This is a genomic window from Actinopolyspora biskrensis (assembly GCF_013408175.1).
GTDB classification, from domain to species: Bacteria; Actinomycetota; Actinomycetes; order Mycobacteriales; family Pseudonocardiaceae; genus Actinopolyspora; species Actinopolyspora biskrensis.
Genome location: NZ_JACBYW010000001.1, coordinates 573,503 through 804,188, shown reverse-complemented (window position 1 = coordinate 804,188; position 230,686 = coordinate 573,503). Strand labels below are relative to the sequence as shown.

General features: G+C 67.6%; 175 protein-coding genes and 5 pseudogenes (2 of these 180 cut by a window edge). 89 read left to right on the top strand and 91 right to left on the bottom strand.

Annotation, left to right across the window (positions count from 1 at the left end; all coding sequences use genetic code 11):
• The 9 genes and pseudogenes from FHR84_RS03485 to FHR84_RS03445 all read right to left on the bottom strand — a co-directional run.
• Nucleotides 1–74, bottom strand: the 5' portion of a protein-coding gene (locus tag FHR84_RS03485; RefSeq protein ID WP_179533942.1) for an NADH-quinone oxidoreductase subunit M. The gene continues 1,432 nt to the left of window position 1, outside the view; 74 of the gene's 1,506 nt are visible here — the first part of the coding sequence; the start codon lies at nucleotides 72–74; the stop codon falls past the left edge of the window.
• A 3-nt stretch (nucleotides 75–77) separates the two neighbouring features.
• Entirely contained in the window at nucleotides 78–1,949 is a 1,872-nt protein-coding gene (locus FHR84_RS03480; protein ID WP_179533941.1) for a proton-conducting transporter transmembrane domain-containing protein, read from the bottom strand.
• 5 nt (nucleotides 1,950–1,954) lie between these two features.
• Complete coding sequence (gene nuoK, locus FHR84_RS03475; protein WP_179533940.1) at nucleotides 1,955–2,260, bottom strand: NADH-quinone oxidoreductase subunit NuoK; 306 nt, start codon at nucleotides 2,258–2,260, stop codon at nucleotides 1,955–1,957.
• Nucleotides 2,257–2,820: an NADH-quinone oxidoreductase subunit J gene (locus tag FHR84_RS03470; RefSeq protein ID WP_179534400.1), complete on the bottom strand. Its 564-nt coding sequence runs from the start codon at nucleotides 2,818–2,820 to the stop codon at nucleotides 2,257–2,259. The genes nuoK and FHR84_RS03470 overlap by 4 nt, the downstream gene beginning before the upstream one ends.
• A 13-nt stretch (nucleotides 2,821–2,833) precedes the next feature.
• Nucleotides 2,834–3,763, bottom strand: coding sequence for an NADH-quinone oxidoreductase subunit H (locus FHR84_RS03465; protein ID WP_179533939.1), 930 nt, complete (start codon nucleotides 3,761–3,763; stop codon nucleotides 2,834–2,836).
• A complete protein-coding gene (locus FHR84_RS03460) occupies nucleotides 3,756–5,096 on the bottom strand; it encodes a hypothetical protein (RefSeq protein ID WP_179533938.1) in 1,341 nt (446 codons plus the stop codon). The genes FHR84_RS03465 and FHR84_RS03460 overlap by 8 nt, the downstream gene beginning before the upstream one ends.
• A complete protein-coding gene (locus tag FHR84_RS03455) occupies nucleotides 5,087–5,440 on the bottom strand; it encodes an NADH-quinone oxidoreductase subunit A (protein WP_179533937.1) in 354 nt (117 codons plus the stop codon). Before FHR84_RS03455 ends, FHR84_RS03460 begins: the two co-directional genes overlap by 10 nt.
• A gap of 742 nt (nucleotides 5,441–6,182) precedes the next feature.
• A pseudogene (locus tag FHR84_RS03450) lies at nucleotides 6,183–7,333 on the bottom strand (Cmx/CmrA family chloramphenicol efflux MFS transporter).
• A gap of 270 nt (nucleotides 7,334–7,603) precedes the next feature.
• On the bottom strand, nucleotides 7,604–8,329 hold the full coding sequence (locus tag FHR84_RS03445) for an SDR family oxidoreductase (protein WP_179533936.1): 726 nt from the start codon (nucleotides 8,327–8,329) through the stop codon (nucleotides 7,604–7,606).
• A 332-nt stretch (nucleotides 8,330–8,661) separates the two neighbouring features.
• Here FHR84_RS03445 and FHR84_RS03440 point away from each other — a divergent pair, with 332 nt between their 5' ends.
• Nucleotides 8,662–9,246, top strand: coding sequence for a MarR family winged helix-turn-helix transcriptional regulator (locus tag FHR84_RS03440; RefSeq protein WP_179533935.1), 585 nt, complete (start codon nucleotides 8,662–8,664; stop codon nucleotides 9,244–9,246).
• 444 nt (nucleotides 9,247–9,690) lie between these two features.
• On the opposite strand, the gene FHR84_RS03435 is transcribed toward FHR84_RS03440, so the two are convergent.
• The gene (locus tag FHR84_RS03435) at nucleotides 9,691–10,386 is read right to left on the bottom strand and encodes a DUF2278 family protein (RefSeq protein ID WP_179533934.1); all 696 of its coding nucleotides are present in this window, start codon (nucleotides 10,384–10,386) and stop codon (nucleotides 9,691–9,693) included.
• A gap of 278 nt (nucleotides 10,387–10,664) precedes the next feature.
• Nucleotides 10,665–10,874: a DUF5708 family protein gene (locus tag FHR84_RS03430; protein ID WP_179533933.1), complete on the bottom strand. Its 210-nt coding sequence runs from the start codon at nucleotides 10,872–10,874 to the stop codon at nucleotides 10,665–10,667.
• Nucleotides 10,875–11,218: 344 nt separating this feature from the next.
• On the opposite strand from FHR84_RS03430, the gene FHR84_RS03425 reads away from it, so the two are divergent.
• From FHR84_RS03425 to FHR84_RS23095, 3 genes are all read left to right on the top strand, one after another.
• A complete protein-coding gene (locus tag FHR84_RS03425; protein WP_179533932.1) occupies nucleotides 11,219–12,436 on the top strand; it encodes a sensor histidine kinase in 1,218 nt (405 codons plus the stop codon).
• Nucleotides 12,388–13,116: a response regulator gene (locus FHR84_RS03420; protein ID WP_179533931.1), complete on the top strand. Its 729-nt coding sequence runs from the start codon at nucleotides 12,388–12,390 to the stop codon at nucleotides 13,114–13,116. Before FHR84_RS03425 ends, FHR84_RS03420 begins: the two co-directional genes overlap by 49 nt.
• 77 nt (nucleotides 13,117–13,193) lie before the next feature.
• The gene (locus FHR84_RS23095) at nucleotides 13,194–14,408 is read left to right on the top strand and encodes a DUF418 domain-containing protein (RefSeq protein ID WP_179533930.1); all 1,215 of its coding nucleotides are present in this window, start codon (nucleotides 13,194–13,196) and stop codon (nucleotides 14,406–14,408) included.
• Between the two features lie 159 nt (nucleotides 14,409–14,567).
• On the opposite strand, the gene FHR84_RS03410 is transcribed toward FHR84_RS23095, so the two are convergent.
• From FHR84_RS03410 to FHR84_RS03400, 3 genes are all read right to left on the bottom strand, one after another.
• The gene (locus FHR84_RS03410; RefSeq protein ID WP_179533929.1) at nucleotides 14,568–14,894 is read right to left on the bottom strand and encodes a hypothetical protein; all 327 of its coding nucleotides are present in this window, start codon (nucleotides 14,892–14,894) and stop codon (nucleotides 14,568–14,570) included.
• Nucleotides 14,895–14,950: 56 nt separating this feature from the next.
• Nucleotides 14,951–15,604, bottom strand: coding sequence for a DUF4389 domain-containing protein (locus FHR84_RS23090; protein ID WP_179533928.1), 654 nt, complete (start codon nucleotides 15,602–15,604; stop codon nucleotides 14,951–14,953).
• Between the two features lie 244 nt (nucleotides 15,605–15,848).
• Nucleotides 15,849–17,117 (bottom strand): cytochrome P450 family protein, encoded by a 1,269-nt coding sequence (locus FHR84_RS03400; protein WP_179533927.1) that lies wholly within the window; start codon nucleotides 17,115–17,117, stop codon nucleotides 15,849–15,851.
• Nucleotides 17,118–17,197: 80 nt separating this feature from the next.
• Between FHR84_RS03400 and FHR84_RS03395 the strand changes: the two genes are divergently transcribed.
• On the top strand, nucleotides 17,198–17,926 hold the full coding sequence (locus FHR84_RS03395) for a TetR family transcriptional regulator (RefSeq protein ID WP_179533926.1): 729 nt from the start codon (nucleotides 17,198–17,200) through the stop codon (nucleotides 17,924–17,926).
• A gap of 107 nt (nucleotides 17,927–18,033) precedes the next feature.
• Here the strand turns inward: FHR84_RS03395 and FHR84_RS03390 are convergent, their stop codons facing one another.
• Entirely contained in the window at nucleotides 18,034–19,440 is a 1,407-nt protein-coding gene (locus FHR84_RS03390) for an LCP family glycopolymer transferase (RefSeq protein ID WP_218861918.1), read from the bottom strand.
• Nucleotides 19,441–19,871: 431 nt separating this feature from the next.
• Between FHR84_RS03390 and FHR84_RS03385 the strand changes: the two genes are divergently transcribed.
• Nucleotides 19,872–20,573, top strand: coding sequence for a DedA family protein (locus tag FHR84_RS03385; RefSeq protein ID WP_179533925.1), 702 nt, complete (start codon nucleotides 19,872–19,874; stop codon nucleotides 20,571–20,573).
• A 40-nt stretch (nucleotides 20,574–20,613) separates the two neighbouring features.
• On the top strand, nucleotides 20,614–20,877 hold the full coding sequence (locus FHR84_RS03380; RefSeq protein ID WP_179533924.1) for a hypothetical protein: 264 nt from the start codon (nucleotides 20,614–20,616) through the stop codon (nucleotides 20,875–20,877).
• A 155-nt stretch (nucleotides 20,878–21,032) separates the two neighbouring features.
• On the opposite strand, the gene FHR84_RS03375 is transcribed toward FHR84_RS03380, so the two are convergent.
• Entirely contained in the window at nucleotides 21,033–21,899 is an 867-nt protein-coding gene (locus FHR84_RS03375) for a M48 family metalloprotease (RefSeq protein ID WP_179533923.1), read from the bottom strand.
• Nucleotides 21,900–22,185: 286 nt separating this feature from the next.
• Between FHR84_RS03375 and FHR84_RS03370 the strand changes: the two genes are divergently transcribed.
• The gene (locus tag FHR84_RS03370; protein ID WP_179533922.1) at nucleotides 22,186–23,199 is read left to right on the top strand and encodes a sporulation protein; all 1,014 of its coding nucleotides are present in this window, start codon (nucleotides 22,186–22,188) and stop codon (nucleotides 23,197–23,199) included.
• 419 nt (nucleotides 23,200–23,618) lie between these two features.
• On the opposite strand, the gene FHR84_RS03365 is transcribed toward FHR84_RS03370, so the two are convergent.
• The gene (locus FHR84_RS03365; RefSeq protein WP_179533921.1) at nucleotides 23,619–24,971 is read right to left on the bottom strand and encodes a DUF2252 domain-containing protein; all 1,353 of its coding nucleotides are present in this window, start codon (nucleotides 24,969–24,971) and stop codon (nucleotides 23,619–23,621) included.
• Nucleotides 24,972–25,129: 158 nt separating this feature from the next.
• On the opposite strand from FHR84_RS03365, the gene FHR84_RS03360 reads away from it, so the two are divergent.
• The 3 genes from FHR84_RS03360 to FHR84_RS03350 all read left to right on the top strand — a co-directional run bounded on the left by FHR84_RS03360 (nucleotide 25,130) and on the right by FHR84_RS03350 (nucleotide 28,235).
• Nucleotides 25,130–25,330, top strand: a complete 201-nt coding sequence (locus tag FHR84_RS03360; RefSeq protein WP_179533920.1) for a hypothetical protein — start codon at nucleotides 25,130–25,132, stop codon at nucleotides 25,328–25,330.
• Between the two features lie 455 nt (nucleotides 25,331–25,785).
• Nucleotides 25,786–27,213, top strand: coding sequence for a CNNM domain-containing protein (locus FHR84_RS03355; protein ID WP_179533919.1), 1,428 nt, complete (start codon nucleotides 25,786–25,788; stop codon nucleotides 27,211–27,213).
• On the top strand, nucleotides 27,213–28,235 hold the full coding sequence (locus FHR84_RS03350; protein WP_179533918.1) for a CNNM domain-containing protein: 1,023 nt from the start codon (nucleotides 27,213–27,215) through the stop codon (nucleotides 28,233–28,235). The genes FHR84_RS03355 and FHR84_RS03350 overlap by 1 nt, the downstream gene beginning before the upstream one ends.
• A gap of 341 nt (nucleotides 28,236–28,576) precedes the next feature.
• Here the strand turns inward: FHR84_RS03350 and FHR84_RS03345 are convergent, their stop codons facing one another.
• Complete coding sequence (locus tag FHR84_RS03345; protein WP_179533917.1) at nucleotides 28,577–29,314, bottom strand: TMEM164-related integral membrane acyltransferase; 738 nt, start codon at nucleotides 29,312–29,314, stop codon at nucleotides 28,577–28,579.
• Nucleotides 29,315–29,578: 264 nt separating this feature from the next.
• On the opposite strand from FHR84_RS03345, the gene FHR84_RS03340 reads away from it, so the two are divergent.
• The 8 genes and pseudogenes from FHR84_RS03340 (at nucleotide 29,579) to FHR84_RS03305 (ending at nucleotide 39,697) form a co-directional block, all read left to right on the top strand.
• Entirely contained in the window at nucleotides 29,579–30,394 is an 816-nt protein-coding gene (locus FHR84_RS03340) for a methyltransferase domain-containing protein (RefSeq protein ID WP_179533916.1), read from the top strand.
• A 121-nt stretch (nucleotides 30,395–30,515) separates the two neighbouring features.
• A pseudogene (locus FHR84_RS03335) lies at nucleotides 30,516–31,160 on the top strand (AAA family ATPase); the annotation flags it as partial.
• A 1,036-nt stretch (nucleotides 31,161–32,196) separates the two neighbouring features.
• On the top strand, nucleotides 32,197–33,903 hold the full coding sequence (locus FHR84_RS03330; protein ID WP_179533915.1) for a WD40 repeat domain-containing protein: 1,707 nt from the start codon (nucleotides 32,197–32,199) through the stop codon (nucleotides 33,901–33,903).
• Between the two features lie 60 nt (nucleotides 33,904–33,963).
• Complete coding sequence (gene ribA / locus FHR84_RS03325) at nucleotides 33,964–35,334, top strand: GTP cyclohydrolase II RibA (RefSeq protein WP_179533914.1); 1,371 nt, start codon at nucleotides 33,964–33,966, stop codon at nucleotides 35,332–35,334.
• 290 nt (nucleotides 35,335–35,624) lie between these two features.
• Nucleotides 35,625–36,293 (top strand): DUF6308 family protein, encoded by a 669-nt coding sequence (locus FHR84_RS03320; RefSeq protein ID WP_179533913.1) that lies wholly within the window; start codon nucleotides 35,625–35,627, stop codon nucleotides 36,291–36,293.
• 4 nt (nucleotides 36,294–36,297) lie between these two features.
• Nucleotides 36,298–36,990, top strand: coding sequence for an HAD family hydrolase (locus tag FHR84_RS03315; RefSeq protein WP_179533912.1), 693 nt, complete (start codon nucleotides 36,298–36,300; stop codon nucleotides 36,988–36,990).
• Nucleotides 36,991–37,099: 109 nt separating this feature from the next.
• A complete protein-coding gene (locus FHR84_RS03310) occupies nucleotides 37,100–38,410 on the top strand; it encodes a glycosyltransferase (protein ID WP_179533911.1) in 1,311 nt (436 codons plus the stop codon).
• 42 nt (nucleotides 38,411–38,452) lie between these two features.
• Entirely contained in the window at nucleotides 38,453–39,697 is a 1,245-nt protein-coding gene (locus FHR84_RS03305) for an MFS transporter (protein ID WP_179533910.1), read from the top strand.
• A gap of 34 nt (nucleotides 39,698–39,731) precedes the next feature.
• On the opposite strand, the gene FHR84_RS03300 is transcribed toward FHR84_RS03305, so the two are convergent.
• A complete protein-coding gene (locus FHR84_RS03300) occupies nucleotides 39,732–40,397 on the bottom strand; it encodes an O-methyltransferase (RefSeq protein ID WP_179533909.1) in 666 nt (221 codons plus the stop codon).
• 727 nt (nucleotides 40,398–41,124) lie between these two features.
• Here FHR84_RS03300 and FHR84_RS03295 point away from each other — a divergent pair.
• Nucleotides 41,125–41,946, top strand: coding sequence for a bifunctional allantoicase/(S)-ureidoglycine aminohydrolase (locus tag FHR84_RS03295; RefSeq protein ID WP_179533908.1), 822 nt, complete (start codon nucleotides 41,125–41,127; stop codon nucleotides 41,944–41,946).
• Nucleotides 41,947–42,145: 199 nt separating this feature from the next.
• On the opposite strand, the gene FHR84_RS03290 is transcribed toward FHR84_RS03295, so the two are convergent.
• Complete coding sequence (locus FHR84_RS03290; RefSeq protein WP_179533907.1) at nucleotides 42,146–43,189, bottom strand: family 2 encapsulin nanocompartment cargo protein polyprenyl transferase; 1,044 nt, start codon at nucleotides 43,187–43,189, stop codon at nucleotides 42,146–42,148.
• A 127-nt stretch (nucleotides 43,190–43,316) separates the two neighbouring features.
• On the opposite strand from FHR84_RS03290, the gene FHR84_RS23460 reads away from it, so the two are divergent.
• Nucleotides 43,317–43,517 carry a helix-turn-helix domain-containing protein gene (locus FHR84_RS23460; RefSeq protein WP_218861916.1) on the top strand — a complete coding sequence of 67 codons (201 nt, stop codon included), beginning with the start codon at nucleotides 43,317–43,319 and terminating at the stop codon, nucleotides 43,515–43,517.
• Nucleotides 43,429–43,977 (top strand): transposase, encoded by a 549-nt coding sequence (locus FHR84_RS21935; RefSeq protein ID WP_246300106.1) that lies wholly within the window; start codon nucleotides 43,429–43,431, stop codon nucleotides 43,975–43,977. Before FHR84_RS23460 ends, FHR84_RS21935 begins: the two co-directional genes overlap by 89 nt.
• Here FHR84_RS21935 and FHR84_RS03280 read toward each other — a convergent pair.
• The 3 genes from FHR84_RS03280 to FHR84_RS03270 form a co-directional block, all read right to left on the bottom strand.
• The gene (locus tag FHR84_RS03280) at nucleotides 43,928–45,340 is read right to left on the bottom strand and encodes a family 2B encapsulin nanocompartment shell protein (RefSeq protein ID WP_179533906.1); all 1,413 of its coding nucleotides are present in this window, start codon (nucleotides 45,338–45,340) and stop codon (nucleotides 43,928–43,930) included. The two genes, FHR84_RS21935 and FHR84_RS03280, sit on opposite strands and share 50 nt — an antisense overlap.
• 62 nt (nucleotides 45,341–45,402) lie before the next feature.
• A complete protein-coding gene (locus tag FHR84_RS03275; protein ID WP_179533905.1) occupies nucleotides 45,403–47,751 on the bottom strand; it encodes a terpene synthase family protein in 2,349 nt (782 codons plus the stop codon).
• A 3-nt stretch (nucleotides 47,752–47,754) separates the two neighbouring features.
• On the bottom strand, nucleotides 47,755–49,059 hold the full coding sequence (locus tag FHR84_RS03270) for a family 2B encapsulin nanocompartment shell protein (protein ID WP_425489854.1): 1,305 nt from the start codon (nucleotides 49,057–49,059) through the stop codon (nucleotides 47,755–47,757).
• A gap of 408 nt (nucleotides 49,060–49,467) precedes the next feature.
• Here FHR84_RS03270 and idi point away from each other — a divergent pair, with 408 nt between their 5' ends.
• From idi to FHR84_RS03255, 3 genes are all read left to right on the top strand, one after another.
• Nucleotides 49,468–50,061, top strand: coding sequence for an isopentenyl-diphosphate Delta-isomerase (gene idi, locus FHR84_RS03265; RefSeq protein WP_179533903.1), 594 nt, complete (start codon nucleotides 49,468–49,470; stop codon nucleotides 50,059–50,061).
• Nucleotides 50,062–50,323: 262 nt separating this feature from the next.
• Entirely contained in the window at nucleotides 50,324–53,452 is a 3,129-nt protein-coding gene (locus FHR84_RS03260) for an amidohydrolase family protein (protein ID WP_179533902.1), read from the top strand.
• Nucleotides 53,453–53,747: 295 nt separating this feature from the next.
• The gene (locus FHR84_RS03255) at nucleotides 53,748–54,047 is read left to right on the top strand and encodes a hypothetical protein (RefSeq protein WP_179533901.1); all 300 of its coding nucleotides are present in this window, start codon (nucleotides 53,748–53,750) and stop codon (nucleotides 54,045–54,047) included.
• Nucleotides 54,048–54,581: 534 nt separating this feature from the next.
• Here the strand turns inward: FHR84_RS03255 and FHR84_RS03250 are convergent.
• The gene (locus FHR84_RS03250; protein WP_179533900.1) at nucleotides 54,582–55,781 is read right to left on the bottom strand and encodes a glycosyltransferase family 87 protein; all 1,200 of its coding nucleotides are present in this window, start codon (nucleotides 55,779–55,781) and stop codon (nucleotides 54,582–54,584) included.
• A gap of 378 nt (nucleotides 55,782–56,159) precedes the next feature.
• A complete protein-coding gene (locus FHR84_RS03245) occupies nucleotides 56,160–56,735 on the bottom strand; it encodes a TetR/AcrR family transcriptional regulator (protein ID WP_343075138.1) in 576 nt (191 codons plus the stop codon).
• Nucleotides 56,736–56,831: 96 nt separating this feature from the next.
• Between FHR84_RS03245 and FHR84_RS03240 the strand changes: the two genes are divergently transcribed.
• The gene (locus FHR84_RS03240) at nucleotides 56,832–58,139 is read left to right on the top strand and encodes an MFS transporter (protein WP_179533899.1); all 1,308 of its coding nucleotides are present in this window, start codon (nucleotides 56,832–56,834) and stop codon (nucleotides 58,137–58,139) included.
• A 30-nt stretch (nucleotides 58,140–58,169) separates the two neighbouring features.
• Here the strand turns inward: FHR84_RS03240 and FHR84_RS03235 are convergent, their stop codons facing one another.
• The 4 genes from FHR84_RS03235 to FHR84_RS03220 all read right to left on the bottom strand — a co-directional run bounded on the left by FHR84_RS03235 (nucleotide 58,170) and on the right by FHR84_RS03220 (nucleotide 68,209).
• Nucleotides 58,170–59,396: a cytochrome P450 gene (locus FHR84_RS03235; RefSeq protein WP_179533898.1), complete on the bottom strand. Its 1,227-nt coding sequence runs from the start codon at nucleotides 59,394–59,396 to the stop codon at nucleotides 58,170–58,172.
• An 842-nt stretch (nucleotides 59,397–60,238) separates the two neighbouring features.
• Nucleotides 60,239–60,505 (bottom strand): hypothetical protein, encoded by a 267-nt coding sequence (locus FHR84_RS03230; protein WP_179533897.1) that lies wholly within the window; start codon nucleotides 60,503–60,505, stop codon nucleotides 60,239–60,241.
• A gap of 155 nt (nucleotides 60,506–60,660) precedes the next feature.
• Nucleotides 60,661–61,836 carry a geranylgeranyl reductase family protein gene (locus FHR84_RS03225; protein WP_179533896.1) on the bottom strand — a complete coding sequence of 392 codons (1,176 nt, stop codon included), beginning with the start codon at nucleotides 61,834–61,836 and terminating at the stop codon, nucleotides 60,661–60,663.
• A 55-nt stretch (nucleotides 61,837–61,891) separates the two neighbouring features.
• Nucleotides 61,892–68,209 (bottom strand): type I polyketide synthase, encoded by a 6,318-nt coding sequence (locus FHR84_RS03220; protein ID WP_218861910.1) that lies wholly within the window; start codon nucleotides 68,207–68,209, stop codon nucleotides 61,892–61,894.
• A gap of 192 nt (nucleotides 68,210–68,401) precedes the next feature.
• Here FHR84_RS03220 and FHR84_RS03215 point away from each other — a divergent pair, with 192 nt between their 5' ends.
• The 3 genes from FHR84_RS03215 (at nucleotide 68,402) to FHR84_RS03205 (ending at nucleotide 70,391) form a co-directional block, all read left to right on the top strand.
• Nucleotides 68,402–68,893, top strand: coding sequence for a nitroreductase/quinone reductase family protein (locus FHR84_RS03215; protein WP_179533895.1), 492 nt, complete (start codon nucleotides 68,402–68,404; stop codon nucleotides 68,891–68,893).
• A gap of 202 nt (nucleotides 68,894–69,095) precedes the next feature.
• A complete protein-coding gene (locus tag FHR84_RS03210; protein ID WP_179533894.1) occupies nucleotides 69,096–69,716 on the top strand; it encodes a CHAP domain-containing protein in 621 nt (206 codons plus the stop codon).
• A 270-nt stretch (nucleotides 69,717–69,986) separates the two neighbouring features.
• Nucleotides 69,987–70,391, top strand: coding sequence for a hypothetical protein (locus FHR84_RS03205; RefSeq protein ID WP_179533893.1), 405 nt, complete (start codon nucleotides 69,987–69,989; stop codon nucleotides 70,389–70,391).
• 226 nt (nucleotides 70,392–70,617) lie between these two features.
• On the opposite strand, the gene htpG is transcribed toward FHR84_RS03205, so the two are convergent.
• Together htpG and FHR84_RS22725 are read right to left on the bottom strand one after the other, a co-directional pair.
• Nucleotides 70,618–72,528 carry a molecular chaperone HtpG gene (htpG, locus tag FHR84_RS03200; RefSeq protein ID WP_179533892.1) on the bottom strand — a complete coding sequence of 637 codons (1,911 nt, stop codon included), beginning with the start codon at nucleotides 72,526–72,528 and terminating at the stop codon, nucleotides 70,618–70,620.
• An 18-nt stretch (nucleotides 72,529–72,546) separates the two neighbouring features.
• The gene (locus tag FHR84_RS22725; RefSeq protein ID WP_281361182.1) at nucleotides 72,547–72,675 is read right to left on the bottom strand and encodes a hypothetical protein; all 129 of its coding nucleotides are present in this window, start codon (nucleotides 72,673–72,675) and stop codon (nucleotides 72,547–72,549) included.
• 261 nt (nucleotides 72,676–72,936) lie between these two features.
• On the opposite strand from FHR84_RS22725, the pseudogene FHR84_RS23455 reads away from it, so the two are divergent.
• Nucleotides 72,937–73,033 (top strand): annotated as a pseudogene (locus FHR84_RS23455) (IS5/IS1182 family transposase); the annotation flags it as partial.
• A gap of 380 nt (nucleotides 73,034–73,413) precedes the next feature.
• Nucleotides 73,414–74,166 carry a TetR/AcrR family transcriptional regulator gene (locus tag FHR84_RS03195; protein WP_179533891.1) on the top strand — a complete coding sequence of 251 codons (753 nt, stop codon included), beginning with the start codon at nucleotides 73,414–73,416 and terminating at the stop codon, nucleotides 74,164–74,166.
• 735 nt (nucleotides 74,167–74,901) lie between these two features.
• Here the strand turns inward: FHR84_RS03195 and FHR84_RS03190 are convergent.
• The 3 genes from FHR84_RS03190 to FHR84_RS03180 all read right to left on the bottom strand — a co-directional run bounded on the left by FHR84_RS03190 (nucleotide 74,902) and on the right by FHR84_RS03180 (nucleotide 78,343).
• The gene (locus FHR84_RS03190; RefSeq protein ID WP_179533890.1) at nucleotides 74,902–75,921 is read right to left on the bottom strand and encodes a class I SAM-dependent methyltransferase; all 1,020 of its coding nucleotides are present in this window, start codon (nucleotides 75,919–75,921) and stop codon (nucleotides 74,902–74,904) included.
• 44 nt (nucleotides 75,922–75,965) lie between these two features.
• Nucleotides 75,966–77,186, bottom strand: a complete 1,221-nt coding sequence (locus tag FHR84_RS03185; protein ID WP_179533889.1) for an MFS transporter — start codon at nucleotides 77,184–77,186, stop codon at nucleotides 75,966–75,968.
• 368 nt (nucleotides 77,187–77,554) lie between these two features.
• Entirely contained in the window at nucleotides 77,555–78,343 is a 789-nt protein-coding gene (locus tag FHR84_RS03180) for a PhzF family phenazine biosynthesis protein (RefSeq protein ID WP_179533888.1), read from the bottom strand.
• 926 nt (nucleotides 78,344–79,269) lie between these two features.
• Between FHR84_RS03180 and FHR84_RS03175 the strand changes: the two genes are divergently transcribed.
• The 5 genes from FHR84_RS03175 to FHR84_RS03155 are packed head-to-tail and all read left to right on the top strand — an operon-like array spanning nucleotide 79,270 to nucleotide 82,651.
• Nucleotides 79,270–80,718, top strand: a complete 1,449-nt coding sequence (locus FHR84_RS03175) for an ATP-binding protein (protein ID WP_179533887.1) — start codon at nucleotides 79,270–79,272, stop codon at nucleotides 80,716–80,718.
• 20 nt (nucleotides 80,719–80,738) lie between these two features.
• The gene (locus tag FHR84_RS03170; RefSeq protein ID WP_218861908.1) at nucleotides 80,739–81,146 is read left to right on the top strand and encodes a roadblock/LC7 domain-containing protein; all 408 of its coding nucleotides are present in this window, start codon (nucleotides 80,739–80,741) and stop codon (nucleotides 81,144–81,146) included.
• Between the two features lie 5 nt (nucleotides 81,147–81,151).
• Nucleotides 81,152–81,508, top strand: coding sequence for a DUF742 domain-containing protein (locus FHR84_RS03165; protein WP_179533886.1), 357 nt, complete (start codon nucleotides 81,152–81,154; stop codon nucleotides 81,506–81,508).
• A complete protein-coding gene (locus FHR84_RS03160) occupies nucleotides 81,486–82,073 on the top strand; it encodes a GTP-binding protein (protein ID WP_179533885.1) in 588 nt (195 codons plus the stop codon). Before FHR84_RS03165 ends, FHR84_RS03160 begins: the two co-directional genes overlap by 23 nt.
• A 17-nt stretch (nucleotides 82,074–82,090) precedes the next feature.
• Nucleotides 82,091–82,651 carry a GAF domain-containing protein gene (locus FHR84_RS03155; protein WP_179533884.1) on the top strand — a complete coding sequence of 187 codons (561 nt, stop codon included), beginning with the start codon at nucleotides 82,091–82,093 and terminating at the stop codon, nucleotides 82,649–82,651.
• Nucleotides 82,652–82,760: 109 nt separating this feature from the next.
• Here the strand turns inward: FHR84_RS03155 and FHR84_RS03150 are convergent, their stop codons facing one another.
• Complete coding sequence (locus FHR84_RS03150) at nucleotides 82,761–83,978, bottom strand: acyl-CoA dehydrogenase family protein (protein ID WP_218861907.1); 1,218 nt, start codon at nucleotides 83,976–83,978, stop codon at nucleotides 82,761–82,763.
• A gap of 1,068 nt (nucleotides 83,979–85,046) precedes the next feature.
• Between FHR84_RS03150 and FHR84_RS03145 the strand changes: the two are divergent.
• The 7 genes and pseudogenes from FHR84_RS03145 to FHR84_RS03115 form a co-directional block, all read left to right on the top strand.
• A pseudogene (locus FHR84_RS03145) lies at nucleotides 85,047–85,343 on the top strand (urease subunit gamma); the annotation flags it as partial.
• A gap of 107 nt (nucleotides 85,344–85,450) precedes the next feature.
• On the top strand, nucleotides 85,451–85,780 hold the full coding sequence (locus FHR84_RS03140; protein ID WP_179533882.1) for an urease subunit beta: 330 nt from the start codon (nucleotides 85,451–85,453) through the stop codon (nucleotides 85,778–85,780).
• Entirely contained in the window at nucleotides 85,777–87,519 is a 1,743-nt protein-coding gene (locus tag FHR84_RS03135; RefSeq protein ID WP_218861905.1) for an urease subunit alpha, read from the top strand. Before FHR84_RS03140 ends, FHR84_RS03135 begins: the two co-directional genes overlap by 4 nt.
• Before the next feature lie 70 nt (nucleotides 87,520–87,589).
• On the top strand, nucleotides 87,590–88,252 hold the full coding sequence (locus tag FHR84_RS03130; RefSeq protein WP_179534393.1) for an urease accessory protein UreF: 663 nt from the start codon (nucleotides 87,590–87,592) through the stop codon (nucleotides 88,250–88,252).
• 27 nt (nucleotides 88,253–88,279) lie between these two features.
• The gene (ureG, locus tag FHR84_RS03125; protein WP_179533881.1) at nucleotides 88,280–88,966 is read left to right on the top strand and encodes an urease accessory protein UreG; all 687 of its coding nucleotides are present in this window, start codon (nucleotides 88,280–88,282) and stop codon (nucleotides 88,964–88,966) included.
• A complete protein-coding gene (locus tag FHR84_RS03120; protein WP_179533880.1) occupies nucleotides 88,963–89,781 on the top strand; it encodes an urease accessory protein UreD in 819 nt (272 codons plus the stop codon). The genes ureG and FHR84_RS03120 overlap by 4 nt, the downstream gene beginning before the upstream one ends.
• Before the next feature lie 325 nt (nucleotides 89,782–90,106).
• On the top strand, nucleotides 90,107–90,301 hold the full coding sequence (locus FHR84_RS03115; RefSeq protein ID WP_179533879.1) for a hypothetical protein: 195 nt from the start codon (nucleotides 90,107–90,109) through the stop codon (nucleotides 90,299–90,301).
• On the opposite strand, the gene FHR84_RS03110 is transcribed toward FHR84_RS03115, so the two are convergent.
• Both FHR84_RS03110 and FHR84_RS03105 read right to left on the bottom strand, forming a co-directional pair.
• The gene (locus FHR84_RS03110; RefSeq protein ID WP_179533878.1) at nucleotides 90,277–91,287 is read right to left on the bottom strand and encodes a 1-aminocyclopropane-1-carboxylate deaminase; all 1,011 of its coding nucleotides are present in this window, start codon (nucleotides 91,285–91,287) and stop codon (nucleotides 90,277–90,279) included. The two genes, FHR84_RS03115 and FHR84_RS03110, sit on opposite strands and share 25 nt — an antisense overlap.
• 566 nt (nucleotides 91,288–91,853) lie before the next feature.
• Complete coding sequence (locus tag FHR84_RS03105) at nucleotides 91,854–92,441, bottom strand: hypothetical protein (protein ID WP_343075137.1); 588 nt, start codon at nucleotides 92,439–92,441, stop codon at nucleotides 91,854–91,856.
• Between the two features lie 119 nt (nucleotides 92,442–92,560).
• Here FHR84_RS03105 and FHR84_RS03100 point away from each other — a divergent pair, with 119 nt between their 5' ends.
• Entirely contained in the window at nucleotides 92,561–92,875 is a 315-nt protein-coding gene (locus FHR84_RS03100) for an FCD domain-containing protein (RefSeq protein WP_246300103.1), read from the top strand.
• A 226-nt stretch (nucleotides 92,876–93,101) separates the two neighbouring features.
• Here the strand turns inward: FHR84_RS03100 and FHR84_RS03095 are convergent, their stop codons facing one another.
• Nucleotides 93,102–93,992: an MBL fold metallo-hydrolase gene (locus FHR84_RS03095; protein ID WP_179533877.1), complete on the bottom strand. Its 891-nt coding sequence runs from the start codon at nucleotides 93,990–93,992 to the stop codon at nucleotides 93,102–93,104.
• A gap of 517 nt (nucleotides 93,993–94,509) precedes the next feature.
• Between FHR84_RS03095 and FHR84_RS03090 the strand changes: the two genes are divergently transcribed.
• From FHR84_RS03090 to FHR84_RS03070, 6 genes are all read left to right on the top strand, one after another.
• Nucleotides 94,510–95,190, top strand: coding sequence for a TetR family transcriptional regulator C-terminal domain-containing protein (locus FHR84_RS03090; protein ID WP_179533876.1), 681 nt, complete (start codon nucleotides 94,510–94,512; stop codon nucleotides 95,188–95,190).
• The gene (locus FHR84_RS03085; RefSeq protein ID WP_179533875.1) at nucleotides 95,183–95,893 is read left to right on the top strand and encodes a hypothetical protein; all 711 of its coding nucleotides are present in this window, start codon (nucleotides 95,183–95,185) and stop codon (nucleotides 95,891–95,893) included. The genes FHR84_RS03090 and FHR84_RS03085 overlap by 8 nt, the downstream gene beginning before the upstream one ends.
• Before the next feature lie 116 nt (nucleotides 95,894–96,009).
• Nucleotides 96,010–97,323, top strand: a complete 1,314-nt coding sequence (locus FHR84_RS03080) for an NAD(P)/FAD-dependent oxidoreductase (RefSeq protein ID WP_179533874.1) — start codon at nucleotides 96,010–96,012, stop codon at nucleotides 97,321–97,323.
• 445 nt (nucleotides 97,324–97,768) lie between these two features.
• Nucleotides 97,769–98,413, top strand: coding sequence for a TetR/AcrR family transcriptional regulator (locus FHR84_RS03075; RefSeq protein ID WP_179533873.1), 645 nt, complete (start codon nucleotides 97,769–97,771; stop codon nucleotides 98,411–98,413).
• Nucleotides 98,414–98,755: 342 nt separating this feature from the next.
• Nucleotides 98,756–98,890 carry a hypothetical protein gene (locus tag FHR84_RS22720; protein ID WP_281361180.1) on the top strand — a complete coding sequence of 45 codons (135 nt, stop codon included), beginning with the start codon at nucleotides 98,756–98,758 and terminating at the stop codon, nucleotides 98,888–98,890.
• 25 nt (nucleotides 98,891–98,915) lie between these two features.
• On the top strand, nucleotides 98,916–100,196 hold the full coding sequence (locus FHR84_RS03070; RefSeq protein ID WP_179533872.1) for a DUF2254 family protein: 1,281 nt from the start codon (nucleotides 98,916–98,918) through the stop codon (nucleotides 100,194–100,196).
• A gap of 162 nt (nucleotides 100,197–100,358) precedes the next feature.
• On the opposite strand, the gene FHR84_RS03065 is transcribed toward FHR84_RS03070, so the two are convergent.
• The gene (locus FHR84_RS03065) at nucleotides 100,359–101,714 is read right to left on the bottom strand and encodes a flavin monoamine oxidase family protein (protein WP_179533871.1); all 1,356 of its coding nucleotides are present in this window, start codon (nucleotides 101,712–101,714) and stop codon (nucleotides 100,359–100,361) included.
• 283 nt (nucleotides 101,715–101,997) lie between these two features.
• A complete protein-coding gene (locus FHR84_RS03060; RefSeq protein ID WP_179533870.1) occupies nucleotides 101,998–102,975 on the bottom strand; it encodes a cation diffusion facilitator family transporter in 978 nt (325 codons plus the stop codon).
• A 714-nt stretch (nucleotides 102,976–103,689) separates the two neighbouring features.
• On the opposite strand from FHR84_RS03060, the gene FHR84_RS03055 reads away from it, so the two are divergent.
• The 10 genes from FHR84_RS03055 (at nucleotide 103,690) to FHR84_RS03015 (ending at nucleotide 115,484) form a co-directional block, all read left to right on the top strand.
• Nucleotides 103,690–104,937: a saccharopine dehydrogenase NADP-binding domain-containing protein gene (locus FHR84_RS03055; protein WP_179533869.1), complete on the top strand. Its 1,248-nt coding sequence runs from the start codon at nucleotides 103,690–103,692 to the stop codon at nucleotides 104,935–104,937.
• Between the two features lie 2 nt (nucleotides 104,938–104,939).
• Nucleotides 104,940–105,854: an NAD(P)-binding domain-containing protein gene (locus tag FHR84_RS03050; protein ID WP_179533868.1), complete on the top strand. Its 915-nt coding sequence runs from the start codon at nucleotides 104,940–104,942 to the stop codon at nucleotides 105,852–105,854.
• Nucleotide 105,855: 1 nt separating this feature from the next.
• Nucleotides 105,856–107,217 (top strand): NAD(P)/FAD-dependent oxidoreductase, encoded by a 1,362-nt coding sequence (locus FHR84_RS03045; protein WP_179533867.1) that lies wholly within the window; start codon nucleotides 105,856–105,858, stop codon nucleotides 107,215–107,217.
• Between the two features lie 108 nt (nucleotides 107,218–107,325).
• Complete coding sequence (locus FHR84_RS03040; protein ID WP_179533866.1) at nucleotides 107,326–108,906, top strand: flavin-containing monooxygenase; 1,581 nt, start codon at nucleotides 107,326–107,328, stop codon at nucleotides 108,904–108,906.
• A 5-nt stretch (nucleotides 108,907–108,911) separates the two neighbouring features.
• Nucleotides 108,912–109,823, top strand: coding sequence for an alpha/beta hydrolase (locus tag FHR84_RS03035; protein WP_179533865.1), 912 nt, complete (start codon nucleotides 108,912–108,914; stop codon nucleotides 109,821–109,823).
• Between the two features lie 96 nt (nucleotides 109,824–109,919).
• Nucleotides 109,920–110,051 carry a hypothetical protein gene (locus tag FHR84_RS22715; protein WP_281361179.1) on the top strand — a complete coding sequence of 44 codons (132 nt, stop codon included), beginning with the start codon at nucleotides 109,920–109,922 and terminating at the stop codon, nucleotides 110,049–110,051.
• 21 nt (nucleotides 110,052–110,072) lie between these two features.
• Nucleotides 110,073–111,647 (top strand): GMC family oxidoreductase, encoded by a 1,575-nt coding sequence (locus FHR84_RS03030; RefSeq protein ID WP_179533864.1) that lies wholly within the window; start codon nucleotides 110,073–110,075, stop codon nucleotides 111,645–111,647.
• Nucleotides 111,644–113,368: an aldehyde dehydrogenase family protein gene (locus FHR84_RS03025; RefSeq protein WP_218861901.1), complete on the top strand. Its 1,725-nt coding sequence runs from the start codon at nucleotides 111,644–111,646 to the stop codon at nucleotides 113,366–113,368. Before FHR84_RS03030 ends, FHR84_RS03025 begins: the two co-directional genes overlap by 4 nt.
• Before the next feature lie 38 nt (nucleotides 113,369–113,406).
• Nucleotides 113,407–114,636, top strand: a complete 1,230-nt coding sequence (locus tag FHR84_RS03020; RefSeq protein WP_179533863.1) for an acyl-CoA dehydrogenase family protein — start codon at nucleotides 113,407–113,409, stop codon at nucleotides 114,634–114,636.
• Nucleotides 114,633–115,484: an SDR family oxidoreductase gene (locus FHR84_RS03015; protein WP_179533862.1), complete on the top strand. Its 852-nt coding sequence runs from the start codon at nucleotides 114,633–114,635 to the stop codon at nucleotides 115,482–115,484. The genes FHR84_RS03020 and FHR84_RS03015 overlap by 4 nt, the downstream gene beginning before the upstream one ends.
• A gap of 82 nt (nucleotides 115,485–115,566) precedes the next feature.
• On the opposite strand, the pseudogene FHR84_RS23450 reads toward FHR84_RS03015, so the two are convergent.
• Nucleotides 115,567–116,032, bottom strand: a pseudogene (locus FHR84_RS23450) (transposase); the annotation flags it as partial.
• Between the two features lie 661 nt (nucleotides 116,033–116,693).
• On the opposite strand from FHR84_RS23450, the gene FHR84_RS03005 reads away from it, so the two are divergent.
• Entirely contained in the window at nucleotides 116,694–117,236 is a 543-nt protein-coding gene (locus tag FHR84_RS03005; protein ID WP_179533860.1) for an EF-hand domain-containing protein, read from the top strand.
• 185 nt (nucleotides 117,237–117,421) lie between these two features.
• On the opposite strand, the gene FHR84_RS03000 is transcribed toward FHR84_RS03005, so the two are convergent.
• The 3 genes from FHR84_RS03000 to FHR84_RS02990 are packed head-to-tail and all read right to left on the bottom strand — an operon-like array spanning nucleotide 117,422 to nucleotide 121,818.
• Nucleotides 117,422–118,477, bottom strand: coding sequence for a SagB family peptide dehydrogenase (locus FHR84_RS03000; protein ID WP_179533859.1), 1,056 nt, complete (start codon nucleotides 118,475–118,477; stop codon nucleotides 117,422–117,424).
• 12 nt (nucleotides 118,478–118,489) lie between these two features.
• Nucleotides 118,490–119,695 carry an amidohydrolase family protein gene (locus tag FHR84_RS02995; RefSeq protein ID WP_179533858.1) on the bottom strand — a complete coding sequence of 402 codons (1,206 nt, stop codon included), beginning with the start codon at nucleotides 119,693–119,695 and terminating at the stop codon, nucleotides 118,490–118,492.
• A 5-nt stretch (nucleotides 119,696–119,700) separates the two neighbouring features.
• Nucleotides 119,701–121,818, bottom strand: coding sequence for a TOMM precursor leader peptide-binding protein (locus FHR84_RS02990; RefSeq protein WP_179533857.1), 2,118 nt, complete (start codon nucleotides 121,816–121,818; stop codon nucleotides 119,701–119,703).
• 820 nt (nucleotides 121,819–122,638) lie between these two features.
• Here FHR84_RS02990 and FHR84_RS02985 point away from each other — a divergent pair.
• The 3 genes from FHR84_RS02985 to FHR84_RS22710 all read left to right on the top strand — a co-directional run bounded on the left by FHR84_RS02985 (nucleotide 122,639) and on the right by FHR84_RS22710 (nucleotide 126,413).
• Nucleotides 122,639–124,036 (top strand): hypothetical protein, encoded by a 1,398-nt coding sequence (locus tag FHR84_RS02985; protein WP_179533856.1) that lies wholly within the window; start codon nucleotides 122,639–122,641, stop codon nucleotides 124,034–124,036.
• Nucleotides 124,037–124,094: 58 nt separating this feature from the next.
• Complete coding sequence (locus FHR84_RS02980; RefSeq protein WP_179533855.1) at nucleotides 124,095–125,726, top strand: PLP-dependent aminotransferase family protein; 1,632 nt, start codon at nucleotides 124,095–124,097, stop codon at nucleotides 125,724–125,726.
• Nucleotides 125,727–126,269: 543 nt separating this feature from the next.
• Nucleotides 126,270–126,413, top strand: a complete 144-nt coding sequence (locus tag FHR84_RS22710) for an FxLD family lanthipeptide (RefSeq protein WP_179533854.1) — start codon at nucleotides 126,270–126,272, stop codon at nucleotides 126,411–126,413.
• Between the two features lie 91 nt (nucleotides 126,414–126,504).
• On the opposite strand, the gene FHR84_RS02970 is transcribed toward FHR84_RS22710, so the two are convergent.
• The 3 genes from FHR84_RS02970 to FHR84_RS02960 all read right to left on the bottom strand — a co-directional run bounded on the left by FHR84_RS02970 (nucleotide 126,505) and on the right by FHR84_RS02960 (nucleotide 131,766).
• A complete protein-coding gene (locus FHR84_RS02970) occupies nucleotides 126,505–128,094 on the bottom strand; it encodes a tryptophan 7-halogenase (protein WP_179533853.1) in 1,590 nt (529 codons plus the stop codon).
• Between the two features lie 331 nt (nucleotides 128,095–128,425).
• Nucleotides 128,426–129,001, bottom strand: coding sequence for a flavin reductase family protein (locus FHR84_RS02965; RefSeq protein ID WP_179533852.1), 576 nt, complete (start codon nucleotides 128,999–129,001; stop codon nucleotides 128,426–128,428).
• Between the two features lie 68 nt (nucleotides 129,002–129,069).
• Nucleotides 129,070–131,766 (bottom strand): LuxR C-terminal-related transcriptional regulator, encoded by a 2,697-nt coding sequence (locus tag FHR84_RS02960; protein ID WP_343075161.1) that lies wholly within the window; start codon nucleotides 131,764–131,766, stop codon nucleotides 129,070–129,072.
• Here FHR84_RS02960 and FHR84_RS02955 point away from each other — a divergent pair.
• The gene (locus tag FHR84_RS02955; protein WP_179533850.1) at nucleotides 131,749–131,916 is read left to right on the top strand and encodes a hypothetical protein; all 168 of its coding nucleotides are present in this window, start codon (nucleotides 131,749–131,751) and stop codon (nucleotides 131,914–131,916) included. The genes FHR84_RS02960 and FHR84_RS02955 overlap by 18 nt on opposite strands.
• Nucleotides 131,917–132,341: 425 nt before the next feature.
• Here FHR84_RS02955 and FHR84_RS02950 read toward each other — a convergent pair whose 3' ends face one another.
• Genes FHR84_RS02950 through FHR84_RS02935 form a run of 4 tightly spaced genes read right to left on the bottom strand, consistent with a single transcriptional unit; the run spans nucleotide 132,342 to nucleotide 140,041 of the window.
• A complete protein-coding gene (locus tag FHR84_RS02950; RefSeq protein ID WP_179533849.1) occupies nucleotides 132,342–133,613 on the bottom strand; it encodes a cytochrome P450 in 1,272 nt (423 codons plus the stop codon).
• Nucleotides 133,610–135,256, bottom strand: coding sequence for an FAD-dependent monooxygenase (locus tag FHR84_RS02945; protein ID WP_179533848.1), 1,647 nt, complete (start codon nucleotides 135,254–135,256; stop codon nucleotides 133,610–133,612). Before FHR84_RS02945 ends, FHR84_RS02950 begins: the two co-directional genes overlap by 4 nt.
• Before the next feature lie 28 nt (nucleotides 135,257–135,284).
• A complete protein-coding gene (locus FHR84_RS02940; RefSeq protein WP_179533847.1) occupies nucleotides 135,285–138,503 on the bottom strand; it encodes a ferritin-like domain-containing protein in 3,219 nt (1,072 codons plus the stop codon).
• On the bottom strand, nucleotides 138,500–140,041 hold the full coding sequence (locus tag FHR84_RS02935) for an FAD-dependent oxidoreductase (protein WP_179533846.1): 1,542 nt from the start codon (nucleotides 140,039–140,041) through the stop codon (nucleotides 138,500–138,502). Before FHR84_RS02935 ends, FHR84_RS02940 begins: the two co-directional genes overlap by 4 nt.
• Before the next feature lie 449 nt (nucleotides 140,042–140,490).
• Between FHR84_RS02935 and FHR84_RS02930 the strand changes: the two genes are divergently transcribed.
• From FHR84_RS02930 to FHR84_RS02920, 3 genes are all read left to right on the top strand, one after another.
• Nucleotides 140,491–141,636 carry a glycosyltransferase gene (locus FHR84_RS02930; RefSeq protein ID WP_343075136.1) on the top strand — a complete coding sequence of 382 codons (1,146 nt, stop codon included), beginning with the start codon at nucleotides 140,491–140,493 and terminating at the stop codon, nucleotides 141,634–141,636.
• Nucleotides 141,637–141,755: 119 nt separating this feature from the next.
• Complete coding sequence (locus FHR84_RS02925) at nucleotides 141,756–142,544, top strand: class I SAM-dependent methyltransferase (RefSeq protein WP_246300099.1); 789 nt, start codon at nucleotides 141,756–141,758, stop codon at nucleotides 142,542–142,544.
• Between the two features lie 67 nt (nucleotides 142,545–142,611).
• Nucleotides 142,612–143,817, top strand: a complete 1,206-nt coding sequence (locus tag FHR84_RS02920) for a cytochrome P450 (RefSeq protein ID WP_179533844.1) — start codon at nucleotides 142,612–142,614, stop codon at nucleotides 143,815–143,817.
• 124 nt (nucleotides 143,818–143,941) lie between these two features.
• Here the strand turns inward: FHR84_RS02920 and FHR84_RS02915 are convergent, their stop codons facing one another.
• Nucleotides 143,942–145,147, bottom strand: coding sequence for a nucleotide disphospho-sugar-binding domain-containing protein (locus FHR84_RS02915; protein ID WP_179533843.1), 1,206 nt, complete (start codon nucleotides 145,145–145,147; stop codon nucleotides 143,942–143,944).
• 232 nt (nucleotides 145,148–145,379) lie between these two features.
• Here FHR84_RS02915 and FHR84_RS02910 point away from each other — a divergent pair, with 232 nt between their 5' ends.
• A complete protein-coding gene (locus tag FHR84_RS02910; RefSeq protein WP_179533842.1) occupies nucleotides 145,380–146,018 on the top strand; it encodes a class I SAM-dependent methyltransferase in 639 nt (212 codons plus the stop codon).
• 18 nt (nucleotides 146,019–146,036) lie between these two features.
• On the opposite strand, the gene FHR84_RS02905 is transcribed toward FHR84_RS02910, so the two are convergent.
• Nucleotides 146,037–146,747, bottom strand: a complete 711-nt coding sequence (locus FHR84_RS02905) for a class I SAM-dependent methyltransferase (RefSeq protein ID WP_179533841.1) — start codon at nucleotides 146,745–146,747, stop codon at nucleotides 146,037–146,039.
• A 262-nt stretch (nucleotides 146,748–147,009) separates the two neighbouring features.
• Between FHR84_RS02905 and FHR84_RS02900 the strand changes: the two genes are divergently transcribed.
• The 3 genes from FHR84_RS02900 to FHR84_RS02890 are packed head-to-tail and all read left to right on the top strand — an operon-like array spanning nucleotide 147,010 to nucleotide 150,631.
• Complete coding sequence (locus FHR84_RS02900; protein WP_218861897.1) at nucleotides 147,010–148,179, top strand: aminotransferase class I/II-fold pyridoxal phosphate-dependent enzyme; 1,170 nt, start codon at nucleotides 147,010–147,012, stop codon at nucleotides 148,177–148,179.
• Between the two features lie 59 nt (nucleotides 148,180–148,238).
• Entirely contained in the window at nucleotides 148,239–149,609 is a 1,371-nt protein-coding gene (locus tag FHR84_RS02895) for an NDP-hexose 2,3-dehydratase family protein (RefSeq protein WP_179533839.1), read from the top strand.
• A 32-nt stretch (nucleotides 149,610–149,641) separates the two neighbouring features.
• A complete protein-coding gene (locus FHR84_RS02890; RefSeq protein ID WP_179533838.1) occupies nucleotides 149,642–150,631 on the top strand; it encodes an aldo/keto reductase in 990 nt (329 codons plus the stop codon).
• 255 nt (nucleotides 150,632–150,886) lie between these two features.
• Here FHR84_RS02890 and FHR84_RS02885 read toward each other — a convergent pair whose 3' ends face one another.
• Entirely contained in the window at nucleotides 150,887–151,660 is a 774-nt protein-coding gene (locus tag FHR84_RS02885) for an ABC transporter permease (RefSeq protein ID WP_218861895.1), read from the bottom strand.
• Nucleotides 151,661–151,686: 26 nt separating this feature from the next.
• Nucleotides 151,687–152,703, bottom strand: a complete 1,017-nt coding sequence (locus tag FHR84_RS02880; RefSeq protein WP_218861893.1) for an ATP-binding cassette domain-containing protein — start codon at nucleotides 152,701–152,703, stop codon at nucleotides 151,687–151,689.
• A gap of 122 nt (nucleotides 152,704–152,825) precedes the next feature.
• On the opposite strand from FHR84_RS02880, the gene FHR84_RS02875 reads away from it, so the two are divergent.
• Nucleotides 152,826–153,803, top strand: coding sequence for an HTH domain-containing protein (locus tag FHR84_RS02875; RefSeq protein ID WP_179533837.1), 978 nt, complete (start codon nucleotides 152,826–152,828; stop codon nucleotides 153,801–153,803).
• A 94-nt stretch (nucleotides 153,804–153,897) separates the two neighbouring features.
• On the opposite strand, the gene FHR84_RS23085 is transcribed toward FHR84_RS02875, so the two are convergent.
• Nucleotides 153,898–154,425, bottom strand: coding sequence for an SWIM zinc finger family protein (locus FHR84_RS23085; protein WP_179533836.1), 528 nt, complete (start codon nucleotides 154,423–154,425; stop codon nucleotides 153,898–153,900).
• Nucleotides 154,422–156,266: a DEAD/DEAH box helicase gene (locus tag FHR84_RS02865; protein ID WP_343075135.1), complete on the bottom strand. Its 1,845-nt coding sequence runs from the start codon at nucleotides 156,264–156,266 to the stop codon at nucleotides 154,422–154,424. The genes FHR84_RS23085 and FHR84_RS02865 overlap by 4 nt, the downstream gene beginning before the upstream one ends.
• 428 nt (nucleotides 156,267–156,694) lie before the next feature.
• Here FHR84_RS02865 and FHR84_RS02860 point away from each other — a divergent pair, with 428 nt between their 5' ends.
• From FHR84_RS02860 to FHR84_RS02850, 3 genes are read left to right on the top strand one after another with little or no spacing between them, the layout of a single operon-like run.
• On the top strand, nucleotides 156,695–158,047 hold the full coding sequence (locus FHR84_RS02860; RefSeq protein ID WP_179533835.1) for a nucleotide sugar dehydrogenase: 1,353 nt from the start codon (nucleotides 156,695–156,697) through the stop codon (nucleotides 158,045–158,047).
• Between the two features lie 4 nt (nucleotides 158,048–158,051).
• The gene (locus FHR84_RS02855) at nucleotides 158,052–159,041 is read left to right on the top strand and encodes an NAD-dependent epimerase/dehydratase family protein (protein WP_179533834.1); all 990 of its coding nucleotides are present in this window, start codon (nucleotides 158,052–158,054) and stop codon (nucleotides 159,039–159,041) included.
• 43 nt (nucleotides 159,042–159,084) lie between these two features.
• On the top strand, nucleotides 159,085–160,167 hold the full coding sequence (locus FHR84_RS02850; protein WP_179533833.1) for a hypothetical protein: 1,083 nt from the start codon (nucleotides 159,085–159,087) through the stop codon (nucleotides 160,165–160,167).
• Between the two features lie 173 nt (nucleotides 160,168–160,340).
• Here the strand turns inward: FHR84_RS02850 and FHR84_RS02845 are convergent, their stop codons facing one another.
• The 9 genes from FHR84_RS02845 to FHR84_RS02805 form a co-directional block, all read right to left on the bottom strand.
• Nucleotides 160,341–160,490, bottom strand: coding sequence for a hypothetical protein (locus tag FHR84_RS02845; RefSeq protein WP_179533832.1), 150 nt, complete (start codon nucleotides 160,488–160,490; stop codon nucleotides 160,341–160,343).
• Between the two features lie 55 nt (nucleotides 160,491–160,545).
• Entirely contained in the window at nucleotides 160,546–160,953 is a 408-nt protein-coding gene (locus tag FHR84_RS02840) for a cupin domain-containing protein (RefSeq protein ID WP_179533831.1), read from the bottom strand.
• An 81-nt stretch (nucleotides 160,954–161,034) separates the two neighbouring features.
• The gene (locus tag FHR84_RS02835; RefSeq protein WP_179533830.1) at nucleotides 161,035–161,304 is read right to left on the bottom strand and encodes a cell division protein SepF; all 270 of its coding nucleotides are present in this window, start codon (nucleotides 161,302–161,304) and stop codon (nucleotides 161,035–161,037) included.
• A gap of 374 nt (nucleotides 161,305–161,678) precedes the next feature.
• Nucleotides 161,679–163,589, bottom strand: coding sequence for a beta-galactosidase (locus FHR84_RS02830; protein ID WP_179533829.1), 1,911 nt, complete (start codon nucleotides 163,587–163,589; stop codon nucleotides 161,679–161,681).
• Nucleotides 163,586–164,623 carry a zinc-dependent alcohol dehydrogenase gene (locus FHR84_RS02825; protein WP_179533828.1) on the bottom strand — a complete coding sequence of 346 codons (1,038 nt, stop codon included), beginning with the start codon at nucleotides 164,621–164,623 and terminating at the stop codon, nucleotides 163,586–163,588. Before FHR84_RS02825 ends, FHR84_RS02830 begins: the two co-directional genes overlap by 4 nt.
• Nucleotides 164,620–165,573 carry an inositol monophosphatase family protein gene (locus tag FHR84_RS02820; RefSeq protein WP_179534385.1) on the bottom strand — a complete coding sequence of 318 codons (954 nt, stop codon included), beginning with the start codon at nucleotides 165,571–165,573 and terminating at the stop codon, nucleotides 164,620–164,622. Before FHR84_RS02820 ends, FHR84_RS02825 begins: the two co-directional genes overlap by 4 nt.
• Nucleotides 165,573–166,841, bottom strand: coding sequence for an aspartate aminotransferase family protein (locus FHR84_RS02815; RefSeq protein WP_425489837.1), 1,269 nt, complete (start codon nucleotides 166,839–166,841; stop codon nucleotides 165,573–165,575). The genes FHR84_RS02820 and FHR84_RS02815 overlap by 1 nt, the downstream gene beginning before the upstream one ends.
• A 429-nt stretch (nucleotides 166,842–167,270) precedes the next feature.
• Complete coding sequence (locus FHR84_RS02810; RefSeq protein ID WP_179533826.1) at nucleotides 167,271–167,900, bottom strand: HAD family hydrolase; 630 nt, start codon at nucleotides 167,898–167,900, stop codon at nucleotides 167,271–167,273.
• 22 nt (nucleotides 167,901–167,922) lie between these two features.
• Entirely contained in the window at nucleotides 167,923–169,128 is a 1,206-nt protein-coding gene (locus tag FHR84_RS02805; RefSeq protein WP_179533825.1) for an MFS transporter, read from the bottom strand.
• 731 nt (nucleotides 169,129–169,859) lie between these two features.
• On the opposite strand from FHR84_RS02805, the gene FHR84_RS02800 reads away from it, so the two are divergent.
• Nucleotides 169,860–170,243 carry an FAD-binding oxidoreductase gene (locus FHR84_RS02800; protein WP_179533824.1) on the top strand — a complete coding sequence of 128 codons (384 nt, stop codon included), beginning with the start codon at nucleotides 169,860–169,862 and terminating at the stop codon, nucleotides 170,241–170,243.
• Nucleotides 170,244–170,666: 423 nt separating this feature from the next.
• Here the strand turns inward: FHR84_RS02800 and FHR84_RS02795 are convergent, their stop codons facing one another.
• Complete coding sequence (locus FHR84_RS02795; protein WP_246300097.1) at nucleotides 170,667–172,193, bottom strand: MFS transporter; 1,527 nt, start codon at nucleotides 172,191–172,193, stop codon at nucleotides 170,667–170,669.
• On the opposite strand from FHR84_RS02795, the gene FHR84_RS02790 reads away from it, so the two are divergent.
• The 8 genes from FHR84_RS02790 to FHR84_RS02755 all read left to right on the top strand — a co-directional run bounded on the left by FHR84_RS02790 (nucleotide 172,087) and on the right by FHR84_RS02755 (nucleotide 186,107).
• A complete protein-coding gene (locus tag FHR84_RS02790) occupies nucleotides 172,087–172,479 on the top strand; it encodes a winged helix-turn-helix transcriptional regulator (RefSeq protein ID WP_218861888.1) in 393 nt (130 codons plus the stop codon). The two genes, FHR84_RS02795 and FHR84_RS02790, sit on opposite strands and share 107 nt — an antisense overlap.
• Before the next feature lie 1,078 nt (nucleotides 172,480–173,557).
• Nucleotides 173,558–174,286, top strand: a complete 729-nt coding sequence (locus tag FHR84_RS02785; protein WP_179533822.1) for an NrtR DNA-binding winged helix domain-containing protein — start codon at nucleotides 173,558–173,560, stop codon at nucleotides 174,284–174,286.
• Entirely contained in the window at nucleotides 174,283–175,431 is a 1,149-nt protein-coding gene (locus FHR84_RS02780; RefSeq protein WP_179533821.1) for a 5'-methylthioadenosine/S-adenosylhomocysteine nucleosidase family protein, read from the top strand. Before FHR84_RS02785 ends, FHR84_RS02780 begins: the two co-directional genes overlap by 4 nt.
• A complete protein-coding gene (locus FHR84_RS02775) occupies nucleotides 175,428–177,422 on the top strand; it encodes a hypothetical protein (RefSeq protein WP_179533820.1) in 1,995 nt (664 codons plus the stop codon). Before FHR84_RS02780 ends, FHR84_RS02775 begins: the two co-directional genes overlap by 4 nt.
• A gap of 471 nt (nucleotides 177,423–177,893) precedes the next feature.
• Entirely contained in the window at nucleotides 177,894–179,510 is a 1,617-nt protein-coding gene (locus tag FHR84_RS02770; RefSeq protein ID WP_179533819.1) for a TIGR02677 family protein, read from the top strand.
• On the top strand, nucleotides 179,507–180,709 hold the full coding sequence (locus FHR84_RS02765; RefSeq protein ID WP_179533818.1) for a TIGR02678 family protein: 1,203 nt from the start codon (nucleotides 179,507–179,509) through the stop codon (nucleotides 180,707–180,709). The genes FHR84_RS02770 and FHR84_RS02765 overlap by 4 nt, the downstream gene beginning before the upstream one ends.
• Nucleotides 180,700–184,824 (top strand): TIGR02680 family protein, encoded by a 4,125-nt coding sequence (locus tag FHR84_RS02760; RefSeq protein ID WP_246300096.1) that lies wholly within the window; start codon nucleotides 180,700–180,702, stop codon nucleotides 184,822–184,824. The genes FHR84_RS02765 and FHR84_RS02760 overlap by 10 nt, the downstream gene beginning before the upstream one ends.
• The gene (locus FHR84_RS02755; protein WP_343075134.1) at nucleotides 184,815–186,107 is read left to right on the top strand and encodes a TIGR02679 family protein; all 1,293 of its coding nucleotides are present in this window, start codon (nucleotides 184,815–184,817) and stop codon (nucleotides 186,105–186,107) included. The genes FHR84_RS02760 and FHR84_RS02755 overlap by 10 nt, the downstream gene beginning before the upstream one ends.
• A 106-nt stretch (nucleotides 186,108–186,213) precedes the next feature.
• On the opposite strand, the gene FHR84_RS02750 is transcribed toward FHR84_RS02755, so the two are convergent.
• Nucleotides 186,214–186,840, bottom strand: coding sequence for a 3'-5' exonuclease (locus FHR84_RS02750; RefSeq protein WP_218861886.1), 627 nt, complete (start codon nucleotides 186,838–186,840; stop codon nucleotides 186,214–186,216).
• Between the two features lie 85 nt (nucleotides 186,841–186,925).
• A complete protein-coding gene (locus FHR84_RS02745; RefSeq protein WP_218861885.1) occupies nucleotides 186,926–188,536 on the bottom strand; it encodes a DNA/RNA helicase domain-containing protein in 1,611 nt (536 codons plus the stop codon).
• Between the two features lie 63 nt (nucleotides 188,537–188,599).
• Here FHR84_RS02745 and FHR84_RS21930 point away from each other — a divergent pair, with 63 nt between their 5' ends.
• Nucleotides 188,600–188,761: a hypothetical protein gene (locus tag FHR84_RS21930; protein ID WP_218861884.1), complete on the top strand. Its 162-nt coding sequence runs from the start codon at nucleotides 188,600–188,602 to the stop codon at nucleotides 188,759–188,761.
• A gap of 209 nt (nucleotides 188,762–188,970) precedes the next feature.
• On the opposite strand, the gene FHR84_RS02740 is transcribed toward FHR84_RS21930, so the two are convergent.
• Nucleotides 188,971–189,336, bottom strand: a complete 366-nt coding sequence (locus tag FHR84_RS02740) for a MazG-like family protein (RefSeq protein ID WP_179533814.1) — start codon at nucleotides 189,334–189,336, stop codon at nucleotides 188,971–188,973.
• A 223-nt stretch (nucleotides 189,337–189,559) separates the two neighbouring features.
• Between FHR84_RS02740 and FHR84_RS02735 the strand changes: the two genes are divergently transcribed.
• Nucleotides 189,560–189,769, top strand: a complete 210-nt coding sequence (locus tag FHR84_RS02735) for a hypothetical protein (RefSeq protein WP_179533813.1) — start codon at nucleotides 189,560–189,562, stop codon at nucleotides 189,767–189,769.
• Between the two features lie 32 nt (nucleotides 189,770–189,801).
• Here the strand turns inward: FHR84_RS02735 and FHR84_RS02730 are convergent, their stop codons facing one another.
• The 20 genes from FHR84_RS02730 to FHR84_RS02640 all read right to left on the bottom strand — a co-directional run bounded on the left by FHR84_RS02730 (nucleotide 189,802) and on the right by FHR84_RS02640 (nucleotide 227,627).
• Nucleotides 189,802–190,842 carry a hypothetical protein gene (locus FHR84_RS02730; RefSeq protein ID WP_179533812.1) on the bottom strand — a complete coding sequence of 347 codons (1,041 nt, stop codon included), beginning with the start codon at nucleotides 190,840–190,842 and terminating at the stop codon, nucleotides 189,802–189,804.
• A 27-nt stretch (nucleotides 190,843–190,869) separates the two neighbouring features.
• Nucleotides 190,870–192,747, bottom strand: a complete 1,878-nt coding sequence (locus FHR84_RS02725) for a DUF2075 domain-containing protein (RefSeq protein ID WP_218861882.1) — start codon at nucleotides 192,745–192,747, stop codon at nucleotides 190,870–190,872.
• A gap of 293 nt (nucleotides 192,748–193,040) precedes the next feature.
• Nucleotides 193,041–195,146, bottom strand: a complete 2,106-nt coding sequence (locus FHR84_RS02720; RefSeq protein ID WP_179533810.1) for a DEAD/DEAH box helicase — start codon at nucleotides 195,144–195,146, stop codon at nucleotides 193,041–193,043.
• Entirely contained in the window at nucleotides 195,139–196,437 is a 1,299-nt protein-coding gene (brxD, locus tag FHR84_RS02715; RefSeq protein WP_179533809.1) for a BREX system ATP-binding protein BrxD, read from the bottom strand. Before brxD ends, FHR84_RS02720 begins: the two co-directional genes overlap by 8 nt.
• Nucleotides 196,434–199,244: a BREX-2 system phosphatase PglZ gene (gene pglZ / locus FHR84_RS02710; protein ID WP_218861880.1), complete on the bottom strand. Its 2,811-nt coding sequence runs from the start codon at nucleotides 199,242–199,244 to the stop codon at nucleotides 196,434–196,436. The genes brxD and pglZ overlap by 4 nt, the downstream gene beginning before the upstream one ends.
• The gene (locus FHR84_RS02705) at nucleotides 199,241–203,047 is read right to left on the bottom strand and encodes a DUF6079 family protein (protein WP_179533807.1); all 3,807 of its coding nucleotides are present in this window, start codon (nucleotides 203,045–203,047) and stop codon (nucleotides 199,241–199,243) included. The genes pglZ and FHR84_RS02705 overlap by 4 nt, the downstream gene beginning before the upstream one ends.
• Nucleotides 203,044–206,649, bottom strand: coding sequence for a BREX-2 system adenine-specific DNA-methyltransferase PglX (gene pglX, locus FHR84_RS02700; RefSeq protein ID WP_179533806.1), 3,606 nt, complete (start codon nucleotides 206,647–206,649; stop codon nucleotides 203,044–203,046). Before pglX ends, FHR84_RS02705 begins: the two co-directional genes overlap by 4 nt.
• A 55-nt stretch (nucleotides 206,650–206,704) precedes the next feature.
• Nucleotides 206,705–211,033 (bottom strand): BREX system serine/threonine kinase PglW, encoded by a 4,329-nt coding sequence (gene pglW, locus FHR84_RS02695; RefSeq protein WP_179533805.1) that lies wholly within the window; start codon nucleotides 211,031–211,033, stop codon nucleotides 206,705–206,707.
• Between the two features lie 197 nt (nucleotides 211,034–211,230).
• Nucleotides 211,231–212,355 (bottom strand): beta family protein, encoded by a 1,125-nt coding sequence (locus FHR84_RS02690; RefSeq protein ID WP_179533804.1) that lies wholly within the window; start codon nucleotides 212,353–212,355, stop codon nucleotides 211,231–211,233.
• A 308-nt stretch (nucleotides 212,356–212,663) separates the two neighbouring features.
• Nucleotides 212,664–213,539: an IS630 family transposase gene (locus FHR84_RS02685; protein ID WP_425489853.1), complete on the bottom strand. Its 876-nt coding sequence runs from the start codon at nucleotides 213,537–213,539 to the stop codon at nucleotides 212,664–212,666.
• A 93-nt stretch (nucleotides 213,540–213,632) separates the two neighbouring features.
• Nucleotides 213,633–213,758, bottom strand: coding sequence for a hypothetical protein (locus FHR84_RS22705; protein ID WP_281361178.1), 126 nt, complete (start codon nucleotides 213,756–213,758; stop codon nucleotides 213,633–213,635).
• A 333-nt stretch (nucleotides 213,759–214,091) separates the two neighbouring features.
• Nucleotides 214,092–215,825, bottom strand: coding sequence for a S8 family serine peptidase (locus FHR84_RS02680; protein WP_179533803.1), 1,734 nt, complete (start codon nucleotides 215,823–215,825; stop codon nucleotides 214,092–214,094).
• 114 nt (nucleotides 215,826–215,939) lie between these two features.
• Nucleotides 215,940–216,401 (bottom strand): hypothetical protein, encoded by a 462-nt coding sequence (locus tag FHR84_RS02675; RefSeq protein WP_179533802.1) that lies wholly within the window; start codon nucleotides 216,399–216,401, stop codon nucleotides 215,940–215,942.
• A gap of 58 nt (nucleotides 216,402–216,459) precedes the next feature.
• The gene (locus tag FHR84_RS02670) at nucleotides 216,460–217,758 is read right to left on the bottom strand and encodes an RCC1 domain-containing protein (RefSeq protein ID WP_179533801.1); all 1,299 of its coding nucleotides are present in this window, start codon (nucleotides 217,756–217,758) and stop codon (nucleotides 216,460–216,462) included.
• A 230-nt stretch (nucleotides 217,759–217,988) separates the two neighbouring features.
• Nucleotides 217,989–219,260, bottom strand: coding sequence for an RCC1 domain-containing protein (locus tag FHR84_RS02665; protein ID WP_179533800.1), 1,272 nt, complete (start codon nucleotides 219,258–219,260; stop codon nucleotides 217,989–217,991).
• Between the two features lie 814 nt (nucleotides 219,261–220,074).
• The gene (locus FHR84_RS02660; RefSeq protein WP_246300192.1) at nucleotides 220,075–221,049 is read right to left on the bottom strand and encodes a tyrosine-type recombinase/integrase; all 975 of its coding nucleotides are present in this window, start codon (nucleotides 221,047–221,049) and stop codon (nucleotides 220,075–220,077) included.
• A 71-nt stretch (nucleotides 221,050–221,120) separates the two neighbouring features.
• On the bottom strand, nucleotides 221,121–221,594 hold the full coding sequence (locus FHR84_RS02655; RefSeq protein ID WP_179533798.1) for a hypothetical protein: 474 nt from the start codon (nucleotides 221,592–221,594) through the stop codon (nucleotides 221,121–221,123).
• Between the two features lie 500 nt (nucleotides 221,595–222,094).
• Nucleotides 222,095–223,318 carry a hypothetical protein gene (locus tag FHR84_RS02650; RefSeq protein ID WP_179533797.1) on the bottom strand — a complete coding sequence of 408 codons (1,224 nt, stop codon included), beginning with the start codon at nucleotides 223,316–223,318 and terminating at the stop codon, nucleotides 222,095–222,097.
• Nucleotides 223,315–226,224, bottom strand: coding sequence for a DEAD/DEAH box helicase (locus tag FHR84_RS02645; RefSeq protein ID WP_179533796.1), 2,910 nt, complete (start codon nucleotides 226,222–226,224; stop codon nucleotides 223,315–223,317). Before FHR84_RS02645 ends, FHR84_RS02650 begins: the two co-directional genes overlap by 4 nt.
• Before the next feature lie 5 nt (nucleotides 226,225–226,229).
• Nucleotides 226,230–227,627, bottom strand: coding sequence for an SEFIR domain-containing protein (locus FHR84_RS02640; RefSeq protein WP_179533795.1), 1,398 nt, complete (start codon nucleotides 227,625–227,627; stop codon nucleotides 226,230–226,232).
• Nucleotides 227,628–227,810: 183 nt separating this feature from the next.
• Here FHR84_RS02640 and FHR84_RS02635 point away from each other — a divergent pair, with 183 nt between their 5' ends.
• The gene (locus FHR84_RS02635; RefSeq protein ID WP_179533794.1) at nucleotides 227,811–228,365 is read left to right on the top strand and encodes an SEFIR domain-containing protein; all 555 of its coding nucleotides are present in this window, start codon (nucleotides 227,811–227,813) and stop codon (nucleotides 228,363–228,365) included.
• A 4-nt stretch (nucleotides 228,366–228,369) separates the two neighbouring features.
• Here FHR84_RS02635 and FHR84_RS02630 read toward each other — a convergent pair whose 3' ends face one another.
• A complete protein-coding gene (locus FHR84_RS02630; RefSeq protein ID WP_179533793.1) occupies nucleotides 228,370–229,275 on the bottom strand; it encodes a hypothetical protein in 906 nt (301 codons plus the stop codon).
• A gap of 590 nt (nucleotides 229,276–229,865) precedes the next feature.
• Between FHR84_RS02630 and FHR84_RS02625 the strand changes: the two genes are divergently transcribed.
• Nucleotides 229,866–230,686: the start of an ATP-binding protein gene (locus FHR84_RS02625; protein ID WP_179533792.1), read on the top strand. It continues 1,390 nt past the right edge of the window; only the first 821 of its 2,211 coding nucleotides appear in the window; the start codon lies at nucleotides 229,866–229,868; the stop codon falls past the right edge of the window.

The window sequence follows — 230,686 nt, the reverse complement described above, 5'->3', positions numbered from 1 at the left end:
CGGCCGGCGGAGGGCGGCACCGCGGCCAGCACCGCGGCCGCCGCCAGGGGCAGGAACACGATCAGTGACAGCACGGGCTACCTCACGAACACGAGGAACAGGGCCAGCACGGCCAGCACCACGGCGGCCTGGGCGTAGTACTGGTGCAGCTGGCCGGTCTGCGGGCGACGCGCGAGCGCGCCCAGCCCACCGGCGGCCCGAGCCACGAGGCGCACCACCCCATCGATCGGGACCTCGGCGCCGCGGTCGACCAGCCGCGCCAACCGCGATCCGGCGACGGGCACGGCCAGCACGGCCCGATGCAGCACCCGGTCGTCGAAGGCCGCCAGCGCCCGGGCCAGGGCCGTCACCGGCCGCACCACGAGCAGCTCGGCGCCGCGTTCGAGGTGCAACCACCCCCGCAGCGAGCGGCCCACCACCGCCGGAACCGGCAGCGGCCGGTCGCCCCACCACCAAGCCGCGGAGGCGGCGGCGAGCGCCAGCAGCGCGGAGAGCACCGGTTCCCACGCCCCCGGTGCGGCCGCGTCCTCCGCCCCGACGAGGGACCGCACGGCGTGCGCCACCGGCGCGAGCCCCAGCAGCCCGAGCAGGCCCGCGGACCCGGCCAGCACGACCAGCGCCGACCGCGCGCCCGCCGAGACCTCGCGGACGCCGGTGCCCTCGGTGTCCCACCCGGCAGCGGCGTCCTCCGGCCGCGGCCGCCACGCGAACCAGGCCGCCTTGGCGCTGTAGACCGCGGCCACCACCGCGGCAGCCAGCCCCGCGGCGTAGAGCCCGGGGCTCTCCCGCAGGGCGGCGGCGAGCACCTCGTCCTTGGTCACCCACAGCGACAGCGGCGGAACCCCGGCCAGAGCGGCGGCGGCGATCGTGAACGTCACCCCGACCAGCGAGTACCGGCGCGCGGCACCGCGCAACCCGGGCAGCGCCTTGGTCCCCAGCGCGGTCAACCACGCGCCCGCGGCCAACAACAGCGCCGACTTGGTGGCCGCGTGCGCGACCAGGTGCATCGCACCGCCCGCCACCCCTCCCGCACCGGCGGCCAGCACCGCGAAGCCGACCTGGGCGGAGGTGGAGGCGGCCAGCAACTGCTTGAGATCGGACTGGGCCACGGCGACCAGGCCGAGCACCACCGCCGTGGCCGCACCCGTCCAGGCCACCACCGGCTCGCCCCAGCCGGAGGCGACCAGCAACGGCCGCAGCCGCAGCAGCAGGTACGCCCCGGCGGCGACCATCGTCGCCGAGTGCAGCAGCGCCGACACCGGACTCGGGCCCTCCATCGCGCGCGAGAGCCAGAAGTGCAACGGAAGCTGCGCGGACTTGCCCAGCGCGGCCACCACGACTCCGGCGGTGACCAGGTCCAGCCACGGAGCGGCCGCGCCGGGCAGTTCCACCAGCGCGAGGGAAGCGACCCCGCCCGCCAGGGACGCCCCGGCCGCCAGGTACAGCCCGAGATCGGCGGCGCGGGTGGTCAGGAACGCCACGTCGGCCGCGCGCACCCGGTCCGGCTCGCGCCACCAGTACCCGATCAGGGCCCAGCTCGTCGCGCCCATGACCTCCCAGCCCATCAGCAGCGGCGCCAGCCCGGTGGCGGTGACGGTGACCAGCATCGCCCCGGAGAACAGCAGCATCAGCCCGGTGAACCGCGCCCCCGACCGGGCGGAGCCGGCGCCGTCGGCGGCGAACAGCAGCACGAACAGCGTCACCGCGGCGGTGGTGACCACGAGGACCGCCGAGAGCCCGTCGACGGCCAGCCCCGCCCCGATCCCGCTGAACAGCGGCGCCGACGCGGCCGGGCGCAGCACGGCCGCGGCCGCGGCCAGCGCCAGCGTCACCAGGGCCGTGACGACGCCCACCGCGGGAGCGACCCGGTCGCCGCGGCGACCGGTGCAGCCCAGCACCGCCCCGGAACCCAGCGGCACCGCGACGAGCGACCACATCAGCGCGCCCATCACCACTACCCCCTGAGATCGGCGGCCATGTCGGTCATGTCCACGTCCCGCGCCCGGAAGATCGCCGTGACCACGGCGAAACCCACCGCCATCTCCACCGCCATCGCCGCGATCACCACGACGACGAGGACCTGACCGTCCGCAGCGGACGGAGCGACGTGGTACCAGAACGCGGCCGCGGCGACGACGATCCCGTTGATCATCAGCTCCAGGCCCATCATCAGCATCACCACCGACTGCTGGGTCAGCGCTCCGAACAGGCCGATGGAGAACAACCCGGCGCCGAGCACGAGGAACAGCTCCAGGCTCATCCGTCCACCCCGCCGGGAACCGGGTCCGCGGGGCGGTCCGCGCGCAGGTCGTCGCCGAACCGGTCGTAGCGGCCGCGGTGCGTGGCGAGCACGACCGTGGCCACGATCGTGGCGAACAGCGCGAGGCCGAGCGTCATCATCGTCAGCATCTGACCACCCATGAGGGCCTCGCCCAGCGCGCGCGTGGGATCCGCCGGAGGCCTCCCGGCGCGCCGCGGCCAGTCGACGAGCAGGATCCCGAGGGCCGACGCGACGAAGACGCCCCCGGCGATCCCCGCCGCCCCGCGGGTGTTGTGAAACATCGCCATCGGCATCAGCCCGGCGGGGTTCATCATGTACATGATCATGAACACCGCCATGATCACCATCTCCATGACCATCATGAGGATGATGACCGCGCCGAGGTAGCCCAGGCCGAGCAGCAGCACCTCACCGGCGACGAACAGGAACGAGGCCAGCAGCGCGAACGTCACCCGCGCCATCGAGTCCAACCGGAACACCAGAGCACCCGAGACCAGGGCGAGCACACCGAAGACCCAGGCCAGCACCGCGCTCAGCACGCGAACCACCTCCTCACCACGCCAGCACCACCACCGAGACGACCAGCGCCTGCAGCACGGTCAGCGGCAGCAGCACCACCCAGGCGAACTCCGCGAACCGCTCCATGCGCACCGTCGGGAACCGCCGGGACAGCCACACCACCGCCGCCAGCACGACCGCCGTCTTGACCAGCGTCCACAACCACGACGGCAGCAGCGGCCCCTGACCGCCCCCCAGGAACAGCGGCACCGACATGGCGACCGCGACCACGAGCAGCAACCAGCGCCCGCCCAGCAGCACCAAGCGGTCCACACCGGACAGCTCCCCGGCCGCACCACCGGCCAGGTCGCGCCCGAGCGGGGCGTCGAACGGCCTCCGGAACGCCATGGCCACGGCGCTGAGCAGGTAGACGAGGAACGCCACCGGCATCCACGCGGCGAACCACAGGTGCGACTGCGCCTCGACGATGCCGCCGACCCGCAGCGTGCCCGCGGCCGTGGCCGCCGTGATCAGGGCGAACATGTGCGGCAGCTCGTACGCCAGCCCCTGGGCGACGAACCGGTAGCCGCCGACCAGCGACAGCGCCGAGTTCGGTCCCCAGCCGGCCAGCCACACCGCCGCCCAGGACAGGATCTCCATCGCGTTGAACCACACGACACCGACACCGGGATCGGCCACGGCGACCCCGCCCAGCGGCAGCACCAGGGCCGCCAGCAGCGCCGCCAGCGGAACGGTCAGCACGCCGACCCGCCACAGCAGCCCGTCGGCAGCCGTGGTCACGCGGCGCTGCCCCACCAGCAGTCGAGCCGCCTCGCGCAGCGGCCAGGCGACCGCCCGCGCGCGGGAGCCCGCCGCGCCGGCCGCCCGCGCCTCCAGCACGGCGTCGAACGCACTCGCCCCCGCGGTGACCACCGCCAGCACCGCGGGCAGCACCAGCACCGACCAGAGTGGAGCCTCAGCCACCGCTCGCCTCCGTGATCGACCGGCTGTCCGGCGTCGCGTGCTCCGGACCGAGGCTGGCCACGATCAGTCGCGCGGTGGCGAGCTCGCAGCCCTCCAGCAACTCGGGCAGCACGGCCGGGACAGGCGCCGGGTGCGCGGCCCCGCTCCGGGGAGACCGCGACAGCGCCTCCTCGACGGACAGCGCGCCGGTGTCCTCGAGGTCCGGCAGGGCTCGCTCGACCGCGGACAGCCACGCCCGCCAGCGCGCGGTGACATCACCACCGCGACGGCTCGCGTGGAGCACGGGACCTCCGAACCCCGCGTCCTCGGCCCGGTCCGGAGGCAGCACGCCGATCCCGTCGGTGAGCCGGCGCAGCGTCCACGCTCGACGCAGTCGCCGGGCCAGCCGCCGCAGCCGGGGCCGCACCCGGTCGACGCGCGCTCCGGCGAGCACCTCGTCGCGCAGCGCCCCGGCCCCGAAGGCGGGATCGGACCACCCCGCCACCCGCAGGAACCCGGCGAGGCCGTCCAGGTACGCGGCGACGCGGCGCCGCGCCTGCGCACCACGACTCACCTCCTGCCCGGCCGCGGCGCGACGCCGGGGCTCGCTCCAGAAGTCCTCGTGGCCGCCGTCCGCGCGGAGCACCTCCACCCGGGCCCGCTGGACGACATCGCCCTGCAACGTCGTGTGCACCACCAGTCCCGGCGGCCAGTCCGGCAGCAGCGGACCGAGCGGCACGTGCAGCTGGTCGAGCCGGAGACCGTCGCGGTCCGGTCCGCGGTCGGCCATCGCCAGCCCGCCGGGCAGCTCCGCGCCGCCGCCGTGGTGGTGCCCGTGCCCGCCGCCGTGGTGGTGCCCGTGGTCCTGCCCACCGCCCTGCTCGTCCGCACCGCCGTGGCCGCGCGCATCCTCGTCACCGGCAGGGCCCGAGCCCGCACGGCTCCCGTCACCGTGGCCGGAACCGTCGTCCCGTCCGGAACCGGGCTGCCCCTCGGCGGTGGCGCCGTGCCCGCCCGCACCAGCGGAGGACTCCCGCGCCTCTCCCCCGGTCGCCAGCCTGCGACGTGCCCGCTCGAGCACCCGCGGGACCGCCGCGGAGCTCTCCGCGCGCACGAGGACCCGCGGTTCGGGCACCTGCCGCCACAGCCGGTCCAGCAGGGGTTCCGGCCACGCACCGACGGGGCCGGTCAGGACCAGCACGTCGGTCTCGGCGGGACTCGCCGCGGCCGGCCAACCACGGCGGCGCAGCTCGGCCTCCACAGCCAGCCGAGCCGCGGTGCCGCCGGGGAACTCCAGCAGCAGCACGTGTGGCCGCCCGGCGGCGAACCGCAGCAGAGCGCGGGTCAGCTCCATCGCAGCGCCCCCTCCCGCCACGCGTACACCACGCCGGCGAGCAGGATCCCGAGGAACACGAACATCTCGACGACCGCGCTCGCCCCCTCCGCAGCCACGACCAGCGTCCACGGGTACATGAACAGCATCTCCATCTCGAAGGCCAGATAGATCAGCGTCAGCGCGTACCAGCGCACGTGGAACCGGGACACGGCGTGCTCGGCGGGCTCGTGGCCGGACAGGAACGGGCCGACGGGACCGGCTGGAGACGCGACAGCCAGCAGCCGCGCCGCCCCGTAACCGGCACCGGCCAGCACGAGCCCCACCCCGAGCAGGACCAGCACCGCGCCGAATCCGCTGCCCATGTGGCCTCTCCTCGCTCAGCTCCGCTCAGGACTGCGCCGGACGAGTGGAGCGCACCCCCGGTCAGCTCGGCCCCGACACCGTGATCCACTCACCGCCCCCCCTGCTACCCCGAAGAGCACTCTTCCACACCAGCGATCTCCCCGCATGATCAACGAGCGGTGGTGCGCGCGCACGCGCCCGTGTCCCGTGTGGTGCGCTCGACGTGTCTCGCGCGACCGGGACCGAGCCGACTCCACCGGGTCTCCCGGACCCGGCCGCGTGAACGTCTCGGAGGACGTTGCTCGCGGACACCGACGAGTGCGCCCGCTGCGCGAACCACCCCGGAGGTCCGTTCCCGACGGACAGCTCGGCCGCGCGAGAACCCGGCGCCGCACGCCCGCTTCCCCGCCCCTCCCGTCCGCCGCTCCCCTCCCAACCGCCGGGCGGAGTCGGCGGCACCGGAAGCTGACGCCTGTCCGGTGGCCGGACGAACGGGGAACTCGCGGAAAACCCCGCCCCGGGAACCCCATCGGACGACGAGCACGCTGCTCACGCGAAGCGTGAAACGGCGCGGCAGCAGGGCCGCGACTGGTTCGTGCCACGGTGGCCGCGCTCGCCGCAGGAGGCCCGGACGTTGGTGACGCTAGTCCAACGGCGCGTTGCCGGTGGCTGACCGCCGGCTACGTGGACGCCCGGGCGGGTTGCGGCACCGTCCGAGGAGGCGTCGCCGCCCCTCGACGTCCAGCGGAGCGCCGGCCCGGGTCACCGGGCCGCGGGCTTCCCGCCGGCACGGGGCGCGATGATCCGTAGGAACGGTAGGGCGATGCTCAACGCGATAGCGACCAGCAGGCTGCTGGCCCAGACCGGGCCGAGCTGACCGAGACCGGTTTCGAGGGGGGCCGTCCCGAGCACGGGGCCTCCGGCCGCACCGAGGTTGAGGGCCGCGGTCGCATACGAGCCGCCCATGGTGGGAGCGCCGGACGCCTCGTGAACCACCCTGGCGATCAGGGTGCTGCCCAGCGCGAAGGAGAGCAGCCCCTGAACGAGCACCAGAACCAGCAGCGCGACCGGATGAGCGGCCAGGGCGGCCAGCACGATCCAGCCGAGCAGCACCAGCGCCCCCCGGTCGCGACGAGTTGGCCGGGACGCCGGTCCGGCAGGCGCCCCGCGACCCTGACTCCCAGCGAGGACCCGATCCCGAAGAGCACCAGCACGACCGGAACCCAGAGCTCTGCCAGCCCGGCGGTACCTGTGACGATCGGGGTCAGGAAGGTGAAACTGCCGAAAGTGGCGGCGTTGACCAGCCCAGCCAACACCATGACCAGCACCAACCGGGGCCGGGCGAGTTGGACGATCTCGGTGCGCAGGCTCGGGCCGGAACCCCCCGCACGACACCGAGGGCCGCGGGCGGGCGCAGCAGGACGATCGCCCAGAAGACGGCTCGCCAGCCCAGCACGGTGCCCAGCACCGCCCCACCGGGAACCCCGGCGATGACGGCCACCGTCGTGCCCGACAGCAGCACCGCCAGAGCGCGTCCCCTCCCGGTCGGGTGCCATGAGAGCGGACGCCGTCGCCAGGGCCACGGCCAGGAAGCCAGCATTCGCCACAGCCGCGACCACGCGGGTGCCCAGCAGCACCGGGAAGCTCGAGGTCAGCGCACCCACGACGTGGGCCGCCGCGAACACCAGCACGAACCCGAGCAGGCTGCTCCGAGCGGACCAGCGCCGGGTGATCCCGGCCATCAGCGGAGCGCCGAGGATCATCCCGACCGCGAACGCCGAGGCCGCGAGCCCGGCCGTGCCGGCCGAGACGCCCAGGCCCGAGGCGATGTCCGGCAACAGGCCGGCGAGCACGAACTCCGAGGTGCCCGTGGCGAAGACCGACACGGCGAGCAGGGACAGCGCAAGAGGTATCAGAGGACTCCGAGATGAGGAGAGCAACGAACAGACGACGTCTCGTCACCGCGGTCAGCACCCGACGATGCGCGCAGCGGACCCGACCGGGGAAAGCGGTCGGGACGCGAACGAAGAACCTAGCGGTTCAGGGGGCTGACGGCGTGACCGACAGCCCCCACCTTGGAACTCTCCGGACTCGACACGCCCCGCGCGCTACTCAACCGCCCCGGCCGCGGCGCAACCGGATCCCACGTCGGTCAGCACCGTGAACGCCCCGCTCCGCGACAACTAGCGGATGGTGGACGCGCCCCCGTTGACGTTGATCACCTGACCGGTGATGAAGCGCGCGCCGGGAGACGCGAGGAAGGCCACGGCCTCGGCGATCTCGGCGGGATCCCCGTGCCGCTCCAGCGCGGTCAGCGACACCAGGTCGTCGTGGGCGTCCCGCGGGAGCCCGGAACCGAAGAACTCGGTGTCGGGGAAGTAGCCGGGGGCCACCACGTTCGACGTGATGTCGCGGGGACCGAACTGCTCGGCCAAACCGACGTTGTAGGAAGCCAGCGCCACCTTCGCGGCTCCGTAGGAACCGCCCCCCTGATCGGCGCCGATCGATCCGATGTGGACCAAAGTTCCGCCGGTGTTGAGCTTGGCGTCGCACACTTCCGTCATCAGGGCCGCGGAGATGAGGTTCGCGTCGATGTTGGCCCGCCAGCGCCGCAGGCTGCCTTCGAGACCACCGTCGGCGGGCATGCCGAAGTCGGTGTTGCCCCCGGCGTTGTTGACCAGCACGTCCAGCGGGCCGTCGATGCTCGCCACGGCACGTTCGACCGCTTCCGGATCGGTCCCGTCGCAGGACAGGGCGTGCACGTTGTCCCCGAGTGCGCGAACGGCCCCCTCGAGCACGTGCGTGCGCCGCCCCGTGATGTACACGTGGTCCGAGCCCTTGGCGAACCTGGCGGCGATGGCATGGCCGAAACCGGTACACCCGCCGGTCACGAGCACTGTCCTGTTCACGGAGCACTTCCCTCCGCTTGATGTTTAGACCTAAACAGGTTAGATCAATCCTTTCGGAAGAGCAAGAAAGTCCGGATGCGCGCCGCCGTGCTCCCCCGGAAAAACCGAACTGCGGCCGCAAAACAGTCGAGCATCGAGCGCGGAGCGGGGCCACGAGACTCGATCAGCGGGCGAACACTGCCGGAGTGCGCTGCACACACACCACAGATCAGACCTCCCCACGCAGCGCCGAAGGATTCGCCCCGCCAGACCACACCCCCCGGAGAGGGCTTTTTGTTTAGGCTCAAACACCACAGTATCCTGAATTCGGACAGGGCAGGAGGTACGCGGCGATGACGGAGAACGACCCCGGCGACCGAAGCACGCGAGCAGAGCAGGCCCCTCCGGACGCGGCCGACGAGATAGCCGAGGCATGGAGCCAGGAGCGCCCGGGGACACCCGTCGAATCGATCGGAGTGGTAACACGACTGTGGAGGTTGGCCAAGCTGTTCGGCGAGGACCGTCGGCGCGTGCTGTCCGATTCCGGAGTCGACTCCGCGACCCTGGACCTGCTGAGCGTGATTCGTCGCAGTTCGACTCCGTATCGGCTGACCACGCGCCAGCTGTCCGAGCTGACCCTGGTCAGCGCGGGGGCCATTTCCCAGCGGGTGGCCAAGGCCGAACGCGACGGTCTGGTGGTCCGCTGGCCGGACCCCGGCCCCGACCGCTGCATGTGGGTGGAGCTGACGCGAACCGGCCACGCGCTCGTGGAACGAACGGTCGACAGGGTGCTCAGCCGTGAGCTCGAGCTGCTCCAGGGGCTGGACCACGAGCAACGTCACCAGCTGGGCGATCTGCTGCGAACCCTGCTGCGCGACGTCCAAGCACGGCAGGGCGACCACGGCGTGTCCCACGTGGGTGAGACCGGTACCCCCTAGAACTCCAGGCGAGGTGCTCTCGGAGATCGGTACTCGGTGGACGTGCGCCACCGGCCCAACGACCGCTCCGGATGCGCCGGTGGCACGTCAGGTGCGGCAGCCCCGTCGCCCCGAGGCGGCGCGCTGGTCGTGCGCCGCGGAACGGGGCCGCCGCACCGGCACCGCCACGACCGGGCGGAGCGGTGGGTGGGGCGACCTCGACCAGTGTTCCGCCGAGGAGGTCGCCCCGCTCGCGACGAGCGTCGAGCCGGAGAGCCCCCTCCCGCCTGTCCAGGCCGCGCAGCTCGAAGACGCCGACGGCCGGATCGGGGAACAAGAGCCCCTCGTGGTCGACGATCCCGAACTCCCCCTTCCGGGGCAGCGCCGAATCGGCACCGGGCGGGGCGAACCGGGCGATCGCCGAGCCCGCCGAGACGCCGCGAGCCGCCAACGCGACGCCGTCGCTCACACCGCGGACGTCTGCTCCGGCTGCGGCGCTCCGCTCCCGAGGGCGTGCCCGGTACGGTCGTCGGTGTTCCACGACTGGCTCTGGAACGCGAGGAAGACGGCCACCCAGCGGTCCTCCTCGGCGAAGTGCAGCAGCAGTCCGCCGTCCTGCCACACGCCGTCGTCCTCGCGGTACTCCTCGCTGTTGCCCTGGTTCATGTGCACGCTGTGCACACCGTTGCCCGGCTCGAATCCGAACACCTTGTCCGGCTCCTCCTCGGGCCCCCACGGCTCACCGAACACGTAGGCGCACGCCGAGGGGTCCTGCTGCGCCCGGCGCACGTAGCGGTCCAGGAAGTCGGCCAGATCGTTGTTGGCCCCCTCGACGTCGGGGGGCACGGGACGCATCCGCGAACGCTCCACCAGGTCGGCACGGATGTAGTCCAGACTCGCACCGCCCTGCTCCGACGGCAGGGCGTTCCACCCCGAACCCGCTGCCGGCAGCTGCTCGATCAGCGAATGCCGAAAGTCCTCGACGGCGAGGTACAGCAGCTCCCACGGAGGCTGCGCGGACTTGACGTTGACGGCGGCGCGGTAGTGCGTCCCCTCGTCGTCGGCGAGGTGAATCTGGTAGTGCGGCGTGTCATCGGAACCGCCCTCGCGGCGGGTGTCCACCACTCGAGCCGTCACGACCCCGTACGAACGCAGCGGCACGTCCAGCGCCCCCTTCTTCCCCGTCTCATACCCGCTGTGCCGGGTATCGCCTCGATCGGTCTCGCCGCACACAGTGGACCCGCTGACCGCTCCGGAGCAACAGAGCCGACCCCCATTTGACGCCCCCGCCCACTGACGGTCATCCGTTCGCGCGATGACGTTCACGCGGGATTCAGGCCCCCTGCCGAGACGCCCCGCCGAAGGAATCGCCGCCGCCACAGCACCCGCGTGAACCGAGGCGACGGGCACGGGCGCTGCCGGCGGCCCGCGACCGACCGCTACTCGCGGCCGAGATCACCGCTCCGCGGCGGAAGGAGCATCACCCCGGCCGTGACGACCAGTTCGATCCCTCCCAGAACCGCCAGCACGACACCGACCTTGTCCGGGGCGACGACGGGCAGCCGCACTCCTCGCGCGGTGAACGCCAGGACCAGACCGGCGATCAGCAGGACCGCACCGATGAACAGCGATTTCACGTTGGCGGACACGAATCCTCCCAGTTGAGCAGTGCTCGATTCGGCTGTCGAAGGCCCCGCGCGAAACGTCGGGCCGGGCCTTCGACGTCCCCGCGGCGCGGGGCGCTCGATCGATTCCGGCGCGAAGTCCCTCCGTTCGGCGCACCGTCCGTTCCGGACCGCACGTTCGCCGGCAGCGGTGTCTCCACCACGGACACCCCCAGAACCACGATCACTAATACGATCGTATCCCCGAACCGGCGGCCTCCACAGGCGATCGAACAACGACGCCGGACGCCGAGGCGGTGGGCACGGCGGGCCGGACGGTCGCCGTGACGCCGAAGTGCCGCGGACGACGTCGATCCCGGGAGCAGCGCATGACCACGGACGCACGTCCTGCCCGCACGTCGCGTTTCATGGACCACTACTCGAGGAGCTGGTGGATCGCCGAGCTGCTCAGCACCGTGCTGCTGGCCTGGCCCCTCTTCGCCGTGCTGCGGCAGGGTCCGCCGCCGTGGATCTCGACCGCGCTCGTCACGAGCCTGCTGTGCTGGGTGACGTTCGTGGGAGCTGAGCGGTACTCGCCACGTCTCGCCACGACCGCGCTGGCCGTGTGCTCGGTGCTGGCCTCGGCGACCGCCGGCACCGTGCAGGGCGTGGCGATCATCATCGCCGCGGTCTCCCTCGGGATCCTCGCCTCGCACCCCACACCCGGACCCCGGATCATCACCGGCGTTTGCGCGCTGGACATGACGCTGGTCAGCGCATCCGTCCTGATCTCGGAGATGTCTCCGGCCGTGCTGCTCAGCGCGATCCCCGTGATGCTCGTGCTCGTCCTGCTCGGACTCAGCAGGAGGCAGTACCAGATCCACGCGCAGCGCACGGCACAGCTGCTCGAGGAGCTCCGCCAGGCACAGCACGCCCAGGCACGAGCCGCCGCGCTGGACGAGCGCGCGAGGATCGCCAGGGAGATGCACGACGTGCTCGCGCACTCCCTGGGAGGCCTGGGCGTGCAGCTGGAGGTCGCCGAAGCGCTGCTGAGCGAGAAGGAGGACCCCGCAACCGCGCTGCAGCACGTGCGCCGCTCCCGCCGACTGGCCGCCGACGGACTCGCCGAGGCGCGGAGCGCGGTGGCGGCGCTGCGCCGCGACGTCCCGTCGCTGCCGGAAGCGCTCGACGAACTGGCCGACAACCACCGACGCGACCAGGGCGCCGACGTGTCGGTGCGCACCACGGGAACCGGCCGCTCCCTGCCGTCGGCCACGACGGTGGCCCTGCTCGACACCGCCCGCGAGGCGCTGACCAACGCGGCCAAGCACGCTCCGGGGGCCGCGATCGCCATCACCCTCGAGTACGATGCGTCCTCCATCCGGTTGCGGGTGCGCGACGCCGGTGCGCCCGACTCGGCGGACTCCCCGGCCGCGCCCGACGACGACCGCGCGAACGGCCGAGCAGACCGCGACGACGGGTTCGGGCTCACGGGGATGCGCGAACGCCTCGCGCTGGTCGACGGACGCCTGACGGCGGGACCGGACGACGCGGGAGGATGGTCGGTGACCGCCGATGCACCGGTGACGGAGGGGAGCTGCCGGTGACCGCGAACGCGATCCGGGTGATCGTCGCCGACGACCAGCAGGTCACCCGTGAGGGACTCGTCGCGCTGCTGGGGCTGATCGACGGCGTCGAGGTGGTCGGCAGCGCCGCCGACGGTCGCCAGGTGCTGGACCTGATCACCGCGGTCACCTGCGACGTCGTGCTGATGGACCTGCGGATGCCGGTCCTGGACGGCACCCGGGCGACGAAACGGCTGCGCGCCGAGCACCCGGAGGTCGCGGTCGTCGTGCTCACGACGTACTCGGACGACGAATCGATCAGCGCGGCGCTGCGGGCAGGAGCGCTCGGCTACCTGACCAAGGACACCGGGCGCGGGGAGATCGAGGCCGCGCTGCGCGCCGCCGTCACCGGGCAGTCCACGTTCAACGCGCCCGTCTCGCGGCGACTCGTCGCGGCGCTGACCGAACCGTCCGGCCCGCCTTCCACCGAAGGGGAGCACGCTGCCCGCTCCCCCGAGCCGCCCGCCGGCCTCACGGCCCGGGAGGGCGAGGTGCTCGCGCTCATCGCCGCGGGGCTGAGCAACGCCGAGATCGCGGGCGAGCTGTTCATCGGCGAAGCCACGGTCAAGTCCCACATCAACAACGCGTTCTCCAAGATCGGGGCACGGCACCGGGCCGAGGCCGTGCGCTACGCCTACGAGCACGGTTTGACGAGGAATTAGCTCCCGCCGGATCTCCACCCACGAATCCACCCGCGGGTGCAGGTGTCCGTGCGCACGAATTCCTAAGCTCGGCAAGCGTGAAACGGCAGCGACCCGCAACCAGCACTCACCCCGCGCACAACCCGGATCAAGCCGCGACGACGAGCACGACGCAGCGCATCGAGGCGCTCGACCTGGTACGCGGCACGGCGATCCTGGGCACGCTCGGGACCAACATCTGGATCTTCACCGATCCCGCCGGCCCCGCCGGGTGGCTGCGGGCGATGGGAAACCGCGACGGATCACTCGCCGAGGTGGTCGAATCGCTGCTGCTGTTCCTCGTCAACGGCAAGTCCGTCGCGCTGCTGTCCATCATGTTCGGGGTCGGCCTCGAGCTGCAGTACCGTTCCGCGCGCCGCCGGGGGCGAGCTTGGCCCGGCAGGTACCTGTGGCGGTGCGTACTGCTGTTGCTCGAGGGAGCGCTGCACTACCTGCTGATCTTCGAGTTCGACGTGCTCATGGGCTACGCGCTGGTGGCGATGTACGTGTCCGTGCTCGTCGGGGCCCGCACGAAGGTGCGGTATTGGTGGATGGCCACGGCGGCGCTGCTGCACACCGGCATGATCACGGTGCTCACCCTCGGGATGCACACCGGACACGTCGCTCTGTCACCCCGCGGCTGGACGGGGACCCCGCTGTACAGCCACGGCGGTTGGCTCGAACAGGTCCAGGCCCGCATCGCCGACATCGGGACGTACCGATCCGAGCTGGTCATCGTGATTCCGATGAGCACGGTCCTGTTCCTGGCCGGCATCGAACTGATGCGCGCGGGCGCGTTCACCGAAACACCGCACGGGACCGCGATCCGCGCCCGGCTGATCCGCTGGGGCCTCGGTTTCGGTGTTCCGGTGAACCTGGTGACCACCTTCGCCGGGCAGGAATGGTTCTTCGTGGATCGCTACGTCCTGCCGCCCGTGGTCGCGTTCGGCCTGCTCGGGCTGATCGTCGAGCTCGCGTATCGCACCCGCGGCCGCCCTGGGCCGCTGCGCAGCGGTCTGGCCTCGACCGGGCGGACGGCCATGTCCTGCTACGTGTTCCAGAACCTGATGAGCAGCGCGCTGTGCTACGGCTGGGGGCTCGGACTCGCGACGAGTCTCGACCCCGCCCGTCCGTGGTGGGTCATCGTCGCGTGGTGCGCGGTCGTCGGCACGTTCATGGTGCTGGCGTCGTGGTGGCTGCGCCGTTTCCGGCGCGGCCCGCTCGAATCGGCGATGCACTGGGCCTACGAACCGCGCGGCTCCGGTCTCTCGTAGCCGTTCGGAGGTCCCGCAGGAGCCCGACCAACACCACAGCCAGCTTGCTACCATCCCGTGATCCTCGGATGTTCCGCACCAAACTGCCTGATCACGGGGTGAACGCGCTGTTCTCGCATCCCTGAGTACCAGCTAGGGTCACAACGTGACGCTGGATCACTAGTTCGGGATGATGTCGTGGTAATCGGCGCCGTTCCAGTACCACAGCTGGTTCATGGCCGAGAAGTTCCGCACCAGCACGGCCTCGTCGTAGGAGTGGTGCCCGAAGCCGTCCCGGAGCCCCAGCCCGGCACCCCGGTTCAGGTGCGGAGCGATGTTGATCGCATCGGTGCCCGATCCGTCCCCGCGGACGCACCACTTCTGCCGGTCCGAACCGTCGGACTCGAAGATCCTCACCAGGCTGGCCGGGCTGACCTCGGGCTCATCGCTGCCCGCATCGAGACAGCAGGTCTCGTCCCCGTCGGAGATCTCGATGCGGACGGCCACCGGGAACCCTGCCGACGGCGAATCCGTCGACGACCGGATACCGGGCCCCTCTCCGATCACGGTGTCAGCCGAAACGGCGGATACCGGTCGGTGACGAGGATCCAGGCGTAGGCGATGACACGATTGTGCCAGCGGCCCACCCCCACCAGGAAGTCGAACGACCCCCGTGGATGGCGACCGGTGAACACGATCGCGAACCACGCGACCACCACGACCACCACCGCCGCGATGTCCAGGAAGAACAACACCACGTAGTGCGGAACGACCAACAACCACTTCACCAGCGGAAGCCACCGGTTGAGCGTGCGGTCCTCGGGGGCGTCGAAATCGAGGTGCACCGCCTGGTGCTCGTCGGTGGAGGGATACCGGTCGTCCAGCAGAGCGAGGTAGACGATCACCCGGTTGACGAAGCGCAGCAGTTCGCGGTTCCAGTCGAACCACCAGCGCGGGTACTTGCGCCGGAAGAGGAGCATCAGCAGCGGCGGAACGAAGAGCAGCCCACCGGCGCTGGACACGACCACCTCCGTCGAGCCCTCGTCGAGGTGCATCGCCCGGCCGCCGACGCTGCTCAGCACGACGAGGATCGGCACGGCCAGAATCAACCGGAATGCCGTGCCCACGCGGTTGAGCTCCCGGTCCGGGTACTCGACGTCGAAGCGAACCGGGTGCGGCCGCCGGGCCGAACCGGCTTCCGAAGAGTCCCCACTCACCCCGCACCTCCACGGATCGGAGTTCTGCCCCACCGGAGCGGCCCCGGAAGCTCCGCACCCCTGTTGCCGGGAGGATCGCCGCGTGTCCCGCACGGTCCTGCCCACCACCGGCGAAGCCCGGTCCGGTCACGGCGGTCGCGTGACCGCAACGGTACTTCCCCGCCCGCACCTCCGCAGGATTCCGCCGCCGCGCAGCACACCCCACCGAAGACACGGCCGAGCGCCGCTACCGGTGACCGGCGGGTCAGCCGAAGCGGACGGGAAGGGAACGGTAACGGACCAGCATCGGCACGGGGTCGAGGGTCAGCTGCTCCCGATCAACGGCGAGGGTGAGACCGGGATTGCGCCGCAGCAACGCGTCCAGCGCCACCCGAGCCTCCATCCGGGCGAGGTTGGCCCCGAGGCAGAAGTGCTCCCCATGGCCGAACCCGAGGTGGTGGTTCGGGCCGCGAGTGATGTCGAACGTCTCGGGCGCGGCGAACACCTCGGGATCGTGGTTGGCCGCGGCCAGCAGCGGCAGCACCAGGGAACCGGCGGGGACGGTCCGACCGTGCCAGGTGACGTCCTCGGCCGCGGTGAGCGCTTCGCTGCTCTGCACGGGCCCGGCGTAGCGAACGATTTCCTCGACCGCCGAGCTCATCAGCGAGGGGTCCGCCCGCAGCAGCGCGAGCTGCTCAGGGTGATCCAGCAGCGTGACGACCGCGTTGGTGATCAGGTTGTACGTGGTCTCGTAGCCCGCGGTGATCAGCGTGAACACCATCGCCGCCAGCTCGTCGTCGGCGAGTCGCTCGCCCTGCTCCTCGGCTTGGATCAGGCCGGTGAGCAGGTCATCGCCGGGGACGCTCCTGCGCCGCTCGATCAGCTCGCGCACGAATTCCGCCAGCGCGGCTCCCTCGTCGTGGTCCGCTTCCTGCTCGGGCCCGGCCATACCGTCGAAGAGCCCCTGCACACCACGATGGAACCGCTCGCGGTCGGCTTCGTCGACACCGACCATCTCGCTGATGACGGTCATCGGGACGGGCAACGCGAACTCGGTGCGCAAATCTACTACGTCACGGGCCTCGAGGTCGTCGAGCAGTCCGTTGGCCAGCTCGCTCACCCGCTGCCCCAGCCGTTCGATGGCGCGCGGGGTGAACGGCTTGGCCACCAACCTGCGCAGCCGTCGATGCTCGTGGGAATCCTTGTAGATCATCGATTCGGTCAGCAACCGAAGGTGATCGGGCATCCCGGAAGCGATGGCCGGACCTCCGGCAGGTGAGCGCGGGAACCGGTCGTCGGTGAGCAGACTCTTGCAGTCGGCGTACCGGGACACGATCCAGACGTCCTGATCGACCAGGGAAGAATCCACCCGGCCCCGATACACCGGGGCGTGGGTCCGTAGCCAGGTGAAGTGCGCCTGCGGATCGACCACGAACTCCGGGCTGTCAAGCGTGATCGGATGGCTGACCGACGAAACGGACGTCCCGGGCGCGGAGACCGCCGGACCGTCTCCTGCTGTGGGGCTGGTCGTCATGCTTCTCATCTCCTCGAAGAAGCTACTTACCTTTGGTAAGCGAAGGTACGCCTCGTGCCGACCGGAGGTAAAGTGGCGGCATGGTGGATCGACAGTCGGACACGCGGGAGCGGATCCTGGCCACGGCGGAGCGGCTGTTCGTCGAGCACGGCTACCACCCGACGACCCTGCAGGAGGTCGCCGTCCGGGTCGGCATCACCAAACCCGCGCTGTATCACCACTTCACCTCGAAAGCGGAGATCCTCGCCCACCTGCTCGATCCGATGACCACCGAACTCGAGCAGGTGCTCGCCGACGCGGCGCAGCAGGAGGACATCGGCACGGTGCGGACGGAGCTGATGACCGGATGGGTGGAGATCTTCCTGCGCTACCGCGGGACCCTGCTCGCGCTGCTGCGCGAGCTGGCCTCCGTCCCGTCGGAGGCGTTCACCCGCATGCTGGCGGTGATGGAACACGCCGTCGACATCGCGGCCGGCACGGAGGCGGGCCCCGCCGAGCGGGTCGCGCTCGCGCAGGCGATCTCGGCCGCCACCGACCCGATCGCGCTGCTGCCGGACCTGTCGGACGAGGTGCTGCGCGAGCACGTCCTCGCCGGCGTGTGGCGCCTGCTCGGGCAGCAATCCACGAGGACACGAGACACCCGGCGCACTCGCGGTGGGCGCCCCCGGACGCTCTCCGCCGCCGACGCCGAACTCGCCCGCGAACTGCACGCCTCCGGACAGCACTCCGCCGAGGAGATCGCGTCCCGACTGGGCGTCTCCCGGGCCACGGTCTACCGCCATCTCAAAACCGGGCAGGACAATATCTGAGACGAATTACGAGACACTCGGAGATTCGCCGGGCCGACGAGCGCCGGGGCCCCGCGGCCTCGACTGTCGCTTGATCAAGTCTCACCGGCCCGGCGGAAAGCGCGGGCCTAGTTGATGCAGGGGACGTCTTCGGCGGTGATGGCGTCGTCGCTGGGAGTGGACGGATTCGCCCGGGGCGGGTGCGTTTCGGGGTTCAGCGCCAGCGGGTCGGAGGCCGTGAGACTTCGCTTGGCGCCGGGACCATCGTAGTCGGCTGCCAGCAGCACCCGGATTTCGTCGGGGTCGAGTTCGTCGTCCTCGACGACGGGAAGATCGTCGAGTTGGTCGGCGACGTAGCGGGCGGAGGTGCCGGTGCCCGGTCCGTAGGTGACTCGGGAACGGTCCCGTTCGGCGGCGTTGCCCACGTCGCCGACGGGCACGGCGGCCTCGGCCAGGTCGTCGCGGACGCGTCCGGCGAGGCCGGAGACGGTGGTGGTGTTGCGCACGTCGACCGTGGTGGCGGCGAGTTGGCGTGGAGGCACCGGCTGCGGTGGGCGTCCGTCGTTGACGCGCTGGATGGTGTCGCCGACCTCGTCCGGGTCGACTTTGACGGCCAGCCCGTCGGGGGTGTCGTAGGCGGGGTCCTGCACGGGGATCGTGTCGAAGGTGATGTTTCCGCCCGCCAGGTCGTGCATCTGCTGTGCGAATTCCAGCACATCCCATCCGGCGTCCAGCACCACCGAACGTTCGATCGAGCTGAACAGACGTTCGAGCCTGGCGGGGTTGGACAACGTTCCGCTGGAGAGCATCGAGCGTGCCAGTCCGGCGATGAAGGCCTGTTGGCGCACCACGCGGTCGAGGTCACCGCGAGGCAGACCGTGGCGTTGCCGTACGAAGGCCAGCGCGTCGCCACCGGAGATGGTCTGTCGGCCCGCGGGGAAGTCGGCTCCGGAGTACGGATCGTCGACGGCGTCCTTCAAGCACACCTCGACACCGCCGACGGCCTTGGTCAGTCGGTAAAAGCCGAGCAGGTTGACCTCGGCGTAGTGGTCGATGCCGACACCGGTCAGCTCGGTGACCGTGTCCACGAGCAGTTCGCGGCCGGATTCGGCCGAGCGGCGCTCCAACTCGGCCGAATCCGACACGCCCTCGGCACGAAGTTCCTCGGCGGTCTGGGCCTTGGCACGCCCGAACGCGGAATTGATCTTGTGTTTTCCATAGCCGTCCGGCATCGACACGTAGGTGTCCCGCGGAATCGAGTACGCCACGGCCCGTGAACGGTCGCGGGGAATGTGCAGCAGGATCAGGGTGTCGGTGAGCTCGGCCTCGTTGTCCCCAGCACGTAACCGTCGCAGCACGTCCTCGGGCAGCGGGTTGCCGTTGGCGTCGGTGCGGCTGTCCTTGCCGACCAGCAGAATGTCCATCGATCCGTCGGCACCGGCGTTGGCGGTGACATCACTGGTGTTGAGGCGGCCGTCGAGGTCGTTGAGGATCAGCCACGCATAGCCGCTGATGAGGAACACGGTCAATGACACCAGCGCCAGCGTCGAGCGCAGTGCGGCACGCAGAGCCCGGCGTGACCGAGTGCGGCGCGCCGACACGGCCTGGATAGGGCGTGTGGCTGTGTCGTCGGGGCACTGCCGCGATTCCTGTCCTGACCGATGGTGGTCGGGATCGGAGGAGCGCTGCGGGGTGTTGCCCGGGACCTGGTGCTGCCAGCCGTCCGCGGGAGAGCCCGAACGTCGCGAGTCGGAGCGGTAACCGCGGTAGGGTCCGCGCTGATCGCGACTGAACCTCGGATCTTCCTCGCCCGGCACGGTGACCTCCGTGTCTACGACAATCCCCACGTTGGCGTCGTGGCCTCACCTCGCGGTGAGGATACCGGCACAGCGTCCTCGATCGCTGCGGCGCACGAGCACCGCCGCCGGTACGGTGGCGGCACCGCCCCCGTTTACGAGGAGTGTGCATGCCGGACATCGGCGAGGGGCTCACCGTCCTGACGGAGCTTCCGTGGCCGCTGGTGATCGCACTGGCCGGGATGCTGGCCCTGAGCGAGTGCACTCTCGGGCTGGGGTTTCTCATCCCCGGTGAAACCGCTCTGTTCATCGCCGGTGCGAGCGTGACCGAACCCGACCAGTTCCTGGGCATGGTCGCCGTCGTCGCAGGCTGCGCGTGCACCGGTGACTGCTTCGGATACTGGCTGGGGTGCCGCTTCGGCACCCGCATGCGGGAAACACGCATCGTAACCAGGCTGGGACGTGGTCACTGGGACCGTGCCGCTGCGATGCTGCGCCGCCACGGCAGTGGGGCGGTGTTCACCGCCCGGTTCCTGCCCGTCGTACGCACCCTGACCCCGGTGGCGGCCGGGGCGAGCGGCGTGGCGTTCCGTCGTTTTCTGCCCGCCGCACTGCTCGGAGCGAGTGGCTGGGCGTTGCTGCACATCGGTCTCGGCACGGCAGCCGGGACCTCGGCCACCTATCTCGAAGACATTCTCGGACGTGCGAGCTGGATCCTGTTCGCCGTCCTCGCCGTCGTTCTCGCGAGCGCGATGATCTGGCGTCGGTACCGCCGTGGGGCAAATACCGCCCCGGTGAACGAAGGCGCTCACGAAACCGAATGCCCCTCGAATTCGGCACAACGTTCCCACCGGAATTCGTCGACACGCTGAGCAGCACCGACTCGACGGCCTGCCTCCGGAAGAAGACGGCATGAATCAAGGGCAGCGGATTCCCGCCCGGCACCGTCCCGGCCCGTGTGCCTGGTTTGGCCCGATCGCGTTGTGTCTGGGACTCGTGAGCTGGATGCTCGTCGTGGCGGGCACGGTCTGTGCTGTCGCCGCCGTGATCTCTGGCACGGCCTCTGTGACCACCCGTGGCCACTACCGCCGCGACGCCACAGCGCTGCTGGGCACCGCACTCGGCGCCGGACATGTGTTGGTATCGATCATGGTGATGCTGTGGGCGATGCGCTGACACCGAGTGAGTCCTGAGACGGGAGCTCCGCTGTTCCAGACGTCGTACTCGACAGCCACTCGGGACCGCAGCAACGCGTAGGCCCCCTGTCTCCTGTTCGGCGCGTCCACGGCCGCTGTCGAGGTGCTCCGGGATAGTTCTCGTGACTGTCGTGTTCAGCGGTGTTCGCCGGACATGGTGCGCAACCGGGCGACGCGCTCCTGTGTGTCGGGATGAGTGGAAAACAGACGCATCACCGCCCGGCCCACGAACGGATTGGCGATCATCAACGAACTGACCGGAGCGGTTTCGGAATTGTCCGGCAACGGGCGTCCCTGAGCGACGCGCTCGATCTTGTTCAAAGCACTGGCCAGGGCCAGCGGATCGCCGGTGGCCTCCGCGCCGGAGGCATCGGCGGCGTATTCCCGTGAGCGACTGATCGCGGCCTGGATCAGACCAGCGGCGACAGGCCCCAGCACCGCCATGAGCATGATCTCGAGGAACCCCGGACCATCCTCGTCACCACCGAACCCGAACAGCGCTCCCAGCTGGGCGATGTTGACCAGGATCATGATCATACTGGCCAGCCCCGCGGCTACCGAGGAGATCAGAATGTCCCGATTACCGACGTGACTGAGTTCGTGCCCCAGCACACCTCGCAGCTCCCGCTCGTCGAGAACCTCCAGAATTCCCGACGTCACACACACCGCCGCGTGGGACGGGTTGCGACCGGTGGCGAACGCGTTGGGATTGGCCGTGGGGCTCAGATACAGGCGAGGCATGGGCATCCGTTTGGTAGCGGCGAGCTCGGCCACGATCGCATGCAGCCGCGGCGCCTGGTGCGGACCGACCTCCTCGGCGCGCATCGCCCGGATCGCGAGCTTGTCCGAGTAGAAATACGACACACCGTTGAGTCCCAGCGCCACCACGGCGGCGAGCAGCAGGCCGACAGTGCCGCCGAGAACCTGCCCGATCAGCAGAATCAGCGCCGACAGACCTCCCAGCAGCACCGCGGTCTTGAATCCGTTGCGGAGTCGATGCACCTCTACCTCACCTCGCGCGGAATCGGGACGCACTGGACGAAACGCGACCCTCTCGGCCCAACGAGCACGCCCGGGAAGCTGATTCCCACAGGTCACACACCACCGCGAACTTATGGCGCAGAACACGATCGTCTGTGACGAAACGACTCCGCGGCCCCCGCACCGGTACGCCCCATTTCTTACGACCCGATAACGATCGACGACTCCACATGATCGACGAGGAACCACTGACAACGGGTACACGTTGCCCGGCGCGGATTCGATATCACAGTGAACAGGAGTGGTGATGTTCAAGAAGATGCTGCAGGCAGTCGGCGTGGGCGGGCCGTCGGTGGACACCGTCCTGAGTAGCGAGCCGGTCCGACCGGGTGGGGCCGCCTTCGGTGAGGTCCGGATCGGCGGTGCCAGCGCCGAGACGAACATCCAGCGGATCGTGCTGACGCTGGTGGCCGAAGTGGAAACCAGCGACGACGAGAAGCGGGGGATGCCACTGCAGCAGGTCACCGTCGCCGAAGATCTGCACCTGGCGGCTGAGGAGTACCAGACCATCCCGTTCAGCATGCCCGTGTCGTGGGAAACACCGATCACGACGGTGTTCGGTGAAACGTTGCGCGGAATGCGTCTGGGCATCAGCACCGAGGTCGCGGTGGCCAAGGCTGTCGACACGAGTGACATGGACCCGCTCCACGTCGAACCGTTGGACTCCCAGCTTCCGGTGATCAAGACGTTGCTGGACATGGGGGCCAGGGTGAAGGACGCCGAGATCGAACACGGCCACCTCCACGGTACCCCGCAGGAACTGCCGTTCCACCAGGAGATCGAGTTCTTCCCACCCGCCCAGTTCGCCGGACGTATCGAGGAGATCGAACTGACCTTCGTCGCACGCCCGGACAGCATCGACATCGTGCTGCAGGCCGACAAGCGAGGCGGACTGTTCACACCCGAGGGTGAGGCCATCGGTCGCATCCACCGGAGCCACGAGGAAGCCGTCAACACCGACTGGCACGCCGAGATCACCCGCTGGCTCGACGCCGTGGCCACCAGTCACGCGAGCGGCATCCACGGTCGCGGCGGCATCCACACGCACCACGTGCACGAGCACCATGGGCACTCGGAACACGAGGAGGAAGGCTCCGGCCCCGGTATGGGCGGGATGATCGCCGCCGGTGCGGGCGGACTGGCCGCCGGTGCGGTGGGCGGCATGGTCGTCGGAGAGATGCTCGACGGCGACGAGGACGAACAGATGGAAGAGATGGAGGAAGAAATGGCCGACATGGAAGAAGAAATGGAAGAGGAGTGACCAACCAGCCGCTCATCACGGTGGTGTCGCGACCAGCTCTGACACCACCTCTCGCCCACAGCCACGAGACACCGACGACGAGGAAGCTCGGTTGGCAGTGCCTCGACACCGCCAACCACTTGTCAGCCAAAGCCCCACGCACCGTCACCCGGGGGCGTCGGTCCAACGCGTCACGATCCGACCCCGCCCACCAGCAACCGGCGCGTTCGGGCGTGATCGAAGTATTCCGTTCCCCCTATCGTGGGTGGTTCTGATGAGCGGAAACCTCCCGCTTGCGCCGGCCGCGGAAGCCCCGACATCGGGAGTCACTACACAATGCCGGGGCCTTCCTCGCCGGCGCCGGGACGACATGACCGTTTCAACGCCACTGCTACGACGGAGAAGTCCGCGCCCACCAACAACTGACCGGAAAACCTCAGTCAGCCCCCTGCGGTGGCGGATTCGAGGCCGGGGATGTTGCCGTTGCGGAAAGCGTCGACGAACAACTCGCGATCGTGACGAGTCTGCTGGGCGTAGTTCTGCGCGAATTGGACCATGTCGGCGACAAAAGCGTCCTCGTCGCTACCGATGGCGTTCATGATGGCCTGCTCGCTCTGGAAGTCGACCAGGGTCTGATCGGAGTCGATGTCGGAGATGCAGTGCATCCCCGCAGTGGCTTGACCGAGATAGTTGATGACAGGTCGCATTTCGGCTGGTTCGGTGAGGTCGGACCAGTCGAGTTCCTTGACGTGGGGGGAGAGTTCGGAGACGACATAGCCGGTTCCATTGAGTTCGGTGTGGCCCAGCCATGGGTCGGCGTGAGCTTGCAGCGCCCGTTGGGACACGGCGGTGCGGTGCCCGTGGTGGACGAAGTAGTCACGGATTTTCTGATCGTGCACGATGCGGCTGGGTTCGGCCACGTTGCCCTGTTTCAGTGACAGGATGACGTCGTTTTCCAGCGCCTCGGTCGGCCCCTCAACCAGGATGTTGTAGGCGGGCAGACCAGCCGAGCCGATGCCGAATCCCTTGCGGCCCACGATGTCCTTGACCTGATAATTGACATTGCGGAACCGCTTGTGCTCCGGAATTGTGTCCAGATACTTGTTGAACGCGGACAGCACCTCGGCGTATTCGGCCTCGTCGAGACGGCGCACACCTCTACCGGACCTGAAGTGCCGCTCGTATTCCTCGACGACGGTGGCTTCCTCCAACAGGGCGATGCGGGTGTTCATCTTGGCGTCGAGCAGTACGTCGCGCACGGCGCCGTCGGTGTTGCTCAGGTGGAGCTTGAACGCCTCTTCGTCGCGGGCACCCTCATGAAACGCGTGAACCAAGCGCAAGTAGGCACGTACGTAGGTTTCGATGAGTTCTTCGATGTCAGCGTCGGAGACGGCCTTGCGCCGCGCCAACAACGCCACGCTCGTACAGAACCGCTTGATGTCCCACGTGAAATGTCCCAGGTAGGCCTCGTCGAAGTCCACGACGTCGAAGACCAGCTGACCGGCCGAGTCCATGTACGTACCGAAGTTCTCCGCATGCAGATCCCCGTGGACCCACACCCGAGAAGTGCGCTCGTCGACCCACAGATCGGCCGCGCCGCCCATGTCGCGGTAGAAGAGGCACGCCGCGCCGCGGTAGAAGGCGAACGGGTTGTCGGACATCTTGCGGAACTTCTTGCGGAACGCGTCCGGATCGGCCCGGATCATGTCGCCGAACGCCTCGACGAACGTATCGATGATCTCGGCTTTGCGCTCCTCGGCGGTCAGATCGGTCCTACCGTTCGTCAGAGTCATTCGTCACCATCACCTCAGTATTCGTACCGTGTTCCAACGTTTCAGTGTGCGCGCCGACCCCGACGGGGGTGACCGTAGGTCGCCCACCTGTGAGCCCGCCCCGACGGTGCCCGGGGACTTACCGGTGTGTCGGCTTTGCGGTGTGGTGGGGGCCGGTCGTGACCGTAGTTGGCGGCTTCGGTTTCGACTACCAGGATATCGCCGCATCGCTGGTGGAGGCGTCGGAAGCTGCCCCGATCAACCCGTTCGGTGGTGACGAGTTCGACCTGGGACAGCGGCGCAACCAGGGTTTCCGTGATCCGATCCTGCGCAGCCCGTTGATTGTCTCGGCCGCTGCGTCGTGTCATTGCTCGTGGTAGCGAGCAGGTTCGGATGTGGTGGGCGTAGGTCTCGAGCACGAACGGCTACGTATCCCCACCGCGACCACGGGGAGACACAGGTGATGTCGGCTCCCCACAACCCACAGCCGGTTCGGAGTAGACGGTTCAACCGGCGCCGCATCGGATCGATAGCCCGCCAGGTGTGCGGGCTCGCGACGGTGATGCGCGTGGTCTTCCCACGTCGCGCAACGCAGGCCAGGCTATGCATGAACCGCTCTACGCCCGCAACAGGACACTGCGACGCTCTTCCGGTCGGGTCGCGACGGTCGACGGGCCTGAGGCACGCGTAGCCGACGGTTGACTGTAGCCGGCAAACCGGGAGATCGGCCGACAGCGCTCCCACTGCCAGGATGTGTCCGCGGGTCGGACCGCGCTCGTCTCTCACCCGGGTACCGACCTACCCGCCAGAATCGGGCATTCGGCACAATGGTCGCGTGGTACTGGCTCTCTCCCTGCTCGGCGGTCTGCTGCTGATCGCCGTGATCATCGCGGCCAACGGGTACTTCGTCGCCCAGGAGTTCGCCTTCATCACCGTCGACCGGGCACGGCTGGAGGCCCAGGCCGAACAGGGTGACCGGGTCGCCGGGCGGATGCTGCGGGTGACCCGTCGGACGTCCTTCATGCTGTCCGGCGCCCAGCTGGGCATCACCGTGACCGGTTTGCTGGTCGGCTACGTGGCCGAGCCGCTGGTCGGCAACGCCGTGGGAACGCTTCTCGGGACCACGGGGGTGTCCACGACCACCGGCATCGCGATCGGCACCGTCGGGGTGCTGGTGGTGTCCACCTTCGTGCAGATGCTCTTCGGCGAGCTGTTCCCCAAGAACCTCGCCATCGCCCGACCCCATCAACTCGCACGGTGGTTATCGGCCTCGACGGTGCTGTACCTGCGCCTGGCCGGCTGGTTGATCTGGTTCTTCGACCGGGCCTCGGCCGGACTGCTGCGGTTGCTGCGGATCGAGCCGGTGCACGACGTCGAGCACGCGGCCAGCCCGCGTGACCTGCAACGAATCGTAGCCGCCTCCCGCCAGGCCGGAGAACTTCCCGCCGAACTCTCCCTGCTGCTGGACCGAGTGCTGGACTTTCCGGACCGGGACGTCGAGCACGCTCTCGTGCCTCGCTCCCGCGTGGACGTGCTCGGCGACGATGTCACGCTCGCCGAGGTACGCGAGACCATGAGCCGGGGGCACTCCCGGTATCCGGTGCTCAACGACGACGGGAGGATCGAGGGCGTCGTGCACCTGGTCGACGTCCTGGACGCGGTCGCCGAGGGCGCGAAGGCCGACGAGCGCCCGGTCACCGAGGTCGCCCGCCCCGCCACTGTCATCCCCACGCTGATGTCACTGCCCGAGGCGGTCACCGCGATGACGGAGTCCCGGGGCAAGCTGGCCTGCGCAGTCGACGAGTACGGCGGTTTCGCAGGCATCGTCACGGTCGAGGACCTGGCCGAGGAACTGGTCGGCGAGCTCACCGACGAACACGACGTCGACGAACAACCCCACCTGCTCGCCGGCGACGACGGCGAGCAGTGGTGGGTCCGGGGTGACGCCCCGCTCGACGAGGTCGAACGCGAGCTCGCCCACGTCCTCCCCCGCGGGGACTACGAGACCGTCTCCGGCCTCGTCATCGCCAGCCACGGAACGCTGCCCGACGAGAACACGGTGGTCGACATCGGGCTTCCGGGCGATCCGGTCGAACTCGCTCACCAGGAACACCCACCGGACCGGGTGCTGCGCGCCACCGTCACCGAGATCGAGCAGCACGTGCCCGCGCTCCTGACGCTGGAGCTGCTCGAGAGCACCCCGAACGAGAACTCGGCAACGGCTGACGGCCAGCCGACCGATCCCGGCCACGAGGAGTCCTGATGCACGGCCCCTGGACGGCCATCCTGACCACCATCGCGATCATCGCGGCCAGCGCGGTCTTCGTCTCGATCGAGTTCGCCACCATCGGCGCGCGCCGGACCCGTCTGGAGGAACAGGCGACCACGAGCCGCGCGGCCCGGGCAGCCCTGCGCAGCACCTCGGAGATCTCGGTCCTGCTCGCAGGCTGCCAGCTCGGCATCACCGCCTGCACCCTGGCACTGGGCGCGATCACCGAACCGGCCGTGGAACACGCCCTGGCCCCCGTGCTCATCGCACTCGGCCTGCCCCACTGGCTCGGCGGCGCGATGGCGTTCGTCCTAGCGCTGCTGCTGGTGACCTTCCTGCACCTGGTGGTGGGAGAGATGGCGCCCAAGTCGTGGGCGATCGCGCACCCCGAGCGCTCGGCCGTCCTGCTCGCCTTCCCCATGCGCGGCTTCATGTGGCTGTTCCGCCCCGTGCTGATGCTGCTCAACAACGCCGCGAACAAACTCGTCGAGGCCGTCGGGGTGCAGCCGGTCGACGAGGTCGCGATCGAGCAGAACCCCGACGAACTGCGCCAACTCGTGCGGCACTCCGCCGAGAGCGGTGACCTCGACTCCTGGTCCTCCGACCAGCTCGCCGGCGCGCTCGAACTGACCCGGCTGCGGATCGGTGACCTCACCGGCGAGGAACCGATCGCCTCCGTACCGAGCACGGCCACCGTGGCCGACGTGCAGGCCGCCAGCCGGCGGTCCGGACACCTGCGGATCCTCGTGGGCACCCCCGAGGAACCCGGCGGTCTGGTGCACGTCCGCGACACCCTCACCACCGCCCCCGAGCGATCCCTCGACGGGCTCGTCCGCGGCTGCTCCGAACTGGCCCCGGACACCACCGTCCTCGACGCCCTCTCCCGGATGCGCCGGACCAGCACCCAACTGGCCCTCGTCCGAACCCCCGAACGAACGATCGGGGTGGTCACCATCTCGGACATGCTGAAAGGGCTCTTCCCCCCGCGGACGACCGCCGAACCCGGCCGGACTTGATTCCGGGCACCACCGCCCCTCGATCACCCGCGGTCGACGACCGCCCTTCCGCCGTTCCCGCAGCGAGCCACTCACCCCGGGCGCCTCGTGAGCGGGGAGCCATCGCCGGCACGGTGCCCGCGGGCGCGAGCGAGGTGGGCAGGTTCTCGTTCAACCAGGTCCGCAAGCCCGGCAGAGCCGTCGTGGCCGCTCCTTCCGCCGCCCGATATCGTTCGTCGCTGAACGACCGATGTCTGTCAGTGACATTTTCGGCGGCTGGGCTCTGCCACCTGTGTCGGGGCGCCATCGGTCGAATCGTCAAGCGAACGGCCCCGACTCGGACAACGGGCTCCAAGTGGCGATCACCTCGCCGGTGTGGCCCGGGCTCGCCGCGTCGACCGCCCGGCCGAGCGCGTCCACGGCCACGTGATCAACGCCCACGCGGCGATCCCCACCGCGAACTCGACGGCGAGGTACCACGGCCACGGCCCCATGACGTCCAGCAGCGAGGGATTGTCGGGCTTGGCGTTGAGGAAGCCGTAGTTCGCCCCGGTGACCAGGTTGAACCCGAACACGGACACCCCCCAGGCGATCGTGACGACGGCGGCGGTCGCCAGGCTCCGCCAGTCGGGACGCGACCCCAGTCCCCAGGTCAGGTAGATGGCCGCCCAGACCACGAGGACGTGCTGGGTCCAGAAGTCGACGAAGTCGACGTGCGGAAACCCCGGCGCGTCCAGCGCCGGAGTGATCATGGCCTGCGGGTTGAGCGTGAGACCCCAGTAGTACGTCAGCGAGTACGCCCACTGCCACCGCGTCCACAACGCGCAAACCGCCACGAGCCAGGTGAAGTCGGACAGGTGCAACGGCAGCGAGACAGCGATGTCCCACTGCGGCGGCAGGAGCCGGTAGATCTGCATCGCCACCGCGAACAGCCCCAGCAGCAACGCGAACGCCCTGGCGAACAGCACCCCCGAGCGCGTTCCGCGCTGTCGGCGTCCGGCACGGACGAGCAGCCCCGCCCCTACCGCCGCCACCCCGAGGAGAGCCCAGTGGGAGACGCCGTAGGGAGTGAACGTCTCCTGCGCCCACGACGGGTCCACACCGGAAGAGTAGTAGAGGAACCGCTCGGCTCGCCCGCGAAATCGCACCACACGCGAGCCCGCTGACCGCTGTCGTGCTTCCGCGGCGAGCCGGTTCTTCCCACGACACCGCCGTGTGATCGTGGGCGGCTACTTGTGGCGGTCGCGGCGCTCCCCCTAATATTTCCCACAAAATGAACTGAATCACCCAAATAATGAGAAAAACGTGGCGGATCCCGACATCCGAGCAGCGGTACCACCACGGCGCGGCGGGGAGGATCAGCGGTGCAGACTTCCGACCAGGACTACGGCCAGGGCCACGCCGAAAGCGTGATTCGCTCACAGCGCTGGCGAAGAGTGGACAACTCCGCCGCTTACCTGGTCGAACGACTCCGGCCGGGACAGGCCGTGCTCGACGTGGGCTGCGGCCCCGGAACGATCACGGTCGACCTCGCCGGGCGGGTGACGCCCGGCCGTGTGGTGGGCGTGGACCCGGGCGAGTCGGTGCTGGCCCAGGCACGTGCGACCGCCGCGGCGGCGAGGACCGACAACGTGGAGTTCCGCCGGGGCGACGTCCACGAGCTGGACTTCGACGACGACACCTTCGACGTGGTGCACGCGCACCAGGTGCTGCTGCACCTGACCGATCCGGTGGGCGCTCTCCGGGAGATGCTGCGGGTCGTTCGCCCCGGCGGGGTCGTCGCCGCCCGCGACACCGACTACGCCGGAGCGATCTGGTGGCCCGCCGACGAGAGGCTGGACCGCTGGCAGGAGGTGTACCGATCGGTGGCGCGGGCCAACGGCACCGAGCCGGACGCCGGGCGGCGGCTGCTGGCCTGGGCGCGCGCCGCAGGGGCGGACGAGGTGACTCCGAGCGCGTCGATCTGGTGCCACGCCACTCCCGAGGAGCGCGCGTGGTGGGGCGAGATGTGGGCGGAGCGGATCCTGGACTCGCGCATCGCCGAGCAGGCCGTGTCAGGCGGTCACGCCAACCGCGAGGAACTGGTCGCGATCTCGGCGGCCTGGAGCGAGTGGGCGCGGCACCCCGACGGCTGGCTCGCCCTCCCGCACGGCGAGGTGCTCTGCCGCGCCCCCGGCTGAACGGCTCGACACGAGCCCGAGCGACCCCGGCGCCGAAACCACACCCATCACCGCGTCCACGGCGGCGACCGGCACGGCGCCGCGGCTCGCCGTAGCGTCATGATCGCTCACTGTGGGCGATGTGGCCCGGCTCTACGGCGCGGTGCTGGCCGAGTTGGGCGTGCCCACCTCCGGGCACCTGGTCGAGGTCTCCCGCGCCGACCTGGTCGCCGACATCGTCGGCGGGACCGCGATCAAGACCACCGAGGAGTTCAACAAGGCGCTCGGTGGCGTGCTCCTCCTCGACGAGGCCTACACGCTGAGCAGCTCCTCCGGTGGTTCCGGGCCGGACTTCGGCAAGGAGGCCATCGACACCCTGGTCAAACTGATGGAGGACCACCGGGACGAGGTGGTGGTGATCGTGGCGGGCCACTCCGAGGAGATGCGCGAGTTCCTGGCCACCAACCCCGGGCTGGAGTCCCGCTTCAGCCGGACCATCGAGTTCACCAACTACACCGCCGAGGAACTGGTCACGATCGTGCGCCAGGAGTGCGCCAAGCACGACTACCAACTCGAGGAGAACGCCGCCGACGCGCTGCTCGAGCACTTCGAGGCGCTGCCCAAGGACGGCGCCTTCGGCAACGGCCGGACCGCACGCAAGACCTTCGAGCGGATGGTGGACCAGCAGGCCTCACGGCTGTCGGTCTCACCGGACACCTCCACCGCGGACCTCACCCGGCTGACCGCCGAGGACCTCGACGGCGTCAGGGCGAGCACACCGGGGTGATCCGGTGGGTTGCCGGATTCTCGGGAGGGCGGTGCACTCGTCCGACATCACGCCCCGGGCTGTGCACCGGATCTCTCGATCGAGCCTGGACCGGGCCGGACGGGCAACCGCCCCTCGAGGCGATCGTCGAGCGGAATGGTCGCCGCGATCATCTCGGAGAGCGTCGGGCACGGTCGCGGATGGTCGGCCCGCGCTTCCGCCAGGGCGTGGTCCTGGTCCACGGCGGACCTCGGAGGGCCTGTCCCGCAGCAGGCCACCGACGACAGCCGCCCCGGGCTCATCGACACCCGAGGAGCGAGGAGCCGCTGCAACGCTGGATCTCGGCCTCACCCGCGGATCACCGAATGAAATACGGGAAATACGGGATCGTGAGCATCGGGACGCGCTCGCCGAACAGCCGAATCGGACAGGCAACCCCCGACTGAAAGCCCGAACTCCGTCACCGGTACCGAACAACGAGCATGCACCGCGCTCCGGCCGAGACCGGCCAGTCCGATGATGGCGGCTGATGACGGCCTGATCCCGATGTCGGCACGTCAGCGCACCAGCTCGGTCGTACTCATCGCACTCGACGAGGTGGAGCTCACCACAGCCGGACACCGTCATCCGGGGGATCGCGAACGGATCGCCTGGCAACGTTCACACCTCACCGCCACAACGGGACTCCTGCCCCGACGGGCCGGGACTCCGGGCAACAATCGGTCCCTCCTACCGCACAAACGGTTTCGCCGAATCTTTCCGGAAATCCACGGGAATACTAACCAGAACAAGACTGAAAGCGCAAACCCCGGCGGCACACGACCGGGGCATCGACGTTAACCTCACCCGTCGCGCATCCATACCTCCGTTTTCGGACGCATGAGCAGTCGATTAATTGTCCACACCTTCCCAGAACCGGAACGTCCCGTCAAGAGTCCACATCGTACTCGAACGAAAAACCTTTCTCTTGACCCGCTTTGTGCGGAAGTGCACACTACGCTCTCGGAGGCAGCACCCGGTTAAACCAGGACTTCCCCGGTTCGCGCGAGGAGGATCGTTGATACAGCACCACAGTCCTATTAGTGGAATCGCGGCATTTTCGGACAAGTATGTGGCCACCGCGGGATACGACAACCAGGTGATCCTGTGGAATCAGCGGAACGGGGAGCCTCTTCGGCGCATCCTCCACGACCACCTCGCCAACCAGTGCCAGTTCAGCCGGGACGGGACTCTGCTGGTCACGTCCTCGAGCGACTACACGGCGCGTTTGTGGTCCGTCCCGGACATGCGTTTGAGAGCGGTCCTGAACGATCACGACGACGACGTGGAGATGTCGACTTTCCACCCGACTCTCGAGTACGTAGCGACCGCGTCTCGCGACCACATCGTCCGGGCGTACGATTTCTCCGGAAAACTAGTCAGAAAGTTCGTCGGGCACAGTGCCGACGTCATCTCCGTCGAGTGGTCCCATTCGGGAGACGAGCTCATCAGCTCCAGCGACGACGGAACGATCAAACGCTGGTCCCTGGAAAGCGGTGATCTGGTCGCGGACATCGACCTGGGAGGCGCCGAGACGGACACCGTAGCCATCAGCACCGACGGGACGATCTACGCGGGCAACGACGAAGGCGAACTGATCGTTCTCACCTCGAACGGGCAGCGGACCGTCAAGGCCCATGCGGCCGGAATCAAGCGTCTGGTGCTCGGACAGCAACACGGTCTGCTCGTCAGCCTCAGCTACGACCGGAGCATGCACCTCTGGGACGTCACGTCCCCGGAGCCGACATGGTTGAACAGCGCCGAGATACCCGACGACGTGTGGCCCCGGTCCTGTGCCTTCGGGGCGAACTCCACGCTGGTATTCGCGACCTTCGGTGCGACTTACCGCACCTATGACTACGAAAGCCGCCAGTGGGACTCCACAGGCGCTCCTCCCACCCCCGGTGTGAACGCGGTAGGCCTGCACGACGGCAGGAGACTCACGGTCGGTGACTCCGGAAGGGTCCGGGAGGAGGACCGGCAGCTCGCGGACGTGGGGAGTCTGTGCAACTTCCTGATCTCCACCGGTGGACTCGTCCTCGCCGGTGGCCAGCTCGGCAAGGTCTTCGACGCGCTCTTCGCGAGGAACCTGTACCAGCACAAATCACCGTTGAACTGTGCCGCCAAGTTCTGGAAGGACGGGATCGAGCACGTCGTCATCGGTTCCTACACCGGCGAGGGGCTGGTCTTTCGCTTCGACGAGCCCGGCCGGCTCGAGCACGTCGGGGACCTCTCCCTGCACGACAACGCGATCAAGGGCGTGGCGGTCTCCGGCGATCTCATCTTCTCCGTCTGCGCCGACCACAGCGCTGCCTGGCACAGGGTCAGCACATTCGAGCACCTGCGTACGAAGGCCGATGCCCACGGCATGATCGCCGACGACTGCGTCGCCCTGGGAGACGGGTGGTTCGCCAGCGTGGGGCGGGACCTCAAGCTTCGCGTCTGGTCCCCCGAATTCGACGTCCGGGTTCTGGAGACACCGCACGAGCACTCGCACAAGTGCGTCGCCGCGAGCCCGGACGGGCGCAGAATCGCCATCGGCGCCTACGACGGGGTCGTGGGCATCTACGATCGTGACGACGACAGCTGGCCAACGGTGACCCGCCCCACGGCCGCGGGAATATCGGACATCATTTACGACGGAGTGAACCGGAACTTCCTCGCCAGCTCCTACGACGGAAATGTGTACCAGGTCGAGCAGCGGGCCTCGAGCAGTGCCGCATAGGTTTCGCACCAGCCGAACCGGCCACTCGCACATGCTCCACCACCGACACAGGAGCACGCCATGCAGCACGAAGAAAAAACCACGGAAAAAGACCTCAGAACAGAAGTGGAATTCTTACTGGGAACAACGCACGGAGAATTTCGGGCAAAGGCTTTTCAGCCCTCCGGCGACAACGTGCACACCTATCTCGCGCTGATCGTGGGCGACATCGCGGACGGCGATTCGGTACTCACTCGCATACACTCCGAATGCCTGACGGGAGACTCGCTGGGATCGCTGCACTGCGACTGCGGAGTACAACTCCACGCGACCCTGAGCACGATTCGGAACGAGGGGCGCGGCGTGCTGCTCTACGTTCTCGGACACGAGGGGCGCGGAGTCGGCCTGCTGAACAAGCTGCGCGCGTACGCCCTCCAGGAACAGGGAGCCGATACGGTCGAGGCCAACACGATCCTCGGTTTCGCGGCGGACACGCGTGAGTTCAGCGGAGCGGCCGCGGTTCTGAAGAAATTGGGGGTGAACAGTGTTCGCCTCATCACGAACAACGACGACAAGGCCGACTCGTTGAAGGCTGAAGGCGTCGACGTCGAGTGCACGGTACCCGCCCATGTGGCGTCGCACTCACGCCACGCCAGATACAGCGAGACGAAGCGGGAGAAACTCGGGCACTCTGCTCCCCGGGGAGGGGAGTTCCTCACCGACGACGAAGTCATCCGGGACGTTCCGGACCTGCTCGGCCTGCCGGCACAACGGCAGAACCGCCCCTACGTGATCGTCAAGTACGCGCAGACCCTGGACGGACGCCTGGCGACGAGCACTGGCGACTCCAAGTGGATAAGCTCGGAGAAGGAACGGACCCTGTCCCACTCGATGCGGGCCGCCTGTGACGCGGTGCTGGTCGGGATAGGAACCGTGCTGTCCGATGATCCACAACTGACGGTGCGGATGGTTCCCGGAAATTCACCGCTCCGAGTGGTATTGGATTCCCGCGGCCGGACACCGACGGATGCCCGCGTGCTCGACGACGGCAGTCGCACGGTGGTGATCACGACGAGCGACTGCGATCCCGAAAAGCAACGCTCGCTGGAGAGCAGCGGTGTCACGGTACTTCGTGCGCGGAAGGGCCCGCAGGGCGTAGATCTGAACGACGCCTTTCGCGCGCTCGGCGAGTTCGGAGTGCGCACTTTGCTCATCGAGGGCGGAGCAGAAGTGATAACCTCGGCGATGTGTGATCAAACTGTTGATCGCATCGCGGTCTCCACGTCACCGGTCATCGTCGGAGAGGGACGATCGGCTGTCGGCGATCTCAACATTCGGTGGGTCGACGACGCTCTGCACCTGTCCGAGACGTCCATGATACGAGTGGACCGGGATTCCGTCCTCTTCGGAACTCCTCACGTCAAGCGGCCGGTACCCGATCTGGACGCGTGATACCACCACGCGTTGACACCGGCCCCTCACGATCGCGGCAGGGTGGTGACCGCTCCCGAGCAGTTCCGGTGTCTTCCGGACGAGTTCCCTCGAACAGAAGACCGGCGGAGAGCTCTTGCCGCCCGTGGCGACTCGCGCGTGTCGTCCCGGCGCGGCAAGGCCTCCCGGGCCACGCAGGACCACAGGTGCGACAGTACGGCGAGTGAGAACCGGGCACGGACAGCACTCGGCCACGAGGAGATCGCTCCGAACCGCCGGCCGGCGGACCGAGATCATTTCCCGAGGAGACCATGGAGCCACGACAACCAGGTGAGGACCTCCGGTTGATGTCGGCCGACGAGGTTCGGGCACTGAGCATCACCGAGGCGGTGAGCACGCTCCCGCCGACCACCGCCTCCTACGACCACATCCAGAGCGATCCCCAGCAGGTCAGGCTGACGGACTTGACGATCGCCTCGTTCCTGGGAGCCCCGCCCCCGCTCGAAGCGGCGCTCGACGAGCTCTCGGCCGACGGATTCTCCGGCGTCGCCGAGAAACTCGACGACATGTCACGAGCTCTTCGGGACATTCCCACCGACACCGACCTCTGGGCATGGGAGGACTCCGCGGAGAACCGGGGAAAACTCGAGCGGTTGTACTCGGAGTGCGCGCTCCCCGGCTTCTCCGTCTCGCACGTCACGAAACTCCTGCACCGGAAACGCCCCTTCCTCCTTCCCGTCGTCGACGAGGAATGCATGTGGCCGGCTTTGACCACTGCCCCCTCCGATGACTGGACGAGCGCGGAACTGACCGAGGTCTCCTTCGCGCTCGGACGAGTACTGGCCACCGAAAGAACCGCACTGGAAAAGCTCCAGCAGGAGCTGGAGCGGCGGTCGCACCCGTTGCGCACGCTCACACCACTGCGGCTCTACGACCTGCTGTGCTGGCAGCAGCACAGCGACCGGACACGGACCACCTGAACGCATGGGCCGAGACGAGACCGCGGCTGTGAACCGACTCCTGATCTTCGACTTCGACGGTGTGATCGCGGACACCGAGGCAGCTGTCCTCCAGAGCTGGCAGGAGCTCTACCGCGAGTTCGGCCAGGAGCTCGAGACACGTTGGTGGGTTGACAACGTCCTCGGCAAGCCCGCAGGCACGATCGACGTGCTCGCCGAACTGGAGCACCGTCTCGCAGCACCGCTCGACAGACCGGAACTCGCGCGCCGCAGGCAGGAACGAGAAACCTGCCTCGTCGACCGAGTGGCCCCCCGCCCTGGTCTGCGGGAGCTACTCCGACAGGCACGCGAACAGCACTGCCGAACAGCAGTCGCCTCCAACTCGACCCGAGCTTGGGTGCTGCCCCACCTGCGACGAATGGAACTCGTCGACTGCTGGGACGGCATTCGCTGCCGAGACGACGTCGACCGGCCGAAACCGGATCCACAGATCTATCTCCGGCTCGTCGAACTGCTGGGGACTTCGGCGAAAAACTCGATCGCGTTCGAGGATTCGCCGCTCGGCGTGACGGCATCGGCGAACGCGGGACTGGTGAGCGTGGCCAACCCCACCTCGCTGACTCGTGACAGCAGCTTTCCCGAGGCACGACTACGGCTCGACTCGTTGGAGGGCATCGGACCGGCGGCATTGCACGAGCTGCTCGGGGAGCCGTTCTGATCGGTTCCGCGGCAACCACGTCTTCCACTCCGAGCCGAGGCGCCCGGGCGGGGAATTCCTCCGCAGGCGACGACGAGCCCCCAAACCACGGACTTCTTCGAGGCAGAGCATGAGCAGCACGAGCACTTCACCACGAATCGCGCACGTCAGCGTCAGCAAAGCCTTGGGCGGGGTCGCGGAAGTCATCCGCGCGGAGCTCCCGTACGCGGAGGAACACGGTTTCGCTGCCGAGTGGCACGAGGCACCCGCCTTCGGTGAAGCACAACAGGCCGCGCTGGCGTTGCACCTCGCGCTGTACGGAACGAACGACATCGCCGCGGAGCTCGACCTGGACAGCGCGCTGCGCGAGTACCAGGACGCTTGTGCGGAGCGGCTCATCCGGTCGATGGGCGAGGTGGACGGACTCGTCCTGCACGACCCGCTGTGTCTGACACTGGCTCCCCGGCTGCGGGAACACGCCGGACAGATACTGTGGCGCTGCCACCTCGGAACCGCGGAGCACACCGGTACAACGGTGCGAGCCCGCGACGCCCTGGTTCCGTACCTGGACAGCGTGGACGCCGTCTGCTTCCTGAACCGATCCTACGTCTGGCCCGAGCTCAGCGACGACGCACGAGTGCACCTCCTGCCGCCGGGACTGGACGGTCGTTCCGCCAAGAACGCCGACCTCTCGAACACGGCAGCCGAGCAGGCCTGGCCCCTGCTCGCGACGACCGGGCAGCTGCCCAACGCCGTAACCGGTCCCCGCTCCCACGCCGACGGCCCGCGGCGGAGCGCGAATGTCGTGCACGAGCACGGAACCGGCTACCTCCGGGACGCGGACGCTCCGTTCCTGCTGCAGGTGTCCCGCTGGGACCCCCTCAAAGGACTTCCCGAGCTCGTCGAGGGCTTCCTTCCGACAGCGCTGGACAACACGGAGCTGGAACTCGTGATCGTCGGCCACCACATCGACACCCGACGCAACTACCCGATGGACGTCGAGATCCGTGACTCGGTGCTCAGGGCACGTGCGAACCTCCCGCACGAGGTCGCCCGCCGCGTCCACGTGTGGGAGTTCGCGGACGTTTCCCGCCCGGCCCAGGACCTGGCCATCAATCTCCTGCAGCGCAGTGCCCACGTGGTGGTCCAGAACAGCCGCAGGGAAGCGTTCGGGCTCACCGTCACCGAGGCGATGTGGAAGAAGGCGGTGGTCGCCGCCACAGCTGTCGGCGGAATACCCGAGCAGATCGACCACGAGCACAACGGATTGCTGCTCACCGGCGCCGAAGGCGGGCCGGAATGGCGGAGAACGCTCGATCGTGCGGTGAACTCGGGTGACAGGAGAAGAACCTGGGGCGAACGTGCTCGCGAGAAGGTGCGCCAGAACTACCTCGTCGAACAGGTACTGCAACAGGAACTGGGCCTGTTGCGTCTTTCTTGACCACTCTTCCGGAACACCCGACTGATACCGGACGGTCCCGCATTGTCCCGATCCATCGGAAGCGGCCTCGCCGCCCTCTCGGTGTCCGCGTACCGCCGATACATCGTCTGCATCCTCGTATCGTTCCTCGGGAACCTGGCCCACCTGGTGGCCGCCACGTGGCTGCTGCTGGAAATCACCGGAAACCCCGCCTCGGTTCCCGCTCTCTTCCTGGTCTCGGCCGTGCCGGGTGTTGTCCTCGCCCCGGTCGTGGGACGCATCGTCGAACGCTATGACCAGCGGCTCGTCCTGCTGGTCCTCGACATCGTACAAGCGGGTCTCGTCCTGGCCATCCCGCTCACCAGCGCACTCGGAGTGCTGGGAGCCTGGCAGCTCTACGTTCAGGAGTTCGCCATCGCTTTCTGCGGTACGGTGTTCTTCTCGGCGACGCTCTCGTTCGTCCGCAACATCGTTCCCCCCGAGCTGCTTCTCTCGGCGAACAGCGTGACCGCCTTCGTCTACCAGCTCGGCAACACCCTGGGCGCGCTCGTGGGGGGTCTGGTGGTATCGATCTGGTCCCCCTACGCGGCGATGGTCATGAACGCCACGACGTTCGCCCTGTCGGCACTCGGGATCCTCTCGATCGGTGGACGGCGTTTTCGACAGCCGCGCAGGACGAGCACCCCGGTTCTGGGGCCCGGACTCCGGAAGGAACTCGTGTCGACTCTGCGCTTCATGGGCCGATCCGCGGGTCTGCGAGACGCCGCCGTGCTGTTCCTCGCACTGACGGGGGCCCAGCGGTTCCTCATCGGGCAGGTCGCCCCGTTCGTGGAAGGCGAGCTGGGGGCGAGCTCACTGGAGTACGGCCTCATCCAGGGGGCTCTGGCCGCAGGCGCGCTGGTGGGAGGCGTCCTCATCCCGGTACTGGCGAGCAGGCTCCCGCGCAAGTTGCTGATCCAGGGGGCCGTGCCGTTCGCGGGAGCGGCCATAGTCGTCTTCAGCCAGTCGCAGACATCAGCGCAGAGCGCCGTTTCGTATCTCCTGGTCGGAGTGGTGCTGCAATTCTGGGCATATTACCAGACCCTGATACAGCACGAGCTCGACCCGCTGACGGAGGGCCGGAACTACGCGATACTCGGTGCCACGCAGGCTGCTTCTCATTTTCTGGTCTTCCTCGTCGGCACCGTTCTCACCACCCTGCTGAGCATCCGTCTCGTCTACCTGGTGTTCGCGGTGATCCTGGTCGTCGCCACCGTTCCGTCGGCGCGAAAGCTGACCCGCTACCACGAACGCACGAACACGCCGTAGCTCCCGAACGGGGTTCTCAGCAGGCCCGAGGTACTCACCGTTCACGCTTCCTGGCCAGGGTCAACCCGTCCGCGAACGGCAGAAGACTGATATCGACCCGTGCATCCTCACGGATCATCCCGTTGAACCGCCGGACACTCCTCGTGTCCTCGTCCTCCGCGTCTTCCCGCACGACCCTGCCGCCCCACAAGGTGTTGTCGAAGATCACGAGCCCACCCGGACGCAGCAGTTCGAGCGTCCGCTCCAGGTACTCCGGATAGTCGCTCTTGTCCGCGTCCACGAAAGCGAGATCGAACGTTTCCACGCCGAACTCCGAGGACAACGAGTCGAGCGTTTCCGTCGCCTCACCCATGCGAAGGTCGATGCGGTCGCTCACGCCCGACTCGTCCCAGTAGCGGCGGGCGACCGACGTCCACTCCGCACTCGTGTCGCAGGCTACGAGACGCGCACCGGCACGCAACGCACGAGCCGTGCACAGCGTGCTGTAGCCCGTGAACACCCCGATCTCCAGCACACGGGCCGGGTCCAGGAGGCGAGCAACCAGGTACAGGAACTGGCCCTGCTCCGGTGAGATCTGCATGTCCTGCTCGGGTAGCCGCGCGGTCTCCTCACGTAACCGGCGGAGCACGTCATCCTCGCGCAGGGAGCACTGCCGAACGTATTCGGCCAGCTCGTGGTCCACCCGCACCTGTCCGCTCATCAGCGTTCTCCGAAACCCGTTGGTCGGCAGCGGTCACAGCCCTTGCGCGCAATGGGCGTTGATCCACTCGACCGTAACCGACGACTTGCCGTCGCACCCCGCCCGGAGGCTGCTCGGCTTGGAGCACGACGGACTCCCGAACGACGCACCGGGGCGAGCTCGGTTCCCGACCGGTTCCGGCCGCCGACATCGGTGTGTCAGAACACCGCACCCCGGCTGGAGGACCGCAGGCTGCCGATCCGCATCCCCTTCACCGGCACGCGACGGTTTCTCCGCTGTTGCGCACGGCGGCGTTGACCCGGATCACAGGACTGGCTAAACTATCCTTAATGTGAAATAGTTTTTTCGAATTGCGAAACTAGATACCGTGCAGGGGGCGGCACCAAGTCGGCCGCCGCCGAAACCAGGCCCGATCGCGCTCGTCCAGACGTACGAACCACACGTGCGCGGCGCCCCGCGCGGAGAGACCGCGTCCGTCGGAGTCGCCGCTTCCCGGCGCGGTGTCGTGCTTCGTCGACGACGACCGGCACCGGTTCCGACACGGGCACGTCGAGCGCGCGAGAAGCGATCACCACCGCCAACGACCCTTCCCGACCGCTGAAGGGGTTCGCCCCTCGTGCCAACGGCGGTCCGATGTGCTGACCGCTCGCGGACGGACATGGCGAAAAGCCCCGTACCACAACCGCGGGGCCGAGCACGCGAACTCCGATCAGGACAGGAGCAGACCTTGGACGCACCGTCGTACCACACCCCGCAGGGAGGACTCCCGTCGCAGGACACGCTGCTCACCGACCGGGCAGTGGTCAAGGAAGCCTACACCGTCATCCCCCGCGGCGTGCTGCGCGACATCGTCACCAGCAACCTGCCCGGCTGGACCCGCACGCGGTCCTGGATCCTGGCCCGGCCCGTGGCCGGGTTCGCCACCACGTTCGCACAGTACATCGTCGAGGTCTCCCCCGGCGGGGGCAGTGATGAACCGGAACCGGAGCGCGGTGTCGAATCGGTGCTGTTCCTGCTCTCCGGCACGCTCACCGTCGTGATCGAGGGCGAGCCCCACGTCCTCTCCCCCGGCGGTTACGCCTACCTGCCCCCAGGCGCGGACTGGTCGGTGAGCAACGAGTCGGACGAGACGGCCAGCTTCCAGTGGGTCCGCAAGGCTTACGAGCCGCTGCGGGGGCACCCGACTCCCGAGGGTTTCGCCGTGCAGGAGCAGGACATCACCCCCACTCCGATGCCGGACACCGACGGTGCGTGGACGACCACCCGATTCGTCGATCCCGACGACCTCTCCCACGACATGCACGTCAACATCGTCACGTTCGATCCCGGCGCCGTGATCCCCTTCGCCGAGACGCACGTGATGGAACACGGTATCTACGTCCTGGAGGGCAAGGCGGTCTACCGCCTCAACGACGACTGGGTCGAGGTCGAAGCCGGCGACTTCATGTGGCTGCGCGCGTTCTGCCCTCAGGCCTGCTACGCCGGTGGTCCCGGCAAGTTCCGGTACCTGCTCTACAAGGATGTCAACCGCCAGATCAAGCTCACCTGAGAACCGCGTCGCCCTCACCGGAACGACGCGGACAGGACCCCGGCGAACACCGTCCGAGCCAAGAGCGAAACCCCTGAGCACTGTGGACAGCGACCGAACAGTGCCGTCGAATCCGGGACACCACCGGTAGCGGCTGCCGAGGCGGTCTCGCGCCCGGGCCCCGGCTCGCTCCCACCCTCCACGTCCAAAACACGTCCTGCTAGTGGTCGCGTTGGGTGACGAGGTGCGCGAGTGCGGTCAGTTCACGCGTCCGGGCGATGAGACCTGCCTCCTCGAGCTGACGCAGGGCGTGGGTGAGTAGCTGGTCGGTCTGGGCATGACTCCAGGCGCGCCCCCCGGCCGTGTCGACGAGGTCCGCGGTGTCGGTCAGATCGGCTTCCGAGGCCGGAGGGTGGTGGTAGTGGTCGGCGAGTCGCTGCCCGGCGGGACTGCCGGAGTTCAACGCGAACACCACGGGCAGGGTCTTCTTGCGGGCGTGCAGGTCGGAATAGGCGGATTTGCCGGTCACGTCGGGATCACCCCAGATTCCGAGCAGGTCGTCGACGTGCTGAAAGGCCAGCCCCAGATCGTGACCGAAGCGGCGCAGGTGCTCGGTTCGCTGCGGGCCGGCGCCCGCGAACAGGGCACCGAGTTCGCAGGAGGTCGCCAGCAGTGCGGCGGTTTTGGCTTCGGCCATGCGTTGACACTCTGCGACGTCCACATCGCTGCGTTGCTCGAAGGCCAGGTCCGTGACCTGGCCCTGAATCAGCTCCTGGACAGTGGTGTTGAGCAGCCGCATGCCGGGCAGGGCGGCCGAATGCCCGCTGTCGGCGAGCACTCCGGACGCCAGCGAGAGCAGGGCGTCGCCGGCCAGGATCGCCGCGCTGGCCCCGAACACGGTCCATGCCGTGGGGCGGTGACGGCGAGTGGCGTCGGTGTCGATGACGTCGTCGTGGAGCAGCGAGAAGTTGTGCACGAGCTCGACGGCGACCGCGGCGGGCAGGGCCTCCTCGGCGGTGCCGCCGACGGCCTCGGCGGCGAGGAGGACCAGCGCGGGACGCAGCGCCTTACCACCGGAGGCGTCGCTGGGGTGGCCGTGCTCGTCGATCCAGCCGAACTGGTACCGAGCGATGTGGCGCATGTCCTCGGGCAGCGTGTCGAGGGCGGTCCGCAGCGCGGGCTCCACCTGGCCGCGCGCGACGTCCAGAGCTCGGTATGCCTCCTGGGCCGGGACGGCGTGCGGGAGCACATCGGGGGTTGCCATGTGCGTATTCCTTTCACCTTTTCTCCGATCGGCGGAAGCTCCGGCGTTCACGCCGGGGAGGAGCCGGTCCCGAGTGCTGTTCAGTGTCCACGCACCCGTGCTTACTCGTGATCGGTAGTCGTGCAAAATGATCGGTGCGCGGACGGCGTGCAAGTGCCGGACCTGCCCGGGCCCCGAGCAGGCGGCCCGGCTTGGCCGCACGTTCGGCTGCGTCCGCCTGGTGTGGAACGAGCCCCTCGATGCGCGGCACCGCCGCCGGCGCACCGAGGGTCGGTCCACCTCGTGCGAAGAAACCGACGCGAACCTCGCCGCGTGGAAGAGAGCCTAGGGCCCGGGGCTCCCGTCCGAGGTCTCGGCCGTGCCGCTGCAACAGACGCTCCGGCACCGGCACACCGCGTTTGCGAACTCCTTCGCAGGGCGCGGGCAAGATCCTCGTGGTGGTCGACCGCTGGTACCCGTCCAGCAAGACGTGCTCGGCCTGCGGGCACCTGCTGAGCCATCCGAAGCTGTCCGTGCGGGCGTGGACGTGCCCGGGCTGCCGCGCCCGGCACGAGCGCGACGTCAACGCGGCCAAGAACATCCGTGCCGCTGGTCGAGCCGTAGCCGGGCAGAACCCCGGCGAAGCCTGTGGAGCTGACGTGAGTCCGCAAGGGTCCTCCCTCCGGCGGTCGGCAACGAAGCAGGAAACATCGGACGCGAGCCCGACGGGAACCCCCGCCCCCTGGGGCGGGGAGGAAGTCAACTGGCGATTTCGACGTTCTCCAGCACGCCGAGTGCGTCGGGGGTGAGCACGGCGGCGGAGTAGTACGCGCTGACCAGGTACGAAGTGACGGCCTTGGCGTTGAGGCCCATGAACCGCACGTTGAGGCTGGGAGCGTACTCGTCGGGGATACCGGTCTGGTGCAGCCCGACCACGCCCTGGTGGTCCTCCCCGGTCCGCATGACCAGGACCGAGCTGGTGTTGGTCTCGCTGATGGGGATCTTGTTGCAGGGCAGCAGCGGCACACCACGCCAGGCGGTCACGCGGGTGCCGTCCACGTCGATGCTGTCCGGGTAGACGCCCTGGCGGTTGCACTCGCGGCCGAACGCGGCGATGGTGCGCGGATGGGCGAGGAAGAACTCGGACTTGCGCCGCCGGGACAGCAGCTCGTCGAGATCGCCCGGACTGGGCGGACCCCCGGTGGTTTGGAGGCGTTGACGCAGGTCGGCGTTGTGCAGCAGCCCGAACTCGCGGTTGTTGATCAGGTCCGCCTCCTGCTGCTCACGCAGCTCTTCCACCGTGAGCCGCAGCTGCTGGTCGAGCTGGTTCATCGGCTGGCTGTACAGGTCGTTGACCCGGGTGTGCACGCGCAGGATGGTCTGGGCGACGCTGAGCTCGTACTCGCGAGGGTTGAGATCGTAGTCGGCGAACGTGCCGGGCAGCTCGGGCTCGCCGTCGTGCCCGGCTGCCAGCCGCATGACGGCCTCGCCGTGCTTGTTCTGCGCGGGCCGAGCGCGGTTGCGCACCCGTTCGAGGTGGGTGCGCAGCGGCTCGGAGCGGTCGGCGAGCTCGTCCACGGCACGGCGGGACAGGCTCAGCACGATGCACGGGGTCAACGCGGTGGCCGTGACGGGCCAGGTCTCCCGGCCGCCGGTGAGGACGTGCTCGCCGAAGTACTCGCCGTCGGCGAGCACGTCCCGCGAGGTCTCGTCCCCGTAGGGCCCCGGGGTCCGGGTGTTGACCTTGCCGTGGGCCAGCAGCATCAGCTCATCGGCGGGCTGGCCCGCGGTGGTGATGCTCTCCCCCGCCGCGTAGTGGTGCTGGGTGAACCTGTCGGCCAGCGCGGTCAGCACCGTCTCGTCGTCGAGATCGCGCAGGGAGGCGATCTCGCGGAGTTCCGGCGGCAGCACGCGAACCTGATCGCCGGTGTTGGAGAACGTCAGACGCCCGTCGCCGAGCTCGTAGGTCAGCCTGCGGTTGACCCGGTAGGAACCGCTGGTGGTTTCGGTCCAGGGCAGCATGCGCAGCAGCCACCGCGGGCTGATCGACTGCATCTGCGGCGGCGTCTTCGTCGTCGTCGCCAGATTGCGTGCTGCCGCGGTCCCCAGGCTGAGTTGCTGCTGGGCGTCGTGGGCGGGGAGGGACGCCGCGTCCGGCGCGCTCTCGGTCATGTTGTGTAGTCACCCATCGTGTGTCGGGGCGGGAAGCGGGAACGGGAACGGCACCGTTCCGGTCATTCGGAGCTGGAGAAAGCCGACCGGGCGGTTCCGTGTCCGGCGAGCCGTGCCGCCGAGGTGCCCAGTCCGGTGGGACCGGCCAGCAGTCGCCGCACCGGTGCGGACCCGGCGTCGAGCTCCTGGGACGGCGTGGGAGCTCCGAAAGCGGACGGCGTGCCGGACGTGCGGGGCTGGTGGTGGGCACGCAGCTCGGGTTCGGAGTAGCGCACCACGCACTTGCGATGCCATGCCAGCACTCCCGCCATCCACTCCCGGAGCCCCTCGGCGTGCTCGGTGAGGACTCCGCGGGCCGACTCGTCGAGGTCGAACTCCTCGCAGAGCCGGGGCAGTTGTTCGGTGAGGATCCGCTCGAACTGGTGCCTGCGCGCGTTCATCAGGTCGACCACGACGTCGCGGGCCTGCCACCGATCCACCTCGAGGAAGTTCTGCACGACCAGCACCAGGTTGTGCATCTCGCCTTCGAACTCGATCTCCTTCTGGTAGGAGGTCAGATCGTTCACGAGGCTGGTGTAGTCCTGAGCGGCGGTTTCCAGTTGCCGCATCACCGTGCTCTGCTGCACCTCGGCGGGTACGGCGTCGAGCTGGGTCAGCCGGGACAGGCTCATCGTCATGTCCGCCCCGAACGTCTTGCGCCGCATCTCCATGTAATCGACCGGATCCGGCACGCGGTGCTGGATCCGGTTGGCCAGCTCCCACACCCAGCTGGTGGTCATCTCCTCCACCGCGGTCCGGAACTGGCGTCGTGCGGCGACGGTCAGCGGAGCGGCGGTCCGTCGCCACAGGTCGGCCAGGCCACGCTCGACCGGATTGGTCACCTCCGGAACGGCGCCGAGGTCCAGCGGCATGAACAGTGCGAGACGTTCATTGCAGGCCTTGGCCCCCGCGAGGTTGTTGGTGCTGCCGAACACGAGCGGGAAGTAGTCGTCCCCGTAGGTGCCCCACGTCAACCAGTCGGTCGACAGGTTGAGCTGATCCGGATCCGCGTCGGCGTGGATGATCGCCGCGCAGTAGGAGAAATCGAACCGGACGAACCGGTGCTCGCTCCACACCCCACCGGCTTCCACCCCGGGCACGGAGTCGAACATGCCCATCCGGCGCGCCCAGTCGACCTCGTGGACCCGCGCGCTGTCCAGATGCGGGCTCATCCGGGTCGAGTACGGCATGTCGAACTCGGGCAGCGTCAAATGCCCCACCGCCTGGAACGGCCGGTGGGAGTGCTGCCGCGTCCGACGCCGCACGCCCGGCCGAAACCGGGTGAGCGCGTGTGCCGCCGAGGTGCCCAGTCCGGTGGGGCCGTGCAGCACCGGGGCGCTGGAGGCCGCGGTGACGTGCTCGTTCATGTACCGGCTGGACTGGGCGTGCCACTCGTGGCCACCGGCCTGCCAGTCCTGCAGTCCTTTGACGTAGGCCAGCACGCTCGCGCGTTCCGCCGGGCCCAGGGCGTGCTCGTCGCACAGGGCCGGCACCTCGGTCAGCGCGGTGTTGTTGAACTGCTCCAGCCGCGAGGTCAACAGGTCGTTGGTGAGCTCGGCGGCCCGTTGCGGGCCGGTGCCGAAGAAGGTCTCCATGACCAGCACCCCGTTGTTGAGCTCACCCTCCTCCTGCGTCTCGCGCTGGTAGGAGAACAGGTCGTTGCGCAGGTGCACCCCGTCGGAGAACGTGTCGGTGAGCACCTGCATCGGCCTGCTCGCGGCGATGACGTCCGGGATCTCCGCGCGGGCCGCGAGCTCCACGAGCCCGGCCGACCAGGGAGCCCCACCGACCCTGCGGCGCATGGTGATGTACTCGATCGGGTTGGGGACCTGGTTCTGGGTGATGTTGGTCAGCTCCCACACGCAGTCCTCGAGCAGATCGCGGGTGCTGGCGGCGAAACGACCCAGCCATTCGGGCGACATGATGGAGGCGGTGCGCTTCCACAGATCGGCCAGACCCCATTCCACCGGATTCGTCGCGGTGGGGGTGTGGTCGGTCGGCCGTGTCGGCATGAAGGCCGACAACCCCGTCAGGTACTCGCGCGCCCCGGTCAGATCCCCTGTTTTCTTGTAGTGCTCGAGGAAGTGGTCGTCGAAGTAGAACACCCACACGTACCAGTCGGTGACGAGATCGAGGTCCTCAGCGGTGGCATCCGGGTGGGTGTAGGCGCACAGCAGCGGGTAGTCGGCCGAGTCGAACGTGGCTTCGTCCCAGGCGAACGCACCGCCGCTTCCCACGTTTCCCTCGGCGACGAGCATCTCCATGTCCCGCGCCCACGTCCGTGAATGCGCGCGGGCGGATTCCAGGTGCGGATTCGACCGGGCCGGCCAGGGTAAGTAGAACTCGGGGAGTTCGAACGGTTGGTCCGCCATGGCTCAGCTTTCCCGGCCCGTCTGGACGTCGTCCAGCACCGCCAGCGCGTCCGGCACGAGCACCGCGGCGGAGTAGTAGGTGGAGACCAGGTACGAGATGATGGCCTTCTCGCTGATGTTCATGAAACGCACCGACAGGCCCGGTTCGTACTCGTCCGGAAGACCGGTCTGGTGCAGCCCGACCACGCCCTGGTTCGCCTCACCGGTGCGCATCAGCATGATCGAGGTGGTCCGCTGACTGCTCATCGGCAACTTGTTGCACGGGAACAGCGGCACACCCCGCCACGCGGGCACCTGGTGCCCACCGACATCCACATTGGCCGGATACAACCCGCGGCGGCTGCACTCGCGGCCGAACGCGGCGATGGCCCGCGGGTGCGCCAGGAAGAAGCCGGGGTCCTTCCACACCAGCGACAGCAGCTCGTCCATGTCGTCCGGGGTGGGCGGGCCGGTGCGGGTGTGGACGCGCTGGCGCAGGTCGGCGTTGTGCAGCAAGCCGAACTCGCGGTTGTTGACCAGCTCCCGCTCCTGCTCCTCGCGCAGCTCCTGAATGGTCAGGCGCAGCTGCTGCTCGGTCTGGTCCATCGGCTTGTTGTACAGATCCGCGACCCGGCTGTGCACGCGCAACACCGTCTGGGCCACGCTGAGCTCGTACTCGCGGGGCTTGAGCTCGTAATCGACGAACGTGCCCGGCAGGTCCGGCTCGCCGGCGTGCCCGGCGGCCACCGAGACCGCGGCCTCGCCGTCCTCGTTGTGCGCCCCCTGCGGACCGCTCCGGAGCTGGGCGAGGTGGCCGCGCAGCGCCTCGGAGCGATCCACCACCTCCTGGGCGGACCGGCGCGGCAGCGCCAGCACCGTGCACGGAGTCACGGCCTTGGCGGTGAACTCCCAGCTACCCTGCCCCTCGGCCAGCACCTGACCGCCGAAGTGCTCCCCACCGGCCAGCACTCCCAGCACCGTCTGCTCCCCGTAGGGCCCCGTGCCGAGCTTGTTCACCTTGCCGTGCGCGATGAGCACGACCTCTTCGTCCGGGCGTCCCGCCTCGGCGATCACATCACCCGCGGCGTACTCGCGCTGCACGAAGCGCTCGGCCAACCCCTCCAGCACCGTGGTGTCGTCGAAACCCCGCAGCGCGGGCAGCTCGCACAACTCGCCCGGGATCACCCGCACCGTCGATCCGGTGTTGGAGAACGTCACCAGCCCGTCCCCGAGCTGGTAGCTCAACCTGCGGTTCACCCGGTAGGCCCCGCCCGAGGCCTGCACCCACGGCAGCAGGCGCAGTAACCACCGCGAAGTGATCGACTGCATCTGCGGCGGCGTCTTCGTCGTCGTCGACAGATTCCGCGCCGCCGCCGTACCCAGACTCAACGGAGACTGTCCGTCACCGTTCTGCTGCCCGAAGGCCGACTCCGTGCTTGTCACCACACACCACCAATTAGACGTATGTCACATTCCCGTCCGTCCAGTCAGACCAGTTGATACCTGCGCGCCGAACTCTCCCCAGCAGGTTCCGAACGTGCTCTTCCCAGTCGGAGGGCGACTGCTGGTAATCACCCGAAAAGGTGATCAGCAGCCACCTGATGGGGTAAGCTAATTGATCAATACGAGCTAGCACAAGTCGTGTTTGGCCAGTCACATACACGAGCGAGAGGTCGACACGACACGTCGCCAACGCCACGATGATCACGCTTGCCGGCACGCCAGGAAGGAACCACAGTGGAAGAAGTCGTCCTGCTCGACGAGTCCGGTCACGCCAGCGGCGTCGCCGACAAAGCCACCGTGCACCACGAGCACACCCCACTGCACCTGGCCTTTTCCTGCTACGTCATCAACGGGGACAACCAGCTCCTGCTGACCCGGCGCGCCACGAGCAAGACGACCTGGCCCGGGGTGTGGAGCAACTCCTGCTGCGGGCACCCCTCCCCCGGCGAACCCCTCACCACGGCGGTCACGCGGCGGCTGCACGAGGAGCTGGGCCTGTCCACTGAGGCCGTCGAGCTGATCCTGCCCGCATTTCGCTACCGCGCCGTCATGGACAACGGCACCGTGGAAAACGAGATGTGCCCGGTCTTTCGCGCCCGAACCCGCGCCGTGCCGCACCCCGACCCCGCCGAAGTCGACGCCCTCCGGTGGACGCCCTGGGACGAGTTCGCGGAAACCGCCGCGGCCGACGAGATGCCCGACCTCTCCCCCTGGTGCGTCCAACAGGTACACCAGCTCCGCGCCCTCGGCCCCGACGCACGACGCTGGCCGGCAGCACCCGATACCGAACTCCCCGCGGCCGCGCGGAAGGGCTCGGCACCGGCGTGACTCGACCCCGTCCTCCCGGAGTCCGCAGGAGCGACCCCCGAAGCGGCGGCGCAAAGAGCACTCCCCGCAGGACGCCCTCCACCAGCACGCCGAGCACCCCTGCCGGCAGTGCCACGCCCGAAATCGACGACTGCGGTTCCCATCAACAGGAACCGAGAGCATTTCCGCTGGTGAACATGCCCCCAATGGACGTTGAACCTGCCGGGTGCGGGCGGTAGGAAGACGTCAACACGGCAGTGTCGACAGGCACCTGGAGTGCTCGATGAACACCACGGACACCGGGAGTCCGGATCGCGGCGGGCGGCACACGTTCAACCGGAGGCAGGCGCTGCAGGTGGGCACGGGTGCGGTAGCGGCCTTCACGCTCACCCCCCACGGTGAGTGGTCCGGGGCGGCCGTCGCGGAACCGACTGGCGCGGGCTCCGGGGACGTCCGGCTCACCGGGGGCACGAACATCTGCGCGGCGTCGTCCCCGGACGGCGCGGGGATCGCCTTCGACCTGGTCAACGCCATCTGGCTGGTGCCTGCCTCCGGTGGACAGGCCCGCAAGCTCACCGGTGAACTCCAGGACGCGACGCAGCCGGACTGGTCCCCGGACGGCCGCAGTGTGGTGTTCCAGTCCTACAGGGACGGCAACTTCCAGCTGTGGCTGGTCGAGACGGACGGTTCCGCGTTGCGGCAGCTCACCCGTGGTCCGCACGACCACCGCGAACCCCGGTTCTCCCCGGACGGCCGACACGTCGTGTTCAGCTCGGATCGGGCCGGGCACGGTTATCAGCTCTACACCCTCGCGGTGTCCAACGGCCGGATCGCGCCGATCGCCACCGACCGGACGGAAACCGCGATGCCGAGCTGGTCTCCGGACGGCACCGCTGTCGTCTACCTCGCGGGCGGCACGACCATCGAACGGGTGGAGCTCGCCAGCGGGACCGTGCGCCGCCTCGTCGAAGCCGATTCGACGACCACGCTGCACGGACCGAGCCTCGGACCGGACGGTTCGACGCTGAGTTACGTGCGGCGAACCGGTACTCGGTCCGACCTGATGGTGGATCGGAGCGAGATCACCGCCGGCGAGGACGTGTTCGGGTTCGCGCCGCGCTGGCTGTCCGCCGACGAACTGCTCTACACGGCCGACGGCCGAGTGCGCAAGCGCCATCTCACCAGCGGGGCCACCGACGTGCCCTTCACAGCGACCGTTCCGGTGCTGCCCCACCGCTCGTACCGACAACGCCGCCCGGGGGCACGCGGCCCGAAGGCCACCGGCATCGCCGGTCCGGTCTGCTCCCCCGAAGGAACCCGGATCGCGTTCCGGGCACTCAACGCGCTGTGGCTGATGGAGATCGGCGAACGACCCCGCAAGATCGTCGCCGACGGCTACTTCGCCTCCGACCCGGATTTTTCCCCCGACGGGCGCCGGATCGTCTACGCGTCGGACCGAACGGGCACGGCCGATCTGTGGCTGCACGAGCTGGAGTCCGGCACCGAGCGCAGGGTCACCGGTCTCAACGGAGCCCAGATCACCCCCCGATTCGCACCGGATGGCCACCGCATCGCCTACCAGGACCAGGACGGCGCGACCTGGGTGGCCGACCTCGGGACCGGTCGGACCCGGCAAGTGACTCCACCGCTGTTCCTGCCGGGACGGCCGGACTGGTCCCCGGACGGCCGGGTGCTGGTGCTGGCCGCGGTGAAGCCGCACAGCAAGCGCTTCCGGGAGGGAACCAGCCAAGTGCTGCGGGTCGAGCTGGACAGCGGCACCTTGCAGTACACCGAAGTGATGCCGTTCCGCTCGATCAGCACCAGGGGCGATGACGGTCCGGTGTGGTCACCGGACGGGGCGCACCTCGCGTTCTCGGTGGAATCACAGGCTTGGGTGGTTCCGGTGGACGCCACAGGCCGGTTCACCGGCGAACCGCGTCGGGTGACCAGCGAAGTGACCGACTCGCTGTCCTGGCAGGACTCCGAGAGGTTGCTGTTCCTCAACGGGGGCAACCTGCGTTCGGTGCACATCGGCACCGGCGACGTCTCCGACATCCCGTTGCACCTCTCGTGGCAACCGGCACGCACCGAGGAACATCAGGTGGTGCGGGTCGGGGCCCTGTGGGACGGGCACACCGAGACGTTGCAGCGGGACGTCGACATCGTCCTCGCGCGTGATCGCATCGCCGCCGTGCGGTCTCACCACACGGGTCGCCCCACCGTCGACGCGCGGGACCTGACCGCGATCCCCGGGCTGATCGACGCACACAACCACTGGCACCTACGCGGACGACAGTGGGGCGACCGGCAGGGGCGGGCGTGGCTGGCCTACGGCATCACCACCACCCGTTCGCCGGGCGATCCCGCTTATCAGATGCAGGAAACGCGCGAAGCGCTGACCTCCGGCGAGCGCATCGGACCCCGCTACTACGCCACCGGGGAGGCCATCGACGGCAGCCGGATCTACTACAACTTCATGCGGCCGACGCTCAGTGCCGAGCAGCTTCAGCGGGAGATGGAACGTGCGCTCGCGCTGGACTACGACATGGTGAAAACCTACGTGCGGCTGTCCGTGCACCTGCAGCAGCAGGCCGTTCAACTGGCGCACCGGCAAGGCCTGCCGCTGAGTTCCCACTACGTGTACCCCGCGGCGAACATCGGCATGGACGGGATGGAGCACACCGGTGCGACCAACCGTCTCGGCTACTCCCACACCGTCAGCGAACTCGGCCACTCCTACGACGACGCGATCCAGCTGTTCGTCAACAGCGGCATGTCGATCACCCCCACGCTGTTCACCTCCACGGCGCTGTACGCATTCGACCGCTCCCTCATCGAGGACAGGCGGACCAAGGTGCTGTTCCCCCCGTGGGAATACGACCGGCTGCGCGCGGAGGCCGAGAAGGCGTCCGGCCCAGAAGGCGAGGCGAAGCGCCGCGAGCTGGCGAACAAGGTGGACATGCTGCTGCGCATCCACCGAGGCGGTGGGTACGTCATCGCCGGGACGGACGCGCCGCTGGACAACGTCGCCATCTCCCTGCACATGAACATGCGCGCCATGGTCCGGTACGGCTTCACCCCACGGGAGGCTCTGATCATCACCACCCGGAACCCGGCCCGCTGGCTCGGGCTGGAGGGCGAACTGGGCGAGGTCCGCCCCGGTGCCTACGCCGACCTGTCCCTGGTGTCCGGCGACCCGCTCGACGACATCACCGCAGCAGCAGCAGTGCGGAGAGTCGTCCGGGGCGGAGAGGTGCACACCCCCGAGCGACTGATGCGGCCCTTCGCGCGACCACAGGGCCCGGCAGGCACCGCGGCCGTCCGCGGAACCCACAGCGCCGCGACCGAGCGCGATCCCGCCCTGTGGTGGCACGAGCCGGAATGGGCACGCCGAATCTGCTGTGAGGCCTAGGCACCGCGGGGCACGACGTTGCTGCCAACGGGGCTGGGCCGTCGTGAAGGGGGGCGGATCTTCCGGCGGCAGGACGAGCACTGCCGAGCAGCTCGTCCCCGGACCGCGGGTATCCGTCCGCTTCCCACCGCGATGTCCCGCTGTCCGTCGAAGACCGTCGACGTTCGAGCGAGCCCTGAAACACCTTCGTGTGAATATACCTCGCGCTCCCCCTCGTTCCCTCCAAGATCAACTAGCCTGCGGTGGCACGGCGGCACCAGCCGGCTGCCACACGAATCGCCGAAAGGAAGCGAAAATGTCGATCTTCGATGACATCGGTAACGGCTTCAAGAAGGTAGGAGAGGCCATCTTGAACGGTAACGCCAGGGTCAACGGCGCCATCGTCAACGGCCTGGGCAAAGTCCTGCACGTCGAGGGCTTCTCCGAGGACGAACTGCAGCAGCTTCCGGACGGCGTGACGCCGAGTGAAAGCTGGGCGAAGTTGTCGGCGGCGCTGGCGGAAGCCGAGCAGCACGCCCAGGTCCTGGCCGAGGACTGGGACAACCAGAAGCACGTCGCCGCGGTTCTGGAGAAAGCCGCCACGCAAAAGGCATAACCCGCGCTGCCGGTCCGTCCTCCGCGAGGCCACGGCCGGAGAGTCGATGTACACCCGGCGGGACCGCCTCACGGCCGAGGCGGTCACCCGTCTGACCAGCACCGTGACCACGCCCGGCCCCGCCGTGGCCTCTGGCGGACAACGGACGCATCCGGTCCGGACAACCGACCGGAGGCCCCGAGTACCTCGGCACACACCTGCGACGGGACCTCGGCGAGCAGTGCTGCGCGAGCGTGCTTCGGCTCTTCGGCGTTCGTCGCGAAATTCCGAAGTGCTCGGCGATTTCGTCGGCGGTCACCGAACACCACGATTCCGGGAAAAGTCTCCCGCGCCGTTCTCGGATCCACGGCCGGTACCCGAACTTCCCGCCCCCGGCGGAGCTCCCCGGTGGTACCCGAACACGGACACCGGTGGACTCCGCCGATGCGGACGACCACAGCCGATCGGTCCGAAGTCGACGCACCTCCCCCCACGACGAGCCGACAACCGGGGCGGGGCGGTCCGATCCACGCAGAGCGGCGGTCGACAGCGCCCCTACCGACCCCCCGATCCGGGCCCGGCCGCGCGGGACCGGTTCGCCTGCCAGCCCGTCAGCAGCAACAACGCCGCCGCGAGAACGACGTAGGCATTGCCGACGAGCTGCTGCGGTACCCACAGCAGCGCGGGGACGTTCTCGTTCGCGAGCGCGGTGAACGGTATCCGCCTGGCCGCGATGACGATCAGCACGACGAGTGCGAACCGGCTGATGCTGCGGGATCGCACCGCGGATCCGAGCAGGATCAGCAGCCCGGGAACGACCCAAACCCAGTTACTCGACCAGGACGTCGGCGAGACCAGCAGCGCGAACAACCCGGTCAGCGTCATCGCCACCGACGGGTCGACCCGCCCGACCGTGCGTACGAGCACGACGGTCAGCACGAGGCACACCCCCGCCCAGATCCCGTGCTGCACCACCGGCTGGAATCCCCAACGCGCGACCGCGCCCATGATCGACTGGTTGCTGTCGAGCGCATGACCTGCCACGGAGGAGGCCGGGCCGTAGCGGAACCAGTAGTCCATCGAGGACTCGAAGTCGATCACGAAACCGATCAGCGTGCACACCACCGCGGTGATCGTGCTGGTCACCGCGGCTCGAAAATCCCTGCGGAACAAGAAGAACACCAGGAAGGCCGCGGGCATGAGCTTGGTCGCGGCGGCGATGCCCACCAGCAGTCCGCGCGGCCACCGCGGATTCGGCACGAGGCAGTCCGCGGCTACCAGCCCCATCAGCACGAGATTGACCTGCCCCTGGGCGAAGCACGAGTAGACGGGCTCCAACCACAAGGTGAACGGGAGCACGACGGCCGCGACGGCCAACGCGCCGCGAGGCCCCACGCTGGGCCAGCGGTACCGCACGATCAAGTAGAGCGTCATGCCGATGGCCGCCAGGTCCGCGGCCCACATCAGGAACACTCCCACCGTGACCGGCGGTAGGGCGAACACGCTCAGCGGCAACACCCCGAACGGGGGGTACACCCAGGGCAACAGCTCGCCGTTCCGCATCGGGGCCCAGTTCTCGACGGTGTTGCCCCCGGCCAACCAGGTGTGCACGGCCCAGCGGTAAACCTCGAAATCGCCCCGGAGGTGGAAGCCCCCGTCTTCCCCGCGAAAGAGGAAGGGCGGGAGCACGAACCACACCGAGATGACCAAAAGCGGTATCGAAGCGACAACGAGGACACGCGAGTACCGTGTCATCAGAGCGTGCAACCGCTCCCGCGAATCCGGGGCCCCGGGAACGACCGATGGCGCAGTGGATGTGCTTCTCGAAGTTGCCACTCCGCCATCCGATCATAATGCTCCCGATCCGAAACCGAAGGCGGCCCGGATCCGGGCACGGTACTACTCGATCGAGCGGCACCTCCACGAGTAACAGCCGAATTCCCCGGCCTTCGCTCCGGCTCGTTCAACGACGTAGCCGGCCGCTCGCGGTGGAAATCGGCCCCCGGGAAGAACCGCGGGAAAGCGAACGCCGAGCTCTTGATCGCCGGTCAGCGCGTGGGCGAGGTAGATCCGTTCATCGGCGGCAGCGAGTCCGTGCAGGCGTGTTGATCGCAGGAAGCACGCACGGTCCCCTCACCGGTCTCCGTGACCGCTGTTGAGGAGCGCGGCGGCGAGTTGCCGAGCCTGCTGGGCCCGGTTGTCGTGGTCATCGATGCCGATGTGGGCGATGGCCCCTTCGATGAGCAGGAAGATGTGCTCAGCCACGCTCTCGGAGTCGACGGCTGGAGCGTCTTCGGCGACCAGTTCGGCGAGCCGGGTGCGGACGGCTTTCTTGTGCTCTCGGATCACGTCCAGCCCCGGGTGGTCGGCGGGAAGCTCGGCTGCGGCGTTGAGGAACGCGCAGCCGCGGTTGACGTGCAGGTCCGGATGGGTGAGGTAGGCCTCGACCAGTGTGAGCGTCCGGGGCGGAACGGCCCCGGAGAGGCGCTGCTCGAGATGGGACCACCAGATCTCATGGCGATGCCGGAGATAGTCCACGACCAGCTTCCGCTTGGAACCGAAGCAGTCGTAGAGGGTCTTTTTGGTCACCCCGGCGGTCTCGGCGACCAGGGCCACGCCGACGGCGTTGATCCCGTCGCTGTAGAACAGCCTGCTTGCCACGTCGAGCACGCGCTGCCCGGCCGGGGTCATCTCCGCTCGTATCGCCACACCCGAAACTATACCCACCGGTGAGTTGACTTATCCACGCCGTGCCGTACATTGTGGTAACCACACCGGTCGGTATACTAAGAAAGCGAGGCGAGCATGCCCAACCATCGCCGAGGCAGGAGCATCGGAGAACGCACTGGTGGCTCACCCGTGCACACGGCCGGGCTGGCCGCCGCGGGCCTGTCGCTGATCGCGGTCTGCTACGGGCTGGCGCGGTTCGCCTACGGGTTGTTCGTTCCGGTGTTGAGCGCCGAGTTCTCCCTCGACTCCGCCACCGCAGGTGCCATCGCCTCCGGCAGCTACGGGGGTTACTGCGTGGCGATCGTGCTCGCAACGGTGACCACTCCACGATGTGGCCCGCGCGTGGTGGCGGTCGCCGCCGGAGCGACGGCGACGCTGGGCACGGGGCTGATCGCAGCCGCCCCGCACGCCGGTGTCCTCGCGGCCGGGGTGGTGCTCGCGGGGTCCAGCACCGGGCTTGCCTCCCCGCCGCTGGCCGACGCGGTGGCTCGCTGGGTCGCCGCCGACCGAGCAGGTCGGATCCAGACCGTGGTCAACGCCGGGACCGGTCTCGGAGTCATGGTCTCCGGACCGGTCGCCCTGCTGTTCGGGAACAGCTGGCGGCTGGCCTGGGCGGCGTTCGCGCTGGCCGCAGCCGTGATCACCGTATGGACCGCCAGAACCATCCCCGTTCACCGCGTGCACAGCGGGGACGACGACTCCGCCCCGGACCGCACCACGACTCGGTCACCCTCGTCCTGGCTGCCTCCCGGAGCGCCGCGACTGCTGATCGCCGCCGGTGTCATGGGCATGGCCAGTTCCGCGGTCTGGACGTTCGGCCGCGAAATAGCCGTGCTCCACGGTGCCGGCCCGCTGACCTCCACCCTGATGTGGATCGGCCTCGGCGCCGCCGGCCTCCTCGGCGCCCTGACCGGAGACCTCACCACCCGCACCGGCCTCGGCCGCGCATGGATCGCGGCCATGCTGACCCTGGCCGCGGCCACCGCCGGTCTCGCCCTCGCCGCCGGCTCCTCGCCGAGCATCTTCGTCGCCGCCGCGCTCTTCGGTGTCGTCTACATCGTGCTGACCGGCCTCCTGCTGCTGTGGGGCACGCACGTCTACCCCACCGCTCCCTCCTTCGGCGTCGGTGCCGCCTTTCTGCTGATCGCCGCAGGCCAGGCCCTCGGTTCCCCGCTGGTGGGCCTGCTCAGCGACATCAACAGCCCCACCAGCGCCTTCCTCGCCGCCGCAGCAGCCGCCGTCCTCGGGACCGCTCTTCGCCCCCACGGCTCGCGTTCTTCCGCGTCGGCCAATCCAACGTCCCCGGACGTGCCGGTGCCGAGCACCGTCCCCGAGGTCGATCGCGATCACCACGGACCGTCTCGCACGAGGAGATGCGGGTGATCCCACGAGTGACGCGCTCGGCCGCCGGTTTCACCGGGACGGTTCCGCCCAGGTGACCGGCAGCTCGTGCGCGCCGTAGATGTTCATGTCGGTCTTGAGCTTCACCTCGCCGGCGGGGACGGCGAGCTCGAGGTCCGGGAAGCGACGCAGCAACCCGTCGAACCCGGCACGCATCTCGACGCGGGCCAGCTGCTGACCGAGACATTGGTGGACGCCGTGGCCGAAGGTCAGGTGACCGCGGGCCTCGCGGTGGAGGTCCAGGGTGTCGGGATCGTCGAAGCGCTCGGGATCGTGGTTGGCGGCCAGCAACGAGACGACGACGGTCGCTCCCTTGCCGATCGTTTCACCACCGACTTCGACGTCCTCCGTGGCGTAGCGGTAGACGGTGTCGACGACTGACAGGTAGCGCATGAGCTCCTCGACGGCACCGGGCATCAGGTCCGGTTCGGCGCGCAGTTCGGCAAGCTTCCCGGGGTGCTCCAGGAGCGCGAAGGTGCCCATCGCCAGCATGTTGGCGGTGGTCTCGTGGCCTGCGAGCAACAGCAGGACGGCCATGCCGGTCAGTTCCTCGACGGTGAGGTCGTCATGACGGGCCAGGTCGGACAGTACGTCCTCGCCGGGGGCGGCGCGTTTGCTCGTGATCAGTTCGGACAGGTACGTGGTCATTCCGCTGTACGCGGCGATCTTCTCGTCGAGCGACACGTCCTTCTCCAAGAACTTGGCCGAGTTGCCCTGGAAGTTCTCCCGGTCCGCGTAGGGGACACCGAGCAGTTCGCAGATCACCAGCGAAGGCACCGGCAGCGCGAACTCCTCGACCAGGTCGACCGGCGGGGTCAGACGTGCCAGCTCGTCCAGCCGCCGCTCGGCGATGCCGATGACGTGCTCTTCGAGCTGCTTCATGCGCTTGGCGGTGAAAGTGCCAGTGAGCCTGCGCCGCAACCGGGTGTGGTCCGGCGGGTCCATGGTGACGAACATGCCCGGCACCTGCGGGGACGGTTCGGTGAGGGCGGACATCTCGGGGGTCTCGTACGGCACGTGGGGAACGTCGAGGTCCTGGCGGGAGCTGAACCGGGTGTCGGCCATGACCTGGCGGACCGCGTCGTAGCCGGTGACGATCCAGCCCTCGTGACCGTCGGGAAAGACCATGGGACTGACCGGGCGCGCCTCGCGCAGCCGGGTGATCCGGCGGGGCGGGGCGAAGGGCCCCGCATCGCGTTCCGTGGGCAGGCCGTGCGGGACGGGAACCGTTCGACTCATCGGATCTCCTCTCTGGTCGGTCGCGGTACTGCGTCGGTCGCCGCCACGGCCCTCGGGGTGATCGTCGGCGGCACGCGGCTGACGTGCTCGGCACGTCAGCCGGAGATCCCTCCGAGCCCGACACCCGGCATGCTGCCGAGCACGTGGGGCAACAGCAGCAGGAAGGTGCTCGGCGGCCCGGGGAGCATCAGCGTCATCGACGGCTACCGCAGCCAGTGCTCGAGGGCCCGCGCAGCATCGTCGCCGATTCACGTAACGGACTCACGCAAATACCCGGGGTAGCGATGCTCATCAGGAGGTCACCCTCTCATCCCCGGCGCTGCCGGTGAGAGCCAGGAAGACGTCGCCGGGCCCCGGAGGGGGCGCGGAAAGCTTCTTCCGGCACCGTGTGGACGCGTAAGGCTGTGCCCCCTCTGTTCGAGCGACTTCCGTCGAACTGACAGAGATCACCCGAGCCGGGGGAAGAGGAAACGCCGCAGGAGCACCGGACACGGGTGTCCGGCTGCCTTCCGTGTACCGGAGTTGTGACTTCGGAACTTCACCCCACGAGTCGTGCCACGGGCCCGCCGTACCGGGAGTTACGCGCAGAGCGGCGAAGACGGGCCGACAGTGCGCGAACCTGAGCGCCGGGACTTACGACCGACAGGACCGGAGCCGCCCGGATCCTGCGCTGCCCGACGCGCGAAAATCACCCGCTCCAACGCCCCGGAACGAACCGGGGGCCTTCTCGTGTCTAGCGGACCTCTACCCCTCGGGAACGTCAATCACCCGTCCGTGACGCTCTCAGCGATCCGTGAGAACCGCTGTCAGCGTCTCAGCGGCCTACGACCGGGGCAAGGTCTTCAGTCCACCTGAGTCAACCGGGAGATGTCCGAGGCCAGGCACAGCCGACTGAATACGTCCGGACTGCCCGATTGGATCGACTGCGCAAGAGTCGAGAGCCGCTGCGCTCCCTTGATCCTGGTAAGTCCGGGGTGGGTGATCTCCTTGCGCCACATCTCGGCCCCTGACACTCGCTCGTAGGCGGCCACTACGTCGATCGCTGCCGCACGTGTCCCGGTTTCCACTTGCCCGAGGTACGGCTTCGAGAAGTGGGGCAGCTCAGCCATCCGGGGCAGCGACGAGCCGGAGTCCAGCCGAACCGCCCGCAGGACTACTGGTCGAGTTCGTGACCAGGGATTACGTATGCTCAGACACGATCAGATCCCTGAATGTCCCTGCGGCGCTCCCGGACCACCACGGGCGTGCACGGCAGGACGCGGCCTCAACCGAGCGCGGCGAGGGCGGACAGCAGGGGCCGGACCCCGGGATAGTTGACGATCTCCGGAATGGTCTTGCGCCCGGTGAGGTAGTCGTCCACGCGCCGCCACACGAGGGGAACCCCGACCAGCGCCGCGTGGACCAGCGCGGGCCTCGCGAAGTAGATCTTCGCCAGCTTCTCGCTGGCGTACATCTCGGCTGCCAGCTCGCGCTCGGCGGAGCGCGCGTAGTCGCGTTCGGCTGCCTCGGTGTCGGACCGCGTGGCCGAGCCCGCGATCGCGACCGCGGAACGCCCCGCCAACTCCCCGGAACGCATCGCGAACGAAATGCCCTCGCGCAGCCAGGGATCGGCCAACCCCGCCGCGTCCCCGGCCACGAGCGCGCGGTCGCGGGCGAACGGCGAGTCGGCGTACCGGCAGCGGGTCAGATGCCCGGTGTCGTGGATCGGCTCGATCCCGGAGAACCCCTGACGCTCGACGAAACCGCGCATGTACCTGCGCGTCTCGTCCGGTCGGCCGCGGCTGCCCACCACTCCCACGGTGCTGATGTCCCCCTTCGGGAACACCCACCCGAACGCTCCGGGGAAAGGCCCCCACTCCAGGAGCGCGCGCCCTTCCCAACGACGCGACGTGCGGCTGTCGACCGGAACCTCGATCTCGAGGGCCAGGTCCACCTGGCGGCACCGAACGCCCACGAACCGCGCGACGCGACTCGCGCTGCCGTCCGCGCCCACGACGGTTCGCGCGTGCAGGACGTCACCGTTGGCGACCCGCAGCGACACCTGCTCCTCACCGCCCTCGACCCCTTTCACGAGGCACTTGTCGCGAACCTGAGCACCGGCCTCCGCGGCTCGTTCGACCAGCGCCGCGTCGAACTCGCTCCGGAACACCATCTTCGCCAGCGGTGGCCGGGAGGGCAGCGTGCGTTCCCGCCTGCCGTGCATGGACAGGGTCACGCGGCTCAGCTCGTCGCAGATCCGCACGTCCGCGCCCTCCGGCAACGCCGCCAGCGAGGCTCCCACGAGTCCCCCGCCACAGGTCTTGTAGCGCGGGATGCTCTCCCGTTCGAGCAGCAGCACGCTGCAACCGTTCTCGGCCGCGATGCGTGCCGCCGTCGCTCCTGCCGGACCTGCGCCGACGACCGCGACGTCCCATACCGGCGAATGCGTCGTTCGCGCCATACTGCGGGTTTCCCTTTCTGGTGCGGTGGTCGGAGACGTTCGGCTCGCTGCGCGCTCACGCGTCCGCGGGAGCGGAGGTGCCGTCGAGGAGCTCGGCGAGGTGGGCGGCGAGCGAGGACGGCTCCGGGTGGGCCCAGAGTTTCTTCGTCGGCACCCGGATCCGCAGCGCCTTGTCGAGCCGGGTCCGCAGCTCCAGCCCCATCAGCGAGTCCAGGCCGTAGTCGAGCAGGGACCGCCCCGGGTCGACACCGGCCGGGTCCAACCGCAGGATCGCCGCCGCCTGCTCGACGACGAACTCGGTGAGCAGGTCGACAGCACTCGCCTCGTCGGTCTCGGCGATGCGGGCCAGCAGCTCGTGGTCGGTACCGGACTCGTCCCCGCCATCACCGGACCGCGTCGTTTGCGGCGCGAAGAACGCGGAGCCGCGTGCCCGGTCGCCGACCGCGTCCAGCCAGCTGCCGTCGGCCAGCGGCAGGTACCCGCTCCGGGTGCGCGCGTACCGCAGGATCCGCTCGCAGGCCTCGATGCCTTCCGCCGGTTCGATCATCGCGAGCCCGCGATCGGCCATGTCCGCGCCCCGGCCGTGCTCGGCCCAGGCACCCCAGGACACGCTGGTGGCGGCGAGTCCCCGTGACCGCCGGAGCGTGGCCAGCCCGTCCAGGAACCCGTTGGCCGCCGCGTAAGCACCTTGCCCGGGGTTTCCGATGAGGGCGGCGGCCGAGGAGAACAGCAGCATCCAGTCGAGCCCGCCCTCGTGGCCGCCTGCGCCGAGCGCGTCGTGCAAGTGCCACGCCCCGAGCGCCTTGGGAGACCACACCCGGTCCGTTCCCGCGGCGTCGAGGCGGGAGACCACGCCGTCCTCGACGACCGCAGCGCCGTGGACGACGCCGCGCACCGGCACACCGTCCGCGCTCGCCTCGCCGAGCAGCCCGCGGGCGGTGTCCGGCTCGGCCAGATCCCCCAGCACGACCCGCACGTCGGTGCCCGCCGCACGCAGCTCGTCGAGCACACCCGCGGCGGTCTCCCCCGGTTCCCGGCGCCCGTTGAGCACCACCCGCGCTGCTCCCGCCTCGCTCAGCCAACGGGCCACCAGCAGACCGAGCCCGCCGAGCCCGCCGGTGACGACGTAGGCGCCGTCCGCCCGCACCACCGGCACGTCCTCCGGGGACACCGGAACCTGCCGACTGCCCTCGGTGGGGATGCGCAGCACGATCTTGCCGATGTGCCTGCCCGCGCCGAGCGTGCGGAAGGCCTCGGAGAGCTCGTCCACCGTGTAGGTGGTCAGCGGCAGGGGGACGAGGCTGCCGTCGGCCGCGCCGCGCTCGATCTCGCCGATCATGCTCGCGGTCAGCGAAGTGAGCCGGTCGACCACGAGGTTGAGATCGATGCTGGCGAAGGTGAGGTTGTGCCGGAACGGCGCGAGGCTGATCCGGTGCTCGGCGTAGATGTCCCGCTTGCCGATCTCCAGGAAGCGCCCGCCGGTCCGCAGCAGCGAGATGCCGGCCCGCTGGGCGGCGCCGGTGACCGAGTTGAGCACCACGTCCACACCCGCACCACCGGTGACGGCCAGCACCTGCTCGGCGAAGTCCAGCGAACGCGAGTCCATCACGTGCTCGACGCCGAGTTCGACGAGGTGGGCGCGCTTGTCCGGGCTGCCCGCGGTGGCGAAGACCTCCGCTCCCCTGGAGCGCGCGATGTGGATCGCGGCCAAGCCCACGCCGCCGGTGGCGGCGTGGATCAGCACCCGTTCGCCGGCCTCCAGCCGGGCCAGGTGGCTCAGCCCGTACCACGCGGTCAGGTAGACCGCAGGCATGGTGGCGGCTTCCTCGGTCGAGACGTGCTCGGGCACGGCGAACACGTTGCCGGTGGACACCGTCAGGTGCGAGGCGAGCCCGCCCCACATCATCGCGGCGACGCGGTCGCCCGGACGGTAGTCGGTGACTCCCGGGCCGACGCGGGAGACCACTCCCGCGCAGTCCGCTCCGAGCGGCGGCGGGTCGTCGTCCACGGTGTTGTACAGGCCCATCGCGTTGAGCGCGTCCACGTAGTTCAGGCTCGCGGCGCGGATCTCGATCTCCACTTCGCCGGGCCCGGGACGCACCCGCTCGCGGGCGGCGAGTTCGAGCGTGTCCAGATCTCCCCGGCGCGCGGTCTGCACGCCCATCCCGTCCCTGCCGAAGTGGACGGTCTCTCGGCGGCGTTCGTCCGCCGAGAGCGGGCTGTTCCGCAGGCGCGCGAGATAGCGCACGTCACCGCGCCACGCGACTTCGTCCTCCTCGACGGGGGCGTCCAGCAGCTCGCCGACGAGCCGGGCGGGATCGGTGTCCACGCTGTCGACGACGGACACCGCGAGCTCGGGGTGCTCGTGCCCGATCACCTTGGCCATGCCGCGCAGCGGCGCCTGCGCGAGGTTCGTGCCGTCACCGCCGAGCACCTCCTGCGCGTCGTGCAGCACGACGGTCAGCGTCGGCGACCGACGGCTCTCCCCGTCGGTGAGCGCCTGGACCAGTGCCGTGAGGCGGCCCACCCGCTGCCGCGAGGTCGCGGCCGGGGCGCGCCGATCGTGCTCCGGTGAGGTCACGAAGGCCACGCCGTCGACGCCCTCCGGGCAGGAGAGCACCGCGGGTCCCAGCTCGTCGGGCTCGTCGGGAGCCAGCACGGTCGCGGTGCCGCCCCGCGAGCGGAGGCCGTCGGCGAGGCGATCGGCGAGGCCCCTCCCCTCGGGTTCGGTGACCAGCAGCCACCGCCCGGTCTCCGCGCACGCCAGCTGCGGAGCGGGCACGGCGTCCCACTCGACGGCGAGCAGGCGCCGCTCGAACACCCGGTCCGGCGCCTCCTCGGCCGAGGTGCCGAACCGCGCGTCGCGGACGTCCACCAGCACCGCGCCCTCCTCGTCCACGAGCTGGGCGTTTCCGAGGCCGGAGCGGTCGCCGAACTCGTGCACCGCTGCCACGCAGTAGCGGGCGTTCCGCGCATCGCCGAACACCCGGAGCGTTCCGATGCCGAGCGGGAGGAACAGGCCGGTCTGATCCATCAACTCCGGGTGCGCGGCGATGGTCTGCAGGCACGCGTCCAACAGCACCGGGTGCACGCGGTAGGAGTCCACCTCCGAACGGCGTTCGGCCGGAAGCCGGACCTCGCCGACGAGGCTGCGCCGGTCGGCCGCTCCGCGGTGGATCGCGGTCAGCGCCGCGAACCCCGGGCCGTGCTGGACGCCCAAACCGCGCAAATTCGCGTAGTAGGCCTCGGGGTCCTGCCACTCGGTGTGCTCGGCCAGCAGGGCGTCGATGTCCACCCCCCGCGGCGCCGCGTCCTCGTCGAGGACCCGGGCGTGGCCGCGGGCGTACGTGACGGCGCCGCCGTCGACGCCGCGGCCGAGCACGCTCACCCCGCCGTGGCGCCCGGTGGTGCGCTCCACGGTGGTCGACACGGTCATCGGGCCGTCCAGCACGAGTGCGTTGTCGAAGGAGAGTCCGGACACCTCGATCGCGGAGCCGGCACCAAAGACCTCCTCCGCCGCGGACAACGCCATCTCGCCGTAGCCGGCGGCGGGCATCATCGGCGTGCCCCGCACCCGGTGGTCGGCCAACCACGGGTGGGTGTCGGTACCGATGTCGGCCTGCCAGACGTGCTCACCGTCGCCGCGCGGGGTCTCCACGTGCGCGCCCAACAGCGGATGCCCCACCGCCGGGGCGGAGCGCTCCGCCCCGGAGCTCATCAACCAGCGGTGGTTCCAGGTCGGCAGCGGCACGTCGAGCAGCCGTCCCTCCGGGTGCCGCGCCGACCAGTCGACGCGACCGCCCGCGCAGTGCACCTCGCCGATCGCCGAGAGCACCGCGGCCGGTTCGTCCTCGTCGCGGCGGAGTGCTCCCACCACGGCGACGTCCGCGTGCCGCGCGGCGGCGGTGTCACCGATCGCGCGGGTCAGGAGCGGATGGGGGCCGAGCTCGGCGAACACGCGGTGCCCGTCCGCTAGCGCCGCGGAGACCGCGTCGGCGAAACGTACGGGACGACGCAGGTTGTCCACCCAGTAGGCCGCGTCGAAGGAGATCTGCGAGCTCTCCTCCCCCGTGAGCACCGTGCTGTAGAAGGGAACCTCGGGCCGACACGGCGTGACCGTGGACAACGCGGACAGCAAGGCGTCGAGTATCGGGGCGACCTGCGGCGAGTGCGACGCGACGTCCACCGCCACCTCACCGACCATCCGATCGGCCTCGTCCCACCGCCGTACCAGGCGGCCCACCTCGTCCGCGTCACCGGCGACCACAGTGGACTCCGGTGCGGCGACCACGGCGACCACCACACCGCGCGCCCCGGCCTCCTCGAGTTCGCGTTCGACCTCCTCGCGGGACAGGTCGACCGAGGCCATCGCGCCCGCACCCGCCAGCTCCAGCATCAGCCGCGAGCGCCTGCAGACGACCGCCGCACCGTCGGTCAGCGACAGCGCTCCGCTGACCACCGCGGCGGCGACCTCACCCATCGAGTGACCGATCACCGCACCCGGTCGCACGCCGTGCGAGCGCCACACGGCCGCTAGACCGACCTGCATGGCGAACAGGGCCGGCTGCACCTGGTCGATGCCGGTGACCACTTCCTCGGCGCAGAGCCTGTCACGCAACGAGAACCCCGACTCGGCGAGCACCACCGGCTCCAGCTCCTCGACGGTCTTGGCGAACGCGGGCTCCTGGTCGAGCAACCGGCGCCCCATGCCCGCCCACTGGGCACCCTGCCCGGAGAACACCCACACCGGGTCGCCCTCACGCCCCGCGGCCGCCGTGCCGACGGCGACACCGTGCGCCGGCTGCCCCCGCTCGACGGCGCGCAGCCTCCCGACGAGCTCCGCCCGGTCGGAGGCGACCACCGTCGCACGCGCCGACCGGTGCTCGCGCCGCACGCCGTTGGTGTAGGCGAGGTCGTGCACCGGGACGTGCTCGGTCTTCTCCAGCCACGCGACCATCCGGCCCGCCGTGTCCGAGAGCGCTCGCGGTGAGCTCGCCGAGAGCGGCACCAGCAGCGGCGCACGCCCGGGGGACGCGGTTCCCGGCTGGAGCACGGGTGCCTGCTCGAGCAGCACGTGCGCGTTGGTCCCGGAGAAACCGTACGAGGACACCGCCGCGAGACGGGGTCCGTCCCCGACCGGCCACGGCTCGGTCCGCGTGGGGACGAACAGCCGAGTGCTCTCGTGGTCGATCTCCGGGTTCCAGCCGGTGAAGTGCAGATTGGCCGGGACCTCGCCGTGCCGCAACGCCAGGATCGCCTTGATCACCCCGGCCATGCCGGAGGCGGTCTCCGCGTGGCCGACGTTCGTCTTCGCCGAGCCCAGCGCGCACGGGCCCGCGTCCCCGTGTCCGTAGCTGTCGGCCAGCGCGGCGAACTCGATGGGATCACCGACCGGGGTACCGGTGCCGTGCGCCTCGACCAGGCCGACCCGGCACGGGTCGACCCCGGAGCGGGCGATCACCTGCTGCTGCAGCTCGCGTTGCGCCTCCCCGGACGGCGCCGTGATGCCGTTCGAGCGACCGTCCTGGTTCACTCCGGAGCCCCGCAGCACTGCCAGCACCCGATCACCGTCACGTTCGGTGTCGGCGAGCCGTTTCAGCGCGAGCACCCCGCAGCCCTCGGCCCGGACGAACCCGCTCGCGTCGACGTCGAACGCCCGGCAGCGCCCGGCCGGGGAGAGCATCCCCCAGCTGGAGAAGGCCACCGTGGTCTCGGGGCCGAAGATCAGGTTGACGCCGCCGGCCAGGGCCAGATCCGCGTCGCCGGTCTGCAGGCTCCGCACCGCGAGGTGGGTGGCGACCAGCCCGGACGAACACGCGGAGTCCAGCACCACGCTGGGACCGCGCAGCCCGAGCAGGTAGGAGATGCGTCCGGCCGCCATGCTGCGCGCATTGCCGGTCATCGCGTAGGGATTGGTGAACAGCTCCCCGTAAGGGGTGCGCATCATGTAGTCCTGGCCGGAAATCCCAAGGAACAGCCCGGTCGGCGAATGACCGAGGTCGCGCGGCCGGATACCGGCGTGCTCCAGCGATTCCCACGCGGTTTCCAGCAGCAGGCGGTGCTGCGGATCCATCGCCTCCGCCTCGCGCTCGGACAGGCCGAAGAACTCCGGATCGAAACCGCCGACGTCGTGGAGGAAACCACCCCACTTCGACACCGTTTTCCCCGGAACACCCGGTTCCGGATCGTAGGCCTCCGCGACGTTCCACCGGTCCGGTGGAACTTCGGTGACCATGTCACGCCCCTCGCCCAGCACCTCCCAGTAGGCACCGGGCGAATCCACGCCTCCCGCGAATCGGCAACCGATGCCGACCACGGCGATCGGGTCGTACTTCGGCCTGCTGAATGACGCTTCCGCTGCTCCCTCGGACACGGGGAAAATCTATGTGCCAGCTGCCGATCTTCAAGTCGCTCAATCGGGCAACAATGTGCTGGTCACCCCCGAAAGAGGTATTGAGAAGAGATCCGCCCGCCAATGATCATCACTATCGTGTTATCCCGGAAACGCAGGAACCCGACGCCTCTCCTGACGCGACTCGCCCGCGGCCTGAGCCACCGAGCGTGGGTGTGCGAGCTGGCCCTGAGGCTCACGCCCGCGGAGCGCATCGCGTTGCGCAGCACCGGCGGACGGCACAGCATCAGCGGTTCGCTGGGCGTGCCGCTGTGCCTGCTGTGGACCCGCGGAGCCCGGACGGGCCGTTGGCGCAGCGTTCCCGTCATATGCACGCGGCACGGGGACTCCTACCTGGTCCTCGGATCCAACGGCGGGCGCCCGCGACATCCACAGTGGACAACGAACCTGCTCCGGGACACGCGGGCGGCGATCACCGTCGGCGGGACCACCGCGCCGGTCCGAGCGCGCCACGTCACCGGCGACGAGCACGCCGCGCTGTGGCCGAGCGCGCTCGAGACCTGGCCGCCCTACCGGACCTACACCCGCAGGTCCGGCCGGGAGCTGCGCATGTTCCACCTGTCCCCGACGACCGGAGGCCCCCTGGCCAGATCGTCGACGCCGCGCACGATCGGCGAGGCCGCTGATCACTCCGGGGGGCGGTGACTCGGCCCGGCGCCGACCACCGTGCGCGCCTCCTCCCCGTCGGCAACGGGGACCGCCCCGGCCGAGAACGCGCGGCGGCACGCGCACCGCTGCGTGGTCAGCGGTTGCTGACCTCGTTGTCCCCCCCTAGGTGCTTGCCACCACGGAAGAACGGGTAACACCAGGGGTGAGCCCGGCAGCACCAGGCGGGAGGAGGTAGCCGGTGGCGCACCGTGGTGATCGGACCAGCGAACCGGCCGCGCGCCGGCCCCGCGGGGGCGTGGCCGTGCTGGGCGTCGTGACGCGCCTGGCGGTGGCGGCCGCGACCGCGGTGGCCGTGCTCGCGCCTTTTCCTTCCGAGAATCCGGCGGGGGAGCAGACAGCGCCGGCGATCACGGCCGCACCCGGAACCGTGCAGGAGGAGATCGTCACGGCAGCACGGGCCGAGCTCGGCACCGAAGAAGCCGAGAAGAGCTGCCAGAAGTACTCCGAGCAGTGCGTGCCCTGGTGCGCGCTGTTCGCCATGTCGACCTGGGAGAGGGCGGGCGTGGACGTCGAGAACGAGGAGTTCGCCTTCACCGGCGACGTTTACACGACCGGGCAGACCGAGGGCACGGCCTACGGCAGCGCGCAGCTGGAGACGACCAGGCCGGGCGACGTGCTGCTGTTCGGCACCGGCCCGGAGACCCCCGACTCCAGCCACCACATCGGTGTGGTCGAAGAGGTCCGGGGCGAGAACGTCACCCTGATCGAGGGCAACACCGGGGACAACCCCGACAGGGTCATGCGCAAGACGCACAAGCTCAGCGAGGACACCTTCTACGGCGGCGTGCGCCCCTGGTGACCCCAACACGGACTCTGCGTCTCGTACCCGGGCAACGAGAACGGAACCGAACCCGAGCGGATCGGCAGCGGCCCCGGCAAGAACTTCCTGTACGACGAGACGGATATCGACTTCGAACGACACCCGACCTCGTCGAGCACAACTTCGACGAACACGACACCGGTGACGCGCTCGACCGCCAGCTTCACCGGAACGGTTCCGCCCGGGTGACCGGCATTCGGTGCCGAACCACCCCGGCTGATATCAGCGACACGTTGTCATGCTCGGAACATGCGCGACAAGAACCACGGACGGCGCACGGCACGGCACATCAGCATGACCGTCGCGGTAGGAATCGCCACCGCGGGGTGCTGGCTGCTCTGGTCCGGACTGGCTGAGGACCATGACGCGACGTGGCGGACCGCCGGTTTCCTGACCTCCGTGGCCCTGATCGTAGTAACCGCTGTCCGGTGGCCGCACCCGGCCATCACGATGCTGGTGGTACCAGCAGTGTTCGGCCCCGTCTACGCCGCGACCGTCGCCGACCAGGTCGGCCGGAAATGGGTCGGGCCGCTGGCGTTTGCCTACTCGGTCGAGCTGCTCTGTGGCACCGCGGCAGTGGCATTCGCCGCCGACTTCGTATGGAGCAAAGTTGCCTACGCTCCCCCAGCCGGCGGCTCCCTGCGGCGCCACTGAGGCCGACCACCGCCTCCGCCTCGGAGCTGTAGCGATACCCGTCACCGGCGTGACCGGGCGCGGAGAGCGGCACGGATCGGACTGCTTGGCGGCTCGGGTGGGAATCCCCAGCCGGAGTCTCGCCGCGCCGATCGCGCTGCAGGCAGCACGCTCGACCACACCCGTCCCACGCGCCCCTGTCGGGGCCGGGAAGCGACCGCTCCCCGGCCCCGACGAGACGACGTGCTCACAGCGTCCGGGCTAGCCTGTTGGCCAGCAGACTGGTGAACTGCGCGGGCTCGCGGAGCTCACCGCCCTCGGCCAGCAGCGCCATGCCGTGGACGAGCTCGGCCGTCTCCTCCAGCTCCTGGCTCTGGCCGTTCTTGTCGTAGGAGTCGCGCATCCCGCTCACGAGGGGGTGGTTGGGATTGACCTCGAGGATGCGCTTCACCGGCGGCACCTCGTGGCCCATGGCGCGGTACATCTTCTCCAGGGTCGGCCCCATGTCGTTGCTGTCGCCGACCACGCAGGCCGGTGACGTGCTCAGACGCGAGGAGAGGCGTACTTCCTTCACGTCGTCGGCGAGCTTGGTCGTCATCCAGGACAGCACGTCGGCGAACTCCTGCTCCTGCTGAGCCTTCTCGGAGTCCTTGCCGTCCTCGTCCTTCTCGTCGAGATCCACCTGGCCCTTGGCGATCGACTGGAACGGCTTGCCGTCGAACTCCGGCACCGACTCCACCCACATCTCGTCGACCGGGTCGGTCAGCAGCAGCACCTCCATGCCCTTGTCCCGAAAGGCCTCGATGTGCGGGGAGTTCTCGACCTTGGACCGCGAACTGCCGGTGATGTAGTAGATGCTGTCCTGACCGTCCTTCATCCGCTCGATGTACTCACGCAGCGTCGTCTTGTTCTCCGGATCGTGCGTGGACTCGAAGGAGGCGATCTCGAGGATCTGCTCGCGGTTGTCGACGTCGTTGAGCAGCCCCTCCTTGACGGCCTGGCCGAACTGGTCCCAGAACTTCGCGTAGCGCTCCGGGTCCGCGCTCATCATGTCCTTGACCGTGGACAGGACCTTCTTGACCAGGCGCTTGCGCATCATCTGGATCTGGCGGTCCTGCTGCAGGATCTCCCGCGAGACGTTGAGGGAGAGGTCCTGCGCGTCCACCACACCCTTGACGAAGCGCAGGTACTCCGGCAGGAGCTCCTCGCAGTCGTCCATGATGAACACGCGCTTGACGTAGAGCTGGACACCGCGCTTGTGGTCACGCGTGAAGAGGTCGAAGGGAGCGACCGAGGGGATGAACAGCAGCGCCTGGTACTCGATCGTGCCCTCGGCCCGCAGGTGGATCGTCTCGAGCGGATCGTTCCAGTCGTGGCTGATGTGCTTGTAGAACTCGCGGTACTCCTCCTCGGCGACCTCCTCCTTGGGGCGCGCCCAGAGCGCCTTCATCGAGTTGATCGTCTCGACCTGCCGCGTGGTCTCGCCCTCGGAGTCGGTGCGCTCGACCTCCATGCGGATGGGCCACGAGATGAAGTCGGAGTAACGCTTGACGATGTTGGTGATCGTCGTGCTGTCGGTGTAGTCGAGCAGACTGTCTTCCTGGTCCTCGGCCTTCAGGTGCAGCGTCACCGCCGTCCCCTGCGGGGCCTCGTCGACCGTCTCGATGGTGTAGGTGCCCTCACCGGTCGAGTCCCACCGGGTGCCGGTGCTCTCGCCCGCCCGGCGGGTCAGCAGCGTCACCCTGTCGGCGACCATGAAGCTGGCGTAGAACCCGAGTCCGAACTGGCCGATCAGCTCCTGGGCGGCCGCGCCGTCGTTGGTCTCCTTGAGCTGCTGCAGGAGCTCGGCCGTGCCCGACTTCGCGATCGTGCCGATGAGCTCCTGGACCTCGTCACGCGACATCCCGATACCGTTGTCGCGCACCGTCAGCGTGCGATTCTCCCTGTCGGCCTCGAGCAGGATGTGCGGATCGGAGGTGTCCACCTCCAGGTCCTTGTCACGGAAGGACTCCAGCCGCACCTTGTCCAGCGCGTCCGAGGCGTTGGAAACGAGCTCGCGCAGGAACGTGTCCTTGTTCGAGTAGATGGCGTGGACCATCAACTGCAACAATTTGCGAGATTCCGCCTGAAATTCGAACGTTTCCGCCTGTGTACTCACTGATCCCCTTTCCTGAAATCACGGTTCCCGCGCGTCGCCCCAGAACGACGACACCAGCGCGGCCAGGATTATAGGAGCCCGTGCGCACGCGACTCCCAGCCCGCCACGGGAGACGAAGCGGAACCGCCGGAACACTCCGAGCAGCACTCCGCGACCTCCGCCGAGCCCTCCGCGAGCGGGCCTTCCCGGCGGTAGCCGACACCCCGGCGGACGACGGTGAGCCGTTGGAGCGTGCTGGGGTTTCCCGACCGGTCGAACGCGCTCGCAGCGGAAACTGCGCCGCTCCGGGGCCAGTGCCGGTTGGCGCCGGCGCCCGGGCTCCCGTCCACCCCCGAGCACACCCCGGCCGGGCCCCGGCCATCACCTCAAGCAGGTCCTCACCCGCTGCCGGATCGCCTGACCCCGTGAGGGATCTTGTTCGTGTTGCCTGCGGGCATCGCCCGGGAAGACCTGCCCCAGGAGTTGGGCTTCGGGGCCGGGACGACGTGCTGGCGACGGTCGCGGGGCTGGCGGGCCGCCGGTGTCTTCGGCCGGCCGCACGCGGTTCGACGCGTTCCCACCAGTGCACGGGCGGTGCGGACGACCGCGCCGCGAACCCGAAGCTCTCGTGACCGACCGCGACTACGACCACAGCACCTGCCGTGCCCACCCGCGGGACCGGGGCATCCAGCCGTTCACCGGTCGGCGCAGGACTCGCGACGACGACCAAACCGTGCGCTGGGGTGCCGAACGAACCACGGCCCTGCTGCATCAGTTTCGGCGTCCGGGCACCCGCTGGGAGCGACGTGCTGACATCCATCACGGCTTCCTGGCACTCGCCACCAACCTCATTTGCTGGCGCCGCCTCCCCAACGCGACACGTCGGGCTCTCACAGGGTGCGTCGGATGCGGCTCTCGACGGGCATTTTCACGGTCTCCCGGTCCGAGAGCGCGGTCACTGCGATATTACTTGATCTTGCGGACAGGTTCTACGGGGATCTCGACCGTGACGGCGACGCTGCGCAAAAGTCGCTCAGCCGTGCCCTGGCCGCCCCCCTTGTCCGCAATTCGGGTTACTATCAGGGCATGAGCGCTCGCACTAATTCTGGACGTGAACGACTGCTGGGGGCCGCCCACCGACTGTTCTACGCACACGGCATAAACAATGTTGGCACCGATACAGTAATCGAGGAGGCCGGCGTGGCCAAAATGACGCTGTATCGAAACTTCAACTCAAAAGACGACCTCGTAGCCGCCTATCTGCAGGAGCGCGACACCTGGTGGCACCAAAAACTCATGGAGCGCATCAACGAACCCGGACAGACCCCCAAGGAAAAAATTCTGTCATTTTTCGAGATGTTCGCCGAATGGGTCAAGGACCCCGATTTTCATGGATGTGCGTTCATCAACGCGCACAGCGAGCACAGCCAGGGGCCAGAAGCGATGAAGGCCATCAAATCCCACAAGGACAGCTTCTACCGGATCCTGAGAAAACTGGTTGCGGATTCCGGGGCTGAGGACCCGGACTCATTGGCGGAACAGCTGTTCGTCCTGATGGAAGGGGGGATCGTGGTCTCGGAGATGAGCAGGAAAAGCAGTCCGGCCGCGCGTGCCCGTACAGCAGCGGAAGCACTGCTGAACGGGCACGCGTACGAGTGAGACGGTGTCTCGTGTGGTCGATTTCCCGTAGTGGGCAGGGGCGGCGGCGAACGTGAGGAACGCGTCGAAGAGGTGCCCATGACGTTCGCAGCGGTGAGTCAGGCGGCGGCAGCCGGGCGGCCGGGCCGAGCTGCGCTCGCCTCCAGCGGCAGCGACCGAGTTCTTCGCTCGTGCCGGGACCGGTACGGGCGCGTGGAGCGGTGCCTCGACTCGAATCCATCCGCGTAAGACGTGGTGGTCGTAGGCTCTTTCAACGTGCAGCCCGGCGGACCCGCCCATGCGCGGTCCACTCCGGGAGCGCACCTGCGGGGTGGCCCCGACCGAGGGCTTCAACCCGTTTCTGCCGTGGGGTGCTGGCTGCCGAGAGGACCACCGCCAACGGGGTCCCGGGCTGACCGGTCAGCAGCTGGACCTTCGATCCGGGCTCGCCGCGGTCGACCGGACCGAGCCCGGTCACCGATCCGTCGAACCCACCTTCGAGCACCGAGTTCATCCAGCACGGCCCGATGCAGCCCGCTTTTCTCGGCTGACCTCGTCAGACACAGCACTTCACCGGCACGCAGGAAATTTTCCCCGCGAAAAAGAGCACACCCAGAAAAGCAGGACGACGACCTCCTCTTCCCACGAAATTACCGCTTCAGTGACTCTGAACATTCACAGAAGAGGCCATCGCTCCTCAAGCACTTCACCGCGCTCCCAAACACGTTAAAATTTCACGTGCAAGGTTTTTTGCCCTCAGTCGACGGGAGCGGCCTGTACAGCAACAACGGTGTGCCCGACGGGGTCGCCCCTTTTCACGGCCTCGAAAGCCGTATCGACATCGAATGCGGAACCAGCCAGGTCCTGCTCGATCTTTTTGGCTTGCCCAGCGGCCTGCTGTGGGCTGTACGGAGACAGTACCCGGGCCAGCGCATCGACGGGGTAGAAGTGAAACGGCCCACCCCCCTTGCGCTCTTGGTCAACATACCCTCCGATCACCTCCTCCGGCTCGGATTGGATTTTCCACGTGTAGCCGAGCAGCTCGGTGTCAAAACCAGTCGAATTGAGAACGTCGAGTATTTCTGTCAACGGAGCGCGTGCACCGATAGAACAAACAACACGTCCAGAAGGACTCAACAGCGTCCGAGCCTGGTTGAGCATGGCGCAGTGGAGTGCCAGCAAATAGCGATGTGCCCCTGCGGGTACCCCCGCAAGCGCGGAAGTGTCGAAAAAGCTGGAAGTTGCTTGTCCGGCCGCCAAGTCCACGTGCGTCGGCGCGGGAATGTTCGGCAGGTTCTCGTAAAGGAGGTCGATCGTTCCGGAGTGCGCCGTAAGCGGCTCTCCCAGATGCCCTACATATCCTTCCACGGTATGCATGCTCGAATCGGGAACATTACGTCGAATATTGTCAACGGCGTGCTCGACGACCTCTTCGTGCAAATCCGTCACCAGAGCGGTGGACGGATTCAGCGTCTCGATGGCGGCGAGCACGTCGGTTCCGGCTCCAGTCCCTATAGTTGCGAACGTATCGACGGAGGATTCTCCGTGAACCGCCGCGTAGCTCCGCAGCGCGGGAAGGGCCACAGAAGCAACCCAGTCACGTCGCGGGTCCTTCGCCTTGGGCAGGTAGGTATGATCTGTCAGGTTCAACGATAAAGACCGGTTGATCCGCTGCGGGCAACCTTCGAGTCCGAACAAATCATGAGTGTTCGTTTCCATGGAGGTCGCACCAGCACCAGCACCAGCACCAGCATTCATGGAATCATCGATAGACATAAATATCCCTGTTTATGTTTGCCGGATCAATCCTGACCCTGTTTTCAGGAATCCTTCTTGACAGCGGCATCAGCACCGTCGCTGACGCTGTTCTCAAGTTGCCGACTCGCCGGACCGCTTTTCGGAGCCAATATGAGGAATCCGGCGAGAGAAAAGGCGGCCAGCAGGTAGGCTGCCGTAGCGTACGAATGCGTGCTCTGGACGATGAACCCGGTCATGGCTGGTCCGGCAGCGGAACCGACACCCACGGCGGTGTAAACGATCCCGAGGCGCCGGGAAAGTGCGGCCGGACCGAACTCTTCGGCCAGGATCACCGGTGTGAGCGCGATGTAGCCTCCATACCCAACCCCCATCACGAGCGTGAAAATCAGCAGCTGGGGGTATCCCGTTGCACTGGCCCAGATGAGCAAGCTGATGACGGTGCACGCGTAGCAGGCCAGGAACAGAGTCATCGTGCGGTAGCGCGAGGCGGCCACCCCCAGTAGCAACCGCCCGGCGATACTGGCAGCCCCGATGACCGAGACGAGAGCCGCGGCGGTCACCGGAGACAACCCCAGCCGCAGCGCCGATGGGGCCAGATGGACGAAGGGGACGTACAGCGCACAGTTGATCAGCAGTACTGACACGTACAACCGCACGAACCCGCGGGAAGCAACGGCGGGATCTTTCGTGGTGGCGGAGCGTTGCGACTCCGGTGCGGGAGCAAGCAGCACGATGGCCACCAGCAGCAGGACCAGCCCCGCGACCCCCCAGATCTGGAAAGCGTGCCGCCACCCGATCTGCCCCACCAGCCATGCGGTCAGTGGAGGTCCGGCGACCGTGCCCAGGCCGATTCCGCTGACAGCGACACCGGTGGCCAACGCCCGGTACCGGGCAAACCAGCTGCCCACCGCGCTGACCACGGGCACGTAGAGGCAACCGACACCGAGCCCCACGCCGAATCCGTAGGCGAGATAAGCCTGCCAGGCCGTGTGCGCCAGCGACGCCCCCACCAAACCGAGGGCGAGAACGACTGCCCCCACGCTCAGAACCAGCCGTAGGCCCACCCGGTCGGCCAACGGACCAGTCACCACACCCAAGCAGAAAAACAGCAAGGACGTGATGGAGAACAACACCGAAGCCAGCCCCGGGCCGACACCGAAGTAGGTCGCGAGCGGGGTGAAGAACGCACCGTAGCTGTAGGCGATGCCGAAGGCAACGAACAGTCCCAGCGTAGCCCCACCAAGCACCACCCAGGCCCGGCCTGTGTCCACCCCCTGGCGCACAGTGGCACCTCCTTCCTGCAGCAGACAGCACTCCGTGAGCGCACCGTGATCAACGCGCTTAGCCTGATGGAGACAGGTCTCCCTCGTCAAGGACGGACACGAAATCCACGTAGTCGCTCGATCAACCGGAGGAATCGGTTGTTCCGATGGAGGAATACCCTCAAAGAATGCGAGCAACCTTCACGAGCGGCGCGGAGCGTTTCCCCACGTCGACGACTTTCCCGCCCGCACGGCAGGCCAGCTCAACTCTCTCGGAACCCGATCAACACACAACCAGAGCCAAGTCCGTGACCAGCTGATTCAATGCCGCAACTCGAATCGTTCCCGAAGTGCCCGCCAGCGTCCGGCACGGCAGCGGTCCACACTGCCTAAACGACGATCTGCCCCTTGAGGGTCGTGACCGCGCTGCCGCACAGACCGACCCGTGCTCCTCGCAGAGTCGTCCGCACCACTCCACCGCGCGGCGAGGCCTGTTCCCCGACGAATTCCGTCCCCTGTTCGCTCCGTTCCAACTCGGCCGACCACCAGGAAGCCAAAGTGCAGTGCGCGGAACCGGTCACCGGGTCCTCGGGCATGCCGTAGCGAGGGGCGAAGAAGCGGCTCACGAAGTCGATGCCATCGCTGTCACCGGGAGCGGTGACGATCACCCCGCGCACAGGTACCCGTGCTATCGCCTCGAGGTCGGGGACGAGGGAACGAACCTCGGCCGCCGATCCAGCACGCACCAGGACGTCGAACGAACCCCGCGCGACCCGCTCGATGGTGATACCGGGCAGTCCCGCAGCCAGCTCCGCACTCACCTCGGTCACGTCGGGAGGATCGGCGGGAAAGTCCAGCCCGATCCAACCGTTCCCGAGGTCCTCACAGGTCAGTTCGCCACTACTGGTGTCGAAGCGTTGCTGACCACCGAGCACGTGTGCGGTCGCCAACGTCGCGTGCCCGCACAGGTCGACCTCGGTGGTCGGGCTGAACCAGCGCAACGGCTTTGGCCTTCCTTCAGGGACGCCCGCTACGACGAACGCGGTCTCGGAGTGCTTGAGCTCGGCAGCCACGGCCCGCATCCACGAATCCTCGGCAGGCTCCTCCAGCACCACCACGCCGGCCGGGTTCCCACGGAACGGTGTGCCGGTAAACGCATCCACAACGTAGGTTTCCATGATCCGGACTCTAGCCAAACCCGCTCTTCGCCTTCCGGACGTGGTGATTCACGAGGCCGAGAACGCGGTCGGCCGTCGGGGCGGGTGGGCGGTTGGTGGGCACCGAGTCAGAGGAAACGCGGCTTGGAGGCGCCTCGCTGTTGAAGCGTTCGATACCGAGGAGCCGTTTCCACAGGCCGAGCCCGCTGTTTCCGTCCAATAGCGACTGTGCGGGCGCTTCCGTCCCGACACGGGTAAGCGAGTGGGCCTATCCCGCCTCCCCGAGGAATTCCTCCGGCATCTGCCGACCAGCCGGGAACGGAATCACCGATCGCAGAATCTCACCGGACAGGTTCAGTCCCCGCGGGGCACGTCCCGACCGGTGGCGGAATTCCCGGTCGTTGCCGTGCCAGCGCACGAACTCGGTCCGCGCCCGCCAGGGCCGGCCGTCGGTGGTGGACATCCGATGTGGGAAAAACTCCGAGGCAAGACGGTTCCGGCTCCGGCACCCCGGCCGGGGATCCGCCGGTGGCCGTGACGCCCGATCCCGCCATCGATTCGGAGCGGCCTTCGGCGAGAAACTCGCTGGGCACAAGATCGTGGTTGCTCACTGCAGCGGATCCGAGCACGCACACCTCACTGAGGTACGATCTGCGCTCGCAAGATCACGCAGGATACTCCATCCAATGACACCTCTAGGAGTGGCGGACATGATCGGCTGCACTGCGACTGGGGACGCGGAATAGGGTGAGCTGGGTATTTCACGTCCTTCGCCTCATGCGTGACGCCATGACGCCTGTCCTTCGTACACCGCCGCGTTGAGGACCTCGATGTTTGAACGCTTACCTACCACTGGTTTTTCCGAGGACCACGCCCCTAGAGAGAGCTCGGATGAAGCTGCCGCGGACCTGCGAGGGCGCATCACGTGGCTCGCTCTGCTGCCGACGGTGCCCTTGACAGCAGTGCTGGGCGCCGGCATGGCGATGCTCGTGGCCGTCGATCGTTCCTACTGGATAGCCGCACTCGCGATCAGCGCTCTCGGGGTGACGGTGGCCCTGCTGATCGGTTTCATCGCCGCCGAGCGGGCCAAGAACGTCGTTGGGCTGCTCCGACGACAGCACGACGAGAGCGTTCGCCGCACCGCGGCCACCTCCACCGAAGCGCCTTCCCCCGCTGATCCGCCGTCCTCCTCGCCGTACAGCAACGACGGACTCCAGGCGGCGTTCGCCAAATTGGCGCGCCGCCTGGAGTCCATGGCCGACCGGGCGATCACGGAAATCGACGAGGCGGAACACCAGGTGGAAGACCCCGAGCTTCTCGGACGCATCTTCCGGGTGGATCACCTCGTCAACCTGTCCCGGAGGCAAGCGGAGAACCTGGCCATACTCGGCGGCAAGGCACCGCAGCGGCAGTCCCAGGAAGACGTGAGCCTGCAGACAGTGCTGCGCTCGGCCGTGGCTGAGATCGAGCACTATTCCCGAGTGAAGATGGCCGCGGTCGAGGGGACGCTCAAGGGCCCCGTCATCGCGGAGGTGATTCACCTGCTCGCGGAGCTGCTCGAAAACGCCACCCGATTCTCCAGGGACAACACTCCGGTGGTGTTGCGCACTGAAACCGTCACCGCCGGCTTGGCCATCGAAATTCAGGACCGCGGTCTTGGTATGACGAGCGAGGAGATCCAGCGGTACAACCGCCTGCTCGATGATGCCGATCGAGTCGACCTCGACGAGCTTCTCGCGGACGGACGGATCGGACTGTCCGTGGTCCGGGTCCTCGCCCAGCGGTACAACATCAAGGTCCGCCTCCAGACCAGCATCTACGGAGGCATGGAGGCGGTCGTCCTCCTGCCGGACAGCCTGCTCGGCACCCCGCCCCAGGAACCCGCGCAGCCCGGTCAGCCTGCTCAGGAGCTGCCGACGACGTCGTCCCCGAACGTGCCTTCCGAGCCGGCCCCCGGTTCCGTCCGTCCCGGTATGACGCGATGGACGGGCGACGTAGCAGAGCCCGCCCCCGCACCGTCTCCCGGTGGACACGACAAGGTCCCGGGGCCTCCGCAACCGGAACCGGCAGCGGCCCCGGTCCCGCCCCCTCCGGAACCGGCCCGGGCCTCGACACCGTCCCCTTCGGAACCGGCCCCGCAGCCCCCACGGACATACCGCCCACCGGCGGAGACGACGAGCTCGACCACGGGCGGACATCGCCCCCGAGGCGCCGCTTCGGATCTGCCTCAGCGCAGACCCGGCAAAGACAACCTCCCTGCCGGATTGCAGGAACGGCGAGAAAGCGTCACCCCGATCCCCGGACACAACACGGGATTGCTGGGCGCCTTCGGCCAGTCCGACACCGGTGATCCAGGAACCTCCGGAAGTCGGGAAGACCACTCGAATTCCAACTGAACGACACCGAGGAGTCGATCGTGACTCAACCCCAGGATCTGACCTGGCTGCTCAGCAACCTGGTCAACCAGGTTCCCCACACGCGTAGCGCTCTCTTACTGTCCACCGATGCGATACCGCGGTTCTACTACGGCCTGGACCGCGACGAGGCGGACAAGCTGGCCTCCCTCGCCAGCCCGCTGTGCTCGCTGGTCCAGGAGGTGGGGAAGTGCTTCGGCGGGAGGCAGGGGATGCGCCAGGCCAACGCCGAACTCGACGACGGCACCATCCTGGCCATCACGGCCGCGAGTGCAGGCAGCATCCTCACCGTCCTGGCCGACAGCAAGGTCAACGCCGGAGTTCTCAGCTACGAGATGCAGCAGCTCGGAAAGAAAGTGCCCAACAGCTTGGCCACACCGTCGCGGCACTCCACGCCGGAGGAAAGCTAGCCAGTATGAGCGCTCCCGATGACCACCCTTCGAGGGCACAGGGGGTGCGTCCGTACATCGTCACCAACGGGCGCACCCACCCCAGCGCAACACTCGAACTCCTGTCCATGGTGCGCAGCACCGGCCGGGTGGCCTGCGACCGGCTGGGGCCCGAACACGCCCAGACGTTGCGGCTGTGCCACTCCCCGACCACGGTCGCCGAAGTGGCAGGACACTTGCGGCAGCCAGCAGTGGTCGTCAAAATCCTGCTCTCCGATCTCATCGGCACCGGCGCGGTAACCACTCACGACCCCACCGCGACCGCTGAAGTCACCACGGATCTGATCGAGGCGGTACTCAATGGGCTCAAGACCCGACTCTGACGCGTTCCCCTGGCAGCTCAAGATTCTCATCGCCGGCGGCTTCGGTGTCGGGAAAACCACCTTCGTCGGCTCGGCCAGCGAGATCGAGCCGCTGAGCACGGAGGAACACCTGACCACCGCCAGTCTCGACACGGACAGTCTGGCCGGCGTGGAGCGCAAGTCCACGACCACTGTGGCCATGGACTTCGGCCGCATAACCTTCCCCGAGGACAACGTGGTGCTGTACCTGTTCGGCACCCCTGGACAGGACCGCTTCTGGTTCATGTGGGACGAGTTGTCCCGCGGCACCGTCGGCGCGATAGTGCTCGCCGACACGCGCCGACTGCAGGACTGCTTCGGAGCGATCGAGTTCTTCGAGCAAAGAGGAATCTACTTCCTGGTCGCCGTCAACGAATTCGACAACGCCATGTACTACACCCCCGACGAGGTGCGGAACGCCCTCGCGCTCCACGAGAGCGTTCCGCTGCTGCTGTGCGATGCCCGCGACACCCAATCCGCGACGAGGACACTCATATCGCTGCTCGAGTACGTCCTGACGACGTCGGCGCCCCAGCCCACCCCCTGACCCCACGGGAGGAACCGATGCCCCACAACAACATGCGCCTCGTGACCACACCGCCGGATCCGCACGTCGAGCAACGAACGGCGCGGTTACGGGAACTCGGCATCCGGGAGGAACCGGACCCGCAGTTCGACGCCGTCGCGCGCCGGCTCGCCGAAACCGCGGGCGCACCCTACGCGATGGTGAACTTCATCAGCAGCCAGCGGCAATTCTTCACCGGCCTGTACACCCGGTCCGAGTCCCAGACCAGTGCCGCGATGGAAGCGGCACAAACCGCCATGACACCGGGCCGGGAGATGCCACGTGATCACGGGTTCTGTCCTCATGTGGTGGCCCGCAGGCTGCCGCTCGTCCTGGGCGATGTCTGCTCGTACCCGCGGTTCACGGGTAACCCCGTGGTGGATCAGATCGGCATCCGCTCCTACATGGGGGCCCCACTCATCGATCACACGGGCCTGACGCTGGGCACGGTCTGCACCGTCGCGCCCGAGACTCAATCGTGGGGTCGTCCCGAGCTGGAGACGATCAAGAAGTTCGCGGCCGAGGTGATGGAGCTGATTCACCGCCGCGAGCGGTCCTGACACCACAGGAGCACGTAGCGCAGTGCCACTCGGACTGCACCCTCCCACCTGGCCCCGTTCCCGCCGGATCACGCGCACACCGGCGGGAACGGGGCCCGACTTCAGCGGGTCAGCTCGAGTGCGGAAAGACGCCGAGCTGGGGGGCGAGTCGCTCGGACCACTGGGTGTGCGAATTTCCCATGGCCGTTTCGGCCAGCCGTAACCGCTGAATGTCGGAGGTGCCCGCGGGGGCGAAGATGTGGTGCGCGTCGCGGAGATAGCGTTCCACCGGGCTGTCGGTACCGAGCCCGTACGCGGCGTGCACCTCCATCGCGGTCCGTGCCGAGTCGAGCGCGTACTCCACGTTGACGAGTTTGGCGTTCATCAGCTCCGCATCGCACGGCATCGCGTTGTCCAGCAGGTGCGCGGCGTGGTAAGCGGCCAGCTGGGCCGTCATCAGCTGGGACTGCATCTGACCCAGTTTTTGCTGCACCGTCGGCAGCTGGGACAGGGGTTGTCCGTAGCGATACTGCCGCGTCGCGAAGTCGACGGCCTCCTCCACCAGGGCGCGATGGATACCGAGGGCGACAGCGGTCAGGTTGGGCCGCCCGTAGAGGATGCTGGAGCTGTAGGCCACGGCGAGGCCCTGTCCTTCGTCGCCGAGTCGGTTTCCGGCCGGGACGCGGCATTCGTCGAAGACGAGCTCGCCGTAACTGAAACCGTGCAGTCCCATCGAGGCCTGGTGCTCCCCGAGGGAGAACCCGGGGCGGTCCGGTTCCACGAGGAACGCCGACAACCCCCGGGACCCCTCGCCGGTACGAGCCACCACGCCGTGCAGATCGCCCACGTGACTGTTGCCGACGAAGACCTTGCGTCCGTTGAGGACGTAGTCGTCACCGTCGCGGCGTGCGGTTGCCGTCATGCCGAGCACGTGGCCACCGGAGTCGGGCTCGGTCACGGCGATGGTCGGTAAGCAGCGTCCCGCACTGATCTTCGGGAGCCACTGGTGCTGCTGGCCCGCACTCCCGAAGTGCAGGATTTTCGCCACGCCCAGCTGGGAAGCCTGCACCATGGCGCCCATCGCGCCGCTGACCCGCGAAAGCTCTTCGATGATGATGGTTTTCGCCAGGTGCCCCAGACCCATGCCACCGTGCTCGGACCCGATCGTCACGCCGAGCCAGCCCTGTTCGGCGATCAGACGGGAGAGCTTGTGCTGGACCGATCGGGAGCTTTCCATGTCCGGGATGTGGGGGCGCACTTCGGTGTCAGCGAAGCGACGCACCTCATCACGGAGACGGTCGTGACTCGCAGTGGTGAAGAGGCTGTCCATCGGAACTGCGACGTTCATGCTTCTCCAATACCGGGGCCGACCCGTCGCGGCCTGCCGTCTGGGGTGTGCGGGTGATCAACAGGCTCGCACAAGTGCTCCAAACGAGGTACCACCTTCATGGTGATTGACCGGAGAGCCCGCGCTCCGGGACAAGCGGGTAGACGTCCGCGCCCTCCAGCGCGGCACAAGGTGCCGCACTCCTCCAACACCGCGGCCGATGCCGAACCGGTCGAGCTCGTCCAGCACCGGCGGATCCGGGACGTCCGTCCGGGGCCCGGCTGCCAGGTGGCGGGCCGCGAACAACATCGAAGTCAACTCGCGCAGCACGCCATCGTCACCGCACGAGTGCCCCGATCCCGCGCGGCGCGGATCAACGGGTCGGCGACATCGAGCGTGAAGTGGGACCAGCTGTCCACCTCGAGGTGCGGGAACACCCGCTCCCGCACCGCCTGGTCCCCAACCGGACGGGTCTTTCAGTTCCGCGCAAAAGAACCTCGCCTGGGATCGGCTCTCCTCCCGGGCCGGTATCGACGGGCCGGGAGGAGGACTTCCCGGCCCAGCGGCCTTAGCCCCGGCTCCTCGGCGGGTGATCGGAGCGAACGAGGCACACCTACAGGCGGGCTCTCAACACAGGACCGCGGTGCGGCCCAATGGCGATGGCCCGCCTCGAACTGAGCCTCTGCTGACACTCCGCGCCTCCTGACTACGATCGTTCCTGTCGAAGAATTCGCCTTCTTCGACACCGCACCGTGATCCCCGTGGGGATACACGAACCTCCTGATCCGCAGGGAACCGAACCGCGCCGTCGACGTCACCGGAGGCCGTTCACGTCGATTCGGCACATGCTTCGCCCAGAAATCACCAGAAAGTGTGGCGTTGCCGCTGCTTCGTTGTAACAAGCACCGCCGACCGGCGGTTCCACCGGCGTTTCCGAGTCGACCAACAGTACTGTGACCACCGGTTTCGTCGGGACACACTCCAAACGAGGCTTCATTCCGCTGGAACGAAGCGGTTGTTACGGTTCCGTCCGTTCGATCCGCCCCGGCGGATCACGGGTATCGAGCGCGAGGAAGCACAGGACGTGATATGCATCTGACTCCGCACGAGCAGGAGAAGTTGCTGATCCACACCGCCGCCGACGTGGCACGCCGTCGCATGGAAAGAAAAGTGAAACTAAATCATCCCGAGGCGGTCGCCTTGATCAGCTCGCACATTCTGGAGCGAGCGCGTGACGGCAAGACCGTCAAGGACATCATGGCCTCGGGCCGCGAGGTGCTCACCACCGACGACGTCATGGACGGTGTCGACTCGATGATCTCCGATGTGCAGGTGGAGGCCACCTTCCCGGACGGCACCAAGCTGGTCACCGTACACACCCCCATCCAAAAACCCGCTGATGTACCTCCGCACGATCTGACACCGATGGATGACGAGCCGGGCACGGACTCCACGTCCGGTGCCACCTCATCACGACAGCCGGAGGAAGCACCATGATACCTGGCCAGATCATCTTCGCCGAAGAGGACATCGAGTTCAACAAAGAACTTCCGGTGACGTGGGTGGCGGTGAAGAACACCGGGGACCGCCCCGTCCAAATAGGTTCGCACTACCACTTCGCCGAGGTCAATCCGAAGCTGCACTTCGAACGCACGAAAGCTTACGGCAAACGTCTGAACATCGCGGCGGGCACGTCGGTGCGTTTCGAACCCACTGGCGGTGAGGAACAAGTGGCGCTGGTGCCCATCGGAGGTGAGCGAGTGGTTTACGGATTGCGCGGCCAGGTTGGCGGACCACTGGACGGGCCGGGAGAAGACCGATGACCGACAACAACGAATCGATATCCACGATCTCCCGTGAGAAGTACGCCAACCTGTACGGCCCCACCACGGGTGACCGAGTCCGGCTCGCGGACACCGAACTGTTCGTCGAGATCGAACAGGATCTGGCCGGCGGCCCGGAACATTCGGGCTCCGAAGCCATCTTCGGTGGCGGCAAGGTCATCCGCGAGTCGATGGGCCAGTCAGTGCGCTCCCGCATCCGCGGGGCCCCGGACACGGTGATCACCGGTGCCCTGGTGCTGGACCACTGGGGGGTGATCAAGGCGGACGTGGGCCTGCGTGGTGGACGAATCGCAGCCATGGGCAAGGCCGGAAATCCGGAAACGATGGACGGAGTACATCCCGATCTGGTTATCGGCCCGGAAACGGAGGTCCTCGCCGGGAACGGGAAGATCCTCACCGCAGGTGCCATCGACACGCACGTACACATGACCACTCCACAGCTCGCCGACGAGGCGCTGGCGTCAGGAGTCACCACACTCATCGGTGGTGGAGTCGGCATGAGCGAGGGAACACGAGCGACTACCGTCACTCCGGGGAGTTGGCATCTCGCCCGCATGTTCGAGGCGCTGGAGTCCTACCCGGTCAACATCGGATTGTTCGGCCGGGGGAGCACCCTCGGTGAAGCCTCCATGTACGACCAACTCCGAGCGGGAGCGCTCGGCTTCAAGGTGCACGAGGACTGGGGAGCCACCCCGGCGGCGCTGGACGCGTGCCTGCGGGTCTGCGACTCCACCGGCGCCCAGGTAGCACTGCATTCCGATTCGCTCAACGAATCCGGGTACGCCGAAGAGACCATCGCCGCGATCAACGGGCGCACGATCCACGCCTTTCACGTGGAAGGGGCCGGTGGTGGGCACGCTCCCGACATCATCAAACTCGTGTCGCACGACAACGTTCTCCCCGCGTCGACGAACCCCACAAAGCCGCACACGATCAACACCGTCGACGAGCACATGGACATGTTGATGGTGTGCCACCACCTGAACCCCAATGTAAAAGAGGACAAGGCGTTCGCGCAGTCGCGGATCCGCACCAGCACGATCACCGCCGAAGACGTGCTGCACGACCTCGGTGCCATCTCCATCATGTCCTCCGACGCGCAGGCCATGGGACGTATCGGCGAAGTGGTGATGCGAAGCTGGCAGACGGCACACAGCATGAAGACGAACAAGATCCTCCCCGACAGCGGTTCCCGAGCCGACAACGCACGAGCCCGGCGCTACGTCGCGAAATACACCGTGAACCCCGCGATCGCACACGGCATCGACCACGAAGTCGGTTCCGTCGAAACAGGAAAACTCGCCGACCTCGTCCTGTGGGACCCCAAGTTTTTCGGTGTGAAACCCTCCGTAGTTCTCAAAGGTGGGGCTGTCGCCCGTGCGCAGAACGGCGACACCAACGCCGCTATCCCGACACCTCAACCCGTCCTTCCCCGAGCGAGCTACGGAGCCGTCGGTGACGCTCCCGCGTCGCTGTCGCTGAACTTCGTCACCGAACTCGCCCTGGAAGAACGACTTCCCGAGCGTCTCGGCCTGGCCACCGCATTCAGCGTCGCTCACGACACCCGTCAGATCACGAAGGAGGACTTGAGGGAAAACACCGCCACACCGAAAGTCGACGTCCAGCCCGACGCGCAACGCGTCACCATCGACGGCGCTGTCGAGACACCGGCCCCGGCCGGGGAGCTCCCCATGGCCCAGCGCTATTTCCTGTTCTGATTCGCCTCCGCACAGGAGGTCCTTTCGAGTGCTCACCAATACCGCCGCCGGCACGAGTTCGTCCAAGGCGATGCTGCTCGTCCTCGCCGACGGGCGTTTCCCCTCCGGCAACCACGCGCATTCCGGAGGTGCCGAAGCCGCTGTACACCTGGGGCAGATCACGAACGCCAACAGCCTGGAGAGCTTCTGCCGGGCCCGGTTGAATACCACCGGCCTGGTGATGACGGCCGTCGCAGCCGCCGCTGCGAGCGGGATCGACGCACTCCTGTTGGACGACGCCGTCGACGCACGCACACCATCACCGTCCTTGCGTGCGACAGGTCGCAAACTCGGCAGACAGCTGCTACGGGCAGCACGAGCCACATGGCCCGACACCTCCCTGGACAGACTCGCAACCGAGCGACCACATGGCCTGCACCAACCGATCGTGCTCGGTCTCGCCGCCGCCGCTGCCGGTCTGCACCGAGAGGACGCGGCAGCCGTGTCCGCGTACGAAACCGTCAACAGCCCGATTTCCGCAGCGATACGGCTCCTGGGGATCGACCCGTTCGAAGCCTCCGGGATTCTCGCTCGGCTCGCACCGGAACTCGACGCGGTAACAGCACGAGCAGTGGAGAGCTCCGAGCGAGCGGAGCGCCACGGAATCACCGCACTCCCGCGAACTGCGACACCGCTGCTGGAAATCAACGCCGAATGGCACGCCACCTGGCAACGACGTCTGTTCGCCTCGTAACAACCGGCCTCCGAAGGGAACGGAACCATGCACCTCTACCACGAACACGCCACGCCCCCGCCCCACGCGGGCTCGCCGAAGCACACCCGCGGTCGGCACAGCGCATTGCGCATCGGACTGGGAGGTCCCGTCGGATCGGGCAAGACCGCCACGGTCGCCGCGCTGTGCCGTTCCTTGAACGAGGACCTCGATCTGGCCGTGGTCACCAACGACATCTACACCCGGGAAGACGCCGAATTCCTCATTCAAGAAGCGGTGCTGCCACCGGAACGAATCACCGCCGTCGAAACAGGGGCCTGCCCGCACACCGCGATTCGTGATGACATCTCGGCGAATCTCGAGGCCATCGAGACGCTGGAGAACTCCGGGGGGCCACTCGACCTGATCCTGGTCGAATCGGGTGGGGACAACCTGACCGCGACCTTCTCCCAAGGCTTGGTCGACGCGCAGATCTTCGTGATCGACGTCGCCGCCGGCGACGACATCCCGCGTAAGGGCGGACCAGGAGTGACCACCGCCGACCTGCTCGTCATCAACAAGATCGACCTGGCTCGATACGTGGGCTCCGATCTCGAAGCCATGGCCAACGACGCCAAAGCCCAACGTGGCGAGCTCCCCGTGATGTTCACGTCGCTGGCGCGAACCGACGGTATCGACGAAGTCGCGCAGTGGGCCCGCCAACAACTCCACCTCCGGAGCCGGCACACGGTATGAGCACCACGTCCACCGTCGCCACCTCCGTGAGCATTCACGCAGCTCCCGCCCGGGACGGGGACGAGACCGTCCTCCCCGTTCTCAACGGCCGTGGTGCTCTCGTGCCGTTCCACTCACGAACACGCGGAGATCACGCCCATGTCACCCTCATCGACACGATGGCCGGTCCGCTCGGAGGAGACGAGATCACCATCGATGCCACCGTGTCAGCAGGAGCACGATTGCGAGTGGACTCGGCCGGGTGCGCACTGGCCCTGGCCGGCCCCAACGGGGGAACCGCTACGCACGACACGCGTATCACCGTTGGTGACGAGGCCGAGTTGTGCTGGTCACCGGAACCCGTTATCGCAGCGGCCGGAAGCGACCTCATTATGAGGAACTCCGTCACTCTCGCCCCGAAAGCACGACTCCTGCTGCGTGATGTGCAAGTACTCGGACGAGCGGAGGAGTCACCGGGAAAACTGGCGACGTGTTTAACGGTCGCCCGCTCGGGCAAACCGATTCTCGACCAGGAACTGCTCTTCGGCGCGGGAAACCCCACATGGAGCAGCCCGGTCGTACTGGCCGATCACCGGGCGACGGGGAACCTGCTGTACGTCTCCCCCGAGCTGAGCGAAGTTATGTGCGCTCCCTTCCTGCTGTCGAACAGTCCCGGATCCGGGCATGCCATGGTCACCCCCCTTGCCGAATCGGCGGTGCTCGTGACGGCAGCAGCGCCCGATGCCCGTCGGGTCAACACACTGCTCGAAGAGGGGCACCAACGAATACACGAGACGCTCGACAGCGGGATCATGACAGGTCTCACCAACATGTGACGCGTGAGACCGCCCGAGCTCCCCGGCATAACACTCCACGAGGTGGATCGGGCGAATACGCCGCACAGGCCGACAACACTCGCAGCGGCACCGTGTCCACACCCTCGTCCACCTTGTCCAACGGTGTCGCCAACTCCGGTGAGCACGGCGCACCCATCTGACTCAGCACCCACCATCCGGGGTGGACACCTCGGGAGGCCGTCATCGTGGAAAGACTCCCGCACTATGACGCAAGGCCCTGCGTCGCGGAACGTCCGTCCGCTCGAGAAGCGGGCGCGTGGCTACCACAACCCCCGGAAGCGCCGAAGGGAGCAGCATCCGTTCAATGGCCTCGACCAGCGGTTTCACCCCGTGGCTGCCCTGGGTGTTTGTCGCAGAGGCCGCCACCGCCGTCGTGTCGGTGGGGCTGCTGCGGTTGCTGCCGCACCAGTCGCGCTGCCTTTCCGGGGTTCCGTCGTGCCGCTGTCATTGGTGCTTCACCGCCACACGTCGTGGTCAGTCCCGGAACAGGGCGCTGTAGGCGTTCAGGGCGGGTTGGCCGCCGAGGTGCGCGTAGAGCACGTTGCTGTCCGGTCCGATCTCACCGGTGGTGACGAGGTCGATCAGCCCCGCCATCGATTTGCCCTCGTAAACCGGGTCGAGGATGACGCCCTCGAGCCTGCCGGTCAGCCGGATCGCTTCCAGCGTCGAGTCCACCGGGATCCCGTAGTGCTCACCTGCCCACCCCTCGAGCACGGTGATCTCCTCGTCCCGCAGTTCCCGGCCCAGCTCGATCCGCTCCGCCGTGGCGCGCGCGATCTTGCCGACCTGGCCGCGGGTACCGTCGATCTTCGCGGAGGCGTCGATGCCGAGGACCCGGCGGGGGCGTTGCTGCTCGGCGAAACCGGCGATCATCCCGGCGTGCGTGGAACCGGTGACGCTGCAGACCACGACGGTGTCGAAGAAGACGCCGAGTTCCCGTTCCTGCTGGGCGACCTCGTGGGCCCAGTTGGCGAAGCCGAGCCCGCCGAGCGGGTGATCGGAGGCACCGGCCGGGATCGCGTACGGCGTGCCCCCTTCCGCGCGGATCTCCTCCCACGCGTTCTGCCAGCTCTGCTTGAACCCGATGTCGAAGTCGGCGTCGGTGAGCTGGACCTGCGCGCCCATGATGCGCGAGAGCTGGATGTTTCCGACCCGGTCGTTGACCGCATCGGGCCAATCGACCCAGCTCTCCTGCACCAACCGCGCCCGCAACCCGAGCTTCGCGGCAACGGCCGCGACCTGCCGGGTGTGGTTGGACTGCACTCCGCCGATCGAGACCAGGTGCGTGGACTCGTTGGCCAGGACGTCCGGAACCAGGTACTCCAGCTTGCGGGTCTTGTTTCCGCCGAAGGCGAGCCCGGAGTTGCAGTCCTCCCGCTTGGCCCACACCCGCGCGCCACCGAGATGGCTGGTCAACCGCTCCAGTGGATGAATCGGGCTGGGCCCGAACAGCAGAGGGTACCGCGGAAAGTCGCTCAGGGGCATGCTTCTCCCGTCCGTTCGAAAACCCGCAGGGATCGTCTGATCCGCCACCGAGGACCCTGCACTGTCCATACCGCCACGTCCAGCAGCAGCCGCACGGTCTGCCGGTACGAACTCGCACCGAAACCGACCGTGGCGGCGCGCTGGTGATCGAGCTGACCTGTAGCACGGTCAACGCGGTCTCACAACCGCGAGCAGCACGGCTCCCGCCACGCCGGTGATCACGGCCCAGGACAGGGCGGTCCCCGAGGCCAGGAACACCCTCGGGACTCCCCCGAGCCGCCCTACGGCCGCGGCATCCATGCGGTGGACGTGGACACGATCGCCGCCGGTTCGGGGATCGTCGAGCGCACCCTCTGCGCCGACTTCGGCGCGCTCGAACGCTCTGCTCCACTCCGCGGGTGTGCGAGCGGCCGTCGCATCGGAGCGGCAGAGCCGTTCGACTGACCGACGTGCCGACTCGGATTCCTCCGCACCGGGAAGCGCGGTTTTTCGGCGAGGCGGAAGCGACTACGGAATGATCACGCAGCTCGACCGTCATGTCGACTCGGAAAGTGCCTCCTGCCCGGTCAGGTCTGCCAGCACGGCCGTGAGCGCTTCGGGCTGTCATCCGGCTCGGCGTGCTCCTCCGGAGAGTGGGAGACGCCGGAGGGGTTTCGCACGCACAGCATCGCCGTCGGCGCGAACGGCGCCAGCACCCCTGCGTCGTGACCGGCACCGGTGTCCAGGATCGGCGTGTCCGGTAGGACTCGGGTCAAGTGATGCCGCAGCCCCGTGGCGAAGTGAGCTGTCGGGCTGAACGACTCTTCCCGGACCGGGACGGAACACCCCTCCTGGGCCACGACCTCCCCGGTCTCTTCGACGATGGTCCGCACCAGGCCACGGACCACGTCGTCGTCCGGGTGCCGGACATCGAGCCACACGTCCACCGAGGAAGCGATGACGTTGGTCCCGCCGGGCACCGGAACGATACGTCCGACCGTCGCGCGAGCCGAGGGCGTTGACCGTGCCGCCTTCTGGGCCGCCAGGGTGATGTGGGCCGCCACAGCCACGGGGGCGTGCCGGTCGGACATCGAGGTCGTGCCGGCATGGTTGCCCTGCCCGGTTACGGTGATCCGCCAACGTCCGTGGCCGATGATCGACGAGCCGATCGCCACCGGCCTCCCGAGGTCGATCAGGCCACGGCCCTGCTCGACGTGCAGTTCGACGAAGCGCCGATCCTGCCGAGCGCGCCACCGAGGAGGACAAGGCCGAACTGCGCGAGATCGGTGAGCAGATGCGGAGCGCGGTCTCCGGCGACGTGTGGGGCTGCTCCGAGCTGAACAAGCGGCCGCACTCCCTGGTGCTGCGCGTCAGCGGGCAGCGGACCGCTCACGAGGTGCTCGGCAGGTTGCGCGGGCAGAACGTGCGCCACCAGTTCCGGTTGGCCGTGCACCCGGGGCGTCCCGCCGTGTCGCTGCCGCAGCACCTGGCCATCGTCGAGGCGATCCGCGAGGTGGATCCCGCAGCCGCCGAGCAGGCGATGCGCGAGCACCTGCGCAGCGTCATCGACGCCCTGCCCGAGGTCGACACGTCGCGCTCCGCCGTCTGATCCCTCCTGCGCAGAACCGCCGAGGGAACGGCGGTTCTCACGCGGCTCCGGGGTGTCGCAGCAGGCCCGGGGTCCGGTCACGTGACCTACCCGGCGGAGGATCCTGCTTCGCTGCTGCTCGGCCCCAGCACGCTGCAGTTTCGTTCGGGCGGTGCCATGGGCGAAAGTCCGTGCGGCATCGACGGCAGCACGCGGCCGACGGGGCCGGGGCACCTCCGCTTCTGGTCTACGTTGCGCGGAACCGCCCCGGTTCGACCTCCGCGACGTGCCCGTCGCTCACCAACCGGTCCAGGTGCTGCACCGCCGTTCTCCGCTCCACCGGCCTCACGTGCGGTCCTTCGACGTGGGGCCGGTAGACCAGCCTGTGCTCGACGATCTCCTCGACCGTCCGCGGCTCGCCGAGGAACGCGAGCAGTTCCGCCTCCCGTCTCTCCACGACACCGACGAAGGCGTCGAGCCGACGCCGGAACTCCGCTGAGCCCTCGATCACGCCCTTCTGGTGCGCCGTGCCGTACCAGCGCGCGTCGACCTCCCGGCACCGGCGCATCGAGGCCTCGAAGTCCGCGAGGTCGCTGCCGACGTCTCCGTAGTACGGACCGAACGAGGTCAGGTCGATGTCCGCCACGAACAGGAAGCCGTCCGGCTCGATCAGGAAGCCGCTGTGGCCCGCCGTGTGGCCGGGCAGGTGCACGGCGGTCACCGTGCGGCCGCCGAGGTCGAACACGGCGCCGTCCTCGAACCCCGTCGCGTCCGGACGTCCCCGCACGTGGAACTGGTCCCGCATCATCGCGTCGGCGTCCTCGACCGCGTCGGGTGGAAGTCCGTAACCGGCTACCATCTCCGCGCGGGATCGCAGCGCCTCGAGGTCGCCTTCATGGATGTGGACGGGGACGTCGTAGCTTCCCAGACCGGCGATGTGGTCCTCGTGCGCATGACTGACGAGGACCAGGTCCGCCGGGGGCGCCGCTTCGAGGAGCGACAGCGACGGATCCACGACCAGCGATGCGGTCGTGCCCCGTATGAGCAGCGAGTTGTTGTACGGGTAGGCACCCCGTTTCGGGCCGAGCAGGACACTGACCCCGCCGTATTCCGCTGCTGTGTACCCCGTGGTGCCCATTTCCCGATCACCGTACCTTTCGATCCGACATTCGTCCCACTCCCGCATCCCGTGCGATACCGGAAGTCGCGGACAGGCGCGGGGCGAACCGCGGCCAGGCCCGGCTCCGCAGCAAGGCGACTGACACGGCGACCAGTCAGGCAACCGGTGATCCCGATGACACGTCAGCGGCCGCTGGAGCACGAGCCGCGCATGAGCGCGTCGACCGCCGACGGCCGAGCAGAGCCCCCGCTGCCGGTGCGCGGTCACCGGGCTGCGCCGAGCTCCTCCGCCGCGCCCCGCCGGTCGCCAGCACCCCGCGTGGTGACACGCGGCCGCCACACCGATGAAGACCACTCGGCCCGCACCCGGGTGAGCACTCCCGCGACGACTGCTGGCCATGATCAGTTCCGTCCTGCGCGCGTCGCCGCACGTGAGCGACACCACCCGCAAAAATCAAAGTTGACTCGGGTTTTATTTTCATGACTCCGTTCACAATCCGTCAACGTGCCGACGGAGAAGCGCTAGCGTTGTCCACGTGGACAATCCAGTTGGACAACACGAACGAACGAAAGAACGACCACGCTCCGACGAGACCCGGCAGCGACTGCTCGCGGCAGCGGCGGAACTGATCGCCGAACGCGGCTGGGGCGGCGTAACCACGCGGGCCGCCGCGGAGCGGGCCTGCCTGCCCCACGGCGCGGTGAGCTACCACTTCCACGGCAAGCAGGAGCTCCTCACGGAGGCGGCGCTGCGCGCGGTCGAGCGCATGATTCCCCTCGACCGACTCGAAACCGCCGAGACGCTGACAGGCCTGCTGTCGCTCATCACGGCCTGGATGCACGACGAGAGCGCGTTCGACGCGGTCAGCAGCGGGGTGCTGATGGAGGCCATGCGCGAGTCCGAGCGGGACCCGGCGCTGCGCCACCACCTTTCCACCCTGCTGGCCGAATACCGGCGATCGCTGGCCGAGCTGGTCGACACCGAGCAGCACCGCGGCACCGTCGCCACAGGTCCGGCGCCTTCAGCGCTGGCGACCCTGCTCCTGGCCACCTGCGACGGACTACTGCTGCACGCGCTGCTGGACCCCGAACTCGACGTCGTCGAAGCCACCCGGGCCCTGCACGCGCTGCTGCGCACGCAGTCCGCGGACTCGGAAGGTCGACCCGACTCCCCCACCACCGACCCCCGGTCGCCAACCACACCGGACCATGAGTGAACGCCCCGCGAGACTCGGCACGGCCGCGCACTCGACCCACCTGGCGACCAAGCAGTGCACAGCACTGCTGGCCTTGATCCTGCGCGTGTGCACGACCGCACTGGACATCGCGATCACGCCCCCGCACAGATCGGCCCCGTCCTCCGGGTTCCCTCCCCCCGGGACGGTGCCCGCCGTGGCGGGCCCGCCGCGCAGGTGGTGGCGGGCCATTTCACCGCCGACCTCCTCGACACCGGCCTCCCCTCGCCCGGATTGGCCGCGGCACTGGTTGCCGCACCGGCTCACCCGCCGGAGTCAGGCGAGGCCGCGCAGCGTGGAAGGTACCTTCCCGACAGCCGAACCCCACGCCGTCGAGACGCTGGAGGCGCTGTCGCGGATGGTCGCCTCGGCGACCAACCGGGCTCCCCTCGACCCCGTGGGCTCGGGGGTGCTGGGGGAAACCGTGCGGGAGTCCGGGCGCGACCCCGCGCTGCGGGACCGGATGGCCACCTCGCCGACCGAGTACCGGCGGCTGCTCGCGCGGCTGGTGCGCGCCGAACAACCCCCGGGTGCCGACGTCGCGGGGTCACCGCCTGCGCCGGCGACGCTGATCGCCACCGCCAGCGACGGATCGCTGCTGCACTCACCCCCGGCCTCGACGCCGGCGAGGCAACAGAGGCGCCGTTGGCGCTCCTGCGCGCGTACACGACGAATGGGGCCGTGAGCACCCGGAAAGGCGCGCAGCCCCGACACGTGGTGACGCTCGAACACCACTCGAAGCGAAGTCCGACCGATAACCGTTCGCCCCTGCGCAAGGGGAAGTGAGCAGAGGAAGAAGTCATGTCGACGAAGACATCCGGCAGTGTGAACTGCTCGGCGTTCACCGGGTGGTGCGACCGGCCCACCGATTTCGCGCCGGCGCTCGAGGGGGAAGTCCAGTGCGACGTCGCCGTCGTCGGCGGCGGCCTCGCCGGGATGGCATCGGCACTCCGGCTGGCCGAGCGCGGCGCCGATGTCGTGCTGCTGGAGGCCGGGTGCTGTGGCTGGGGTGCGAGTTCGCGCAACGCAGGCTACCTGTCGAACGCACTGGCCGGGGATCCGCAGCTGCTGCGCCTGCTGTACCGGCGCCAACTCCGGGACCTCACCCGCTACGCCGAGAACTCGGCACGCTTCACCGAGGGGTTGATCGAACGGCTCGGCATCGACTGCGAGTACGACCCCACCGGCAACGTCAACGCCGCGGTCTCGGCCGGACAGCTCAAGCAGCTGCGGAAGGGCATGCGGATCCTCCGCGACGCGGGAGCGGACGTGGAGTTCGTCGACGGCCGTGACTTCGGCCTGCCGGAAACCTTCCTCGGCGGCATATTCGAGCGCGGCGGGGGACTGCTGAACCCGGGCAAGCTCGCGTTCGGACTCCGCGACGCGCTGCTGGCATCGGGCGCGAAGGTGTTCGAGCGGACGGCGGTGCGAGCCGTCGAGCCCGAGGACGCGGGGGTCGTGCTCGACGTTCCCGGCGGCCGCGTCCACGCCGAGCGGGTCGTGCTCGCCACCAACGCCCACTCCCGCGACCTCGCGATCGCCCCGAGCGGGATCACGCCCGTGTGGACCAGCGTGGTCGAGACCGAACCGGTCGATCCCGACCGGCTGGAAGCGATCGGCTGGACGAGCCGCACCGGCATCATCACTCCGCACACGATCCTCGAGAACTACCGGCGCACCGCTCGCGGCACGATCCTGTTCGGTACCCGCCAGCTCCGGGCGGCACCGAGAGCACTGGGTGCCCGCGAACCGGACCGCGCCGTGGTGGCGGACCTCGTCCGCGGCTTCCACGAGCGGTTCCCGTCGCTGCGCTACGTCGCGCCGCAGCGGGCGTGGGGCGGATGGGTCGCGGTGACGTCGTTCCTCCCGGTCGCCGGGGAAACCGCGAAGAACGTCTTCTACGCCGTCAGCTGCAACGGCCACGGCCTCGCCCAGTCGCCCTACCTCGGCACGCTGCTGGCCGACCGGCTCGTCGGTGATGAGCCCCACGACGACCTGCGCGCGGTGTGGCGGCCGCGGCCACCGCACCTGCCCTCGTTCGCCCTCAGCACACCGACGTTGCAGGCGGCGTGGGCGGCCGACCGGATCTCGGACCGCCTCGGTCGCCAGCACTGAGGAGCCCCTCGGTACCGACACCAGCGGCGCGAGCGACTCGCGGGTCACGGCATCGCGGGACACCCGTCGCGTCGAACAACCGCTCATCGCTCGTGCGCGCTGTCCCGCTGCCGGAGGCGAGCAGGAGGGCCCCGGCCCGAGCCACCCGGCGGGATCACCGTGGAACCGGGCTGCCCCGGCGCGGCCGAACCCGGAGGCAGCCTGAACCACCAGGCCACCCGGACTGCGAACAGGGCGGCCCCCTGGCAGTCGTGGTCACCGCAGACAGCGCGGCGACTCGCCCCCGGTTTCGGGCCGTGCTCTCCACGGGTGCGGACACCGCGCCGGAGCCGAGGGCGCTCGCACACGCCGCTCCAGTTCGCCGCCACTCGGTGCGGCACGCCCTCGCCGGCCGCCACGACGTCAGCCCGGCACGCCCGGGCCGCGATTGATACGATCTCAAGTCGTGTTCGAGAAAAAGTGGACGTCCGTGGCCCCCGCTCGCCCGACCCCGGTGCAACGCCGCGGGGTCGAGCGCGTGCAGGCCCTGCTCGACGCCGCGGAGGCCCTGCTCGGCGAGCAGGGCTACGAGGCCGCCACGCTCAAGGCGGTCAGCGAGCGGGCGGGCATTCCCGTCGGGTCCGTCTACCACTACTTCGCCGATCGCCAGCAGGTCGACGCCGAGCTGCTGCAGCGCCACCTGCACGAGCTGGAAGCGGACCTCACCACCGCGCTGGAGGACCCTGCGCTGCGAACGCTGCGCGACGTCACGGACGCGGTCATCGACCGCTACCGCGACCACTTCCGCCGGCACCCCAGTTGCGTCGAGCTGTGGTTCGCGGGACGCCACACGGTGCTCAGCGAGCTGGTCCGCGCCTTCGACGAGTCGCAGGCCGATCGGCTCCGGCACGCCCTCGTCGAGCGCGAACTCCTCCCCGCCGACACGCCCCGGTTCGTCCTGCGACTCGCCTTCGAAGCAGGCAACCGACTCTTCGACGTCGCGTTCCAGCACTCCCCCGCTGGCGACGACACCACCATCGACGAGGCCCGACGCCTGATCACCGCCTACGTCGCGACACACGCGTCGCACCCCCCACAGCACGACGACTGACGAGTCGGCCGGACGCACTCCCCGCGGCAGCAGCGGCGATCGGACGTGCCGCCGGGGCGGTGCCCCCTCCGGCGCCGTACCGGGCGGCAGCAGTGCGGCGCTCAGCTCGCCGAACAGCACCTGCCCTGCTACTTTGGCGGGACTTCGGCAACTCGCCGGGTCCCGTGCGAGCCACCCGGTTCAGCGGTGGTGGTGAGCGCGCTCGCACGCGGCCCGTACCGAGCCGAGAACCGGTCGAGACCGGCGTGCGCGGAGGTCAGCCTCGTCAGCGGCGTGATCGTCCGCACGGGAATGACACCGAGTGAGTCGAGACCGCCGAGTCCGAGACGGAGGGATGCTCAGTTGACCTCCCCACCGCTCCCCTTCCACCTCGCGGCAGCCGTCGTCCACACCTTGCTGGGGCAGTCCCGCAAGCCGCCGGGCGAACGCCCCGACGCGATCCGCCGGGCGGCCGGGAACGAACCGAAGGCGACGTAGGGGCTCGCGGCGAATGCTCTGGCGAGTGCGCTGGCGCGTCAGGGAGCACCTGCGCGACAAGATCTGGATCATTCCGACGCTGTTCGCGGTGGTGGCGATCGCGGCCGGGATCGTGCTGCCGCTCGTGGACGGCAGCACCGGGACGACGATCGGGATCACGTTCGACCCCGAGGCCGCCCGCAGCGTGCTCGGTTCGCTGGCGGGCGGGATGATCACGTTCACCGGTTTCGTCTTCTCGACCCTGCTGGTGGCGGTGCAGTTCGGCTCGAGCCAGTTCTCCCCGCGCATGCTGCTGTTCTTCCTGCGGGACCTGATCACCCAGGTCGCGCTCGGCACCTTCATCGCGACCTTCCTGTACTCGCTGCTCGTGCTGAGCTCCGTCGGCAGGCCGGAGAACCCGGAGTTCGTGCCCGACGACTCGATCTCGATCGCCCTGTTCATGCTCCTGGCGAGCATGTTCATGTTCCTGCGGCTGATCACGAACACGGCCTCCGGCCTGCGGGTGGCCTCGGTGCTGGGGGAGCTCGCTCGTGAGGCACGCAGGGTGATCGATCAGGTCCACCCCGAGCCGGCGGTGGACGACGAAGGCGGCGAGGACGGGCTCGCTCCGCTGCCCGAGGACTGCCGCGTCGTCGTCTACCGCGGTGAGCCGGGAGTGCTTCAGGGCCTGGACCGGAAGGACCTGCTCCGCCTCACCGCCGGGACCGGTGCGGTGATCGAGCTGGTGCCCGCGATCGGCGACCTCGTGGCCCCGGGCGACCCGCTCTTCCGGGTCCGGGCCGGCAGTGGCCCGCTCGACGAGGGCGATCTCCGGTCCTCGATCGCGGTCGGTGACGAGCGGTCCATGGAGCAGGACCCCGCCTTCGCCTTCCGCCTGCTCGCCGACATCTCCACCAAGGCGCTCTCCCCCGGAGTCAACGACCCGAGCACCGCGACGCAGGCGCTCAACCAGATCGAAACGCTGCTGCGCGTCATCGCCCACCGCAGGCTCACGCCCGGCGCCACGTACGACCACGCGGGGGTGGCCCGGCTCCGCTGGCGAGCACCCTCCTGGGAGGACTACCTGAGCCTGGCGCTCGACGAGACCCGCCAGTTCGGGGAAGGTTCGGTGCAGGTCGTCCGCCGCCTGTGGGCACTGCTCCAGCACCTGCGCGAGACCGTTCCGAGCTACCGCCGACCGGCCGTGGAGGCGCAGCTCGAGCTGGTGCGGTCCGGGGCCCGCAGGGCCTTCGGCGACGAACGGGACCGCAACGCCGCGACCACGGCCGACCCGCAGGGGCTCGGCTCCTCCCGCGGGCTCGGGTGACCAGCCCGACCACCGACCGTCGCCAGCAGGTCAACGGCCTCCGGCGCGGCATCCGAGTTCTGCCTCCGCGTCCGGTGCCCCGGTTCGGGTCGAGCCCGAGGAGAGAGCTGTCCGTGCAAGATTCGACGGAGTCGTGAGCCGCCCCGCCGCGCTGGCAGCAGGTCAGCTCTTCATGCTCGCGAGAACCGCCTTCGCCGCGTTCTCCCCCGACGTCGCCGCGTCGGCGAGCGAAGGCATCTCGAGCTGGTAGTCCCCGGCCAGGTGGATCGGCCCGAGCGGGTTGCGCAGCGTCGGCAGCGATTCGCGCCTGCCGGGAGCCCAGAACGGCACGACGCGACGGTGGCGCCGCACGATCCCCTCCCCGAGCTTGCCCGCGAGCTGGGGGTAGAGCGAGAGCAGGTCCTTGCTGAAACGAGCGACGATCTCCTCGTCGGAGAGCTCGAACAACTCGTCGGCCGCGGCGCCACCGGCGAAGCACGCCAGCGCACCGCCCGGCTTCCGCGAGTCGCCCTTGCGCAGGGCGGCGGCGTGGTTGAACATCGCCTGGAACGAGAGCTGCGGCGTGGACACGCCGAAGTACTCGTCCCAGGGCTGAGGCCCCTCCTCCTCGGTGAAGAAGCCGACGATCACGTACCGTCCGTAGCGGATGTCGGCGAACGCGTTGCGGTAGGTCTGCGGGAGCTCCGGGAGGATCCGCGAGGCGACATCGCTGGGAATCGCGGCGATCGCGCGCCTCGCGCGCACGCGCACCGGACCGTCCTCACCGACGTAGTTCACCACGACCCCGTCGTCGCTGCGCTCCACGGACCGGACGGCCGAGTTGAGCCGGAGGCGCTTTCCGAGATCGGCGGCGAGGATGTCGGTCAACGTCTGATTGCCCCCGACCGGCAGGGCGAAGTTCGGCACCTTGGCCGGGTCCGTCAGCGCGATCCCGATCGACGTCACGAGCTGCTTGGCAGCCGTCTCCCCGGGTTCGCACCCCATCCACTGCCCCGACCACGACCGGACCACGTCCTGCGTCAACTCGGAGCGGACGCCGCGGAGCAGGTCCGATGCGAGACGCTTGTCGAGCTTGGCGCGCACCCTCTTCGCCACGCGGCTGTCCGACTCCAGGAACGGGGCCGCCGACAGGACGCGGGCGCCGACCATCGCCATGCCCACCCGGTCCGTGAAACCCATCCGCGTGCGGAACACGAGGTCGAACAGCTTGTTCGTGTCGACCACCTTGCCGTTGAGGTCCAGCCCCACGCTCTTGCCGGCCAGCGACCCCATCTCGACGCCGTGGCGCTCGAGCGCATCGATCAGCGGCCCAGTCCCCTCGGCGAACTGGGTCCCGAGGTTGATCCAGTAGTCACCCCGCCGCACCGTCTCGACGCGCCCGCCCGGCCGGTCCGCCGCCTCGAGCACCACGACATCGGCCTCGCCGCCGAGGGTCGTGGCAGCCATCAACCCCGCCATGCCCGCGCCGATGACGACGACCTCGCAGGTCCCCTCGCGCACGTGTTGCGCTGTACTCATTCGCGCTCAACTCCCGCGGCCACAGAATAGAAAGTCGATTCGAGTTCGACTTTACATGATGCTGCGGCCGGAGACGCCTTCCGGATGAAGCGACCCGCCTCCCCACCCGGCGTGCGCACGCGTGCAAGGGCAGTCCCGAGCCGATGAGGTCCGCGGTGCCCTCGCCGCGGCGAAGGCGCTGGCCACGAGACCGGTCACCAGCGGAGTGAGCAGGAATCCGCCGATCCGTCCCGACCCGCTCAGCCACCGGCCGGACCGGGGCCCACGGGAGGTCCGACACGGATCAGGTCCGCGTCTCCGACAGGGACCGGGCGGCGATCCGCAACTCCTGGTTCTCGGCCTCGTGGTCGCCGACGTGGTCCACCTGAAGCGTGGTGTGGTCGATGCCGTACTCGTGCTCGAGCAGCTCTTCCAGTTCCCGCCGGGACGCGTGGCAGTCCTTCCCCGTTGCGACGAGCACGTGGGCGGCGAGCGCGGGAAAGCCCGAGGTGACCGTCCAGAGGTGCAGGTCGTGGACTTCCTCCACGCCCTCGAGGCCCACCATCGCCCGACCGACCTCGCGGGCGTCTATCCCCGTCGGCGAGGACTCCAGCAGGACGTTCACCGAGTCCTTGAGCAGCTTCCAGGAACTCACGAGCACGAGAACCCCGATGAAGACGCTGATCAGCGGGTCGGCATAGCGCCAGCCGGTCGCCAGGACGACCACCGCTCCCACGATCACCCCGACCGACCCGAGCAGATCGGCCAGGATGTGCCTCAAGGCACCCTGCATGTTCAGATTCTCCCCGGCCGAGCGGGAGAGGATCAGCAGGCCGGCCAGGTTGATCACCAGTCCGATCACGGCCACGACCAGCATCCATCCGCCGCGCACCTCGGGCGGGTCCTGAAGCCTCCGGAAAGCTTCGTAGAAGACCCACAGCGAGATCGCGACGATCGTGAGCCCGTTGAACAGCGCCGCCAGGATCTCGGTGCGCTTGTAGCCGAACGAGCGGTTGGGCGTGACCGGCTTGGCCGAAAGCCAGAACGCGAACAGGGCCAGCCCCAGGGCGATGTTGTCCGAGGCCATGTGCGCGGCATCGGCCAGCAGCGCGAGCGAGCCCGTGACGAACCCGCCGACGATCTCCGCGATCATGTAGGCCAGGGTGAACGAGAGCACCACCCCCAGAGCCCTTTTGTTCGCCCCGGCTCCGTGGGCGTGGCCTCCGCCGCCGTGTGCGTGCCCTCCGTGTGAATGCCCCCCGTGTGGGTGCTCTTCGCCCATGTCCGGCTCGGCCTCCTCGTGTGCTCGGTCATGCTCCGATTGCTCACCGCTCTCGGCTCCGGCAGCGGCACGCTGGACACGCGGGCCGGGCCGACACGACACAACATATAAACACATGCGCATGTCTGCAAATATGGTGCTGATAATCAGTGCCAACTGGCGACGCCCCTCCTGCGGGCGGGGACATGGCAGCGGCCCTGCCGAGACCTTCGACGCCTCCGGGCGCTCGCTCAATCCGGTCCTGCACGCCGCCGGCATTGTGATCACGGTGGTGGCCGCTGGGATCACGCCACGAGCTCCGGAGGTCGGGGCCCGTGGCCGACCATCGCCACCCTCGCGTTCGGAGACGTGTTTTCGCCGCTGTCCTCCAGCTGGCGGACCTGGCACAACGCCGTGCCGGGAGCAGCGGCTCTCGGGACCGTGGGAGACCTTCGTCGGGTCTTCGCCGAGCTGTTCTCCGTCGGCATCCCGACGACACTGGTCGTCGAGGAACTCGTCCGGTCGTCCCCGCGCGGCTGTCGATCCCGGCGCGTCCGCTCTACCCGGTCACGCTGCAGATCGCTCCCGCCGGACCGGCCTCACCGCCTACGCCCACGGGGAATCAACCTCCCGGTCCGATCCCTTGACAGCCGCCGCAACAATACTCAAACTCGACACGAATTTGAGATGTGACCTGGCGCATACCCGTGGACACCCCACAGGACGGAGACGGCAGTGACGAACGGGACGAAGAAGGCGGTCTTCATCGGCGCGGCCGGTGAGATGTGTCGGGTGGCGATCGAACGGTTCGCCTCCGCTGGTGGCGACTGGGAGCTCGTACTCACCGACATCCGCCCCGAACTCCTCACCCCGTTGGCGGACGAACTGCCGCGGGGAGTGGCCACGATCCGACGGCTCGACCTGTTCGATCGGGACGACCTCCGGGACGTGATCGCGGGTGCGGCGCTGGTCGTACTCGGCGCGGGGCCCTACACCCGCACCTCGGAGCCGGTCATCGAGGCCTGCCTCGAGGCCGGGATCCCCTACCTCGACTTCGACGACGACGTCGAGAGCACCGAGCACGCCCTGAGCCTCGACGAGCGGGCCAAGGCAGCGGGCGTCCCGATCCACGTCGGTTGTGGCGCCTCCCCCGGCATGTCCAACGTCCTCGCGGTCGACGCGGCGAACGACCTGGACACGGTCGACCGGATCGACCTGTGCTGGCTCGTCGGCGAGGAACGCCCCGACGTCGGGCGCGCCGTGCTCGAGCACATGCTGCACATCTCCGCAGGCGACTGCGTGACGTGGGAGAACGGAAGGCGGGTCGTGCACGAGACCTTCGTGGAGACCGGAAGGTTCCCGATACTCGCGGGCGAGCCGCACGTGCTGCTCTACGAGACTGCGCACCCCGAGCCGGTGACCCTGCCTCGCAGGTACCCGGAAGCCGAGCGCATCCGGTGCGTCGGCGGTCTCGACCCGGCGCCGATGAACGGTCTCTTCCGCGGCATGGGAGTGGCGGTCCAACAAGGCCGGATCGCTCACAAGCAGGCGATCGACTTCATCGAGGACGTCGCCACCGGTGGCTACGGCGATCTCCGCGGATGGCGGCACGCCATCGGCGGGATGGTCGACCAGGTCCGCCGCCGAGAGAGCACCGTCGGCGTGCTCGGCAAGTACGTCGCGAAGTCGGCCGCGCGGCGCCTCTACCCCTACAAGGGCGGCCTGCTGGCGATCGCCTACGGGACCAAGGACGGAAAGCCGGCTCGCTCGAGTCGGCGCACGGCACTGCATCCGAGCAGTCCGCTCAACAACATGGGCGGTGTCACCGGCACCGCGTGCGCGGCGTTCGCCGTGCTCGCGCTCGAGGAGGCCGGTCAGCGGTCGGGATCGTTCGCACCCGAGGACTGGGCGGACCCGGCGTCCTTCTACCGCGCGCTGGAGCGCGTGGGCGTCCCGCGTCACGAGATCGTCGAGGTGGTCTGACCATGAGCATTGACGGGGAATCCGTGGGGAAGGCCCACGACGTCACCGTGGTCGGGTGTGGCCTGATGGGCGCCGCGCTCGCTCGCACCTTCGCACGGAGCGGGTTGTCGGTGGCGGTCTGGAACCGCACCGCGGAGAAGGCCGAGGCGCTGGCGAGTGAGCGGATCGAGCCCGTGCGCGACATCGCCCACGCGGTCACCTCCGCACCGCTGGTCGTCAGCTGCCTGCTGAGCTACGACGCCACCACCGAGGCACTCGACCCGGTCGCCGACTGGACCGGGGTCACGCTGGTCAACGTCGCGAGCGGGTCCCCCACCGAGGTCGCCGCCCTCGACCGGTGGGCCGCCGGTCGCGGCGCGCGCCACCTCGACGGGGCACTGATCTGCTACCCCGACGACATCGGCACCTCGGAGGCAGCCGTCCTGTACTCCGGGTCGGCACAGGCGTGGGAGGAGCACCAGGGGCCCCTGCTCATCCTCGCGGAGTCGTCGCTGCACGTGTCCGAACAGGTCACGGTGGCCAGCGTCCTCAACGTCGGCCTGATCGGGGCCTTCTTCGTCCCGGCGCTGAGCGCCTACGTCGAGGCGGTGACCTACGCCCTGGACAACGGCGTCACTCCCGAAATGCTCGGCCTTCTCAGCCAGGTCTCCCTCGAGAAGCTCCACCAGGAGACGACCCACGTCGCCCAGAGCATCGCGAGCGGCGATCACGCGTCGAACCAGGCCACGGTCGACACCTATCTGGAGGCCGCACGGCCCGCCCTCGACGTCCTGCGGGGAGCCGGCCAGCACGGTCGCGTGCTCGCCGCCGCCGTGGCGAACCTGCGAGCCGCGGCCGACGCCGGTCTGGGCGGACAGGGCTTCGGCGCTCAGAGCCGGACGGCCGCCACCGCACCGCGCCCTGGCGACGGGAGATGACATGCGGACCGACAACGTCGAATGCACCACCTTCACCGGATGGATCGACCCGCCCGGCGACGTCGGGTCCGCGCTCTCCGGCGATCTCGCCTGCGACGTCGCCGTCGTCGGCGGCGGCCTCGGCGGCATGTCCACCGCGCTGCGCCTGGCCGAGCGCGGCCTGGACGTGGTGCTGCTGGAGACCCACTTCTGCGGGCACGGCTCCAGCTCGCGCAACGCCGGTCAGCTGGCCGGCGGGCCGGGCGGTGACATCCAGCTGCTCAACATGCTGCACCGCGAGAAGTTGCCCGGCATCGTCCGGTTCGCGGAGAACGCGGCGCACCACGTGGAAGACCTGATCGAGCGCCTCGCCATCGACTGCGACTACGAGCCGACCGGCAACGTCGGTGCCGCGGTGTCACGAGGTCAGCTGGGCCGCGTACGCCGCGTCGCGAAGATCCTGGAGAAGTGCGGGGCGAAGGTCGAGCTCGGCACGAGCGCCGAACTCGGCATTCCCCGCGGATTCCTCGGTGGGCTCCGCGAGCCCGTCGGCGGGACGATGAACCCCGGGAAGTTCACGATGGGCGTCCGGGGCGCCGTCCTCTCCTCGGGCGCGCGAGTGTTCGAGCGGACGAAGGTCACCGACGTCCGGACGGCCGGTGACCGGGTGGCCATCACAACCCCGGGCGGCCGAATTCAAGCGAGGAATGTGGTGCTCGCGACGAACGCCTTCGGCGGCGAGCTCTCGATCACACCGAAACGACTGTCCGTACCCATCTGGATCGGCGAGGTCGAGACCGAGCCGATCGATCCCGAGCGACTGGCCACACTGGGCTGGACCAGCCGCTCCGGGCTGGTGACTCAGCACAACTTCATGGAGAGCTACCGGCTGACCAACCGCAACACGATCGTGTTCGGCGTCCGCAGGCTGGAGCGACGGAAAACCCACCCCCTCCCGTTGAAGGAGCCCGGGAAGCCGCTCGTGGCCGAGCTCGCCCGCGCGTTCGCGACCCGCTTCCCCGCGCTGGCCGACGTGGCGGCCGCTCGCGCCTGGGGAGGGTGGATCGCGATCACCTCGACGTGGCTGCCGCTCGCCGGGCGGATCCGGGACAACATCTACTACTCGATCGCCTGCAACGGCCACGGACTCGGCCAGGCGCCGTACCTCGGCTCGCTCATCGCCGACCGGATCGTCGACGGCGAGCGACACGTGGATCTGAAGGCGCTGTGGAGGGAGAAACCCGAGTTCGGGCGGCCCATGATGATGGGGGCGCCCGGACTGCGCACCATCTGGGCCGTCGACCGGTTCAACGACCGGATCAACGGCAGCCGGCGCAACGCACGTCGGGGCGCGGCGCCGGTGAACCGACCTCGAGGCCGGTGACCCGCAGACCACGCGCGGTGTCGATGACGCCGCGGGAACCGTTGACGCGGACACCCGGCCCCGCACATACTCGATTTCGATTCGATTTTTACTTTTAGGAGCTGGCAGATGATCACGACGGGTCCGACGGGCCGGCAGGCCCCCACCGCAGGCGAGGACGGGCCGAACCACGTCGATGTCCTGATCATCGGCGCCGGCATCGCCGGGATCTCCGCCGCCCACCACCTGACGAGCTCTCGCCCCGGCACCTCGATCGCGATTCTCGAGGCACGCGACGAGATCGGTGGCACCTGGAGCTTCTTCCGCTACCCGGGGCTGCGTTCGGACTCCGACATGGCGACCTACGGCTTCGGCTTCGAGCCGTGGACGAGCCCCCTGTCGATCGCTTCCGGTACCGACATCCTCGAGTACCTGCACAAGACCGTCGACGACTGCGATCTCCGGCGGCACATCCGGTTCGGTCACAAGGCGCTCTCGGCGGACTTCGACACCTCGGCCGGACTCTGGACGGTCACCGTGCGGCGCGAGGGCAACCCCCGCCCCACAACGCTGACGTCACGGTTCCTGTTCGTCAGCGCGGGTTACTACGACTACGAGTCGGCCTTCACGCCGGACTTCGAGGGTGTCGAGGACTTCCGGGGGACCGTCGTGCATCCGCAGTTCTGGCCCCAGGACCTCGTCTACACCGACAAGAACGTAGTCGTGGTCGGCAGCGGGGCCACCGCGGTCACGCTGATCCCGTCGATGGCACCGCTGTCCAGGCACACCACGATGCTGCAGCGGTCCCCGAGCTACGTCCTCACGCTCCCCGCGACCGACCACCTCGCCCACGCTCTCAACAAGGTGCTCGGTCAGCGGCGAGCACAGCGCTACGTCCGGCGCAAGAACATCGCCGTCACGAGGACCCTCTACAGGTGGAGCAAACGGTTCCCGAAGCTGATGCGCAGGCTCCTCATCGCGCAGGTGCGGGCCCAGCTCCCCGAGCACGTCGACGTCGACACGCACTTCGCACCCCGGTACAACCCGTGGGAGCAGCGCCTGTGCATCGTGCCGGACGGCGACCTGTTCAAGGCCGTCTCCAGCGGTGATGCCTCGATCGTGACCGATCGCATCGCGAGGTTCACGCCGACGGGAATCCAGCTGGAGTCCGGCCAGCACCTCTCCGCCGACATCGTCGTCACCGCGACCGGTCTCAACCTGCTGCCCTTCGGCGGGATCTCGCTGAGCGTCGACGGGGAACCCGCCGAGCTGTCCGAGCGGTTCGCGTTCAGGTCGATGATGGTGTCGGGGCTGCCGAACCTCGCCTACGCCATCGGTTACAGCAACATCTCCGCTACGCTCAAGTTCGACCTGGTCGCCGAGCACCTCTGCCGCCTGCTCGACTTCATGGACGCCTACGGCCATGACACGTTCGTGCCCGTCCCGGACAACCCCGGGATGCGCCGCAGCCCGATCCTCGAGCTGCAGGCCGGCTACGTCCAGCGGGGCATCGCCGCCTTCCCGCACGCCGGGGACGAGGGCCCGTGGACCGTCGAGCAGGCCTACGAGAAGGACGTCGAGCGCCTGCGACACGGGCGGGTCGACGACCCCCAGCTGCACTTCAGCAGCGTCCGAGACCGGGACCGCCCCCGAGCGGCCGATCCCGAGGACGAACACCGGGCCACGGCCACCTCCGTGCGGGGACGGTGAACGGCATGGCCACGGCATCGCGCCACGAGCTGACGTTCACCAGCGGCGGCGTCGCCTGCGCCGCCTGGCACATCCCCGCCACCGGCGACGCCCTCGCCTCCGAGGCCGGCCGTCCCTGCGTGGTCATGGCCCACGGGTTCGGAGGTACGCGCGACACCGGCCTGCTGCCCTACGCCGAGGCGTTCGCCACCGCGGGCATCGACGCCTTCGTCTTCGACTACCGCGGGTTCGGCGCCTCCGAAGGCAGACCACGGCAGGTGATCTCCTACCGGGACCAGCGGCGGGACTACCACGCCGCGGTGGACGCCGTACGCCGACTTCCCGGCGTGGACCCCGACCGGATCGGCCTGTGGGGCACCTCGTACTCGGCGGGCCACGCGATCGTCGTCGCGGCGCACTCCCCGTGGGTGAGTGCGGTGGTCTCGATGACGCCCGCTTCCGACGGGCTGGCCGGCCTCGGACTGATCGCCTCCGCCGAGGGCGTCGGCCACCTGGCCCGGTTGGCGGTCCTCGGTATCGCCGACCTCGTCGGCGGCATCCGCGCCAAGGGGCCGCGCATGGTCCCGATCGTCGGCCGGCCCGGAAGCGACTCGATGATCACCGCGCCCGGCGGCGAAGAGGCCTACACCTCGATGGCGGGCCCGACCTGGCGCAACGAGACCGCGGCGCGTCACGCGCTCGAGGTCGGCCGCAACAGGCCGACGATCCACGCCCGCAAGGTGACCTGCCCCGTGCTCGTGCAGGTCGGCAAGGCCGACCGCGTCGTGCCGGTCAAGGCCGCGCGCACGATGGCGAGCAAGCTCGACAACGGCGTCGTCAAGGAGTACCCGGTCGACCACTTCGACGTCTACGACGGCGTGTGGCAGCGGCGCGCACTGGCCGACCAGCTCGAGTTCCTGAGCCGGGTGCTCCGCTGATGCGCGCCACGAAGCCCACCCGACCGCGGCGAGCTCCGATTCGCTCAACGCGCTCCCGGCCAGGGCGATCTGGGGCGCACGTTCGACGAGACCACGGTGAGGCACGCCCACGGTCTCGCGAGCGATCGGGGATTCCTGCGCGAGGACGAGCACTCCCGCGTCGTCGAGATCGTCGACAGCTTCCCCATGACCGCCACGAGCGAGATCCTCAAGTGCGAGCTCGCGTGAACCTCGCAGAACAGGAGTGACATGAGCACCTTCGACTACATCGTGGTCGGTGCGGGTTCGGCCGGCGCCGTCGTGGCCAACCGCCTCAGCTCCGACCCGGCCGCGCAAGTGCTGCTGGTCGAGGCGGGCGGCAAGGGCGCGGACACGAACGTCAAGATCCCGGCCGCCTTCGCCAAGCAGTTCAAGACACCGCTGGACTGGGAGTACTACACCGAACCCGAGCCCCACCTCGAGGAGCGGCGAGTCTACCACCCGCGCGGAAAGATGCTCGGCGGTTCGAGCGGCCAGAACGCCATGATCTACATCCGCGGGAACCGGTCGGACTACGACGGCTGGGCCGAGGACGGGGCAACCGGCTGGTCCTACGACGAGGTGCTGCCGCTGTTCATCCGCTCGGAGCGCAACAGCCGCGGAGCCGGCACGTTCCACGGCGCCTCCGGACCGCAGCACATCGAGGACCCCCGATCACCCAACCCGCTGAGCCGGCGCCTCGTCGATGCCATGGTCTCCAGCGGCATCGCCGCCAACACCGACTTCAACGGCGCCGCCCAGGAGGGCGCGGGCCTGTACCAGGTGACCCAGCAGCGCGGGAGCCGCTGGACCACGAACGACGGCTACCTCCGCCCCGCACGGAAGCGCCCGAACCTGACCGTCATGACCGAGGCCCAGGTCACCCGCGTCCTCATCGAGCGCGGACGGGCGTACGGCATCGAGGTCGCCGTGGCAGGCCTGCGCCGGACGAGTCACGCCACCCGCGAGGTCGTGCTCAGCGCGGGCGCCTTCGGGACACCACACCTGCTGATGCTCTCGGGCGTCGGCCCGGCCGACCACCTCACCGGCCACGGCATCGAGTGCGTGGTCGACAACCCGCACGTCGGTGCGCACCTGATGGACCACCCGATGTACATGCTCAACTACGAGACCTCGGCGAAGGGCACGCTGGCGAACGCCGAGTCGCCCGTCCAGCTGGTCAAGTACCTCACGGCCCGGCGCGGCCTGCTGACGTCGAACATCGGCGAGGCAGGCGCGTTCTTCCACACCAGGGACGGGCTCGACGCGCCCGACATGCAGTTGATCGGGGGGCCCGCCTACTTCCGTGACCACGGTTTCGCCACCCACGACGGCGCGGCGCTCGCACTCGGGTGTTCGCTGGTGGGCTCCCGCAGCACCGGAGCCGTCCGGCTGGCCTCCGGCGACCCCCTGAGCAAACCGTCGGTCCGTTTCGACTACTTCAGCGACCCCGGCGACATGGAGGCGATGGTCACCGGCATCGAACGGGCCCGCGAGGTCGCGGCGAGCAGGGCGATGGGCGGCCTCGTCGGCGAGGAGATCCACCCCGGCCCCGCGAAGCGGACCCGCCGGGAACTGGAGCAGGAGATCCGTGCCGGCGTCGACCACACCTACCACCCCAGCTGCACGGCGCGGATCGGCTCGGAGACCGAAGGCGTGGTCGACGCGTCCCTGCGCGTGCACGGCATCGCCGGCCTGCGCGTCGCCGACGCCTCGGTCTTCCCGAACATCCCGCACGGCAACACGCACGCCCCGACGATGATGGTCGGCGAGAAGGCCTGCGACCTGATCAAGGCCGACCGTTGACCGGGCGCCGCGGGACCGGGACGGGCGAGGCCGCCGTCGACGCGGCGGTCCGGCACGTGCGTGAGGGTGAGCAGACCTGGGCCGCCACCAGCCTGGCCGAGCGGCGCGCCCTGCTGACCCGGATGCAGCAGCTGGTGGCCGAGCACGCCCAGCGCTGGGTCGAGGTCGCGGCCTCGATCAAGCAACTGTCCGCCACCTCGCCCCTGCTCGGCGAGGAGTGGATCAGCGGACCGTGGGCCCTGTCCGGCTATCTCACCGCCCTGGGAGAGTCCCTGGACCACCTCGCGGGCGGAGCCAGCCCGCTCACGGGATTCTCCTCCCACCGGGCGCCCGGGGACCGCGTCGCGATCGACGTCCTGCCGCATCACGTCTTCGACCGGCTCCTGCTGAGCGGGTTCCGCGCCGAGGTGTGGCTGCAGCCGGGGGTCACCGTCGAGGAGGCGAGGGCGACGGCAGGGCTCGGTCTGCTCCGACCGGAGCAGACAGGCGGCGTTTGCGCGGTCCTCGGCGCGGGCAACATCTTCTCGATCGCCCCGCTGGACGTGCTGTACCAGCTCTACGCCGAGAACCGCGTGGTCGTCCTGAAACTGAACCCGGTCACCGACCCGCTCAAACCGGTGTTCGAGGCCGTGTTCGCCCCCTTCCTCGAGCTCGGCGTCATGGAGATCATGACCGGCGGGGCCGGCACGGGAGCGGCGCTGGTCGACCACCCGGTGGTCACCGCCGTGCACATGACCGGAAGCGAGGCCACCCACGACGCGATCGTGTGGGGCACCGGCGAGGCCGGACGGGCTGCCCGCGAAGCCGGAGAGCCGCAGCTCGCCAAGCCGGTGACCAGCGAGCTCGGTGGCGTCGCCCCCGTCATCATCGTCCCCGGGCGGTGGTCGAAGGCCGACCTGCGGTACCAGGCCCGGCACGTCGCGACCCAGCGCCTGCACAACTCCGGCTCCAACTGCATCGCCACGCAGGTCGTGCTCGTCAGCAGCGACTGGGAGCAAAAGGACGCCTTCCTCGACGAGCTGCGCGCCGCCCTCGCGGCAGCCCACCCGAGAACGGCCTGGTACCCGGGGTCAGCGGAGCGCATCAACGAGGCGCGGGCCCGCCACGAGCGGACGGCGGAGGCCGCTGCCGACCGGGAGCGCGCCCTGCTCCGCGGTCTGGACCTGGACGACCCGCGGGAACCAGCGTTCCGCACCGAGTACTTCGCCCCCGTACTCGGTGTCGCCGAGCTGCCCGGTGAGGGTGCGGGGTTCCTCTCGGCGGCCGTCACCGCGGCCAACACGACCCTGCGCGGAACGCTGGGCGCCAACATCGTCATCCACCCGCGCACTCGCAAGGAGCTGGGAGCGCGGCTCGACGAGGCCGTCGCGAACCTCCGCTACGGCACGATCGGCATCAACGCCTGGACCGGTGTCGGCTACCTCACCCCGCGCGCCACCTGGGGCGCCTTCCCCGGGCACACCCTCGACGACATCCGGAGCGGGATCGGCGTCGTCCACAACGCACTGCTGCTCGCACGCCCCGAACGCACCGTGGTCACCGGTCCGTTCCGGCCGCTGCGCCGCTCGCTCCTGCACGGCGAGCCCTCGATCAGCCCGACCCCGCCGTGGTTCGTCGACAACCGCACCGCGCACATCACCGGACGACGACTCACAGCCTTCTCGGCCCGTCCACGCTGGAGATCGCTCCCGGCGATCTTCGCCGCAGCCATCCGCGGCTAGGACCGCCCCCCGACTACACAACCGACCGAAAGGCCCTCATGCCCACCACCAGCCCCGTTCGCCAGGCCGACCGCCTCTGCCACGACCTCCTGTCGCCCGACGAGGTGCGCGAGGTCCGGTCACGGACCCGCGAGATCGCTGAGAACAGCGTCGCGCCTGCCGCGCGCCGGATCGCCAACGGCGATGAGAAGGCCGACGGCTTCCCCCGGGACGTGTTCGACTCCCTCGCCGACGCCGGACTCTTCGGTGTGCCCTTCGGGTCCGAGGTCGGCGGCGACGGCCTGGTCCACCCGGTCACGGCGACCGCCGTCGCGATCGAGGAGCTGGCCTACTTCTCGAGCAGCATCGCGGCGGTGTTCGACGTGCACTGCATCCTCGCCGGCAATGCCCTGACCCACGGCACCCCCGCGCAGCGACGACAGTGGCTGAGCCGGGTTGCCGACGGCTCCGTCGTCGGCGCCTTCGCCACCACCGAACCCGAGGCATCCTCGGACCTGAGCCCGCAAGCGGTCCAGACCGTCGCCGTCCAGCAGGGCGACACCTGGATCCTCAACGGCCGCAAGCGGTGGATCTCCAACTCACCCGTCGCGGGATTCATAGTCACCCTCACCCGCACCGGCGACAGGTTGTCGATGTTCATCGTCGACACCTCCCTGCCCGGAGTGCGAGTCGGCACACCCGACCAGAAGATGGGCAACCGCGGTCAACTCACCGCCGACGTGTGGTTCGAGGACGTCGAGCTGACGAACGACTCCCTGCTCGGTGGCGAGCCGGGGCAGGGCCTGCGGCACGCGTTGGCGACCCTCACCCTGGGCCGCGTCGGCATCGCCGCCGCCGGTGTCGGCATGGCGCAGGCCGCGTTCGACCACGCTGCCGCGCACTTGTCGGCCCGCGAGGCTTTCGGACGAAAGCTGGCCGCCAATCAGCACTGGCAGTTCCTCCTCGCCGACCGCGCCACGGAGCTCGAGAACGCCCGCAGCCTCTACCTCAAGGCCGCACTGCGCCGCGACGCCGACGATATCTTCCCCGAGCCGGAGGCAGCGATGGCCAAGTACTACGCCACCCGGCTCTCGGTCGACATGGCCCGCGACGCCGTCCAGGCGTTCGGCGGGCTCGGCTTCGCCCGCGAGCTCAGCGCCGACAGCACCTCCGGGCCCGTCGAGGCGATCTATCGCGACAGCAAGATCGGCGAGATCTACGAAGGCACCAACGAGATCCAGAAGTGGGTCATCGCCCGCAACATCTTCGGCAAGGAGATCACCGGATGAGCCTGACCGGTCGCACCCTGCTCATGTCGGGCGGCAGCCGCGGCATCGGCCTGGCCGTCGCGGCCGCCGCCGCGCGCCGCGGGGCCAACATCGTTCTGCTCGCCAAGACCGACCAGGCGCACCCCCGGCTCCCCGGGACCGTCCACACCGCAGCCGCGGAGATCGAAGAGGCAGGCGGACAGGCCGTGGCGGTCGTCGGCGACGTCCGGGACGAGGACTCGGTGAGCAACGCCGTCGCGCAGGCAGCCGCACGGTTCGGGGGCATCGACATCGTCGTCAACAACGCCTCCGCGCTGGCCGTCGACGGCACCGACCACCTGTCGATGAAGCAGTTCGACCTGATGACCCAGATCCAGTTGCGCGGCACCTACCTGCTCACGAGCTCGGCCATGCCCTACCTCCGCGCGGGGACCAATCCGCACGTCCTCTCGCTGTCACCGCCGCTCAACCTGTCGCCCAGGTGGCTCGGCGCGCACCCCGCTTACACCACGGCCAAGTACGGCATGACGATGTTGACCCTGGGATGGGCCGAGGAGTACGCCGAGCGAGGAATCGCGGCGAACTGCCTGTGGCCGCAGACCTACATCGCCACGGCCGCGGTCAAGAACGTCCTCGGCGGGGACGCGGCGCTGGAGCGAGCCCGGACACCCGCGATCGTCGCCGATGCCGCCGTCACCGTCCTCGAGCGGTCCGCAGCCACCTGCACGGGAAACACTTTCCTCGACGTCGATGTCCTGCACGAGGCTGGCATCACCGACCTGACGCCCTACGGCGGTACCCGCGAGCTCGAGCACGACATCTTCGTCGACCGCCCGCACGACCCGCCCGCACGGGAGGACATGCGGTGAACACCCGGTTCGAGAACGGAACAGCGACCGTCACCGGAGCGAGCAGGCATCGTGATCGGCTGGTCCTCCCCGCGGCGCACGCCCGCCGTGCTCCCCACCGGGAGCGGACCTTCGGGATCGCTTTGACCGATGGACTCAGGCCGTGACTGTCGTGGGTGTCGGCCGCGGAGACCACCAGCGGCAGACCGCCCCGAGGAAAGCAGGCGGATCGTCGAGCCGGCCCTGCCACGAGCGAGGCGGGCTGGGCCCGGTCAGCGCTCCCCTTGCGTGGCGCGCACCGTGGCCGCATCGACCACCACACGGGTCCACTCGATCGCGCCCCGGACACCGAGATCGTCCAGCACGGCCTGGTGCCGCTTGCGCCACAGCCCGGCCTCGGTCCACCGCTGAAACCGGCGGTGTGCCGTGGGCACGGTGACTCCGAACGACGGCGGCAGGTCCCGCCAGACGCCTCCGCTGACGAGCACGTACACGACCGCGGCCAACACCGCAAGATCACCAGCTGCCGTGCCTCCGCCCTGTGGACGCTGTTGAAACCGCGGAATCAACGGCCGGGCCTGCCCTCACAGTGTCATCCCACCGGCCTCGAACGTGGGCGGAGCGAGCGCTCGGGCCAGGTTCCGTTGTGGGGTCGGTCGGACAGAATCCGGACGTCAGGCGGAGCCGCTCGACGATTTCACGCTGGTGGTCGGTGGTCCGGATCGACGGGCCGAACACGTCGCCCACGCCGGTGGCGAGCAGGTCCTGGTGGTGCTCGCGGGAACCACAGGCTTCGGACGTGCGGCCGCGTGCTCCGGGACCGCGTCCCAACCGTCGAGCAGCTCGGCGACTCGTGCCGCGTTCGCGGTCGCGCATTCCCGGGACAGGCCTCCTCGGGGGATCGCGAGGACACTGACCGAGACGGTCATCCGGTCGCGGTTGCACTGCGTGTCATCGCCTGGAACGGGCAGCTGGGGACCTGTCACGTGTCGGGAATTGTCCGGGAAAGGCCGGACGGTATTCGATGGAATCCACTCCGCACCGCGAAATATTTTCGCGAATTTGCCTCGTCCACAATTTCATCAACCGAAACGCCGAACAGTAATCCACCAACGAAGGAGAATCTATTCACCATGGAGTTAACGGACTTGATGGTCTTGACTCGGGCGTGATGCGATTTCGATCGCAAGGAGTTACTTCTCGCATCCGAAACATGGAGACTACGACCATATGCTGTCCAAGCAGTACGTGACCGACATTATTTTCAGTGGCCTCGATTCCGATGGTGACGGCAGGATCACGGAGTCGGATGTGAGCGGGGCTGCCCGGACGATGACGCAGCAGGTCACCGAGAACACGGTTTCCAACCCCGCGGGAGCGTTGCAGGGAGCGGTGAGCGGTGGCGCCGAGACTCCCGCCAAGGCGACGAAGGCCGCAGAGGCTTTCACCGGTTTTTGGAGCGAGATCCGGTCGGTCGCGCAGGTGGGCGACGACGGAGCGATCAGCAAGGACGGTTTCCGTCGAGCCATGGACAAGCTCGCCGAGGAGAACATGGATGATGTCGTACGACCATCCGCCGAGTCGCTGTGGGGAATTGTCGAGCTCAGCGGCAACGACGCGATAACCCGGAAGGTGATCGAGGATTTCGTCTCCGATTCGGGAATCGACGTCGATGTCGATTCCTACTTGGCCGAGGTCGACCAGAACGGTGACGGCGAGGTGAGCAAGGACGAGGTCGTCGCGGCCTTTTCCGCGTGGAACGAGCGTCCTTGATTATTGGTGCCGGACTTCGACGAGCGGTTCGGTGACTTCTTCGGAAGAACACCGAGCCGCTCGTCGTCACGTTTGACGACCTTTCCGAAGGTCGGGGTAGCGCTCCGGTCGACGTCCCCGTGGCAGCAGCGCGTTCGCGGTGTCGACGATCGACCTACGTCGTACCCCTCGTTGCTGGACCGATGTCAGGAACCGAGAGGGTGGAACCCGGGGGCGGCGGGTTCCACGGCGGCAGGCGTCCCGAGGGCGAAGTTGCCGCTGTGGACGAACTGATCGCGGTGCTCACCGAGGAAGCCGGGGCTGGGATCGCTCTCGGTGAGCGCGGTGGCGCAGGGAGCGAGGTCGAGGTCGGTGGCGACGAGGTAGAGGGTTTGCAGCAGGCAGCCGACTTCGCGGTAGATGAGGCTGAGCGTCATCGCACCGTACTTGCACTGGATGCGCCGAAAGTACGAGGCGAGGTAGAGGCTCACCGGGGGTGGGGTGTCGACGAGCATGGGGCCGCAGAGGAATCTGCGTTGCAGTTCGTCGTGTTCGTCGTTCCAGTGCTGCAACTGGTGGAGTTCGTGAGTGAAGGGGTCGTAGTGGTAAGCACCGGGTTCGAGACCGGTGACGTCGCGGACGACGAGATACAGCTCGGTGCTGTGTCGTGCGCCGCCGGAGGCGCTGGGGCGGCGTGTCGTCTGCCAGGTCCACTCCCCCAGCCATCCCCGCACGCGTGCGGCGGTGCCGAGAAACGCCGCGAGTCGGTCCAGCGTCAGCGGTGTGGTGGCGAAGTCGCGGATGCTGCGGCGGCTGCTCAGCACCTCGTCGAGAGGTTTGCTCGGCAGCTCCGATTCGAGCAGCGGGATCGTGTGCAGTACCTCGGCGTGCTGTAGCCGCGCGTCCGGGATCTCGGACCGTCGCACTTTCTGCTTACCGCCCCGGCCCGAGCGCGCGTGCACGGCGAGCTCGCTCGTGGACCATTCGCCATGGTACTGCGGGAGAGCGTCGGCCCCGTCGTCGCCGACCACCTCCACCAGACCCACTCGGGCCATGCGCTGCAGCAGGGCGTCCAGTTCCTCGGAGCTGTAGCCGTTCAGGTGCAGCTCTCCGGGACCGGCCGGTGTGGACATCCGATTGAGCAGCCGCAGCAGGGAGGGGTCGACGCGGTACTTGCTGTGGGAGCGTGCATCGACGACGCCCACGCGGTCGCCGTCGTCCCACTCCATGAACAGCCAGGGGTTGCGCTGATATCGAGACACGATCATCTCCGTTCAGGGATTCGGACGGAACAGGCAGCCGTGGAGCAGGGTGGCGGTCGGCGGCTCAGTGGAGAACCGCCCGGAATCGAACGCACCGCGCGGCAGGAAGGTGAGCGGGTGCTCTCCGGCCTCGGCCACTGCCGGTGCGACGGCGGCCGAACGGTAGATCCGCAGTGGACCCAGCCCCGCGCTGACCAGCAGGTTCATTTCCTCCCACAGGCTGCGTCCGGGGCGCACTCCGGGATTCGGGGTGTCGCTGCCGATCACCCAGCGCACGCCCGCGTGATCCAGCTCCCCGATCGCCGCGGACAACCGAGCCACGGCCTGACGGGCGGTGATCAGCTGCGTCGCTCCCCAAGGGCGCGCCGCGGTGGGAAGCTGTCGCCACAGGGCCGCCCACCCCGGGGCGTGGTCGGGGAAGGTCCAGTCGCTTTCGGCTTCGCGGACCAGCTGGTGCTGCACGAGCAGTGTCGGACAGATCGCCGTACCCCGCGGCAGGTCCGGCCAGGCGTCACCGTGGTCTCTGCCCGCCCAGTGACGCAGCACGGCACGGGTTCCCCTGCTGCCGTCCCCGCGCGGGGTGAGGCAGGCCAAGTGCTGGAGTTCGTCGACCCCCGCGTCCAGGGCGGCCCGGTACTCTCCCGGCGGGGGATGGAGGGTGACCCGCAGCCCGCGGTCGTGGGCGAGTCGAACCGCCGGTTCGACCAGCTCACCCGGGAACCGGTCGTAGAGCTTGAGCCAAGCTGCGCCGCGTTCGGCGGCCGCGTCCACCAGGTTGGGCAGCTCCGCCGCATCCCGCCAGGGCGCGGCGAAGGGCAACCGCTGTTTGCCCGGACGGTCCAGCAGCGGGCCGCCGAGAACGATGTCGGGCACCGGCTCGGCACAGCACCGGCCGGTGGGAACCGCCTGGTCGGCACCGACGGTGGAACCGAGGTCACGGATCCTCCCGATGCCGTGACGCACGTAGTCGGTCAGGCGCACCTGCGGGTGCAGGTGCACGTGGGCATCGTAGAGCGCGGGGGCGGCGATGCTCTCGGGAAGCCGCAGGACGGGCGAGACCGTGTCCTCGGCACGGCCCACCTTCCAGCCGCCGGTGGGCAGCACCGTGATGTCTCGCCTGCCACGGTCCACTCCCCCAGGACCCAGAATGCCGCCGACCTCGATCCGGTACGGGCCGGACGCACGGCACACGGCATGCGCGATTCGAGCACTGTCCATCCGCGTCAGCCCATGGGAACCGGGTAGGGGTTGAGCTCGTCCTCGGCCTGCGGAGTCGCGCGCAGGCCCATCCGTACCGGGGCCTGGTAAACCCGGGAACCGCCCAGCCGCCGGAAGGCCGGGGAAAAACTGATCGGCTGCAAACCGGGTACCACGGTCCGGACCACGGTGACGCCGCACTCGGCGACGTCGACCGGGGTGATGTCGGTGGCGAGGCAGCGGTGTCCGCTCCCGGAAAGCAGTCCGACGAGCCGATGAACCGCCTCCGCGTCGCTCAGCGGTTCGGACGGCGGGCTCGGTGCCGGGTGCAGTGGCCCCTCGTGCATGAAGTCGAGGATCGGGATCCGGCTGCGGTGGCAGTAGTAGGTGGTGAAATCCCAGATATCGCTGGGTTCGCGCGTGGGGTCCAGTTCCCCTCCGGAGGCGGCGAAGCGCCAGTACATGCTGAAGACGTGCTCGAGTTCCTCGGCCGCACCGAGCAGCGCCGCGTAGGGGCCGACGTCGGCCCGGAATCCGCACAACGCGACCGGGCGCTCCGGTGTGTCGACGCGGCCCAGCACGACGACGGCGGGGATGCCGGTGTCGGTGGTGAGGTCCTTGACCGTCAACGAGATGCCGCGCCGGGTCATCCCCTCCAGAACGTCGCGGGCACGGCAGCTCGGCAGGCTCCGCCAGTCGAGCGTCGGGCGGATGAGGCGGTTGTACCAGAACACGGCCATCGCATCGCGCTCGGCGGTTTCCTGCAGCCCACCACGGAGAGCCTGCGCGGGGGCGCTGCCCGCGGCCAGACCGGTGGAGACGGGGTGGAACAGGCGTTCCCGCTTGCGGGGCGGCAGGTACGGGACATACACCGCGCAGGCGGGCACGTAGTGCTGCTCACCGGTTTCGAGATCCACTCCGGCTGTCCAGTCGATCACCAGATCCGGCTCGTAGGGAAACAGTGTGCCCGTCGCCCGCTCGTACTCCCGTTCCGAACCGAGCGGGAGATCGCGGGGGTCAACGGCCGTCGTGCCCAGCTCCGCCAGGGAGCCGCGGACGAACTCGTCGGGGTCGTAGATGCCGGCCGCGTAGCGCTCCAGCGTTTCCCCGATCGCGCACACCTCGGCCTCGACCGGATCGTGCTTGGTGGCCCCACCCACCGTCGAGGACCGCACCGGCGAGAACCACGTCGTATCGGTGCCGCCGCGCCCCCAGGCCATCGTGGAGTCCACCGCGGATCCGGGATCGTCCGGCCCGGTCACGCGGATTCCTGCGATGATGCCGGTCAGCGGGTCCACCGCACGTCGCAGCCGCTCGGCATTACCCGCCGACGAGGCGGACTCGGCGGTGGCGGCCGACTCGACGAGCGCCGTGGCGGGCGGGCCCACGTGGTCCCGGCACGCCGGGCAACAGGGGGTGTGCAGGAGTGGATGTGTCGTTCGTCGGCAGGTGTCCAGATCGAGGTCCACGAGGCCCTCGGGGCAGGATCCGGGAGCGGTGATCGCCCGGAGTGCCTGGTGCGCCAGCAGACCCGCCGCGGCGGCGGTGCTGGGCCATCCGGCATCGGAGGCGGTACCCAGCAGCATCTCCAGCGGGAGGCGGCCGAGCTCCTGATCAGACCGATTGGACCGGATCCTCGAGGCAAGGCACAGTGGGCAGGCCGTGTCCGGAGGGCGCAACACCGCGAAGTACACGCGGGCCCCGGCCACGGCGAAAACGAGCACCGGCACTCCCTCACGCACCGCCCGCTCCGAGCGCTCCCGCACTGTCTCGTCGGGAGCCGTCAGCGGAAGGACCACGACCCCCGAACCGGCGTCGACTTCGACGCCGAAATCCACCAGCGCGCCGGTGACGGCCGAGCTCAGTTGATCCCCACCGACGACCTCGGCCCGCAGGTCGGTGCTCCAGGAGTGCGCGAAGGACGGGTGCCGGCGCATCGGTTCGTCGTTCGGAACCAGGAGATCGCGCTCGGCCAGATCCGACAACGCCGTTCCCGGCAGCTCACACAACCGCGGCTCGCCCTCGGCGTGCTCGCCGCGCAACCGCAACGGCGCACCGTCGCCGCGGCACACGTACAGATGTTCCCCGGAATGACGAAACCTGACGTCACGGCGCGGGACCAACGCCGACCACAGTGGTGCCACCGACTACCTTCCTGTACGGAACAAATGCGGGATGCCGCCGGAGCCCATAGGTGCCCCCGGCAGAGAGGGGCGGACCCGCGGACGAAGATCCGCCCACGGACCCGAAACGGGGAGTGGCGCACCCCTATTCGTCGTCCTCGACATCCGCGGCGACGAAAGTCATGGTCATGGTGAACGGGACCACCTCGGGCTCCGGGCTCTCGACGACCTCGAACGGCTCTTCCTTGTAAGCATCCACAGGAGACACCTCCACTCGTTCGGAATTCTTCACCAGGCGCCGTCGGCGCCGACCCCGAATTTGACAGCAACACCCGAGGAAATCAAAGAAATACGCCCGAAAGTGCTTTGCTCGGGTCTGCCCACACCGCCGAACCCGCGTTGCCGGCGGGTGGATCGCGATGGTAAGTACTTCTGGCGCGATGGAGCGGACCCGCGGACGGAGCCGCGCCCGCGGGTCCCGACACGAATGAGGCAACACGTGTTCACCTATTCGTCGTCCTCCACATCCGACGAGACGAAACTTGCGGTCGCACTAATCGGGACCACCTCGGGCTCCGGGCTCTCGACGACCTCGAACGGCTCTTCCTTGTAAGCATCCACAGGAGACACCTCCACTCGTTCGGAATTCTTCACCAGGCGCCGTCGGCGCCGACCCCGAATTTGACAGCAACACCCGAGGAAATCAACGGAACGCACCCGAAAGCATCACTGGTGTTTCGCGGAAAGGCCGCGCAGACCACTCGAAAGAATGACCACAATTGTGGCAGAGACAATACCCCGGCACCATAGGTGCATTCCGATCGATCAGGACGGACAAGTGATGCCACGAGAAGAACCTCGCACCGAGCCCGACCCGGCGCTGTTCCGGTCCGATCTCGAGTTCGTCTCCGGCCGCGACGGGACGAACCACCGGGACTGGGAACAGCTGACGCGGCATGCTCATGCCGAGGGGCTCTTCCCGGAGCACGGCATGAACGTCCCGCTGGCACCGGCGGTGACCACCCTCGAGCCCGCTGCCGAGCAGGTTTTGGTGACCCGCCTGCGGCACGTGCTCGAGGCCGCGGACCGAGTGGCCGCGCACTACGGCGACGACGCGGAGCTGCAGCGGTTCCTCCAGCTGCCCGAACCGGTGCACGAGTGCGCCTTGGCGGAACCACGCCGAGACCGCTACATCGACTACAACCGTTTCGACCTGGCCGGAGACCGGCTGAGCGCCCTGCGCGTGCTCGAGCTGGGAGGGGATTTCCCGGTACTGTCCAACACGGGAGGAGTGCTCAACAGGTGCTGGCGCCGCACCACGGGCATCGGCGCGCTGGTCCGGCAGTACCCGGCGGCGCACTTCGAACATCCCGGCTGGATGGTGTCCGCGCTGCTGGAACTGGCCGCCCGTCACGGCACGGCCGTGGACGACGTGGAGCGGATCAGGCTCATCGCCCCGGCTGAACTGCACGCGAGCGCAGAAGTGTTCCTGCTGCAGGACCACATCCGCCTGCACGGCCACACTCCGCAGTGCGTCACGGGCGACGATCCCGACGCCGAGAACTCCGCACTCGGTCTGCTGATGTACACCAACTCCCACCTGGTGCGACAGCCTGTTCGGTTCGCCCCTCTGCTGAAGCGCGTGGCTGACGGGGAGTTGACCGTCTTCAACGGTCTCCGGGGCCGCTTCATCGGCGGCAACAAGCTCACCCTCGCGGTGCTGTCCGATCCTCGCTTCCGCCGGCTGTTCACCGAGGAACAGCGCGGCCACATCGACTCGGTCATCCCGTGGAGCCGGAAACTGGGGGACGGAGTGAGCACGCGAGAAGTGACCGCCCAGCGACTCGACCTCGTCGTCAAATCGCCGTACGACGCGCTGAGCCAGGGTGTCCACCTCGGCCGGGAACACACTCCCGAGCAGTGGCGGGAGGTGGTCGAACGCGGAGCACGGGACGGGTGGATCGCCCAGGAGTACGTCCCGGCGCAACACGTGCATCCCGACAAGCGCCTGACGCACCGCACGCTGACAGCGGCGTTCGTGGACGGCTCCCCTGTCGGTTATCAGGCATGGCTCAGCGCCTCGCGACGCCTCGACATCGATTCCGACGGTGGACTGCAAGCGGTCTTCGGCAGCCACACGGCCCCGGCGCACACCGCCACCGTCCCGCGAAGCGCCCGTCCGTCGACACCGAACGAGGGCGGTCCGGCGAACGCGGGCGAACCGATGACACCGAGCTAGCCGGAGGCCCGTTCCGACCGGCACGACACCCACGAGCAGCGAAGCACGCAGGAAAGTGATGACCAGCACCGCGGACAACGCCGCACCGACCGGGGATTCGACACTGTCGGCGCGGGATCTCCAACTCCCCGCCTGCGGGTGGGACCCCGGACAACGCCGAGCCGTGCTCGAACTGCTCACCGACCGGCTCGACGCGAAACACCGTCTGATGTTCGGGGAACACGACGAACGGCGGGGGGAACATTCCCACGAACTGGCACCGTTGCTGCGCCACCCTCTGAGCTATGCCCACGATCCGTTCGAGGAAACCCCGATCACGCCCTACACGCGGCTGTTCGAACAGGCGGTGCTCGACCACCTCGCCCGGCTCTGGAAGGCACCACCTCGTTCGGACGACCCGTCCGCAGCAGCTCCCTACTGGGGATACGTGACCACGATGGGCGCCACCGAGGGCGCCTTGTACGCCCTGTGGGTGGCACGTGAGTACCTGTCCGGCAAGACACTGGCGACCGACTCCGGCGAGCACGGCCCGTGCCCGGTGTGGGTGCAGGACACCCTGCCGACGGAGAACCCGAACGCGTACACCCCCGTTGCCTTCCACTCGGCCGAGACGCACTACTCGGTGACCAAAGCGCTGCGCATGCTGGGCATCCCCACCTGCTACGAAATGGGCACGCACCACCATCCGAACACCAACCCGCTGTCTCCCGGCGCCCCGTGGCCGCACGAGGTGCCCTGTCAGGACGGTCCGGAAGGACCGGGAAGCGTCGACGTCGACGCGTTGCGGAAACTGGTGGAGTTCTTCGCCGCCAGGGGCCATCCCGTGCTGATCCACCTCAACTGCGGCACGATGATCAAAGGCGCCTACGACGACGTCGAACGCGTCAGCTCCGAACTCCTGCCGATGCTCCGCGAGCACGGCCTGTACCGCCGGGAGATCCAGTGCGGCCGGGACGAGAACGGCACGGAGGTCACCGCGCAGCGGTCGGGGTACTGGATCAACATCGACGGCTCGCTCGGGGCGATGCGCGTGCCCTTCCTGCGCCGAGCCGCCCAGCAGGGCCTCGTGCAGGACTCGGGGGCGGTTCCGAGGTGCGACTTCACAATCCCCGGGGTGAGCTCGATCGTCACCAGCGCCCACAAGCACATCGGCTCGCCCTTGCCCGCCGGGATCGTGATGACCAGGAACGACCCGCACCCGAGCGCACCCGGACAACCGGATGCCATCACTCGCGGCGACACCCTGTTCGGCGGTTCCCGCAACGCGCTGGCCCCGATCTCGTTGTGGAACTTCCTGGCGGCCCACTCCGAGCAGCACCACATCGACACCGTCGCCGACGAACTGCGCACAGCGCAGGAACTGCACCGCGAACTGGCCTCACTCGACACCGAGTGGGGCGCACGACGCGGCCCGTGGTCGCAAAGCGTGTGGTTCCGGAAACCGCCCCAGGACATCGTGGACGACTTCTTCCTGCCGACCTTCACCGTGCATCGGAACGGACTCGTCCACGAATACGCCTACGTCCACGTGATGTCGCACAGCACCCGCGCACACCTCCACGCCCTCCTCGCCCGAATGGCGAAGACGGCACCGTCGGCGCCGACACCGGCACCGACACCGACATCGCTCCCGAACACCGAAGGCCTGCGAAACCTGGGCGTGATCCCCACCGACCGCCGCTGCCCCTGAGAACTCGCAGGAGCGAACCGACCGAACCGAGTGTGGCGCGAGGCCATCGAGCGCCGAGGCGCCTTCGCCCTGCGCGGCAAACAATCCCCCGATTCCGGGGGCCACCAACGCAGCCCCTGCCCTGCCGACGGTCCCCACCTCGGGCACAACGGCACCCGCCACGTCAGCGGCCGCGCCGCCACACCCCGGCACGACGCCGATGAACGGCATGACGTTGCGCTGCAAACGGGTGAAAAATTCCAGCGCCAAAAAGTAGGATTTTTATAAAAAAATAGGTTACCTGTGACGGACCCGCCCACCACCCCCCTCGTGAGTAATGACCGGAATGCGTCCGGAACCCGGCCACGGGTGCCTCGACGGGCGGTGACTGACCGCACGGCCGTGCGACGAGGGCCACATATCCGGAGAATTCCGGTGCTTGCTGGACCGCTACTCGGACGATCCGCACCCCCCAGAAAGCGGGTGTTGATCCACGCGACTGTGCCCTGGGTCTGATAACGCGGATCACCGCACGCCGAGGAGGATGCTATGACTGTTCCGTAGGTGCACGTCACCGGTGTGGGTGAGGACTCCGACCTCGGCATTCGGTTCGCCGAGTCCGGTCCGGCTCTCGAAGAGCTCGTGCGGCCCACCGATGACGGATGCGGCCGCACCTGCGAGTCGACCTGCATACGGACCTCCCCGTGATCGGGCATTGCTTCAGCAGGCCTTCCGGCAGCACGCGTGCCCCCACCTCGCGTTTGCGTCCGTGTTGGCGATCGCGCGGGGAAGCGCGTTGTCAGGAGTGTTGAAGCGTGAGGTACTCGTAGCAGGACGGGAGTGTGTCCAGCAGGTACTTCTGGTCGTTGCGGACGCGGTCGAAGACGTGGTCCACGGTCTCGAGGGCCCCGGGCATATGCGCCAGCTTCGGCAGGGGCTTCTCGGGCAGGTGGCCCAACCCCGCTAGCACCGAGTAGTAGTTGCTGTTGTTCCAGAAGTTTCGGAACTCCTCCTCGAAATTGCCGTAGTAGGCCTGGACATCGTCCGTGGCCGGGATGTTGATGCCGAGCCCGGCGCGATAACGTTCCATCTTCTCCTGCATAGCCTCGCCAAGCTGGATCTCCTTGTTCGCCTGCCAAAATGGCGTGTCGGTGCGTGGCGAGCAGTGGAAGTGCGCTTGGATGAAATCGCGGGTGTCGTCGAACATTACCTCGATCTCACGGTTGAACCGGTCCGTCAGCACCGGATTGAAGGACTTGTCCGGGAAGTGCTTCACGAGCTGGTACAGGGCGGCGTAGATGAAGTAGATCCCGGTGGACTCCAGCGGTTCGACAAAGCACGAGGCAGTGCCGATGCCCACGCAGTTGTGCACCCACGCGCGCCGGTTGCGGCCCACGCGGAACCGTATGTGGTTGAGCTGCTGTTGTTCGGGGTCCAGTCCCCACAAGGCGCAGAAGTCCCGCACGGACTCGTCTTCGGTGGCGAACGAACTGGAGTAGACGTAGCCGGTGCCGAAACGGCCCAGCATGGGGATCTTCCAAGTCCACCCGGCTGGCATGGCGATCGCCGAGGTGTAGGGCTCGACGCCGTGGGTCGCGTCGTCATTAGGCACTGCCGTGGTCACGGCGCTGTCGTTGAGCAGGTAGTCGCTCATGTCCAAGAACGGTTCTTCCATCGCCTGGTTGATGAGCAGACCGTGGAAACCGGAGCAATCGACGAACAGGTCCCCTCGGAGGGTGTGACCGCTCCGGGTCGTGATGGTGTCGATGAATCCGGAAGGACGGCGCTGCACGTGCTCCAGGCGATCTTCGATGTGGTTGACTCCGAGGCGTTCGGTGGACACACGTCGCAGGAAATCGGCGACGAGGTGAGCGTCGAAGTGCCAGGCGTAGTTTGTTGCGCGGGTGCCGTCCAACCACCGCGGCGAGCGCCGGTCCCGCATGATGGGGGGTTCCTTGTAGCAGGACCAGTCGAAAGGCGTATCAAGCTGGTTCCGCCAATGGCGGTCGAACCAGTAGTGCGACAGGGGAATCCCGTGGTGGTACGGCAATAGCCCGAAACTGTGGTAGAACTCGTCACCGTGCTCGGTGCCACCGCGCGGTTCGGGTCGGCCGGCCCCGGCGGTGCGCCAGTTGATGAACCGGATCGACATCTTGTAACTGGCGTTGCACTCGCGCATCCACTCGTCCTCGTCGATGCCGAGGAAGTCGAAGAAGGCGGTCTGCAGGTTCGGAATGGTCGCTTCCCCCACTCCGAGAGTCGGAATGTCCGGTGCCGCCACCAGTGTGACGCTGACCGTGTCACCGAGAGCCTTCTTCAGGTACGCGGCGCTCATCCATCCGGCGGTTCCGCCACCCAGGATCACGATGCGTTCAATCGAGTCGGTCACTTTTCCCTCGCTTAGTCAGCGGTTTCAGCGCGGTCGATCCTATTCGCGTTCTCGCGCAATCGGTTTCGATCGCTGGGGTTGCACGGATTTCCTGCCCAGGCTGAGGATGCGGTGGTCGCGGACGGTCGACGTGGTCCGACCGTCACACCCCACGTGTACGGGCGCGTTACCCGCATGTGCGTGATGCGCTGTCCCGACCGCGATGCGGTTGCGGCAGCTACTGGGACGATCCGTGCGGCTCGGCGACCCGGTCACGGCCTTCGGTGCGGGATTCCGGCTCACGAGGGGCGGTGGGGCCGGTTTCCGCGAAACCTGGTGTCGGTGTGCGGGGTCAGGACTGCTCGTTGCCGTCTTCTCCGGGGCGCACCCAGGTGCGGAACTCCTGCATGCCGTGCAACAGTGGTACGTCGTCGTACTCCTCGATTCCGTGTACGCGGCCGAAGACCACGTCGTGATCGCCCACCGGTACGGAATCGTGAACCGAGCACACGGCATTGATGAACGCGTCGTCGTCGAGCAGCGGCAGGCCCAGCTGCTGGGAGCGATGCCAGCGGAGCCGAGCAAAACGATCGGGGAGCTGTCCGGCGAACAACCGGGCTGTGTCCTGCGCTCGACTGTGGAGGAGGTTGACGGCGAACGTACCGCGGTGGCGCACGGCACGGGAAGTCCCGCTGCTGTGGTTCAAGCACACGAGCACGGTCGGCGGGGACAGGGTGACACCGGTCAGTGAGGTGCAGGTCATCCCGCGCGGCTTGCCGTGCTCGTCGACGGTGGTGACCACCGCGACCCCGGTGGGAAAGCAGCGCATCATGCTGCGAAGACCCCCGGGATCGCCTGCGGTGTACGGTGACGTGGCCGCCCGAACGGTGGTGTGGTGCTCGTGGGGCTGGTGCAGGGGTCGCGGCATCTTCGTTCCTTTGGCGGTCTCGGCGAGCACGCGTGGATCGAGTCGTCGCCGAGGCTCGGGTGTGGTGGTCAGTCGCGGGCGCGGCCCCAGTCGCGGGCGAGCTCGATGCGCGAGCGCACATCGAGTTTGCGGAAAATCTGCCGCAGGTGAAAGCCGACGGTGTGCGACGACAAGAACAAGCGCTTCGCTGTCTGCCGGTTGGTGAGTCCTTGGGCCACGAGGCGGGCGACGGAACTTTCGGTATCAGTGAGGCTGTCCCAGCCGCTGGCGGGACGTTTGGTGTAGTTCCAATGGCGACGACGCACGCCCCACTGGCGTAAGCGGTGCCGTACGCGGGCGGCATCGCGTTCCGCACCGTGGGCGCTGTAGTGTCCCAGCGCCTGGTCGAGATAGTTGATGGCCCTATGCTCATCCGTGGGTTCGTACAGGATGGCGAGGTCCTCGTTCTGCACGCCGCACGACCACGAATCTGGATATGTTTCGGTACGTTCCAGGATTTCGGGAGCGCGGTCGAGTACTGCTTGCGCGTGTGCGGCGGCGGTTTCCAGCGCGGTGAACCCCGGGTTGTCCTCGGCGATCCTACGACAGGCCGCGGTCACGGCGTCTCGGGTGCGTTCGTCGCCGAAGCGTGCCATCACCGGGCCGGCGACTGGTTCGGTGACCAGCAGCGTGCTGCAGGCCCCGGGGTGATCGACGAGTGCGCGCATGGTCATCGCGGCGGTGTCGGTGTCGTCCTGGGCCATGGCCAATTGCACTCGCATCCAACTGGACCGGGCTCGAGCAGTGGGGTCCGCCTGAGCTGAGGCCTCCAGCTGGGACATGGCCTCCTCGGCCTGCGCGAGATGGCCCCGACGCAAGGTGACCGTGATGAGTGCATCCCACCCGAGGGCATCGCACAATGGCATTCCGACGCGGGTAGTAGCGGCCAGTCCCGCGTGCGCTTCGGCGACGGCCTCGTCGAGGCGATCGTCCGCCAGGGCGACGCGCGAGCGCAGCAGGTGCGGAATACCTGCCAGAGTGCGCAGCCCGTGGCTTTCGATGTAGGTGTGCTCAGCGGTGACCAGCTCCGCGGCCTCCCTCAGCTTGCCGACTTGCACGAGCATCAACGTCAGCGTCGGACGCGGGCGCACGTGCCAGGGCAAGCTCGGGGTGTGCTGGGCGAGCTCCGCTGCTTCGCGGGCCAGGCCCAGTCCCGCGTGCAGCTCACCGGCTTCCCAGCGCCCCTGCGCGCAGATCTGCATGGCGGTAACGCGGACGGCGGGTTCGGCGACCTGCGGTGAGGTCAGCAGTTCGTCGGCGCGTTCGATGGCCGCGTCTCGGTCACGGGCGTATTCACGCTGCAGGAAACCGACCCGCAGCTTCTCGACGTGATCGTCGGGTGTCGCGTCGTCGGGCTCGTTTTGGGATTCGGCGGCCTGTCCACCAAGGGTTTCGGCGATTGACAGGCAGTACTCCGCTGCCGCAGCAGCCTGCGGTGGCAGGCCGCGTGCGAGGGCCTCGCGGGCAGTCGACGCGGCGCTTGCGAGAGGTCCGGCTCGGGTCAGCGCCTCGACCGCGACAGTCCTCAACGCCGTGTGGTCGGAGATGCCGGGGTCGGCGAACTCCAACCCGCGGCGAGCCAATTCCGCGGCGACGCTCGGTTCGGACGCCAGTGCCTCGTGGGAGGCCTGCGCCAAGATCCGGGTGGTGGCGGTGTCGCCGTGGCGCGCGCCCTGCAGCAAGTGGATGGCGGCTTCGGTGACCGAGCCCCCGCGTTCGAGGTGCGTGTCGGCGACTCGGCGGTGCAAAGCTGTGCGCAGTGGGACCGGGAAGGAATCGAGCATGGACCGCCAGAGCAGTTCGTCGCGGAAGGCCAGCGCGTAGTCCGTGGTCCTGAGCAGACCGCTGTCGAGTGCTTCTTGGGCTTCGGCGATGATCTCGGCCCAGGACTTGCCGAGCAATCCGGTGAGGTCGTCGGGCTGGAAGGCGGGGCCCAGCACCGCCGCTGCCTGCAGGAGCAGTCGGGTCTGACGGGACAGCCTCGCCAGACGTTCTTCGACGAGGTTCAGAAACCGTTGCGGAAGTGCGGGGCGGGCCGGCAAACCGCGCAGCCGCGTTGACAGGACGCTGGCCTGGTCCTGCTCTCCGAACTCGGACAGGCGGGCGAGTCCGTCTTCGGTGGAGATCTTGCCTTCGTCCAGGTAGCCGTTGACGAGCTCGGTGATGCTGCGGGGATTGCCGTCGAGCTCACCGAGCTGGTCCAGCAGATCCTGGTCCGGGCGAGCTTGGCACAGGTCGCGCGTGAGGTCGGTGACCGCGGACGGTGAGAGCCGTTCGATCTCCACGCGTGCGGTGGAAAGACCGCGCTCGAGATGAGCGTAGAGCCGAGCGGTGTCGCGGTTGTCGCGGTCGACGCAGCGCGCCAGTATCCACACGACTGGTTTTCCGCGCAGTTGGCTGGGCAGCACGCGCAGTGCGAGCAGACTGATCTGGTCGGCGAACTGGACGTCGTCGAGGCTGATCAGCAGGGGTTCTTGGGAGGCGAGGTGATCGACGACGGATCCAGCGCGTTCGACGAGCAGCATGCGGGTGTGCGCAGCGTCGGCACCCGCGGATCCGGGGGCCGCGGGAAGTGTCGTGTAGCCGAGCGCACTGAACAGGGCCGGCGGGTATTCACCTTCCTCACAGGAGAGGTGGGCGATCCGGTACCCGTGCTCGGCGGCCAGGGCACATCCTTTGTCCAGCACGTACGATTTCCCTGCACCCCGATGACCTTCGACGAGCACAACCTGGTGCCGGCGACCGTTGAGCGCCTCCTCGATCGACTGCAGCGCACCGCGGTGGTCGTGCACGCTGGTGTTGGTCCGAGCCGGGCCGTCTTCTTCCCCTGGGCTCAGTCGGTAGTTGGTACGCTTTTCCTTCTGGCCGCATGCTGAGTACGCCAGCGTACGCCTTTCCGAGAGCAAGTACCACACCCCCAGAGTTCGAATCTCTTCGTCGGGAAGATTAACATCACCGAACTAATTCGCCAATGCCACATTTAGCTCTTTCTGCCTTAATTCTCAGAAGAACAACCGTTAGGGTGATTGTTGTGTGGTGTGCGGCGACGAACAGCGAAGCAGCTTTCGTCGGGGAATGAGGCTGTCGCGCGAGGATCCCGGTCTCGGTCGTGCAGCACTCGCTCGAACCGCTTCCCCGTCGGCGGCAGGAACTTGGACGGGGTCCGCATGACCGCATGCGCTTCTCCAGCACCAACACCACCACTACGGAACCGGCTACCGAGGCCCACCGGTCACGTCGTTCGTCTCGCGCGGGTCCCCACCGGTACCCTGGTTCTGAGGAACGAGCGAGAAACACGTCCTCAAGCCGTGCTCGACGAATGGGGTTCGGTGCGTGTGCGCAGCGGAAGAGTCGCCGGGCCGTGGAACACCAGGTCCTGATTGTATATAATCGGGTCCTCAGATCGGCTGAATTCATGAATTTTCTTCAGCAACGCCGTGATCGCGATCTCGGATTCGGCGCGGGCCAATGCGGCACCGAGACAAAAGTGGATTCCCATGCCGAATCCGCAATGCTTGCCCGTCCCGCGATCGAGGTCGAGCACATCGGGATCGTGGAACCGGCCGGGATCGCGGTTGGCAGAGCCGAGCACGAGCACGACCTTGTCGCCCTGACGGATGTGCGCACCTGCCAGCTCGTGGTCGCGATAGGCCCACCGCGAAATCATCTGGACCGGCCCGTCGAAGCGGATGAATTCGTCCACGGCGGTCCCCACCTCCTCCGGATGATCCTGCAACCGTGCACGCACGTCCGGCCTGTCCAACATAATCAGCACTGCTTTGCTGAGGAGGTTCGTCGTGGTCTCGTGCCCCGCAGTGAGCAGGTGCACGCATGTGGCCGCGATCTCGTCGTCGCCGAGGAACAGGCCGCTGCGCCGCGCAGCAGCGAGCAATCCGACAAGATCCTCCCGATCGCTGCGGCGACTCCTGCGCACCTGGTCGAGGAAGTAGTCGCGAAGCTCGCTGGCCGCGGTATCCGATCGGCGGTACGCGTCGGGGCACTGTCCAGTCCGGGCGGTGCTGGCCTCCTGCAGCGCAAGAGCCCGCGTGCGATACCAATCGAGGTGGCGACGGGGCACTCCCAGGAGTTCGGCGATCACCACCAGAGGAAGCGGTGCTGCAAAACCGGCGACGAGATCGGTAACCGGCTTCGTGCGCATGCCTGCGAGCAGTTCGTGGGTGATCTCCGCGATCCGCGGGCGCAGCGCGTCGACCACACGAGGGGTGAACTCGCCGCTGAGGATGCGTCGCAGCCGTGTGTGCTTCGGCGGGTCGAGGAATACCAGCCAGTCCTGCACCAGTTGCCGCAGCCCGGGTCTGCCGTCCGGGAGCGACGGTACCGCTGTCCGCTGCGCGGCACCGCACGTGGCGTCACGGCCGTAATCCCGGGAAGTGAGCACGTGCTCGGTTTCGGCCGCGGTGAACACGTACCAGACCGCGGTTTCCCCTTCGGTGGGCAGACCGCTGTGGACGGGCGCGGCCTCGCGGTAGCGCGTGTAAACGGGATACGGGTCCGCCAGTTCTCGCTCGCTCCACCCCGTCGGGTTGAACGGCGGTAACACCTCCGGGCTCACCGGGCGCCCGCCGCGGTCTCGTCGATGTGGCGCGCCGGTTCGGCTCCGCGCACCGCCTCGGCCAGGCGATGCGGCTCTTCCGGGGAGTGCTCGCCGCGCCAGGCGACGTGCCCGTCCGGGCGTACGAGCACGTACGAGAGCTCGTAGGCCTCGGCGACATCCCGCTGCGCGCAGTGCACGCTGCGCAGCGGGATACCGCGGTCGGCGAAGGCCTGGTGCACCTCGTCCAGGTCGGCGGTGTCGGCGACGTGCAGCAGGACGAATTCCCGGCCGAACAGGTCGAGCGTCGAGCTGTCGTCGGGCAGCCAGCAGTGCGGGGCCCGCGAGCCGGTGGTGGCCCGCGGCGCGGTGACCGGTGCCGCGCCGGTGGGATCGAGCGGGTCGGTGGCCACGGCCGGCGAGAAGTAGCGGAACCCGAGGTGGATGTGCGGGGCGTTGAACTCCCGCCCGACATCGCTGGCCCGCAGACGCCGGACCATCTGCTCGCGCGCTCGCCGTCCGGCCGGCGTGTCCGCGCGCAGCTCCGCGGGGATGCTGCGGTTGACGGTGCGGGTGAGGTTGAGGTTGGCCTCTTCGAGGCTTTCCACCGCTACCGGGCGGCGTTCGAGCTCGTAGGTGTCCAGCAGGTGCTCGCCGCCCCACCCGGAGAGGACGGCGGCCAACTTCCAGCCGAGGTCGGCGGCGCTGCAGATGCCGGTGTTCATTCCGAATCCCCCGGACGGGGAGAGCGTGTGTGCCGCGTCGCCGACGAGGAACACCCGGCCGGCGCGGAAGCTCTCGGCGACCCGGTGGGTGAGGTGCCAGCGGTTGTCGGACAGCACCTCGATCGGTGTTTCCACGGCTACTGCTCGGTCGACCAGCTCTTGGGCTGGTTCGTCGGCTTCGTGGTCGCCGTCGAGGCCGACTGTGAGTCGGTAGAGCTCGCTGCCGTCGATGGCGCGCATCGGAAAGCGCAGTGACGAGGACAGCATGAGGAAGTAGAACAACGCGTTGGAGTCGCCGAGCCGGGTGCGCAGTTCCGGTGCGCGGAACAGGATGTTTCGGAAGGTGCGGGTCGGGTGAAAGGCCGGAGAGTCGATTCCGCAGCGGGTGCGCACCGGGGAAGAAGCACCGTCGCAGCCGGCCAGGTACCGGGCGCGAATCGCGTGCTGTCGTTCGGTGCCGTGGTCGAACACGGTGGCTGACACCCCGTGCTCGTCCTGGGCGAAGGCCTCCAGCGAGCAGCGCAGCCACAGCGGCCCCGCGGGGACCTCGCCCAGTGCTCCGGTCAGCAGCGGGGCCATCCAGTGCTGCGGGCACACCGCTTCCGGTTCGGGAACGTGCTCGTGCGCGGGCCGGTCGTCCACGGTGCCCCGCTTCAGCCGGTGGAGCTCGTGCTCACCGACCGCGGTTACCCAGGCCGCGTCCAGCGGGTGGTCGCCGGGCCATCCCGCGTTGCGGATCGCCTCGGCCAGTCCCCACCGTCGAAACAGCTCCATGGAGCGGGCGCCGACCGTGCTCACCTTCGGATGCGACACGGTTCCGTCACCGGACTCCACGAGCAGGCAGTCCACGCCCCGGTACCTCAGATCGAGGGCTAGTGCCATGCCGACCGGGCCGCCGCCGACGATGAGCACGTCGACCTCCCGGGTCTCGTCGTCCATTCCGGACCACCTTCCTCGTTGCGGAGTTTCACACCTCGGCGCGGTAGTGTGCGGCCAGGAACCGCAGGTTCTCGGTAACCCGGCCCGGGACCAGCGAGCACTTCCGTGCCGACTGGACGAGCTCGTCGAATTGAGCGGCCAGGGTGCGGGCCGCCACGTCCGGGCGGGAGAGGAATCCCGGTACGTGCTCCAGTTCGAACGATGGCCCTGCCGTTTTGCCGGGCCGTCCCGACGGCAGGGTGACCAGGAGTTCACCGAGGGGACGCAGCACCCCGGTCATCACGTCGATCGCGGTGTTCATCAGGGTCGATCGACGTAGGCTCGCGTCAGGTTGCTGACCGAAGTGCTGGACCATGAGCTGCAGCATCATGCCGTAGGAGCGGTTGAACAGGTGCATGGCCTCCTGAGCGACGGGATCGCTGACGTGATCGCGTGATCGGTCGCCGGCTCGCAGCGTTGGGTTGCGCATCACGGGGTAGGACGGGGTCCACGGGGCCCGGGCGGCCTGCCGGGCCCGGCTGCGTTCGGCCGTGAGCAGGTCGGACAGCTGCAGGAACGTGTCGTAGTGGGACTGTTCGTCCGTGTCGGCGGTCTCGGTGGTGCGCGTGCCGCCTTCGCCCTGTTCAGTCACGAAGTCGATCGCGAACAGCGCGCTGGCCAAGTCGTCGACTTCGAGCTGGTAGTCGGGGTGCTCGGTGTTGAGCGATTCCCGCAGAAACAGATGGTGCTCTCCCCCGCCTCGACCGGGTTCGACGGCGAAGAGGTCGGGGATGCGCTGGAGGCCGTCGCGGATGTTGCCGTAGAGCTCGCTCAGTGAGCGGTAGGCCACACCGCTGGTGAGGGGTTCCCGACCGCGCAGGCCGTCGCGCCGCACTTCGCCGTCCAGGCCTTCGGGCTGTTCGATCTGGATGAAGCGCTGCAGACTGCCCACGTTCAGCGGCTCCAGCGCGAAGTCCAACGGCACCATCAGGTCCTTGTTGATCGAGCCGAAGTCGATGTCGGGGACATAGAACGGTTCGCCGATGGCCATGAGGATGTTGTTGACCACGAGGAAGTGGATCATTTCCTCGCGGGCGACCCCGATCAGCGTGCCGCGGATGCCCTCGTCGCGGGTTTCGCCACCCTCACCGCAGGCCAGGCTCAGCTGGTCCGGCGTCCAGGTGCCGGTGCGCACGTATTCGAGCGCGGCGCCGTAAGTCGGCACGGAAAACGCCGCGTACAGGTACTGCAACATCACCGCGAGTTCGATGCGCACGCCGTGGCGCAGCGTTTCGACGAGGTCGTCCCGGGTGGTGATGCCACGGTCATCGCAAGGTGTGGCCGACTGCAGCACCGGCACGGCATCGGGTTTGCGCTGCTGGCGCAAAAACTTCAGCAACAACCGCGCTTGCGGCGCGGTCAGGTCCCGGGAGGGCGGCATGTAGTAAGTCTTGTCCCGGTTGGCCGGGTCACACATCTGCCAGATGAGGTCCGGATGCGTTTCGACGCGGAACCGGTCGGCGAGGCTGAATACGCCGTTGCGCATGAACGAGTAACACTGCTCGTAGCAGGCGAACACATCGCGGTAGAGCACGTCGAACGTGACCTGCTCTTCGGCGATCGCGTCGAGGTGCCAGTGGTTCGGCAGCACGCGTACGGCCACCCAGGCGGTGGCCGCCCAGTAACCGAGCGCGTCGTCGTTGTCATAGGCCGCCGCGGCGGTGTGCGCGGGTGTACCGCCTTTGTGAGGCTCGGCTTCCGGATCAGTGCTGATCAGCAGCCGGGTGGTCCCACCTTGTGCGCCGCGGAGGGTGAATCGGGCCTGGCCGGGCGGGTGAGCCCTGGCGGTGCACTCGGATGTCCAGTAGCCCTCGTCGCCGCACAGCTGCACGACGGCATGAGAGTCGAGTGACGTCGTGGCCCCGGCGCGGGGCATGGCCCGCGGGTTGCGGAACTGGCGCGCGTGCACAGGTCCGACCGGTGCACGGCGCCCGCGGTACCAGCTGTGCACCACCAGTTCGCGGTCGTGCTCGGCATCGGCCGTATGGCGGGGATGTTCGACGAACAAGGTGGGCTCGTCCACGACCAGGCGGGTTTCGACCTCGGTGTACAACGTGCGGCCACAGCGCACCAAGTTCAGCCCCTGGGTGTGGGCGAGATCGACGTGCACGGCCGGCACAGTGAGCACCCCGCTGCTGGTCGGCACATTCCGGTACAGCTCGGTGTCGAGAGTCGCGATGTGCTCGCCGCTTTCACTCGTGCGCAGTTCGAGGTTACCGAGCTCAGCGAGAACACCGGGCGCGTCGCCCTCGGTCGTGGTCAACGCGTTGAGGACGTTGAACGTGGCGGTGTCCTCGGCGACGCACACGGTAAGCTGCGGCAGGTGCCCGGAACCGGCAACGTCGGGACGTACCGGGGAAAGCAGACGTCCGGCGGGTTCGGTGCGCGGTTCCTCGGCGCGCCACGGCGCGATCGTTCCGTGCAGCCCCCAGCGGGTTGAGCTGTTCGGTTCCGGTGGCGGAACCGGATCGTGCAGGGCGAACTGCACGACCAGTCCCTCGACGCCCGGCGACCGCAGAGCCGCGGCCAGCTCGGTGACCGCCGGTGAGGCGCCGGATTCGCGCAACCACCGCAGTCCGTCGGTGGTGCGCACCACGAACTGGTGGATGACGTTGTGGGGCTGGTTCCATCCTTCAGCACGCCGGGGCCCCTGGGCGGGGTCGAACCGGTGCCAACGAGGTGGTTGGTACCCGGTGACAGGACCCGTCATCATGTAGCCGGTGTCCAGGGATCGGTCCTGACGTCCGAAGCAGAAGTGCCCGATCATGAGCGTCGTGGTCCAGTTCGACGCGGGATCGAGGTCGAAAACGCGGGCGCGGTTGAACGTGGTGGCCAGGTATTCGTTGTAGTGGCCCCACATGTCGACGCTGCGCCCGATCACCGGGTCGTTGCGGCGGACGTCGCCGGGCCGGGTCTCCATGCTGATCACCTCAGCGTCGATGGAGAAGTGGCCGTTGCCCGCGAAGTTCGATCCGGTTCCTGCGCGGAACGTGCCGTGCGGGTCAGGACAGCCCACCGCGTCGACGGCGGGTCCACGCTCGTGCAGATAGTCCTGGTATTCGCGCGGATCGCGCTCGGGGGAAAAGGCCCCGTCCTCGGTGAGTGCGGTATTGGTGGCCACGTCGAACAGGCCGTTGCGCGGACCGGTGGGCAAGCTCGTCCACGCCGTGCCGGCGAAATGCAGCCGTGGCAGATCGTACATGCTCATCGCGCCACCCCGCTTCGCGTGGCAGCGGTCGGCGCCGGATGCCCGGCGTGCGCGTCGATGGCGGCGACGGCCTGCACCGCCGACTCGATGGCACCGTCGACCCACGCCGGGGTCGACGAACAGTGCTCCCCGGCGAAGAACGTGCGCCCTTCGGGAAGCTGAGCCAGCTCGCGTTCCCGCTCGCACTCCGCGCTGTCCTTGCCCCAGCGAGTCACCCCGGCGCCAAGGGTGAACGGATGTTCTCCCCACGCCGAGCTGACCACATCGCGGACTGTGCCCGGGGCGTGCAGCTCGGGATGGATGCGCCCGGCTTCCTCGAGCACCACCGCGTGCCTGCGCTCCGGAGTCATCTCGCCGAGCACGTCAGCGTCATTGCCCATGGTGTAGCTGGCCATCAGGATCGCCCCGTCGCGGCCGGTCTCGTCGCGGGCGGGATAGAACATCTGCCGAATCCGGCCACCACCGGACGATGCGCCGCCGACGATGCCGTCTCGTTCCCAGAGCGGTGCACTGCAGTGCACTGCCACCTTCGTCGCCGACCAATACCGCATCTGCCGGATGAGGTCCTGCTTGGCCGCGCTGAATCCCGTCAACGGAATGCGGCGCAGCACCGAGAACGGGATGGTGCACAGCACATAGCCACAACGGCGAGTGCTCGTCGTGTCGCCATCACGCACGTGCAGTTCGGTGTGGTCGCCGCGCTGGCCGATCCCGACGACTTGCTGCCCGTACGTGATCCGGCCGCGGATCCGCTCGACCAGACGGTGTACGAGCTGGTCCATGCCTCCGGCCAGGCGTATGAGCTCGGGGCTGGTTTCGTTGATGACGTCGTGCAGAAACCGTGCCAGTCGCCCACTGCTGCTTGTGCGCAAGTGCGGATTCTCGGCGAAGTAGCCATGCAGGTCGATCTGGTCGCGGGCCGATCCGACCAGGTGCGGGGTGAGATCGGTTTCCTCGACGAGGTCCAGCAGTTCGTGATGCAGGCTGTCGTCGAGGTTCGCGCGGAACTCGGTGGGGGCTATGGCGTCGGACAGCGCAGCCAGCCACGCTCCGAACAGCACGGTGTTACTGCTGTACTGGGAGTGGGTCAGTTGCTGAGTGAACTCGTCGACCAGCACGGGTGCGGCGTCCCTGCGGCGCAGGTGGCCGGACCGCGTTGTCAGGTAGGTCTCGTCGTGTGAGAGCAGGGTTTCGAATGTCCGCACCGCTCCGGCCAGGCCCATCTCGCGGATGTAGTGCCAGGTGTGGTGGTGCTCCTCGGGCACCCGCATCGCTCCGAGTTCGGCGTAGGGCGCGTCCGGACCGGTGCCGAACCGGCGGGTGTGGATGCGGCCTCCCGGCCGCGCGTCGGCTTCGAGGACTTCGACGTCGTGGCCGAGCCGTTCGAGTTCGTAGGCGGCCACCAGTCCGGCGATCCCGGCACCGAGGATCGTGACCTTCTTGCGCGCACCGTCGGCGGAGCCCGGTTCCACCGTGCGCGTACCGATGTTCCCACGGCGCGAGCACGCGGGCTCGTCGGCCGGGTTCTCGTCGGACACGCGAACCACCTCACTCCAGCAACATCGGGGAGTACCCGCGCGGAAGACGAATCCATCCGCGCTGCGCGTCACCGCACACCGCAACGGTGCCGCCTGGCGGCCGCGGGGGGCTACTGCATACCTGAGTAGTCCTGCACGCGGGTGCCTGAACGCGCTTGAGGCAGCTCGTGCCTGCTCCTTCGCACGTCCACGCAGGTTCGGTGCGGATCGGCCCTCGATGCGCCCGCGTGGCGCGACCGGGACCCTACAGTCACCGGACCTGCCCTGCCAGCGACCTGGGCTAGGCGGTGCGAACCGGCGATGAACGAGCAGGAGGTCCAGTGCGGGTCTTAATCGCGACGACGCCGGGAGCCGGACACGTCGCTCCGATGCTGCCGGTGGTTGAGGAGCTCGTTGGACGCGGGCACCGTGCGCGCTGGTACACCGGTGCGGCGTTCGGTGACGCCGTCGTGCGCGCCGGAGCGCGGTTCGAACCGATGCGCGCAGCCTACGACTTCAGCGGGATGACGCGCGAACAGGCCTTCCCGCACCACGCGGGTCTGACCGGCCTGACCGGAATGACTACCGGATTCCGGGAGATCTTCATCGACCCGGCACCGGACCAGATGGCGGACCTGCTGGAGCTGGTGGCCGACGAGCGGCCCGATGTGCTTGTCACTGACGAGACCATCTTCGGGGCGGGGTTCGTCCGCGAGCGCCTCGGCCTGCGCCAAGCATGGACGGCCACCTCGGTGTACATGTTCAGCAGCCGCGACACCGCGCCGTTCGGTCTTGGCCTGTTCCCGAGCACCGGGCCGTGGGGCCGCGCACGCAACGCGATGCTGCGCCTGGCCACCGATCACGCTGTGCTGCGCGGCCTGCGGCGGCACGGCGAACGAGTCCGCTCCCGCGTCGGCCTCGATCCGCTGCGCACGGGCCCGTTCGAGAACATCGTGCGACCGCCGGACCTGTATCTGATGGGCACGGTGCCCTCGTTCGAATATCCACTCAGTGACATGCTGGCGCAGACGCACTTCGTGGGAGCGCTGCAATCGGCCGGATCCCCCTCTGGTGCTCTGCCGTCGTGGTGGGCTGATCTCGACGGGTCACGGCCGGTCGTGCACATTACTCAGGGCACGGTCGCCAACGACGCCAGGCGACTGCTGCTGCCCGCCATCCAGGCACTGGCCGATGAGGACGTGATGGCGGTGGCCACTACCGGGGTCGATCCCGAGGGCCTCGATCCGGGGACACTGCCGGACAACGTGCGGCTGGAACGCTTCGTCCCGCACGCCCGCTTGCTCCCGCGCACCGACGTCATGGTGACCAACGGCGGCTACGGAGGCGTCAACACCGCTCTGGCACACGGCGTTCCACTCGTGGTTGCCGGCGCGACCGAGGAGAAACACGAAGTCGGCCAGCGGGTCGCGTGGGCGGGAGCAGGCATCCACCTGCGCAATCGGAAGTTGTCACAGCGCGACGTTCGCGACGCGGTGCACCGGATCCTGACCGAACCTTCCTTTCGTGCCAGAGCGCGCGCCCTGCGGGAGGAGTACCGCGGCCGCGGTGGACGCGCCGAAGCCGCCGATCGTATCGAAGCGCTCGCAAAGCGATGATCACGTGCCGGACGACCGAGCATCGTCCGGCAGGAAACGGAGGACCCGTGGACCCGGACATCGACGGCACAAGCCACCCCGGTGCAACGCCGGGCGCGACCGCCGACCCCGTGCGGCGAATGTACGACGACCACACCGACCCGTTCGCCCGCGTCTGGGGTGCGAACCTGCATTTCGGCTACTGGGAGTCGGGGGTGGCCGATGCGCCTATCGCCGAGGCCACCGAGCGGATGACCGACGAACTGCTTGCGCGGATGTCGTGCTCGCCGGGTGAACACGTGCTCGACGTCGGGTGTGGTGTGGGGGTGCCCGCACTGCGACTCGCGCGTACGCGCCACGTGCGCGTCACGGGCATCTCGACCAGTGCGCCGCAGGTCGCGCAGGCGAGTGCGCGTGCCGAGGAGGCCGGGCTGTCCGACGAGGTCGTGTTCCACTGCGGTGACGCGATGGAACTGGACTTCACCGACGACGCGTTCGACGCCGCCTGGGCCCTGGAGTCGTTGCATCACATGAGCGACCGGGTGCGGGCACTGCGCGAATTGCGGCGGGTCGTGCGGCCAGGCGGATCGCTGGCCGTCGCCGATTTCATCCTCACCGGACCCGTGCACGGGCCGGACCGGCACACCGTGGAGGCCTTCCGCGAAGGAGGCGGGGCACACAGCCTCGGCACGATCGAGGACTACGTAGCCGACCTCCGCCAAGCCGGGCTGGACGTGATCGAGGCCCTGGACGTGAGCACGCAGGCCCGCCCCTCACTCACCAAGCACGCCGAAGTCTTCCGCGACGAACGCCACCGGCTGGTGCCCACCATGGGCGAGCGGGAGGTGGATCGGATGATCCGGACCCTGGAACGGCTCGATGAGATGCCGCAGGCTGGTTACGTGCTGCTCTCGGCTCAGGTGCCCTGACCCGGATCGAACGCGGAGCCGACGACCACCACAGCCGCACGCGCGGCCGCGCGAAGGAGGCATAGACGTGTCAGCGGAGGAGATGTTGGCGGCACGGCCGGGATTGCGGGACGGAGGCCACGAGTTCTTCGCCTGGGCGCGTCGGATGCGCGCCGAGCACCCTGTCGCGCACGATCCGGCGACCGGCACCTGGCACCTGTTCCGGCATGAGGACACTCGGCGGATCCTGTCCGACCCGAGCACGTTCTCGGCCGATCTGGAACGTGTGATGTCGATCGGAGCGTTCACCCGGGGCAACATCGCCACCATGGATCCGCCGCAGCACTTGCAGATGCGCAAGCTCGTCAACCAGGCCTTCACGGCCCGCACGGTGCAGAACCTCGGTCACCGCATTCGCCAGGTCAGCGATGAATTGCTCACGCGCGTCGAGCAGCGCGCTGAATTCGATCTCGTAGCGGAGGTGACCTACCAGCTGCCGGTCGTCATCATCGCCGAGCTGCTCGGTGTTCCTCCCGGCGACCGCAGTCTGTTCCGGTCCTGGGTGGACGACATGCTCGACCCACCGTACGAGCAGCTCACCGATCTGCTCGACGACAGCGCGGTGATGCGCGCCCGGCACGCGCTCGACGAGTACCTGCTGGAGCAGGTGCACCAGTGCCGCAAGGAACCACGTGACGGCCTGATCAGCCGACTGGCCTTCGCTGAGGTCGATGGGGCACGGCTGTCCGACGAGGAGATCGTGGGTTTCACCTCGTTCCTGCTACTGGCGGGCAGTCTCACCACGACCGTGCTGCTGGGCAACACGATGCGGTCGTTGGCCGAGAACCCGCGGACCGACGCCCGGGTACGTGACGACCCCACGCTCATCCCGCAACTGGTCGAGGAGGTCCTGCGTTACCGCCCCTCGTTCTTGCCCGCGCGGCGGGTCACGGTGCAGGACGCGGTCGTTGCGGGCGTGGAGATCCCCGCGAACAGCTTCCTGAGCGCAGCGATCATGTCGGCCAACCACGACGAGGCGGTGTTCGACCGGCCGGATCGGTTCGACATCCACCGCGGCGACAGCTCGCACCTGGCCTTCGGACACGGTGGGCACTTCTGCCTGGGCGCGCCACTGGCCCGATTGGAAAGCCGCACTCTGCTGGAGAGGCTGTTCACCCGCATGCCTGACCTGCAGCTGGCGGAGAGCGCGATCCCCATTTACGGTAATCCGGACGTGTTCGGTCCCAAGCAGCTGCTGGTCACCCGCACCCGACGTGACGCCGCCCGCACGTAACCGGCGGTCCGGGAGGTTCCGCCGGTGCCGCCCCGGTCGAGTGGGCGGCACGTTGGTGCCGCCGTGTCGGATCCGATCCGGACACCGGATGGAGCGGGTACGGCAGGTTCTTCGTTTCCGCGAATCAGAGTTCGCCGCGTTCGAGGTGCTGCACGATCGCCGCAGGGTTGGGCTGGTGGGCGATCTCCGCGGCGAGGTCTCCTGCGGTCACCGCGAACGCGGCCTCTGACAGCATCTCGGCCAGCGCCGTGCGTACCGCATCCGGACCGGCCCGCTCGCGGGGCACCTGCCTGCCCGCACCGGACCGGGCGATCTGGTGGGCGTTGATGGCCTGGTCGACGATCTGCGGCAGTACCACCTGCGGGACACCCCAGGCCGCCGCAGTCAGCATCGTGCCACCACCGCCGTGGTGGACGATGGCCGAGCATGTGGGCAGGACGAGCGACAGCGGCACGTACTCCAGCACTCGCACGTTCGGCGGCGGGTCGTCGGCGAGTTCGGGGAAGGCGTCGGCGGCGCCGGGGATGACGACCTCGACGTCGAGCTCGCGCAGGTAGTCGACGATCTCCGGTAGCTGGGCCGTGTCCTGAGCGGCGAATCCGCCGGTGGTCAGTCCCGCGCTCAGGCAGATGCGCGGGAACTGCCCAGGAGACCGGGCCCAGTCCGGTCGCGTACCGCCACCGGCATAGGGCGTGTAACGCATCGGCACCCGTGAGGAGCGGGTCGGCAGCCGCAGGCTCGGCGGGCACTGGTCGACCGTCCAGTGCGCCCGGTGGCGGTCCGCCGCCAGACCGAAACGCTCGAACAGCGCGGCCAGGTCCGGGCTAGCCAGTTGCCGCTCGATCTCGGGCGGCTGGTCGCCGAGCACGTCCGGGCTGATCACGAGTCGGATGTCGGGCACGTCGTGCACCCGGGCGGCCACTGCTCCGGCGAAGGTGGTCTGCTCCCAGACGAGCAGATCGGGTCGCCACTGCTCGGTCAGGGCCACGAGGTCGTCGACCATCGCTTCGGCCACCAACGTGAAGTGCGTCTGCATGGCCAACCACTTGGACCGCTCGGCCTCGGGAACCTCACCGTGCTGCTGGTAGCACACCGCCGGGTCGCGCAGTGTGTCGTGCACCCGGCCTAGCGTCGGATCGGCCCGCAGCGTGGCAATGTCCACCTCGTGGCCCACGGGGAGCATGGTCAGCCCGGCGCCGGCGACGACATCGGCCAGTCCCGGTTGGCTGGCGACGGCGACCTCGTGCCCGGCAACGCGCAACGCCCATGCCAGCGGAACCGCGGGTTGGAAGTGCGTCGACCATCCCCAGGAAGTGAACAACACGCGCATGGGTCCCCCATCATCGGGTGCGGGCGGTACAACGGCGCTGATGGAGCAGCCTAAGCCGCCCGGGCGTCCGGTTCTTCCGGGCGACGACACGTGGGCTCGAATCCGGCACGGATGCGTGGCCCGGCACGGCGACTCTCGTGACCCCGCCACGTGTGCGGTGGCGCAACGGCAGCGGAAAACCACGTGGCCGCGCGGGATGCCCGCATGATGCGCACCGGTGATACTGGGGCGTATGTCGACGACTCGGCTCTGGAAGCAACGTCCGTGGGCGCTGGACAAGCCGCTCAACAACTTCGGGCTCCCTCGCGGCCTGCGCGGACGCCTCGCAGGTCTGGTGATGTACTGGGGGAACCGGCCGCACCAGCGCGAACTGCTTGACCAGCTCGACGTCCGGAGCGGGGACCACATCCTGGACGTCGGCTACGGACCCGGCTGGATGGTGCGCACCCTTGCCGAGGGGGGGTCGGCCGCGAGGGTGGCCGGGGTGGACCCGTCCAAGCAGATGCGCCGCATGGCGATGCGCCGCAACCGTGCCGGGATCGCCTCCGGACGGGTGCGGCTGGAACTGGGCACGGCTGAGGACACCGGTTTCGCGGATGCGAGCTTCGACCACGTGCTGTCGGTGAACAACCTCGCCCTGTGGCCGGACCTGGAGGCCGCACTGCGGGAGCTGCGCCGCGTGCTGCGCCCGGGCGGTGTGCTGGCGATGTCCTGGCACAGCAGTACGGCCCCGGACAGCATCCAGCGCTCGCTGGGGCTCCCCGAGCATGTGCTCTCGGTCGTCTCACGCGACTTGGAGCAGTTGTTCGACGAAGTCCGCCGCCGTGATCTGCCGAACACGGTGTGCTTCCTGGCGCGCCGTCCACGCTGATCGATCCGTGCGCAGCGCTCAGTGCGGTGTGCCGACGAACAGGCCGCGGGGTGAGAAGCGGCCAGCGAGATGGAGCGCGTCGCAGCCGGCCGCGCGCAATGCGCCCAAGTAGTCGCTGTGCTCGAAGAGCGTGATCAGCTGGGTGTCGGTGAAGTGCCGGACTCCGCTGTCGTCGGCCAGCAGGTATTGCGCGTCGACGCGGGTAGCGCCGCCTTCACGGGTCGAGCGCGCCACCCGGGCCACCGCGCGGGATTCGTCGCGCACCACGTCGCTGGCGATGTAGCCGTCGAGGAACTTCTCCGGGAACCACCACGGATCGACGACGAGCACCCCGTCGGGTGCTAGGTGCGCGCTCATCCGGCCGATGGCGGCAGTGAGTTCGTCGACGGTGCTCATATAGCCCACCGAGCTGAACAGGCAGGTCACGACGTCGAAGGTGCGGGCGAGCTCGAACGTGCGCATGTCGGCGTGGTGCAGCGGAACAGCGGGCAGCTTCTCCCGGGCGACGCGCAACATCGGTTCGGACAGCTCCAGCCCCTCGGCGTGCGCCACGTTTTCCCGCAGGTAGCGCAGGTGCTCGCCCGTGCCGCAAGCCACGTCCAGCAGCGACTCCGCGTGGGGTTTCCGCGCCCGCACCACGTCCATGATCTGATCGACCTCACCGCGGAAGTCCTTGCCGCGTCCACAGTAGACGAAGTCGTACACAGCGGCCATTTCTTCCTCGTACATGTCGGACTCCCGTCATCAGCGGTGCGTCGTCGGTCTCCGATGCGTGCCTCGCAGACATTACCGAGGTTTTGTGCGTCGCCAACCCGGCCGAACGCGCGGGTTTTCCCTACCGCGCGGCGCCCGGGGCGGGCTGTCATCCCCCTCGACCACGCGATGCACGAACACCCGCGCGGGCGGAGAGTATGTGTTCTCGCGCCCTTTCATCGTCACCCCATGCAGCCCAGCGCCCGTGCGGTGCCCGTCGCGAGGAGGCACGAACCAAGTGATCAACGTCTTCCAGCCCACCGTCGGACATGAGGAACTGAACGCCGTGCAAGAGGTGTTCGACAGCGCGTGGCTTGGTCGCGGCGCGCGCACCGCGCAGTTCGAGCGCGCCTTCGCCGAGCGCATGGGTGCCGATCCCGAGCAGGTCGTGTCCACCAACTCGTGCACCGAAGCGTTGTTCTTGGCCGTGCAGCTGCTCGACATCGGCACCGACGACGAAGTCGTACTGCCGAGCGTCAACTGGGTGGGCGCGGCCAACGCCGTGGCCGCCTCCGGAGCGCGCCCGGTCTTCTGCGATGTCGACCCGCGCGGTCTCAACCCCACCGCCGAGCACGTCGCGGCGGCGCTGACCGGCCGGACCAAGGCCGTGCTGGTGCTCCACTACGGCGGCCACCCCGGCGATGTGGCCCGTATTGCTGAGCTGTGCCGCGAGCACGGCATCCGGCTCATCGAGGACACCGCCTGTGCGGTGGCCTCGCGGGTGGGCGACACCGCGTGCGGCATGTTCGGCGACATCGGGGTGTGGAGCTTCGACGCGATGAAGATCCTCGTCACCGGCGACGGCGGGATGCTTCACGCGCGTGACCCGGGGATCGCCGCCCGCGCGCGGCGCGACACCTATCTCGGCCTGGCTGAGCGCAGCGGCCTCGACCGGGCGCGGTCGGACGCCGTCCGCTGGTGGGACGTCGACGTCGCGGCATTCGCCCGGCGCAGCATCACCAACGACATCGCCGCGGCCATCGGCGCCGTCCAGCTGCGACGGCTCTGCGAGTTCGTCGAGCGTCGCCGCGCCATCGCCGAAGCTTACGATCACGGATTCGCCGACGCCGCTGACATCGCCCGCCCTCCCCCACTGCCGCACGGGCACGCGTCCTCGCACTACCTGTACTGGATCCAGCTGCCCGATGGTGACCGCCGCGATCGGCTCGCCCACCACCTCTACCGGAACGGGGTGTACACGACGTTCCGCTACCCGCTCCTGCACCGGGTGGAGGCCTACGACTCCGGGGCGAACTTGCCCGGCGCCGAGCACGCCGCCGAAGTCACGCTGTGCCTGCCGCTGCACCAGGCGCTCAGCGATGCCGAGGTCGCCGAGGTCGTCCGGCTCGTCCGCGAGCACACCGACCACGACCTCCCGGCCGCGTCCGCACGTGGAGACGCCCGGTGACCGGGCTCGGCCACCCCACCGGACCCGCCGCTGGAGCGGGTGCCGAGTTGGCGGCACGCATGACGTGTTCAGCCCTGACCGAGTCGGGTACCACCGCGACCGAGATCTGCGACTGGTTGGCGCTGCGCCGCGACAGCGCAGCCGCGCATATCCGTCGCGTCCCGCTCGAGCAGCTCGATGGATGGGGCTTCGACGCCGACACCGGCAACCTGCGCCACGACAGCGGGCGATTCTTCAGCATCGAAGGCATCGAAGCCACGACCGATCACGACGGGCGCGGCACATGGCGCCAGCCGATCATCAACCAGGAGGACATCGCCATCCTCGGCATCCTGGCCAAGGAGTTCGACGGGATCCTGCACTTCCTGATGCAGGCCAAGCTCGAACCGGGCAACGTCAACGCGGTCCAGCTGTCACCGACGGTACAGGCCACACACAGCAACTACACCAGGGCTCACCGCGGCGGGGCCACACCGTACGTCGAATACTTCACCGACGGCCGGCGCGCACGCGTGCTCACCGACGCGCTGCAGTCGGAGCAGGGCTCGTGGTTCCTGCACAAGCGCAACCGCAACGTAGTCGTGGAAACCGCGGAAGACGTGCCGGTGCGGGACGACTTCCAGTGGCTGACGCTCGCGCAGATCCACGCGCTGCTGCAGGTACCGCACACGGTGAACATGGACGCTCGCACTGTGCTCGGCGCGCTCCCGTTCGCCGCCTCCGAGCACGGCCGCACCGGCGGGGGGCGGTTCGTTCGCGCACTGCGCCGATCCCTGGAGGTCGACGGGGCCGCCGATCCGGCACGCAGGACCGAGGTGCTGAGCTGGATCACCGAGCGGCGCAGCCATTACGGGCTGTCGGCGCGCCGAATCCCGCTGCGCGACGTGGACGACTGGAGCCTCGGCCCGTTTGGCCTCAACCACCGCCACGACCGGCACTTCGGCATCGTCGGGGTGTCGGTCAGCACCGAGGGGCGCGAGGTGGGCAGCTGGTCGCAGCCCCTGCTGCGGCCGTGCGGCACCGGGATGAACGCCTTTCTCGTGCGCGAGTTCCGCGGAACAGCCCACGTCCTGGTACGAGCCGCGGTTGAACCGGGGTACCGTGACACGGTTGAATTGGGCCCTACCGTCCAATTCCATCCGGCCGATTACGCGCACCTCCCGCCTGAGCAGTGGCCCCTCTTCCACGACGTCACCTCCTCGGCGAGCAGCACCGTGCACTACGACGTGACGCAGTCCGAAGAAGGCGGGCGCTTCCACCACGCGCTGAATCGCTACCTCGTGGTGGAGGTCGGTGCGGACTTCCCCACCACGGTTCCGGACGACTTCGCGTGGCTGACCCTCGGACAGCTCATCGACCTCCAGCGGCACAGCTATTACCTCAACATCGAAGCCCGCAGCCTCGTCTGCTGCCTGCAGACGCTGTGGTGACCTGCGGGCACCACGACTTCTTCGGAGGGACCATGCCCGAGTTCGCGCGATTCGGCCGGACCGCGCTCACCGTCAGCAGGGTCGGTCTCGGAACTGTGAACTTCGGCGGACGCGTCGACGAATCCGAGGCGCACCGCCTCCTGGACCGTGCCCGGGACAACGGCGTCAACCTCGTCGACACCGCCAACATGTACGGCTGGCGGGTCCACAAAGGGCATACCGAGGAGACCATCGGCCGGTGGCTGAAGCAGGGCGGAGGCCGTCGCGAGAGCACCGTGCTGGCTACGAAGGTCGGCAATCCCATGGGCGATTCCCCCAATGAGGGCGGACTGTCGGCGCGGCACATCATCGCCGAGTGTGAGCAGTCGCTGCGTCGGCTGGGTACCGAGTGGATCGATCTCTACCAGATGCACCACATCGACCGCACCGCGTGCTGGGACGAGGTCTGGCAGGCGATGGAGGCGCTCGTGCTCCAGGGCAAGGTCCGCTACGTCGGCTCCTCCAACTTCGCCGGTTGGCATCTCGCCCGAGCGCAGGCGACCGCCGCACGTAGGAACACGCTGGGCGTGGTATCGGAACAGTGCCTGTACAACCTCCTCAGCCGTCAGGTCGAGTCGGAAGTGCTGCCCGCAGCCGAGGAGCTGGGCATGGCCGTGCTGCCGTGGTCGCCACTGCACAGCGGAGTGCTGGGCGGCGTCCTGCGCAAGCAGCGCGACGGAGCGGCGGTCAAGGGTGTGCAGGGTCGAGCCGCCGTCGCGCTGCAGCAGCACCGGTCCACCTTGAAGGCCTACGAGGACTTCTGTGAACGGCAGGGCAAGGATCCCGCCGACGTGGGCTTGGCGTGGGTGCTGTCCCGCCCGTCCGTGACCTCGGCCATTGTCGGACCGCGCACCGTCGAGCAGCTCGACGGCGTCCTGCGCGCGTGCCGGATGCGACTGGCGCAGGACGAGCTGAACCGTCTCGACGAGCTGTTCCCGCCGCCCGGTGGCGGCCGCCCCGCCCCGGAAGCGTGGCTGGACTAAGGCTTCCTCGCAGTACGACTTGCTCGGGTGGTCGGCTTCCGGCACGTGAGGCGGCGCCCTGCTGCGTTGGACGGCACCTCGAGTAGCGACCTACGCCACCCCTCCAGCCTTGCGATGCATCCACCTCACGCGCCGGAGCACCTCGCTCTGCTCTGGCCGAGCGCTCCAGCCAAGAAAAACCACACTGAAAGGACCCCCAAGTCGGTGCAGCGCTCCGTTCCGGTGTGCTCCCGGAGCGGAGCGCTGCCCGTGCGCTCAGGCCTTGCGCATCGTCCGTGTGCCGACGAACAGGCCGATTAGCACGACGACCACGGCAGCCGCGGCCCCCCGCAGCGCCTCCGGGCCGAACTGGCCTGCGAACAGGGCACGCTCGGCGTCGACGATGTAGCTCAGTGGGTTGAACCCGGCGACCACGCTCATCCACCCCGGGCCCTGCTCCAGCGGCAGCAGCATACCGGACAGGATCATCAGGGGGAACAGCACCGCCTGCTGGATCGTCCAGAACATCCAGTCCTGGTTCTTCACCGCCAGCGCCAAGGCATAGCTCAGCGCGCCGAAGCCCACGCCGAACACCGCCAGAATCACCAGCCCGACCAGCGCACCGACCGGATGCGGCAGGAAACCGAACGGCATCGTGATGGCCACCAGCACGCAGGCCTGCACCGTCAGCGGCACCATCTCCTTGAGTGCCCGCCCGATCAGCAACGGACCGCGCCGCAGCGGAAGAACCAGCGTCCGCTCGTGCGCGCCGGTGTGCATGTCGAACTGCAGGTTCGATCCGGTGGAGGCGGTGGCGAACAGCGACACCATGACGAGCACGCCAGGCACGAACCAGTGAAGGTCCAGCTCGCCGCCGCTGAAGCTGCTCAGCAGTGGCATGAACAGGCCGACGAAAATCAGCGGCTGCAGCAGCCCGAACACCACCGACATCGGATCCCGCAGCACCGGGCGCAGTTCGCGCAGGAACACGAGCCAGACGTCGACCGGAAAGCTGTTCGGATACAAGACTTCGCTCTGCTGGCGGGACACGGTGCTCCGGTGGTCAGTGGACATCGTCATGCTGCTTCCTCCTCGCCGGAGGGCTCGGTGGTGGTCGCGACTCCTGCCTCACGCAGGGTCCGGCCGGTGAGCGCGAAGAAGACGTCGTCGAGCGTGGGGCGCTTGGTCTCGGTGCTGTGCGCGGTCACCCCGGCCTGCGCCAACACGAGCACGATCTCCGGCAGGCGCCGGCTCGCGCTGTGCACGGGCAGTTCGACCGTGTTGCCCCGCCGGTCGAGGTCCTGCAGCGCACCGGCCGGCACGTGATCGCGCAGGTGCGGCAGCGCGAGCTCTGCCTCGGCGTGCGAATCGAACTCGAGCACCACCCGCTCTCCGATGAGGTCAGCTTTGAGCCCGGAGGGAGTGTCATCGGCGATGACCCGTCCGTGGTCCATGACCATGACGCGCTCGGCGAAAGCGTCGGCCTCGTCGAGGTAGTGGGTGGTCATGAACACCGTGGTGTCGTACTCGTCGCGCAGTCTGTGGATGTGGCGCCACAGGTTCGCACGGCTCTGCGGATCGAGCCCGGTCGAAGGCTCGTCCAGGAACAGCAGCGACGGCGCGTGCACCAGGCCCATGGCGATATCGAGCCGGCGTCGTTGGCCACCGCTCAGCGAGGAGACCACCTGGGTGGCCACCCCTCCCAGTTCGAGGCTTTCCAACAGTGAGTCGGCGCGTCGCCCGGCGGCGTCCTTGGCGAGTCCGTAGAACCGCCCCTGCATGATGATCTCGTCGCGGACACGCTGGTTGTGCCCGGCGCTGTTCAACTGCCCGACGTAGCCGATCCTGCCGCGCACCGCGGCGGGATCGGTGCGGATGTCGTGCCCGGCCACGTGGGCAGCTCCTCCGGACGGTTCCAGCAGAGTGGCCAGCAGCCGCAGGCTGGTCGACTTCCCGGCCCCGTTCGGTCCGAGGAAGGCCACCAGTTCGCCCGGATCGACCCGCACGTCGAGCCCGCGGACCGCCTGAACTTCCTTGCTGCCCGAGGCGAACGTTTTCGTGAGCCGCTCGGCCTCGATCACTTTCATACTCATGCCGGAAATGGTAAGAATCCTTCCGGTCAGGAGCTGACCGGAACTCCATGATCAACCCGGTTGGTCGTACGCAGATTCACCGCTGCGGACCGAGCCCGGATCAGCGACCCGAGGAGGTGCGCGTGAGCCGTTCCACCATCGCCCGGGTGCTGCGGCTGCTGTCCCTGCTGCAGACGCGCCGGTTCTGGGCCGGCAGCGAGCTCGCCGATCGGCTCGGGATCAGCGAGCGCACCCTGCGCCGCGACATCGACCAACTGCGCGAGCTCGGCTACCACGTCACGGCCGAACGCGGCTACGACGGTGGCTACTCCCTGGAAGCTGGAGGGAACCTGCCTCCACTGCTGCTCGACGACGACGAGCTCGTCGTCCTGGCCGTGGGCCTGCGTGCGGTCGCCGCCCGTGCCGCGGAGCACACCACCGAGACCTCGCTGTCGGCGCTGGCCAAGCTCGAACAGCTGCTGCCCGCGCGGCTGCGGCGCAGAGTATCCGCGCTGCAGTCGCACACGATGCCGGCCGTATCCGAGTCCTCTTCCTCGGCGACACCCGAGATGATCGCCCGCCTCGCGCTGTCCAGCAGAGACGGCGAACGCGTCCGTTTCGGCTACACCGATGCGACCGGCACCCGAACGGCGTGCTCCGTCGAACCACATTGCCTGATCTCCACCGAACAGGGCTGGTATCTCGTCGCCTGGGATCCGCACGGAGAATCGTGGGGAGCGTTCCAGATCAACCGGATCGACTCCTTCGTCGCGACCGGGACGCGATTCGGCCCGCACGAGCTGGACGTGCAGCGCGCGACCGAGATCGCCAACGCGGCCGCGGCCCGGTTCGCCCGCGGCCACGTCGGTCTGCTGCGCCTCCACGCCTCGGTGGAGGAGCTCTATGCGCAGGTTGGGGCCTGGGCTCAGGACGCCCGAGCGGAATCGGAGACGACCACGCTGCTGCCGATCAGCGCCGACCACCTGCCCGACCTCGTCTTCGGCATCGCGTGGATGCCGGACGACTACGAGTTCGAGATCGTGGAGCCTCCGGAATTGGCCGCGTTCGCCCGCTCACTCGGTGCGCGGCTGCTGAGAGCGGGCTCCAGCACCCAGCGCTGACCGCGCTCGGAACCACACGACGAAACAGCTCAGCGAGGCGAAGTCCGCGAACAGCTCGGCACCGTTCGGCCACTCCACCGCTTCCGGGTGGTCTCTACTCGTAGAAGTGCGCGGGGTCGAGCAGGCCGATCGGGATGCGGGCGGTGGTGGTCGTGGGGTGGGCATCGTTCATGCCGCGCAACACCAGGGCCAGGCGGGGCCGGTGGTCGAGGTGGCGTGCGATGTCGAAGAACACGGCCAGGATGTGCGCGCAGGGGCGTTTGCGGCTCCGGCAGCTGCAGGTCGCGGTGATCGAGTTCTGCTCCGGCCCGGGCGGTTGGCCGTTGTGGACGAGCGCGGTGTGGACGGCGTCGGACAGGTCGTCGGAACCACCGGTGGCGACGTGTTGGGCGTACTGCAGCTGATGTTCGTTCCAGGTGGGCATCTCCACCCGCACCTGGTGGGTGCCGTTGTGCTCCACGGTCGCCGTGATCTCGCCGGACCGCATCTCCACGCTGTGGATGTGGCCGTGGCGCGCCAGCGACCGCGCTCTGGGCAGCGCCGGATCCGGCCGGCTCAGTGAGGTGGGCTCGGCCAACCGTTGCCAGTCCCTCCCCCACGCCGTGGTTCCGAAATCGCTCACCGGCGGCCTGCCCTGGTGGGGGCGAGCAGCTCGCGGAGCTGGTCATCGGACAGCCGCGCCAGATCACTGTCGATGCTGGTGCTCTCGCCAGTGGCCATGCCGGCGATCGCGCGCTTTCCCTCGTGCATCTCGGCGATGGCTTCCTCCAGCGTGCGTTCGGTCAACAGGGTGTGCACGGTGACGGTGTGCTGCTGTCCGATGCGGTGAGCCCGGTCGCTTGCTTGGTCTTCGACGGCCGGGTTCCACCACCGGTCGTAGTGCACCACGTGCGTGGCCCGAGTCAAGTTGAGCCCGAAACCCGCCGCGCGCAGGCTCAGCAGCAGCACCGGTGGGCCATCCGGATCGTCCTGGAACCGCGTGACGATGTTCTGGCGCCTCTCGGAGCTCAGGCCGCCGTGCAGGAACGGGACTTCGTTCGTGCCCAGTTCGGTGCGGAAATGCTCGGCGAGCAGCTCTCCGGTCCTGCGGTATTGCGTGAACACCAGTGCTCGCTGCCCCGTGGAGGTCAGCTCGGTCAGCATGTCGGTGACCCGGTCAAGCTTGCCGGAACGACCGCCCAACGGTTCGCCGTCGCCGGATACGAGTTCGGGATGGTTGCAGATCTGCTTGAGCCGGGTCAACAGCGCCAGAATCCGGCCGCGGCGGCCGATGTCGGACCCGAGACCGTCGTCGAAGGCTTCGTCCAGACTGGTCCGATAGAGCCGTTCTTGCTCCTCGGTCATCCCGCACACGATCGTCGTCTCCAGCTTGCTCGGCAGCTCCGGGGCGACGTCTTCTTTGCGGCGGCGCAGGATGTGCGGACCGACGATCTCGTGCAAGCGTGCGGCGGCGGCTCGCGAACGGTTCTGCTGGATCGGCGCGGCGAAGCGGCGCCGAAACCGCACACGTGTGCCGAGCAGGTCGGGATTGGTGAAGGCCATCAGCGACCACAGCTCGTCGAGGCGGTTCTCGATCGGAGTGCCGGTCATCGCGATGCGCAGCCGTGCCCGCAGAGCGCGGGCCGCGTGCGCGCCCTGCGACTCCGGGTTCTTGATCTGCTGGGCCTCGTCGAGAACGGCGACGTGCCAGACCGTGCTGGCCAGGGCGGTATCGCTGCGCATCACCCCGTAGGTGGTGAGCACGACCGAGCCCGGACCAGCCGCCCGCAGCGCGCGTTGTCGGTCCGGGCCGGTGTAGGTCAGCACCTCGAGGGCCGGGGCGAATCGGGCGAGCTCGCGGGCCCAGTTGCCGAGCAGCGAATTCGGACACACCACCAGGTTGGGGTGTTCACGGCACTCCTGGAGCAGCGCGATCGCCTGCACGGTCTTGCCCAGGCCCATGTCGTCGGCCAGCACACCGCCGCCGTGCTCGGCCGCGCCACGCAGCCAGGCCACCCCGGCCCGCTGGTAGGGACGCAGCACATCGTGCGGGGTGGACGGTTCGTGCTGCTGGTTGTACGTGCCGGCGCGGCGAGCGGCGTCGACGGCGGCCGCGGCCGACCAGATGGTGGCGCGGTCCAGGCCGAGCGCGGCGTGCCCGGCGGTGGGCAGCTCCTCGATCAGCTCGTCGGTGGACTCACCGGCCCGGATCGCGGTCGCGATGCGGGCCCAGATCCGCAGCGACCGCCCCACATGCGTCCGTGTGTGCCACGAGGACAGCGCATCCACCGCCGCGTCCGCGGCGACGAACGAGGCCGGCACGGTACGGGGAATGATCGTGCTGGCCGTGCTGTCCGGCAGCGCCATCGTCACCGAGGCCTGGTCCCCTGGCGGCAGCCCCACCACATCGGCGCTCGCGGCCGGATCCTCGACCCCCCACCAGACGAAGCTGTCCGCCTCGACGACGAAACTCGCCTGCAACACGCCCGGTAGCGGAACGTGCGACGAGGAGGTGGAAACGCTCGGCAAGATCAGACTCACTATCCGGAAAACGTGTTGTCGACCAGCAGCGCCATCCTACGCGACGGACGGGCCCGTTGCTGCCGATTGCACCAAGCCGTGGGACGTGTCGAACCACGTGATCGTCACGGTTCTGATCCGGGAAGCCGTTCGCCCGTGACGGTGTTTTCGCCACCAGCGACACGATCGCGGTGAACGGAACGCTGCACCGCGCTGACGCGCGCGAATCCTCATCACGCATGTGCGCAGGAACCGCGATGTGCACGACGTCGAACCTGCATAGCGGGATCCGCGCACGGCTACGGTGACGAAGGTTCCGGGAACCCGTTTTCCCCGGACGTCCACAGAAACAGCATCAATCCCACCCGACCGAGGGTTGAGGGGAGCGCGGTGTGCGCTTTCTAGCGGATGTTGAACAACCGACCGTTGCTGTCGTGGGGCTCGGTTACGTGGGCTCGTGCGTGGCCGGTGCCCTGGCCGACCGGGGTGCGCACGTCATCGGCATCGACAAAGACGCCACGCGCGTGGCCGAACTCGCTGCCGGCCACGTGCGAGTTAACGAGCCCGGTCTCAGCGAGCTCATGGCCCGGTGTTCGGGCGGCCCGCAGTTGCGGGTCACCGACGAGTACCGCGCCGCTGCCGAGGCGGACGTGGTGCTGGTGACGGTCGGTACACCGGCGTGCGATGACGGGGCTCTCGCCGATGAGCAGCTCGCCGTCGCATGTCGGGAACTCGGGCGACACCTGCGACGCGGCCAGCTCGTCATCGCCAAGAGCACGGTGCCGCCGGGGACGACCCGCGACCTCGTCGTCCCTCTCCTGGAGAGTGGAGGTCTGCGCTGCGGCGAGGATTTAGGCGTGGCGTTCAGCCCGGAGCGGCTCTCGGAAGGCAGCGCGCTGCGCGAACTAGCCACGTTCCCGATGGTGGTTGGCGGGATCTGCCCGGACAGTTCCCGTGCGGCGCAGGATTTCTGGCAGCGTGGCCTCGGTGTCGAAGTCCGCGTGGTGGAATCGGTCGAGGCCGCCGAGATCGTCAAGCTGGTCAATAACTGGTGGATCGACCACAACATCGCCCTGGCCAACGAGGTGGGGAAGTTCTGCACCGCCTTCGAGGTGGATTCACTGCAGGTCATTTCAGCAGCCAACACCATCCACCGCGGCAACGGGCCGGTCAACGTCCTGCTGCCCAGCGTCGGCGTCGGCGGATCGTGCCTGACCAAAGACCCGTGGATGGTGCAACGAGCGGCGCGGGACCGAGACGTGGCGCTGCACACCGTCACCACCGCCCGCGAGGTCAACGATTCGATGCCGCACTACACCGCCGAGCTGGTACTCGGCGACCTGCGCGGTCGAGGCCGAGAACTGGAAGAATCCGCGGTGGCCGTGCTCGGGCTGGCCTACAAGAACAACACCGGTGATCTGCGCGAGACCCCCACGCTGCCGATGGTCGACCAGCTGCGCCGCGCAGGCGTCTCGGTAACCGTGCATGATCCACTCGCCGACCCCGGTGAGATCGCATCGAAGTTCGACACGACCCCGTGTGCCTCGGCGTACGATGCCGCCGCCGGTGTCGACTGCGTCGCTGTTCTGGCCTGGCACCAGGTGATGACCGAGCTCGATTTCGGCGAGCTCGGACGAGCGGTCAACGAAGAGTGCCTACTGCTCGACGGGCGAGCCTACTTCGACGGCGACACGATCGCCGAGCTCGAAAACCGCGGGTTTCGCTACCGCGGTGTGGGGAGGTGAGCGCATGGCCCGCTTCGTGGTGACCGGCGGCTGCGGGTTCATCGGTAGTCATCTGGTGGAGCGCCTGCTCCTGCAGGGGCATGATGCCGTTGTCGTGGATGCCGCGCCCGCGCCGCGCGAATCGCGTTTTCCCCAGCATCCCGGGACGGTGGAGTACGTCAACGCCGACATCCGCGACCCGGGAGATCTCGCCGCCGTCGTGCCGGACGGGATCGAAACGATCTTTCACCTCGCCGCGACCGTCGGCGTGGACCGTTATCTCGACCGGCCGCTGGAGGTCATCGACACCGCGCTGGAGGGCACGAAGAACGTCCTGCACCTGGCCGAATCGACCGGCGCCAAGGTGGTGCTGGCCAGCACCAGCGAGATCTACGGCAAAAACCCGCAGGTGCCGTGGCACGAGGACGACGACCGGGTGCTGGGCAGCACATCGACACACCGCTGGTGCTACTCCACGAGCAAGGCGCTGGCCGAGCACGTCGCGTTCGCGCTCGCTCACCGGCACGGCATCCGCGCCACGGTGCTGCGCTACTTCAACGTGTACGGACCCGGGCAGCGTCCCGCATTCGTCATCAGCCGCAGCGTGCACCGCGCGCTCCGCGGCGATCCGCCGGTCGTGTACGACGACGGCGGTCAGACACGGTGCTTCACCTTCGTCGAGGACGCGGTCGAGGCGACCCTGCGCGCCGCGTCCGCACCGAGCGTCGACGGCATGTGCTTGAACATCGGCAGCTCGCGCGAGACCTTCGTCCACGAGGTCGTGGACACCATCTGCCGACTGACCGGGCACCCCGGAGCCGAGCACACCGACACGTCACAATCGCTGCGTACCGGGTATCAGGACCTACGCCGCCGCGTGCCCGACACCTCCCGCGCCGCCGAAATGCTCGGGTGGCACGCCACGACCACCCTCGAGGAAGGCCTTCGCCGCACGATCGCGTGGGCGGAGGAGAACCCCTGGTGGACCGAACTTCCCGATCACGGGGCGGAGTAGGGCCATCGACGCGCAGGAACACTTCCGCGGAGTCGTCAGCGGTATGCGCGCCCGCCAGTCCGCGCTGCGTGCGGCTGCTCGGCGGGCCTCCCCGCCGGAGTGGCGGGATGGCGCGGTATCCGTGCTCACCGCGCCAGGATGGGTACTGCCACACCCCTGCCCGTTGGAGGCGGTCGGGCTCGACTGGGCTCGTGCCACCGACGACGCGTCGCTGGCAGCCTGCCGCGAACGCAGTTCCCGCTTGCTGCCCGCCGGATCGGACGGCCGTCCACTGGCCAGCTACGGGAATGCCTTGGTCCAGATCGCCGGAATGGACCAGCTCTTCAACGGACGGATCTACCGACCCGTCGGCATCGATTCCTTCGGCGGGCGACTAATGCTGCGGTTCACGCTCGGGAACTACTTCGACCACCTCGACACCACGGAGTTCCTGGCCTACGAAGCCTCCGCGCGGGCCGCGGATGCGGCGGACCCGTTCACCGGTAGTTATCGACGGTTCGTCGCCGACCCCTTCGATCTGTCGCGGCGTGCGACCGGGCTGGGAGTACTCACCCTGACGATTCGTCGTTCGGCGCGGGGCGCGGGGTTCTTCCTGCACCGCAGGAGCGACGAGCAGGTGGTGGTAGCTCCGGGTATGCTCCAAGCCGTGCCCGCGGGCGAGTTCAGCCCGGCTGATGCCGACGAGCTCTCCGCCGCCGAGGACCTCGACCTGTGGCGGATGATGTTGCGCGAGTACGCCGAGGAGTTCCTCGGCGTCGAAGAAAGTTATGGACGCGGCTTACCGCGACCGGACTACCGCAGGCAGTGGCCGTACCGAGAATTGGATGCGGCCCGCTCGACCGGACAGGTGCGTCCTTGGGTTCTGGGAATCGGCTTGGACCCGCTCACCTGGAAGGCGGAAATCATCACCGCGTGCGTCATCGACGAGGCGGTGTTTGACGATGTTTTCGCGCGGATCGTCGTGCACGGCCGGGAGGGAACGATCCTCACCGGACCGGAAGGCCGAGGGATTCCGTTCGAGCCGGAGAACGTCCACGGCTACGCCGACCACCCGGGCATGCGGGAATCAGCGCGCAGCTGCCTGCTCCTGGCCTGGAGGCACCGGGGAGTGCTCGGGCTCGCCTGAAAGGCACGCCGCGATGACGCCTCAACGGGTGATCACCGGTCCCTCTCTTCCGGACGGAAGTAGATGGCGAGTCCAGCGGTGTTGGGCGCGGTGTCGGGGCTTGCGACCCGGCTACCACGACCAGTGACCGCTGCCCCGGCTCCGGCGGCGCACCGGTAGCACACGTCGAAAATTCACTGCTGGCTCGTGGACTCGCGGTGGCGGTAGATGGTGTGGCGGGTGACGCCGAACTCGGCAGCGTTCCGGGGAGACGGGGCAGCGACGCTGGCCGTTGGCGCACCGTCGGGAATGCTGTCGAGCCTGGCGGGTAAACCGCCGCTCATCACTCTCGCCAATTCCCCGGACCACACACCGAAACCGCCGGTTTCGGGCAGAGTCTCATAGGACTCCGATCACGACCATGCCGGCGAGACCGAGCTCGGTGGCGACGGCCACGAACGCGTCAGCACGTCCGGTCTCTCCGTTCGACCCCGCCAGCGGCAAGCCGGTCCGGAACTGCTCGTACTGCCGCACTTTCTGGTCGGCCAACCAGATCAGCAGATCGGCGCCCGTGCGCTGATGCAGGCCGAACGTAACGTGCAAGCTGTGCCCAGCCCCCGCCGACCCGGACGGCCCGACGTCAGCACCCGCGGGGATGCGCAGCGCATCGTCAGCACGCAGGGCCCCGCGATCAGACGCTCTCTTCCGGCGACTCCAGGTTGGGTCGGTGACGCGGAACATCGGCGTTACCCGCGACGGTCCGCGCACTTCCCACTGCTCGTCCCCGTCGAGTTGGACAATGAACACGTCGTCGCCCAGTGCGACGCGAGTTCGGCGCTGTCCTGAGTGGTCAGATACGCGTTGATGATGTCCACCGGTGTTGTCCCATCATGTCTGCGAAGATACTCCGGAACCCGTCGTTGTCCGGGTGGTTTGGCCGCCGCTTCTGACCAGGAACAGGCGTGCTCGAACACGCGGCATCGTGCCGGACGCGGCGTAGGCCGACCCGGCGGTGAAATCGACGAGACGTTTGGCGTTCGCCTCGGTCATCTGGGTCAGGTCCAGCAGAACCGGGGTGTGGGCTCGGACGTGGTCACCGATCTCGCGTGCTTCGACATAGGTGGTCGGAGTCAGCTCGACGACGTTCGGGGGCGTCACGTGCTCATCGGATTGATTGAGCGCGGTGGCTTGTGCCGCCGAGGACCCGAACGCCGCCGAGACCGACGACGCGTGATCCCGCCCGCACGAGACCAGCCCCTTCCGAATGCTCTCCGGCCGTCAGCGGGCACACAACGCTTGGTCACCGCGCTCACGAGCTTGTGGGAGGGCGAGGCGGGCTGTGGACACCGCCAACAACGAGGTGCCCCCGTGTGTGCCCACAGCCCATGAACGAATGTCGCGCAAGTACAAATCTCCGAATACACCGAAGGTCACGACATTTCGAACGGTTCCGTCCCCGACTGCTGCGTGCAGCAGCAGTCGACCGATAATTCGGTTAGATTTAGTTTATTCGGTCATGGTGGATCATCACCTCAAAGAACCGCAGAACTGGTGGTGTCCACTTTTTCACTGCCCCAGGTGATCGTGGGTGAAGTGATTCCCGAAGAGGGCGGGGTCGTCACCCAGCCCAGTAGCTCACCACCCCGGGTGACGGCGACAGCCGCAGAGCCTGCGGGGAGCTCAAACTCCCAGTCGACGCCGTCGGTGCCGGTTATGCGGTCGGACTCGTCAGTGGGGTTGAAGGCGCCCAAGAACTGTGCCCCGCAGCTCGGCGTTGTGCGGGTCAACGCGACCGCGCGACCGTGGGCTGAACTCCAGCGTGATTTGGTCGGGCCGGGTAGTGCCGCGAAGAAGTCCGTGACCGCACCGTTGGCGGGTTGGTCTGGATCCAAGACAAGTTCGACCGTTTCGGTGTCGATACGGGGGCTTGCCGCTCGGGCATGTACGACCCCGACGGGGAGCGTGTCCGAGACCGTGGCCGCTTCCGCCATGCCGTCCTCATATTCGTCGAGCCAGGTCATGCTGATCAGACGTGAAGTACGCGCGAGTTGGTCGTGCACCGCCGCGGCCGCCTCTTGCAGTGCGGTCTGCCCGGAACGCTGCCACGCCCCTTGCTCTGGCAAGGTTCGATCCATGAGAACAACAGCGTCCTTGTCCAGTTGACTGCTGAGCAGCTCCGTACCGAATTGGTCGAGGAATCTGGACAGCAGCCACAGGCCCTCGGAAGTTGGATTCTGCTCGCCGCTCTCGTTGAGAGGCGCCCCCGGGCAGTAGGGAGGAGTGTGCAGCTGGGGATCAACGCCTTCGGCGGTTAAGCCGTCAGGGTCCATGGCGATGAGATCGCCCCAGCTCGCGGTGGCGCAGGCAGTGTAGACGCTCACCGTGGTAGAGCCCAGCATCAGGGCGAGCAAGGCATTGAACAGGGGGGTGCGCGCCTCGGCGAAGGACTCATCGGTCCAGGTGAATCCCCAGTTGGATTCCAACACATCAGTGTCGCCGAGCAGGATTTCAGTCAGGTGTACCCCGAAAGCGGACAGTTCCCCCGCAGGATTTCCCACCCATTCGGTGTGCCCGACTAGGTGCGGAGAACCCTTGATGGCGCGTTGCCGTGCGGCCCATGCATCCAAGGTGGCGTTGGGGCCGCATGCTGGTGCCAGCGGTGCGTTGGCCAACCGTGCCGGTCCCTCGGGAAACAGACTGGAAATCTTGTCCCACAGGCCGACGATGGCATGGCCGGACCATTGTGACCACAACCTGCGTAGCTCGCCCGTCCAGTCGATGAAGTCACCCGTGCTTTGGTGAGCCGCCTCGGCCAGGCCGTGGCTCGTCAGCCACTGCCCGAAAGTTTCGCGTGCCGCGGGTGAGGCGTCTTGGGCGTCAATGGGGATGTGGACGTCACCGCAGGTTCCCTCGTTTCCCAGCTGCAGAGCAACGATCGGACCGTGTGGTCTGGCGGCCGATGCCACGACCTGGTCGGCAACGGCCCGCAGCCAAGTCTCCACCTCGGCCCATACCGCTGGGTCCACCAGACTGGGCAACGGTCTGGCCTGGGAGGTGAGCAGAGCTCCATTGAGTCCACGGTATGCGGTGTGGTCCGGGCCGCAGAGCCGGTCCGGCAGGCCTCCCAACTGGACCTCCGCGTGGATGAAGGGGCCTGGTTTGAGCAGAATCCCCAGGTCTAGCTCCGCAGCGATGCGGACCAGCCCAGCCACATCGCGTTGCCGAGCGGTGGTGCCGTGAAAATCGAATGTACGCTCTGTTCCTTCTCCTACTTCGTGGAAACGCCACGGAAGGTAGAAGGAGATGACGTCGACACCGAGATCACGCAGCTGCGTGAGGTTTGCGGACCAGTTGTCCCTGGCTGCACGGTAGTAGGGGTAGTCACCGATGACAATCGGCCGTGCAGCGCCAGGCACCAGTGCGCTGTGGATGCGCGCGCTCATGTCTCGGCTCCCTCGGAGTGGGGGACGAGGAGGACCTTGAGGGCGGAGTAATCGACGCCGGGCGTGGCGGCGAGCACCTTGAAAGCTTCCTCGTGTTCCTCGAGGGTGAAGCGGTGGGTGATCACCCGCTCCAGCGGCATCGACCGGGCGAGCTCGACGGCTTTGGGGAACAACATGCTGTTGTAATCGCCGGCTCCGATGATCTGCACGCCGTCCTGGAGCAGCTTCAGCGGTTGTACGGTCGCCGAAGCGTTGCTGTTGAAGCCCATGATCACGATACGACCGCGCGTCGCGGTGTAATCCAGGCATCGTTCGAGCTGGTTCCCGACGGAATCGATCACCAGGTTCCCGCGGCCGGTGAGTTCGGGCTCCTCTGGATGGTGCAGCGTCACCCGCTCACCGAATTCGGGAGAGGAGAACACCTCCTGGGCCAGAGACCGGCGAGTCGTGTCGGGCTCGAGCAGGAGCACACGGGCCCCGTACCGCTCGGCCGCCATGGCGGTCACCACCCCCATCGGGCCGGCACCGACGATGACTGCCGTCTCGCCCGGCTGCAGCCGACCGGCCTCAACGTTGTTCAGCGCGCAGGTCAAAGGCTCAATCACGACCGCCCGATCGAAGCTCATCTCGTCGGGGACTCGGTGACAAAACAGCTCGGGTAATCGGATGAAATCCGCAAAGGAGCCATCGTAGTCCAGCCCCACTTCGGTACCGGCCTTGTTACTGCAGAAATCCCAGTGCCCTTCCAGACAGGTCGGGCATGTGCCGCAGTACAACGTAGGATTGATGACGACGCGGTCACCCGGTGCCAACCTGGTAACCTCGGCTCCCACCGAGTCGACGACGCCCACGGCTTCGTGGCCCATCACCACGCCGGTCTCGGCGGGGAACTTACCGACGAGCACGCTGCGATCCGTCCCGCAGATACCACTCTGCACCACCTCGACAGTGACATCGAGGGCATCCCGCGGCTCTGGTTTGGGATGTGCGGCCAGCGACAGCCTGCGGTCCGCGTTCAGGGTGAGAGCCTTCATGTCCTGTCCTCCTGGAGGGTGGCTGCGGCACTGGTGAGGTCCCAGCTGATGGCGTCGAGCAGTTGTTTATGCAGTTCGGGGTTCGACGTTGCGATGCACGACTTCTGGTTCATAGCCCCCAGGTCGACCAGTGAAGTGTTCCCCAGGTCGTCGCCGTACGCGTCAGTGATGACCACACCGGCCAACCGCGCCAGGTAGACGGCGGCGGCGATGTCGTACGGGAAGAGGTGAAGGATCGAGCCGCGTCCCGCGTTCAGAAACGCTGTTTCGGTCTCGGGGTGATCACGCAATACGCGGTTGCCGATGTCCACATAGGCGTCGAGCTGTCCGGTGATGATGCGGGAGATAGAGAAGCAGGCGCTGTTGAAGACAAATATGCCACCAGTATTGGCGGACTGATCCACCAGGTGGGCATAGGCTGCGTTCATCAGACGCATGGGATGCCCGTTGAACTCGATCGACCAGAACATCGTTGCCAGATCGGTGTTCTGACTCAACCGCGGCACAGCGGTCCGATAACCACTGCTGGAAAGCCCCTCCGCGTCGTCACCGTAGATCCACGCACCGTTTTTGATCTCCATCAGGTAGGCCGCGTTGACGTCCGCCAGGACGGGGGATCCGTTCTTGAACGGCGTCGCGGCGATCGAGACCATGCCCATCTCCAGGCCGGCCGACGTGGGTCGGGTTCCGTCAATGGGATCCACGACGAACAAGACTCGGGGGTCGGGGGCGAGTTCGAGGAAGGCGCCATCCTCGGTGTATACGGCTGCGGGAAACTCAGCGTGTTCACGCAGATAGTCCACGACGGCTCGCTCCGCCACGTCGTCGACGTCGAACTGGGCGTCACCGCCCGGAGAATCGCCGTGCACCTGTCTGGTCAGGCCACGGTCAGCGTAGGCCAGCAGTTCCGAACGGACGTGTTCACCAAGCCCCTTGAGCAAATCCTTCATCATGACAACTCCTTCATGAACAGGTCTTCCAACTTGTCACAGATTTCTTGCGCTTGGTCAACAGTAAGAATAAGTGGCGGGCGAATCTTGAGTACATTGCCACGACCGTACCGCGAGGTGCGCAGGATGAGTCCGTACTCCATCGCGGCACTGGCAAGATGATTGGTGAGTTTGGCGTCAGGACTTCCATCCGAATCGGCCAACTCGAATCCGATCATCAGGCCGACACCGCGCACGTCCACGATGGCCGGATAGCGCATTTTCATCTCTTCGAGCCGGCCGAGAATGTAGTCACCGGTTTTCCGGACATTCGCCAGAAAATCTGGTTGACGCACGATGTCAAGTGTGGTGTTGGCTGCCGCCGCAGCCAACAGGTTCGAACCGTACGTGAAAGAGTGCTGATCGGACGGCAACCCCGCGAGTCTCTCATTGGTAAGAATGGCAGCGACCTGGGCCCCGGAACCACCGAGCCCCTTAGCGGTGGTGATCGCGTCCGGTTCGACGTCGAAGTGCTGAGCCGCGAACATGTGTCCGGTTCGGCCGATACCGGTCTGGATCTCGTCGAATATCAGGGCGATATCTTGTTCGTCGCAGAGCGCCCGAAGTTTCTGCATATAGCCGTCCGGGGGAACGATGTTTCCACCATTGCCCGAAATGGGTTCAATGATTACCGCCGCGACCCGCCCGCTGCTCGCGTACTCGATAAAATCCTCGATGCGGTCCACACACATCAAACCACAGGTCTCGCGTTGCTGGCCGTAAAAGCAACGGAAGCAATAAGGGTCAGGAACCTGCAAGTTTCCTGGAAAGAGGCTGGGGAAAGGCTCGCGACGAAACGCGTTTCCTGACATCGAGGTCATCATCATCGTCTGTCCCACATGACTGCGGAACAAAGTGATGACCTCACTCTTTCCGGTCGCTTGCTGCGCCATCTTGATGGCGCCCTCGTTGGCGGATGAACCACTCGACACCTTGGGATGGACCTTGACCAGGTTAGCCGGTGAAGTCTCCACCAGCCGTCGCACCATCCCATTGATCGGATCGCTCTGATATGACGAGGTAAGATGAACGAGCCCGTCCAGCTGCTCTTTCATGGCCCTTACGACATCCGGGTGGGAGTACCCCAGACTCAAGTTAAAAGTCGCGGAGGCGCAGTCCAAGTATTGGTTTCCATCCGTGTCGTACAGGTATACACCCTCGCCGCGGTCCATCTTGCGGGCACTGACAGGATAGTAAATGGAATCGAGCACTTCCTGATTATTCATCATTCTCCTTGTTATTGCCTTTGGGCGCCCAGCATCGAAGCCAGGAAACTCAAGGGAGGACGATAAAACAGATAGTCACACGCTCGGGATCGTTATTGTTTTTTGTGAGTCTTGTCGCTTCTGAAGTCATGCAATGACATGTTGACGGGTTTCGACAAAGGACAAGCGCTGCGTCGCATCTGTTGTCTTCCAACGGGTGAGCACGGTTATAAAACGGGCGGCATCCTATTGACGCGTCCACTGACGAAGGCCGGGCAGCGCCAACGTCACCCGACAGCAGGACCTACCCGGGCAGCACAAGGGCGCTCATGCTAGATCCGGTCGAATTGCACAGCCCTGGCCGAAAACAGGCATGCGGCCAAATCGGGTACAAAAATTTTGGTGACGTCCATAATCTGTGCGGCGAACGCTCGGAGGGGTTCCGCCGCACGATCATGTGATCGGTTGGTCGTCTTGCACACCTTCATGCGAACTTTCCAGTTGAGTGGCCAGGGCGTGCACGGACGTGAAGACATGACCGTACATGCCGAGTTCACGAGCTGCCAGCACGTTGCCCTCGCGATCATCCACGAACAGGATCTCTTCGGGGGCGGCGCCCAGTTCGCGCCAGCACCACTCGTAGGCGGCACGCTCCGGTTTGGCACTGCCGATCCGGCAGGAGAATCCCACCACAGAGAAATGTTCTAGCCACCTGTGGGAGTTCTCGTAGTGCGTCGCGATTTCCTCGGGGGCGTTGGAAAGCAGTCCGAGCTTTATGTTTTTACGTGCCAACGAGCTGACCAGGTCCACACTACCCTGGTTGATTTCGGACCAGCTGGCCAGGTCGGCTGCGACCAAATCGGTCACCTGCTGATCCCCAAAGGGCGCTCCCAGCTGCTCGCCGACGGATTTCCAGTAGGTGGTTGCAGATACCTCGCCGCGATCGTACGCGGGCCGCGATGACCAGTAGCTCGCCCAGAAGCGGTCACTGTCAGCCTCAGCTGTTTGCTCAAGCACGGCTCGGGAATCGGCGGACTGGACCTTAGCTATGACCCCGAACATGTCGAAAAGAATTACTTTCATGTTTACGCTTTCCGTATCGTAATCAGTGTTTGGCTTTTACCGAACCTGATGTATTGGTGGTGCTGCCGTGGTCGGGAGCGTTCTTGCTCAGCCACACACCGAGCACCACGCACAGTACAGCAAGCACGAACAACACGACGGGCATAAACTTCACCCCGGTAGTGTCGATGACCCCACCAAGCAGTGGCGGAAAAGCAACTCCCCCGAGCATTGACGCAGCGATCACATAGGCACTGGCTCCCGACATACTTGGCACGGCCCGGCTCAGCCACGGCAAACAGGTCGGAAAGATAGGGGCGATCATGAGACCCACGCCGAAGTAGGCGTACGGGGCGAGTACCGGGATGGTAGCCAGGAGCAAGAAAACTGCCATTCCCGCGCAGCACACGTTGAGGATCGCCGAGGCCGACCATCGCAGACTCAGCGGGATCACCACAAAGCGTCCGATGGTCATAGCGAGCCAGTACGCCGAAGTGGCGGACGCTGCGATCGCTGCACCGTACCCGACCGCTTGGAGGTGGGTCGGTTCCCAGCCCCCGACTCCGGTCTCAATAGCGACATGGAACACGTAGATGCCGATAAAGGATGCGATGATCGGCAGTACCCGTGCTCCACCGTTGCGTGCGGCCCCCTCGCCGGGGAGGGACGGCTCCCACGCAGCGACCCCACGCAGGGTTAAGAGGATGAGCGCACACATGATCCCCACTGCGGCGAAGATCCACGGGTAATTCTCCGCACCCAACCCACCGATCAGTACCGGTCCCACGACAGCGCCCACACCGAAACCACCGTTGAGCAGATTCAGCATAGCTGTGCTGCGGCTACCGAATCCGATGGCAAAGAGCTGATTGAGTCCGTAGTCGATACCACCATAGCCGAGACCGGCGAAAAAAGTGCCGATCAACGCGAGCGCCCAACTGGGCGATAATGCGAAAAGAAAAGCCCCCACTGCCATGAACAGATACGAGACGGCGAGCAGTGCGCGGTTATTTAACCGGCCGCGCAGCATATGGTATACCAGCACGCCCAGCAACGCGCCAATAAAGTGCCCACTGAGGCTGAATCCCGCCACGGCAGGACTAATACCGAACTCTTGGCGCAGTGCAGGAATCGCAGGACCGTACAGGGCCTGTAAGGCGCCGATCACTACGAAGGCCGCACATGACGCCACGATCGCGACGGTGCTGAACAAGGGCTGACGACTCGTGGATGGATCGGTTGTAGTCATCGTTGAAATGACACGCTCTCGCTGCTCGACGCCAATATGCTGACAACAGAACATCGCTGGATTTTAGTGCAAAAGCAATAAGGAAACGGCATTTTTGCTCGTAGTTTTCCGCCGCACCCGAAACAGCCGATTAGACCGCTTCTGACGCAGCGTGTGTTGCTTACGGTAACACCCGTTCATGTCGCACTGAGGCGTTGAACCGTGATGACGATCAGCCGACCGAAGACCTCGAATAAATTCCTAATCATGGCGGGCGGCTTCAATACGTGCAGATACCCCCAGTGGTTTTATTCTTATTTGATCAACAGCGCCGAAATTACCTTTCCCGCCAGATGAGGCGCAACTCAACATGACGGCCGTCACTTTTTCAACATTTTTTTAACAGTATCTTTACTGCTTTCAGTGTTCAGTTCAACTCTGTTCCTCGTCCGAGGCTGTTGAGGACACCGCAACAAATGCACGCACGTCATGCGGATGACGCCGCGGGTCGACCTGCCCGGCGGCCGTGCTCGTGGCTCACGCCATGCTCAAAAACGGCACCCCCTACCAACACCCACCACCCACAACCCCTTGACCCAACCCATAGAAACACCCCCCGCGGCACCGTTCACGCGAACAAGGCGGTGCTCGCGACGAACGTCTACTCAGGCGAGCGCCTACTCGGGTGAGTGGGACATCCCCCAGGCGACTCTCGGTGCCGATATGGATCATCGAGATGGAGACGGAGCCGATTGTCCCGGAGCGCATCGCCGCACTGGGATGGAGCAGACGATCGGGGATGGGGTGGCTGGACCGCGTTCACCTCGTCCTGGTTTCCGATCGCCGGCCGGATCGAGGACAACATCTACTACTCGATCGCGTGCAACGGACACGGACTGGTCCAGGCACCGTACATCGGAGCGCTCATCGCCGACCGGACCGTGGATGGATCACGACCCGAAGATCTCGACGCCATCTGGGCGAAGGAGCCGAAGTTCCCTACCTTCGCGATGTTGGATCCACTCGGCCTACGCACGATATGGGCTATGGACCGCTTCAACGCCCTGATCAACGGCAGTCGGCACCGCGCCCGCCGTGCTGCCGCCCCGGTGCCCTGGTCATCAGCCAGGAGTTAGTAGTGCGGGTTGTGCTGGAACCAGGCCCGTGGCCTGCTCGACGTTCACACCGCGCGATGCGCTCCTGCCCCGGTTGGAACCCTGCACGAATTCGCGCTCCGCATTGGCCCCTCGGTAAGCAGGGCGCTATCCTGTTGTTGCTGATTGCGACCTCCCGGCACGGGAATCCCAAGAACGTCCGCCGCCACTTCAAGCCCTCTGAACGGGCGTTTGTCGAAGTCACCAGCTTGCTAGCATCCGTTAACCGCCAGCACTGAAGCTACGGCGGCGAGCGGATCGACGTGTCGAAGTGATCACCTCAGCCAGCACACTTGGACAGGCTCACGCTATGGACTTATCAACGGTAGCGCCGTCAATCCGCGACATGGCCGATCTGGCTCTCCCGATGTCCAAAGCGATCATGGTTCACTCGTCGATCACTGCTCAGCATTCGGCCGACGCCGACAGGGGGTCACGCTCGACACCGGGGCGCGTTGAATGGTCGGGCACGACTCGGTCGATGAGCCAGATCACCAGCGCGGCGCCGGCGAAGCAGGAACCGGCAACCGAAGCAGCCGCCCACCCCATGCTGTCGTAAAAGCTCGACGCTGTGACGGCCCCCAGGGCGGATCCCAGAGAATAGCAGATCATGTAGGCACCGATGATCCGGCTGCTCGAGTCCGGGTCCCGCGCGACTATGAGGTTCTGGTTGGTGACGTGCACGGCTTGGACGGCGAAGTCGAGCAGCACCGCGCCGAGGACCACGAGCCACAGTGACCACCCGGCCTGTCCGGTGAACCACCACGAAGCGATCAGCACGATCAGTGACACCACTGTGACCACATCTGCATGCCCACGATCTGCCCACCGACCGGCCCGTGCCGCACCCAGGGTTCCGGCCAGGCCGGCGAACCCGAACAGACCGATCTGGGCCGGGGAAAGGTGCCAGGGTGCGTTGGCCAGGGGCAGGGCCAGTCCGCTCCAGAGCACGCCGAAGGAGGCGAACAGGAAGAAAGTGATGAGCGAGCGGGTCCGAAACACCCGGTCGGTCGCTCCGAGGACGAAGATCGAAGCCACCGCGGCTCCGTACGAGCGTGGTGCCTGGCTCGGTTGGTCGTCGGGCAGAGCCGTCCGGATCAGGACGGCCATGATCACGGCCATGACGGCAGCGACCGCGTAGACGGCGCGCCAACCGGTGACGTCGGCGATGAACCCGGCGACGGTGCGGGCCAGGATGATCCCGACCACCACTCCGGAGGTGACGATCCCGATGTTCCGGCCGCGGTGTTCGGGAGGGGACTTCGCCGCGGTGTAGCCGACCGCGGTCTGCACGACCACGGCGAAAAGACCGGCGATCGCCACTCCGACATAGAGGACCGCCGCAGTCGTCGAGAGCGCCGCCACCGTGGTGCCCACCGCGATCAGCAGCAGATGCGCCGGAATGAGCATCCGGCGGTTCAGCCAGTCCCCCAGCGGGACGAGCGCGGCGAGGCCGACCAGGTAACCGGCCTGTCCGAGGGCCACCACCCAGCCCACCTGTCCGGTCGAGATCGACAGGTCGGAACCCATGCACTCAAGCAGAGGCTGGGCGTAGTAGACGTTCGCCACCGACACCCCGCACAGCACGGCCAGCAACAGCAGGCGTGGCCTGGTGAGGAGCACAGTGGACGTGGTAGACGCCGAAGACTGCACCCACCCTCCAATCGGTAGTAGTATGAAACCAATCGAAATGTAGTCGTAAAGGTAGCAATATGCAACCGATCTGTCCGAGGGGGTTGCCGTGACCACGCCATCCGCCGGGTCAGGACACCCAGCTGCGCCCTCCGATGGGTGGTCCGACCCTCCCTGCGCCCTCGCGCGCGCCGTGGATCTCGTCGGGGACAGGTGGAGCCTGCTGATCCTCCGCGATGCCTTCGACGGGACCCGGGCGTTCACCGACTTCCAGCGCAACCTCGGTGTCGCCAAGAACATCCTGAGCGACCGGCTCCGTCGGCTCGTCACCCACGGCGTCCTCGCCCGACAGACCGCCGCGTCGGGCAAGCGGCAGGAGTACGTCCTCACCAACTCCGGTGAGCAGCTGTTCACCGCCATGGTGGCCCTGCGGCAATGGGGCGAGGTACACGCTTTCGACACCGGCGAGCCCCATTCCGTGTTGGTCGACGACGACACCGGCACACCGGTTCCGACGCTGCACCTGCAACGTCCGGACGGCACCACCCTCACCGCCGGAAACACCCACGTCCAAAAGCTCAGCTGACGACCGATCTCCTACCGCCGGAGCGTTCAGGTGACTTCGCCTCTGAAGTCACGGGGGCAGCGCCACGGATCTTGTCAGTGGTGATCGCATTCCCGACCGTGGTCCTCCCCGGAGGTGCTCGACCCGCGGACCGCCTCCGGGACGAGGCCCCGGCCCGGACCGCTCCGTGAGAGCGCTCGGTACTCCTCCCACGAGGACGCCTGGGTGCGAGCCAGGTCGCCGATGCCTTACCACACAGGGAACACCAACCGTTTCCCGGTCAACAGCACACTGCGCAACTCGTCGTGACCGTAGCCCCCGTCGGCGCGCGGCCCGCCGAGTTCACCTCGTCGTGCTCCGCGCCGGAAGCGCCCCCTCGGAATCGCTGCGCCCCGCCGCCACACACCACCCGGGCACCCACCGACCGCATCACACCGGCCCGCTGATCGTCCACGCGCGACAGAGTCCGAAAGCACGAGGCTCGACGATTTCGACGCGACACCGGTGCACGCGTATCCCATGAACGTCTCGCACTATCAAACGCGTCAAACCGTCGCAACGCCCAGCTGGGCACGTTCCTGGCGGTGGGCTGACCACCAGCCGCAAGCCACCGTTGCCGAGCATCGTGCACCTGACCGACATCGACGCACCATGAACCGGAGCGATCGTGTGCGGCGACGTGGACGAGGTCCACGCCGACAAGGTCACCCGCGACTGCGGCGCGCTGCCCCGGCAGACGATGCGCCACTTCGACGAGGCCCTGCGGGCCGCCCTGGCGCTGCAGCTCGACCGGCACAGCACCGACGCTCCCCTCAGCGGGACGCCCCGCCGGGGGATCTTGACCTACGTATACGCAGTTCAACGCCCCGAAACGGTTGCTCCAGCCCGCGCGCTCGCTGACATCCGTCCCGTTGCCGGACCAGCAACCCCGCCATCACCGGCTTCGCCACCTGGTCAGGCATGCCCGAATCCGCTCCCAGCTCCGAGAGCAGCCGACACGGCCCCTTTCCGATCATCGAGGCGGGAACCCGGTTCACTCCTGCAGCACTGAACCGATCCCCCCTTTCTGTCAGAATGACATTAAGATAATGTAGTCGTCGTGATCGAAGAGTCGTGGTCGCCGCCGGAAGTTCTGGTCACTGTGGACCTGGTGATCTTCACCCTGCGGGAGCAGGAACTTTCCGTGCTGCTGGTCGAGCGTGGTGTGGCCCCGTATCGGGGTGCGCGGGCACTACCCGGGGGGTTCCTGAACCATGCCGGTGAGGACATCCTCGATGCCGCCCATCGGGAGTTGCGGGAAGAGGCGGACTTGGACGTGGCGCGGCTGCACCTGGAGCAGCTGGGCACCTACGGGGCTCCTGGTCGTGATCCGCGGGGGAGGGTCATCTCGGTGGCCTACCTGGCGATCGCGCCCGAGCTTCCGGACCCCGTGGCCGGTACCGACGCGGCCGACGCCGGGTGGGAATCGGTGCAGGACGTGCTGTTCGGTCGGACCAAGTTGGCCTTCGACCACCTCAGGATCGTGACCGATGGCATCGAGCGGGCGCGGAGCAAGCTGGAGCATTCGGCGTTGGCGACCGCTTTCTGCCGGGAGACCTTCACGATCGCCGAACTGCAGCAGGTCTACGAGGCCGTGTGGGGGGTGCAGCTGGATCCGCGGAACTTCTACCGGAAGGTGCAGAAGGTCCCCGGCTTCATCGAGCCGGCCGGACAGGAGCGCAGGGCCACGAAGGGACGGCCCGCGCGGTTGTTCAAGGCCGGGCCGACGACTGTGCTGCATCCACCGCTGGTGAGACCTGAATCCATCGACTCCGAAGGAGCGAGATGACGGAGAACATGGTGGTGGTGCTCACCGCCTTGAATCTCGAGTACGACGCCGTGCGGCGCAGACTGGTCGACCCGCAGCTTCAGCTACATGAACGAGGCACCCGGTTCGAGGTCGGTTCCCTGCGCGATACGGGCTGTCAGGTAGCACTTGCCTTGACCAGCAAAGGCAATCACTCCGCGGCGGTCTTGGCCGAGCGCGCGATCCACGAGTTCGATCCGGTGGCCGTGCTGTTCGTCGGCGTGGCCGGGGCGCTGTGGGATGCCACGCCGCTGGGCGACGTCGTGATGGCCACGCACGTCTACGCCTACCACGGCGGCACCAGCGAGGATGACGGACTCAAAGCCAGACCTCGGGCGTGGGAAGCCGAACACGGGATCAGCCAGCTTGCCTCGCACGTGGCCCGCACCGATGACTGGACCGGCGACGCAGGTTCCGGCCGGCACCACCCCAACATCCACTTCGGAGCAATCGCTGCCGGAGAGATCGTGCACAACTCCCGGATCTCGTACGAGGCGGCATGGATCCGCCAGCACTACAACGACGCGCTGGCCATCGAGATGGAATCAGCCGGTGTCGCCCAAGCCGGCCACCTCAACGGCTCCCCGGTGGCCGTCGTACGCGGAATCAGCGACAAGGCCGACGGGACCAAGAACACCGACGGCGACGGCACCTGGCAACCGCGGGCCGCCGACAACGCCGCGGCATTCGCCACTCGGCTCGCCGAAGAACTCATCACCGAACAGGAGAACAACCCGATGCGGCATCGGAACAGGCCCAGCAGCGGCGATGTCACCAACATCGCGCACGGCAGCACGGTCGGCATCCAGGCCAGAGACGTCACCAACAGCACCGTCACGGTCGGCGCGGCACAACCGACCACGACGCCCGACGATCTCGCGACCAAGCTTGCCTCCGTCCGCGACGAGCTCGAACGTGCCCGTTCGACCGGCACGCTCGACTCCCCCACTTACGAAGACGCGCAGCATGAGCTCGCCCTCGCCAGCAAGGCGCTGGAGGAGGACACGTCCGAGAGCAAGAGCAGGTCCGTACGAGCACTCAAGCGTCTGGGCGGGCTGACCGACGAGGCTGCCGAGGTGGCCTCCAAGGTCGCGATGTTGATCACAGCGGTGAACGGTCTGTCATGAGTGGGAACGAGACCACCACCACGACCAACACCGCCGGATCCGGCTCCAGCGTGGGGATCCAGGCCGAATGGGTACACAACTCCAACGTGTACATGGTGTCCTCCGACGACCCGCCCGAACAGAAGTACCGGGTCGGCGTCAACTACCTGGACAACGGGGTGCCACTGCGGGCCCGCGAGTGGATCGACGCAGCCATCGCCCGCGACTACGACGGCGCCGCAGTGCGCTTCTACTGGGCCCTGGCCCTGCTCAGCAAGCGCTCGTACCGCGAACTGAGCACCGAGGAGCGAGGGCTGCTCGGTGAGCTGCCCGACCACATCGCCACGTATCCGGACAGCGAATGGACACGCGCACTCGAAGCGCTGTGCGAGCTACTCGGCCATCTCGACGTCCCCGACCGCGATCCCACGCCGGCGTTGGAAAAGTTGCGGTCACTTCCCGCCCGACAACGCGAGCAGATCGTGCGTCACTGCGATCTCGTCCTGACCAGCGGGGTGAAGGACAGCCTCTGGGCGGAGACCCGACGCACCGCCGAGCGGCGACGGCGCGCCGGAAATCGCGAGAACCGCGTGTGGGCCTACTTTCAGCCCGAGCCGATCCGGCCGCGGGCCCAGTATCCTGACCCGAAGGGTGCCACTCCCCAGCAGTGGCTTCGCGCCGTCCTCGCGAGCGCACTGCTCGCCGGATCCCTGGGAAGCCTCGGTTGGATTCTGCTGCAACGCCCGACAGCGATATCAGTAATCGCTTACTTGACGACGTTGGCAGTCGGAGCGCTCGCAGCCAAGACGGGATTCGAGTGGCGATACCGCACACAACGCCTCCGCTCCAAGGAACGCGAGTACGCCGGCGAAGTCGCTGCCCATGCGGCACCCGGTTCGGGGTTCGCCAACCAGGTCGATCACGCCTTCCAGTACTACGCCCACAAGTACGCGCCCAAGGAAGTCGACCGCTCGGTCTGGCTGGCCGAGACCAGGGGCATCCGCACCACGCTGCGCAACGAAGTCGTCGAGCTGTACCGCGAAAGCAGAATCCAGGTCGGCCGGGTCAGGTGGCTCATCCGGCACCTGATCCTCGATGTCCGGAAACAGTGGTGTGAGAACGTCCTGTTCTCCTACCGGCAGCAGTACCGGACGCCCTTGTCCACACGAGCCTGGTGCCTGTCCGCGCTCGTGGTCGGTGTCCTCGCGGCTTGTGCCGTCGTCGATGCGGCCGTACGGACGGCCCCGTTGTCGGCGCTGGCCAGCGTGCTCATCGCAGTGATAACTGGTCGGGTCGCCACGTTTCGCTGGTGCTACATCCTCGGTGAACACCGACGATTCGCCGAGGAGGATCAAGAGTACGCACGCAAGATGGAAGCTCGCCAAACCGCGTACCAGCGGTGGAAAGACAAGCTGGCCGCCACCTGCCCCACCGAGGAGGAGATGGAGACCTGGCTGGAATGCGATCGAATCTTGCTCGTCGACGAGGCGCTGCGTCACTACCGTCTCGCCTGGCGCGACATCACCGCCCACACGATCGTGCAAACCCCCGCGAAGAGCTGCAAGCGAGCACGCGTCAACGGCGGGCCGTGGCGCTACTCGAAGTACGACCTTCAACTGTTCCTGATCACCGCTGAAGGGGTGCGGGAGCTGGCCAAGCAGCTCGACGTCGAGCACGGAACCTTCCACGGCAACGAACGCGGGCACTTCCGCTTCGACGCCGTATCATCGCTCCGCGTGGTCGAATCCGGCGACCACAAATACACGCTGGAACTGACCCTGAGCAACGGTCCCACTCGCACCATCGAAGTCACCGAACCCGAGCGGAACTTCGAACCGGCCAGTCCTGACGAACCGGGCCTGTCCCGGATCAGCCTCGACGCCACCGGATTCACGCACGCCCTCCACGTCCTGGAAGGAATCTCCGCCGAAGGCAAAGCATGGATCCAACGCGACACCGCCGCGACACAGCAGAACAACCCGGTTCCCTTCGGCATCGAGTCCGCCGCTTAGAGCTCCTAACGCGCCGCGTTAGGAGCTCTAAAACCTCCAGACACACCGAGGCGATTCAAGCCGCACGATCCCCTCTTCCCCGGGCAATTCCCCATGCTGAACAGCTGACGGAACAATCGGTCCGACGCATCACTTTTGCGACCGGTGTGTTCCGGCCGGCCAGCTGGGATCACAGGTACTTGACACCCCGCATCGACACGAACAAGACGAATCCACGTGGAAACTCATCCAACAGGCGAAGCGCGGCACCGCCCCCATCCGCTAATGCCTCGTAAGCTCTCATCGGGGCGGTGGAACTCATCTTCCTCGGCCGAGACAACCGGGTGCGAACCCGCACCCGCCCAGCGCGGGACGGAGAGCACAGCTCGGTGCGGTCCACACCTGACTCAATCACACGCATCTCGTCATACTTACCTCGTGCCGACGAACGACGGTTCACAAGATTGCGGTAGCCCATCGCACCACCCCAACATGAACGACGAGCCTGACAGTGGTGTGTCGTACCGTCAGCGGCGCTCGCACCAGGAAGGAGGAGCCGCCGTGGTGGATCAGGAATTCGGAACGTTCGCCCACCTCACCTCACCCAACGCGGCGCTGTACCGACGCATCATGGCGACGTTCCTGAACGCCAAACGCCGATTCACCGTGCACCTCCGTCCCGAGGACGTTCAAGAGAAGCTCGACAACGCCCCCGAGGTGTCCGTCATCGCCGGTGCGCTCGCCCAACTCGTGGACTGGGGAAACCTCCGCGCCGACCCAGACACCAGTCGGGTGACCACCGTTGAAGACTTCCACCGCGCACGTTTCCTGTACCAGATCACCCGGCAGGGTGAAGCAACTGAGCAGGCACTGACGACCTACGACGAGACCCTCGGGCGACGCGGGGCGCTGCAGACAGTAGCGTTGACCGACATCGCCATCCAGTTGCGCGCCCTGCTGGCATTCGCCGGTGAAGCGGACGTCGATCCGGCCAAGGTGCATCTGCTGCTGGACAGCCTCGTCAACCGGTTCAGCGATCTCGCTGACAACGCGCAGGCGTTCATGAGCTCCCTGCAGCGCACCATCGACCTGCACGATGCCGACGCGGACGCGTTCCGCGCCTACAAGGACAGGCTGATCGAGTACCTCGAACGATTCGTCAAGGACCTCGTCAGTACCGGCGCGGAGATCGCCGGGCTCCTCGACTCCGTGGGGCACGCCGCAGTGCGGCGACTGCTGGATGTCGCCGCGTGGCGCGAGGCCGAGGACGCCGCCCCCGGAGCCGACGAGGGCGCTGAGAGGACTGCCCCACGACTAGAAGCCTTCGAACGCGGTCGTGTCCTCTGGTACGAACGATGGCAGGGATTCCGGGCCTGGTTCATCAGTGACCAGCATCACCCGAGCCAGGCGAAACTGCTGCGGTCCCAAGCCCGCGCGGCGATCCCTCAATTGCTGCAGGTCGTCGCTGCCCTCAACGAACGTCGCGTCGGACGCTCGGACCGAACCGCTGATTTCCGGACACTGGCCCGCTGGTTCGCCCAGGCCCCCGACGAACCCTCGCTGCACCGCCTGTGGCGCTCGGCGTTCGGGCTCTCCTCAGCACGGCATCTCCCCGCCGACCCCGATCGGAACAGCACCATCGAGTCCACCACGCCGTGGGCGAGCGCTCCCCCACTGCCGATCAGTCCACGGTTACGCAAGACCGGCAGTTATGAACGGCGGGGCAGGCCCAACCGCGTGACCGACCGATCCGAACAGCGCCGTTACCTGGCAGAGCTCGCCGCCAAGGAAACCGCCGAAACCGCGGCAGCACGGGCCGCGCTGGCCACCAGCCAGCCGACCCGCCTGTCCGATCTCGGATCGTTGGAGCCAGGAGCGTTCCAGCTGTTCCTCGGGCTGCTCGGCGATGCGCTCGCCGCGCGAACCTCCGGCGCCGACACGGTACGCACCAGCACCTCCGACGGCAGCATGGTGATCCGGTTAAGCCTGCTGGACGGAGCCGAACAGGCCGAGATCCACACCCCACACGGTGTGTTTCGCGGACCGGAGATGCTGGTCGAGATCACGGATTTGACCGCGCTCGACGAAACGGAGGGACGCAGCGCATGAGCGCCGTCGACGATGTGCTCGCATCCTCCCGTGCAGGCGAACTACGACGAGCAGCGCGCACTCTGCTGCGACGCCCGCTGGTGCGGGCCAGCGGTCCCGATACCGAAGCATTCATACTGATCCGTCGACACGTCGATACCCTGCGCGAGTGGTTCGACCGCAACACCGGTTGGCGCCTCATCGTCGAAGCGGACCTGGCACGCCTGGTCAAGCAAGCCGCAACCACCGATGACCCCACCTATCCCGCTCGGGAAACGCGTTCGAAACCTCCCTTCACCCGACGTCGTTACGTACTGACCTGTCTGGCACTGGCCATGCTGGACCGTGCCGAAACGCAAGTCACCCTCGGACGCCTCGCCGAACAGGTCGTCCTCGGAGCCAGCGACCCCGATCTGGTCGCGACAGGCATGACCTTCACCCTCGACAGTCGCGACGAGCGCAGCGACCTCGTCGCGGTGGTACGGCTACTGCTCGATCTCGGTGTACTCAGCCAGATCGCCGGCGACGAGGAGGCATTTGTCAAGGACACCGGCGACGTGCTCTACGACGTGCACCGTCACGTGCTCGCCGGACTGCTGGCCACACCTCGGGGACCATCAACCGTCGCCGCCGAGGGAATCCAGACCTTTCGTGACCGGATCACCGCGTTGACCACCGAAATGCCTGCGGTCACCGACGAACTGCGCAACCAGCGGATCCGGCACCACCTGACACGCCGACTGCTCGACGAACCGGTGCTGTACTACGTCGACCTCGACGACGCCCAGCGGACATATCTCTCCGGCCAACGCACCGCGATCACCAACCGGATCACCGAACTGACCGGCCTGGTCGCCGAGATCCGCGCCGAGGGCATCGCGATGGTCGACCCGCTCGACGATCTGACGGACGTGCGCATGCCCGAGACCGGCACAGATGGTCACGCCACGCTGCTGCTCGCCGAGTACCTCGCGCGCAGCACGCAGGAGGCTGTGCCGCTGGAAGAACTCCACCGGCATATCCGCGAGCAGGCCGACGCACACCGCTCGTACTGGCGCCGCGACACCGCCGAGCCGGGTGCCGAGGTGGAGCTGACCACCTCCGCACTGGATCGGCTGGAAGCACTGCGGTTGATCTCCCGCGACCTCGACTCCGTGACTCCCCTGCCCGCACTGGCCCGTTACGCACTGGCCGAACCGACCATCCAGGAATGCTCGTGACGCGAGACCTCCCGCACCCCCGAGTGGCCCGTTGGCAACCGCTGCGCGCCGGGTTGATCGACCTGTTCTACTACGACTCCGAGGAGTTCTGGTTCCACGACGGTCGCCTGCTGCTGCGCGGTAACAACGGGACCGGCAAGTCCAAGGTGCTGGCACTGACCCTGCCGTTCCTGCTAGACGGCGACCTCTCCCCGCACCGGGTCGAACCCGACGCGGACCCGAAAAAGCGGATGGACTGGAATCTGCTGCTCGGCGGTGCCCACCCGCACCCCGAACGACTCGGCTACACCTGGCTGGAGTTCGGCCGCCTCGACGAACACGGCCGCGTCGACATACGCACGCTGGGCTGCGGGATGAAAGCCGTCAGCGGTCGGGGAATCAGCCGTCACTGGTTCTTCGTCACCGACCAGCGCGTCGGCGACGAACTGGAGCTGGTGGACGCCACCGGCACGGCCCTGAGCAAGGACCGGCTCGCCGACGCCCTCGCCGACCGCGGAACCGTCTACGAGCGGGCTCGACGCGACTACCGGCGGGCCGTCGACGAAGCCCTGTTCGGGTTCGGCGAGAAGCGCTACGGGGCTCTGGTCGACCTGCTGGTGCAGCTGCGTCAACCCCATCTGTCCAAACGTCCCGACGAGAAGACGCTCTCCAATGCGCTGACCGAAGCCCTTCCCCCACTGGACCAGGCGGTCATCGCCGACGTCGCCGAGGCGTTCCGCAGCCTCGAAGAGGACCGCGAAGCATTGCGCTCGATGACCGAGGCACGTGACGCCGCGACATCCTTCCTCGGTCATTACCGCCGCTATGCCCGCATGGCCGCACGTCGACGGGCCAAACGGCCCAGAGACGCCCAGGCTACCTACGAGCGCGTCAGCCGCGACCTGTCCACCGCCGAAGCCGACCACACCGCGGCGGAAGAACGACTGGAAGCAGCCAGGAGTCGTGCACAGGAGCTGACCAACACGCGCACCCAGTTGCGGGCCAGAGAGAACGCGCTGCGCACCAGCCCGGAAATGCGCAATTCCGAGGAACTGGAGCGGGCCGCGCAAGAAGCACGACGCCACACCGACGAAGCCCATCGCCTGGCTGGTGAACGGGACAACAGTCAGCAACGCCTGGCCAGCCGCCGGGAACAGCACGACACGGCCACATCCCGGCTCTCAAACGCCCGCGACGAGCTGACCACCGCCCGACAACAGGCGGCCGAACGCGCGTCGGCGGCTCTGGTCACGGACCGCCACGCCGAGGCTGTCGACGCACCGCTGGACGGTCAACCGGATCCAGCTATTCCGCGCCGCGCGGCCGAGCAACTGCGTGACCGTCAACAACACGCCATACGCCACGTCTTCACACTGCTCACAGCCGTCGACAACGCCGAACGAGCACTGGGCGAAGCCCAGCGCAAGGCCTCCGAACTCGACGAGCAAGCCAGTGACCTCAATGAACGCAAGGCATCCGCCGAGGCCTCCGCCGAGCAATGCGGCGCCGAACTGGTCACGGCGATCCGAGCACACCTCGACCACGCCACCGAACTACGACTGACCGATCCGGCAAGCACGATCGCTGAACTCGAACTGTGGGTGGAAACCCTCGACGGCGCGAACCCCGCGACAACCGCCGCCAACACGGCCGGCCACTCCACCACCAATGAGCTTGCCCGCGCCGACGCCGAGCTGCAAGCCCAGCAACACTCCTACCAGCTGCGCCGCACGGAGCTGACCGACGAGATCGACCGTCTCGAACGCGGCGAGGACACCACCCCTCCCACCCCTTACACCAGGGACCACGCAGCACGGGTCGACCGCGACGGCGCACCGCTGTGGCGGCTGGTCGACTTCACCGACGAAATCAGCTGGGCCGACAGGGCCGGCATCGAAGCCGCTCTGGAAGCCTCCGGAATTCTCGACGCCTGGATCACCCCCAGTGGTGAGCTCCTCGCGCCCGAGACCGAGGACGTTGTGGTACGCCCCGGCACACCGGCACGCACCTCGCTGGCCACAGCGCTGCGACCGATCATCGACCACGACAACCCTCACGCTGCCGCCGTGCCGAAGTCGACCGTCGCCGGAGTACTCGCCGCCATCGGCCTCGTCGACAACGCACCCGACACCGACTCGGCTACCTGGGTCACGCGTCGGGGGCGATTCCGGGTCGGCACACTGGAGGGCCACTGGAGCAAGCCCACCGCGGAGTACATCGGACGCAGCACCCGCGAGATCGCCCGCCGTGCCCGACTGACCGAACTGCGCGCCGAACTAGCCACGCTGGACGAAAAACTCGACGAGCTCACCGATGCCCGCACCCGACTCGAACAACGTTCCACGACCCTCACCGCCGAGATGGCCGACCTGCCCGCCGACGACGCACTGCGAGACGCCCACGCGCGAGTGAGTTCGCTGGTCGCCGAACGCCGACGTCTCGCCGAACGTCAGTCGGAAGCAGCCAGGACCCTGACCACGGCCGATGAACACGCCCAGAACGCGCAGGACGCGCTCACTACCGGTGCCCACGACGCCGCGCTACCGGCCGAGCGCACCGCCCTCGACGAAGTGGCAGCCGCACTGCAGGACTACCGCACGTGTCTGGAGCGGCTGTGGCCAGCATGGCAGGCCGTTACCGACGCCGAACAGCGGGCTGAGGACACCGCAGCCGAACTCGACCGCGCCCAAACCGATCTCACCGAGCTGGCCGAGCGCGCGAACGAGGCCGAACAGACCGCCGTATCGGCCACCGAACGCCACCAGACCCTGCGTAGCACCGTCGGCGCCGCCGTCGAGGAACTCGAACGGCAACTCACCGAGGTCACCGACTCGCTCACCGCCAACCAGCACCAGCGGAGAGAAGCCGACACCGAGGTGGAAAACGCGATCGCAGCACGCGGCCTCGCCGAGGGCCACCGCGAACAGCTCCGTACCGCCCTCGACGAGGCCGCCGAGCAACGGGTCACGGCCACCGAGTCGTTCCGCCGGTTCGCCCACACCGGCCTGTTGACCGTCGCTCTGCCCGAACTGGACTTGCCGTCCCCGGAGAACTCCTGGGCACCCGACCCGACCGTACGACTGGCACGCAGGGTCAACGACGAGCTTTCCGACATCACCGATGACGACACCGCCTGGGAACGTGCGCAGCGCAGGGTCACAGACGAGCACAAGACGCTCACCGAGGTCCTGACGCGCCAGGGCAACCGCGCCACGGCCGACCTGCTCGACGACGGCATCATCGTCGAGGTGGAGTTCCACGGGCGCCGCACCTCCGTGCCGGAACTCGCCGACGCCCTCGACACCGACGTCACCGACCGGCAGCGACTGCTCGACGAGCGCGAGCGCGAGATCCTGGAAAACCACCTGGTCAACGAGGTGGCCAGCACGTTGCAGGAACTCATCGCCACGGCCGAGGATCAGGTCGCGCGGATGAACGGCGAACTCACTTCCCGCCCGACCAGCACCGGAATGCGGTTGCGTCTCGTCTGGCGTCCCCGCTCGGACGGGCCGACCGGTCTGAGCGAAGTCCGCGAACGACTCCTGCGCCAGACCCCCGACGCGTGGTCCGAGGAGGACCGGGTAGCCGTCGGCAGTTTCCTGCAAGAACGGATCGCCGACGTCCGCGCCCGCGACACAGCGGGCACCTGGTTGGAGCAGCTCACTACGGCACTCGACTACCGCACCTGGCACCACTTCGTCATCGAACGCAACCAGAACGGGCAGTGGAAGTCGGCGACCGGGCCCGCATCCGGTGGCGAACGTGTCTTGGCCGCCAGCGTACCGCTGTTCGCCGCGGCCTCCTCGCACTACGCCTCCGCGGGCAACCCGCACGCACCACGACTGGTCACCCTGGATGAGGCGTTCGCCGGGGTCGACGACAACGCACGAGCCAAGTACCTGGGGCTGTTGGCCGCGTTCGACCTCGACGTGGTCATGACCAGCGAACGTGAATGGGGCTGCTATCCCGAGGTGCCAGGGCTCTCCATCGCCCAGCTGTCACGAACCGAGGGGGTGGACGCCGTGCTGGTCACCCACTGGGAGTGGAACGGCAGCGAACGCACCCGGGTCGACCGGCCCGAGACGACGCCGACACGCCAGCAACCACCTAACCAGCAAGAAGGGCTGTGGGGTTGAACACCGACCACGAACGACTGAACCGTCTGCTCGGTGGGGATGATCTCGCGTGGCTCGTCCAGCGCGTCCGCAAACGCATGGAACGTGGCGAGACCCTGTCCACACAGGTCAGGCTGTCCGAGGCGACCTCGGGGCAACGGTCGGCCGTGCAGCGGCTGCTCGGGCGCAGCCCGCGTCCGGGCACCACCCTGACCGTGTCATTACCGGCCGTCGACGCGGTCCTCCGGCGCTCCGGGGTCTGCCCCGACGGGCTGGAAGCCGCCGTCACCTCCCTCACCGGCCCGGTCACCGTGCGATCTGAGGAGATCGAACGGGAAGAACGTCAGTGGCGCGAGGCCTTCGCCCCACTGCACGCGGCCATCACCGGCAGGAACGAGCTCTCCGGCTGGTACGAGCGGCTGCATTCCAGTGGACTGGTCCGCCGACTCGCAGGCACTCCGGAGGAGGCCACACCGCTGCTCTACGACCTCGCCGGGGTCATTCGCGCGCTGCCTACCTCCGCCGAACCACTGGGGCACTTCGCCGCCCGGATCACCGGCAGCGCCCACGCCCTCGACGACGACCGCCCACTGACCACACTCGCGTTCAGCGCCGCCGTCGCCATGGCAGGCCTGGCCGACGACGGCTCCGGGGCGCAGTGGCGCCGCGAAGTGTGGGCGGCCGTGGGCGTTCTGCGTGACGAACTATCCACCACGGTGCTGACGCTCGGCCTGCCCGGGGACACCACAACAGCCACCGGCCGGGCATTGGCCGCGCTCCGGGAAGCCGGTCAACCAGCCGTCCTGACCCTGCGCCAACTGATCCGGGACACACCGACCTGGCCGGTGCACGAGCAGCAGGTCTCGATCTGCGAGAACCCGATCGTGGTCTCCGCCGCCGCGGACCGTCTCGGCCCGGCATCGGCTCCGTTGGTGTGTACCAACGGCCAACCCGGCGCCGCCGTGATGCACCTGCTGCGCCAGCTCACCTCCGCGACAGCCCGATTGCGCTACCACGGCGACTTCGACTGGGGTGGGCTGCGCATCGGCAACGTCATCTTCGGCCGTCTGCCCGCGGCTCCGTGGCGCTTCGACACCGCCGCCTACGAGGTAGCCGTGGCCGAACACTCCTCGCACGAACTCGGCGACAAACCAGCCCGCGCAGACTGGGACCATCACCTCAGCACCACGATGCTGCGGGTCGGTCGCGCAGTCGAGGAGGAACACGTCCTCGACGACCTGATCGGTGACCTGTCCTGTTCCAGCCATCACGTCACCAGGGGGTGCGACGACAGGTCGCTCTGAGCCGTCGGGCCGATCTCGGTGCGACCGGCATCAATTCCGAGTCCGCGACATCTGCGCCACGGGAAAACCGGACCTCTCGCCGTTAGCGCTCCTGCTTCCGCCGCGATTAACTGTCGGGCATCATCCCCGCGAGGAAGGGGCTCGGTTGACCGTGCCACGAGATCCTCAGGACATCGCGGGCACGGGTGGCGGCGACGAACAGGAACGAGCGTGACTTGCGAAGCTCTCGCTGATAGCGGGCGGCATCCTTCTCGCGGATTCGCTCCAGGACCGATTCCCGGGGAATGATTCCGGAACAGACACCGACGAGGGCGATCCGCTGGTATTCGATTCCCTTGAAGCGGTGCATGGTTCCGACGTGGATCTGCCCATCTCCGCGAGGGCCTTCCTTGGTCAGCTCGGCACAGGTGATGCTGGCCTCGTCGCTCAGGTAACGCATGACCTGATTTACCGCTTCGCGGTCCGCGACGCACATCGCGATGCGCCCCCTGGGATCCTGCTCGATGCCGTGCTCACTGGTCCCCAGTTCTGCGAGCCAGGTTCGCAGTGTCGCGGTCAGAGCAGCAATTTCCTCGCTCCACGAGTCATAACCGGTCACCGCGGGGTCAGGCCCGTGCAGCACGGAACGGTATCCGGCCAGGGTGTCGCTGTCGTCATCGAGATCGTCGAAGTGCTCGCCGGAGACGACGGACAACGCGCGGGAGAGGATCTCCCGAGTCGTGCGGTAGCTCAACGTCCCCGACTCTGGCAGGCGGCACCGAACCGTGAACAACGCTCATGGGATGTTCGTTCCACACCAGTGGAAACACCCGCTCGGATCACCGCGTCACTTGCTCCAGGAACTCCTGAGTCTCGGGGTCGGGGGAATACACGCAAACTCCGCTCATTCCGCGAGTGAGAAGCACCTTGTAGGTGTTGCGGATGAGTCCGGCGAAGTGGATTTCGTCGGCCTTCCGCACGGCGGGGTCGAAGGAGTGGTCGCGGCGTGCGATCCATTGTCCGTCGCGGCGAACGAGGTCGGGACCGATGATGACCCCGGCCCAGTCGTATTCGAACCCCTGCGCTGTGTAGATGCATCCGACCTGTCCGAATCCGCGCTCGTCTGAGGCCCAGAAGTAGGATTCGGGCGCGTCGGGGACTCGTTTCTCGGGTTTCGCGTTCCAGGGGCGTTTCCAGTCACCGATGACGACGTCGTCGACGAGTCGTTTGCCGTGTTCGGTCTCGATCGGGTCACTCCACGGCCAGCAATAACCTGCTGCGATGCGCGCGGTACCGCCGTGTTCGGACTGCCGGTTCCGCAGCCATGCTTCCATCTCCTGCGGGGAGGAAACACTGGCAACGACGAAGTCGTCGTCGGTCGAAGAGGAGAGCCCGCTCCACGACGTCGGAGCGGCCCGCTCGAGCCCGAGAAGCCGCGAGACCCACGTGTCGAACACCGCAGAGCCGCCGCAGCGGAACTGGCCTTCCAGACGCACGATTTCAACACCGCAGCCCTGAACTTTTGCTGCTGTAGTGATCTCCTCCAGCGAACCCATTTCTCCTGGACGCACGATCTGATTCTCGTCGAGGAGAAACACGGGAACTGAGGCGACGTCGATCAGCTCGTTGATCTGACGTCCGGCTTGTGCACGTACTTCCTTCTTGGTGAAACGGTTGACGCTGGTTTCGCGGATGCGATGGGCTTCGTCGCAGACCAGGACGTCGAGTTCGCGAGGATCGGAATCCACGTAGTTGTTGAAGTACTTGAAAAGTCCCTGAACGCGAGTACTACGGCTTCCAGCGATCTTGCGGAGCGTGCGGGTGAAGGCGCTGGATCCGGTGGCGTGATGCACGGTACGGCCCTTCCTGGCGAGTTCGCCGACCAGGTTGAGAGCGATGACGCTCTTCCCGGAGCCAGGGCCACCGAGTACGACCACGGCAGTACGAGTGTTGGCGGCACGAGCATTGCGGACGGCCTGCATGACCGTCTCGAAGGCGACTTTCTGCTCATCCAGCAGGACGAATTGCTCGCGTTCCCGGATTTCCTTGGCCGCGAGCTTGAGTAGCGGCTTGGACGGGGCGTGGTGGAAGTCCAGGAACTCGTCGGCGGCGTTGCGCGCGGCGTCGCCGTCACCGGTACGATCGAGCCTTGCCTGCAGGTGGGCGACGAGTGCACCCCGATCGTCGAGAGTGAACAGGCGCCCGTACTCGTCCAGCGCCTGGTCGCGCAGTGTCGAGACATCAGAGTTGCGCGCGTTGTGCAAATAGGTGATGCCGTGGACGGAGTCGGGGCGTGCGGCGAGGGCAGGGGTCGAATCGACGAGGTACTGGCAGTAGCGACGAACCTGATCGACCGGGTGCAGGACAGGATCCTGTCCATAATTGGAGACGCGGACCAAGTCGCCGAGCACCTCTTCCACAGCGGACCACTGCTTCAGCTCAACGAGCACGTAGCTGGGTTCGCCGGTCTTGGGATGTGTCCCGCAGAGCACGGCGTCGACGCGCCGAGGACTGTGCGGAAGCTTGTGCTCCAGGAGTACCTCGACGTGACCGAGCCCGGCATCGGCGAGATCGGCCAGCAGCGTTGGAAGGCTGCGTTGCCAGGATCGCACCTCGGACGTTCCCACTCGGGAGCCGAGCTGGAACCTGGCCTGCTCGTTGAGAAGCAGGTGTAACCGGTCGGCCTTCGCGTCGTCGAGCAGATCCCCAGCGCTCCGACGAACCAGCGCCACTTCCAACCCCCACTGGACACGAGTGATTCACTCGCGGGTGGGGGCAGCGACGAAGTGGTGCTTCGGTGCCCGGCGGGCCGCGCTCTTACCGTACGAGGGTAATGGATTGATCACGCCGGGGGCACAAGGGTGCGGCGACGAGAACGGGACACTTAGCGACCGTCTCCCCCGAGCTGATCGGACTTCTGCGCGTTGCCCTTTGCCAGCTCGACCGGGTACTTGGCCGCGTTCATGATCATCTTCTCGTTCAGAGCGGCCAGGATGTCGATATCGAGCACATCCCCCAAGCGCAGCAGGTACGCGAGCACGTCAGCCAACTCGTGCCGCACGCGATCACCGGTCACGGAGTCGTTCATGATCCGTGCCGATTGCTCCGGCGTGAGCCACTGGAAGAGCTCGACGAGCTCTCCCACCTCGCCGGTCAAAGCCATGGCGAGATTCTTCGGGTCGTGGAACTGGTGCCAGTCACGTTCGTCCGCGAAAGCACGCAAGCGCTGTTGAAGTTCCTCAAGAGTCACGTCGCGCAACCATACGAGGCCCTACGGCAAGCCGGAGCAAGCGTCCTGTGCAATCACAACGACGATCTGCTGCTAGAAGTCGATACAAACCGATCAGTACGAACATCAACTCTTCGGCTGCTAACGGTGCACCCCGAAGAACCTGGCGATGGCCTTGAGCGGGGAAGCCGAGGAACTGGTAGCGGAGATGCAGTAGCTGGGCGATGCCGCGATCGACGACGAGTTGTCACCGGGTGAGCCGCGACAACGGCTGCCGGATGAGGTGGTCGACGTCCTGTCGTACCTCATCCGGCTGGCCGACGCCTGCGACAACGATCCAGTGGCAGCGGCGCGGGAGAAGTTCGACCGCAACGAGTCGAGGTATCCCCAGTACCTGACTCGGGGCAGCACGGCGAAATTCACCCAGCTGAACTCACCTGACGAGAACACTTGACGGCGGGGGTCGCTACGGAGTTCGGCAAAGCATCAATCAGCAGGTTGTACTTCGACCTTGTCGTTCCAGATCCTACGCATGTACTGACGGTGCGAGTCCGGCGCCGGCTTTCGTTCGAACAGTTGCGGTCCGGCGCGATAGACGCAGTCGATGCCCAGCCGGTGCAGGTACCTGATGTCGTCTCCGTTGGGCGGGGCGGGGAATAGCGCAGTCAGCCGATCCAGGTCTTCCTCGTTCTCCGGTGCGTACTGCAGGAGCTGAGCGACGGCTTCGCGCACCCTCCGACGGGTGTTGTCCCCCTTGGCCTCGATGAGCTCAGCCTCTTCGCGGCCGGAGGTCTGGAGGTCCGTGATGCCGGCTGATGAGCTGACCCGCACGAACTCGGTGTGCGGAAGCGCCTCGTCGTACTCCTGCACGAGTCTGGCTTCCGTGCGATCGACGTGTACCGCACGAGCAGGTGCCTGGTACTCCGTCCTTTCCTTGAGCACCTGTTCAAGCCGGAGCTCAACGTTGCTCTTCAGGCTCGTGTCGACGGCCTCCTTCAAGTTTTTGGCGAAGGCTTCGCCCTCGGCGGTCTGAACGCCGATCGCTTCGAGGAGGTCATCCGCCAGTCGCAGATCTGTGATTACTCTGCCTTGCCGGAAGATGTCGCCATGACTGATCCCCGGAACGTTCCACAGCACGCTGTAGTGGAGCTCCACATCCGCCACATCGAGCAGGCTGAAAACGTTGGGGAAGCTTTCGGCATCATCGGGCTTACGCCAGAGCAGGTCGCCGAACGCCTGGTTCCGGAACGACGCACCCACAGTTCCGACCTTCCTGATGTGGTTCTCCCGGGTGAACAACACGACGTCACCGGTTCGAACCGAGGACATACTCTTGTCGTGGAAACTGGTGCGTCCCCAGAACATCGCCGCACCACGACCGTGTAACTCGGTCAGCCGGTCGAGCTCAGACGTGGTCAGCGCTGATACGTGTGGTGCCTCGCTGAAGGCGACCAGCTGGTCGACGGTCTCTTGCCAATTGCGTCGTGCGGCAGTGCTCGCGCAAGGCTGAATCAGCACGTTGGTCAAGACGGGTTCTCTCCTCGTGTACCTGTGTCAGCGCGCGAAGCGCCGCAAGAACTCGTTGGTCTCAGGATCTACGGAGTACAAGCACACCCCTTGCATCCCCCGGGTCAACAGAACCTTGTAGGTGTTGCGAACCAGTTTGCCGAAAAACCGGGGGGATGTGGACTTCAGAGAGGGGTCTCTGGTTTTTTCCTGCTGGGGGCGCCACGTGTTGCCGCGAACAACCAGATCCTCGCCGAAGACGACCCCGGCCCAGTCGTATTCGAATCCCTGCGCTGTGTAGATGCACCCGACCTGTCCGAATCCACGGGGGTCCGATGCCCACAGTGAGGTGGGTGGTGCGTCGGGTACCGACCTGCCGGGGGGCGTGTTCCACGGGCGGCGCCACCCGTCGATGTCGATGTCGGTGGCAAGCACGTGCTTCCCGTCGAGTCGCTCCGGTGGGTTCCAATCCCAGCAGTAGCCGGCCGAAATCCTCGCCGAACCTCCGAAGATCGAGGACCGCTGGAGCAGCCAGTTCTCCAAGGAGTGCGCATTCGGCACGGCGTGGACCGCGTATTCGTCCCGCGTGTTCGCCACCAGTTCGGACCAACTGGTTGGCTCTTCTTTGGAGAGCCCCAGCAGGCGTAACACCCACTCGTCGAACAACGGCGAACCACCACATCGGAACTGACCTTCGAGATCAATGATGCAGGCTCTGTACCCGCGTTCTTCGGCAGCCTTTTTGATGTTGTCGGGCGTTCCGCGCTCGTTCGGTCGCACGACCTGGTGCTCGTCGAGCAGGCAGACCGGAACCTTCGCCGCATCCATCAAGGAGTTGATCTGCCGTCGCCCGTAATCCGATTGTGCGCGCCTGTCCTGGTGTCCGCCACGGATGCGGTGAGCCTCGTCGCACACCAGGACATCGAGTTCGTCCCTCCTCTCCGAGACGGTGTTGAAATAACCGAACATCCTGTTGACCCGCTGATCGTCCCTGGCGACACGTTCTCGCAGTGTTTCGGTGAACGCCTTCGAGCCGGTGGCGTGAAGAACCCGCTTGTCGTGTCGAGCGAGGCGTGTGAGCAGGTTCATCGCGAGAGCGCTCTTCCCCGATCCGGGGCCGCCGCGAACGATGACCACGGTCTTGCGCTCGGTTTCCCCGCGGTCACCGGCGCGCTCTGCCTGCGAGACGGCGTTCATCACGAGGTTGAAGGCAACCTGTTGTTCGTCGAGGAGCACGAACTCGTCGCGCTTTTCGAAGGAGTCCGCCGCGGTCTTCAACAACGTTCTCGCGGGCGCCTTCTCCGAGGCCAACAGATCATCGGCGAACTGCCGGGAGTCCGCGCGCGAATCCGGGGCCGAGTCCAGCAGTGACTGCAACTCCGCGATCAGACCTTCACGCTCATCTGCTGCGTAGAGGTTCACAAGACCACCGTTCGAGTCGTAGTTGTACAACCCGTCGACGGCCCCGCGAGAGGCATTGTGCAGGTAGGCGATCGCCCTTACCGATTCCGCCTTCCGCGCCAGGGAAGGAGTGAAGTCGAGCAGGTGCTGGCAGTAGCGGCGAACCTGCGCCACGGGAGGCAGCTGGTGGTTCTTGAGCCCTGCCACTTCGACCACTCCGTCACCCACTGCCTCGGCTCGACTCCACTGCTTCAACTCGATCAAGACGTACGACGCCTCACCCGAGTCGGGACGGCGTCCGCACAGCAGTGCGTCGATCCGCTTCGGACTGTAGGGCAGCCGACACTCGAGGAGTACCTCGACTTGGCCGAGTCCTGCGCTGCAGAGCAGTTCGAACAGCTCCGGCAGACTGTTTCGCCACGCGCCGATCTCGCCGTGAGTGGCAGTAAGATCGTACTCGCCGCCGACGAGGTCGGCGAGCTCTTTCAGCAGCTGCTCCTGCTCGACCTCGGCCTTTCTGCGCAAATCGGCAGCGCTACCGCGAACGCAACGCAAACGATCCCCAGCAAGGTCAGTCTATAGTGGCTGCTTGCGCAGGTAAGTTTAACGCACTGTAGAGATCATGCAACCCGAAGGAGTGGTAGCGTAACTCCTTGTAGCCCAAAAGCGCTTTATCACGATACGTAAAGTAGCGGACTATAAGGTCCGCACTGGCCTGATTATGATTGCGCGTTCATGGTGCTGTCCGCTTCTCCCGGAATCCGAGTCCGCTGACGAGCGGATATTCGATCACAATGACTACCGGAGTTGGAGTCGTTTCAACGACGCAGGATTTGCCGTGGTTCGGTGAGAACCTCACGTGCGTGGGGCTGATCGCCGAGCCGGGTGGCCAGCGCGTCCATGGCCAGCTCGGGCGGCAGTGCCGCGGAGAACTTCAGGCCGCTTACCGCGCTCGCGTTCACCGCTGGGTTGCGCACGATCGCCTCGGACAGCGCTGCACTGGTCTCCCGGCTGGTCAGGTCGGGCAGCAGCCGCAGCGAGCGGTCGTTGATGCGCTGGCGCGGGTCGATGATCTCCGGCAGGGAGGCTTGCAGGGTGCGATTGACCGCGCTGCCCGCCCAAGTCCACCACCGGAATTCCCCGCTGCTGGTTTCGCGCAGTAACAGCTTATCCGGGTCGACGTGTTCGGCGTGGGTGTCGCGGAGACCGTTGAGGATCTTCTCCGCCCGCCGGGTCAGCGTCACCCCGGCCGGATCGGTTCCGAGTAGCACGGCGCGCATTCCGCGGGTCAACGCGAAGGACAGCCCACCGCCACCACTGGTCCACTTCGCCCGGCCGGTCAGCTCGCTGGGGTCAACCCAGCACCGGCGCCGCGCCCAGTCAACGTGGTTGACCTGCCACGCACGCCCGGACAGCAGCAGCACCCGAGGCCCGTCGGTTTCCTCGACCAGCAGCTCATCACCGATGGTGCCCACTTCCTCGCGTCCGTGCAGCACGGTGAACTCGGGCGGTGCGCTGAACACCGCGGTGAGATCCGAGAAGTAGCGGCGCCCGAATCGGTGTTCGGCTTCGGGGCCGATGAACAGAAGATCACCATCGGCTTCGAAATAGCCCTCGCTGCGCAGGAAGTCCACGATCTCTTCGGCGTGCTCGTCGAACAGCGGAAGCTCGCCCCACCAGTCGCGCCAGGTGTGGGCGCCGATGCGGTGTTCCTGCAGCGACAGCGCCAGCAATTGCTGGGCGGCGATGTGCCGCGGGGACGACGGTGGGGCGATGGGTTCGACCCAGCCCGCCGCCCAGCGTTCCAGCAGCCCGGCGGCCTGCAGCAGGAACTCCTCCTCCAGGCACAGGAACAGACAGTTGCGACTCGTTCCGGCTCGTCGGCCGGTGCGGCCGAGGCGCTGCAGGAACGAGGCCACCGTGCGCGGGGCGTCGAGCTGGATCACCCGGTCCAGGTCACCGACGTCGACACCGAGTTCGAGCGTGGAGGTCGCCACGATCACGGTGCCGCTGGACTCCGCGAAGGCCTCCTCCGAACGCCGGCGCTCCGCCGCCGACAGCGAAGAGTGCGACAAGAAGGTCGTGACCCCTTGAGAACGCAACGCGGTTCCTAGTTCCTCGGCACGGCGCCTGCTATCGACGAACACCAGCCGCTTCTCGCCCTCGTGCAGGGAAGCGATGACCTTCGCGGCGTTGGGCACGCTGCCGACGTAGTCCAGGGTGATCTCAGTGTCCGGTGCCGCCGGGGACACGGCCGGCTGCACCACGCGTCGCGGCCGGGACTGCTCGGTACCTTGCAGCCAGCGCACCAGCTCGCCGGGGTTGCCGACGGTCGCCGACAGCCCGATGCGCTGCAGCGGACGGCCAACGATCCGGGAGAGCCGCTCGCACAGGGCCAGCAGGTGCCAGCCGCGGTCGTCCCCGGCGAAGGCGTGCACCTCGTCGACCACCACGGCCCGCAGTCCTTCAAACAGCACGCGCGGGTCCACTTTGCTCGACACCAGCATGGCTTCGACGGATTCGGGCGTGGTCAGCAGGATGTCGGGACGTTCCCGCAGCACGCGGGCGCGTGCGGACTGGCCGATGTCGCCGTGCCACAGCGCCACGGACCGGCCCAGCCAGGCGGCGTACGACGACAGCCGGGGTTGCAGGTTGTTCAGCAGCGCCCGCAGCGGGCAAAGGTAGAGCACGGAGGTGCCCTGCCAGTTCTCCTCGGCCATGCGAGTGAGCAGCGGCAGCGCGGCCGCTTCGGTCTTGCCCCCGGCGGTGGGGGCCAGCAGCAGGCAGTCCGCACCGGAGAGCACCGGCTGCACCGCTTCGGCTTGCAGCGGGCGCAGCCCGGGCCAGCGCAACGTGTTGGCCAGGTGGTACTGCACCACCGGATGCAGGGCGGCGAAGGAGTCGAGCTCGGTGTGCTCAGACATCGAGTTCGATGTCGTCGGCCGAGCGGTGGGCCTGGCGCTCGGCGTCGTTGAGTTCCGCCGGGGAAATGTTGATCTCGTAGTCGCTGCGCGGGTCGAAGTCGGGGTGCAGTTCGATGGTGTCGAGCACGTCGACCAGTTTGCGCAGGAACAGCCGGGGGGCGATGCCGACGCGCCCGCCGAGCCCGCCTGCCACCGAGGAGGCGAAGTCGCGCAGGAACGCATCGTCGGCGGTGCGCAGCACCCGCTCGGACTCGTCCAGTGTGGAGGCGAACAGTTCCCGCACCCGGGTGCCGAGTTCCACGAGCTTGTCCAGGTCGAATCCGGTCAGCCGCAGTTGCGGGGCACGCGGGTTGTCGAACCGGGGATTGCGGGAGAAGTCGGTGTGCAACCGGTCGGCCAGCGGCGGCAGCAACTGGATGCCCTGGCGCCCTTCGAAGAAGGCGGGGGTTCCAGTGACCATCAGGTACAGCCCCGGGAAGTGGCCGTCGTGGATCTCGTCGATGAGCTGCCGCAGGGCGTTGAGCGCCTTGGCGCGCGCGTCGCTGCGCACCCGCTGCAGCGTTTCGACCTCGTCGAACACCAGCAGCAGCCCGGGATGGCCGGCATCGCGCAGGATCGCCAACAGCCCCTTGAGGAACCCCAGCGCCAGGAAGTGGTCGAGGTCGCCCTTGATCCCGGCGGTGCGTTTGACGCTCGCGGCGACGTGCGGCTGTCCACCCAGCCAGGCCACCAGCCCGTCGGCGGCGTCGTGGTCACCGGCTTCCACGAGTCGCCGGTAGGCGCGGATGGCCATCGGGAACACCGGGGCTCGGGCGGCCACGTCGGACAGTCGCTGTTCCAGCAGGCTCTCCACGGCCGCGTCGGAGACCTCACCGTCGTCGCCGGCGGCGTCAGCTTCCACGGTGAACAGCCAGGAGTCCAGGATGGGGCGCAGCGCGCTGGATGGCACGGTATCGGTGCGCAGCGACTCGATGGTGCGCCGGTAGACCGTCTCCAGCCGGTGCAGGGGTGTGTCGATCTCGTTGATCTGCACCTCGGCGGCGGCGAACCCCTTCTTCAGGGCTCGCTCGGACAGCCAGCGCGAGAAGAACGTCTTACCCGCGCCGTACTCACCGCGCACGGCTTTGAACACCGCACCGCCCCCGGCGACGGCGGTCAGTTCGGCATCCAGTTCCCCGTCGAAGGATTCCAGCCCGACGGCCAACTGGTCGAACCCGTTGGCCGGGACGGTGCCGCGCCGCAGCGCGTCGAGCACCTCCCGTCGCCTGCGTGGGGAGATCGCCGCGTTCATGCGCGCACCCCGAACTGCTCGCGCAGCATCGCCTCGTCGAGCACGACGTCGGCGGATTCCTGCTCGTAGCCCAGCACCACGTACCCCTCCACATCGAGGACCCGTTTGATCAGCGGCAACGCACCCCGCAGTCGGTTGGGAGCGATGCCCAGTTCGCCGGCGGCCCGCTGGGCGGGGATTCGCCGGTCCGGTGCGCTCAGCAGCGCGGTGAGCAGGGCGGTGATCTTCTCGTCGGACACGGACACGCGCCCGGCGATAGCGCGCTGTTGGGTGAAGGTCTTCGAGCTCGTCACGGCCTTGGCGAGCTTGGCCGCGGTGGCGTCGGACGCCGGACTCGCCGACTCGGGTTGTTCGGGTTCGGCCTCGGCGGGTTCGTCGAGTTCGAAAAGCCCCTCGGTCGGCGCGGGTCGGTTGCGTTTCGTGGCCGGTTGTGGCACCTGCTGCGGGGTGGTGCCGGTGGCAGCACTGATCGGTTCTTCGGCCGGGGCGGGGTGCCACCAGGTGGGTTCGCTGGTGCCGATGGTGGTCAGTTCCGCGTTGCCGGGCACATCGCCGGCGTGCAGCACCAGCAGCGGCACCACCACTTCGGCGGGGGAACCTCCTCCGTGGTAGCCGGCGTTGAGCGGCCCGTAGCGCACGCGCTCGTTGACCGCGAGCACCGCGGTGCCATCACCGGTGAGCACTCGCGGGCCGCTGACTTGCACCTCTTCGTCGGTGATCGGGTCGCCGGTGGCGCGGGCCCGCGAACCGTAGGTGGCTTCGTGCTTGCGCAGCTGCCCATCGCGGCGCTCGATGACGTGCCCGTGGTCGGAGGTGATCACGACGGTGCGGCCGGCTCGCCGGGCGGCTTCCAGCAGTGGTGCGAGGTGCCGGATGGTCTGCAGCGTCCAGTCGGTGCCGCCGGGGTCGGTGTGGTGCAGCGTGTCGTCGACGGTGTTGAGCACCGCGGCGACCAGGCGACGTTGCTCGGTGTCGGCGATGGCGGTCTGGATCTGCGGGGCGAGGGCCTGCCCTGGGGGTGCCGTGTCGAGCTGTTTCTTGTGGAACAGCGGAACCTCTGCCCGCCCACCGGCATCCGCCGAGGTGCGGAGCCGCTGTTTCGTCAGGTCGGCGAAGCCGCGCCGTTCGGCGTCCTCGGAGCCCTGTCCCAACTGTCCGGACAGCAGCGAGTAGCGGCTGAGCTCGGTGAGGGTCGGCAGCACGGCCAGCGCCCCGGCTCGCCCGCGTTGTCCCGGCGCGGCGTATTCGGCCCAGCCGGTGCGGGCCGCGTCGGCGACCAGTTCGGTGGCGATGGCCACGCTGAGCCCGTCGATCACCAGCAGCAGTACGGGCTGCTGGTTGGCCAGCGGGATCACCACTTCGGGCAGCACCCGTTCCACGCCGAGGTGGTCGGGGTCGTTGTCGGCGGCGAGCGCGGCACCGAAGGCGCGGTCGTGCCGGTCTCTACGCAGGCGCACCAGTTCCAGGACCGAGCCCAGCACCCCGGCCAGCTCGGTCTCGGCCGAGCCGCGCATCGCGTCGTTGACGGCCGCGTCCACCCAGGCGTCGGCGGTGACCTGCCGTTCGACGAGCGCTGAGACTCCACCGCGCGTGGTCACGTCAGTGGCCAGCCACCGCACGAGGCGCACGGCGGCGGCGAAGGCGCGCACGGTGTCGTCCGTGCCGGCCAGGTGGTGTTCGGTGACCCGTTTCCACGTCGCTTCCAGTTCGGCCAACTCGGCGGTGATCAGCGGCCCGTCGAGTGCGGTGTCGGACTCGCCGGTGCGGGTCACCTCGTCCTCGCGCGGCAGGACGGTGCGGATCTGCTTGGCCAGTTCGGCCAGCCGGGCTCGCAGCCCGGCTGGCAGCACATCGGAGGTTTCGGCCAGTTCGCTGATGTCGAGTTCGCCCAACCGGGCCGTGGCGGTGTCCAGCACGCGCCGCTTCGTCTCCGGGGCCAGCATCTGGGTGGTCAGTCCGAAGGCGTCGGCGTGCCAAGCATTCAGGACATTCGAGTGCGTCCGGCCGAGCCGGTAGGCCCCTTCGAAGTGGCCCACGGCGCGGGCCACGGCTTTCCCCTCGTCGTTGAGCAGTCCGGCGATCAGGCCCAGCGGCACGAGGTCGAACGGTCGCCCTTGCCGCAGCAGGGTCGCCACCGGTCCTGCCGCCAGCCCGCAGCGCCCCGCGAGCCAGTCGATCACCGAGTCGGTCAGCGGGTCACCAACGGTGGCGCGCAGGTCGGCCAGCGCCGAGGGGGCGGCGGGTTTCAGACTCCATTCCAGCACGGCGGTGACGTCGATCTCGACGCCGCGTTCGACGAGCTGGAGCTGGGCCCGCACCACGGCTTCGAGGGCATGGTCGCGGGTGAGCACCCCGCCGGGGGCGGGTGGCCAGCCGTCCTGGGGCATCGCGGCGAGCAGGCCGGCCGCCACGGTGCGGTGTTCGGCGTGCTGGTAGAGCGCGGGGTCGAGGTTGGCGGCGGCGAACCGCTGCTGCACGGCTTGCCACGGGTCGGGGGTGCGCAGCCGGTTCCAGATCAGGTGGGTCAGCGCGCCCCCGCCGAGCTCGGTGGCGTCGCGAGGGGTGAGCACCACCAGCCATCCCTCGCCGCCGCGTTCGCGCAGCGCTTCCCACACCGCCAGGGTGGACGGGCAGGCTGCCACCCGCACCGGTCGCCCGGCGTGGGTGAAGCTCTCCGGGCCTTCCCAGCTCGCTTCGGCCTGCACGCCGAGCACGCCGCCTTCATATCCCTTGGCCAGGGCCTCGTCGAGCAGGGCGTGCACCACGGTCTGGCTGGCGTTGGTGCGCCTCTCTGTCGCTGCAGTCACTCCACCCACCATTGCACGTGCACGTGACCGTTGTGGTGCTCGGCCAGCAGTCGCTTCAACTCGATTTCCACGGTGGACACATCGTTGCTGGAGGTCAGGGTGATCCGGTCGCGGACGGCCTCGGCGGGCGGCTGCTCGGTCGCCTCGTCCGTGGTCCTCTCCGCGCCGATCTCCCCCACGTCGGTCTTCTCCGTGCCGGCCTGACCGGAAGAATCCTGCGGAGCAGGATCTGGCGTCGGCGGGGTCGGTGCGTGGGCGGCCTTGCCGAGCCAGTCGAACGTTTCGTCCTCGGCCCGCTTCAGCGCTTCCGGCAGCTTGGCGGCCAGCTCACTGCCGAAGACCACCTCGCGCAGCCTGCGCAGGATCTCCCGGGCTTGTCGGGCGCGTTCGTCACCACCGGTTTCGGCGGTCAGCACCGGGTTCAGCCGTTCCCACTGGAAGGTGTGCAGGGCGTCGCCGACACGCCGGGCCTCGGCCAGCGAGGTGCCCACCACCTGCGGCGAGGCGCTGAAGCTCGTCTTGGCGATGTTCTCGATCAACCGCACCCGGTCGGAAGTCCGGGAGGCGTCGGTGACGAACCGGGCGGCCTGTTCGGCGGTGGTCAGCCGGTCGTCGGTGGCACGTTCCAGGTTGAGCCGCCGGTAGGCCTCGGTCAGCTCGGTGGCCAGGGTCTCAGCGGCGGTGGCGCAGTCACCGGCCGCCTGGCGCACCTTCTCGCTGAACTCGCCGACGTTGCCTCCGGTCAGGTAGGGGTTGACGGTGATGCCGAACAGGTGCCCGGCCTTCTCCCGGGCCGCTTTCCAGTCGTCCTCGGTGGGCAGCGACTCCGGCCGCAGTTCGTGGTGGTCCTTGAGCTTGCCCAGCGCGGGCATCTTGATCGCGGTGTTGGCCTCGTACCAGGCTCGTTTGCGCAGCAGCGCCCAGGCGCTGATCACGAGGTCGCACACGTCGGTGCGCAGCCCCCACCGGGGTTGCAGATCAGCCACGCAGCCGCGCAGTTGCTGCACGGTGACCGGGGCGTGCGCGTCGAGTCCGGCCTTGGCGATCCCCCGATCGAGCTCGGTGGCCCAGAAGTCGAAGGTGTCGTCGCCGAACAGGTAGTGGGTCTCGGTGGTCTTGCCCAGCTTCAGCGGCCCGGTGATCCGGCGCAGCGTCTGCCGGTCGGGCGTGTTCACCGGCACCCGCCCGTCGGGCTCGGTGGCGGCTTGCTCCACGTAGGACCGCACGGTTTCGAGTTGCCTGGTGGTGATCTCGTTGTCCGAGGGCTCGAAGTCGGGGTGGGCGGGGTAGCTGGCGCGGTAGGCCTGGTCGATGAGGTTGCCGAAGGCCGTGCCCAGGTCCGCACCCACCGGTTCGGCGGGGTCGAACTCGCGGTTGAGCGAGAACAGCACCCGGGTGTGCCCGGCTTCCTGCACGAGGTTGCCCTGCTCGGCCGCCGCCGCACCGTAGGCCTGCTGCAGGACCCGGGTGAGCCGGTTCTTCAGGTTCGTGTGCTGGTTTTCCAGGATGATGCGGGCCTGGGCGCGGTCGTTCTCGGACAGGTGGTCGGCGTTGTTCTGCCAGCGCTCGCCCGGTCCGGTGAACAGCCAGTGCAGCTTGACCAGTCGGACGAGGTCGCGCTGCACCTCGTCGGTGAGGAAGTACGGCAGCCACACCACGGTGCTGGCGTACTTGCCGGCCTGCAGCATCCGCTCGACCCGTTCGATGTCCTCGGCGACCGCGTGACCGTCCTCGTCGAACGGGTAGTCGATGACGAACCGCCAGGTGCCGGGGCGTTCCCGGAAGTGCTCGTCGGACAGCCAGGCGGTGTCGCGGACGTTGCCGAAGACCACGTCGACCTCGCGACGGGAGCCCTTCCAGATCACCGTGCGGGTGGCCGCCGAGCCGAGGTCGCTGCTGTTGGGGTCCACCCCGAGGGCGTCGTGCACGATCTCCTTGACGAGCTGGCGACGACGGCCGGGGTTGTCCTCGCTCTTGACCCGCTCCACGATCGACTCGTAGTTCACTTCGGACAGCTGGACGCGGATGACCGGGTTGGTGGCGTCCCCGGAGGTCTGGATCTCGGGGACTTCCTTCTGCCAGGTGTTGATCGCCGCCATCACCACCCGGGCCTCGTTGCCGGGCAGCGGGGACAGGATCGATCCGTGGTTCAGCGAGGCCAGCCGCGAGGCGGTGAGCTCCTTGAGCGCGGGGACTCCGGGGGCGACCGCCGAGAGCAGCAGGGTCTTGGCGAGTCGTTCCTGGCTGCGGAAGCCCTGCGGCACCGAGTCCGGGTTCTCGTCGAGCTGCTGCTGGGTGACGTTGTGCTCGCGCAGCAGCAGCGGTTTGATCTTGTCCTCGTACAGCCTGGTCGCGGCGCCGAACAAGTTCGCGACGTGGGTGTCCAGGGCCTGCTTGCCGTTGACGATGTAGTCGAAGGCGTCGCCGACGGGGATGACGTCGTCCACTGTGAGCGCGTCGCGGCGGTCCACCAGCATCTGCTGCATGACCTTGAGCGCGGTGCGTTCGCGCTGCATCACGCTGGCCAGTGAGCGCAGCGTGGTCACCAGCGCCGGCGAGAACGGGTAGGTCAGGCGGAAGTCGGCTTCCGAGGCACCCCGGTGCTGCTCGCCGGTGTTGACCCCGTCCAGCAGCACGTCCCACACCTCGGGACGGCGGTCCAGGCCGTTGAAGGCGTCCTTGAGCTCGTCGGCGGCCCGGTCGTCGACGGGGCGCAGCAGCCGCTGGTGGGCCACCTGCGGCAGGTTGTCGTCGCCGAGCTCGATGGTGCTGAACCGGCCTTCCTGGTGCCGGAACGCCCGGTCGAGGGCTTCCTGCTCCGCGCCGGAGGCTCCCGCGTCGGCGAACCACTTGCGCAGGTCCATCTGGCGGGAGACGAACGAGACGATCGGGACTTCCCGCACGGTGGCGGAGGACTCGACGAGCTTGGTGATCTTCTGCGTTTCCTTGCGGAAGAACTCGGTGTCGCGCACGGAGAAGGCCAGCCACAGCACCAGCTCGTCGAGGAAGAGCACGATCCCGTCGTAGCCGAGTGCCCGGGCGTGCCGGGAGATCGCCGACAGACCGGTGTCGAGGTCGACGTAGGTGGCGTGCCGGGTGTAGGAGGTGAAGAAGCTCTGCGTCAGTGCGGTGACCAGCTGCTGGCGCTGTTCGGTGTCGGGGCCGGCTGCGCGGGCTGCCTCGTAGGACTCGGCGTTCCACTCGCCTTCACCCAGCAGGGCCGACCACGCGTCGCCGGAACCGTCCGACTCGCCACCGTTGAGCCCGGCGAAGAAGGCCTCCTCGCCGAGTTGCCTGCGGGTGTTCTCCGCGTCGACGAGCAGCTCGTCGCTGGTGTGCACCGCGGGGATGGGCGCACCGGGGTACTGCTGGTTGATCTGCGTGAGGTAGCCACCGAGGACGGCTTCTTCCAGGGAGTTGGCGCCGAGCAGGTGGTAGGTCAGCCGCAGGATGTTCTTGTCCCGCAGTGCCGGGTCGTGCCGGGCGATCACCGGCTGCAGCGCGGTCACGTCGCGGGCGGCGGGCTCGTGGCCGAGCAGGGCGTGCAGCACGGCCATGAAGTGGCTCTTACCGGAGCCGAACGAGCCGGTCAGGAACGCGCCCTTGCTCTGCTGCCGGCTCAGCGCGTCGGAGACCAGGCCCAGCGCGGAGTCGAAGTTCTCGGCCAGCGAGTCGGTGACGACGTAGTTGGCCAGGGTCTGCCGGATGTGCGAGGCTTCGGTGCTCTCGGCGAGCCGGAGCACGTAGTCCTCGCTTCCGGCCCGTTCCGGGATGCCGATGACATCGCGCAGCAGCGTGCTCATTCCGTCTCCCCCTGGGTGGTCTGCGCCTGCTTGGTGGCGTTCTTCTTGCGCCCGCGTGCCGGTGCCGCGGGCCGCCAGGCCGCGAGGTCGTCGAGGGTTTTACCGGCGCGTTGCCTGCGGGATTCCAGTTCCTCGTCGACGATGGCGGCCAGGCTGACACCGTAGGTCGGATCGATCTCGCCGTGCCACTGCCGTACCCACGGCTGCAGCTCGGCCAGTCCCGCGATCAGCGGCACCATGCCCTCGTCGGACCAGCCCTCCTGGGCGCGCTCGTTCATGATCGTGGCCAGCGCCAGCGCTTGCTGCGCGTGGTCCCAGCCCGCCCAGCCGAGCAGCGGACTCGTATCGGTCTCCCGGCCCGCGTCCGGGTAGCCGATGAACCGCTCCTTGGGCACGTCGAGCTTGCCCCGGTGCTGCCAGTAGTGCGGCTTGGAGAAGTCGGCGGGCTTGTACTTCGGCGGCACCGGGATCGGTTTGTCCAGTGTCTCCCCGGCGTCCTCCTCGCGCTGCAGCCGCCAGGTCTCCTCCCAGGCCGCGCGCGTGCGCAGGCCGGATTCCTTGTAGCGGTAGGCGGCCAGGAACGGCACTGCCTGATCGGCCAGCAGTTGCTGCAGGGCGTTGGCCACCGGAGTGTCCGGGCTGCCGGTCCACAGCTCCAGCACGCGGACGAACTCCTCGTCGCGGCCGAGCCGGTCGGCCAGTTGCGCGACGCTCTGCGGACGCGGCCTGCCCTGGCGGTCGAACCACAGGGACCGGTCCTCCAACTTGTCCAGCAGCCAGTCCTTCAACGCCTCCTGGACGCGCTTGTCCCAGGGCTCGATCGCCCAGCGGCGCTTGTGCTCGGGCTTTTCCAACAGCCGGATGTTGCGGTTGTTTTCGATCACATCGAGGCGGCGCTGCACGAGAGCGCGGTAGTCCTCCGGCCAGTGCGCGGGAATCTCGGTGATCGGGGTGGAACCGTGCCGCTCGAACCAGGCGGAGTCCTCCCCGTTTTCCATCGCACGAGCCAGCACGATCTCGAAGGCCCGCTGGCCCAACTCCAGCCCGGGGAGCTCCCCGGAGTAGGTCAGATCCTCCTCGAGGAGCCCGTAGAGCCGGTAGGCCTCCCAGTCCAACTCCTCCTGCACTGCGATCATCTGCGCCCGCACCCGCTCGTGCTCAGCGTGTGCAGCGTCCAACGCTTCGCGCGTCGGTGCGCCGGCCTCTGCCACCGCCTGCGGCGTGTACCGGGCGAGCTCCTGAGCCAGCTCGTCGATCTGACGAGCACGATCGAGCGGAAGCTCCTTGGGAAGCGGAAAGTCCTTCAGCGTGGTGCCGGTGAACTCGTATCGATCAGTCCAAGCCGCTCCACTGACACGCGCACCTTCATTCCCCATGGGATCGCCGCCCTTGGGGTAGCTGTTCTGCTTGAGCCAGAAGCAGGCCACCGAGGAGTTCAACACCCCCAGCAGCTTCAGGTGCTCGTCCTCCGTCGCCCCCTCCGGCAACTTGATCACCGGAGCCGAACGGTTGAAGACCTTCCCACCCCGATCCAAAACAAAGTGATTATGCGTAGCCACAAACGCAAACGTAATCGACAGCGGGGAAGAGTTCGGATCTCTTGTCAACTGGTGCCATTCATACCATGGACGACCCTCTGCAAAGTAAGTCATCTTAGCAAATGTAGCTCGGTTTCCGAGCACAGTACGCGAAGACCAAAGCCATTTTTCCGCATACTCCGACAGCTCTAATTTCCTGTACTCAGGAGGGTCACCATACGGAAAAACAGAACAGGAATCCCCTCCGCCAATCCAATCGCGAACTTCATCCCCCAGCAAGAGAGGCCTTACCATATCAGCTTCAACTCGCCTGCGAAGGAAATCATCCCGCCGAGCAAGCATAACTTCATCAGCGTTTGTCATGCCAAATACGCCAATTCTCTGAGCTCGCTTGCTTAGCAATTGGCGCTGATCTTCAATAGCCTGCAAGGCACCTACAGCACCGCCGCCAGACAAGCTCCACGGGTGCTGTCCTAGCAAGCCGCGATCTAGCTCGGTAACGGTAACCCATTCGTTCTCGAAACCTGGCTCAGCGATGTGGTCGGTGATGCTGCTCCACACGAGCCCCTTAGCTGCATCTTCGGGGCGCCCCGGCTCACCGCGCACGCCGAGAACAGCACGCACAGTGTCATCGACTCTTCTCTGGTTACGCCCCACCATAATCACGGTAGGAGTGCCATGTCCGGGGATATAAGCTCCCGAGGTGTCGATCACTGCGCGCAGGTCCTTGTTCTTCAAGAACTTCTCGATCAGCGGCTTACCGAACTCACGCCTCATGAAGGAGTTCGAGGTGATCTGGCCTACCCACCCCGGTCGACTGCCCCCATGAGCAAGCCCAAAGAACAACTCCATGAACGGAACTGTGAGCGCGTACTTCCCCTTGCAGTAGTTGTACTGCGCGCGGTATGCATCGTTCAGAGCTTTGTCCTTGGCGGTGATGTAGGGCGGGTTGCCCACCACCACATCGTGTTCGCGCTGCAAGAGCACTTTTAGCAGGCTCACGTCTTCCACCGAGTAGGAAAAGATCTCCTGGTCGACGTTGAGCAGGTCGCTTTCCAGGGCCTGTTCCCGCGCACCGAAGATCAACACATCTCCTGCCGCGATCTTCAGCTGGAAGTCCGGCATGTTTTCCAGGGAGAGTTCTCCGGTTGCCTGCAGTGCTGCGATGATGAGCCGGAAGCGGGCGATGGCCACGGCGAACGGGTTGATGTCCACGCCGTGCACCCCGTCGAGGGCCTTCTGCACCAGCGCGCGGGAGTCCAAGTTGGGGGCGTGCTTGCTCCAGCGGTCCAGCAGCCGGTGAAACGCGCCCAGCAGGAAGTGCCCGGAACCGCAGGTGGGGTCGATGACGCTGAAGCCCTCCAGCGGCCGCTCGGCGATCGCGGGCTCGAAGGTCTGGTCGAGGATGAACTCCTCGACGAACTCCGGGGTTTGCAGCAGCGCGTAGGTTTTCTGCGCGAACTCGGAGAGGTCCTGGTAGAGGTCACCGAGGAACCGGGTGTCCAGCTCGGGGTTGTCCTCGGGGCCGAAGCTGCGCAGCAGCTCACCCTCGGCGTCCGTCTCCCACCAGAACTCCAGCAGCTTCCGCGCCGCGTCACCGGAGGGTGCGACCTGGTGCAGCGGCGAGTAGTCGTCCACCAAACCTGCTGTGGCGCCGAACCGGCCGAAGTGCTCCACGATCCGGCTCAACCAGTCCCGGTCGTTGTGCTCGGGGTTGGCCTGAAAGTAGGCGCGGCGGGCATCGAAGGCCTCCTGCCTGCGCTGCCGCGACGGCCCGGCGATCCAAACGGTCGAGACGAGCTGGTTGTCCTCGCAGAACCGGGCGAACACGGTCAGCAGCACCCAGGCCACCGCGGCCTGGGTGACCCGCTCGTCCCGCCACTCCTGCCAGGACGCCGCCGTGCGCTCGGCCTTCAGCGCGGCCTCGTACTCGGTGCGCCAGCGTTCGGCGACGCCCTCCTGCCGGGCGAACTCCTCGGCGCCGTCCACCCGCGCGCGCAGGTCCTTTTCCAGTTCCGTGACCTGCTTGCGCAGCTCGCCGGTCAGCCCGGTCACCTTGGCCACAGTTACATCCTCCTCGTTGAAAAACCCTGCTTCGCGCGTCCGCCTTCGCGAAAGGTCACCGCGTTGCTTGCGAGCGCTCGTCCGCGCCGGCCTCGGCACTGCCCGAGTCGGCGCCGTCCCCTTCGGCGCTGTCCGTCTCGGCACCGGTCTCGGCTTCCTGCGTGGCCAGCCAGTCGGCGTCCAGCTCCACGAACTGCCCGTTCGAGCCCAGTTGCACCGGCTTGCTGTCCACCAGGGCACCACGCATCCACGACAACTGCGGCAGCACCACCCACACCGCACGCGAGCGCCGCGCGGCCAGCTCGCTCCAGCGCGCCACCATCTTCAACTGCCCGTAGCGCGCCAGCGGCGAGAGCTCGGTCAGGATCAGCGGTCCCGCACCCGCGCGGCCCTCGGAAAACACCTCGGCGTCGAGACGTTCCCCGACCGCCGGGAACGCCTTGTTCAACAATGCATGCAGGCCCTGCGCGTCCCGGCTGCCCTCCTGGGCGGCGTCAGCGCCGCGCACCAGATCCCACGGCAACCCCTTCTGCCCGGCCACGGTCTTCATCTCGTCGACGAGCATGCCCGTCACGTCCAGCACCGTGCCGCCGTAGCGCAGCGCCAGCACGTGCGCGGCGCGGTCGGCCTCGTCGGAACGGCGCACCGCCACCCCCAGCGCCAGGAACGAGCGCGCCGAGATGCTCTCGGCCAACGTCGCCCCCAGGTAGTCACCACGGCTCAACGTGGCCTCGCTCGGGGCGGGCACGCTGGTGCCCACCCGCGAGGGCAGTCCCGTGGTCGCCGAACGCGCGGCATGAGGGGAGCGGTAGGCGCCGTCGTCGAAGCGCAAGCCCACCCCGGAGCGATCCACCACCGCATCCAGCTCCGGTCGCTCCGGCAACGCGCCGAGCTGCGGGAACCGGGCCCGCACCCGCGCGGTCAGCTCCGCCGGGGACAACTCGGCCGTCTCGGCCAGCCCGGCCAGGGCCAGCCGCACCGCCGTGGCCGCGGGCAGATCGGCCGCGTGCAGCTCACCCCGCGCCGACAGCGCCGCGCCCCGAGAGGTCTGCGCCGCCAGCCGCACCAACCGCAGGTCGGTGATCGCGGGCGGATTGGCCTCGGCGTCGGTCGAGCCTGCCGCGAAGGCGCGGGTGAACCGGGTGCGGATTTCCCGTGCGGCCCGCTGCTGGCTGACCAGGAAATCACCGGAGGCGGTGGCCTGCGTGACGAGCTCGCCGGCCCGCTGGGCCGCGGCTTCGGCGGCGTCCAGCAGCACCGGCTCCTTCGCCAGCAGCGCCAGTCTGCCGCCGTGGCGTCGCTTGGCCAACGGCTCGGCGGTCTCGGCGATCTCGTGCTCGTTGTAGCGGTCCAGCGCCAGCCGCAGCAGCCCGGCCGCCGCCCGCTCGCCCTGCTTGGCCGACTCCTGCGGCAGTTCCGGCAGGGCGGCGAGGACCTCGCTGGTCAAGGTCTGCACGGTGGCGACCCCACCCAGCGAGTTCAGCGTGCGGCCCAGCAGACCCACCAGGTGCTCCAGCAGGTTGCGGGGCGCGTCCTGTTTGGACCAGGAGTCCTGCAGTTCCTTGATGAGCTGGTGGCCGCGCGGGACGGACCTGCCGACCGCCTTGGCCACTTCCTGCTGCGCGGCGAACGGGTCGAGCCCCTCGTCCAGCCCGAGGATCAGGCGGGCCGCCTTCTCCCGACTGGCGGCTCGCCGCGGGTGGTTGACCGTCCTGGCCAGCATGCCCGCGGCGGCGATCGGATCGGCCAGACTGGTCGGCTCCGCGCGGCGCTTGCCGGACAGTTGCCTGCCGAACTCCTTGCGCCAGGCGCGGGCGCGCTTGCGGATCTCCTCGGAGGTGGACTTGGTCTCCTTGGCCAGCAGCCGGTTGAGCTGCACCGAATCCAGCGAGAGCAGGTCGGCGACCGTGCCCACGCTGGCCGGTTCCAGCGCGGAGATCGCACGTGCGGACAGGCCCGCCTCGGCCAGGGTGGTCTCCAGGGTGGCCGCGGCGACCTTGTCCTCGGTGTCGTCGGCGTGCCTGCCGAGCTTGCGGAAGATGCCGCTCCAGTCGCGGCGCATGTCCTCGGCCGTGTCCGGGCGCAGGGCGACATCGCGGGACAGCGCCCTGTGGAAGAACGCCTCCAGCTCCTCGCGCACCGCCGCGTCGAAGGCCGCACCGTCGACCGTGATGTCCTCGGCCACGCTCGCCGGGTTCGCCTCCGGGTCCGGGCCGTACTGCGGCAGCTTGCCCGCCGCCATCTCGTAGAGCACCACGGCCGCGCCATACCGCTCGGCGGCGCTGTCGTAGCTGGTGCGCTCACCCTCGCCGAGGAACGGGTCCAGGTACGGCGGGGTGCCCGCGGTCAGCGCGCGGGACTCGGTACCTGCCATCGAGAAGTCGAACAGCACCAGTCGGGTCTCGGTCTTGCCGACCTTGCGGACGCCGAGGTTGGAGGGCTTGATGTCACGGTGGGTGATCCCGGCCCGGTCCAGCGCCGCCAGAGCGTCCAGCAGGTCGGTGCCCCAGCGTTCCAGCAGGTCCAGCGACAACCGGCCGCGCTTGGTGGCCAGCTCGTCGGCCAGAGTCGAATCGCCCGCGTGCTGCAGCACCAGGGCGGTGCGGTTGCCGATACTGGTCAAGTAGCTCAGTTGGGCGATGCGCTCGTGGTTGAGCTTGCCCAGTACTTTCGCCTCGGCTTTCAGGCGTTCGGCCGCGGCGTCATCCTTGGCGACCTTGAGCACCCGCACCGCGTCCCCGGCCGTGGCATCCTGAACGAGGATGCCCACCGCCGTCGAGCCGGAGCCGAGCTTGCGCAGGTAGGTGAACGTGCCCGCCAGTTCCGTGCCCGGCCGGGCCTCCAGCGGGTCCTCCTCGACCGCCGCCGGGGTGGCCAACGCGCCCGCTGCCGCTTCGAGCTGCTCCAGGAACGCCGTCACCGTCGGGGTGCGTTCAGACGGGCGCGGGTCGGTGGCGTGCAGCACCAGGGCACGCAGGGCGGAGGGGCTCTGCGGCAGTTCCGCCGACAGGTCCAGCCCGGAATCCCGGCGGATCCGCTCGACCAGACCGCCCCGGTCCTGCGCGGGCAAGCCCTGGTTGGTCAGCACGTAGAAGGCCAGCATGCCCAGCGCGAACACGTCCAGGCGGATCCGGTCGGCATCGGCCGACCAGCGCCCCTCCGGGGCCTCGAAAAGCTGTTCCTCGTCGGTGAGCTCCGCTCCCAGCGGGCTCACCGACAGCTCCGCCTCAGGCAGGGCGGTGTGGCTGAGACTCGTCTGGCCTGCCGCTGAGGTGCGGCCCGCCGCGTCCCAGTTGGCCACCACGATCGCGTAGTCGCCGTCACTGCGCTGCCGCAGCGACACCGCCGAAGGGGTGAGCCCGCGGTGCACCACGCGGTGCCGGTGGGCGTAGTTGAGCGCTTCGGCGACCTGGCGGAGCAGGTCGAGCTGCTGCTCCAGCGTCAGGTTCGCGCCGTGATCGGCCAACCACAGGTCCAGCCGGGTCAGGCGCTGGTCGTCCTCGTAGACCAGGCCCACGCCCAGCTCGTCCTTGATGATGTCGCGCGGGGTGAGCAGGCTGTCGTGGCGCAGCCGGGACAGCAGCCGGTGCTCGTGCTCGATCCGGCGTTCCAGTTGCCGCTGTTCGGCGGAGCTGCTGCCGGGCTTGGGCATGTGGAACCGAATGCGGTACCGGTCGGTGGTGGCCACCCGGTGGAAGGCCGGCCAGTCCTGCCAGCCGTCGCCGTCGCCGAGGGGTTCGTCGTCGATGACCCACGAGCCGACCTCGCGTTGGCGGCGCTGGACCAGCCCGATCTGTTCCATCAGCGCGGCCACGATTCCCGAGTTCTTCTTCGAGATCGGCTTGTGCTTGGCCGGAGCCAACAACAGCTCGGAGATCGGCGCCAACCCCGAGCTCGCCTCGTGGCCGTCCAGGCCGTACAGCCCTTGACGGGAATGAGCGGGCAGCTCGCAGCTCAGGTTCGGGTGGTGCAGGAACACCGACTCCTGCACGAACGGCACGTAGTCGCGCACATCCACGTGGTGCTCACCGCGTTCCCGCAGGTGCTCCCGCAGCCGGGTCTTGAGCAGGGTGGCGAAGTACTGGGCCTTGCGGCGGGCCAGCTTCAGCGGCGAGTCCTCGGCGCGGTGGCCGTCCCGCAGCCAGCGGTGGTCGTCGCCGCGCAGCCGGCCGTTGTAGTACTTCAGCTCGACCAGGTGCAGCGTGTCGCGGCCGAGCACCAGCAGATCGACCTCGTGCCAACGACCGTGGGTGTCCCGGAACTCGAAGTTCGACCACGCCCGGAAGGGCTCCACGTCCGGCAGCAGCTCCTTGACCAGGCGCAACCCCTCGGCCTCGTGAGTGAACTGCGACGGGCTCACCTCGACCCAGCGACCTGACTGCACTCGTGCCCCTTTCAACCCCTCCGAGAGTGCCATCGTGTCACGTCACTTCGGTTCTACACCCTCCCCATCGCATTGCACCAAGATCGCGTAACACCGCGTTATCACTTCGTGAGCAGGCGGAGAGCGATGGGAAATTCGGTGTTCGCAACCACTTGATTCCCGTCGTGCTCCGTACGGTGGTCGTTGCCCGGCGAAGCTCAGGGACCGGGTGGTTCGCCGGACGATTCCGAGCCGTGCCGCTGGGAGAGGTGTGCGATGTGGTGGGAGGTGGCGATGGCGATCCAGCTGGAGGAGTTACCGACGCGTGGGTAGGAGTCGTGGCGGCACTGGTAGAGCCTGCCGTCCCCCCAGGAGAAGCCTTTACCGGCGAACTCGGGACGCCCCACGAGTTCCTCGGCCACTTCGAGGAAGTACTTCTCGAAGGCCCCTTCCGGCACAGATCCTGGTTTGCGGTTCGGGATTCTCCGCGCTACGGAGAGGGATCTGTCAGGAAGGGTGTAGTGGATGTACGGGTTCGGTTGGAATCCCCCACTTCCTTTCGGGGGCACGGGGTGCACCACTCCGTAGTCGCCGTAGCGAAGCGGTTGCCGGCTGAGCTGAGCAACGGCCGACCACAACTCGAGTTCGGGGCGTGCTCTGAAGCGGGTCTCGAACGTGCCACGCTGCGGCGGCGTCGATCCGGACAGCACCGTGATCGAGGCGAACTCGTACTCGCGGACAGCGGCGATCGTGTTCACCAGGTTGTGAACCCGTTGTCCGTCGACTCCCTCGATGTAGCCTTCGTCGAACACGAGGTGCACGTCTCGACTACTGACCTCCACGATGTGCATGATTCGTTCGAGGTGAGCGATCAACTGGGTCCCGCTGCTGCGGGACTCCTTTCCCAACCGCACCGCGATCTGCCTGAGCTTGTGCTCGCGCAGCAGCCGAACCCTGTTGAGTTCGCGTTTATCCACGGTCGCCGAAACGACCGGGATCAACGGCGGAACATCAATCCCCTGAAAAGGAAGCTCTCCATCGGTTTCAGCGTCGATCTTCTCGTCCAAGTACTCGAAGGGGCCTTGTGGAACCCTCGCGAGTGAGCTCGAAACCGACAACCACGTGGTATCAACCCACAGGGAACGTCCAGCTCTGACGAGCTCCGCTCCGGCCCGCACGAGCTTCTTCATCATCATGGCCCGCTCGGAATCCGGGAGCCTGTCGAGCAGCTCGACCATGATGATCGGAGCCGGTGAAGCGGTCTCGGTCTGGAAAACGGCGTCGAGCTCACCCCATTTGCTTTTCACAGCCAGCAGTGGAGACAAGGCAGCCTCGTCATCCATCGAGCACCATCCCCTCGTACCGTCGTGGCCAGGCAGGGCCATATCCTCGTGCGACCACCTCCGGCGCCCGTCCCGCGAGCGCAGAGCACTCCCCTCCCACAACGGCGTTCCCGGCCGGACACCTCACGTGCCGCTGCAGAGAGTCTCAGAGCGCACGAAGACGATCTATCGGCTGAACGGGTCATCACCGGACGCCAGGCACTCGAAATAACGCTAGAAATCGGGGAGTTCGTTCGGTCAGTTTTGACCGTGTTCTGCGTGATGGCTCGTTGGTGGTGTGCGTAACGGCAAGTATCGCTAGTGTCGTGTCAGGCGGCGTTGATCGTGTAATCGGTTTGTCGGATGCGTGAGTTGATTGCGAAGTGGTGTTTCGGCTGTGCTCGCTGGTTGTGCCAGCGGAGGTAGGCGCCGAGGGCGGCGTCTTGTTCGGCGTGGCTGCGGTGGTCGGTGCCGTCCAGGGCGAAGTAGCGCAGGGCTGCGAATTCGGACTCGATCCAGTTCAGCCAGGAGGCGTTGGTCGGGGCGAACACGAGTTCGATGTCGTTGGCCTGACACCAGGTCAGAACCTCGGGGCGCTTATGCGGTCCGTAGTTGTCCAGGATCAGGTAGAGCCGTTGGCCGGGCCAGCGGCGACGCAGTTGCTTGAGGAAGGTGAGGAACTCGCGCCAGCGTTTGCGGTCGCGGATACGGTAGGTGATCTTGCCGGTGGCCAGGTCGAGGGCGGCGAGCATGTGCCGAACACCGTGGGTGCGGGTGTAGGTCGCCCGCGTGCGCAGGGGTTTTTTGAACGGGCGCCAAGCTTGGCCCGTGCGCGGCAGCAGGTTCAAGGGTCCGAACTCGTCGACGCAGAGCACGCGCCCGTCGGCGGGTGGGTGGTCGTAAAACTCCAGAATGCGACTCATCTTGGCGGTGAAATCCGGATCGTTGGAGGCTTTCCACGTCGCGGTGGCCTGCCAGGACACTCCGCCGTCCCGCAGGATGCGGCGCAGTATCTCGCGGCTGATCCGTTCGACGTAGCCGTGAGTGAGGAGGTAGTCGCACAGCTTGGACAGTGACCACGTGCTGAACGTTTGCCGCAGGATACGGGGGGCACACCCGGCGATCGCGCAGATCCGAGCCCGCGTGGACTCAGCGATCGTCTTGGGTGCGCCCTCCGCTCCATTGTGCGGGACAACGCCTCGAATCCCTGCTCATTGAACGCGTAGGCCACGTCACGGACATAGTCGGCGCTGACATCGAGCAGCTGCGCGATGTCAGGCACGGACTGGCCCTGCGCTTCAGGCCCACACCACGATGGCCCGTCGCAGCTTGACCGGGTCTTTCGAGGTTCGACTGATCTTCTGCAGGTGTTGCCCCTCGGCCATGCTGACCGGGCACACGAACACCTCCGGACGACGCGGCATCGACCACCTCCACGAACTCAACACCGTCGTAGAGACAGCATGCCCGACCACCCGAAACAAAGATCACATAGCCCGTCCAAGGTCCATAGACGAGCCACTAGTGGTTGCGGGTCGCGCGGCAGTGCCACGTCGGTGTGAGCCCCGCGGAAGAAAGGCGAACTAACTCTTTTGGCTGACCGGAAACTCTTCGAAACCATTCGCCAGTGGGAAATGTTCCGGTTTGCTCCCCAGGGTGCGTGGATTCGCGTGGTCTTCTCGTAGGGGTGTTTTTCTTGGAACTTCTCGAGAGCAGGAACGTGTTGGCGGCGCATGCCACCAATGCTCCCTGAGCGGTCACATCTGGTCGAGGTCGATCAGGCCTTCTCCCCAGACGTCCTGATCGTGCTTGGCGTCGCTCTTCGGCCAGTAGGCGAGCTTGTCCCGGATCTTGGTCGCGTCGAGGGCCGGTTCCTTCTGCAGCAGCAAGGCCGCGATACCGGCGATGAACGGGGCGGACATGCTCGTGCCGCTGCTGATGACATGGTTGGCGTCGGGTGTGTCCTCGCTGGCGGGCTTCTCCGCGACCGTGCTCGACAGGCACGACACGATGACCGCCCCGGGGGCCGCCACGTTCGGTTTCTCGGTGCCGTTGCGAAGTGGGCCCTGGCTGCTGAACGGTGCCATCGCGTTCTCGGTGTAGGAGCTGTACTGCCAGTCCAGTTGTTTGATGTCGGTCCACTTCTTGCGCGTGATGTAGGCACCAACGGTGATCGCTTTGGAGGCATCGCCGGGAGCATCGATCGTCATCTTCGTGTGGTCTCCCGGACCCGCCAGATAGACGTCACCTCTGCACCACACGTCGAGGTGAGTGATCATGGGCTTGCTGAGGCTCTTGCCGCGCAGGACGAGCTTCCAGAACGAGCGCTTCTTCTCGGCATCGCTCGGTGGAATGACCGTAGTAGCGATGTAATTATCCTTGTTGCGCGCGTCCACGCCATGAGCGAGATAAACCTCCCATTCATCCAACTTGTGACTGGTGTAGGGTTTCCCGGCCTTGATCAAACCCTGGAAGGGGGTCCGCGCGCCGTTCGAAGCTTCCAGAGCGAACTCGATCTCGTCCGTGCCCGAGTACCACCCGTTGACGCAGAAGTATCCATACTGGTCGTAGAAACCGTAGTTGCACGGGATTGTCACTTCGTGCGGTCCGACGTTGGCCTCAGTATGGATCGGACTCGATCCGTCGTTGCCCGCGCTGCAGCACACGACCACACCCGGCCCCGATGCCTCGTCAACCGCCATCGACATCAGGTCCGTGCCGTCGTGGGGGTGCATCTGACGACCGATACTCAGGTTGATCACCAGCGGTTTCTTCGCTTCCTTGGCGATGCGTGCGAGGTAGCGAATCCCGGCGATGACCCCTGAGGAATCCAGGGTGGACTTGACCACGACCAGTTCCGCTTCAGGAGCGACCCCCCGATAAGTCGCCCCCGCACCTGCGGCGATCCCGGCCACGTGAGTGCCGTGTCCTCTGGTGTCCTTCGACTTCGTCACGTCGGAACCGGTGTATTCCGTCCCGTACTTTCCTTCGGGCACGCCGTTGCCCGTGACCGTCTGGTCCCAGATCCGCTGGACCCGGCCCGTGATCTCGGTGTGCGTGGCGTCGATGCCGGTGTCGACGATCCCGATCAGCACGCCCTTGCCGCTGGTGCTCGTGCGCGTCCGGTACTCGGGAAGCCCGACTTTGTCCGCGGCGACGTCCAGACGCGGGTGGACGTGCTCGTCATGGCCGACCCACTCCACACCGGGATGTTCAGTGAGCTGTTCCAACGCGTCCAGCGGCAAGCTCGCCGTGCGCACGCGCCGACCGCCCTCGTCGATGCTGACGCCGATGTCGGCGAGCTCCCCCAAGTCGGCTTCGGGATCGCACATCAGGTTCACCACGACACGAACCGGCTGTTCCTCCTCCGCTGGAACGGCGAAACCAGCGAGGTCATGACTGTCGAGGTGAGCCGCGAGTCTCTCCCATCCGGACTCCACGTACGTGTCGTAGGCGAGGGCCAGTTCCGGCGAAATCTTCCCGTACTCCACGGTGTCCTCCACGGAAGCAGCGATCGTGCGTTCGGTATTACGGGGATCGCAGAGCGCGAATCCTCTGCCGTTTGCCGCTCGGGCCGAGAAGATCCGCCCGACCCGAGCGGCCATTTACTGCTTGATCAGGTAGGCGAGATTGAGGTTCTCGCCTTGCGGTACACCGATGTTGAGACTCAAGGGGACCTTCTTCCACCCCTGTGCCGGCGATTTCGATGACTCGATCACGTCGAGGTTGGTGATTGGCTTGTCCCCCTCCGTCGCTCTCGCGGTGGTGGCGAGGTACAGGGGAACCGAGCAGTTCTTCGCCCCTTGGTTGAGGTCCTGGTCCAGCACGCTGTAGCAGTCCGGTGTCTCCATCCACGCCAAGTGGAAAACGAGATTGACCAGTGCCGACCCCTTGCCAGACTTCGAGAATCCCAGGTACAAGGCCGTACCCTGGTTGTTGATGTTTCGATTGATCTTCTGATATCCGGACACGGCTTTGAGATCGGTGAAGATCGCTATGTCGGTGATTCCCTCGCCGGCCAGCCCCTCTTCTCCTGGCTCCGTCCTGTTCTTCACTGACTCGGTCATCCTTCCCTCCTCGGATGTCAGGTGTTGCTGAGCGATTCGGTCCGACCGCACGCCGCCGTCAAGCGGATGCGATGGCGAGCGGGATGTGGAGAGTTCCCAGGTCCGGCCGCGTGGGCGCGTTGACGGCGACGACGAAGGGGCCGCTCCTCGAGCCCGCCCGCAACGGAGAGGCCTTGGCGATGCCGTCCTTGTCCGTCGTCGTGTTGTAGACGGTGCCACCCGCCAAGAATGCCGATCCGCTGCTGCCCTGGACTTTGAAGGTGATGCCCAGATCCCTGATCGGGTGCCCGTCCTTGCGCACTTGTACGTCGAGCGCGTGGGGGAAGTTCATGTTCGGTTTGGCCGTTTGACGCATAGCCGCACGATTCACCAGGCTGATAGTCCTGCTCGGCAGAACGGACGCGAGAACGACATTGTGGTGATCGTCGGCACTGATGGCGACGACTTCGGCTGCTGCGAGCCGGTCCGGTACGGTGGCTTTCCGTTCGTCGCCGTCTTCTCCCCAGGCGTCGAGGGTGCCGTCCTGCTTGATCACCAGGTTGTGCCTGAGCCCGGCACTGATCGCCTTCACCTTGGTGTTCTTGAGCCGCTCCGGTACGACGGCTTGCTTGTAGTTGTTATGTCCCCAGGCGTCGAGGGTGCCGTCCTGCTTGATCACCAGGTTGTGGCTGCCACCGGCGCTGACCGCGGTAACCTTGGTGTTCTTCAGGCGGTCAGGCACTGTGGCCTGCCCCCAGCGGTTGTTGCCCCAGGCGTCGAGGGTGCCGTCCTGCTTGATCACCACATTGTGCTCGTGCCCGAGTGTCATTACGCGCGCGGCGCTGACGGCTGCGACTTTGGTGCTCTTGAGCCGATCCGGCACACTACGGGCCCCGCCAGAGCCCCAGGCTTCAAGAGTGCCGTCCTGCTTGATCGCCACATTGTGGGAATAGCCAGCGCTGACCGCGACGAACTTGGTGTCCTTGAGCCAGTGGGGCACCTCGGCCTGACCGTAATCGTTCACGCGTCCCCAAGCATATAGGGTACTATCCCGCTTGATCACAATATTGTGCATCAGACCAGCGCTGATAGCGACGATCGCGGTGTTCTTGAGCGGATCCGGCACCGTCGCTTGGCGGAACACGTTGTTTCCCCAGGCGTCGAGGGTACCGTCCTTCTTAATCACCAGACTGTGATGACGGCCGGCGCAGCCAGCGATAATCCCGGTGTTCTGCAATCGATCCGGCACGACAGATTCACCACTGTGGTTGCTACCCCAGGAATCCAGAAACCCCGCGCCGACGGTAGCGGCGGTCAGCCCACCTTCCACTCCGCCCCGAAGTTCGTCCACTGTGCTCGAAAGATCAATCGTACCCATGTGCTACCTCCATGGCGACACTCCGCGAACCACATCCACAGTGCGGTTGCCCCATCCGAAGGCCATACGCTCTCGCGCGGCGCGAAATCCCATCGGATGACGGACGCTCACCGCAGGTTGTCCCGCGAGAGGGAAGAGCCGAATTCGCGGTCACAATCAAGGGGTTGCCTTGCACGCTCAATCGCCTGACCAGCACGGTCGGGCTGTCCCGGCCTGGTCACGTGTTCGTCTCAGACAGACGTGATGGTGAACGGGATCTCCAGCACTCCCAGCTCCCGTCGAGTGGGAGCGTTGGCTACGACGCTGAAGGAACCGCTGCCCGATCCCGCCCGGAGTGGCGAAGCCCGGGCGATGCCATCCGTGTCCGTCGTCGCGCCGTATACCCTGCCCCCTGCCAGGAACGTCGACCCGCTGCTTCCCAGGACGGTGAAGGTGATCCCCAGCCCACGGATCGGCTTACCGTCTTCGCTTCGCACCCGCGCGTGAAGCGCATGCGGGGCGTTCGTGTTCGGTCTGACGACCTGCCCCTTTGCCGCGGGATTGACCAGACTGATGGCCTTGCTCGGCAGAACCGCCGCGAGGACGAGGTTGTGGGAGTACATGGTGCTGACAGCGGCGATCTTGGTGTTTTTGAACCTGGGCGGTATCGTGACTTTGCCGCAGGCGTCACCACCCCATGCGTCGAGCGTGCCATCTCGCTTGAGCACCACACTATGGTCATAGCCGGCGCTGATGGCGACGACTATCGCACTCTTGAGTCGATCCGGCACCGCGTCCTGACCTTCGATGCCCCAAACGTCGAGGGTGCCGTCCTGCTTGATCACGAGGCTGTGGTCGTGACCGGCGCTGATGGCGGCGATTTTGACGTCCTTGAGCCGGTCCGGCACCGTGGCCTTGTTCTTGTGGTTAGACCCCCAGGCGTCGAGGGTGCCGTCCTGCTTGATCACGAGATTGTGGTTGTAGCCGGCGCTGACAGCCGCCACCTTGGTGTTTTGCAGTCGGCTCGGCACAGCGGCCTGATCGAATTTCTCGGGGCCCCAGGCATCGAGGATGAAGTTGTCCTTGACCACCACACTGTGCCAGGCCCCACCGCTGATCGCTACGGCCTTCGTGCCCGTGAGCCGATCCGGGATCCCGCCCTGATCATCATCGTTGCAACCCCAGGCGTCGAGGGTGTCGTCCTGCTTGATCACGAGATTGTGGTCGTACCCGGTGGCTATGGTGGTGATCTCGGCTTCCTTGAGTCGGTCCGGCACCGTGGCCTGCCCCCACTTGTTGTGCCCCCAGGCGTCGAGGGTGCCGTCCGCCTTGAGGACGAGGTTGTGCCCAGACCCCGCGCTGATAGCGGTGACCATGGTGTTCTTCAGCCGATCCGGCACCCGCCCCTCGCCGTCGTCGTCGCAACCCCAGGCATCGAGGAATCCCCTGTCGATGGGAACAGCGACTGCTTCGCTTCCCGCTCCGCTTCGTTCTCCCTCTGCTGTGCTGACGTAGTCGACCACACCCATGCTTCCCCCCACTAACGACATCACATGGCCCACTCCACCGCAGGAACCAAACACGAATTCTCGTTCAGGCAACTGTGAAACTACTCGTATTCGTACGAATACCCTGTGTCCTCCGCCCCCACTATTCGTGTTCCCTTGAACCTTCCGCGCAAAACTCCTACTGATTTCCGATGTTCGGGTGGCATACCCCAGTGAACCTCACCACCTGTCGCACGCGGATTGTGTCGATGTGGCCGGAGGTTGCCCATCGAGAGAAGTGAATCCCTCACAGAACCCTTCGTGATCCACGGTCGACAGCCCGACCGGCACGGCGGACCTCGCGACTCCCATCCGCGCATCCGCGCACGATCTTCGCAGCGAAGGAGCGGGCGTTGGAACCGGCAAACCAACCGGAGCAGCACTCCACCGGTCCCCACTGGACGCCCCCAGAGGCCGCCGAGCCGGCCACCAACGTCGTATCGACCGGTTCCGCGGCGCCTCAACACCACCGTGCGAGACCCCGTAGCTGACCACCCCTCACACGAGCACGAGGCAGCTCCGCAAAGCCAACCGAGACAACGCAGCGACGCCAGAATGAGCCCCTGGCTGGGCACGACACAAATGGTCCCGCCTATGACCAGTGATTTCCGATCGGCAGGCTCGTTATCGACGGCAGCTTCGTCGTTCCCAGGACAGTAATAGGGCACTGATGAGCGCGTCACTAAAGCCGTGCTGCAACCGGTCACCGCGATGACGAAAGCGTCTCGCACTGGTGTTCCTGCTCGAACTCGGCACCGTTCAGGACTCGGAGCCGCGGCGGACAGCACATCTAGTCCGCCGGGGCCAGTGGGTGTTCCTCACTCGTCAAGGCAGCCAGGGCTGCGGCGATTTCGGGCAGCCCCGCGCGGACGTAGGTCGCCGTCACCCCGCTTTCGCCCGCACTGTCGGTGTGGCCGGCGTAGGCCCGGGCCACCGCGTAGCCGAAGTGACGCTCCACCCACGTCAACGTGGTGTGCCGCAACCAATGCGTGCTGACCTGCTGGGTAGCCACCCACGACAGATGCCGACCCAGCCGGTGCCACAAGTGGTCATACCGGCGATGCGTCAACGGTGACCGATTCCGGTAGCGCAACACCCTCCCGTCACCGGAGGCATGCGCACCCCGCTGATCAGCGTGCTCGCGCAGATACCGCATCAACGTCGGCGAAACCGGCTGCCACCGCACCGCATCATTCTTCTCCCGCAACAGGATCAGGCACTGGTCCGTATCCAGATCCCGGACCGTCAGCGCGAGGGCCCCGCCCCGGCGGCAGGCGGTCTCGGTGTGCAACCGCACCAACAACGCATCCAACGCCGGATCATTGCCCGTCGCAGCGGCCACCCGGTTCACCTCCGCCACCGGCTGCTCACCCAACCCCCGACGCGTACTCGGCAACCGACGCGGCATCGCCACCCGCCGGGCCGGATCCTGCGACTCCGACACAATCCCGTCAGCCACCGCGTGCCGATACACACACCGCAACGCCGCGATGCAGTGCTCCACCGCGCTTCTGCCGCCCCGCGCGTTGCGCCGCAGCACCCGCTGGGCCCGCACCCGCTCGGCCAGGTGCTTGACCTCCGACGCGGTGGGCTCATCCAACCGCCGAGAACCCCAGAATTCCAGCACACGCTTCCAGTACGAGCCATACACCCGCCTGGTACCCGCCGACACCGCCTGCTCCACCACCGGCACGTACTCGGCAAACGTCGGCACCACACAAGACTCCACCGCAGACCCGACCAGATCCTCCGGCGCCACCCCCATCCGCGCCAACACCAACCGAGCCGCCTCCACGTCGGCACCACTCGGCGCACCAGGTTGATCATTCTGAGCGTTCACTCGGCCTCACCCCACACGCGCTCGTGCACCGACGAGAGCACCCCGTCGAGGGCAGTCAGGGAATACACCGTCAACCGTCCCCGCGCGGGCTCGGCCACCAACAGCACACGATCACCCGCACCCAACGCGCACCACCGGCGCACCGGCGCGGGCAACGGCACGTGACAACGGCGGGACAGCCGAAACACCCCACCACCATCGGCCTCGATCAACACGACGCCCTCGACCACCCGGATCGCCAACCGTTGCCCCGGCCGCCACCCCAGCGCCGCAATCACCGCCGACTCGGCCAACCGCCCACGATCGTCCAGCGCCACGATCCGATAGCACCGCGAACCGCGCACACGCAGGGCAGGCAGCACCGCCAACGGCATCGCCCGCACAGCCCGCGCCGAACCCGACCCACCACCGATATCCGCACGATCACCGGCCCCGGACGGGGCCAGGCCGGGAACCACCGACTCAGACACACGCCTCACCCCCGGGACACCAGCACCGGGAGCAGGACACGACACAACGGCCGACGCGACACCACGCGCCAGCCACCGAAAAAGGAAGAAAAAGATTCACATACTGTGGGAGGGATCCCACACCACGGTGTCGGAGGGGCGAACTGCGCACTAACCACCCGGATCACATTGCCGGACCCCTCATAGCGGCGCGGCCAGGCGGCCGTCGATGTTGGAGGCTGCGCTCTCCACTCGATCCCTACTAGGGGCGAAAAGAGTGGTATCGCGCAGAACGTGAACGACTGGCCGCCCGTACGAGATCAGAAAAGATGCGGAGCCGTCCGGCGCGCCGCCGGAAGCGATCGAGCTGGTGACGACTGGCGCGGACGCGGAAGAGCACGGGCGAGTCCTCTTCGCCCATCACTCTGCCGCTCGTCCCAAACTGCTCACCGGGGCTGGAGCAGAACAGCGCTTCAGATCCGTTCCCAAATCCATATCAGCACCAGGAAAGAGACCTGGGCTCAGGTGTCCTGCGCGGGGGTGCCGACCACCTGGTCGAGCCGATCGACCAGGTCACTCCTCCCGGCCTCGGTAGCCAACGCGCGCAGCCTGCTTTCGTCGAGGCCGGGAAACTCCAGCTGATCCCCGGTCATGCGCAACTCGTCCGCACGGTCCTGCGGTTTGTAGCGGAACCGGTCCAACTGGGATTCGACACGCTTCAGCAAGGCACGTCGCCGCACATCGTGGTCCTGGCACCACATCCGGACCACGACGGTGCGGAGGTCGACGAACGAGCCCACGTCCCTAATGCTTCGCGATCCAACCGGTTCGAAGTCCTCGGGTGCGAAGTTGACCTGCCACGACCCGTCCGGGTGCTGGAAGGGGCTCCGTCCGGAAGGGGCGTTCTTGTCCAGCCACTTCTGGACGCTGTACTTCTGCTCCGCGACCGATGGCGTTTCGTTCTGCAGGGCGCGGGCGATCTCCGGCTGCTGGGTACACAGCTCGCTGAGCCCCTCGTCGAACTCACCGACGTTAGCTTCGTCGTAGGCGAGGTAGCGGAGGTGCCCGCCGCGCGCGATCGCGCGCACGAGGTAGAGCGGGAGGAACACGTATTCCGGTTGGATCTCCCGCGGGTTCTCCACGGTGAGAGGGAGGTTGAACTTCCCGCGCTCAGGGTGCTTCTCCAAAGCGGCAAGTGCATCCTTCCGGAACGGTCGTGTCGACAGCAGCTGGGAGAATCTCTCTTCTTTGGCCCGGGTTTCCGCCTCCACCGGAGTCAAGAAGGCGCTAGAATCCTCGTAGTGGCGCCGGTGCAGCGGTTGCGACTGGAAGCCTTCGAAGTAGATCTTGCGCCGCTCCTCGCGGCGGATCTCGTAACGGGTGCCGTCGCTCAGCGACTCGTGGGCGAGCGGAGTGAGCACGAGCTCGTCGTCGTGCGGACGCAGGTGTCCGATACGGCGCAGCACCCGGAGTGCCCGGTCGACGAGAACAGCGTCCAGCCCCAGGAAATCGGCGAGGTCTGTAATCGTCGTGATCCCGCCCTCGGCGATGGACCGCTCGAGGAACTTGTCGATGAGCCCGTAGGGACGCCCCACCCTGGTGGTGGCCCGGACTTCGACCTCGTGCACCGGGAACAAAACGGGGAACACGCGGGTGGGGTGGAGCCCCTTCCGGTACGCTGCGTCCTCCAGTGCGCGCCGCTTCGCGGCGAAGCTCTTCTGCTGCGAACGTTCTTGTGTCGTCATGATCCCAGTGCTGTGAGTCGGGCGACGAGGTCGTGGTGGTTGATCATTTCCCCGTCGGTGCGCAGCGTGCCGTGCAGTGTCTCCATCATGGTGCGGAATTCGGGATCTGCGGCGGTGAGCAGCGTCTTCATGTCACCGACGAGGACGAGCCGCTGCTTGGCCCGGGTGAACGCGACGTTCGGTCGCCGCAGGTCGTCGAGAAATCCGATGTGGCCGCCCGAATTGCTGCGCGTGAAGCCGTAGAGCACCACATCGCGCTCGCCGCCCTGGAACGAGTCGACCGTGCCCATGTTGGCGTCCACGTGCTCCTGGCTCGGAGCCCAGGTTCCGGCCATGTGCTTGAGGTGTTCGAGCTGTGCTCGGTACGGCACGATCAGCGCCCACTCCGCCCCGCTGGCCGCGTAGTGCTCGGCGAGCCGGTTGAGCACCTGCGCCTCCGCGTTGTTGACGTACCCCTTGTGCCGGCCGGGTGCCAGCCGTTCGTGGCGCTCCTGATCGGACAGCCCCGCAGTGTCCACGAACACCAGCGGTTTGCTAAAGAGCGCGTCGCCCTGCCGCGGTTCCACAGCGGATTGCAGGGTTCCGCCGTAGAAGTGCTGGGAGACGAACCGCGCGACCTCCTCTGGCATCCGGCGCTGCGTCCGCAGCTGCACCACGTGGCTCGCGGGCACTGAGTTGACGAGAGCTTCCAGCAGGCTCTTCCGAGACAGCTCCAGGAGCGCTGCGGAATCCCCGCGCTGTTCGATCGCTTCCTCCACTTCGTGCTCGCTCACCGGAGGCAGCTGTTTCTCGTCGCCGATCAGAACCGCGCGGTGTCCCCGGATCAACGGAATCAGGGCATCCGAGGTCCGCACCTGCCCAGCCTCGTCCATGATCACTAGGTCGAACTCCTCCGCGGAGATGTCCTCGTAGTTGGCCGCGCCGATGCAGGTCGTGCCGATGACGTCGGCGTAGCGGATCAGCTCGGGGCGCAGCTGTTGGGACTGGCAGTTGGTGATCGCCGTGTACCAGTCGTCTATCAACTGGGCGCGGGCCTGCAGGAGACCGACGCGCTCGTGCACGGTCGCGTACAGCTCTTCGACTCGCCGGAACGTTGTCGTGTCGTCCTCGACACCGGACACCCCCGGCAGCGGTTGCACGTTGAGGAGCGCGTGGCGCAGCTCTGCCAACGCATGGAGGGCGTCGGCCCGCTTCCGGGAATTGTTCTCCGTCGCCTCTTCGAACTTCCGCTGCGCTGCCTGCACCTCCGGTACGTCCCGGAGCACCGCTTCGAGTTCTTCCTGAGTGCGCCTGAGGTTTTCGCGGATCTCGCCCAACCGTCGGGATTCGGCAACGAGCCGCTCCTGCCACTTCACGATCCGGCGGTCGCGCAGACGACCGATCATGTGAGACCACCAACCAGTTCCGGACCTGTTGCTATCGGCACGCTGGACGAGCCGATCCAACCGGTGCTGCATTCGGGTAGTCCGCTGCTGCTGGCGGTGAGCTCGCCGGGAAAGTCGCCGTGCGCGGACATGCGCAGCTCCACCGACCGCGCGGCGGCACTGCTCCAGTTCGGTCCCGCACGATTCCAGCTCGGTCCAGGACGATCGCCAGTCGCTGATCCGCTCGCCCAATTCGTGGTGCCAGGCGAGCGCGGCCGGAAGCCCTTCGTACCTCTCGTGTCGCATGCTGCTGCTCCTTTCGAGCTCGCAGCGCAGATCGTTCGCGAACTCGTCGAGCAACAGGGGGCGGACATCAGGATCCACGTTCAACTCGTTACCGAGACGGATCGCGATCACGTCCTTCGGTCTACGCTTCAGAACGTTGTCCACAGCCTTGTTGGAGTACGAGGTCATCAGGATCTTCCCTCGCTCGGAGTGCTTGAGGGCGCTGGCGATCTCCGTGATGACGCGCGTCTTGCCGGTGCCCGGCGGCCCGAGAACGATCAGGAGGTCCTCAACACCCAGCGCACCGCGGAAGGCGCGCGCCTGCGACGGGTCGAGTTGGGGGGAGGGCTGCGCACCGACCTCGCGCACCGGCGACATCCGCTGCTCGACGAGCACCCTCAGCAACGAGCGGTGCACCGTCTGCCGTGAGCGCAGCGCTTCCACGGCCTCACGGCGCTTGGCGTGCACGACGTCGACACGACTCGGCACCAGCTCGCCTCGGCCGGGCAGGCGGTCCCAGTCCAACGGCCCGTCAAACCGCACGACCGCCGTACCACCGGTCACCCGCAACACCTGCCCCCGCCGATCGTCGACCCCGCTGATCTGCAGGTGCGCGTTCCGTTCCGGCGCACGCCCGACGATGTCGAAGGCGTAGGTGCTCGTCGCGGTGGAGCCGTGATCGCCTACCGGACGCACGCTGCAGTAGGCGAATCCGGAGCGGTGCGAGGCGTTCCGCTCCGAGGTGTCGCGGTCGACCTCGTTGAAGGCTGCGATCCTGTCCAGGTACCGCACGTGCTGCGAATCCAGGCGTGCGACGTTCTCCTGGTCCGCCAAGTCCTGCTGGAGCCGCTGCCACTTCTTGCACAGCGCACCCCAAGACTTGGCGGCGTCCTTCGGAACCTCCCGCGGATGCGCCTCGGCACGCCACCGGGAGTGCACCAGCAGGCAGGTCCGGGCGAGGTTCGAATGATCCCCGAGCTTGAACGGCTCGACCCGGTTGAGCCAGAAGAAGTCCTCGTCGTTGCTCGGGCCGAGCTTCACGACATAGCCGTAGGTGTGGAGGATGAGACCGCCCTTGCCCCATCCCTCCAGCACGATCGCGGGAACGCCGTCTGGCCGGCCGGACAGATCCTCGACGATCTGCTCAGGGCCCGTCGGCAGCCCGGGAACTTCCTGTCTGCGCTTCTTCAGTTCTTCATCCAGCTTCTTTCCAGGGACCAGGTGGATCGGCCCGTGGATTCGAACTTCTCGCAGCATGTGGCTCACTTCCGGAACGCGGCGGCCAGGTCGGTGACCGTCGGACGTCGGAAAGGGTCGGGGTCGAGGGCGGCATCGATCGACGCGCGCGCGGTCTCCGGCACGAGCGGGCAGGCCTGCCGCACCGGCACGGGTCTCTCGTCACCGGGCCGGTGACCGCTGATCTGGTGGTAGGCGACGGCGGCCAGCTGGAAGGCATCGGTCCAGGGGCCGATCTGGCAGCGTCCACGATGGGTCTGCTCCGAGGCGCGATAGGTGGCGCGTTCGCCCGGAACGGCCGGCCGAGCCGCCGCGCCGAGATCGCGCAGCGCGAGGTTCTCCTCGTCGATCCGGACGATGCCGCGCGGGGCCAGTTCGCGGTGGCTGCGCCCACGGTCGTGCAACGACTCCAGCGGGGCGGCGAGTCCGGCCAGGGCCTCCAGCGTCCGGCGCACCACAATCGGGTCGAGCTCGGCGGGATGCGGAACGTAGTCAGCGAGGGTCTCGAAGTGCTCGGGAGGTGCGTCCCGCCGCGGCCAGGCCAGCACGAGGGTCCGCGTGCGGCCCTCGTCGAGGAGGGCGAGCGGGCGTGGCACGGTCTCCTGCTCCTGCCCGATTTCCGCGAGCAGATCGTGTTCTCCCGCCAGCGTTGCGAAGGACTCTCCGGTGCACCGGGACTTCCGCTCGACCTGCCGCAGCCAGACCCGTTCGTTCGGCTCACCGATCAGCAGTGCCGGCGCCTGGCGGAAGACCTCGGGGCCGCCTTCGCCGCTGGGGGTCTCGACTCCGTCGTGCACCAGGTAGGTCCGGCCTCCGAGCACGACCGTCGCTCCTGGGCGGAGGAGCACCTCCGCAGACGGATCCGCAGGCGTGCTGCCAGCTGGACGCGGCTCCGCGGCGACCGGGTGAGGCGGTCCCAGCGGTGGTTTGGCATGCAAGGGGCGGTCGTACAACGCGTGCAGGAGCTTCTGGACGTCGTCGTCGTCCGTCTCGATCTCGTCGATCTCGTAGCAGTCCGCAGAGTACGAGAACAGCATTCGCGGGATGTCCGCAGGGGTCGCCCCGGGCAGGACGACCGGCAGCATCTGCCTGAGCGCCCCGGGGAGGTCCTCGGCGAGGTTGTTCCGGGCAAGCGAGGCACCGATAGTCCTGCGGGACTCTCCCTGATGCAGGGTGTCCATCAGGCGCTTCATCTCCGGCGACGCCACCACCAGGACGAAGTCCGCTTCCGCGAATCGTTGGAGCTCGGCGACGACCTGGTCGGTCCGCTGCGGCGGGCTCCATTCCTCCAGTTCAGCAGCAATTCCTGCACGCATACGCAACATCGTCGCGAATTGGTGCACCGTGTCGAAGTGCTCGGCCGTGTCGTTCGCGTGGAAGACGTACACCTGCGGGCTTCGCGTGGTTTCCCCCGGATTCAACACGAACGAACGCCCTCCGTTCCCATGATCGGCTCCAGCGAAGAACGTGCCACACCTGTTCCAGGCGTCGTGGACTCAAAGACGAGTTGTCCAAGATTTGTCCAGCAGGGGCACATGGATGTCCACCGGAGCGTGCTCTCATGGACCTCGCGAAAGATCTCCGGCTAGTGATATGAAGAGGTAGAAGTGCAGCTACCGACCGTATTCATCTCCTACATCCATGACAACGATGAGCACCGCGACCAAGTGCGGAAGTTCGCGCGGTTGCTGGGTGACAGGAGGATCCACTCGGAGAACGACTTCTGGCTCGACCCGGTCCGGCGAGATTTGGGGAAATGGGCCGAGCGCTGCATCAAGAACACCGACTACACCCTGGTGATAGCTTCGCCGCGCTACCGGCTCGTCGGCAACGGGGAGGTGAGTGACGACGAGAACGAAGGCGGGCAGTGGGAAGTCTCCATCCTCCGAGACATGCTCCAGCGTGCCAGGAGCAAGTGGACCAAGCGCATCCTCCCGGTCGTACTGCCCGGGCGAACGAAGGCGGAGATCCCCGACTTCCTCCAGCCGTGGGGTGTAACCCATTACCCGGTACCGACACTCGACGATGAGGGCATCGAGGAGCTGTATCGCACCTTGACCTTGCAGCCGGAACACGTCCGACCGGAGCTCGGCCCGCCACTCGAGTTGCCCCCGAAATCAGGTCCCGGCTCTCCCGGATGGGCATCCGGGAACCGGCCATAGCGCGCTACTCCTCCCACCGAACGCCGTAGGCGAACCCCGGATCGAGATCCCGGAAGTGCGCGTGGACCTCGCCCGCGGAATCCGGTTCGAGCGATACGCCGGTCATCTGCCGAGACCGCACCTCGTTCTGGACGATCTTCTCCAGCAGTTCGACCGCCCGCGGAATCCGTGTCCCGAACCGCACGGTGAGGGCCATCTCCGTGCACACGTCCTTCGGCACGCACACGCAGTGCGGCAGCACCTCGGCCACGCGGAACCGCAGCGCGATCTCGTGCTTCTGCCCACGCCGCAGCGGTACAGGCGGCCGCACCATGATCCCGCTCCGCCCGCACAGCAACGTGCCGCCGGCGAACACGTCGACCGAGATGTCGTTCTGAACCTGATCCGCCGCAGTCAGCGTGTCCGCGAGGTCGAGCTCGTCAAGCGGATCGGCGTCGGCCACCACGCGGTGAAGCACGAACGTTTCCGGTTTCGGTTGGTCGAGAGCTAGAAGGACCCGCACATGTTCGGTGTGCCACGAACCCGTCGGCACCGCTGCCGCCGTCTCGGTTCCGCTGAGCAGCGAAGCGAGCTCTGCGAAGCCTTCGTCTACGCGGCGCCGAGCGGTGCGGGAGTCGCGTTCGAGCTCCCGCGCGAGCCACTCCTGCCGTTCCTGCAGGAACCGCGATTCAGGCCCCTCGAGTCCCAAGGCCGTCAGCACGGCCAACCGCTGTTGACTCCCCAACGCACCGGCCCGCCGGCTCAAAACCTCGGTGACCTTCCGCACCGCGCTCACCGGCGTGTCATCGGTGCTCACCCCGCAGGCGGTGCGCAGGGCATCACCGACCTGGTCGGACCGCGCCAAGCACAACCCGCGGTTCCTGCGAAGCCGCTTCAGGTCCGCTTCGCAGTCCTCGACTCCGGTGGCCACTACCCCTCCAGATGATCATGAACCGGTTCAATGTTGCCAAATCCGGTTTCAGCCGTCCAACTTGTCGCGGTGGAGGAATACCCGCTGAGCAGGAGGCGGAAGGTGCCTTGTCGCCGGCCCTCCGGCGAACTCAGGCAGAGCACATCGGAATGACGGTGGCATTCCGGATTCGGTCTGGAACATCGGGTGCGGCCCACTTCGGTGCGTGATTCGTCCTCTTCCTGGCTGCAATCCACACTCGGACGGGGCCTCGCACGAGTGGCACCGGAGGAGAACTCACGGCTGGAAAGGAGCCCGAGCACGACTGAACTTGATCTCTGCCTGATGGCTGATGTTCGCGAACAGTTGGCACGTGGCGGTTCGCGTTTCCCGGGGTTCTGAGGACCGGGACACGCACGGCGTTGCTCCCCATCACTACGCGCCGAGTTGGTCCGGAATCAGGGCGGTGTGCCGGGTGGATCTTCTGCGCTGGCGGCCGCGGGACGAGGCTCGAGCGAGGGCACCGGGAGAGATCGTCGGCAAACGGTACCGCAGGCCCGGTACGTGTGCTGCCATGTTCGTAGTGCGTTGCTGTTCGAGGAGGGGAGCACATGCCGGACCGAGATAGTGGTGAGCAGCAGGTGGACGGCGAGGTTTCGCTGAACGAGTTGTCAGGGCAGGCGCATTCCGTGGTGCAGGCGGGCACCATCCTCGGTGGTGTGCAGGTGCAGGCTCCACCCCGCAGCGCACAGGTTCCCCGGCAGTTGCCCGCGGTGCCACGCGGGTTCGTCGGGAGACCGCAGCAGCTCGCTGCCCTGGATGCTGGAGCAGCGGGGCAAGGTGATGAGTCGGTGCAAGGGCCGGCGATCACCCTGGTCTGCGGCACGGCGGGGGTGGGCAAGACCGGATTGGTGCTGCATTGGGCCCATCGGGTGAGTTCGACCTTTCCCGACGGGCAGCTCTACGTAGACCTGCGTGGTTACGGGCCGCACGCTCCGCTGGAGCCCGGTGACGTGCTGGCGGGGTTTCTTCGCGCTCTTGGTGTTGTGGATGCCGAGCTCCCCGAGAACGTGGACGAGCGCGCCGGCCTGTACCGGACGCTGCTGAGCGAGCGGCGAGTTCTCGTCGTACTGGACAACGCTTGCACTGACAGTCAGATACGTCCGCTGCTGCCCCCTTCCCCGTCGTGCCGAGTAGTGGTCACGAGTCGCCGAGTTCTCGCCGGGTTGATCGCCGGCGAGGGGGCCGATGTCGTTCGTGTCGATCCGTTCGACGAGTCGGATGCGTTGAGCCTGCTGCGTAAGCTCCTCGGTGACCGGGTGGACCGGGACATCGACGCGGCAACCGCGCTGGCGCGGTACTCCGCCGGCCTCCCGCTGGCGCTGCGCGTCGCCGGTGAGGTCGTCTTGTCCCACCCGTCGACATCGTTGGC

Bases quoted from the DNA above. Each gene is read 5' to 3' on its own strand.
- FHR84_RS03480 (WP_179533941.1), bottom strand. From the start codon at position 1,949: ATGGGCGCGCTGATGTGGTCGCTCGTCGCGGTGCCGCTGGGTTCCGGG.
- nuoK (WP_179533940.1), bottom strand. From the start codon at position 2,260: ATGAGCCTGGAGCTGTTCCTCGTGCTCGGCGCCGGGTTGTTCTCCATC.
- FHR84_RS03460 (WP_179533938.1), bottom strand. From the start codon at position 5,096: ATGGAGCTGACCCGCGCTCTGCTGCGGTTCGCCGCCGGGCGGCCACAC.
- FHR84_RS03455 (WP_179533937.1), bottom strand. From the start codon at position 5,440: ATGGGCAGCGGATTCGGCGCGGTGCTGGTCCTGCTCGGGGTGGGGCTC.
- FHR84_RS03440 (WP_179533935.1), top strand. From the start codon at position 8,662: ATGACGGAGAACGACCCCGGCGACCGAAGCACGCGAGCAGAGCAGGCC.
- FHR84_RS03425 (WP_179533932.1), top strand. From the start codon at position 11,219: ATGACCACGGACGCACGTCCTGCCCGCACGTCGCGTTTCATGGACCAC.
- FHR84_RS03420 (WP_179533931.1), top strand. From the start codon at position 12,388: ATGGTCGGTGACCGCCGATGCACCGGTGACGGAGGGGAGCTGCCGGTG.
- FHR84_RS03400 (WP_179533927.1), bottom strand. From the start codon at position 17,117: ATGACGACCAGCCCCACAGCAGGAGACGGTCCGGCGGTCTCCGCGCCC.
- FHR84_RS03395 (WP_179533926.1), top strand. From the start codon at position 17,198: ATGGTGGATCGACAGTCGGACACGCGGGAGCGGATCCTGGCCACGGCG.
- FHR84_RS03385 (WP_179533925.1), top strand. From the start codon at position 19,872: ATGCCGGACATCGGCGAGGGGCTCACCGTCCTGACGGAGCTTCCGTGG.
- FHR84_RS03380 (WP_179533924.1), top strand. From the start codon at position 20,614: ATGAATCAAGGGCAGCGGATTCCCGCCCGGCACCGTCCCGGCCCGTGT.
- FHR84_RS03370 (WP_179533922.1), top strand. From the start codon at position 22,186: ATGTTCAAGAAGATGCTGCAGGCAGTCGGCGTGGGCGGGCCGTCGGTG.
- FHR84_RS03365 (WP_179533921.1), bottom strand. From the start codon at position 24,971: ATGACTCTGACGAACGGTAGGACCGATCTGACCGCCGAGGAGCGCAAA.
- FHR84_RS03350 (WP_179533918.1), top strand. From the start codon at position 27,213: ATGCACGGCCCCTGGACGGCCATCCTGACCACCATCGCGATCATCGCG.
- ribA (WP_179533914.1), top strand. From the start codon at position 33,964: ATGCAGCACGAAGAAAAAACCACGGAAAAAGACCTCAGAACAGAAGTG.
- FHR84_RS03320 (WP_179533913.1), top strand. From the start codon at position 35,625: ATGGAGCCACGACAACCAGGTGAGGACCTCCGGTTGATGTCGGCCGAC.
- FHR84_RS03315 (WP_179533912.1), top strand. From the start codon at position 36,298: ATGGGCCGAGACGAGACCGCGGCTGTGAACCGACTCCTGATCTTCGAC.
- FHR84_RS03310 (WP_179533911.1), top strand. From the start codon at position 37,100: ATGAGCAGCACGAGCACTTCACCACGAATCGCGCACGTCAGCGTCAGC.
- FHR84_RS03300 (WP_179533909.1), bottom strand. From the start codon at position 40,397: ATGAGCGGACAGGTGCGGGTGGACCACGAGCTGGCCGAATACGTTCGG.
- FHR84_RS03290 (WP_179533907.1), bottom strand. From the start codon at position 43,189: ATGGCAACCCCCGATGTGCTCCCGCACGCCGTCCCGGCCCAGGAGGCA.
- FHR84_RS23460 (WP_218861916.1), top strand. From the start codon at position 43,317: ATGATCGGTGCGCGGACGGCGTGCAAGTGCCGGACCTGCCCGGGCCCC.
- FHR84_RS21935 (WP_246300106.1), top strand. From the start codon at position 43,429: ATGCGCGGCACCGCCGCCGGCGCACCGAGGGTCGGTCCACCTCGTGCG.
- FHR84_RS03280 (WP_179533906.1), bottom strand. From the start codon at position 45,340: ATGACCGAGAGCGCGCCGGACGCGGCGTCCCTCCCCGCCCACGACGCC.
- FHR84_RS03275 (WP_179533905.1), bottom strand. From the start codon at position 47,751: ATGGCGGACCAACCGTTCGAACTCCCCGAGTTCTACTTACCCTGGCCG.
- FHR84_RS03270 (WP_425489854.1), bottom strand. From the start codon at position 49,059: ATGCAGTCGATCACTTCGCGGTGGTTACTGCGCCTGCTGCCGTGGGTG.
- FHR84_RS03260 (WP_179533902.1), top strand. From the start codon at position 50,324: ATGAACACCACGGACACCGGGAGTCCGGATCGCGGCGGGCGGCACACG.
- FHR84_RS03255 (WP_179533901.1), top strand. From the start codon at position 53,748: ATGTCGATCTTCGATGACATCGGTAACGGCTTCAAGAAGGTAGGAGAG.
- FHR84_RS03250 (WP_179533900.1), bottom strand. From the start codon at position 55,781: ATGACACGGTACTCGCGTGTCCTCGTTGTCGCTTCGATACCGCTTTTG.
- FHR84_RS03240 (WP_179533899.1), top strand. From the start codon at position 56,832: ATGCCCAACCATCGCCGAGGCAGGAGCATCGGAGAACGCACTGGTGGC.
- FHR84_RS03235 (WP_179533898.1), bottom strand. From the start codon at position 59,396: ATGAGTCGAACGGTTCCCGTCCCGCACGGCCTGCCCACGGAACGCGAT.
- FHR84_RS03230 (WP_179533897.1), bottom strand. From the start codon at position 60,505: ATGGCTGAGCTGCCCCACTTCTCGAAGCCGTACCTCGGGCAAGTGGAA.
- FHR84_RS03225 (WP_179533896.1), bottom strand. From the start codon at position 61,836: ATGGCGCGAACGACGCATTCGCCGGTATGGGACGTCGCGGTCGTCGGC.
- FHR84_RS03205 (WP_179533893.1), top strand. From the start codon at position 69,987: ATGCGCGACAAGAACCACGGACGGCGCACGGCACGGCACATCAGCATG.
- FHR84_RS03195 (WP_179533891.1), top strand. From the start codon at position 73,414: ATGCGGCTCTCGACGGGCATTTTCACGGTCTCCCGGTCCGAGAGCGCG.
- FHR84_RS03190 (WP_179533890.1), bottom strand. From the start codon at position 75,921: ATGTCTATCGATGATTCCATGAATGCTGGTGCTGGTGCTGGTGCTGGT.
- FHR84_RS03180 (WP_179533888.1), bottom strand. From the start codon at position 78,343: ATGGAAACCTACGTTGTGGATGCGTTTACCGGCACACCGTTCCGTGGG.
- FHR84_RS03165 (WP_179533886.1), top strand. From the start codon at position 81,152: ATGAGCGCTCCCGATGACCACCCTTCGAGGGCACAGGGGGTGCGTCCG.
- FHR84_RS03160 (WP_179533885.1), top strand. From the start codon at position 81,486: ATGGGCTCAAGACCCGACTCTGACGCGTTCCCCTGGCAGCTCAAGATT.
- FHR84_RS03155 (WP_179533884.1), top strand. From the start codon at position 82,091: ATGCCCCACAACAACATGCGCCTCGTGACCACACCGCCGGATCCGCAC.
- FHR84_RS03150 (WP_218861907.1), bottom strand. From the start codon at position 83,978: ATGAACGTCGCAGTTCCGATGGACAGCCTCTTCACCACTGCGAGTCAC.
- FHR84_RS03140 (WP_179533882.1), top strand. From the start codon at position 85,451: ATGATACCTGGCCAGATCATCTTCGCCGAAGAGGACATCGAGTTCAAC.
- FHR84_RS03135 (WP_218861905.1), top strand. From the start codon at position 85,777: ATGACCGACAACAACGAATCGATATCCACGATCTCCCGTGAGAAGTAC.
- FHR84_RS03130 (WP_179534393.1), top strand. From the start codon at position 87,590: ATGCTGCTCGTCCTCGCCGACGGGCGTTTCCCCTCCGGCAACCACGCG.
- ureG (WP_179533881.1), top strand. From the start codon at position 88,280: ATGCACCTCTACCACGAACACGCCACGCCCCCGCCCCACGCGGGCTCG.
- FHR84_RS03120 (WP_179533880.1), top strand. From the start codon at position 88,963: ATGAGCACCACGTCCACCGTCGCCACCTCCGTGAGCATTCACGCAGCT.
- FHR84_RS03115 (WP_179533879.1), top strand. From the start codon at position 90,107: ATGGCCTCGACCAGCGGTTTCACCCCGTGGCTGCCCTGGGTGTTTGTC.
- FHR84_RS03110 (WP_179533878.1), bottom strand. From the start codon at position 91,287: ATGCCCCTGAGCGACTTTCCGCGGTACCCTCTGCTGTTCGGGCCCAGC.
- FHR84_RS03100 (WP_246300103.1), top strand. From the start codon at position 92,561: ATGCGGAGCGCGGTCTCCGGCGACGTGTGGGGCTGCTCCGAGCTGAAC.
- FHR84_RS03095 (WP_179533877.1), bottom strand. From the start codon at position 93,992: ATGGGCACCACGGGGTACACAGCAGCGGAATACGGCGGGGTCAGTGTC.
- FHR84_RS03085 (WP_179533875.1), top strand. From the start codon at position 95,183: ATGAGTGAACGCCCCGCGAGACTCGGCACGGCCGCGCACTCGACCCAC.
- FHR84_RS03080 (WP_179533874.1), top strand. From the start codon at position 96,010: ATGTCGACGAAGACATCCGGCAGTGTGAACTGCTCGGCGTTCACCGGG.
- FHR84_RS03065 (WP_179533871.1), bottom strand. From the start codon at position 101,714: ATGAGTACAGCGCAACACGTGCGCGAGGGGACCTGCGAGGTCGTCGTC.
- FHR84_RS03060 (WP_179533870.1), bottom strand. From the start codon at position 102,975: ATGGGCGAAGAGCACCCACACGGGGGGCATTCACACGGAGGGCACGCA.
- FHR84_RS03050 (WP_179533868.1), top strand. From the start codon at position 104,940: ATGAGCATTGACGGGGAATCCGTGGGGAAGGCCCACGACGTCACCGTG.
- FHR84_RS03045 (WP_179533867.1), top strand. From the start codon at position 105,856: ATGCGGACCGACAACGTCGAATGCACCACCTTCACCGGATGGATCGAC.
- FHR84_RS03040 (WP_179533866.1), top strand. From the start codon at position 107,326: ATGATCACGACGGGTCCGACGGGCCGGCAGGCCCCCACCGCAGGCGAG.
- FHR84_RS03035 (WP_179533865.1), top strand. From the start codon at position 108,912: ATGGCCACGGCATCGCGCCACGAGCTGACGTTCACCAGCGGCGGCGTC.
- FHR84_RS03030 (WP_179533864.1), top strand. From the start codon at position 110,073: ATGAGCACCTTCGACTACATCGTGGTCGGTGCGGGTTCGGCCGGCGCC.
- FHR84_RS03020 (WP_179533863.1), top strand. From the start codon at position 113,407: ATGCCCACCACCAGCCCCGTTCGCCAGGCCGACCGCCTCTGCCACGAC.
- FHR84_RS03015 (WP_179533862.1), top strand. From the start codon at position 114,633: ATGAGCCTGACCGGTCGCACCCTGCTCATGTCGGGCGGCAGCCGCGGC.
- FHR84_RS03005 (WP_179533860.1), top strand. From the start codon at position 116,694: ATGCTGTCCAAGCAGTACGTGACCGACATTATTTTCAGTGGCCTCGAT.
- FHR84_RS02995 (WP_179533858.1), bottom strand. From the start codon at position 119,695: ATGGACAGTGCTCGAATCGCGCATGCCGTGTGCCGTGCGTCCGGCCCG.
- FHR84_RS02985 (WP_179533856.1), top strand. From the start codon at position 122,639: ATGCCACGAGAAGAACCTCGCACCGAGCCCGACCCGGCGCTGTTCCGG.
- FHR84_RS02980 (WP_179533855.1), top strand. From the start codon at position 124,095: ATGACCAGCACCGCGGACAACGCCGCACCGACCGGGGATTCGACACTG.
- FHR84_RS02965 (WP_179533852.1), bottom strand. From the start codon at position 129,001: ATGCCGCGACCCCTGCACCAGCCCCACGAGCACCACACCACCGTTCGG.
- FHR84_RS02955 (WP_179533850.1), top strand. From the start codon at position 131,749: ATGACCTTCGACGAGCACAACCTGGTGCCGGCGACCGTTGAGCGCCTC.
- FHR84_RS02945 (WP_179533848.1), bottom strand. From the start codon at position 135,256: ATGGACGACGAGACCCGGGAGGTCGACGTGCTCATCGTCGGCGGCGGC.
- FHR84_RS02940 (WP_179533847.1), bottom strand. From the start codon at position 138,503: ATGAGCATGTACGATCTGCCACGGCTGCATTTCGCCGGCACGGCGTGG.
- FHR84_RS02925 (WP_246300099.1), top strand. From the start codon at position 141,756: ATGTACGACGACCACACCGACCCGTTCGCCCGCGTCTGGGGTGCGAAC.
- FHR84_RS02915 (WP_179533843.1), bottom strand. From the start codon at position 145,147: ATGCGCGTGTTGTTCACTTCCTGGGGATGGTCGACGCACTTCCAACCC.
- FHR84_RS02910 (WP_179533842.1), top strand. From the start codon at position 145,380: ATGTCGACGACTCGGCTCTGGAAGCAACGTCCGTGGGCGCTGGACAAG.
- FHR84_RS02905 (WP_179533841.1), bottom strand. From the start codon at position 146,747: ATGTACGAGGAAGAAATGGCCGCTGTGTACGACTTCGTCTACTGTGGA.
- FHR84_RS02895 (WP_179533839.1), top strand. From the start codon at position 148,239: ATGACGTGTTCAGCCCTGACCGAGTCGGGTACCACCGCGACCGAGATC.
- FHR84_RS02890 (WP_179533838.1), top strand. From the start codon at position 149,642: ATGCCCGAGTTCGCGCGATTCGGCCGGACCGCGCTCACCGTCAGCAGG.
- FHR84_RS02880 (WP_218861893.1), bottom strand. From the start codon at position 152,703: ATGAGTATGAAAGTGATCGAGGCCGAGCGGCTCACGAAAACGTTCGCC.
- FHR84_RS02855 (WP_179533834.1), top strand. From the start codon at position 158,052: ATGGCCCGCTTCGTGGTGACCGGCGGCTGCGGGTTCATCGGTAGTCAT.
- FHR84_RS02850 (WP_179533833.1), top strand. From the start codon at position 159,085: ATGCGCGCCCGCCAGTCCGCGCTGCGTGCGGCTGCTCGGCGGGCCTCC.
- FHR84_RS02845 (WP_179533832.1), bottom strand. From the start codon at position 160,490: ATGAGCGGCGGTTTACCCGCCAGGCTCGACAGCATTCCCGACGGTGCG.
- FHR84_RS02830 (WP_179533829.1), bottom strand. From the start codon at position 163,589: ATGAGCGCGCGCATCCACAGCGCACTGGTGCCTGGCGCTGCACGGCCG.
- FHR84_RS02825 (WP_179533828.1), bottom strand. From the start codon at position 164,623: ATGAAGGCTCTCACCCTGAACGCGGACCGCAGGCTGTCGCTGGCCGCA.
- FHR84_RS02820 (WP_179534385.1), bottom strand. From the start codon at position 165,573: ATGAAGGATTTGCTCAAGGGGCTTGGTGAACACGTCCGTTCGGAACTG.
- FHR84_RS02815 (WP_425489837.1), bottom strand. From the start codon at position 166,841: ATGATGAATAATCAGGAAGTGCTCGATTCCATTTACTATCCTGTCAGT.
- FHR84_RS02810 (WP_179533826.1), bottom strand. From the start codon at position 167,900: ATGAAAGTAATTCTTTTCGACATGTTCGGGGTCATAGCTAAGGTCCAG.
- FHR84_RS02805 (WP_179533825.1), bottom strand. From the start codon at position 169,128: ATGACTACAACCGATCCATCCACGAGTCGTCAGCCCTTGTTCAGCACC.
- FHR84_RS02795 (WP_246300097.1), bottom strand. From the start codon at position 172,193: ATGTTCTTGGCGACACCGAGGTTGCGCTGGAAGTCGGTGAACGCCCGG.
- FHR84_RS02780 (WP_179533821.1), top strand. From the start codon at position 174,283: ATGACGGAGAACATGGTGGTGGTGCTCACCGCCTTGAATCTCGAGTAC.
- FHR84_RS02775 (WP_179533820.1), top strand. From the start codon at position 175,428: ATGAGTGGGAACGAGACCACCACCACGACCAACACCGCCGGATCCGGC.
- FHR84_RS02770 (WP_179533819.1), top strand. From the start codon at position 177,894: ATGAACGACGAGCCTGACAGTGGTGTGTCGTACCGTCAGCGGCGCTCG.
- FHR84_RS02765 (WP_179533818.1), top strand. From the start codon at position 179,507: ATGAGCGCCGTCGACGATGTGCTCGCATCCTCCCGTGCAGGCGAACTA.
- FHR84_RS02760 (WP_246300096.1), top strand. From the start codon at position 180,700: ATGCTCGTGACGCGAGACCTCCCGCACCCCCGAGTGGCCCGTTGGCAA.
- FHR84_RS02720 (WP_179533810.1), bottom strand. From the start codon at position 195,146: ATGTCTGAGCACACCGAGCTCGACTCCTTCGCCGCCCTGCATCCGGTG.
- brxD (WP_179533809.1), bottom strand. From the start codon at position 196,437: ATGAACGCGGCGATCTCCCCACGCAGGCGACGGGAGGTGCTCGACGCG.
- FHR84_RS02705 (WP_179533807.1), bottom strand. From the start codon at position 203,047: ATGAGCACGCTGCTGCGCGATGTCATCGGCATCCCGGAACGGGCCGGA.
- FHR84_RS02690 (WP_179533804.1), bottom strand. From the start codon at position 212,355: ATGGATGACGAGGCTGCCTTGTCTCCACTGCTGGCTGTGAAAAGCAAA.
- FHR84_RS22705 (WP_281361178.1), bottom strand. From the start codon at position 213,758: ATGCCGCGTCGTCCGGAGGTGTTCGTGTGCCCGGTCAGCATGGCCGAG.
- FHR84_RS02675 (WP_179533802.1), bottom strand. From the start codon at position 216,401: ATGACCGAGTCAGTGAAGAACAGGACGGAGCCAGGAGAAGAGGGGCTG.
- FHR84_RS02670 (WP_179533801.1), bottom strand. From the start codon at position 217,758: ATGGGTACGATTGATCTTTCGAGCACAGTGGACGAACTTCGGGGCGGA.
- FHR84_RS02660 (WP_246300192.1), bottom strand. From the start codon at position 221,049: ATGGGGGTGGCGCCGGAGGATCTGGTCGGGTCTGCGGTGGAGTCTTGT.
- FHR84_RS02650 (WP_179533797.1), bottom strand. From the start codon at position 223,318: ATGACGACACAAGAACGTTCGCAGCAGAAGAGCTTCGCCGCGAAGCGG.
- FHR84_RS02645 (WP_179533796.1), bottom strand. From the start codon at position 226,224: ATGCTGCGAGAAGTTCGAATCCACGGGCCGATCCACCTGGTCCCTGGA.